Annotated in this window: 244 protein-coding genes, 8 tRNA genes and 1 riboswitch (2 of these 253 cut by a window edge); of the genes, 59 read left to right on the forward strand and 193 right to left on the reverse strand. The window is 43.2% G+C overall.

From position 1 onward, the window contains the following. A protein-coding gene (locus EYO12_00600; protein ID HIA91601.1) for a PAS domain S-box protein crosses the window boundary here: on the reverse strand, positions 1-1,569 show its 5' portion. It extends 162 nt beyond the left edge of the window; only the first 1,569 of its 1,731 coding nucleotides appear in the window; the start codon lies at positions 1,567-1,569; its stop codon lies beyond the left edge, outside the window. A 276-nt stretch (positions 1,570-1,845) separates the two neighbouring features. On the opposite strand from EYO12_00600, the gene EYO12_00605 reads away from it, so the two are divergent. The 3 genes from EYO12_00605 to EYO12_00615 all read left to right on the forward strand — a co-directional run bounded on the left by EYO12_00605 (position 1,846) and on the right by EYO12_00615 (position 4,356). Then, on the forward strand, positions 1,846-2,169 hold the full coding sequence (locus EYO12_00605) for a hypothetical protein (GenBank protein ID HIA91602.1): 324 nt from the start codon (positions 1,846-1,848) through the stop codon (positions 2,167-2,169). Between the two features lie 307 nt (positions 2,170-2,476). After that, positions 2,477-2,551, forward strand: a tRNA-Glu gene (locus tag EYO12_00610). A 608-nt stretch (positions 2,552-3,159) separates the two neighbouring features. Further along, a complete protein-coding gene (locus EYO12_00615; GenBank protein HIA91603.1) occupies positions 3,160-4,356 on the forward strand; it encodes a hypothetical protein in 1,197 nt (398 codons plus the stop codon). Positions 4,357-5,205: 849 nt separating this feature from the next. On the opposite strand, the gene EYO12_00620 is transcribed toward EYO12_00615, so the two are convergent. Beyond that, the gene (locus EYO12_00620; GenBank protein ID HIA91604.1) at positions 5,206-6,801 is read right to left on the reverse strand and encodes a hypothetical protein; all 1,596 of its coding nucleotides are present in this window, start codon (positions 6,799-6,801) and stop codon (positions 5,206-5,208) included. A gap of 110 nt (positions 6,802-6,911) precedes the next feature. Between EYO12_00620 and EYO12_00625 the strand changes: the two genes are divergently transcribed. Then, complete coding sequence (locus EYO12_00625; GenBank protein HIA91605.1) at positions 6,912-7,565, forward strand: hypothetical protein; 654 nt, start codon at positions 6,912-6,914, stop codon at positions 7,563-7,565. Positions 7,566-7,588: 23 nt separating this feature from the next. On the opposite strand, the gene EYO12_00630 is transcribed toward EYO12_00625, so the two are convergent. From EYO12_00630 to EYO12_00650, 5 genes are all read right to left on the reverse strand, one after another. Beyond that, positions 7,589-8,764 carry a replication-associated recombination protein A gene (locus tag EYO12_00630; protein HIA91606.1) on the reverse strand — a complete coding sequence of 392 codons (1,176 nt, stop codon included), beginning with the start codon at positions 8,762-8,764 and terminating at the stop codon, positions 7,589-7,591. A 219-nt stretch (positions 8,765-8,983) separates the two neighbouring features. Further along, the gene (locus EYO12_00635) at positions 8,984-9,784 is read right to left on the reverse strand and encodes a hypothetical protein (GenBank protein HIA91607.1); all 801 of its coding nucleotides are present in this window, start codon (positions 9,782-9,784) and stop codon (positions 8,984-8,986) included. Then, positions 9,760-10,653: a hypothetical protein gene (locus tag EYO12_00640; GenBank protein HIA91608.1), complete on the reverse strand. Its 894-nt coding sequence runs from the start codon at positions 10,651-10,653 to the stop codon at positions 9,760-9,762. The genes EYO12_00635 and EYO12_00640 overlap by 25 nt, the downstream gene beginning before the upstream one ends. Before the next feature lie 3 nt (positions 10,654-10,656). Then, positions 10,657-12,669 (reverse strand): heavy metal translocating P-type ATPase, encoded by a 2,013-nt coding sequence (locus EYO12_00645; GenBank protein ID HIA91609.1) that lies wholly within the window; start codon positions 12,667-12,669, stop codon positions 10,657-10,659. 87 nt (positions 12,670-12,756) lie between these two features. Then, positions 12,757-13,086 (reverse strand): transcriptional regulator, encoded by a 330-nt coding sequence (locus tag EYO12_00650; protein HIA91610.1) that lies wholly within the window; start codon positions 13,084-13,086, stop codon positions 12,757-12,759. Between the two features lie 44 nt (positions 13,087-13,130). Here EYO12_00650 and EYO12_00655 point away from each other — a divergent pair, with 44 nt between their 5' ends. From EYO12_00655 to EYO12_00665, 3 genes are read left to right on the forward strand one after another with little or no spacing between them, the layout of a single operon-like run. Next, positions 13,131-13,685, forward strand: a complete 555-nt coding sequence (locus tag EYO12_00655) for a hypothetical protein (protein HIA91611.1) — start codon at positions 13,131-13,133, stop codon at positions 13,683-13,685. Further along, positions 13,682-14,158 (forward strand): hypothetical protein, encoded by a 477-nt coding sequence (locus EYO12_00660; GenBank protein HIA91612.1) that lies wholly within the window; start codon positions 13,682-13,684, stop codon positions 14,156-14,158. The genes EYO12_00655 and EYO12_00660 overlap by 4 nt, the downstream gene beginning before the upstream one ends. Before the next feature lie 14 nt (positions 14,159-14,172). Then, positions 14,173-14,979, forward strand: coding sequence for an FAD:protein FMN transferase (locus EYO12_00665; protein HIA91613.1), 807 nt, complete (start codon positions 14,173-14,175; stop codon positions 14,977-14,979). Here the strand turns inward: EYO12_00665 and EYO12_00670 are convergent. The 9 genes from EYO12_00670 to EYO12_00710 form a co-directional block, all read right to left on the reverse strand. Then, entirely contained in the window at positions 14,947-16,224 is a 1,278-nt protein-coding gene (locus EYO12_00670; protein HIA91614.1) for a hypothetical protein, read from the reverse strand. The genes EYO12_00665 and EYO12_00670 overlap by 33 nt on opposite strands. Positions 16,225-16,633: 409 nt before the next feature. Then, positions 16,634-16,906, reverse strand: a complete 273-nt coding sequence (locus tag EYO12_00675) for a DUF721 domain-containing protein (protein HIA91615.1) — start codon at positions 16,904-16,906, stop codon at positions 16,634-16,636. Between the two features lie 6 nt (positions 16,907-16,912). Then, positions 16,913-17,290 carry a response regulator gene (locus tag EYO12_00680; protein HIA91616.1) on the reverse strand — a complete coding sequence of 126 codons (378 nt, stop codon included), beginning with the start codon at positions 17,288-17,290 and terminating at the stop codon, positions 16,913-16,915. A gap of 209 nt (positions 17,291-17,499) precedes the next feature. Further along, on the reverse strand, positions 17,500-19,110 hold the full coding sequence (locus EYO12_00685) for a HAMP domain-containing histidine kinase (protein HIA91617.1): 1,611 nt from the start codon (positions 19,108-19,110) through the stop codon (positions 17,500-17,502). Beyond that, on the reverse strand, positions 19,010-20,089 hold the full coding sequence (locus tag EYO12_00690) for a DUF3048 domain-containing protein (protein HIA91618.1): 1,080 nt from the start codon (positions 20,087-20,089) through the stop codon (positions 19,010-19,012). Before EYO12_00690 ends, EYO12_00685 begins: the two co-directional genes overlap by 101 nt. 61 nt (positions 20,090-20,150) lie before the next feature. Then, on the reverse strand, positions 20,151-21,587 hold the full coding sequence (locus EYO12_00695; protein HIA91619.1) for a glutamate--tRNA ligase: 1,437 nt from the start codon (positions 21,585-21,587) through the stop codon (positions 20,151-20,153). A gap of 36 nt (positions 21,588-21,623) precedes the next feature. Then, positions 21,624-22,217, reverse strand: coding sequence for a hypothetical protein (locus EYO12_00700; protein HIA91620.1), 594 nt, complete (start codon positions 22,215-22,217; stop codon positions 21,624-21,626). A gap of 125 nt (positions 22,218-22,342) precedes the next feature. Continuing rightward, positions 22,343-23,413 carry a hypothetical protein gene (locus tag EYO12_00705; protein ID HIA91621.1) on the reverse strand — a complete coding sequence of 357 codons (1,071 nt, stop codon included), beginning with the start codon at positions 23,411-23,413 and terminating at the stop codon, positions 22,343-22,345. 642 nt (positions 23,414-24,055) lie between these two features. Further along, positions 24,056-25,057 carry a rod shape-determining protein gene (locus tag EYO12_00710; protein HIA91622.1) on the reverse strand — a complete coding sequence of 334 codons (1,002 nt, stop codon included), beginning with the start codon at positions 25,055-25,057 and terminating at the stop codon, positions 24,056-24,058. A gap of 84 nt (positions 25,058-25,141) precedes the next feature. Between EYO12_00710 and EYO12_00715 the strand changes: the two genes are divergently transcribed. Beyond that, positions 25,142-27,025 (forward strand): PEGA domain-containing protein, encoded by a 1,884-nt coding sequence (locus tag EYO12_00715; protein ID HIA91623.1) that lies wholly within the window; start codon positions 25,142-25,144, stop codon positions 27,023-27,025. Here EYO12_00715 and EYO12_00720 read toward each other — a convergent pair. Beyond that, positions 27,022-28,566, reverse strand: a complete 1,545-nt coding sequence (locus EYO12_00720; GenBank protein ID HIA91624.1) for a sortase — start codon at positions 28,564-28,566, stop codon at positions 27,022-27,024. The two genes, EYO12_00715 and EYO12_00720, sit on opposite strands and share 4 nt — an antisense overlap. 147 nt (positions 28,567-28,713) lie before the next feature. Here EYO12_00720 and EYO12_00725 point away from each other — a divergent pair. From EYO12_00725 to EYO12_00740, 4 genes are all read left to right on the forward strand, one after another. After that, positions 28,714-28,802 (forward strand) — tRNA-Leu (locus EYO12_00725). After that, positions 28,775-29,284, forward strand: a complete 510-nt coding sequence (locus EYO12_00730; protein HIA91625.1) for a GtrA family protein — start codon at positions 28,775-28,777, stop codon at positions 29,282-29,284. Before EYO12_00725 ends, EYO12_00730 begins: the two co-directional genes overlap by 28 nt. A gap of 3 nt (positions 29,285-29,287) precedes the next feature. Further along, the gene (locus tag EYO12_00735; GenBank protein HIA91626.1) at positions 29,288-30,025 is read left to right on the forward strand and encodes a glycosyltransferase; all 738 of its coding nucleotides are present in this window, start codon (positions 29,288-29,290) and stop codon (positions 30,023-30,025) included. Next, entirely contained in the window at positions 30,006-31,499 is a 1,494-nt protein-coding gene (locus tag EYO12_00740) for a hypothetical protein (GenBank protein ID HIA91627.1), read from the forward strand. Before EYO12_00735 ends, EYO12_00740 begins: the two co-directional genes overlap by 20 nt. Here the strand turns inward: EYO12_00740 and EYO12_00745 are convergent. The 3 genes from EYO12_00745 to xth are packed head-to-tail and all read right to left on the reverse strand — an operon-like array spanning position 31,492 to position 33,737. Continuing rightward, positions 31,492-32,238 (reverse strand): hypothetical protein, encoded by a 747-nt coding sequence (locus EYO12_00745; GenBank protein HIA91628.1) that lies wholly within the window; start codon positions 32,236-32,238, stop codon positions 31,492-31,494. The genes EYO12_00740 and EYO12_00745 overlap by 8 nt on opposite strands. Next, positions 32,195-32,920 carry an HAD-IB family hydrolase gene (locus EYO12_00750; GenBank protein ID HIA91629.1) on the reverse strand — a complete coding sequence of 242 codons (726 nt, stop codon included), beginning with the start codon at positions 32,918-32,920 and terminating at the stop codon, positions 32,195-32,197. Before EYO12_00750 ends, EYO12_00745 begins: the two co-directional genes overlap by 44 nt. Before the next feature lie 22 nt (positions 32,921-32,942). Then, on the reverse strand, positions 32,943-33,737 hold the full coding sequence (gene xth, locus EYO12_00755; GenBank protein ID HIA91630.1) for an exodeoxyribonuclease III: 795 nt from the start codon (positions 33,735-33,737) through the stop codon (positions 32,943-32,945). A 56-nt stretch (positions 33,738-33,793) separates the two neighbouring features. Here xth and EYO12_00760 point away from each other — a divergent pair, with 56 nt between their 5' ends. The 4 genes from EYO12_00760 to EYO12_00775 all read left to right on the forward strand — a co-directional run bounded on the left by EYO12_00760 (position 33,794) and on the right by EYO12_00775 (position 38,798). Further along, positions 33,794-34,516, forward strand: a complete 723-nt coding sequence (locus tag EYO12_00760) for a UMP kinase (protein ID HIA91631.1) — start codon at positions 33,794-33,796, stop codon at positions 34,514-34,516. 3 nt (positions 34,517-34,519) lie between these two features. Next, complete coding sequence (locus EYO12_00765) at positions 34,520-36,160, forward strand: glycosyltransferase family 2 protein (protein HIA91632.1); 1,641 nt, start codon at positions 34,520-34,522, stop codon at positions 36,158-36,160. Next, entirely contained in the window at positions 36,161-37,453 is a 1,293-nt protein-coding gene (locus EYO12_00770) for a glycoside hydrolase family 1 protein (protein ID HIA91633.1), read from the forward strand. A gap of 403 nt (positions 37,454-37,856) precedes the next feature. Then, positions 37,857-38,798: a hypothetical protein gene (locus EYO12_00775; protein ID HIA91634.1), complete on the forward strand. Its 942-nt coding sequence runs from the start codon at positions 37,857-37,859 to the stop codon at positions 38,796-38,798. 71 nt (positions 38,799-38,869) lie between these two features. Here EYO12_00775 and EYO12_00780 read toward each other — a convergent pair whose 3' ends face one another. The 3 genes from EYO12_00780 to EYO12_00790 form a co-directional block, all read right to left on the reverse strand. Further along, entirely contained in the window at positions 38,870-40,615 is a 1,746-nt protein-coding gene (locus tag EYO12_00780) for a glycosyltransferase (GenBank protein HIA91635.1), read from the reverse strand. 3 nt (positions 40,616-40,618) lie between these two features. Further along, complete coding sequence (locus tag EYO12_00785; protein HIA91636.1) at positions 40,619-41,248, reverse strand: thermonuclease family protein; 630 nt, start codon at positions 41,246-41,248, stop codon at positions 40,619-40,621. 690 nt (positions 41,249-41,938) lie between these two features. Next, positions 41,939-42,526, reverse strand: coding sequence for a hypothetical protein (locus tag EYO12_00790; GenBank protein HIA91637.1), 588 nt, complete (start codon positions 42,524-42,526; stop codon positions 41,939-41,941). 316 nt (positions 42,527-42,842) lie between these two features. On the opposite strand from EYO12_00790, the gene EYO12_00795 reads away from it, so the two are divergent. Next, entirely contained in the window at positions 42,843-43,676 is an 834-nt protein-coding gene (locus EYO12_00795) for a LysM peptidoglycan-binding domain-containing protein (GenBank protein ID HIA91638.1), read from the forward strand. 28 nt (positions 43,677-43,704) lie between these two features. Here EYO12_00795 and EYO12_00800 read toward each other — a convergent pair whose 3' ends face one another. Further along, on the reverse strand, positions 43,705-43,878 hold the full coding sequence (locus EYO12_00800) for an AbrB/MazE/SpoVT family DNA-binding domain-containing protein (GenBank protein HIA91639.1): 174 nt from the start codon (positions 43,876-43,878) through the stop codon (positions 43,705-43,707). Positions 43,879-44,316: 438 nt separating this feature from the next. Here EYO12_00800 and EYO12_00805 point away from each other — a divergent pair, with 438 nt between their 5' ends. Next, positions 44,317-45,867, forward strand: a complete 1,551-nt coding sequence (locus EYO12_00805) for a helicase (protein HIA91640.1) — start codon at positions 44,317-44,319, stop codon at positions 45,865-45,867. Position 45,868: 1 nt separating this feature from the next. Here EYO12_00805 and EYO12_00810 read toward each other — a convergent pair whose 3' ends face one another. The 13 genes from EYO12_00810 to EYO12_00870 all read right to left on the reverse strand — a co-directional run bounded on the left by EYO12_00810 (position 45,869) and on the right by EYO12_00870 (position 55,461). Beyond that, positions 45,869-46,447, reverse strand: coding sequence for a hypothetical protein (locus EYO12_00810; GenBank protein HIA91641.1), 579 nt, complete (start codon positions 46,445-46,447; stop codon positions 45,869-45,871). Between the two features lie 200 nt (positions 46,448-46,647). Continuing rightward, entirely contained in the window at positions 46,648-46,929 is a 282-nt protein-coding gene (locus EYO12_00815) for a hypothetical protein (GenBank protein ID HIA91642.1), read from the reverse strand. A 222-nt stretch (positions 46,930-47,151) separates the two neighbouring features. Beyond that, a complete protein-coding gene (locus EYO12_00820; GenBank protein ID HIA91643.1) occupies positions 47,152-47,559 on the reverse strand; it encodes a hypothetical protein in 408 nt (135 codons plus the stop codon). A 25-nt stretch (positions 47,560-47,584) separates the two neighbouring features. Further along, complete coding sequence (gene clpB, locus EYO12_00825; GenBank protein HIA91644.1) at positions 47,585-50,155, reverse strand: ATP-dependent chaperone ClpB; 2,571 nt, start codon at positions 50,153-50,155, stop codon at positions 47,585-47,587. A gap of 3 nt (positions 50,156-50,158) precedes the next feature. Continuing rightward, positions 50,159-50,596, reverse strand: coding sequence for an Hsp20/alpha crystallin family protein (locus EYO12_00830; GenBank protein HIA91645.1), 438 nt, complete (start codon positions 50,594-50,596; stop codon positions 50,159-50,161). Between the two features lie 90 nt (positions 50,597-50,686). Then, on the reverse strand, positions 50,687-50,944 hold the full coding sequence (locus EYO12_00835; GenBank protein ID HIA91646.1) for a hypothetical protein: 258 nt from the start codon (positions 50,942-50,944) through the stop codon (positions 50,687-50,689). Beyond that, positions 50,945-51,514, reverse strand: a complete 570-nt coding sequence (locus EYO12_00840) for a cob(I)yrinic acid a,c-diamide adenosyltransferase (protein HIA91647.1) — start codon at positions 51,512-51,514, stop codon at positions 50,945-50,947. 109 nt (positions 51,515-51,623) lie between these two features. Further along, complete coding sequence (locus tag EYO12_00845) at positions 51,624-51,848, reverse strand: hypothetical protein (GenBank protein HIA91648.1); 225 nt, start codon at positions 51,846-51,848, stop codon at positions 51,624-51,626. A 26-nt stretch (positions 51,849-51,874) separates the two neighbouring features. Next, positions 51,875-52,120, reverse strand: coding sequence for an NrdH-redoxin (locus EYO12_00850; protein ID HIA91649.1), 246 nt, complete (start codon positions 52,118-52,120; stop codon positions 51,875-51,877). 85 nt (positions 52,121-52,205) lie between these two features. Beyond that, positions 52,206-53,558: a hypothetical protein gene (locus EYO12_00855; GenBank protein ID HIA91650.1), complete on the reverse strand. Its 1,353-nt coding sequence runs from the start codon at positions 53,556-53,558 to the stop codon at positions 52,206-52,208. 33 nt (positions 53,559-53,591) lie between these two features. Further along, positions 53,592-54,527, reverse strand: a complete 936-nt coding sequence (locus tag EYO12_00860; protein HIA91651.1) for an NADP-dependent phosphogluconate dehydrogenase — start codon at positions 54,525-54,527, stop codon at positions 53,592-53,594. A gap of 4 nt (positions 54,528-54,531) precedes the next feature. After that, positions 54,532-55,182, reverse strand: coding sequence for a hypothetical protein (locus EYO12_00865; GenBank protein HIA91652.1), 651 nt, complete (start codon positions 55,180-55,182; stop codon positions 54,532-54,534). A 3-nt stretch (positions 55,183-55,185) separates the two neighbouring features. Beyond that, positions 55,186-55,461: an ArsR family transcriptional regulator gene (locus tag EYO12_00870; protein HIA91653.1), complete on the reverse strand. Its 276-nt coding sequence runs from the start codon at positions 55,459-55,461 to the stop codon at positions 55,186-55,188. 74 nt (positions 55,462-55,535) lie between these two features. Here EYO12_00870 and EYO12_00875 point away from each other — a divergent pair, with 74 nt between their 5' ends. From EYO12_00875 to atpC, 12 genes are all read left to right on the forward strand, one after another. After that, on the forward strand, positions 55,536-56,684 hold the full coding sequence (locus tag EYO12_00875) for a hypothetical protein (protein HIA91654.1): 1,149 nt from the start codon (positions 55,536-55,538) through the stop codon (positions 56,682-56,684). Between the two features lie 127 nt (positions 56,685-56,811). Continuing rightward, positions 56,812-57,666 (forward strand): F0F1 ATP synthase subunit A, encoded by an 855-nt coding sequence (locus EYO12_00880; GenBank protein HIA91655.1) that lies wholly within the window; start codon positions 56,812-56,814, stop codon positions 57,664-57,666. A gap of 127 nt (positions 57,667-57,793) precedes the next feature. Further along, positions 57,794-57,976 (forward strand): F0F1 ATP synthase subunit C, encoded by a 183-nt coding sequence (locus EYO12_00885; protein HIA91656.1) that lies wholly within the window; start codon positions 57,794-57,796, stop codon positions 57,974-57,976. A 29-nt stretch (positions 57,977-58,005) separates the two neighbouring features. Next, on the forward strand, positions 58,006-58,560 hold the full coding sequence (atpF, locus tag EYO12_00890) for a F0F1 ATP synthase subunit B (protein HIA91657.1): 555 nt from the start codon (positions 58,006-58,008) through the stop codon (positions 58,558-58,560). Then, positions 58,560-58,949, forward strand: coding sequence for a hypothetical protein (locus tag EYO12_00895; GenBank protein HIA91658.1), 390 nt, complete (start codon positions 58,560-58,562; stop codon positions 58,947-58,949). The genes atpF and EYO12_00895 overlap by 1 nt, the downstream gene beginning before the upstream one ends. Then, positions 58,950-60,485 (forward strand): F0F1 ATP synthase subunit alpha, encoded by a 1,536-nt coding sequence (locus tag EYO12_00900; GenBank protein ID HIA91659.1) that lies wholly within the window; start codon positions 58,950-58,952, stop codon positions 60,483-60,485. 3 nt (positions 60,486-60,488) lie between these two features. Next, positions 60,489-60,815, forward strand: a complete 327-nt coding sequence (locus tag EYO12_00905; GenBank protein HIA91660.1) for a hypothetical protein — start codon at positions 60,489-60,491, stop codon at positions 60,813-60,815. Then, positions 60,808-61,770 carry an ATP synthase F1 subunit gamma gene (atpG, locus tag EYO12_00910; protein HIA91661.1) on the forward strand — a complete coding sequence of 321 codons (963 nt, stop codon included), beginning with the start codon at positions 60,808-60,810 and terminating at the stop codon, positions 61,768-61,770. Before EYO12_00905 ends, atpG begins: the two co-directional genes overlap by 8 nt. Continuing rightward, positions 61,767-62,390 carry a hypothetical protein gene (locus EYO12_00915; GenBank protein ID HIA91662.1) on the forward strand — a complete coding sequence of 208 codons (624 nt, stop codon included), beginning with the start codon at positions 61,767-61,769 and terminating at the stop codon, positions 62,388-62,390. Before atpG ends, EYO12_00915 begins: the two co-directional genes overlap by 4 nt. A gap of 10 nt (positions 62,391-62,400) precedes the next feature. Beyond that, positions 62,401-63,798 carry a F0F1 ATP synthase subunit beta gene (gene atpD / locus EYO12_00920; protein HIA91663.1) on the forward strand — a complete coding sequence of 466 codons (1,398 nt, stop codon included), beginning with the start codon at positions 62,401-62,403 and terminating at the stop codon, positions 63,796-63,798. A gap of 1 nt (position 63,799) precedes the next feature. Further along, positions 63,800-64,126, forward strand: a complete 327-nt coding sequence (locus EYO12_00925) for a hypothetical protein (GenBank protein HIA91664.1) — start codon at positions 63,800-63,802, stop codon at positions 64,124-64,126. Beyond that, positions 64,119-64,556, forward strand: coding sequence for an ATP synthase F1 subunit epsilon (gene atpC / locus EYO12_00930; GenBank protein HIA91665.1), 438 nt, complete (start codon positions 64,119-64,121; stop codon positions 64,554-64,556). The genes EYO12_00925 and atpC overlap by 8 nt, the downstream gene beginning before the upstream one ends. A gap of 437 nt (positions 64,557-64,993) precedes the next feature. Here the strand turns inward: atpC and EYO12_00935 are convergent, their stop codons facing one another. After that, the gene (locus EYO12_00935) at positions 64,994-65,719 is read right to left on the reverse strand and encodes a hypothetical protein (GenBank protein HIA91666.1); all 726 of its coding nucleotides are present in this window, start codon (positions 65,717-65,719) and stop codon (positions 64,994-64,996) included. Positions 65,720-65,858: 139 nt separating this feature from the next. On the opposite strand from EYO12_00935, the gene EYO12_00940 reads away from it, so the two are divergent. Then, positions 65,859-67,223 (forward strand): cation:proton antiporter, encoded by a 1,365-nt coding sequence (locus EYO12_00940; GenBank protein HIA91667.1) that lies wholly within the window; start codon positions 65,859-65,861, stop codon positions 67,221-67,223. Positions 67,224-67,248: 25 nt separating this feature from the next. Here EYO12_00940 and EYO12_00945 read toward each other — a convergent pair whose 3' ends face one another. The 9 genes from EYO12_00945 to EYO12_00985 form a co-directional block, all read right to left on the reverse strand. Continuing rightward, a complete protein-coding gene (locus EYO12_00945) occupies positions 67,249-68,100 on the reverse strand; it encodes a phytoene/squalene synthase family protein (protein HIA91668.1) in 852 nt (283 codons plus the stop codon). Next, positions 68,100-69,200, reverse strand: a complete 1,101-nt coding sequence (locus EYO12_00950; protein HIA91669.1) for a hypothetical protein — start codon at positions 69,198-69,200, stop codon at positions 68,100-68,102. The genes EYO12_00945 and EYO12_00950 overlap by 1 nt, the downstream gene beginning before the upstream one ends. Before the next feature lie 37 nt (positions 69,201-69,237). Further along, complete coding sequence (locus tag EYO12_00955; GenBank protein HIA91670.1) at positions 69,238-69,849, reverse strand: hypothetical protein; 612 nt, start codon at positions 69,847-69,849, stop codon at positions 69,238-69,240. Continuing rightward, on the reverse strand, positions 69,842-71,449 hold the full coding sequence (crtI, locus tag EYO12_00960) for a phytoene desaturase (protein HIA91671.1): 1,608 nt from the start codon (positions 71,447-71,449) through the stop codon (positions 69,842-69,844). The genes EYO12_00955 and crtI overlap by 8 nt, the downstream gene beginning before the upstream one ends. After that, the gene (locus tag EYO12_00965) at positions 71,446-72,315 is read right to left on the reverse strand and encodes a prenyltransferase (GenBank protein HIA91672.1); all 870 of its coding nucleotides are present in this window, start codon (positions 72,313-72,315) and stop codon (positions 71,446-71,448) included. The genes crtI and EYO12_00965 overlap by 4 nt, the downstream gene beginning before the upstream one ends. After that, positions 72,308-72,595 (reverse strand): hypothetical protein, encoded by a 288-nt coding sequence (locus tag EYO12_00970; GenBank protein HIA91673.1) that lies wholly within the window; start codon positions 72,593-72,595, stop codon positions 72,308-72,310. The genes EYO12_00965 and EYO12_00970 overlap by 8 nt, the downstream gene beginning before the upstream one ends. Continuing rightward, positions 72,588-72,905 (reverse strand): lycopene cyclase domain-containing protein, encoded by a 318-nt coding sequence (locus tag EYO12_00975; GenBank protein ID HIA91674.1) that lies wholly within the window; start codon positions 72,903-72,905, stop codon positions 72,588-72,590. The genes EYO12_00970 and EYO12_00975 overlap by 8 nt, the downstream gene beginning before the upstream one ends. 36 nt (positions 72,906-72,941) lie before the next feature. Continuing rightward, a complete protein-coding gene (typA, locus tag EYO12_00980) occupies positions 72,942-74,753 on the reverse strand; it encodes a translational GTPase TypA (GenBank protein HIA91675.1) in 1,812 nt (603 codons plus the stop codon). A gap of 98 nt (positions 74,754-74,851) precedes the next feature. Further along, positions 74,852-75,517 carry a hypothetical protein gene (locus EYO12_00985; GenBank protein HIA91676.1) on the reverse strand — a complete coding sequence of 222 codons (666 nt, stop codon included), beginning with the start codon at positions 75,515-75,517 and terminating at the stop codon, positions 74,852-74,854. An 87-nt stretch (positions 75,518-75,604) separates the two neighbouring features. Between EYO12_00985 and EYO12_00990 the strand changes: the two genes are divergently transcribed. Beyond that, a complete protein-coding gene (locus EYO12_00990) occupies positions 75,605-76,330 on the forward strand; it encodes a flavodoxin family protein (GenBank protein HIA91677.1) in 726 nt (241 codons plus the stop codon). Here the strand turns inward: EYO12_00990 and EYO12_00995 are convergent. Beyond that, positions 76,327-76,989: a Crp/Fnr family transcriptional regulator gene (locus EYO12_00995; protein HIA91678.1), complete on the reverse strand. Its 663-nt coding sequence runs from the start codon at positions 76,987-76,989 to the stop codon at positions 76,327-76,329. The genes EYO12_00990 and EYO12_00995 overlap by 4 nt on opposite strands. Before the next feature lie 309 nt (positions 76,990-77,298). On the opposite strand from EYO12_00995, the gene EYO12_01000 reads away from it, so the two are divergent. From EYO12_01000 to EYO12_01010, 3 genes are all read left to right on the forward strand, one after another. After that, complete coding sequence (locus EYO12_01000) at positions 77,299-77,553, forward strand: GlsB/YeaQ/YmgE family stress response membrane protein (protein ID HIA91679.1); 255 nt, start codon at positions 77,299-77,301, stop codon at positions 77,551-77,553. 87 nt (positions 77,554-77,640) lie between these two features. Further along, positions 77,641-78,786 (forward strand): hypothetical protein, encoded by a 1,146-nt coding sequence (locus EYO12_01005; GenBank protein HIA91680.1) that lies wholly within the window; start codon positions 77,641-77,643, stop codon positions 78,784-78,786. Next, positions 78,776-78,979, forward strand: coding sequence for a cation transporter (locus EYO12_01010; GenBank protein HIA91681.1), 204 nt, complete (start codon positions 78,776-78,778; stop codon positions 78,977-78,979). Before EYO12_01005 ends, EYO12_01010 begins: the two co-directional genes overlap by 11 nt. On the opposite strand, the gene EYO12_01015 is transcribed toward EYO12_01010, so the two are convergent. From EYO12_01015 to EYO12_01040, 6 genes are all read right to left on the reverse strand, one after another. Beyond that, positions 78,976-79,851, reverse strand: coding sequence for an alpha/beta fold hydrolase (locus EYO12_01015; protein ID HIA91682.1), 876 nt, complete (start codon positions 79,849-79,851; stop codon positions 78,976-78,978). The genes EYO12_01010 and EYO12_01015 overlap by 4 nt on opposite strands. Beyond that, a complete protein-coding gene (locus tag EYO12_01020; protein HIA91683.1) occupies positions 79,793-80,770 on the reverse strand; it encodes a methionine adenosyltransferase in 978 nt (325 codons plus the stop codon). The genes EYO12_01015 and EYO12_01020 overlap by 59 nt, the downstream gene beginning before the upstream one ends. Before the next feature lie 53 nt (positions 80,771-80,823). After that, positions 80,824-80,935, reverse strand: a riboswitch (SAM riboswitch). 70 nt (positions 80,936-81,005) lie between these two features. Next, positions 81,006-82,100, reverse strand: coding sequence for a glycosyltransferase family 1 protein (locus tag EYO12_01025; protein ID HIA91684.1), 1,095 nt, complete (start codon positions 82,098-82,100; stop codon positions 81,006-81,008). Further along, on the reverse strand, positions 82,093-83,226 hold the full coding sequence (locus tag EYO12_01030) for a glycosyltransferase family 1 protein (GenBank protein HIA91685.1): 1,134 nt from the start codon (positions 83,224-83,226) through the stop codon (positions 82,093-82,095). Before EYO12_01030 ends, EYO12_01025 begins: the two co-directional genes overlap by 8 nt. Continuing rightward, complete coding sequence (locus tag EYO12_01035; protein ID HIA91686.1) at positions 83,226-84,176, reverse strand: alpha/beta fold hydrolase; 951 nt, start codon at positions 84,174-84,176, stop codon at positions 83,226-83,228. The genes EYO12_01030 and EYO12_01035 overlap by 1 nt, the downstream gene beginning before the upstream one ends. Positions 84,177-84,242: 66 nt before the next feature. Next, complete coding sequence (locus EYO12_01040; GenBank protein ID HIA91687.1) at positions 84,243-85,157, reverse strand: cation diffusion facilitator family transporter; 915 nt, start codon at positions 85,155-85,157, stop codon at positions 84,243-84,245. 491 nt (positions 85,158-85,648) lie between these two features. Between EYO12_01040 and EYO12_01045 the strand changes: the two genes are divergently transcribed. Both EYO12_01045 and EYO12_01050 read left to right on the forward strand, forming a co-directional pair. Continuing rightward, a tRNA-Gln gene (locus EYO12_01045) sits at positions 85,649-85,723 on the forward strand. Positions 85,724-85,747: 24 nt separating this feature from the next. Then, positions 85,748-86,482: a hypothetical protein gene (locus EYO12_01050; protein HIA91688.1), complete on the forward strand. Its 735-nt coding sequence runs from the start codon at positions 85,748-85,750 to the stop codon at positions 86,480-86,482. Between the two features lie 162 nt (positions 86,483-86,644). On the opposite strand, the gene EYO12_01055 is transcribed toward EYO12_01050, so the two are convergent. Further along, complete coding sequence (locus EYO12_01055) at positions 86,645-87,307, reverse strand: hypothetical protein (GenBank protein HIA91689.1); 663 nt, start codon at positions 87,305-87,307, stop codon at positions 86,645-86,647. Positions 87,308-87,367: 60 nt separating this feature from the next. Between EYO12_01055 and EYO12_01060 the strand changes: the two genes are divergently transcribed. Together EYO12_01060 and EYO12_01065 are read left to right on the forward strand one after the other, a co-directional pair. After that, positions 87,368-88,576 carry a radical SAM protein gene (locus tag EYO12_01060; GenBank protein HIA91690.1) on the forward strand — a complete coding sequence of 403 codons (1,209 nt, stop codon included), beginning with the start codon at positions 87,368-87,370 and terminating at the stop codon, positions 88,574-88,576. A 3-nt stretch (positions 88,577-88,579) separates the two neighbouring features. Continuing rightward, positions 88,580-89,119 carry a CYTH domain-containing protein gene (locus EYO12_01065; GenBank protein HIA91691.1) on the forward strand — a complete coding sequence of 180 codons (540 nt, stop codon included), beginning with the start codon at positions 88,580-88,582 and terminating at the stop codon, positions 89,117-89,119. Here EYO12_01065 and EYO12_01070 read toward each other — a convergent pair. The 10 genes from EYO12_01070 to EYO12_01115 all read right to left on the reverse strand — a co-directional run bounded on the left by EYO12_01070 (position 89,109) and on the right by EYO12_01115 (position 100,763). After that, positions 89,109-89,675, reverse strand: coding sequence for a hypothetical protein (locus tag EYO12_01070; GenBank protein ID HIA91692.1), 567 nt, complete (start codon positions 89,673-89,675; stop codon positions 89,109-89,111). The two genes, EYO12_01065 and EYO12_01070, sit on opposite strands and share 11 nt — an antisense overlap. A 296-nt stretch (positions 89,676-89,971) precedes the next feature. After that, positions 89,972-90,670 carry an FAD-dependent oxidoreductase gene (locus EYO12_01075; protein HIA91693.1) on the reverse strand — a complete coding sequence of 233 codons (699 nt, stop codon included), beginning with the start codon at positions 90,668-90,670 and terminating at the stop codon, positions 89,972-89,974. Between the two features lie 32 nt (positions 90,671-90,702). After that, complete coding sequence (locus EYO12_01080; GenBank protein HIA91694.1) at positions 90,703-90,945, reverse strand: AbrB/MazE/SpoVT family DNA-binding domain-containing protein; 243 nt, start codon at positions 90,943-90,945, stop codon at positions 90,703-90,705. 145 nt (positions 90,946-91,090) lie between these two features. Then, entirely contained in the window at positions 91,091-93,916 is a 2,826-nt protein-coding gene (locus tag EYO12_01085) for a type I restriction endonuclease subunit R (protein ID HIA91695.1), read from the reverse strand. 9 nt (positions 93,917-93,925) lie between these two features. Then, positions 93,926-95,485: an RNA-directed DNA polymerase gene (locus EYO12_01090; protein ID HIA91696.1), complete on the reverse strand. Its 1,560-nt coding sequence runs from the start codon at positions 95,483-95,485 to the stop codon at positions 93,926-93,928. Further along, positions 95,482-96,699: a restriction endonuclease subunit S gene (locus tag EYO12_01095; GenBank protein HIA91697.1), complete on the reverse strand. Its 1,218-nt coding sequence runs from the start codon at positions 96,697-96,699 to the stop codon at positions 95,482-95,484. The genes EYO12_01090 and EYO12_01095 overlap by 4 nt, the downstream gene beginning before the upstream one ends. Before the next feature lie 12 nt (positions 96,700-96,711). Continuing rightward, positions 96,712-97,761, reverse strand: coding sequence for a hypothetical protein (locus EYO12_01100; GenBank protein HIA91698.1), 1,050 nt, complete (start codon positions 97,759-97,761; stop codon positions 96,712-96,714). Then, positions 97,758-98,594 (reverse strand): GIY-YIG nuclease family protein, encoded by an 837-nt coding sequence (locus EYO12_01105; protein HIA91699.1) that lies wholly within the window; start codon positions 98,592-98,594, stop codon positions 97,758-97,760. The genes EYO12_01100 and EYO12_01105 overlap by 4 nt, the downstream gene beginning before the upstream one ends. 3 nt (positions 98,595-98,597) lie before the next feature. Then, positions 98,598-100,157, reverse strand: a complete 1,560-nt coding sequence (locus EYO12_01110) for a type I restriction-modification system subunit M (protein ID HIA91700.1) — start codon at positions 100,155-100,157, stop codon at positions 98,598-98,600. A 120-nt stretch (positions 100,158-100,277) separates the two neighbouring features. Continuing rightward, entirely contained in the window at positions 100,278-100,763 is a 486-nt protein-coding gene (locus EYO12_01115) for a hypothetical protein (GenBank protein ID HIA91701.1), read from the reverse strand. Positions 100,764-100,906: 143 nt separating this feature from the next. On the opposite strand from EYO12_01115, the gene EYO12_01120 reads away from it, so the two are divergent. Both EYO12_01120 and EYO12_01125 read left to right on the forward strand, forming a co-directional pair. After that, positions 100,907-101,230 carry a hypothetical protein gene (locus tag EYO12_01120; protein HIA91702.1) on the forward strand — a complete coding sequence of 108 codons (324 nt, stop codon included), beginning with the start codon at positions 100,907-100,909 and terminating at the stop codon, positions 101,228-101,230. Positions 101,231-101,393: 163 nt separating this feature from the next. Beyond that, entirely contained in the window at positions 101,394-101,585 is a 192-nt protein-coding gene (locus EYO12_01125; GenBank protein ID HIA91703.1) for a hypothetical protein, read from the forward strand. A 209-nt stretch (positions 101,586-101,794) separates the two neighbouring features. Here the strand turns inward: EYO12_01125 and EYO12_01130 are convergent, their stop codons facing one another. The 3 genes from EYO12_01130 to EYO12_01140 all read right to left on the reverse strand — a co-directional run bounded on the left by EYO12_01130 (position 101,795) and on the right by EYO12_01140 (position 102,809). Then, positions 101,795-102,073: a hypothetical protein gene (locus EYO12_01130; GenBank protein ID HIA91704.1), complete on the reverse strand. Its 279-nt coding sequence runs from the start codon at positions 102,071-102,073 to the stop codon at positions 101,795-101,797. A 105-nt stretch (positions 102,074-102,178) separates the two neighbouring features. After that, the gene (locus tag EYO12_01135) at positions 102,179-102,406 is read right to left on the reverse strand and encodes a hypothetical protein (protein HIA91705.1); all 228 of its coding nucleotides are present in this window, start codon (positions 102,404-102,406) and stop codon (positions 102,179-102,181) included. A gap of 1 nt (position 102,407) precedes the next feature. Then, positions 102,408-102,809, reverse strand: coding sequence for a hypothetical protein (locus tag EYO12_01140; protein HIA91706.1), 402 nt, complete (start codon positions 102,807-102,809; stop codon positions 102,408-102,410). A gap of 126 nt (positions 102,810-102,935) precedes the next feature. On the opposite strand from EYO12_01140, the gene EYO12_01145 reads away from it, so the two are divergent. Next, complete coding sequence (locus EYO12_01145; GenBank protein ID HIA91707.1) at positions 102,936-103,415, forward strand: pyridoxamine 5'-phosphate oxidase family protein; 480 nt, start codon at positions 102,936-102,938, stop codon at positions 103,413-103,415. Here the strand turns inward: EYO12_01145 and EYO12_01150 are convergent, their stop codons facing one another. From EYO12_01150 to EYO12_01175, 6 genes are read right to left on the reverse strand one after another with little or no spacing between them, the layout of a single operon-like run. Then, entirely contained in the window at positions 103,416-104,063 is a 648-nt protein-coding gene (locus tag EYO12_01150; GenBank protein ID HIA91708.1) for a Crp/Fnr family transcriptional regulator, read from the reverse strand. It lies immediately after the preceding gene. 2 nt (positions 104,064-104,065) lie between these two features. Then, positions 104,066-104,872: an ABC transporter permease gene (locus EYO12_01155; protein ID HIA91709.1), complete on the reverse strand. Its 807-nt coding sequence runs from the start codon at positions 104,870-104,872 to the stop codon at positions 104,066-104,068. Continuing rightward, complete coding sequence (locus EYO12_01160) at positions 104,872-105,804, reverse strand: ATP-binding cassette domain-containing protein (protein HIA91710.1); 933 nt, start codon at positions 105,802-105,804, stop codon at positions 104,872-104,874. The genes EYO12_01155 and EYO12_01160 overlap by 1 nt, the downstream gene beginning before the upstream one ends. A 19-nt stretch (positions 105,805-105,823) precedes the next feature. Further along, complete coding sequence (locus tag EYO12_01165) at positions 105,824-107,155, reverse strand: HAMP domain-containing histidine kinase (protein HIA91711.1); 1,332 nt, start codon at positions 107,153-107,155, stop codon at positions 105,824-105,826. Further along, positions 107,133-108,653, reverse strand: coding sequence for a hypothetical protein (locus EYO12_01170; protein HIA91712.1), 1,521 nt, complete (start codon positions 108,651-108,653; stop codon positions 107,133-107,135). The genes EYO12_01165 and EYO12_01170 overlap by 23 nt, the downstream gene beginning before the upstream one ends. A 44-nt stretch (positions 108,654-108,697) precedes the next feature. Then, positions 108,698-109,072 (reverse strand): metallopeptidase family protein, encoded by a 375-nt coding sequence (locus EYO12_01175; GenBank protein HIA91713.1) that lies wholly within the window; start codon positions 109,070-109,072, stop codon positions 108,698-108,700. Between the two features lie 70 nt (positions 109,073-109,142). Between EYO12_01175 and EYO12_01180 the strand changes: the two genes are divergently transcribed. The 4 genes from EYO12_01180 (at position 109,143) to EYO12_01195 (ending at position 113,244) form a co-directional block, all read left to right on the forward strand. Next, positions 109,143-110,159, forward strand: a complete 1,017-nt coding sequence (locus EYO12_01180; protein HIA91714.1) for a permease — start codon at positions 109,143-109,145, stop codon at positions 110,157-110,159. Next, positions 110,149-110,856, forward strand: coding sequence for a TIGR03943 family protein (locus tag EYO12_01185; protein ID HIA91715.1), 708 nt, complete (start codon positions 110,149-110,151; stop codon positions 110,854-110,856). Before EYO12_01180 ends, EYO12_01185 begins: the two co-directional genes overlap by 11 nt. A gap of 37 nt (positions 110,857-110,893) precedes the next feature. Further along, positions 110,894-112,252: a hypothetical protein gene (locus tag EYO12_01190; protein ID HIA91716.1), complete on the forward strand. Its 1,359-nt coding sequence runs from the start codon at positions 110,894-110,896 to the stop codon at positions 112,250-112,252. A 101-nt stretch (positions 112,253-112,353) separates the two neighbouring features. After that, positions 112,354-113,244, forward strand: coding sequence for a ZIP family metal transporter (locus tag EYO12_01195; protein HIA91717.1), 891 nt, complete (start codon positions 112,354-112,356; stop codon positions 113,242-113,244). Positions 113,245-113,260: 16 nt separating this feature from the next. Here EYO12_01195 and EYO12_01200 read toward each other — a convergent pair whose 3' ends face one another. Continuing rightward, positions 113,261-114,721 (reverse strand): hypothetical protein, encoded by a 1,461-nt coding sequence (locus EYO12_01200; protein ID HIA91718.1) that lies wholly within the window; start codon positions 114,719-114,721, stop codon positions 113,261-113,263. A 47-nt stretch (positions 114,722-114,768) separates the two neighbouring features. Between EYO12_01200 and EYO12_01205 the strand changes: the two genes are divergently transcribed. From EYO12_01205 to EYO12_01215, 3 genes are read left to right on the forward strand one after another with little or no spacing between them, the layout of a single operon-like run. Beyond that, positions 114,769-115,065, forward strand: coding sequence for a hypothetical protein (locus tag EYO12_01205; GenBank protein ID HIA91719.1), 297 nt, complete (start codon positions 114,769-114,771; stop codon positions 115,063-115,065). Between the two features lie 37 nt (positions 115,066-115,102). Continuing rightward, the gene (locus tag EYO12_01210) at positions 115,103-116,188 is read left to right on the forward strand and encodes an AI-2E family transporter (GenBank protein HIA91720.1); all 1,086 of its coding nucleotides are present in this window, start codon (positions 115,103-115,105) and stop codon (positions 116,186-116,188) included. Positions 116,189-116,199: 11 nt separating this feature from the next. Beyond that, positions 116,200-116,541: a tRNA-binding protein gene (locus EYO12_01215; protein HIA91721.1), complete on the forward strand. Its 342-nt coding sequence runs from the start codon at positions 116,200-116,202 to the stop codon at positions 116,539-116,541. Here the strand turns inward: EYO12_01215 and EYO12_01220 are convergent. The 8 genes from EYO12_01220 to EYO12_01255 all read right to left on the reverse strand — a co-directional run bounded on the left by EYO12_01220 (position 116,538) and on the right by EYO12_01255 (position 124,599). Beyond that, positions 116,538-117,941, reverse strand: coding sequence for a cysteine--tRNA ligase (locus EYO12_01220; protein HIA91722.1), 1,404 nt, complete (start codon positions 117,939-117,941; stop codon positions 116,538-116,540). The two genes, EYO12_01215 and EYO12_01220, sit on opposite strands and share 4 nt — an antisense overlap. Continuing rightward, positions 117,938-118,915, reverse strand: a complete 978-nt coding sequence (locus EYO12_01225; GenBank protein ID HIA91723.1) for a hypothetical protein — start codon at positions 118,913-118,915, stop codon at positions 117,938-117,940. The genes EYO12_01220 and EYO12_01225 overlap by 4 nt, the downstream gene beginning before the upstream one ends. Before the next feature lie 4 nt (positions 118,916-118,919). Continuing rightward, positions 118,920-119,525, reverse strand: a complete 606-nt coding sequence (recR, locus tag EYO12_01230; protein HIA91724.1) for a recombination protein RecR — start codon at positions 119,523-119,525, stop codon at positions 118,920-118,922. 14 nt (positions 119,526-119,539) lie between these two features. Further along, on the reverse strand, positions 119,540-119,839 hold the full coding sequence (locus EYO12_01235) for a YbaB/EbfC family nucleoid-associated protein (GenBank protein ID HIA91725.1): 300 nt from the start codon (positions 119,837-119,839) through the stop codon (positions 119,540-119,542). Positions 119,840-119,911: 72 nt separating this feature from the next. Beyond that, the gene (locus EYO12_01240) at positions 119,912-121,117 is read right to left on the reverse strand and encodes a hypothetical protein (GenBank protein HIA91726.1); all 1,206 of its coding nucleotides are present in this window, start codon (positions 121,115-121,117) and stop codon (positions 119,912-119,914) included. Then, the gene (dnaB, locus tag EYO12_01245) at positions 121,114-122,469 is read right to left on the reverse strand and encodes a replicative DNA helicase (GenBank protein HIA91727.1); all 1,356 of its coding nucleotides are present in this window, start codon (positions 122,467-122,469) and stop codon (positions 121,114-121,116) included. Before dnaB ends, EYO12_01240 begins: the two co-directional genes overlap by 4 nt. Positions 122,470-122,472: 3 nt before the next feature. After that, entirely contained in the window at positions 122,473-123,972 is a 1,500-nt protein-coding gene (gene dnaX, locus EYO12_01250; protein HIA91728.1) for a DNA polymerase III subunit gamma/tau, read from the reverse strand. Positions 123,973-124,095: 123 nt separating this feature from the next. Beyond that, on the reverse strand, positions 124,096-124,599 hold the full coding sequence (locus EYO12_01255) for a hypothetical protein (GenBank protein ID HIA91729.1): 504 nt from the start codon (positions 124,597-124,599) through the stop codon (positions 124,096-124,098). A gap of 160 nt (positions 124,600-124,759) precedes the next feature. Here EYO12_01255 and EYO12_01260 point away from each other — a divergent pair, with 160 nt between their 5' ends. Then, positions 124,760-125,068, forward strand: a complete 309-nt coding sequence (locus EYO12_01260) for a hypothetical protein (GenBank protein HIA91730.1) — start codon at positions 124,760-124,762, stop codon at positions 125,066-125,068. Between the two features lie 58 nt (positions 125,069-125,126). Here EYO12_01260 and EYO12_01265 read toward each other — a convergent pair whose 3' ends face one another. Both EYO12_01265 and EYO12_01270 read right to left on the reverse strand, forming a co-directional pair. Continuing rightward, positions 125,127-125,558 (reverse strand): 50S ribosomal protein L7/L12, encoded by a 432-nt coding sequence (locus EYO12_01265; GenBank protein HIA91731.1) that lies wholly within the window; start codon positions 125,556-125,558, stop codon positions 125,127-125,129. A 57-nt stretch (positions 125,559-125,615) separates the two neighbouring features. Further along, complete coding sequence (locus EYO12_01270) at positions 125,616-126,149, reverse strand: 50S ribosomal protein L10 (GenBank protein HIA91732.1); 534 nt, start codon at positions 126,147-126,149, stop codon at positions 125,616-125,618. Between the two features lie 209 nt (positions 126,150-126,358). Here EYO12_01270 and EYO12_01275 point away from each other — a divergent pair, with 209 nt between their 5' ends. After that, positions 126,359-127,423, forward strand: a complete 1,065-nt coding sequence (locus EYO12_01275) for a hypothetical protein (GenBank protein HIA91733.1) — start codon at positions 126,359-126,361, stop codon at positions 127,421-127,423. On the opposite strand, the gene tmk (EYO12_01280) is transcribed toward EYO12_01275, so the two are convergent. From tmk (EYO12_01280) to EYO12_01295, 4 genes are all read right to left on the reverse strand, one after another. Beyond that, positions 127,401-129,611, reverse strand: a complete 2,211-nt coding sequence (gene tmk, locus EYO12_01280) for a dTMP kinase (GenBank protein ID HIA91734.1) — start codon at positions 129,609-129,611, stop codon at positions 127,401-127,403. The two genes, EYO12_01275 and tmk (EYO12_01280), sit on opposite strands and share 23 nt — an antisense overlap. 3 nt (positions 129,612-129,614) lie before the next feature. Beyond that, positions 129,615-130,220, reverse strand: coding sequence for a dTMP kinase (gene tmk, locus EYO12_01285; GenBank protein ID HIA91735.1), 606 nt, complete (start codon positions 130,218-130,220; stop codon positions 129,615-129,617). Positions 130,221-130,222: 2 nt separating this feature from the next. Further along, entirely contained in the window at positions 130,223-130,975 is a 753-nt protein-coding gene (gene dcd / locus EYO12_01290) for a dCTP deaminase (GenBank protein ID HIA91736.1), read from the reverse strand. A 169-nt stretch (positions 130,976-131,144) separates the two neighbouring features. Beyond that, complete coding sequence (locus EYO12_01295; GenBank protein ID HIA91737.1) at positions 131,145-131,402, reverse strand: hypothetical protein; 258 nt, start codon at positions 131,400-131,402, stop codon at positions 131,145-131,147. Positions 131,403-131,466: 64 nt separating this feature from the next. On the opposite strand from EYO12_01295, the gene EYO12_01300 reads away from it, so the two are divergent. After that, positions 131,467-132,015 carry a hypothetical protein gene (locus tag EYO12_01300; GenBank protein HIA91738.1) on the forward strand — a complete coding sequence of 183 codons (549 nt, stop codon included), beginning with the start codon at positions 131,467-131,469 and terminating at the stop codon, positions 132,013-132,015. Here EYO12_01300 and EYO12_01305 read toward each other — a convergent pair. The 6 genes from EYO12_01305 to secE form a co-directional block, all read right to left on the reverse strand. Next, a complete protein-coding gene (locus EYO12_01305; protein HIA91739.1) occupies positions 132,008-132,697 on the reverse strand; it encodes a 50S ribosomal protein L1 in 690 nt (229 codons plus the stop codon). The genes EYO12_01300 and EYO12_01305 overlap by 8 nt on opposite strands. Positions 132,698-133,111: 414 nt before the next feature. After that, on the reverse strand, positions 133,112-133,609 hold the full coding sequence (locus tag EYO12_01310; GenBank protein ID HIA91740.1) for a hypothetical protein: 498 nt from the start codon (positions 133,607-133,609) through the stop codon (positions 133,112-133,114). A gap of 17 nt (positions 133,610-133,626) precedes the next feature. Next, positions 133,627-134,064 (reverse strand): 50S ribosomal protein L11, encoded by a 438-nt coding sequence (gene rplK / locus EYO12_01315; GenBank protein ID HIA91741.1) that lies wholly within the window; start codon positions 134,062-134,064, stop codon positions 133,627-133,629. Continuing rightward, on the reverse strand, positions 134,064-134,342 hold the full coding sequence (locus tag EYO12_01320; GenBank protein ID HIA91742.1) for a hypothetical protein: 279 nt from the start codon (positions 134,340-134,342) through the stop codon (positions 134,064-134,066). Before EYO12_01320 ends, rplK begins: the two co-directional genes overlap by 1 nt. 2 nt (positions 134,343-134,344) lie before the next feature. Next, a complete protein-coding gene (gene nusG / locus EYO12_01325; GenBank protein ID HIA91743.1) occupies positions 134,345-134,881 on the reverse strand; it encodes a transcription termination/antitermination protein NusG in 537 nt (178 codons plus the stop codon). A 17-nt stretch (positions 134,882-134,898) separates the two neighbouring features. Beyond that, complete coding sequence (secE, locus tag EYO12_01330; protein HIA91744.1) at positions 134,899-135,084, reverse strand: preprotein translocase subunit SecE; 186 nt, start codon at positions 135,082-135,084, stop codon at positions 134,899-134,901. A gap of 130 nt (positions 135,085-135,214) precedes the next feature. Here secE and EYO12_01335 point away from each other — a divergent pair, with 130 nt between their 5' ends. Further along, positions 135,215-136,600, forward strand: a complete 1,386-nt coding sequence (locus EYO12_01335) for a glycosyltransferase (GenBank protein ID HIA91745.1) — start codon at positions 135,215-135,217, stop codon at positions 136,598-136,600. On the opposite strand, the gene EYO12_01340 is transcribed toward EYO12_01335, so the two are convergent. From EYO12_01340 to EYO12_01685, 70 genes are all read right to left on the reverse strand, one after another. Continuing rightward, complete coding sequence (locus tag EYO12_01340) at positions 136,597-138,213, reverse strand: PAS domain S-box protein (protein ID HIA91746.1); 1,617 nt, start codon at positions 138,211-138,213, stop codon at positions 136,597-136,599. The genes EYO12_01335 and EYO12_01340 overlap by 4 nt on opposite strands. Positions 138,214-138,421: 208 nt before the next feature. Then, positions 138,422-138,931 (reverse strand): hypothetical protein, encoded by a 510-nt coding sequence (locus EYO12_01345; GenBank protein ID HIA91747.1) that lies wholly within the window; start codon positions 138,929-138,931, stop codon positions 138,422-138,424. A gap of 13 nt (positions 138,932-138,944) precedes the next feature. Continuing rightward, positions 138,945-139,020, reverse strand: a tRNA-Trp gene (locus EYO12_01350). A 100-nt stretch (positions 139,021-139,120) separates the two neighbouring features. Beyond that, entirely contained in the window at positions 139,121-139,309 is a 189-nt protein-coding gene (gene rpmG / locus EYO12_01355; GenBank protein HIA91748.1) for a 50S ribosomal protein L33, read from the reverse strand. Positions 139,310-139,709: 400 nt separating this feature from the next. Then, positions 139,710-139,784: transfer RNA gene (locus tag EYO12_01360), tRNA-Thr, on the reverse strand. A gap of 50 nt (positions 139,785-139,834) precedes the next feature. Next, positions 139,835-139,921 (reverse strand) — tRNA-Tyr (locus EYO12_01365). A 1-nt stretch (position 139,922) separates the two neighbouring features. Continuing rightward, a tRNA-Thr gene (locus EYO12_01370) sits at positions 139,923-139,999 on the reverse strand. A 49-nt stretch (positions 140,000-140,048) separates the two neighbouring features. Beyond that, on the reverse strand, positions 140,049-140,696 hold the full coding sequence (locus EYO12_01375; GenBank protein HIA91749.1) for a tetratricopeptide repeat protein: 648 nt from the start codon (positions 140,694-140,696) through the stop codon (positions 140,049-140,051). Positions 140,697-140,698: 2 nt separating this feature from the next. After that, positions 140,699-141,556: a hypothetical protein gene (locus EYO12_01380; protein HIA91750.1), complete on the reverse strand. Its 858-nt coding sequence runs from the start codon at positions 141,554-141,556 to the stop codon at positions 140,699-140,701. After that, positions 141,553-142,392, reverse strand: coding sequence for an RluA family pseudouridine synthase (locus EYO12_01385; GenBank protein ID HIA91751.1), 840 nt, complete (start codon positions 142,390-142,392; stop codon positions 141,553-141,555). Before EYO12_01385 ends, EYO12_01380 begins: the two co-directional genes overlap by 4 nt. Beyond that, positions 142,389-143,432, reverse strand: coding sequence for a tryptophan--tRNA ligase (gene trpS, locus EYO12_01390; protein ID HIA91752.1), 1,044 nt, complete (start codon positions 143,430-143,432; stop codon positions 142,389-142,391). Before trpS ends, EYO12_01385 begins: the two co-directional genes overlap by 4 nt. A 44-nt stretch (positions 143,433-143,476) precedes the next feature. Next, on the reverse strand, positions 143,477-144,355 hold the full coding sequence (locus tag EYO12_01395; protein HIA91753.1) for a hypothetical protein: 879 nt from the start codon (positions 144,353-144,355) through the stop codon (positions 143,477-143,479). Positions 144,356-144,418: 63 nt separating this feature from the next. Beyond that, positions 144,419-144,814 carry a 30S ribosomal protein S9 gene (gene rpsI / locus EYO12_01400; protein ID HIA91754.1) on the reverse strand — a complete coding sequence of 132 codons (396 nt, stop codon included), beginning with the start codon at positions 144,812-144,814 and terminating at the stop codon, positions 144,419-144,421. Further along, positions 144,814-145,248 carry a 50S ribosomal protein L13 gene (gene rplM, locus EYO12_01405; GenBank protein HIA91755.1) on the reverse strand — a complete coding sequence of 145 codons (435 nt, stop codon included), beginning with the start codon at positions 145,246-145,248 and terminating at the stop codon, positions 144,814-144,816. The genes rpsI and rplM overlap by 1 nt, the downstream gene beginning before the upstream one ends. Before the next feature lie 8 nt (positions 145,249-145,256). After that, a complete protein-coding gene (locus tag EYO12_01410; GenBank protein HIA91756.1) occupies positions 145,257-145,739 on the reverse strand; it encodes a 50S ribosomal protein L17 in 483 nt (160 codons plus the stop codon). A 9-nt stretch (positions 145,740-145,748) separates the two neighbouring features. Beyond that, positions 145,749-146,690, reverse strand: a complete 942-nt coding sequence (locus tag EYO12_01415; protein HIA91757.1) for a DNA-directed RNA polymerase subunit alpha — start codon at positions 146,688-146,690, stop codon at positions 145,749-145,751. A 22-nt stretch (positions 146,691-146,712) separates the two neighbouring features. Beyond that, a complete protein-coding gene (rpsD, locus tag EYO12_01420; GenBank protein ID HIA91758.1) occupies positions 146,713-147,330 on the reverse strand; it encodes a 30S ribosomal protein S4 in 618 nt (205 codons plus the stop codon). A 1-nt stretch (position 147,331) separates the two neighbouring features. Next, positions 147,332-147,727, reverse strand: coding sequence for a 30S ribosomal protein S11 (gene rpsK, locus EYO12_01425; protein ID HIA91759.1), 396 nt, complete (start codon positions 147,725-147,727; stop codon positions 147,332-147,334). Between the two features lie 103 nt (positions 147,728-147,830). Further along, the gene (rpsM, locus tag EYO12_01430; protein ID HIA91760.1) at positions 147,831-148,217 is read right to left on the reverse strand and encodes a 30S ribosomal protein S13; all 387 of its coding nucleotides are present in this window, start codon (positions 148,215-148,217) and stop codon (positions 147,831-147,833) included. A gap of 3 nt (positions 148,218-148,220) precedes the next feature. Further along, entirely contained in the window at positions 148,221-148,337 is a 117-nt protein-coding gene (locus tag EYO12_01435; protein ID HIA91761.1) for a 50S ribosomal protein L36, read from the reverse strand. A gap of 2 nt (positions 148,338-148,339) precedes the next feature. After that, entirely contained in the window at positions 148,340-148,561 is a 222-nt protein-coding gene (infA, locus tag EYO12_01440) for a translation initiation factor IF-1 (GenBank protein HIA91762.1), read from the reverse strand. 113 nt (positions 148,562-148,674) lie between these two features. Continuing rightward, positions 148,675-149,322, reverse strand: coding sequence for a hypothetical protein (locus tag EYO12_01445; protein HIA91763.1), 648 nt, complete (start codon positions 149,320-149,322; stop codon positions 148,675-148,677). Positions 149,323-149,347: 25 nt separating this feature from the next. Next, positions 149,348-150,784 (reverse strand): preprotein translocase subunit SecY, encoded by a 1,437-nt coding sequence (secY, locus tag EYO12_01450; protein HIA91764.1) that lies wholly within the window; start codon positions 150,782-150,784, stop codon positions 149,348-149,350. A gap of 32 nt (positions 150,785-150,816) precedes the next feature. Then, complete coding sequence (gene rplO, locus EYO12_01455; GenBank protein HIA91765.1) at positions 150,817-151,293, reverse strand: 50S ribosomal protein L15; 477 nt, start codon at positions 151,291-151,293, stop codon at positions 150,817-150,819. Next, positions 151,293-151,844, reverse strand: a complete 552-nt coding sequence (locus EYO12_01460) for a 30S ribosomal protein S5 (protein ID HIA91766.1) — start codon at positions 151,842-151,844, stop codon at positions 151,293-151,295. Before EYO12_01460 ends, rplO begins: the two co-directional genes overlap by 1 nt. Further along, entirely contained in the window at positions 151,845-152,186 is a 342-nt protein-coding gene (locus EYO12_01465) for a 50S ribosomal protein L18 (protein ID HIA91767.1), read from the reverse strand. An 11-nt stretch (positions 152,187-152,197) separates the two neighbouring features. Then, entirely contained in the window at positions 152,198-152,731 is a 534-nt protein-coding gene (locus tag EYO12_01470; protein HIA91768.1) for a 50S ribosomal protein L6, read from the reverse strand. Continuing rightward, a complete protein-coding gene (gene rpsH, locus EYO12_01475; protein ID HIA91769.1) occupies positions 152,732-153,127 on the reverse strand; it encodes a 30S ribosomal protein S8 in 396 nt (131 codons plus the stop codon). Between the two features lie 12 nt (positions 153,128-153,139). Further along, positions 153,140-153,409: a 30S ribosomal protein S14 gene (gene rpsN / locus EYO12_01480; protein ID HIA91770.1), complete on the reverse strand. Its 270-nt coding sequence runs from the start codon at positions 153,407-153,409 to the stop codon at positions 153,140-153,142. Continuing rightward, positions 153,409-153,981 (reverse strand): 50S ribosomal protein L5, encoded by a 573-nt coding sequence (gene rplE / locus EYO12_01485; protein ID HIA91771.1) that lies wholly within the window; start codon positions 153,979-153,981, stop codon positions 153,409-153,411. The genes rpsN and rplE overlap by 1 nt, the downstream gene beginning before the upstream one ends. Beyond that, positions 153,981-154,304: a 50S ribosomal protein L24 gene (gene rplX, locus EYO12_01490; GenBank protein HIA91772.1), complete on the reverse strand. Its 324-nt coding sequence runs from the start codon at positions 154,302-154,304 to the stop codon at positions 153,981-153,983. The genes rplE and rplX overlap by 1 nt, the downstream gene beginning before the upstream one ends. Beyond that, the gene (gene rplN / locus EYO12_01495) at positions 154,304-154,672 is read right to left on the reverse strand and encodes a 50S ribosomal protein L14 (protein HIA91773.1); all 369 of its coding nucleotides are present in this window, start codon (positions 154,670-154,672) and stop codon (positions 154,304-154,306) included. The genes rplX and rplN overlap by 1 nt, the downstream gene beginning before the upstream one ends. Further along, positions 154,669-154,917 (reverse strand): 30S ribosomal protein S17, encoded by a 249-nt coding sequence (gene rpsQ / locus EYO12_01500; GenBank protein ID HIA91774.1) that lies wholly within the window; start codon positions 154,915-154,917, stop codon positions 154,669-154,671. Before rpsQ ends, rplN begins: the two co-directional genes overlap by 4 nt. Further along, on the reverse strand, positions 154,917-155,117 hold the full coding sequence (rpmC, locus tag EYO12_01505) for a 50S ribosomal protein L29 (protein HIA91775.1): 201 nt from the start codon (positions 155,115-155,117) through the stop codon (positions 154,917-154,919). The genes rpsQ and rpmC overlap by 1 nt, the downstream gene beginning before the upstream one ends. 5 nt (positions 155,118-155,122) lie before the next feature. Further along, the gene (gene rplP / locus EYO12_01510) at positions 155,123-155,545 is read right to left on the reverse strand and encodes a 50S ribosomal protein L16 (GenBank protein ID HIA91776.1); all 423 of its coding nucleotides are present in this window, start codon (positions 155,543-155,545) and stop codon (positions 155,123-155,125) included. Between the two features lie 2 nt (positions 155,546-155,547). Continuing rightward, positions 155,548-156,177, reverse strand: coding sequence for a 30S ribosomal protein S3 (gene rpsC, locus EYO12_01515; GenBank protein HIA91777.1), 630 nt, complete (start codon positions 156,175-156,177; stop codon positions 155,548-155,550). Beyond that, complete coding sequence (locus EYO12_01520; protein ID HIA91778.1) at positions 156,177-156,653, reverse strand: 50S ribosomal protein L22; 477 nt, start codon at positions 156,651-156,653, stop codon at positions 156,177-156,179. The genes rpsC and EYO12_01520 overlap by 1 nt, the downstream gene beginning before the upstream one ends. Positions 156,654-156,655: 2 nt before the next feature. Continuing rightward, positions 156,656-156,922 (reverse strand): 30S ribosomal protein S19, encoded by a 267-nt coding sequence (rpsS, locus tag EYO12_01525; protein HIA91779.1) that lies wholly within the window; start codon positions 156,920-156,922, stop codon positions 156,656-156,658. 3 nt (positions 156,923-156,925) lie between these two features. Beyond that, a complete protein-coding gene (gene rplB, locus EYO12_01530; GenBank protein ID HIA91780.1) occupies positions 156,926-157,765 on the reverse strand; it encodes a 50S ribosomal protein L2 in 840 nt (279 codons plus the stop codon). Next, positions 157,765-158,058, reverse strand: coding sequence for a 50S ribosomal protein L23 (locus tag EYO12_01535; GenBank protein HIA91781.1), 294 nt, complete (start codon positions 158,056-158,058; stop codon positions 157,765-157,767). The genes rplB and EYO12_01535 overlap by 1 nt, the downstream gene beginning before the upstream one ends. Continuing rightward, positions 158,058-158,702, reverse strand: a complete 645-nt coding sequence (gene rplD, locus EYO12_01540) for a 50S ribosomal protein L4 (protein HIA91782.1) — start codon at positions 158,700-158,702, stop codon at positions 158,058-158,060. The genes EYO12_01535 and rplD overlap by 1 nt, the downstream gene beginning before the upstream one ends. Then, the gene (rplC, locus tag EYO12_01545; GenBank protein HIA91783.1) at positions 158,702-159,322 is read right to left on the reverse strand and encodes a 50S ribosomal protein L3; all 621 of its coding nucleotides are present in this window, start codon (positions 159,320-159,322) and stop codon (positions 158,702-158,704) included. The genes rplD and rplC overlap by 1 nt, the downstream gene beginning before the upstream one ends. Before the next feature lie 394 nt (positions 159,323-159,716). Next, the gene (locus EYO12_01550) at positions 159,717-159,974 is read right to left on the reverse strand and encodes a hypothetical protein (protein HIA91784.1); all 258 of its coding nucleotides are present in this window, start codon (positions 159,972-159,974) and stop codon (positions 159,717-159,719) included. Then, a complete protein-coding gene (locus EYO12_01555) occupies positions 159,967-160,263 on the reverse strand; it encodes a hypothetical protein (GenBank protein HIA91785.1) in 297 nt (98 codons plus the stop codon). The genes EYO12_01550 and EYO12_01555 overlap by 8 nt, the downstream gene beginning before the upstream one ends. 138 nt (positions 160,264-160,401) lie before the next feature. Further along, positions 160,402-161,055 carry a hypothetical protein gene (locus tag EYO12_01560; protein HIA91786.1) on the reverse strand — a complete coding sequence of 218 codons (654 nt, stop codon included), beginning with the start codon at positions 161,053-161,055 and terminating at the stop codon, positions 160,402-160,404. 2 nt (positions 161,056-161,057) lie between these two features. Continuing rightward, entirely contained in the window at positions 161,058-161,402 is a 345-nt protein-coding gene (locus tag EYO12_01565; protein HIA91787.1) for a hypothetical protein, read from the reverse strand. Next, positions 161,395-161,625 (reverse strand): hypothetical protein, encoded by a 231-nt coding sequence (locus EYO12_01570; protein HIA91788.1) that lies wholly within the window; start codon positions 161,623-161,625, stop codon positions 161,395-161,397. Before EYO12_01570 ends, EYO12_01565 begins: the two co-directional genes overlap by 8 nt. A 57-nt stretch (positions 161,626-161,682) precedes the next feature. Then, the gene (rpsJ, locus tag EYO12_01575; GenBank protein HIA91789.1) at positions 161,683-162,000 is read right to left on the reverse strand and encodes a 30S ribosomal protein S10; all 318 of its coding nucleotides are present in this window, start codon (positions 161,998-162,000) and stop codon (positions 161,683-161,685) included. Positions 162,001-162,147: 147 nt separating this feature from the next. Then, positions 162,148-162,513, reverse strand: a complete 366-nt coding sequence (locus tag EYO12_01580; GenBank protein ID HIA91790.1) for a hypothetical protein — start codon at positions 162,511-162,513, stop codon at positions 162,148-162,150. A gap of 84 nt (positions 162,514-162,597) precedes the next feature. Further along, on the reverse strand, positions 162,598-163,782 hold the full coding sequence (gene tuf, locus EYO12_01585) for an elongation factor Tu (GenBank protein ID HIA91791.1): 1,185 nt from the start codon (positions 163,780-163,782) through the stop codon (positions 162,598-162,600). A gap of 170 nt (positions 163,783-163,952) precedes the next feature. Next, complete coding sequence (locus EYO12_01590) at positions 163,953-164,378, reverse strand: hypothetical protein (GenBank protein ID HIA91792.1); 426 nt, start codon at positions 164,376-164,378, stop codon at positions 163,953-163,955. A gap of 24 nt (positions 164,379-164,402) precedes the next feature. After that, entirely contained in the window at positions 164,403-166,490 is a 2,088-nt protein-coding gene (gene fusA / locus EYO12_01595; GenBank protein HIA91793.1) for an elongation factor G, read from the reverse strand. Between the two features lie 282 nt (positions 166,491-166,772). Next, positions 166,773-167,261, reverse strand: a complete 489-nt coding sequence (rpsG, locus tag EYO12_01600) for a 30S ribosomal protein S7 (protein ID HIA91794.1) — start codon at positions 167,259-167,261, stop codon at positions 166,773-166,775. Positions 167,262-167,329: 68 nt separating this feature from the next. Continuing rightward, complete coding sequence (locus tag EYO12_01605) at positions 167,330-167,737, reverse strand: 30S ribosomal protein S12 (protein HIA91795.1); 408 nt, start codon at positions 167,735-167,737, stop codon at positions 167,330-167,332. Positions 167,738-167,783: 46 nt separating this feature from the next. Then, positions 167,784-171,596, reverse strand: a complete 3,813-nt coding sequence (rpoC, locus tag EYO12_01610; protein ID HIA91796.1) for a DNA-directed RNA polymerase subunit beta' — start codon at positions 171,594-171,596, stop codon at positions 167,784-167,786. Continuing rightward, entirely contained in the window at positions 171,596-175,132 is a 3,537-nt protein-coding gene (locus tag EYO12_01615) for a DNA-directed RNA polymerase subunit beta (GenBank protein HIA91797.1), read from the reverse strand. The genes rpoC and EYO12_01615 overlap by 1 nt, the downstream gene beginning before the upstream one ends. A gap of 182 nt (positions 175,133-175,314) precedes the next feature. Next, positions 175,315-175,989, reverse strand: a complete 675-nt coding sequence (locus EYO12_01620; protein ID HIA91798.1) for a hypothetical protein — start codon at positions 175,987-175,989, stop codon at positions 175,315-175,317. A gap of 35 nt (positions 175,990-176,024) precedes the next feature. Further along, on the reverse strand, positions 176,025-176,657 hold the full coding sequence (locus EYO12_01625; protein ID HIA91799.1) for an ATP-dependent Clp protease proteolytic subunit: 633 nt from the start codon (positions 176,655-176,657) through the stop codon (positions 176,025-176,027). Positions 176,658-176,705: 48 nt separating this feature from the next. Next, a complete protein-coding gene (locus tag EYO12_01630) occupies positions 176,706-177,635 on the reverse strand; it encodes a hypothetical protein (GenBank protein ID HIA91800.1) in 930 nt (309 codons plus the stop codon). After that, a complete protein-coding gene (tig, locus tag EYO12_01635; GenBank protein HIA91801.1) occupies positions 177,616-178,917 on the reverse strand; it encodes a trigger factor in 1,302 nt (433 codons plus the stop codon). Before tig ends, EYO12_01630 begins: the two co-directional genes overlap by 20 nt. 67 nt (positions 178,918-178,984) lie before the next feature. Further along, the gene (locus EYO12_01640; protein ID HIA91802.1) at positions 178,985-179,380 is read right to left on the reverse strand and encodes an NUDIX hydrolase; all 396 of its coding nucleotides are present in this window, start codon (positions 179,378-179,380) and stop codon (positions 178,985-178,987) included. Further along, on the reverse strand, positions 179,373-180,641 hold the full coding sequence (locus EYO12_01645) for a histidine--tRNA ligase (protein ID HIA91803.1): 1,269 nt from the start codon (positions 180,639-180,641) through the stop codon (positions 179,373-179,375). Before EYO12_01645 ends, EYO12_01640 begins: the two co-directional genes overlap by 8 nt. A 549-nt stretch (positions 180,642-181,190) precedes the next feature. Then, positions 181,191-181,505, reverse strand: a complete 315-nt coding sequence (locus EYO12_01650) for a hypothetical protein (protein ID HIA91804.1) — start codon at positions 181,503-181,505, stop codon at positions 181,191-181,193. A gap of 29 nt (positions 181,506-181,534) precedes the next feature. Beyond that, entirely contained in the window at positions 181,535-181,924 is a 390-nt protein-coding gene (locus EYO12_01655; protein HIA91805.1) for a hypothetical protein, read from the reverse strand. Between the two features lie 376 nt (positions 181,925-182,300). Then, a complete protein-coding gene (locus EYO12_01660) occupies positions 182,301-183,023 on the reverse strand; it encodes a hypothetical protein (GenBank protein ID HIA91806.1) in 723 nt (240 codons plus the stop codon). Positions 183,024-183,459: 436 nt separating this feature from the next. Further along, positions 183,460-183,544, reverse strand: a tRNA-Leu gene (locus EYO12_01665). Between the two features lie 219 nt (positions 183,545-183,763). Next, positions 183,764-184,321, reverse strand: coding sequence for a methyltransferase domain-containing protein (locus tag EYO12_01670; protein HIA91807.1), 558 nt, complete (start codon positions 184,319-184,321; stop codon positions 183,764-183,766). Further along, positions 184,282-185,124 carry a hypothetical protein gene (locus EYO12_01675; protein HIA91808.1) on the reverse strand — a complete coding sequence of 281 codons (843 nt, stop codon included), beginning with the start codon at positions 185,122-185,124 and terminating at the stop codon, positions 184,282-184,284. Before EYO12_01675 ends, EYO12_01670 begins: the two co-directional genes overlap by 40 nt. Positions 185,125-185,138: 14 nt before the next feature. Then, a complete protein-coding gene (gene recG / locus EYO12_01680; GenBank protein ID HIA91809.1) occupies positions 185,139-187,142 on the reverse strand; it encodes an ATP-dependent DNA helicase RecG in 2,004 nt (667 codons plus the stop codon). Continuing rightward, a complete protein-coding gene (locus EYO12_01685; GenBank protein ID HIA91810.1) occupies positions 187,142-188,359 on the reverse strand; it encodes a tyrosine--tRNA ligase in 1,218 nt (405 codons plus the stop codon). The genes recG and EYO12_01685 overlap by 1 nt, the downstream gene beginning before the upstream one ends. 107 nt (positions 188,360-188,466) lie before the next feature. Between EYO12_01685 and EYO12_01690 the strand changes: the two genes are divergently transcribed. Further along, positions 188,467-191,535, forward strand: coding sequence for a hypothetical protein (locus EYO12_01690; GenBank protein HIA91811.1), 3,069 nt, complete (start codon positions 188,467-188,469; stop codon positions 191,533-191,535). A 2-nt stretch (positions 191,536-191,537) separates the two neighbouring features. On the opposite strand, the gene EYO12_01695 is transcribed toward EYO12_01690, so the two are convergent. The 5 genes from EYO12_01695 to nusA all read right to left on the reverse strand — a co-directional run bounded on the left by EYO12_01695 (position 191,538) and on the right by nusA (position 198,358). Continuing rightward, positions 191,538-192,248 carry a TRAM domain-containing protein gene (locus EYO12_01695; protein HIA91812.1) on the reverse strand — a complete coding sequence of 237 codons (711 nt, stop codon included), beginning with the start codon at positions 192,246-192,248 and terminating at the stop codon, positions 191,538-191,540. 13 nt (positions 192,249-192,261) lie between these two features. Beyond that, positions 192,262-193,599 carry a DNA repair protein RadA gene (radA, locus tag EYO12_01700; protein ID HIA91813.1) on the reverse strand — a complete coding sequence of 446 codons (1,338 nt, stop codon included), beginning with the start codon at positions 193,597-193,599 and terminating at the stop codon, positions 192,262-192,264. Beyond that, positions 193,599-194,579, reverse strand: coding sequence for a hypothetical protein (locus EYO12_01705; GenBank protein HIA91814.1), 981 nt, complete (start codon positions 194,577-194,579; stop codon positions 193,599-193,601). Before EYO12_01705 ends, radA begins: the two co-directional genes overlap by 1 nt. A 21-nt stretch (positions 194,580-194,600) precedes the next feature. Next, positions 194,601-197,066: an ATP-dependent Clp protease ATP-binding subunit gene (locus EYO12_01710; protein HIA91815.1), complete on the reverse strand. Its 2,466-nt coding sequence runs from the start codon at positions 197,064-197,066 to the stop codon at positions 194,601-194,603. A 95-nt stretch (positions 197,067-197,161) separates the two neighbouring features. Continuing rightward, positions 197,162-198,358, reverse strand: a complete 1,197-nt coding sequence (gene nusA, locus EYO12_01715; protein ID HIA91816.1) for a transcription termination/antitermination protein NusA — start codon at positions 198,356-198,358, stop codon at positions 197,162-197,164. A gap of 136 nt (positions 198,359-198,494) precedes the next feature. On the opposite strand from nusA, the gene EYO12_01720 reads away from it, so the two are divergent. Continuing rightward, complete coding sequence (locus EYO12_01720; protein ID HIA91817.1) at positions 198,495-200,996, forward strand: M1 family peptidase; 2,502 nt, start codon at positions 198,495-198,497, stop codon at positions 200,994-200,996. On the opposite strand, the gene EYO12_01725 is transcribed toward EYO12_01720, so the two are convergent. The 3 genes from EYO12_01725 to EYO12_01735 all read right to left on the reverse strand — a co-directional run bounded on the left by EYO12_01725 (position 200,986) and on the right by EYO12_01735 (position 202,504). Next, complete coding sequence (locus tag EYO12_01725) at positions 200,986-201,336, reverse strand: YraN family protein (GenBank protein HIA91818.1); 351 nt, start codon at positions 201,334-201,336, stop codon at positions 200,986-200,988. The two genes, EYO12_01720 and EYO12_01725, sit on opposite strands and share 11 nt — an antisense overlap. Beyond that, positions 201,333-201,872, reverse strand: coding sequence for a ribonuclease HII (locus EYO12_01730; protein ID HIA91819.1), 540 nt, complete (start codon positions 201,870-201,872; stop codon positions 201,333-201,335). Before EYO12_01730 ends, EYO12_01725 begins: the two co-directional genes overlap by 4 nt. Before the next feature lie 86 nt (positions 201,873-201,958). Next, positions 201,959-202,504 (reverse strand): 50S ribosomal protein L19, encoded by a 546-nt coding sequence (locus tag EYO12_01735; protein ID HIA91820.1) that lies wholly within the window; start codon positions 202,502-202,504, stop codon positions 201,959-201,961. Positions 202,505-202,552: 48 nt separating this feature from the next. Between EYO12_01735 and EYO12_01740 the strand changes: the two genes are divergently transcribed. Beyond that, a complete protein-coding gene (locus tag EYO12_01740) occupies positions 202,553-203,044 on the forward strand; it encodes a TrmH family RNA methyltransferase (GenBank protein ID HIA91821.1) in 492 nt (163 codons plus the stop codon). Here EYO12_01740 and EYO12_01745 read toward each other — a convergent pair. After that, positions 203,036-203,947, reverse strand: coding sequence for a CAP domain-containing protein (locus tag EYO12_01745; GenBank protein ID HIA91822.1), 912 nt, complete (start codon positions 203,945-203,947; stop codon positions 203,036-203,038). The genes EYO12_01740 and EYO12_01745 overlap by 9 nt on opposite strands. 151 nt (positions 203,948-204,098) lie before the next feature. Between EYO12_01745 and EYO12_01750 the strand changes: the two genes are divergently transcribed. Continuing rightward, positions 204,099-206,705 carry a lamin tail domain-containing protein gene (locus EYO12_01750; GenBank protein ID HIA91823.1) on the forward strand — a complete coding sequence of 869 codons (2,607 nt, stop codon included), beginning with the start codon at positions 204,099-204,101 and terminating at the stop codon, positions 206,703-206,705. A gap of 48 nt (positions 206,706-206,753) precedes the next feature. Here EYO12_01750 and dnaE read toward each other — a convergent pair whose 3' ends face one another. From dnaE to uvrB, 10 genes are all read right to left on the reverse strand, one after another. Continuing rightward, positions 206,754-210,377 carry a DNA polymerase III subunit alpha gene (gene dnaE / locus EYO12_01755; GenBank protein HIA91824.1) on the reverse strand — a complete coding sequence of 1,208 codons (3,624 nt, stop codon included), beginning with the start codon at positions 210,375-210,377 and terminating at the stop codon, positions 206,754-206,756. Positions 210,378-210,422: 45 nt separating this feature from the next. Continuing rightward, a complete protein-coding gene (locus tag EYO12_01760) occupies positions 210,423-210,704 on the reverse strand; it encodes a hypothetical protein (protein HIA91825.1) in 282 nt (93 codons plus the stop codon). Further along, the gene (locus tag EYO12_01765; protein ID HIA91826.1) at positions 210,705-211,106 is read right to left on the reverse strand and encodes a YtxH domain-containing protein; all 402 of its coding nucleotides are present in this window, start codon (positions 211,104-211,106) and stop codon (positions 210,705-210,707) included. Positions 211,107-211,108: 2 nt separating this feature from the next. Further along, on the reverse strand, positions 211,109-211,381 hold the full coding sequence (locus EYO12_01770) for a hypothetical protein (protein HIA91827.1): 273 nt from the start codon (positions 211,379-211,381) through the stop codon (positions 211,109-211,111). Between the two features lie 36 nt (positions 211,382-211,417). Further along, complete coding sequence (gatB, locus tag EYO12_01775; GenBank protein ID HIA91828.1) at positions 211,418-212,869, reverse strand: Asp-tRNA(Asn)/Glu-tRNA(Gln) amidotransferase subunit GatB; 1,452 nt, start codon at positions 212,867-212,869, stop codon at positions 211,418-211,420. Further along, positions 212,866-214,281: an Asp-tRNA(Asn)/Glu-tRNA(Gln) amidotransferase subunit GatA gene (gatA, locus tag EYO12_01780; GenBank protein ID HIA91829.1), complete on the reverse strand. Its 1,416-nt coding sequence runs from the start codon at positions 214,279-214,281 to the stop codon at positions 212,866-212,868. Before gatA ends, gatB begins: the two co-directional genes overlap by 4 nt. Positions 214,282-214,283: 2 nt before the next feature. Beyond that, positions 214,284-214,577, reverse strand: coding sequence for an Asp-tRNA(Asn)/Glu-tRNA(Gln) amidotransferase subunit GatC (gene gatC, locus EYO12_01785; GenBank protein HIA91830.1), 294 nt, complete (start codon positions 214,575-214,577; stop codon positions 214,284-214,286). Positions 214,578-214,705: 128 nt separating this feature from the next. Then, a complete protein-coding gene (locus EYO12_01790; protein HIA91831.1) occupies positions 214,706-215,299 on the reverse strand; it encodes a hypothetical protein in 594 nt (197 codons plus the stop codon). Continuing rightward, positions 215,299-215,889, reverse strand: coding sequence for a hypothetical protein (locus EYO12_01795; protein ID HIA91832.1), 591 nt, complete (start codon positions 215,887-215,889; stop codon positions 215,299-215,301). Before EYO12_01795 ends, EYO12_01790 begins: the two co-directional genes overlap by 1 nt. Before the next feature lie 49 nt (positions 215,890-215,938). Further along, positions 215,939-217,894, reverse strand: coding sequence for an excinuclease ABC subunit UvrB (gene uvrB, locus EYO12_01800; GenBank protein ID HIA91833.1), 1,956 nt, complete (start codon positions 217,892-217,894; stop codon positions 215,939-215,941). Positions 217,895-217,977: 83 nt separating this feature from the next. Here uvrB and EYO12_01805 point away from each other — a divergent pair, with 83 nt between their 5' ends. Then, a complete protein-coding gene (locus EYO12_01805) occupies positions 217,978-218,367 on the forward strand; it encodes a hypothetical protein (GenBank protein HIA91834.1) in 390 nt (129 codons plus the stop codon). A 12-nt stretch (positions 218,368-218,379) separates the two neighbouring features. Here EYO12_01805 and EYO12_01810 read toward each other — a convergent pair whose 3' ends face one another. From EYO12_01810 to EYO12_01825, 4 genes are all read right to left on the reverse strand, one after another. Then, positions 218,380-218,931 carry a hypothetical protein gene (locus EYO12_01810; protein HIA91835.1) on the reverse strand — a complete coding sequence of 184 codons (552 nt, stop codon included), beginning with the start codon at positions 218,929-218,931 and terminating at the stop codon, positions 218,380-218,382. Next, the gene (locus tag EYO12_01815) at positions 218,931-220,199 is read right to left on the reverse strand and encodes a hypothetical protein (GenBank protein ID HIA91836.1); all 1,269 of its coding nucleotides are present in this window, start codon (positions 220,197-220,199) and stop codon (positions 218,931-218,933) included. Before EYO12_01815 ends, EYO12_01810 begins: the two co-directional genes overlap by 1 nt. A 48-nt stretch (positions 220,200-220,247) precedes the next feature. Next, the gene (locus EYO12_01820) at positions 220,248-221,210 is read right to left on the reverse strand and encodes a carbohydrate kinase family protein (protein ID HIA91837.1); all 963 of its coding nucleotides are present in this window, start codon (positions 221,208-221,210) and stop codon (positions 220,248-220,250) included. A gap of 906 nt (positions 221,211-222,116) precedes the next feature. Continuing rightward, complete coding sequence (locus EYO12_01825; protein HIA91838.1) at positions 222,117-223,028, reverse strand: class II fructose-bisphosphate aldolase; 912 nt, start codon at positions 223,026-223,028, stop codon at positions 222,117-222,119. A 102-nt stretch (positions 223,029-223,130) separates the two neighbouring features. Here EYO12_01825 and EYO12_01830 point away from each other — a divergent pair, with 102 nt between their 5' ends. Continuing rightward, on the forward strand, positions 223,131-224,285 hold the full coding sequence (locus EYO12_01830) for a hypothetical protein (GenBank protein ID HIA91839.1): 1,155 nt from the start codon (positions 223,131-223,133) through the stop codon (positions 224,283-224,285). Here the strand turns inward: EYO12_01830 and EYO12_01835 are convergent. From EYO12_01835 to gap, 5 genes are all read right to left on the reverse strand, one after another. Then, positions 224,277-225,254 (reverse strand): transketolase family protein, encoded by a 978-nt coding sequence (locus EYO12_01835; protein ID HIA91840.1) that lies wholly within the window; start codon positions 225,252-225,254, stop codon positions 224,277-224,279. The two genes, EYO12_01830 and EYO12_01835, sit on opposite strands and share 9 nt — an antisense overlap. Next, positions 225,251-226,117 (reverse strand): transketolase, encoded by an 867-nt coding sequence (locus EYO12_01840; protein ID HIA91841.1) that lies wholly within the window; start codon positions 226,115-226,117, stop codon positions 225,251-225,253. The genes EYO12_01835 and EYO12_01840 overlap by 4 nt, the downstream gene beginning before the upstream one ends. Before the next feature lie 6 nt (positions 226,118-226,123). Then, positions 226,124-226,780, reverse strand: a complete 657-nt coding sequence (locus tag EYO12_01845; protein HIA91842.1) for a hypothetical protein — start codon at positions 226,778-226,780, stop codon at positions 226,124-226,126. Between the two features lie 251 nt (positions 226,781-227,031). Then, positions 227,032-227,490 carry an RpiB/LacA/LacB family sugar-phosphate isomerase gene (locus EYO12_01850; protein ID HIA91843.1) on the reverse strand — a complete coding sequence of 153 codons (459 nt, stop codon included), beginning with the start codon at positions 227,488-227,490 and terminating at the stop codon, positions 227,032-227,034. Positions 227,491-227,701: 211 nt separating this feature from the next. Beyond that, on the reverse strand, positions 227,702-228,232 hold the 3' portion of the coding sequence (gene gap / locus EYO12_01855) for a type I glyceraldehyde-3-phosphate dehydrogenase (protein HIA91844.1). It continues 483 nt past the right edge of the window; the window shows 531 of its 1,014 coding nt (coding positions 484-1,014); the start codon falls outside the window, past its right edge; it ends in the stop codon at positions 227,702-227,704.

The raw sequence follows: 228,232 nt of genomic DNA on the forward strand, positions 1-228,232 counted from the left end.
ATTCTTAGAAATAAACAAACCTAACCCAGTGCCGCCAATGGCACGCGTGTTAGAGTTGTCGACCCGGTAGAATTTTTGAAACAGGTGCTGAATGTCTTCTTCGGGTATGCCGTAGCCAGTGTCGCGGACGCTGATTTGAATATAGTCTGGCATGGCTCGTAAACCAACTGTCACGCTGCCGTCCTCGGTAAACTTAACGGCGTTGTTGATTAGGTTGGTAATAACTTCGCGAATCCGTTCCTCGTCTACATGAATGTACATCAACGGAACAATGGTGTTTTCTCCGTGTGAACCAGACGAGTCGCCGGCCACCGCGTAGTTAAGTTTTAGGCCTTTCTTTTCAACACTAAAGCGAGCGTCCTCGGTGAGTTGAGTAAGTAGTTGATGAATATCGATAACTTTGGGGTGGTTTTCTAGTCTGCCATCCTCGCTTTTTGCAGCGGCTAATAAGTCTTTAAATAACTGGCCTAGGTGCTCGGTTGATTCGTGAGCTTTTTCTAGGTAATTACGAGCTTTACTGTCGATTTTGGCTACTTTTTCGTTTAAGGCAAGGGCTAGGTAGCCCTCGATAGCTGCAACTGGGGTGCGCATTTCGTGGCTGGCGGTCGAAATAAACTCTGCTCGCTGTCGCTCAGCTTGGCGGGCCGCACTTACGTCCCTAAAGACTGCAACAACACCTTGTTTTACGTTGGCCGCACTAATTAACGACACCGACAGCGACAGTTCCACGGTTTTTTTACTTGCAGTCGTAAGGTTTATCGATTCATACTTTTGGCCACTTGACGAGTCTAAGGCCTTTACAATGGGGTGTTCATTGCGCGGTAGTTCGCTAAATTGCCCTTCCCCTGCTGGAGTGACAAATTTCAAGACACTGGTCACGTCTAGCCCCGTGGCGTCTTCTTGTTTCCAGCCAGTAATGTTGTGTGCAGCTGGGTTAAAAATAACTATTTGCCCAGCGTTATTAACCACAATCACTCCGTCGGCAATCGAGTTAATAACAATTTCAGACTTTAGTTGCTCGGCCTGCAGTTCGGTGTTGGCATGCTCTATGGTTTTACCGCCTACATGCTCCCAACTAAAGTACGAAATCATGGCCATAAGTAAATTAGCAGTTGAATATATGGCCGTTGCTGCGGTTGCGGTGCTGTTTTGCAATAATCCATCTGGAGCTGTCACTAAGTAGACCAAAATTACACCAAGCGTCACCAGCAGCGATTTTATGCCAAATGCGCCAGAGAAAAATATAAGCACCGACCATATAAACAGCCATACAGAGGTAATACCACCGCTAATATGGATTAATAGCAGGCTAGCCATGCCGCTAAGTACCAGTGTTACCAGCGACGAAAGCACAGGTTTTAGCTTTTTGCGCTCTAAAAAATACAACCCAAACGCTTGCACGCACACCACAGCAAAACCAGCTACTGCTACATTGGTGAGACCTAATACTTCTGTGGAGTCAACAATCCCAAAAACTTTAAAAACAACAAAACTAAGCGCAATTAGAAGCGCACCCACCCCTAATGCAAAATTTATTCGGCTATACCAGATGTCAGGAACTTTTTGCATGAATCATTTCCGTTGCTGTTTATTATGCTCGTGTTTGGCTTTTTTACCAAATACCAACAGCTCAAAATTGTTGATTTTTTAATCAAATTAGTGCATAATATATACGATTTTGAGACCCTGTCTCAAAAGGACTTTGATAAGTAGGTTTAGCATAAGGTGAGACGCAAGATTGCTCTTTGGAAGTAATTTAGCGCCTCATCTTGTGTGTTTATAGAAAAACACAGCATGTAGTTAAACATGTGCATAGTGCCAAGTTGCTGGAGAAAGCACAACAAAATGGCTGACAAGTCTAAGTATGAAATCACCGAACACGACGACGGCAGATTGACTGTCGTTGCTCCTGCGGGCGCGGATGTCAACGTTCGCATTGACTGGAGTGGTGCCGTCATCGTGACGCTCACGCCGCAGGAGACCGGCCTGAAGCAAGCACTGGGGGCCGACTTCTTCGATATTTCCGAGGAGCTGCTGCAGAACAGTCCTCCCCTTCGACCCAACCACCCCGAAGACAAGCGGCCAGGAGAGGTCTACTTGAAGAAGGAGAACGTCTCTGTAGAGCCGCCGGAATCTAGCCTCCCCCATCGGCACAGGATGTCCTACTAGCCAGCTACACGAGTGATAGGTAGACATGAATATAGAACGTATACATGGCTGGTGCACTCTCGCACATTTCTACCCCGCCCTGTTTTTCTATATTGATGCCTACTTATCACTCTTATTCCATAAATGCGGATTTATGCTGACGAGTTCAAAAGAACGAAAATAAGAGTATAAAGACCGCTCCACGTGTTAAGTTGCGAGTTGCTAACTGCGCAAAGTGCTGTTTATTCCCTCGGAGTTTTTAAAACCAAGAAAATCCGTTATATCTAGAATATCCCCGAGCAAAACGGTATATTATTGTAAACATCATGGCCCCATCGTCTAACGGTTAGGACACCAGATTCTCAATCTGGTAATAGGAGTTCGATTCTCCTTGGGGTCACCAACTAAAAAACCTGCCATTTGGCGGGTTTTTTAGTTGAGCGATTCTTCAGGAGAAGCGAACTCCGTATAAGCGGCCATTAGGCTGCGCGGAGTTCAGATAACAACGAGCACGCGCAGAAGCTACCTCCTAGTTTCGAGCATGTGAGGCAGTTATACAAAGTATTCTCCCCTGCCTACCGGCAGGCAGGTTGGGGTCACCAATTTAAGATCCGCTCGAAAGGGCGGTTTTTAAATTGGTAAGCTTTAATGCGAAACGAACTCCGCAAAATGCGTTATTACCTCTTTTATTACTTGAGAAACAGTAATTGTATAAAAAAGGATGCTGGCTGCGAAACAAAGACAAAGTGAAGCAGTGTGTAGTTTCTTTACTATCCCATAAGTTAGCCAATGATTTTACCGATTTTAGTGTAAGGATACGCAAGTATCTTGTGTGAGAAAATGGCGTTAGAGGTTGTGAAATCTGGAGAAAAATCGTAAGAAGAGTAGCCCAGTAACAATATCGGTTGAATAGCGAACCGACTTTTAATGCCTTCTGGGTACATTTAGAGACGGCTAGAGCGATTTTTAGACTATAATCTAAGGTAATATCCTTATGATATTATTTATGATATGGATGAAAATAAAAACAATGAAAATAAAATAATCCAGTCATTTGATCCACAGTCGAATACTCAGCAATCCGTTGAAGTTAATCAGTCTACTAATACTCCTCTTTCAAGCCCAGCCTCAAGCAGTCAATTTAACCAGTATCAGAATAATAAACCTTCAAAATGGCGTTATTTCTTCGTAGTATTAGGAATATTGCAAGCATTGGGTGTTGCAGTATTTTTCTTAATAATGTTTTGGGCTATACAGCAAGCTAAGGTAGGAGTTTCAGGTACTGAATATGTTGGCTTAATTCTCTTCGTGACTCTTGTACCTGCCGTTGGAGTAATTGCTTTAATAAATCTAATAAGCTTACCGATATACATGAGGAAATTCAAACCACGTGGTAAGGGGTTCTTGCTGGCTGTCGTTTCGCTGATCATATCAGTAATATTATTTATGTATGGAGCATACAGTGTATACCAATTAAGAGTTGCGGCTCCTAGACAGTATGAAGAGTTCAGTGAGCAACTGAAGAAAGATTCGGAACAAAGGGAACAGGAGTTCGCCGTAGATAATGCAAATCCAGAAATAACTAAAGAAGAAGCAATAACATTAATACAAAGCTGTAAGTTAAAGGGTTTCTACTATACAAAGGAAACCGAAAAAGAGCATGGGACATCACCTGCTATATCAGCAACTGGTATTGTTCTGACTAAAATAGATGGAGAACCTTACAGAATCAGTATCGCTGATAGTCTAGTAGACGAACTGGTACCTATTGCTCGAGAAGCTCAAAAAACGTGTGGCGGTCCTCAATTTTGGCATGACGGTAGGTACGAACAGTTCAAAGATGGTAGTTGGTATTTCAAGGGTGAGGTTGTGAATAGTACGCAATCTGGTAAAACTAAAGAAGAAGCTATTAGTTTCATGCAGGATTGTAAGGCGGACTATTTTGTTGGCTACACTGATATAGGACTTGTGAAGGACAGTAATACTAAATCGTGGCTGGAGAAAGCCGAACAGTCAAGTAGCGGTATAGAAATATCTGAAGGACCAACGTCTTATGTATTCGCATCAACGTCAATGACTACAGAACTACAGGATACGGCAAGGCAGTTTCGACAGTCTTGTTACAACACTAAAAAGCTGTATGTAACAATAGATGACTGGATAGAGACTGAATATCCAGCGGGCCAATGGACTAGAGTAAAACAATAAAACCCAACCGAAAATACAACAATAGAATAGTCGGTAGTAGTTCTACTCTAAGCGGAAATGCATCCTGCTACTGTTGTCGCCCTCATATAGTTGTATACCTCAGGTAATTCAGTACAGATTACGTTCGATTTCGACTTCACATAGGTCACTATGAAAGCGCCCAGCCTTGTGCTGGGTTTTTTCATGATGGATTTCGTTGATGAAATCTCGAACTCTAGAGTTCAGATAGCAACAACCACGCACAGAACCAAATCCCCGAGTCTATACATTTTTCTGATATTCTTAAACGAATGAATACATCAAGCAATAAAAACAAATCACTTAAACCAGAAAGAACCTTATAATTTGAAAGCTCATAAACTGTCCAAATGGGGCCTGTTCTTTATTAGCATGAGTGTCTTGCAACTTTTAGGAATTATTTCTTACTATGTTACGGGGTTTTTATTTAAGCAACAGTTTGGGTCTGACAATTCATCAACCCCGTTTAACACCGACGATTTATTTATCTTGATGTTTGGAACTATTGTCCCGGCTGTGTTTTATATTTCACTAATGAATATAGTTGGGCTTCTGATTTATGAAAGTAAACATAAATCAGAAGGTATCCGATCTGTTGCGATTATGCTTTCTTTTATTTTTTCTTTAATTCTCTGTTTATTGGCATCTCTCTTTTTGCGCGAGACGAGGTTTTTGTTTTTCTTCCCCTAAGGACGCACAGTCTTGCGAACGATCAACCATGTGAGGCAGTTCTACAAAGTATTCCCCATCTAGATTTCAGGTATTCAAGCAAGCAGCACGATGCCTGCCTGTCGCCAGGCGGGTCGGGGTCTTGTCGACTATGCAAGGGGTCTATAGTTCCATCGCATCCGAATATTCAGGTAGCAGCTCCTTCTCATCTTCTACTTTTTTGATCACTAGTTTGGTTACATGCCAGTTCGGCAAATGCCCCAAATGTACCGTATTACAATGTAGTCCATCATAGTTAAATTGCTCTGTAATGAACGACGAAGAAAACTTACTCTCTTCTTCGGGATAGAAATATGCCACTGATTCTTCCATCTGGCTGTCGGTTTCGTTAAACAACGATCGAAATGGTTTTTCGGTAGAAAATTCAGTGGGCGCATATAGATCGTTATTGCTAAGAGAAAGGTCGGTGCGATCCATTTGAAATAGCGGCATATTTAAATATGCAGTAATTAATGCGTCTTCTAACAGCTCATTATCGCCTATGATGTGCTCTTTGATTTCTTTGAAACTGTGTCCTTTTTCATCGTAGCGCAAGTCTTGAACATTAAATTTTTTTAACCGAAACGAAATAGCCTTTTCTACACACAGCATTTCTAGTGCTCTTGTCGAAACATCTAGCTGCCTGGCTTGTTGGTCTAGGTAGGTAAGATAATCCTCTTCGTATTTTTTTAATTCTATCGTGTGTGTGGTATCAGGGTTTAAATACTTTTCAAGGTATGCGTTGTCTATATAGCGGTACTCTGTCTGCAACACTTTAATTGTTAAATCCAAGTCAAGTAAAAGAACCACGCCGATATCTGCATAGCGCTCGAAGTACATCTTCATTTTGAAGATTTTTAGTATGTCCTTCGCTTCCAGTCGGTCAATATCATCAAAAACTACATAGAGCTTTTTTGGACTGCTAGTACTTGTTTTTTGTGCGGCATTAAATGCAACGGGATTAGAGTGTAGATTTTTTTTAAACAGTTCAATGCCATATTTGTGTTTAATAAAGCTATTCAAGTAGTCTTCTATATCATCGTGTTCATCTACGCCAGTCACGTCTTTCATTTCTTTAAATTCTTGGAGCAGCAGCCTTATATAGTCGTCAAAATCATTCAAAATCACAGGACAGATATACAGTAGTTTTGGTTTTTCTGTTAATTTTTCGAGTCCTTCGACTGTATATATAAGCTTTTCGAACTTATTTTTTTCTTCGTCTTTTGCCCACAGCAGGTTATTCACAATAGCCAATAGAGTAGTTTTGCCAGTGCGGTGCTTGCCATCTATCAAAATAGTCGACTTGGATTGCGGACTATCTGTATTTGTTAGCTCATCAAGTAGTGCCTTTAACGCTCGATAGTGCATGAAGCTATTACGGTATTTTTCTAGAAAGTTGCTTGCTTCCTTATCTCCAACTTCATAAATAGAAAAAATATTGGTATTGGCTGTAGTGCTCCAATCATTTTTTTTAGCTCTCTTTCTTGCAGTATTATAGGAGGAATCTGATTTTGTAAAATAAAATAAAACAGCCGCGGATGAAATCACTACTAGCACGGTAGCTATGCAGTATGGCAAACTATTAAAATTTATAGCTGGAAAAAAGGAACTAATTACACTAAGTGATTGAAGTACCTTGGCCAACAGAAAAGTCGATACACCACTGATAATTGCAATGTAGAGGATGATGCGGCCAAGGAATTTTAATTTAAACTTCATAATTTAAGTATATAACAGAGAGGTTGCACCCAGATAAATTCCAATGATATCAATGGAGTAAAGCAGTCGATAAATTGACAAAATTATATAAATATACTAAAATATATTTCATGAACATCCACGACGCTGAACTTACTATCATCGGAGGAATTAATACCCCTGCGCGATCGATGGAGCGGGTGCTGGATGAGCTTATTGATGCTGATTTAGCCACTGACGGACAGGCTTTTTCGTTTAGAGAAGCCATGAATAATCCTGATTTAATTAAACGGGCTGCTGCTGGCAACACTGTAGTCGCTCACTCTGCAGGTCTGCTTGCAGTAACGTCTGAAATGCGACCAGCGCATGTAGAGGCCATTGCTGGTCCAGAGCCACGGTCTTTTGGCCGGTTAATAGTTGGAGCTGTAAAACTTAGCCTTAATCATGCGCGTAATTCTGGGCTAAGCGAGCAGGGTCAGCGCCATTTACATCTTAATGCCGAAAAAGGCTTAGAGCTTGCGACTCACACTTACGGGAATTTACGACACATGAAGGCCATTGGTAGTTTTTCAACCTTCGAAATCCTACGAGAAATGGCAGAGGCTGGTCAATCTGTTGGTTCAGTGCTTATGGATGCGGATGAGTTTTTCCCGATTGCTACGATACAACCTCGCTATGAAGAGGCTGCATTTTCACGGACACCGGTACCGTATGCTATTGCCGAAGGTGGCCACGATCAGTTTTTGACCCACCCTATCGAAACATCCACAAACTCGTCACTATAAACCTTCTCTTGCGGAGGTATGGGCTATAGCGCCTTCCACTCCTTCAACTCCTCTGGCAAAAAACCCTCTGGGTGCTTAAAGCCGGCTTCCCATTTTGTGCCTTTGCTATAGCCAAGGTCTTTCATGAGCTCTGTCGGAGCGTTACGAATATGGAGTGGTACTTGGGCGGTTGGATTGTCTTTGGCCGTTTGCAGAGCGTTTTTCATGGCTGTTGTGACATCACGCGACTTGTCGCAGCGCGCAAGTACTAAGGCGCAGTGGAACAGATTATACTGACACTCTGGCATGCCGATTCGCTCCACCGCCATAAACGTACTGACAGCTACATTAAGCACGCCATTTACCGCCAAGCCGACGTCTTCGCTGGCGAATATAACCATTCTGCGGGCAATAAACTTAGGGTCCTCCCCTGCTTGTAGCATTCGCGCTAAATAAAAACTGGCGGCATTTTCGTCGCTGCCACGCAATGATTTTATAAATGCGCTAATAGTGTTGTAGTGGTCCTCGCCCTTTTTGTCGTAGCCAGGTAATTTGTTTTGAGCTGCAGTTTGAATTGTATCGGGCGCTATAACGCCCTTTCCAGCTATTTGTAGGGCTAATTCGAGTGTATTTAGAGCTGTGCGGGCATCGCCGTGGGAGAGCCGTATTAAAGTAGTGACGCTTTTTGACGGTAGTTGTTTAACTGTTAGTTTAAGCTCTTTTTTTGCTCGTTGGATTATTTGTTTTAAAGATTGTTCTGACAGCTGTTTGAGTACAACTACTTTACTGCGGGACAACAAGGCGTTTATTACTTCAAAGCTCGGGTTTTCGGTTGTGGCTCCGATTAAGGTGATAACACCACTTTCCACATACGGTAAAAAGGCGTCTTGTTGGGCTTTATTGAATCGATGGATTTCGTCTACAAACAACACAGTACGGTTTTGCAGGCGGTTATTTTGTTTAGCGCGTTCGATTACCTTCATTACGTCTGCTTTGCCGCTCGCGACAGCACTGAGTTCTATAAAGTCAGCTTTGGTTTCGGTGGCTAAAATTCGTGCGAGAGTTGTCTTACCGGTACCTGGTGGCCCCCAAAAAATAAGGCTGGTGAGCTTTTTTGTTTTAGCCAATTCAAAAAGCAGCCCACCCTTTTTGGTTAGGTGTTCTTGCCCAATTACGTCAGCTAATTTTTGTGGACGCAGCTTGTCTGCAAGTGGTTGGATCATCTTAAGTTTAATTATACTATCTGCTGCTTTCATAGCGTTGTTAACTTCTCATATAGGTGGGTTTATCGTTAATATTCTAGATGCTTTAATTTAAGAAGGATATTTTGATGAAGCGCGTATTGACACGTTCAACGTAACAGTCTTAAGCATCTTTCTAAGTTTTCTCTAAGCTGTCCAGATGCACGAGGGGCGGTGATTGATTTAATAAGTAATAGCCTAGCCTCCACAAACGCTGTTTTCCAGTTCAATGAAATTGATGCGAGCAGACTCAATCTGCTCTGCAGTAGGCTCGGTGTCTTGTATGAATATAACCACATCTCCGATAAGGTTTTGTATGCGTTTTAGGTCAGACTCATCTGGTAGGTCTTCTTGTGCGTGAGCCACAGGAAAAAATCTGTTCAGGAAGCTAGTTTCCGGAGGATTAAAGCTACTTTGGTCCCCGAAAAAGGTCTCTAAGTCATCATTTAAGAAAGCATCTATGTCCCTGAGTTCTAATCCTGAATCAGTAGCAGCGTAGACCCACATCGAGTCTTTTAATGTGTTGTCGAGTAAATCCCCATGAGCGGGTACTTTCTCCCAATCCGTTAGTGAATTTTGCTTGTACCCAAGCGTGCCATCGACACCACCAACGCTATTTCCATAGTAGCCAAGTAGTTGTGCGCCCGTTACGTCTTTCCAGTGAAGATGCACAAATTGGTCTAAATTATCATGAAAATGGATAGGTTGCTTTGGGAATTCAGCGCTACATACTCCCTTCTTGTATTCTTGCTGAAACTTATCATCACTAAAGTCGATTGCTGTACCATCAACGACATACTGCATTCGTAAGTGTGCGTGTTCTAGTTTTGGGCTTCTGAAATTTACGGGTGAGTTGAAAAACAAAAAACCGTACACGCCGCCAACGATTAGAAACGCAGCAAATAACCCAATAACCAGCGCTTTAACTTTTGAATTTTTGTTAGAACTTGTCTCTTTATTAGCCTCTTCGGTGTTTAGTTTTTGTGAATTGTCTTCCATGTGGCTCCTTCGTTAGTTGTACTATGTATTGATAGATCCTGCAGCAATGCAAACACTGTGTTTGATTCGTCACCAGCGAAGTCAATGTAAAGAACAGGCACACTGCTTTCGCTCGGTGACGTCATTTGGTTCCAGCTCTCTCCATCATCAATACTCCTCAGCAGGCCAGATTCAGCAAATGATGCTATACGCTCGCTTGGGTTGTTGGGATTGATTGCAAATGCAATAACAGCTGATTCTCCGTAGTATTTTTCCCAACTATCACCTGCATCGGTACTAACAAAAATACCCGTTGATGTAGATGCATACACCGTATCTTGATCTTCTACGTCAGCAGTTAGAGAAATAATATTTGTATTGGCTGGTCCATTAGTAATTTCCCATGTTACACCGCCGTCAATACTGCGCTGAAAGGTTCCAGTATATGAACCATAGAGATACAGCGGATTAGCGTCGCTAATTGTCATTGCATGAAAATCAACTGGCCCTTGAGCTCCATCTGAAATTTTTTCAAATGTTTGTCCGCCGTCGGTAGATTTTAAGACACCAAGATTACCACCAGTCTTGGGGTGCCCACTTGCGTACATTACCTTAGGATCTGCAGGATGAGCCGCAAACCCCATAAAATCATGTTGGGCCTCACTTATTCTTTCTAGCGTCGCTTCATCAAGAAGTCTATAGAGGCCATTGTGATTTGCTATATAGAGGCTTTCTTTGTCGCTGAGATCAACCGAAAAGCCGTGTGCGTCAGCAAGTGTGTCTACTGCAACTGGGCTGAATGCTTCTGGCTCTGTGTCGCCAGACATAATTAAAACTAAACCTCCGAGCATTAAGAACACTACTAGCAGTACTGTATTCTTCATATTCATCCTTTATATATTAATTCTGCGAAGCAATTGTGCGTTAAGCGCCACGATAACTGTAGATCCAGACATCAGTGCCGCGCCCACCGCAGGTGATAAAACAAACCCGGTAAATGCCAGTGCACCTCCGGCAAGTGGAACGGCTGCCAAGTTATAGAATGTTGCCCAGATAAGATTCTGTACCATTTTGCTATAAGTTGCTTTACTCAGTTTAATTACCGATGTGACAGCCCGTGGATCATTTCTGGCCAAGACTACCCCTGCTGATTCGATAGCAACATCAGTGCCCGCACCGATTGCTATACCAACATCAGCTTGGGTGAGCGCTGGTGCATCGTTCACACCATCGCCGACCATTGCAACTCGTTTTCCACCAGATTGGATGTGTTTAATGATGTCGGCTTTATCGCCCGGGAGCACCTCGGCATGCACCGTATCGATACCAACACTTTTTGCAACCCAATCGGCTACAGCTTGGCTGTCCCCAGTAAGCATTCCGACTTTAATTCCTTGGCTATGCAAATAACGAATAGCCTCTTTAGATTCCTCACGAATGACATCAGCAATAAGAAATACTGCAAGAACCTTCGTGTCCTCTACAAGATAAACTGCACTTTGAGCGTTTTTTGCAGCTTTATTAGATGCTTCTTTAAATGTTCCAGACAGCTTTACTCCACGTTCCTTCAGAAGTTGAGGTCCACCGATATAGTATTTCTTGGAATCGACTTTGGCACTTACACCTTTGCCAGATATTGAGGTAAAGTCGGTGGCTTTCTTGGGTCGAATCTTTTCTTCGTCTGCGTAGTCAGTAATTGCTTTGGCGAGTGGATGCTCGGAGTCTGCTTCAATTCCAGCTGCTACGGAAACAGCATGTTTTTTGTCCTCGGCAACAACTTCGACTACTCCGTGCTCTGCTTTTGTAAGTGTGCCGGTTTTATCAAACACGACAACATCTATCTTTCGTGCCTGCTCAAGAGCGAGCCGATCCCGGACTAATATTCCAGAGTTTGCAGCTTTTGTTGTCGATATCGCAGTTACTAAAGGTATAGCGAGCCCGAGTGCATGAGGGCATGCGATAATCAGCACTGCAACAACTCGCTCGATAGTATAGTCTAATCCGCTCGTCCCCAGGATCGCCCAAGAAACTGCAGTTATCAAAGCTGCTATAAGTGCGTAGTAGAACAAATACTTAGCGGCAGAATCAGCAAGTAGCTGTGTTTTAGATTTTGAATTCTGAGCGTCTGCTACGAGCTTCATTATCCCAGACAAAACAGTGTCATCACCGAGCTCTGTAACCTGTACTGTGAGTGAGCCTTCAGAATTGATTGCACCTGCGACGACTTTATCGCCAACATCTTTTTCTACCAGCTTAGATTCGCCGGTGATGAATGATTCATCTATGCCAGATTTACCTTTTATAATTTCACCATCAACAGGGATACTTGCACCCGGACGCACCAGCACTTTGTCGCCAACTTTTAACTCTGCAACAGATACAGTCTTGGTACCGTCTTTAGTAGCGCGCTCTGCAGTGTCTGGGAGTAGTTTTGCAAGTTCGCCTAGAGCTCCTTGCGCGCTATCAATAGATGCCATTTCAAGCCAGTGTCCTAGAAGCATGATAGTGATAAGCGTAGCGAGCTCCCACCAGAAATCCATGCCATCAACAAGCCCAAATGTAACAGCTGCGCTATAAAGGAAAGAAACAGAAATTGCCATGCTGATTAACGTCATCATGCCGGGTGTTCTAATGCCAATTTCGGCACGTGCACTTTTTAGGAATACTAAGCCTCCATAGATTAAGATAACCAATGAAAGCAACGCAGGAATATAGGTAGAACCACTAAATTCTACTGATTTAAATGATAAGAACGTTTGAATTGAAGGAGAAAAATACAGCACAGGTATCGTTAAGAAAAGTGACACCCAAAATTTTCGCTTAAATATGTTTGGGCTATGTCCAGCATGTTTATCGTGATTTTGTGTATGTGATACGTAGCCTTTATTTTGTTTTTCCAGCGCCATCTGGCATTTTGGGCAAGTACCTTTTTTATCCTGGGTTATTTCTGGATGCATCGGACAGGTGTAGTAATGGTCCATGTTGTTTCCTTTTTATTGGTTACACTTGCATTTATCGTCACAAGAGACACACGACTCACACGAGCAATAGTTTTCGATGTGCGAGTCTATCAATTTCAAAAGCGGCGCAATCGTATCCTGATTTAGAGCGTATATGCGTTCTTTGCCTTGTTGAGTGACACTCACGAAGTGGCATGACAAAAGTCTATGCATGTGGCGGGATACGAGTGATTGTTCAAGCGAGGTGTTTTCTGCAATATCATTCACTGAACTATGTTCACATTGCAGTAAATACTGAACAATACTTAGGCGGTTTTCATTGGCAAGCGTTCCAAAAAATCTCTCATATGACGTATCTAACATATGTGTATGGTATCATAGGATATCAATTAAACAAGCAAGTTTTCATGAAAACAATCCAATTTATTGCAAAAGAAATTGCAGACAGACCCTATGGTTTTTTGGGAATCTGGATAGGAACCCTATGGATCTTTCAGTATGCAACTAGTTTTAGTTTGTTTTCCCATATACTTACAAACAATGCGCTTAATATTTTTGAAAAATTGAGCTTTTTTTTAGACTCAATAACTAATTTATTCAGGTATAGTAGCGACCCGCGCGCTGCATCTATTATTGTCTTTAGTTTTATCGCTGCAATTAATTTTTTTCTTATGGTTCGAGCCTATCGAAACAAACAAGCCATTAAAAATAAACGCGCAGGGACCGCCAGTACTCTCGGCGCCCTCATCGGGACCCACTGTGTAGCATGTGGAGGCTCATTGCTTGCCCCTCTGGTTACAACAATAGCCGGCAGTGGAGCTTATTTCAGTTCATCGCGAATCCAAACAGGCATATTTATAAGTGTATTTATTAATGCAATCGCTATCGTATTTATAACAAAAGCCACTATTAAGATGGCAAAAAAACACATGATAATGAACGAAATTGCACAGCAAGTATGAGATATAAAAGTTATCACTCGCAAACTCCAAAAATTGTTTTAGCAGCTTCGATAGTTTCAATTGGCTTAGCAAACTTATACGTATATACAGAGATGGACTTTGAAAGCAACGAAGTTAGCGTGACTGTTAAAGAAAAAGAGACAATATCCACAAAATTAATCGAGACTTCAGAAGCAGCAGTGCTTGACGAAGAAAAGCCACAAGAAGTTACATTTAGCGTTGAGTACACAGTTCCCGGTAATAAGCGCAATGCGCTTGATGTAAAATTAATACTAGATAATAAAATTATTATTTCTGTTGAAACTGTCCATAGATCGATAGATGCAGCTTCAGCAGGCCACATCAGAATTTTTGATAAGGGTGTTCAAGAGCAAGCGACAGGAAAGGCTACTGGAGAAATTGAGGATATTCTGATATCTAAAGCTAGCTTAACCACGAAAGCGTTTAAGGCTGGTCTTCGTGACGCCATATAGTTGATTGAGTATGTATGCTTACGTTTGAGGCACTCGGCACCGGCTGGAAAATTAAAGCAAATGATTTTGACGTTGTTGCCGAAAAGAACAAAATCCTCTCCGTCGTTACGGAGTTCGAAAACAATTACAGTCGCTTTAAAAAAACTTCTTATGTTGGAAGGTTGAATACTGGATCATCAATCAACCAGCCCCCAAGTGAACTCTACGAAATGCTGGAATTTGCTTACCGGGCTTACCAGAACACACAGGGAATGTTTAATATTTTTATCGGCGCTACGCTCGAAAACAGTGGCTATGGACTCAAAAACAACAATAAGTTCAGTAATGCATTCAGTGGAGCTATTTCGTTCTCTGAACAAGAGATAAAACTTACTGGTGAGCATAGTATTGATCTCGGCGGTTTTGGTAAGGGGTGGCTTATAGATAAATTAGCTTTAATTCTGCAAGATAAATCTGATAACTTTGTGATCAATGGCGGCGGAGATATGTATGTTAAGGGTAAAAAAATAGTACAAATTGAAAGTACTGGACATAAGGTGGGGGTAGAAGACCAAGCCGTTGCATCTAGTAGTGCTGCGGCTCGGGCATGGAGGTTTGGAGGCGTACAACACACTCACATTCCCAGTGCTCAATCCGAGCACCAAGCAAGTGTTATTGCAGGTGATGCGAAGACCGCAGATATGCTAGCAACAGTTAGTTTGCTAAGTAATAATGCACAACTAAAATCACTCGAGAAATCATATAAAGCGAAAATCATGCTTGTGCAAGGCAGTGATATTATCTACTGTTCAAAAGCTGAATTCTTCAATATGAATATTTGAAGCTTTTACACCTTGGTTTTTTAAGTCATCTCTCAATATTTTCATCATTTGGCTTGGTCCACAAATAATATATTGTGCACTCTGCCAATCTGGGACGTTTTCTTTGATTTTTGAAGCTGTTATTCGATCTGCCCTGCTGCCTGCTTTTGAGCTCTTCTCTTCACTATAGAATTCATGCAAATTTTGGCCTAGTTCTCTGCGGAGACTAGTTATGAAGTTTGCATTTTCTCTCTGTCGGTTGGCATAGAAGAGCTGTTTATTTTTTAACTTTGGATTAAAAAGATGCATCAAAAAAGGCGTTATGCCAATACCTCCGGCAATAAATACAATTGTCTCACCAGAATTTAGGTTTGCGACTTGTGTAAATGTCCCGTACGGACCATCAATATACATGGTTGCGCCCTGTTTGACCCTCGTTAACTCCCCGGTGTATCTACCAAACACCTTAAAGGCTACAAATATATTCCCACTTTTTTTGCTATAGTGAGCAACGCTAAACGGGTGGGATTCGCTCGTTATGGAGCGGCGAAGATATACGTACTGCCCTGGCTTAATTCGTAACTTTTTATTTTGTGGCGACAGTTCGAGCAGCACTACATGTCCATTTAACTTCGTTAGCTTAATGACTGTGTACTTAGTTCTCCCTAAAGACACAAACATTCGAAGTCTTACGACGGTAAATACTCCAAATACGGCAGCGAGTGAATACCAGTATGCAAAGACAGCATGATTAATAAAGCTAGTTCCAATACTTGGTGCGTGGATAAAGACAAACGGCAGAGAGATATAGGCAAGATAGTGAATATACTTCCACAACCTGTAACTCAAGAATCTCCTAAGCAGAACGGATGTGAGCCATATAGTTAGGATGAAAAAGAGGGCAATTCTTCCGTAGCTCACGCTTGTCTCTAGTCCGCCAGAAAAGTTTAGTGCAAATGAATATGTCCACGACTTTGCATAAAGAATCGTAGCTGCAACTGGATGTGCAAAGATTAGCAGACTCCCCCAGACACCAAACAGTACATGCAGGCGCGTGACCCACGGCAATTCGTTAAAATATAATCCTGAAACACTACGGGTGCCAAGAATGTATTGCCAAAGAATTAGCACTGTGCCAATGAATCCAGAGAAAGTGGAAATATATAGCCACGTCAACTTTGGCGTTCCAGCTAGAATAAATGTTGGTAGAATCGACAGCAATATTAGGCAAAATAAAAGTATCTTCTTGTTTTTTTCGTTTTGCATTTTAGTATAGTATCAGTTTTCTTGGTTGCTGGTTTGTTCTATGTGATTTATTAGGCTACCTATTTTTGCTGTAAATTGATCGAAGATTTCATGCCTACTAACTGCTTAATTTTGGCATGTTTATACAGAAATTCATCTAGCTACGTAAGGTGTTCTTGGCCAATTACCTCGGCAAGTTTATTGGGACGTAGTTTGTCGGCCAGCGGTTGATTCATATTATTTAGTATACTGGTGTTGATGTTTAAGAACACAATTCATAAAACCAACTGCAAGCGTAAGCGCCGGTTTGACAACTTAGAGTCGGCCAATGCAGCTTTAGACCTCATAAACCCTAAGCGAAAACCCAAAAAGCCCAACCGGGTCTACAAGTGCAATCAATGCTCTGGCTACCACCTGTCGTCAAAAAAATCTATTTAATAATAATCCGAACAGCTGTGATTGGTTTTGTAACTGCAGAGTTAATAATTTCTAACAATTCTACCTGTTGAAACCGCAGCTCTGTAGCTTTTGCAGCAGAATTTGCAGTGACTAAAATTGACCGATCGGTGTTAATTTTCAGCAATTTAACAGATGTGTCGTGTAGTCGGCTTAATTCAGTTTGGATAATTTCAAGCTCGGACTTTTTGGAGTCAAAATCAAGCTGCTTGGCTTTCTTTAACAACAAGTCGCTAATAGGGTCCATGCTGAACTAACCTATGACTTGCTTGACCAATGCGACCAAGCTTTTAGGAGTAATGTCGGCTTTTATAAAGTAGCCGTCAGCACGAGTTTCTAAAGCTTGTTTAGACATGTCGTCTTGAGCGTAGTTGGTCATAATTACTATTTTGGTGTCGGGCAGGCCTTTGCCGTCTGCACCGCGCAGGTCAGCTAGAACTTCTATGCCGGTGCGTTCTGGAATAAAAATATCTAGCAAAATCAAATCATAGGTTTGTTTTCGCGCTTGGGAAATACCATCTGGGCCGGTACTTACTTCGTCAACTTCGTAGCCAGCTTTGCGTAAGGCACGGGTGTACATTTCGCTAATGAACATGTCGTCTTCAATGCACAGTATCTTTTTTTCGTTCATCGTAAAAACCTGCTTTCTGACAGAGTCAGAAACTCTGTTTTTACTTGCAACGCACTTCTTTGTTGCTTACTCCACTGCTCCTTCAGCGTATTGCTAATACGTTTCAGTCCGCGGTTCGTAATCGCCTTGAATTGCATCTGCATGAACGAAAAAAAGTTGTGATTGTCTGTGTTTTTCATATCCCTTCTTCTATCTTCCATCTTCTAATTTTATCTTCTATATAGTGAATGATTTTTAATCCAGCCGTGTGTACCACGAGTAATTGTTGGTGAGTCGCCTTCTTCTAGTTTAGCAGCTATTTTTTCATATGGCGGCAAACTAAAGCCGAATGTACTGCCTTCTCCCTCTTTTGATTGTGCCCAGACATGACCGTGGTGAGCGTCAATGATAGCTTTGCTTATAAATAACCCTAATCCAGTGCCGCCAAACTCTTTTTGAGTACGGTGTGATCGGTAATATTTTGTGAACAATTTCCCGACTAAATTGTCTGGTATGCCAACACCGAAATCTTGCACAGTTGTTTCGATTTCGCTCTTGTCGTTAAGCCGAGCAGTAATGATGATACGTTCATTGTTACTACCGCTGTACTTAATTGCGTTGTCGACGAAGTTATTAATTACTTCGATAATACTAACCGGGTCGACAGCTACATGTGGCAATGCACTGTCGATTTTAAGTTCGATAGTTTTGCCGTGCGCTTTGGCGCGTATCTGCAGTTGGTCAACCGCTTGGCGCAAAATAGTACCCCATTCTCCTTCTTGCAGACTAAGGTTAAGCTTTCCGCGGTCAACTTTTGCAACATTTAGTATGTTGTTTATGAAACCACTTAGCTGGGCGGCAGAGGCGTCAAGTTTATGCATATAATTTTTTTGATCGGCAGTCATGGCCTTTTCTAGCTCGTCGGCAATGGTTTCTATATAGCCGCGAATAACCGTAACAGGTGCGCGCAAGTCGTGTGCAGCCATTGCTACAAAGTCGACTTTCATTTCTTCATGCTGGCGCTCAAGCGTGCGGTCCACCAGCATAATACTTGTTTCAATGCCGCTCTCTTCTGCCCGGATGTAGCGGGCCCACACATCAAAGTTATATTCTTGACGGTCTTTATTTTGAAAACGAATTTCGGTCCATTGTTGTTCGGCATTTACCGCTCCCGCTTGTTGGAGGTCGACCCAGGTTGGTAGCACGTGTTTGTCGTTTTGAATTAATGCAAATACGGCTGTAAATTCTTGGCCCAACAAGTCGTGGCTGGATTCTACACCGACTAATTGAGCGGCTGCTTGGTTGGCCAGAGCAATTTTTTTATTATGGTCTAAACCAATGACCGGGTATGGCAAAATATTTAACGTCCGCGCAACTTGCCGAGCAGTGGAATTTAGTTTTTCTGAGTTGTTCATTGAGTTGCTAATGAAGTTCTGCAAAGAATTAAGTGCATGGGTAATTAAATCGTTTCCCAGTTGGCTTGAAACGGGGTCGAGGGTGGTTTCGCTAGCGGTGGCGTGTTCAACTTGCTGAGCCAAACTAACTAAAGGAGCGCTAAATTGTTTAGATACAGACAGCGACAGAGTCATGCCAAGCGCACACCCAACAACCAGGCTTGCAGCGAAAATAATTAGCGGTTGCAAGTCGGTAAAGCTAGCTAACAGCAATCCGACACCTGCAACACCCAAAACTACTACTGCCATTACAATAATAAGCCGTTTAAAAATTTGACCTTCGTATTTATTGGTCATAGCTGGTTGTTTGACCTTCGGGTTGAGCTGCGAACCATACTTTACCGCTGTTAATGGCGATTTGTTGACCTGCTTCGTCGGTAAATTCATATTGGTCGGTTAGGTTGTTTTTAGTCCAAGTTGCTTTGGTGAAGCCGCCATCCTGAAAGATAAAAGCAGTGTTACTGCCAGTGCTTTGAATGCTGTTATAGGTTGTGCCGCCTTCGCTGAATTGACTGTATTTATTCTTAAGAACCACTACAACGTCAAAGCGCAGCTGTTCTTTAGTTTCTAGGTCGGTGTGCGGCGCACCAGCCAAGGTTCGCTTGTAGTCGTTGGTGGCAGGGTCGTATTGCCAAGCCGTGTCGTATTTTGCGGCTGAATACTCAATGTTGATCGTAGAGGCTGTTGGCGTGGCGAGTGGTTCGGGCTCTTTGCGCAGCAGTGAGTCAAATTCACTGGCGTTGCCACCGCCAACATTGCTTAGGTCGTCGTAGTTGGTATAGACATTATGTGGAGCAAACCGAAAGTCTACTCGTTCAAAGGCGCGCGTGCCAATGCTGAATTGATTGAGGTCTCTGCTGCCAAGTTTTGTTGCGGCTTCGCTAAGCGCTCGTGGGCTCCCTCCGACATGAGCAACATAGGCATTAAACGACAAAGCGAAGTCGGTAAAGTATGGCCGCAAGCTTCGCACTGGACCAATTGTTTCTGGCGTGTTGTCATGGAATAGCGCTAGGTAACGGGTTATGCCACCTTCAGCAATTGCCTCAAACACAATGTCGGCATCTTTTAGGCCAGTTTGCGGTCGTGCTTCGCTACTATTGCTGATCATGACTCCAATCACTGGCTGTTGGTTAACAGATTCGGTGACGTCGTGGCCGGTTGTTATCGAAGGCACGAGCTTAACGGCTTCGCTGGCCTCGCTGGCTGACACGTCAAGAGCTGTTCGATCAACCTTTTCGACGCCATTAAAAATTTTCAAACCAAAAAAAATAGCAAACATAACAATTACAACCCCAGCAGTACTGGCGCCGAGTTTTACTTTATTTCGTTTAATCCAAGCAGAAAAATCAGCAAGTTTATCGCGCATATGGTTATAAGTATAAGGCCTACGGGCAGAAGATGGAAGATAGAAGACTGAGTATAGTTAACTATAGTTTGCTCTGGGCGATTCTTATACGCTCTAGGGATTCGTCTTTGCCTAAAACTGCTAATGTTTCGAATAAGCCAGGAGCGACTGTGCTGCCAGTCACAGAAATTCGGATTAGCTTAAATAGAACCCCAACCTTGGTTTCTAGCTCATCGACAAGGTTGCGCAGAGCCGTTTCAAGGTCCTGTTCGCTAAAGTCGCTTTGTTGCAGCTTTTCAATAGCGGCTTCTAAAAAGTCGGTTAATTCGGTGTCGGTAAGCTTTTTAAGTTGCTTGTCGTTTGCAATAAAATCACGGGGGTTAAAGTCGGGCCGTGTGAAAAAGAACCGAGTAGCGTCTGGAATTTCGCTGAATTTTTTTAATTTTTCTTGAATTAAACTCAGGATTTTCTTTTTCAGATCATCATCGGCGCTGGCGGCTTCTTCGGGCCACCATTGTTTTGACAGTTCGTAAATATCGTCAAGTTCGAGCGTGCGGATATGATGACCAGATATCCAATTAAGCTGCTTTTCGTCGTAGCGAGCGCCCGATTTTTGCACTCTATCTAAGCTGAAGCTATCTATTAAATCTGCACGACTATAAACTTCTTGCTCGGTTCCGTCGTTCCAGCCAAGTTTAACCAAAAAATTAAGAATGGCGTCGGGTAGGTAGCCTTGGTCTCGGTATTGAAGCAAATCAGGAGCTCCGTCACGCTTGCTGAGTTTTTTGTTGCCGGTTGGCGCTAATATACTTGGTAAATGCGCAAAAACTGGCGGTGTTATGCCAAGTGCTTTGTAAAGCATTAAGTATTTAGGGACAGAACTAACAAATTCTTCGCCGCGGATAACGTGCGTTACACCCATTTCAAAGTCGTCAACAATGTGAGCGAAATTATAGGTTGGGTAGCCGTCGGCTTTCATTAAAATAAAGTCATCAATATTTTCTTTTGATTCCTTTTGTGGCCCCCGAACTTCATCGTTCCAGGCTGGGCTTTGTGGTTCGTCTATTTTGAGTCGTAGTGGCAAGCCAATCTGCCATTCTGGTGGGTTAGCAGGCCGGTGGTCGTTGAAGTGGAATGGGCGTTTTTCGGCTTTGGCTTTTTCGCGCCATTTAGTTAACTGCTCTGGGGTGGTGGTGTCGGCGTAAGCTTTACCTTCGTCGACGAGCTTTTGGGCGTAGCGGGCGTAGATTTCTAAGCGTTCAGACTGGCGATACGGACCGGCTTCACCACCAATATCGGGCCCTTGGGTCCAATTCAAGCCAAGCCATTTTAAAGATTCTATTAAGTGCGCTTCCGAACCTTGCACTTCCCTATTCTTGTCGGTGTCTTCGATGCGTAAAATAAATTCGCCATTGCTTTGCTGAGCGAGCAACCATGCAAAGATAGCGGTACGAGCCGCACCAATATGCATATAGCCTGTCGGGCTTGGGGCGAAACGAGTTACGATCTTTTGTTCCATAATCCTATTGTATAGGAGTTTGTAATTTAGACTAGCTTACAGGTTCTTGTTGGCTCGCTTGACTGCAACTGCTCCGGCTACGGCGGCAGCTACTAATGCCAGAGTTCCACTAACAATGTCTATTGACGGTGTTTCAGGTACATCTGCAAAGAGTGGTGGCGCTTCTAGTCCTCTAGCAAAATCCTCCGAAGTGTATAAACCACAAATACTCTCAACTTGCGGAAGACAGGTGTAATAATCGTTTTCATGCCTACTAGGTATGTATGGTCCATATTCAGGGTGTACGTAATCTGGTGGTGCATTAAGTTCTTCACCCTCCATCGGGCATTCCTCGATGGTTTGAACATAAACACCATCAGCACAGAAATAAAGCTCAGGGTCTTCTTCCACTGAATCAGAGTCTCCTCCCGCTGAACCCATGTCTAGATAATCATTATCTAGTTCAGTAACGGGGTCGTTGGGGCATTCTTGCAGTCCTTCATGATTATCTGCGGGCAGAATAGTCCCATCCGGGCATTCTGTGTACTGATGAGGGTATTCATTCGGCTCAATCATAGTCGGCGTTGCTGGATCTTCATCACTTGATGGCTCGGAAAAAGAATAGCCGGAATCTTGGAATTCGTAATTCATTATTATTTCTCCACAATTTATTGAAAACATATTACAATGAAAATTATGATTTGTCAATAGAGTTCCAAAACTGGCATTTTATTTTTCATATCACCTAGTATCAGTGACGTTCTATTCTTAATAAACTAAAGACTTGTCGCTAATCGAGTTAACTGGTCTTTATCAAGAAGAGATTCGCCGTCAATAACAAATAGCATGCCCCTGTTCACCCAGGCGGCTTCGGACCCGTTGTAGTTGTATATGGTTAAGCCATCTTCTTCGATTACTTCGTAGCGAGCTGATTCGCGCGATACATAGTTTTCAAGTAATGATCGAGAGTCCCAATCACTTTCGCGCTGGATGAGTGAAAACTTACGTTGGTCGGCATTGGCTTTGTAGTTAATGGTGACTTCGCCGTCGGTGTATTCAATTGGGCCATTCAAAGCAAAGCCACTCGGTTGATAGCCGGGCATGGTTGCTTCAATTCCAGCACGAGAAGCCGCAACTCTAAACGCTAAGTTAGGAGCGTTTAGATAGGCTGCATAACCCAACAGCACCATGAAACTGAGTGCAGCGGCAGACAAGCTAACAATGCGGCGACTAGAGAAAATTCCCCCAAGTCGTTGCGATGGTTTGGCAGTTGGCTTTGGCAGTTGCGATGATTGCTGATTTAGGTGGTATTCGGCAATCTGTTTATTGATAGTACGGGGTTTAGCTGGTGGTCCTGCCTGAGGAATAACATATTCAACCACATTAACGGCTGCATGCTTTGCTTTTTGCGACGGGTGCTGGCGGTATTGCTTAAACGAATGATCACTCAACACACCAAAACGAGTAACGTGATGAGACTGACGGTGGTAGGCAGCACGTTGTAAGCGAGCTTCTGTTAGGGCTGCACTTTGTGGCAACTTATGGTCTTTGTGGTTGGCAGTCGGTTTTTTGTGAGTTTTGACGAATACGACGTTTTGCGCTGGTTTGCGTCGCTTTACAGCAGTTGATTGTTTTTGGTGGAGTGCGTGGGCTTTTTTAGGTACTCGGCGTGTAATGGGTTTAACAGGGGCAGCTTGAGTAGGAGTTGTGGCTTGGTTGTGTCGTGGAAGTGGAGCGGGTGAAGCTTTTGGTGCCCCCGGGGCAAAGCTAAGTCCGTCCAACGACCGACGAGGTTGACCTGCAACCTTCCTGCCATTTATAACCATTGTGTGTTTGTTGTTTGCCATGTACTTGGTTAATTATACCCTTTTCCAAGCGCTTACGCTTTGGCTCTATAATACGGAATTTCACCTCTATTGGCAAGGTGCTGTATGAGGTAAGTATACTTTGATTGTTTCTTTAAAAAAGTAGTATTTCTCTGTTTTATTTGGCAAGCTGCCGCTTACAAACCTCTCGCCCATTTGTGTCGACAAACGGGCACAAAACGACTGGGCGGGGCACCCATCTCTTGAGTAGCTGTTAGTACTAAAAACATTCTCAAAAAGAGTACTTGATACAAGAGTGCTCCCAGCACTCTTGTTCAGGCACGCATTTTGAGGTGAGGTTCACATGTTTTTGACTACAACAGCCTACTCAGGAGATTGCTGCTTTAGGCCCAGACCCAAGCGAGCAAAGCTCGCAATGCAGCTAGTCCACTTTGAACTTCTTCCTGATGAAGAATGCTTTTTGCACAATTGCTCGGAGGGCGAGGACCACGGAAGCGAATACTTGGAGCTTTCTCCCGCAGCCAATTGTGTAAAAAGCAATGAAACATAAAGAAGGAGTGAACGTGGTGATCTTTTGGCTCCACCGTTTTGATCACTCAAAATGGTGGAAATGAGGGCAGGCGGCAGCTTGCAACTTTTTAGATAAAAATAAAATTTTTAAAACTAATTCACAAAAAAACTCTTTTTATAGTCATCAAGATTAGTCATAGCTATATTAGCTCCCTTAACCGCACAGTACAGTGGGTCTTGGGCGATTATGCATGGTACGCCGACAACTTTGCGCATAAGATCGTCGAGTTTGTGGAGCATTGCCGTGCCACCAGTCAGCATCATGCCGTGTTCAACAATATCTGCAACAAGTTCTGGCGAAGTTCGCTCCATAACTTGGCGAATACCTAGAACGATTTGCTCAAGTATGCCTTCGATAGAATCAACTAATTCGTTACTGCTGACTTCAATTTGTTTGGGCATGCCGCCAATTGTGTCGCGTCCCTGAACTTTGATGGTTTCGTCTTGTTGCCGTGGCATGGCCGATGCTACCAGTCGCTTAATTTCTTCTGCTGTTGCTGCGCCGATTGAAATTTTATGATTCTGGCGCATGTAGCGGGCAATGGCGTTGTCGATAGTAATGCCGCCAACCCGAATACTGTGCGAGGCCACTACCCCGCTTAATGAGATGACTGCAATTTCGGTCGAGCCAGCGCCGATGTGCACAATTAGATTGCCAGTTGGGTCGGCAATAGGTATACCGGCGCCCAGGGCTGCGGCAACGGGAGCGTCAATCAAGAATGGGTTACTAATACCAGCAGTTTTAGCTACGTCGACGACTGCTCGTCTTTCGGTCGAGGTTGCCCCTGACGACACCGTTATCATGGCTTCGGGTTTACGCAGCCTAAAGCGACCGATTGAGTCGATAATAAATTGTTCTAGCATGAGCCGGGTCATTTTAAAGTCTGCTACTACCCCGCTGCTGAGCGGTCGAGTGGCCAATAATGCCTCTGGTGTGCGTTCCATCATCTCCAGAGCGTCGGTTCCGACGGCAGCAATCTTGTTGTCGGGTGTTTTGGCGATTACACTTGGTTCGTCAAGAACAACACCTTTACGAGGTATATAAATGCGCGTTGCGCTGCTTCCTAAGTCGATTGCTATTCGTTGTGTAATCATGTGTTCTTGTTAAGTATTAGTGAGTTGCAGCATATCTGCAAACATAAGCAGTAACTTATTTGTTATACTAGAAAGCACCTAAATATGCTAGGACATCAACCATCATTCCGGCACTTTTTATATACTGCCGTGGCAAATATTGCCACGCTTATTTTTGTTGTGATCGGAACTATTCTAATTGTGGCTTTAGCGCAAGGCTACCGCTACGATGTCGCCAGTGGCGAAGTGTCGTTGTCGGGGTTGTTGCGAGTTGAGTCTCGTCCCGTTACGGCTGAGGTTTTTATAGACGGCCAATCAACCGATGAACGCACATCATACAAAGAAACAATCCCTGAGGGCTCGTATAATGTGGAGCTTGTAGCTGATGGCTATCGAACATGGCAAAAAGACGTACAAATTCGAGGTGGACTTGTGGAGTGGCTTCGGTACCCACGGTTGATACCAGAAACACTTGTAGCAGAATCTGTCTTAGCTCAGCCAGCAACGCAAGAACTAAGCTTTAGCCCGGATGGCCAGTTTGCCGTGCGCGGAACTGCTCAGGAGCTTGCCTTGCTTGACTTAACTAATCCATCAGCACAACAACAGCCAATTAACTTAACTGTCGGGCCAGATAGCAGCATCCAATCAATACTGTGGAATTCAAATGGCTCGGCTGCGCTGATTGTGATTGCTGGCGAGCAACCGTCGTTTGTCATTTTTGAGCCAGAAAGCTTAAAAGTAACCGATGTCACCAAGGTGCTGTCGAGCTTTACGCCTGTAGCTTTGCTTGAAGATCAAATTATTGGACGACGAGGAGCAAATGACTTGTGGGCAGTTCCAATAAATGGTGAAACTGTTAGTCCACTTGCAGCGAGCGCAACAGCCTTTAGTACCAGCCAAAATTACACAGTTTGGGTTGAAGATGGCGTTATATCACTGTGGGATGGTGAGCAGATTGTTGCCATCGAAGATGTAATTCGGTACCCACGGTTGATACCAGAAACACTTGTAGCAGAATCTGTCTTAGCTCAGCCAGCAACGCAAGAACTAAGCTTTAGCCCGGATGGCCAGTTTGCCGTGCGCGGAACTGCTCAGGAGCTTGCCTTGCTTGACTTAACTAATCCATCAGCACAACAACAGCCAATTAACTTAACTGTCGGGCCAGATAGCAGCATCCAATCAATACTGTGGAATTCAAATGGCTCGGCTGCGCTGATTGTGATTGCTGGCGAGCAACCGTCGTTTGTCATTTTTGAGCCAGAAAGCTTAAAAGTAACCGATGTCACCAAGGTGCTGTCGAGCTTTACGCCTGTAGCTTTGCTTGAAGATCAAATTATTGGACGACGAGGAGCAAATGACTTGTGGGCAGTTCCAATAAATGGTGAAACTGTTAGTCCACTTGCAGCGAGCGCAACAGCCTTTAGTACCAGCCAAAATTACACAGTTTGGGTTGAAGATGGCGTTATATCACTGTGGGATGGTGAGCAGATTGTTGCCATCGAAGATGTAATTGAAGCTACCCCGACAGAAATTGATATTTTTGAATTTGAAAGTAAACAATACATAGCTGGGATGACTGACGAAGGCGGCTTTATTATTCGCGATGTTCTTGGTAAACAATCGGTGCGTGACTTGCCGGCCGCCACTGACTATATTGAGGCCTCAAGAAATGGCCACTATGCTCTGTTCGAAACAACTACCGGCTATAACACTGTTGACCTAGATCAAAACACCGTTCATCAGTTTACGTTTGACCAAGAGGCTGCAAACATCCGCTGGGCAGACGATTTTTCGCTTCTAGCAGAGGTTGGTGAGGCCCATGTCCTACTCGAATTCGACGGCGGCAACCAAGAAGTTGTAACTACAGCGTTGGATGCTTCTGATGTTGTTTTGTCTCAGTCTGGCCGGTCAGCCTACGTGGTGTCAGAAATTGCTGGATCAAACTCTACCGTACTCGACCAAATTAGCCTCATCGTTCAAGACAATTAATCAAATAGCCAGTCGCGTAAGTTGTCCCATAGCGACCGCGTATTGCCGCCAATAATTTCTTGGTCTTCAGGGGTTAGTTCGATATCTGCTTCTTCTGCTTCTAGGGGGTCGGGGCTAATTTGTTCGGCCTGGATAACAAGACGCTTCCAACTGGTCCCTGGCGGCGTACAAGTAATGAGGGTTGAAATCGGTAGCCCGTTTGTTTCTTGGCTAACTACCCTAAATTCTGTCGGTTCAATAACTTCTTTGTTAAAAATTTCATAGACATAGCGCTTACCCTCGAAATGGATCATGTAGGTGTCGCCGATTTCTAAGCGGTCAAGGAGTGAAAACGCATTTTTGTGTTGTCCGCCGTTCCAGAAGCTGTTTGACGAGTGGCCTAAGATTACAGTATTACCAACTTGGCCGGGCAACGCTGTTCTAGCGTAGTGCACCACACCCTGTTCTAGATAGTCTTGAATCACATCATCGTTACGGGTTTCTACCCCATATACAGTAGGCACTTGGACATTGATTTTTGGAATTATAACTTCCGGTTCTGCCCCGACAGTGTTATTAGCTGAGGGATCGATAATTTGCGGAGAAACCACTGCATCACCCGGGCTAATGTAGTAGTTAATTTGGCCTGAAATTAGCTGGTTGTTGTACAGCACCAACACAAGTGCAGTAATAATTGCAGTTTTGTACATTGGATTCTTTTTTTGGGTTGGAGTTTTGTGTCGTTGTCGTTTCCAAAATTTAAGTTTGTCTTTTTTAGTTGCGCGCAGCTTTTCGGCCTGTTTTGTGAAGTTCTTAATCGCACTGTCTCGTGATGTAGCGGCAGAATGCATCTGACCTTCGGGATTAAGCTGCTGCGAAATAGTTGGTGCAGCAAACTGATCCTCATTAACGACGGGTTGCTGAATGCTTGGTTGCGGCACTGGTGGCTCTACGTGCGGCCGGCTGGTTTGAGGACGTGGCGTGGATACTTGAGGCAGCGTAAATGCAGATTGAGCCTGCGGTAACTCAAAATGAGTATTCGGTGGCGGTAGTTCGTGGTCTGGCTGAGCAACATGATCAACATGATCTATAGATTGCTGCAGCGATTGTTCTCGTTCGTATAACATGCCGGTAGCTGGGCTGTGCGTATTGCCGTGCGGAATTTTAAATGTTTGGAAGTCTTTGTGGCTGCTGTCGTTTTGGTGCGGTGATTGGTGCGTGCTGGCCTGGGTTTGGGTCGATTGGTACGGTCGAAATACTGCTGGTTCAGGCGTTGGCTGTTCTACCACCGGTTGCTGTGGCTCTGGTTGTGGTTGAGCGGCTGGCTGTGGCTGAGAATCATCACCATATAAAGACGCCAATTTTGCGCGGACTAAATTGGCGGCAAGTTCACTGTTCTGGTCGGGGTCGTCTTTAGGCGGATTGCTGTTGCTAGAATTGCCTAAATACGGGTTATTGTGTCTATCCATGTTGTTTAAGTTTAACAAAAATATTGTATAATAATTATGTTTTTTTGTACAGAGTAATGTTTGAGGCACAACCTGAGTTAGTTTATGGCGCATGTGCTGTGTGGCGAATAGTGAAATAATTTAATTTTTAAACGCCTTTAAACATGAGGTTACGAGGCAAAATTATTTGGTGAACCCATGTCATAAACAACAGAGTGTTTTAGTTTAATTTAGATGCAAAAACTGCTAATCTATTGAGAAGGCGCGGTGGCGGAACTGGTAGACGCGCGGGACTCAAAATCCCGTTTGGTTAATCCCGAGTGTGGGTTCGATTCCCACCCGCGCCACCATGTGGACAAGGATGACTATTTCAAAAAAACTCGGACATCATAAAAAGCAATTTTCACTTTTTGCTGTGGTTGGTATATTTAATACCTTTTTTGACTTTACCACCTATAATATTTTGATTTTTATTTTTGGCTTCGCGGCCGTAGTAGCGAATGTCTTTTCTGCTTCGTTGGCAATGATGGTTAGTTTCGTGTTGAATAAAAAATACGTTTTTTCTGATATTTCTCGCAAAAACACCAAGCATCAATTTGCCTTATTTGTAGTCATAACTGCCATTGGTATCTATGTAATACAAAGTTCTTTAATAGCCATACTCACCGCCGAATCGTTGGTTTTTCACGATGTTTTCATTCGCATAAATTCATTGCTACCACAAGTATTCGACGACCAATTTGTCGTTGTTAATGGCGCAAAAGCTGTGGCTACAGTCGGCTCATTACTATGGAATTATGTTATGTACGCTAAATTCGTGTTTAATAAGTAGCAAATGAATAAGCCAGATATTTCGATTGTAATTCCAACTTACAACGAAGCCGCACGAATACAGGACACCTTAAAAAGAACCGACTCATACCTACAGCGGCAATCGTTTACGTACGAAATTATAGTGTGCGATGCACATAGTCCGGATGGAACTGCCGATATAGTTAAAGCCATGCAGAAAAAACTCACCAGCGTCCGACTGGTAGATGCTGGCGCAAGAATCGGCAAAGGCAACAATGTGAAAGTTGGGCTCGAGCATGCCAGCGGCAGGTTCCATATATTTATGGACGCCGACTTAGCCACTCCCCTGCACCATATACAAACAGCCTACGACTATCTGCAGGCTGGTGCGGACGTAGTTATTGCCGAGCGTGATCTTCGTAAAATTCATTCTGGCTACAGAGAGTATTTATCGCTACTCAGCAACTACCTTATTCAGTTTTTAGTTGCACCAGGAGTGTCAGACACCCAGTGTGGCTTTAAAGGTTTTAGCGCCAAAGCCAGTGCTATTTGTACGCAATATCAAAGTATTTTGGGATGGGGTTTTGATTTTGAATATTTGTTAATTGCCCGACGCAACAAACTGCGTCTCGCGACATTCACTATCGGAGACTGGTTTGATCCTAAGTCGAAAGAAGAAGGCTTAGTTGGCGACAATACACTGCTAGCGTCGTTTAAAACACTTCAAGAGCTTTTTAAAATTAAAGTAAAGGACCTGCAAGGTGCGTACCGAAAAAAGTAGACTACTAGTCGTTGCAGCGTTGATGCTTGTTTTCGCATGCTTAGGGGTTTTGCTTATTGGCAGGGGTTCAATTTGGTTCGACGAAAGCTTTACCTATATGTTGGCAGAATATGATCTGGGCGAACTGTTGCAACGAGCCCAGTATGACGTTCATCCCCCTGCGTATTATCTACTGCTAAAAGCTTGGATGAGTTTATTTGGGTCGACGATTGTTGCTATGCGTTCGTTAAGCTTAGTGTTTGGAATTTTATGTATTCCTCTACTGTATGTGGTTGTATCACGGCTTAAAAAACCACAGCTGGCACTCGCTTCTAGCTTGTTATTAGCTATTAACCCCTTTTGGCTCCGCTATTCAGTAGAAGCGCGCATGTATACACTGGCGGCTTTTATGGCTTTAGCTGCAACCTATACCCTTCTGCGCCACCGGCAGTCAAAAAAAGCACTTAGCCTTGTCGTGTACACGATCCTGGGTGGCATAGGGCTATTGATTCATTACTATTTCGCCTTTGTTTTAGCAGCGCACGCTCTGTGGTTACTGTATGAATCGTACCTTCAAAACCAGTCAGTAAAAGGCCTACTGCAGTCGTTTGAGCGACGCTATATTGCTGCTTGGGTAGGCATACTTGGAATTTTTGCAGTCTGGCTTCCAGCGGCAGTGCGTCAATTTCAAGAGGTTCAAGGCGGTTTTTGGATACAGCCAGTTGATCATCGATCATTGTATTCGACATTCACCAAAATAGCTCTTTATTTTGACGAATGGAAGCTTGAGGGCTGGCAGGCTGTTGGCGCCATGGCGCTATGTGTCTTTACGGTGATTGGCTTTGTTCGGTATGTTCGCACTCATTCATTACGAAGCATACAACTACCACTTCTTATTGCACTCGTACCTATTGGCTGCATATTTGTTCTGTCATTGCCACCGTTGGACCCGGTGTACAATAACCGTTATTTCAGTCTTACTACCCCATTTATTATGGTTTTATTTGCTGGATCGTTGCTCTATTGGTTAGCGCAAAAAAACCACTATTTAAAAGTTGCCAGCCTGGCAATTCCACTCAGTTTTTTACTTGGTATTACCAATACTTTTGCACTCCGTGATTTTAATTCCGACAACTTAAATTACAATCAATTTAGCACTGTATGGGAGCAAGCGGAGCCGCAAATTCGCGACGATGATTTGCTGTTGTCGGCCGAACATTACGCCTATTTTGATGTGAGCTACTATGCATCAACCAGTAACCTCAACGCTAAAATGTACACTCTAAACAAGCCGTATCAATGGGGTGGCACGTCACTGGTTTATGACCGTGAGGATTTGCATGTTGACGACTTGAGCACTGTTACAAACGACCGAGTGTGGACTGTTTATTTTGACAGTAACGATATTCCTCCAGCCGAACTTCCTGCCAACTGGAGCCAGCAGCAAACGATTACAGCTGGCAATAATTCGATGACGTTATATCTTGTTAAATAACACTAATGGCAACTGCTTTGCTCTGCGGTAGATAGTTTTCACCAAGCACAGCAACCAACGAAGGTGCATTTAGCTGACCCTTGATTCGGATAGCTTCGGTGTTGGAGCGCACAAACACAAACTGGTTCTGTTCGAAAACAAGCGTTGACTGAAAATGGTCAAATAATAGGTCAAGACAGGTTTGAATGTCTTCGAGCGAAGATTGCGAGGTAACAGTTTTGGGTAGTTTTTCTTTTCGAGTAAGTAACTGGATGTCTTTTAAGTCCAGCAAAGTAATGGCTGCAACTGATGACTGTTCAAGAACCTGCGACAAGCCAAAGTCTAGCACGGTAGCCGCGGAACTGTTTTTTAGATAATTCTGGAGGCCCAAAACAGTTTCTGAATTATTTGAAATGTCCGAAGCAATAAATACAGTGTCAAATTGACGCGACTGTACTAGCAAATTGCCCCATGCCTCTGCATTAAAAGAATTAGCCGAGCCAGAACCTATAAAATGTAAAAAATCTGACTGTGGCAGTAGTTTCTCTAACTTTTTTGGCAAGAAAACAGCGAGTTGTTGCAGTTGCTGCGTGCTAAGTTGTGCGTATATGGCCTGAGTGCGCTCAAAGAAATTAGCATTGCCGCCAATTACAGCGATTCGCGCCCGTTGATCGGCTCGCTCTGGTCGAAGCCAGCGTTGCTTTTGCAGCTCGGGGCTAGTTGTAGATAACGTCTGCCAAGACATAGCCGTCTCCATCATTTCTTAAACTATAGGTATTATTTTTTCTCTCCACCACAATGTCCCAGCCGCTTGTTTGAGCATGTTTAGCCAGAGGTTTGTCGGGGTTGAATGCTATTGGATTTTCTACAAGTTCGAGCATGGAAATATCGCCACTAGAATCCCCAAAGCCATAGCTGTCCGCTAGGGTGAGGTCTTTTTCTTCAATAAGTTTTTTCAGTAGCCGGTCTTTGTTGGTGTGGGTTTCGAAAATACTACCAGTGAAAACACCGTTGTTTCTTTCGTATTCTTGACCAACCCAGTGGTCAAATCCATAAAACGGAGCAAACTGCTCAATTAGTTCAATTTGCGAACCCGAGATGGCGATTAGGTAATAGCCGCGCTCTTTTAGTTTTTGCACCATGGTCCGTGTATAGAAATACACATTGTTTTTTTGAGCTTTAACAATTAACTTTGCGGCTGCATCGTAAGCCTGGACATCAATTGACGGAATTATTGCGTTTAAGGCGTCAACCATCGCTTGTTCAAATTCTCGAAATGCATTGCCGTGCGTCCGGTCGTGCCAAGCTTGTTTTTTATCTTCATAGGCTTGGCGGACAGACTTCGGAATAGCCCCTACTCTATCCAGTTCAAAAACTAACTCTCTATATAGTCCGCTCCTAAAGAGCGTCCCGTCGATATCAAAAACCGCAAACTTGTTCATAGTTATATAGTATAGAGCAGATTTAGTTTAACTCTATGCTAACTGGACAATGATCGCTACCCATGACATTCTGGTGAATTTTTGCCGAAGTAAGTCTATCTTCAAGTCGCTTGCTTGCCAGGAAATAATCAATCCGCCAGCCTACGTTTCGATCGCGTGCTCCGCCCCATGCACTCCACCAGCTGTATTGTTCTGGTCGGTCATCGAATTTTCGGAAGGTATCGACAAAGCCCGCATCTAAGAAGTGCTCAAAGCCTTCGCGTTCTTCTTTAGTAAAGCCTTTTTTGCCTTCGTTTTGCTTTGGCCGAGCTAAATCAATTGGTTTATGAGCGACGTTTAAGTCACCGCAAAATATAACCGGCTTGTCGGCTTCGAGCTGCAGCATGAATTCTAAAAACGATGGGTCCCAATGTTTATAGCGCATTGGTATTCGGCTTAAATCGTCTTTAGCGTTTGGCGTATAGACAGTAGCAAGCCAAAACTGGTCGTATTCGGCTGCTATTGCTCTCCCCTCCTTGTTGGTGTCGCCGTACTCGTCTTGGGTGCCGCCGTATTTTTGAGTAATTTCTAATGGAATATTCGGTATAACCTGTTTTGGAGTTTCTTTACTAAGTATTAAGGTTCCGCTGTAACCTTTACGTTCTGCCGAATTCCATACTTGTTGGTAGCCAGGAATTTGCAAACTCACTTGCTCTGGTTGAGCTTTGGTTTCTTGAATACACAAAATGTCCGGGTCATATGTACTAAAAAACGGATCAAACATATCTTTTCGTAGCACAGCTCTAATGCCGTTAACGTTCCAAGAAAATATATGCAAACTCATTACTCCTTAGTATATCAGCAAATACCGGCCAAGCTGCTATACTAGGACCAATGTCAAAAACACAGTACAAAAGAGTTTTATTAAAGCTATCTGGCGAACAATTTGAAGGCAGTCGCGATCACGGCATTGACCCAGAATTTTTAAATTGGCTAAGTCAAGAAATCAAACAGGCTAAAGAAACTGGCGCAGAAATTATTATTGTCGTTGGTGGTGGCAATATGGTTCGTGGTGCAGCCTTTGAGAAAAACGGCATTGAGCGAACCGCCGCTGACTACATGGGCATGTTGGCCACACTTATTAACGGGGTTGCAATAACAAATACGCTCGAGGCAAATGGTATGCATGCTCGGTTAATGACTCGCTTGCGCACCGAAAGTGTAGCCGAGCCGTACATTCACCGCCGTGCTGTCAGGCACTTAGAAAAAGGCCGGATTGTAGTAATTGGCGGCGGCACTGGAAACCCGTACGTAACTACTGACACCGCTAGCGTACAGGCAGCCGTAGAACTACACTGCGATGCAGTTTTAAAAGCTACAAAAGTAGACGGGGTGTACGACAAGGACCCCGCCCAGCATGACGACGCTATAAAACACGACACACTCACCCATTCGCAGGCGCTAAAGTCCGACACTATTCGGGTAATGGATAAACCAGCTCTCGCCATGGCGACAGACAATAATCTTCCAATTGTAGTGTTTGACCTCTTGCGTGAAGGCAACATAAAACGTGTTATTGAGGGCGAGTCAGTCGGCACGGTAATAGCAGGCTCGTAGTTTATGTCAGCTCACACAGACCTTAATCTTCCCCGTTGGCAAGTTCGAATGTTAGAGGTTATTCCTGGGCTGCTAAGCTGGGGATTTTTAATCGGTATTTTTGTATTAAGCATTGTTTCAGTTGAGGCAGCTTCGTACGTAATCGTTGGGTATGCAATGTTATGGCTGTTTAAGATATTCGGCTACAGCCACCGCCTTGTTCGAGGCTACAGCTTAATGAGGGTATTGCAGGATTTCGACTGGAACGCCCGTCTTAAAGATTTAAAAAATCCTAATAAGGCTCTTGATGCACTGCATAAAGAGCTGGAGTCAACTAAACAAAAAGCTGCACTGCTCAATTATAAAAAAGTATTGTTAAAAGCCCGCGACAATAGCCAAATTTTAGACCCTAAAGACGTTGTGCACGCCGTGATTGTTCCAACCTATAACGAGGACGGAGCAATTACCGAAGCAACAATCGAATCAATTCTAAAAAACAACTACGACACTAAAAAGATACTGCTCGTTATCGCCTATGAAGAGCGTGGACCGCAGCATGTGCATAAAAGCTCTCAGGCAATAGTTAAAAAATATAAAAGCCGCTTTTTAGATGCCTGGGCAGTTATTCACCCAGACGGAATGCCAGGCGAAGCAAAAGCTAAAGCCGGTAACATTAATTATGCTGGTAGAAAAGTAGCTGCATGGGCAGCTGACAATAAAATCGAAGCAGAAAACGTTATTGTTACGACGCTCGACGCAGACAACCGCCCTGCCCCAACCTACTTTGCCTATCTAACGTACATATATTGTATTAGCGAAGACAGAGTTAAAAAATCTTATCAACCGATGGCGCTGTTTTTTAATAACATCTGGGATGCGCCAGCTATGACCCGCGTTATTGCCACCAACAATAGTTTTTGGCTGCTTATGGAAGCAATGCGACCACAGCGGCTACGAAACTTTTCTTCACACGCGCAAAGCCTACAAGCGCTAAAAGACACTAACTTCTGGAATGAAAAATCAATTGTTGAGGATGGTCATCAGTATTGGCGCACCTATTTTACCTACGACGGCAAATATTCGGTCGTTCCACTGTACACTGCAATTTATCAAGATGCCGTTTTAGCTAAAACTACACGTAAAACGTTTAGCGAACAGTTCAAACAAATTCAGCGTTGGGCGTGGGGCACGTCTGACACGCCGTATGTAATGGTAAAAATGTATCGCAGCCGGGTCATACCCTGGCACGAAAAGTTTGTGAAGTTATTTAGGCAAATTGAGGGCTACTTTTCGTGGGCCACGGCGCCAATCGTGCTGGCATTTGCTGGCTTTTTACCACTGTTATTTAGTCCTGACTCTGGCACGAGTATCGTTGCTGTACAGCTCCCTACTCTTGTTAGTCGTGTTCAGACTATCGCTCTTATCGGACTACTTGGTCCAATCATTGCTACGATGCTCGCCTTGCCGCCACGTCCTAAGCGAGTGCCACTGACGCGGCGAATTAGTATGTATCTGCAATGGGTATTGATTCCCGTTACCATGATCGGTTTTGGAAGTATCCCGGCGCTGAACGCTCAAACCCGACTGATGTTCGGTAAATATCTAGAGAGTTTTGCGGTTACCGACAAGTTCAGAAAAGACAAACCAACAGACCAAAAGTTTTAAATGAGTAAAAAGTTGAAATTTCCAGACGGTTTTTTGTGGGGTGCGGCAACCAGCGCTCATCAAATAGAAGGTGGCCAGCATAATGACTGGACAGAATGGGAGCCAACTGTTTCTAAACGATTGGCGCGCGAAGCCCCAGCGCGGCTGAAAGAACTTGTTTATAACTGGGCTGATGTACGTGACGAAGCCAAAGACCCAAACAACTATATTTCGGCAAAAGCAACCGACCACTTTACTCGCTATAAAGAAGACATTAAAAATTTAAGCAAGCTTGGCTTAAACAGTTTTGCGTTTTCTATTGAATGGTCACGAATCGAACCAGAACCAGGAATTTTCAACCACGAAGCAATGCAGCATTATGTTGACGTCGTCGACACCTGTCTTGAGCATGGCGTAGCGCCGGTAATTACACTGCATCATTTTACTAATCCAGTATGGTTCGCTGGCTGGCACGAACGACATGCACCAACAGCATTCGAAAAATATGCACAGTACGTTTTTGACGCAATTGGCGCTAAGGCTAAGTATTGGATAACCATAAACGAACCAAGCGCAGTTATTTTTATGCGCTATTTAAAGGGTGACGTCTGGCCGGCTTGGCCTAAGGCCGAAAACAACATTTTTAGAGCTTTATTTGCGTATCGAAACATGGTTCGAGCTCACCGACGCTCCTACAACTACATGAAAGCCCAAAAACCATCTGTTAAGGTTGGCTTTGTGCATGGCTGGGTGGAGTTTATTAATAAAGGTAAGGTCGTATCTAAACTGCTTACTCAATTTATTTCTTGGATTAATAACAAAGCAATTCATAGGCCCATACACAAACATATCGACTTCGTAGCCCTGCACTACTATTTGGCAGCTGATGTAAAAGTTGGTTTATCGTGGCCGTCAAAGTGGGTCAGTCAGTACGGTCAACATAGTCAGTTAAAGACTCAAAAGGGTTGGCAGGTTTATCCTGAGGGTATTCAAACGGCAATCTCCTCTTTGCATTCTCATTACGGCTTACCGATTTTTGTCACAGAAAACGGTATTTCAGATAGCTCTGACACCTACCGCCAACAATTTATTGCTCAACACCTAAAACATATTCATGGTGCAATCGAATCTGGCGCAGAGGTTACGGGGTACCTGTATTGGTCGTTATTAGATAATTTTGAGTGGAGCGAGGGATACTGGGAAAAGTTTGGCTTATTTGCAGTTGACCCTAAGACTAAAGAGCGTTCAGCACGGGGCAGTGCGAAGTGGTATGGGCAGGTTGCTAAAAATAACTTTTTAGAAATTGATTCTTAAATAGATTTTAGTCAAGCTCTGCTTGCCATTACTCTTCCATTTTTGTCTCGTCAAAAACGGAAGCCAAAAACACGACCGCATTCATCACTCTTTATGTACTCATTGCTTAGAAATACAACGATCACAACAACGCCCAAGCGGTTTGGCTATAATTTTATTGGATTACGCCAAACAAAGTTGTTCGCTCAAGTTGTATTTTAAGCATTCGGTACATCAGGAATGATTCAGAGCGGAAAGGGCTACAGTGTCGGCTTACAACTAAAACTAGTGAACAGATTCGTCTATTTAGCGATTATAGCCATAATTATAACCAGAAGTTATGCTAACTCGAATCAGCAAAGCTCATGCTTGCACAGTATATCGATACAGATGTATAAATATATATAATTAACTGCGAGATACTATGAACCCTCAAGAATTACTAAGAACATTGGACGAGAAAGCAGTCGAATTAGATAATAAACTCAAGCACGAGCAAGAGGAGCGAGAAGCGTTTGGCGAAATTAAGCGTGCCGTCGGTGTTGTCGTAGAGCAAGCCAGCGCGAGTTGGAGTGCAATTAGCGAACTTGTCGATGTTACGCGTGCTGCCTATCAGTCTGCTTACGATTTTACAATGGATCAGATTAAGGCTGCACCAGATTGTGATAACAAGCATCGAATTAGGTTTATGCGGTCTACATTAATACCTTTTATTCAGCCCGAAAGTGAGCCAGCTGACCGAATAGCATACGTTCAATATGAAGCTAACGACCTCGGTTCAGAGATGTCGGCTACAATTTTCGCTGAGGTAGAAGATGATGCTTTTGATGAACGCGGTAAGCCACGAGTTGTAGGAGTATTCGATATTAACGGTGTACGAGTGCAAAAAATCGCAAAAGAATCAGTAACGATGCCTCCGCGAGAAGGTACAGATGCTGCAGAGACGGGTGTTGATTTAATAGAGCTTCAGAGATTTTTCTCTGGTCAAATTAGCCCGAGATCTTTTGTTTGGGGGCAACATTTGAACGCAAAAAACAGAGTTAACCTACACGCCTATATGGAGACACTACAAAGTTTTCATGTTGCGGGCACCATCCCACCGGAAATTGACCCACGACTTGTAGACTATCACCCGACTGCTATTTATTATCAAACTCCGAGAGAAGTTCATTTTGGTAGGTTATTCTATGATGAGATGCCTGACGAAGGGTGGCGCCTGTCAGTTGTAGAAGGACGACTAACTATTCAAAAACAGGCTGACCCATCAGTTACTGCACCCTTAGGCTTTTATGCTGAAGAGCACAATAATCTCAAGCAAAGTCTAGACAATGCAGTAGCTTTACCGCCGAAGCACCTCACTTTCTAAGCATATATATATTGGCGTATTTTTTTGCATTCCACAGAATATTGCCAAATATCAAATTAAAGCTAAATAAATTATTGAACAGATTCAATCACCTGCTCTAGGTAACTTGAATCATCAAACTCTTGGGCGTACCAATACCAAAATTCTAATCCCCATAGCCAAATTTCTTTCATGCCAGTTTGCTGGGCGTAGTTTATGTTTCGCTCTAGTTCATCGGGGCTAAAATAGCGATCAACCTCATTCTTGCTTAATTCGGCGATTGTTTCCGGTGGCCATGGTTCTGTTTGCAGCTCGTGAATGAACGCATCGGTCCCGTGCTGCCACTGCACTATTTGTGCCCTAAAGCCATGCCACCAACTTGGCACGTACCAAAAGTCCCAGCTCCAGGTTTTGTTAAATGCATCAAAATGCGCCTCTTTGTATACAGAAAAACCCGTTCTATCCCCTGTCGGCTCACGTAATGGCCAGCCCGACTGATTGCTGGTATTAATGCTAATCGGCTTTTGACTAAGCTGATTAATTAGCTGGTATTTTTCTTCATGGAACGCAGCGTCAAACGACGGACACTCACCAAAGTTTCGATTGGCGCTTTCGTTTTCAAGTTGCCATGAGGTGACTGTGGCGTTGAATCTGTAGCGCTGTACTGCAGCTTCTATAAATTGTAATTCTTGTTTACGCTGCTCTGTTTCTGGGAGCGACTCTAGCCAGTTCGGTGTATGGCATTCTGGCCAGCGCGGTTGCCGCAACCCCACTACGAGGGTGGCTGTTTTTTGGTTTTCGGACAGTATATCTAATTGGGTATCAATCTCGGTAAAATCATACTCGCCCGACGATGGCTCCGTCCTATCCCAGTAGGACATTAAGCGGTAGTGCGGTATTGGAAGCTGGCTGGCGCTTTGCTCTAAGGTTTGTTGCCAATCTAAGCCGAGTTGCTCAGCTTGAGGAATAGAAAAACTAACACCAAATTTTTGCTCTCCCTGAGCGGAGTATGAATTGCCGATTAAGAAAATAATAAATACGAGGCTAACTACTACAATCAGAAGCCTCGTGATCCAGCGTATTTTTTTATTTTTACCGTAATGTCCAAATTCGAACGTATCAACTTTTTTTAAGCCAAGCTTCTTGCCTGTCATCCACTGGAAATTCCTTAGTAAATTAACCATCCTACCATCTTGTTTCATGCGACGGTTTGAAGCCGTAACTTTGATGCCGTCGACAAAGTGAGGTCGTTTGGAGTGTTTCGCGACTCGGCGGGCGTAGTCAACGTCTTCGCCTACGGTAAGTTCATCTTTAAAACCATGGACTTTTTTATGGAGCTCTTTTGTGACAAACATGCATGCGCCAGACATAAGTGGGCTTTTTGATTGAAATTGTTTTTTAAACCAGTCTGAGCCGCCTTTGTAAATTGACTTGTCAATCAAATTCCAACCCGATATGCGGTAGTTAGTAGTCATCATGTCTGCATTGTGTGCTGAACGGTGGTCCATCATCGTCTTAACAAAATTCGGTTTTATGCGAATATCGGCATCAAGAAAAATGTAGTAGTTGCCGCGTGCAATCTTTGCGCCGCCATTCCGTCCATGACCAGCACTCATTCGCTCCACCACAGTCGTACGCAGGTCTAATCTATTGTTAAAGCTTTTAGCAACCTCAAGTGTTGCGTCGTCAGAGCTAGAGTCACTAACTATTACTTCAAAGTCGGTAAACGTTTGCTGAGTAAGGTCTTTAAGAAGCAGCCCAATATAGTGCTCTTCGTTTAAGGTTGGGATGATTATTGAAAGCAGTGGTTTTTTTGTAGCTTGTTTCTTTTTTACCATCTTCTATCTTCCATCTTCCGTGCCGCCAGCCGCTTGTGTTTCTTCGCTTCCGTACTGATTCACCTCAATATCGCACCCCGCCCACAAACCGCGTTGCTGGGTGCGAGCGGTTGTTTCAAGTTGTTTGAATTCTTCTAGCTTGCCGTGCGCATACGTAACGGGTGCAAATCCGTATCCCTGAGCAACGATCTCTGCGTTTACATTTGTTCCGTCTGGCAAATAAACATAACGCAGCAACCGATTGTAAATGTCGCGATTATCGCTCTCTGGATCGGCTTCGAGTCGAACATTGTTATCGCCAATAAGCTCTGTTGTAAAGTTCGAAGCTGCTTGGCCAAAACATTGGACTGGTTTTTGCGGGTGATGAGTTTCTGGGGTGTCGACACCAATAAAGCGAATTGTTTGCTCTTCCCCGCTCATTAACACCGTTATTGTGTCGCCATCGCTGACAGAAACCACTTGGTATGTGCCGGGTGGGGTTTGCTGTAGCTGAGTTTGGGTCGATTCAGCATTAAATATCCAAATTCCAAAAGCTAGCACAATAACTATAAAATAGTAGCTAAGACTTTTCTTGCGTGATCTACCAAATAGCAACCGCATTATTTTAGAAGCTGCTGGAATCGACTTTTGCATACCTACAGTATAACTGCTTACGTCTATTCTTGCGTTGCGAGAAATCCGAGCCAAAGCCCAAATACGTAGTCTTCGACGGCGTTTAGCTTATTAGCAGCTAGCTCAGTCAGACGTTCGGCTTCGGCGATTACCGTAGCAGGATTAATAAGTTGATCTTCAAAAACAATCAATCCGTTGTGAACGTCTCCATTACGCGGCATAGTTAGTCCTTGCCTGCTATAAGCCACATGGTGCGGCGTTCGCTTGATACTAATTGTGACGTAGTTTTTATCTTTGAGTTCTGATGGCTTTTCATTTGTTTCCTTGAGTTTTCGGCGAGTTGAGGCGCCATTTTATTGTGTGCTAAGTTCTACTGCTTGTGCACCGCTTGCGAGTGCAATTTTTTTTAATTCTTCTTGCAGCGCTTCATTGTTAAGTTGGCGCTGTATCCAGCTGTACTCCATCCCCCTTTGTGTCATAACGGGTCCTTTCTTTACTGAAATTAAAAGACCCGGGATTCTTGGTTGAAGTCCCGGGTGATTAATTTCTTTTGTATGTTATTTTATCGGTTTGGAACTTCAACCATAGCGCTTGCTGGCACCACAATAATCAGACCAATCATCTTGGCTACTGAATGTATGTAGTGTGCAAAGGCTGAAATAACCATAGCTATAGTAATACTCTTATTTATATATTTTTGTCAAATGGTGCTTATGAAAATGTCTGAAGCAATACAGCAAGTACTAGAGGTATAAACACATTATCGGACCCAACTGGCGACACGGCTTCTATAGCGGTTAAAATCAGGGCAAATGCAATAACTCCGTCCCACCAAATATTAATAAAGTCAAAATACCCACCCAGAGCTAGTACGCCTATTGTAATAATCAAAAATGTCGAACTGCCTACGACGCTGGCGGTTGTATCGCCAAGTCGTAATTTTGGCGATCGCCACCACTTTCCTGCTAAGCTCGCGGCTGAATCAGCAAATGCCAGTACAGCAACACATACAAAGAATTCGCGCGCCGAATCGACAATCAAGCTGGCTGCTAATAACCCAATTGGGTAAAAAATTTCACCGTAGGTACGGCGATACACGTCGTGCATAACTGGGAAAATCATTAAGTAACGGATGGCGATAAAAACTAACAAGCTACCAAATGCCAAATACGGAATTATTTCTAGATCAAAAATTGCTGCAGCAAATAAAAAACAAAGACCAAATAAAACGTGGACGATTTTTCGCGCTAACTCGTGATGTAAATTTAAAATCCGCTCAATAGCGGCAAGCGTTTTCATTATGTAAACTATAGCACTTTCTGAGTTTACGTTTGTTCAGTAGGCCGATTTAACATGACAATATCACCATAATTACAAAATTAAAACTTCGTGTTGTTATATATGTTTTATCTGATCAAACCGATTATTTATCCACAAGCAGAATTGACTTGGTTATGTAATTTGCTATGCTTAATCGCGTGCCAAAATTTTGGCACATTTTCACACATCAGACAAAGCTGAAAATCAAACAAGTTAGCTCAACAATTAGTAATAAAAAGCCAAACAACGGCAATTGCCGTTGTTTTGCATCTGTGTGTGGAGTTCAAGGAGGAACATGAATAGTAAGAAAAGCGCTCATTTAGCGTTTGAATCAGTGTTTGTTGCAATTGCGACATTTATTTTAAGTTTAGCCGTGGTTAATGCCCATCAGGGAATGACCGCGACCAGCTCAGAATATAGGCCAATCCAACAACAGCTGGAAATGCTATCTACCCGCGAGGTAGAGGCCGTCGAAGAACAGGTTCAAGAAGAGCCTACTCAACAGTCTGAAGCCGAGCAGCAGCCTGTTGAAGAGACCGAGACTGTAGACGACCAGCCAGTCGAAGAAACCGAAGAAGAACCTACAGAAGAAACAGCAGCTATAAGTAACCCAAGCTCTGTTGTAGTTAAGCCAGGTGACACGTTAGGTAGTATTGCTAGTCAGCACAACACAACCTTTAAGCGGTTGTACGATGCAAACCCGCAAATTGTCGACCCAGACATTATTAATCCAGGGCAAGTAATTACTATTCCTTCGCCTGACGAAAAACTGACCGAAAGAACGCTGCCCGCTAAAAAAGCTCCAGCTGTCGCGGTTGAAAAAGTAGAGACAAAAGTGATTAAGCCAGCAGCTGTTCCTGCTAAGAAGGCATCAACAACTACATCGTCTAACGCAAGTGTCTGGGATAAATTAGCCCAGTGTGAGTCGTCTGGTAATTGGAGTATTAACACCGGTAACGGATATTACGGCGGCTTACAGTTTAGTCTTTCCAGCTGGCAGTTTGTCGGCGGCAGCGGCTATCCTCACCAAGCCAGTAAACAGGAGCAAATAAACCGTGCCGAAAAACTTCTAGCCATTCAAGGTTGGGGTGCATGGCCTGCCTGTAGTGCAAAGCTCGGTTTACGTTAAACACATCTAAGGATGTCTAAAAGTAAATTTACGCGTCTCGGATTCGTAGTTCGTTGCCGTCACGTTCGATAATTAGTTCTTGATTATCTTGCCAGCGCAGCTCGCGAATAAGGTGGATGGGGATGGTTAGCGAATAGCTCCTTCCCTGTCCACTCTTGAATAGTTTTCTAATATTGCTCTCTTCGAATCTACGAGTACCCATAGTTTTTTAATCCTTTCGAAAATTTCTATTTGTTACTGATTAACAACATCCTTCTTTGCTGATTGATTAGCGATCTGGTTCTTGACCATTAATTCAACCTAGTTTTTGCTGACCGATTGCAACTTAATTTTTAGCGACCAATCAAGAATCTAATTCTTACCGGACAATCAACGACTTTATACAAATGGTTTATACCACTGCTTGCTCATGTTTAATACATGTTTAAACATGAGCAATAGTTATATAATAACAAATAATAGGTAATGGTAGGTGTGGTGCTATGGGTTTTGCTGATGAGCTAACCGTATAGTGAAATGTTTTAGATTTTATTTAATATGCACTCCATTCAACTCACAGCTGTATAGCGGCGTGTAGCTCCCTGTTCTGCTAAAGCGAGATCTATTGGCTTCGGACTTGTATTTACGAGATACTAGTTGGGTGAAACAGTTCCAAGCCCTCGACATCTTAAAACTTGGTCACAGCGTGTTTTTAACTGGTGCGCCTGGTGCTGGTAAGACATTTGTTTTAAACCAGTTTATTGACCATCTTCATGAGCACGACATTAACGTCGGTATAACCGCCAGTACTGGCATTGCCGCAACCCATATTGGTGGATCTACGATTCATAGCTGGAGTGGCATTGGCATTAAAGACGACCTAGACGACATGGCTCTTTCGAAACTTATCAATAAATCGAGCCATAAAAGCCGGCTTAAATTTGTAAGGGTTTTGATTATTGACGAAATCTCTATGCTCGACGGTGCTCGTATGGATCTGCTGAATAAGCTGCTTAAGCGGGCTAAAAGTTCAAATAAACCCTTTGGTGGCGTACAGGTTGTTATGACTGGTGATTTGTTTCAGCTACCACCTGTTAGCAAGAATTCAGAGCCTGATTTTCCGCACCTATCAAACGCGTGGCGCGAACTAAACCCGGTCATTTGCTATTTGTCAGAACAACACCGCGCCGAAGATCCTCAATTACTCGATATTTTAGATGCTATGCGCAAACAGGAGCTTGAAGAAGCACATTTTTCTACGCTTCAAGAACAACAAACTGAACACACCGACACGGCTATTACTAAACTCTACACCCATAACATGGACGTTGATCAAATTAACCATCGTGAACTCAAAAAGATCGATAACGAGGAGCAGCTGTTTAGCATGCAGGGCTCAGGTCGTGAGCCGCTTGTTGAAGTTCTTGCCAAAGGCTGCTTAGCTCCGGAGGCATTAGTACTTAAAAAAGGCGCCGAAGTGCTATTTGTAGCCAATAAGCCCGCCAACGGCTATTTTAACGGCACCCGTGGCGAAGTTATCGGCTTCGATGACGGCAAGCCTGTAGTTAAAATTCATAATTCCGGCCGCGACGTAACCGTAGAGCGAGCTAGTTGGCAGGTAAAAGATGGCGACAAGGTGCTGGCAGAAATAACACAGTTCCCTTTGCGCTTAGCTTGGGCAATTACAGTCCATAAGAGCCAAGGTATGAGCTTAGACGCTGCTGAAATTGATTTAAGCAAAGCATTCACGCCAGGTATGGGTTATGTTGCTATATCCCGCGTACGCACCTTAGACGGCCTTAAACTAAAAGGATTAAACAACATGGCAATGCGAGTACACCCGGGCGTAGCCGAGTTTGATAAAAAGCTACAAGAGCGCTCTAATCATGCCATTGATAGCTTGTCTAACTTTAAAAAAAGTAAGCTAAAAAAAGCCCACCAAGCAGTGGCTGCTAATTTAAGCCTAGACTACCCCAACTACGACAAAGATTTATTTGCTAAATTTAAAGACTGGCGAACCGCACAAGCTAAAAAACAAAGTATTCCACCTTATATGGTACTGAGCGACAAGTCGCTCTATGCCTTGTCTGCCGAAAAACCGCAAACCCTCGCAAAGCTAACTACTATACCGGGTATTGGTGCAGTGAAGCGCGATCAGTACGCCGAGGATTTGTTGACGCTTATCAATCAGGCGAGCGGCAAGCTACTCTAGTTTAGTTATACGGGTACGTTGTTCTGAAGTCTGCTGGATTGGCAGTATATTGCGTTCCGTTGTAGACAATTGTCATTGAGGATGGTCCTTCCCCATCCTGACGTGAAGCCACCACTTTAGCTCCGAATGGCAAAGTTTTTACATAGTTAGTGCTGTAGTACTCTTCTGCTGCTGCGACTTGCGCGCCAGACTTGTTGACTACGTACGCGACCGTTTCTCCGTAGGCGAACTCTTCTTGAGGTGAATTATACAAATCGTAATTGGGCTGAGGGCCTTGGTTTTGTTCCGGAGCTGGTTTGGGTGTGGTTGGTGCAGTGCTTTGACTTACTTCTTTTTCGGCTGGTTCTGGCTCCGATGCTTCGGCTTCATTTTCAGCTTCTTCAGCTGCGAGTCGCTGAGCCTCGGCTTCTTGTTGAGCCAACAGCAACTGCTCTTCGTCGATTATCAGTGAATCTTCTTGCGTGGTCTTTGACGACCTATCTACGCTAACGACTCTAAAAATAACAAAACCAATCATAGCTACTGCTATTACCACTAAGCCAAGCTCAATAACTGCAAATCCTTTTGTATTTATTTTCATCTATGTACCGCCTATTTTTTATTTTGTAATTATATAAAATTATAATAGCATACGTAGCATTGTTCTGAGGTTTAAGACTAGTAGTCACTGCAAATATGTGCAGGAGCAACCGTAGCCAGTTTACATCGGATCTAGCAGATTACATCAGAGTCAAAATTATCACACTATACAAAATTGTACGATCGGCAATTTTTGTATAGTTACTGCGTCAAATCGCTTCTTTGTATTTCTACTTTTGCATCTTTCTTTAGGGCGCCGTCTTCGTCTAAAACAGAATAATTAATCCAAAACTTTTGTGTATCGAGCGTCCATAATCTCATTTGGTCTCGCTGCCGATACTGGCTGGGCTGTGCCATAGTTTTATCAAACTGCTCCCTTTTTGCATTGAAATAAACTATGTATTTGTTAATTGCATGAGTGTCTAGAATTTCTGGGTTAGCGCACCGTAAATAAAGGCCCCCGCCAGCGTTCGCCTCATACAAAACAATGGAGGCTTGTTTATTCCGTAATAAATTATTGGAGTGCTGTGAGTTTGGGTGGGACGCCCAAATAAATTTGCTTAAATCTTTATTGAAGGCAAAAAAACCGGGCTATTGTGCGGCGAGCCGTCTTCGTTGACCGTGGCAATAGCCGCATGCTGGATATTGCTAATCAGCCATTTAGCACGCTCTATTCTGTAGATAATTTGTTTGTCTGGATTTTCGCTACTCATCTATGTTCTTAAATCTACCGTCCTTATAAGGTGGAAAACATATCTCATAAAAAACTAAATCTTCGACGGCAGCCCATTGCATCGTATCGCCAACGAACACTTCGATCTGATTCTGTTCAGAAGTTTCAGAAAATTTATAAGTTTCAGCCACCCCATTGCTTCTTTGCACGTTGAGTGTTCCTTTGCCGGACACATAGCCTTCAATTGTTCTAGTGCCCTTAAGAACTAGTTGAAGCGGTGTTTTACGTCCAGCTTCTACGGCAATAATCCCCAGGTCCATATCCGAATTACCAGTAAACTCGTAAACCTGGCAAACAACACCTTCTTTAACTTGCTGTGTATCTATTAAATCCACAGCAAGTGTTTTGCCTTCAAATTCAAATTCCTTCAAGAACTTCATTGTAGTCAAAAGTATACGCTAGTTCTTAGGCCTCGAAGACTACACTAGAATTCTTATAGTTAGTAGTCACTTTAGAGTTCTCTTTCACTTTGCCTTCAATAATATCGAGCGCTAATGGGTCGAGGATTTTTTGCTGGATTAGGCGTTTTAGCGGCCGAGCACCGTAGCTTGGGTCGTAACCTTGTTCGGCCAGCATTTCTTTAACCTCTTTTGATATATCAAGTGTGATATTCTTTGATTCTTGCAAGTGCTTTATAACATTTGTGAGTTGAATTTCGACAATATTGCTCATTAGGTCTTTTCCTAATCTGTTAAACACAACAAGCTCATCGATACGGTTTAGAAATTCCGGCTTAAAGTGGTTGCGCAAGGCGGTATCGATCACTGTCTGCACTTTTTCATCCTCGTCCTGACTGGCGTCGAGAATTGCTTGGCTGCCGACGTTGCTCGTCATGATTATGATTGTGTTCGTAAAGTTGACAGTCCTGCCCTGACCATCTGTTAACCGGCCATCATCAAGCACTTGCAGCAATGTGTTAAATACGTCTGGGTGGGCTTTTTCTATTTCGTCAAACAGCACTACACTGTACGGACGTCGTCGAACAGCTTCTGTTAGTTGACCGCCTTGGTCATAGCCGACGTAGCCTGGCGGCGAGCCAATCAATCGCGACACCGCATGCTGCTCCATATATTCGGACATGTCTATTCGTACGACGGCCTGATCGTCGTTGAATAATTGCTCTGCTAGTGCTTTAGTGAGCTCTGTTTTACCAACACCGGTTGGACCCAAGAATAAAAATGAGCCAATTGGTTTGTTTTGGTCAGATATGCCAGCTCGCGACCGGCGTATTGCGTTAGATACTGCGGTTACTGCTTGGTCTTGGCCAACTACTCGGTTTTTAAGTTGATCTTCTAAGCTACTAAGTTTGTGAGCTTCTGTTTCGAGCAGTTTGCTTACCGGTATTCCTGTCCATCGACCAACAACTTGGGCGATGTCTTCACTGGTTACTTCTTCGCGCAACATGCGTTCAGATTCTGGAATTTTTTCTAGTTCTTGGCGTTTTGCTTTAATTTCATCGTCTAGTTTGGGTAATTGCGAGTATTTAATTTCACTCGCACGCTGCAAATCACCCTCGCGTTCGGCTCGTTCTTCTTCGGCCCGCAACCCATCAATTTTTTCGCTGGCTTGGTTTATTGCGTCAAGTAAATCTTTTTCATGCTTCCAGCGTTGCTCCAGCCCCTTGGCACTTTCTTGTAGGTTGGCTATTTCTCCTTCAATCTCTTTTTTACGATCCTTGGCTTTTTTATCTTTTTTGAGTGATTCACGCTCAATCTCGAGCTGGCGGATCTTGCGCTTTAGTCGGTCGAGCTCTGTGGGCATAGAGTCGATTTCAATTTTGAGTGCACTAGTAGCTTCGTCAATTAAGTCGACTGCTTTGTCTGGCAAAAACCTGTCGGCAATGTAGCGCTTGCTAAGTTGAGCGGCAGACACTAGGGCGTCGTCGGTGATGGATACTCCGTGGTGTACCTCATATTTTTCCTGTAAGCCACGTAAAATCGTGATCGTGTCATCAACAGATGGTTCATCGACAAAGACTGGCTGGAATCTGCGTTCAAGAGCGGCATCTTTTTCTACATGTTGGCGATATTCGTCGAGCGTGGTGGCGCCAATCATGTGTAATTTACCGCGAGCCAGCATAGGTTTTAGCATATTGGCAGCGTCAACTGCACCTTCGGCTTTGCCAGCGCCAACAATAGTGTGCATTTCGTCGATAAATAAAATTATTTCACCAGCGGCTTTTTCGACTTCTGACAAAACCGACTGCAGCCGCTCTTCAAATTCACCTCTAAACTTAGCTCCAGCCAAAAGCGTGCCGATTTCTAATGCAATTAGACGCTTGTTTTTAAGAGTATTCGGTACGTCGCCGGCTACAATTCGCTGGGCTAGTCCTTCTACAATTGCAGTCTTGCCGACTCCCGGCTCTCCGATTAATACTGGATTATTTTTGGTACGACGACTAAGCACTTGCATGACGCGTCGGATTTCTTCGTCGCGACCGATAACCGGGTCTAATTTGCCTTCTTCTGCAATCTTCGTAAAATCTTGGCCAAATTTATCAAGAGTGTTCATAGTGTTTTCCGGATTTTGGCTTTTCACGTTTTCTCCTTTTCGCATATTGATTAGTTTGTCTTTGGTTTTCTTATAGGTTAGATCCGTTGTTGCCCAGTCAAAACCAATATTGTTTGCGAGCGAAGCAAGTAATATATGCTCTGTCGATAAGTGACTATCATCTAAGTTGTTCATTTCTTTATGTGCTAGTGACACAAGTTTTTGAAACTCAGACGATGGTCGCACATCGACAGCAGATTGCACGTCTGTGCTAGTTGGCAGGGATTCAACCGTATTGATAAACGAATTCTTGATTGAATCAAGATCGTCCTGCTGCAGTAACGCCTTAAAAGCAGTATCTGTTTGGCTAGACAGTGCCAAGAGCAAATGAGCGGGCTCAAGCGTAGGATTAGAATTTGAGCCCGCTAAGCTAACTGCCTCTTGCAGCGCTTGCTGAACCTTAAATGTCATTTGCTCTGGATTCACTGTTTATTTCTTCTTTCCTGCTTTTATAGCAATCTTTTTAGGTTTAGGTAGTTCTTTAAATGGAACAATGACTTTTAGTACCCCATTTTCAAAATGTGCCTCAACTTTTTCTTCATTAGCGTGTTGAGGTAGACGAATGCTTCTATAAAAACTAGAACTAGATTCACGAACCACATATTTTCGTTTGTCCTTATCCTTGTTTTCTTCTTTTGCTGACTTTTGTGCGCGGACTTCAAGTGCACCTTCGTGCACGCTCACTTCTACTTCGTCCTCGCTAAAACCAGGCATAGCAAATTCGCCAATCAACTCTTTGTCTTCATTGACGTAGACGTCAGCGGTTGGGAGTGTCATTGACTGGCTTCCACCAAACGCGCTTCCAAAAAGCTGTTTTTGAAGCTCTTCGAAGTCAGAAAATGGGTCAAATCGCATTAATTTACTCATGAATCCTCCTCTTATTAATTTTTAAATAAGAAGTGGTTATTTAAAACCACAAGTATATTATAGAAAACTAGCACTCTCGGGTCAAGAGTGCTAGTTAGGCCATACTTTATTTAAAATATAGTCCACTGTGTTGCCTGTACTGTAGCCACCACCTGCCACTTGAGCAAAACTAATCAGTGCTTCAGCCATGCGCCCATAGCGCTCTTGGATTTGTAGCGTTTTGGCTTGTTCTTCAGTCAGCTGCCTTTGGAGTTCTAGTAATGGGTCGTCTTCTAATTCAAGACCATTACGAATGTCATTTAACCGCTTGCTAGCGTCTATTTGAGATTTTGATGGTCCAATTAACATTTAGTAATCTATTCCCTTATTTGCGATATATTTATCATCAAAATGGTGCTTTATTTTAGTCATGTTTGTAGCAATATCTACTTTCGGTAGTAGTTGCCTAGGAAAGTCACGACCGGTCATGCATAAAGATGTTTTTTGGCCGGTTGCATCGATCAATTTTTCTACTTGTTCTACCGTAAGCAATCCGTCGTTTACGGCATTATTAATTTCGTCACACACAACTAAGTCAAAGCTTCCTGATTGAACAGACTCCAGAGCGAAATCGTAGGTTTCTGCGGCGGCCTGTTTATGTTGGTCTTCGCTTACGCCTTTGGCACTGATTTCACCCGCTTTAAAAAAGCCCTTGCCGCCTTTGTAAAAGACTAGATCATCGCCGTATAGGTCGGAGGCGTCGTTTAGAAAGTTGTGCTCGCCAACATCCCAGTATTTTATGAATTGCACAAAGGCAACGCGCCAACCTGTGCCCAGGGCACGCACAGTGAGCCCTAGTCCAGCAGAGGTTTTACCTTTGCCTTCGCCGGTGTAAACAATAATTACGCTGTCTTTATGCTTGAAGTCTTCAAAAGCCATTAATGTAAGTATCACCTATTTTGCCAAAGCTAGCTAGTCTTGCTGGCAGTAGGTTTTAGTAAGAATCCAGACATAAATCTCTCACGCTGTTGAGATACTGGACTACAAACTAGAGGATGAATTTTCCAAAAATTTGGGCGCAGAATCCTACGAGTATTAAACAAATTCCTAAAACACCGACCCGCATTTCTTGGCTCATGGCGCTAAATACTTCTTCGTCAACTTTGTGTTCGTGTCTAAAGCGGTGGTGGACCGATAGTGCTGCGTAGGCAATGCTTACAGTTCCCGAAAGTTCAGCGAGCATTCCTAAAAAATCAATTAGTTCAGCATTCATAAACTAATAGTAAGAGCTTATGCTATTTAAAGCAATTTTGCTTCGCGCAAGAGGCTGTCGATTGCTGGTCGGTTAAAGCCAACCACAATTTTTCCGTCGATATCTATAACTGGAACTCCCATTTGATTCGATTTTTCAATCATTTCTTTCTGCAAGTCGGCATCACGACTAACGTCTTTTTCCTCGTATTCGATGTCGTTTGATTGAAAGTACGATTTTGCCATGTGGCAAAATCCACAGGTTGGTGTTGAGTAGATAGTTACATCTGCCATAATTTTCTCCTTGATTTAGTAATTATACTGAAATATTCATTGAATATGTTTAAGTAAACACTTAAATATTAAATCGTTTAACCGTCTAGGTCAAGCTTTCTTGTGGGTTATATTCAATCAGTCCTTCCCCGTCTTTAGACCATGCGGTTAGGAGTGGCTGAATGGTTTGCCAATTCACTAAAGATTCTTCGGTAGAGGTAAACACCGAACGGTCCGAATTTAGTGCAGCCAACACAATAGTCTGGTAGCCAGTTAGTCCTTGCTGGTTGCTTGGGAACTCAAAGCGTAACTCCTCAAAGCGAGTCTGTTCGTTGCCGGGTTCTTTTAGGTTTACGCCTAACTTAACAGAATGCTCAGGGTAAAATTCAAAGGTAAGTGTGTTTGGCGTTGGAATTTTACTAAAGTCACTCGCAAAGTAAATTTTAGCGGTTGTTTGCTTTTTTTCTTGTCGTTTTCCACTCGATAAAATAAAACTAGTGGTTCGCCACTGGTCAGTGTCAATGTTTGTAACGGTAGTAGCATAGGTTTCGGTGAACGACTTTGGATTCCCTACCTCCTCTTTGTAGCCGTTATACTGTCCGCGAACCGATGTGTCGGGGTCGAATGGCTTTATGTTTTGCAGCAGTTCAAGCCGGGCTGCTTGAATAGATTCATCGGTTAGATCATAGGGTTGATCAAGTGTTAGTAGCGCCAACACTTCTAGCAAGTGGCTCTGAAACATGTCTCGCAGCGCCCCGACATTGTCGTAGAACTCTCCCCTGTTTTCTATGCCAAGTTCTTCTTTGGCCGTAATTTCTACTCGTCGAATATGCTTACAGTTCCATACATCGGCAAAGACTGGGTTATTGCGAATAAAATACAAAATATTCTCTACGGGTTCTTTAGCAAGGTAGTGGTCAACTAAATAAATATCCTCCTCGCTAAAATACCTATGCAGTGAGGATTGAATTTTTTTGGCGCTCGCTAGGTCCGAGCCGAATGGTTTTTCAATAAGAATTTTGTTAGAAATTTCTTTTTTACAGTCGGTGTCAATAACACCGTTTCCTATGCTCTTAACAATCGGCTCAAACAGATCGGGCGGCAACGCCAGGTAGTGGACTCGATCAAAGCACAGGCCGTGCTGGTGTTCGTTGTCTTGCAGAGCATGCTTTAGTTTGCTGAAGTCCTTCTTTTGGACATTAATATCAACAACTTGTATACGGTCGCACAAATTATTCAGAGTTATGTGATCAATTGTTGGTATATTTTGGGACAATAGATCCTTAATTTGTTCGCGCGTATAAGAATTTCGTGACGTTCCTACAATGTGAAATTGCTCAGGCAACATTCCAGATTTTTCCAATCCGTACAACCCGGGCAAGATTTTAGTTCGCGACAAGTGACCGCTTATTCCGTAAATAATAAACTGAGTTGGTTTTACGGCCTGCTTGTAGTCCACCTATCCCACCTTTAGTTACTAAAATAGTAACGCTTATACGTTGCGAGTGCTATCTTTTTTGCTCTCAGCGCTAATCTTATTAAGTGAATGACCGCCGAAAGCATTGCGTGTAGCTGCCAGATATTTTGTCCCAAAACTCACATCACCCGTCTGGCTGGCCGCACGTTTTTTAATCGCGTAGTCTACGACGCCAAGGTCTTTACCGACAGCGTTTGCAAATTCTACAGCCCACTGTGCCTCACCGAGCATATTTACTTTTCCGTCAATTCCCTCAAGCTCTGGGTTATCTGCAAATATTTGTATGGCTAAATTGTTTATAAACGACTGAATTATTGAGCCGTTTTGCCACACTTTTGCAACATTCGAAAGGTCAACGTTTTTGAAGGGACCGTCATGTATTAGTTCAAAGCCTTCGGCAAAAGCCTCCATTACCCCATACTCAATCGCGTTGTGGACCATTTTTACAAAATGCCCTGCACCCGCTTCACCAAAGTAGTTGTAGCCATCCGGTTGGCATAGTTCCCTAATAAACGGTTCAACGGCGTCGAAGGCCGAGCGATCGCCACCTGCCATCATGGCGTAGCCTTGTTGTTCGCCAACTTGACCGCCGCTAACGCCAATGTCTAAAAATCTAATACTATTATTCACTGCTTGTATACCGTGGTCCACGGATTGTTCAAATGGTGTGTTTCCGCCGTCAATTACTATTGATGATTCTGGCAGTAGTTCGAGTAATTCATTAATTTCGGTGCTTACTAAATGTGCTGGAATCATCACCCACACTACCGGTTTTTCTCCAAGAGCGCCTAGTAGGTCGGTTCTGCTGCCGTGAGTAATTACACCGCTGGTAGCAACCGACTGGCGGGACTCTTCGCTAGGGGCGAAGCCGTGCACCTCTATGCCAGAGCGAGCCAGCCTTCGGCTCATACCACCACCCATTTTGCCTAAACCAATAAAGCCAATTTGCATACTCTTAGGCCCCTTCAGACAAATATGTCGTTGTTTGATGTAGGTGGGCAACTTCTTTAAGTGGAGTAGTTGTTTCGGCGTGGGTTAGGACTTCGAATTTTTCTATTTTTTTATCACCACTGGCAAACAGCACAATTTTGGTGGATTTATTAATAAAGTCTTCTTTAAGAGTAATACGCTTAAAGTCATCGGCGACAAATGCGCGAATGTTTTTAGAGTCATACACGACGTCGTGCACTTCTGTTTCTGGAACGTTACCGGCCACATGTCCGTTCGCACCAAAACCTAGCTGGACAAACCATGTTCGATTAGCTGCAGCATCGGTAATATATTTATCGAATTCGTTAGCGGCTGCTTCGAGGTCACCTGCGGTGGAGTTAATATTGTAGACTTCTCCGTAAGTACCAAAATCAAAGCCGCTTTTTTTAAGCTGCTCAAAACTACTACCTTCGCCAAATCGTTCGTCTACCAAAGCAACTGTTAGTTTTTTCTTTTGTTGGTCAGACAGCTGTTTTGAGACCTGAATCTGTATTGGGATGTTGCTACCGCCACTCAACAGCCACATTGGATTTTCATTATCTTCAATAAACATGCGCAGCTCGTTGGCAATTGCCTTCACAGCGTCGGTATTGTTGGTAAACCGGCGAATATTCATGTACTACCCTTCTTTTTTAATCAGCGATAAAACCTTTTTGGTCTGTGGATTATTACTATCTATTTTATAACAAATCTTTTGGCCATCACGGATTCGCTCAATAATATTGGCTTTTTCTAAGATTTTTAGTTGTTGGGACACCCCTGCAACGCTAATGTCTATTTCATCGGCTAATTCCGACACGCAAATGTCTTTTTTGCTCATTAAAAGCTTAACAAGTTTATAACGCGTATTGTCGCCTAATGCCTTAAATGTGTCAGTGAAGTTTTGTGTATTCATAGTTAATTATATTCTAGCATTATATTTTTATGCGCCACATTTACTATAGCTATAGAAAGTTGTATTGTATGTAAATGAGTAATCTGGAAACCTATGGGAACTATGTTCGAAGCCACGACGATGGCTTAAGAGAAATATCTGAAACATATCAGGATAGACTTGCTGGTTTTGTTAATCATTATGAAGAAACAGCTCAGAATGTGCCGCTGCGCGCCCTATACGCGCTAACAGTAGATGTAGAGTTTGTGCTTGAAGAAGGTATGTCGTCTGTTCAGCAGGCTGTTAAGGAGTTTCTTAGCAAATCTACAGCAGAATTTGAGTCGCAGGTCGCAACTGGTGCTGACCTTGAAGCTTATAGAGAGCGAAGGTTCTCCCCGAGCACACTCGTATTAACCCGACCCTCGTCGGACGAAGCTCATAGAGCGATCTCATCGGCATTAGATGGTTATTATTTTGAAGAATTGAGGAACGCCCCATTGCTGAGTAGAAGTCTGCTAGTCATGCGAAGACCTTCCAGCGAAATCGCTGATCGCGCAATCCGTTCAGGTGTTGATATAAACGGGCTAAGACATAGGCTTGATGAAGTTAGAGGACCATCGACTATGATAAGCTCCTCGCCAACAGGACTGTCTAGTGAAGAGGCCGTAGCTAGCGTGCAAGCAGCGACCGATAATATTGCGCTTGGCTATAGATATCAACAAGCAAGAGAGTCAAGACACTATAGCGGCACACTAATGCAACCATTATTAAGATTCACACGGGCTTCGAGTGCAATAATAGATCAACTGATGACGGGCTTCGTCGATGCCGGACTACCCCTTGACTCAAACCAAAGCTTTGACTGGAGCCATTTAGATCAAGGTAATGAAAAAAAATCGGAAAACCACGATAGTGACCGGCAAGAGTCTGCTAGTGAACAAACAGCCCAGTCTGCAATTAGCGACAAGGAGATGGTTGAAACCGTGGTGGCGCGAGTAGAAGACAGTTCATGTAGGCGAACGCTCGAATCCGAAGATCCTGAGAGAATTCTTAGAGTTATCAGAACGGTGCAGAAAATCCGGCGTATAAGTAAAGACAATGGCGAGGAAATTTCAGACAGGGATATTTATTTAAGGTATATGCGTAAAATAAATGTGACAGAGCCCTCTCCAGAACTGACCCGTTCGTCGCAAATACTTCTAAATCTACTATCGGACAATGTGGGCGGGAAGCTTCCGTTCTAGCTAACGATTGAGCTGGATTATGTTGTTTAGAAGAGCTTTGAATGGTATCCTTTTCCTCAAGTGAAGACATCACTATGAGACGACGCAAACTGGCGTCGCTTTTTTAAGGGGAGATTTCTAGGGCGAAATGATATTGAGCACTTTCTTTGCCGCTGAAGATTCTGCGCACATAAGCTTAAAAGCTGAAGGCGTGTTTACTATTGGTGATTTTACCGTTACCAACACGATGCTTTACAGCCCGCTTGTCGCGCTGGCGATTGTCGCTCTTGGTATATATGCGTCTAAGCGAATTGGCTTAAAGCCTGCTAGAGGCATTGCTGGTTTTTTTGAGTTGATTGTTGAATATGTAATCAATATGCTGACAATTGTATTTGGAAACCGAAAAAAGGCCGTTAAATTTGCCCCTGTTTTTGGTGTGTATTTTATTTTTATTATGCTCAACAATATGTCGGGGTTGTTGCCGTGGGTTGGCAGCGGCTTGGCCTTTGGCCCGACACCGGCATTTCGACCGTTTACCGCCGATTTAAACAGCGTATTGGCACTGTCGATCTTTTCAATTTGTATGGTCCAATACCTTTCGATCAAAGAGTCCGGTCTTAAGGGGCATTTACAACACTACTTTACCGACAAGCCTGCAAACCCAATCAACTTATTTGTCGGCTTTCTTGAGGTATTAGGTGAAGTTACACGGGTCATTAGCCTGAGTTTGCGACTATTTCTAAACACCGTAATTGGAGAAATTTTAGTTTCGGTATTTATTTTTATCAGCGGCCCAGCTACTCCGTTCACTCTAGTGCCAATTATTTTATTTGAGTTATTGGTCGCCTATATTCAGGCCTATATTTTTACTGTTCTTTCTGCCACATACCTTGCTCAAGCCATTCACCATGATCACGAGCATGAAACTGCCGACAGCTACGAGGCTGACAACACATCTAACGTTAATCCCTTGCCTAATCAAGAATTGAGGCACGCGGATTAAAGGAATCGTCAAAGGTGTCGCTCGTGACATGTTTGATATAAAGTAACCATAAATAAGGATAGGAGAAAATATGATTCCAGTATTAACAACTCTAGCCGCAGTAGAACTTACTGACACAGGCTTTAAGATGCTTGGCGTAGCAATTGTTATTGCTGCAGCAGCGATTTCATTAGGAATGGTTGGAAGCAACTACATGAAGGCTTTGGGGCGAAACCCAGAAGCAGGTAAAGCTGCAAGCTCAATTATTGTTTTGGCTGCATTTGTTGAAGCGACTGCGCTATTTGCACTAATTGCAGGGCTTATAATTTAATTTTTAAGTCTATTTAAGAAAGGACTACAGTGAACACATCAGCATTACTACAATTTGCAGCCGAATCTTCTCACGCGGCAGAAGAATCTGCCGGAGGATTAAGTGAATTTGGGCTGAGCCCAATCGCTATTTTGCTGCAAGCTGGTGTGTTTGTGGTCCTGTATCTTCTACTTAAGAAATTTGCTTTAAAGAACATTGTTAAGACCCTTGATGATCGCAGACAGACAATCAATGAAGGTCTTACCAATGCCCAAAAAGCTACTAAACAGCTTGAAGAATCAGCAATTAAGCAAGCAGAAATGCTTAAAACAGCACGGGCTGAAGCAGACGAAATAATTGCTCAGGCTCAAAGGGAATCTGGCGTTTTAGTTAAAGAGGCTGAAGACCGCGCCAGTCAAAAGGCCGAAAAAATTGTTGCTGACGCAAAAGCTAATTTAGACTCTGAAATTAAGCGGGTTCGTACCGAACTCAAAAAAGAAACACTGGTACTAGTAGCCCAAGCGACCGCAACCATCTTAGAAGAAAAAGTTGATGTTAAGCGTGACGAAAAGCTTATTAAAAAAGCTTTAGAGGAGGCAGCATAATGAAATATTCTCGTACCCAAATTGCTAACGCAGTCGTAGACATGATCGCCGAGCACGGTAAAGAAAAAGCCACACAGGCATTGGCGGAAGTGCTTGTAGCGACAAATTCTAAGATTGACCGCAACTTATTAATGCAAGACATTGCCCGTGCCGCAGAAGAACGTCACGGTGTAGCCAATATTCACTTAGAAACTGCCCGAGAAGTGTCAAAGACCACCATTGACCATGTTGCGGACTACCTTAAAACAGAAGTTCAAACACCCGACGCAATCGTAACAACCGAAATTAATCCAACCTTAATTGGCGGTTTACGAGCCCGAAGCGCCGAGCTAGAGGTTGATTGGTCAATTGCCCGCAAACTTAAAGAATTACAGCAAGGAGAAATGTAGATGGCGACAAAAACAGATTTTAACGTGAGCGAACTGAGTAAAGAGCTGCAGGCGCGAATTGCGCAGCTTAAAGACAGCGGCAAAGCCGAAAAAACCGGTATTGTAACGCGAGTTGGTGACGGTGTTGCGTGGATTTATGGTTTGCGTGAGGCTGGCTTTAACGAACTTATTGAAATCGAAACAATCAGCGGCGAAAAGGTTTCTGCATTCGCCCTAAACCTAATGGAAGACGAAATTGGCGCTGTAATTTTAGGCGAAGATGTTCAAGTTAGGGCCGGTGCTAAAGCGCACCTAACAGGTAGTGTCGTTGAAGTGCCGGTTGGACCAGAATTAGTTGGCCGCGTGGTTGATCCGCTTGGTAATCCACTAGACGAAAAAGGCCCAATTAAAGCTAAGCTATCTTCCCCTGTCGAAAAACAGGCACCAGGTGTTATTGACCGTAAATCGGTTCACGAACCGCTGATGACCGGTGTGCTTGCTATCGATGCCATGATTCCAATTGGTCGTGGTCAGCGAGAACTTATTATCGGCGACCGTAAGACTGGTAAGACTGCGATTGCAATCGACACAATGATTAACCAAGGTAAACAAAAAACCGGAGTAGTTAATATTTACGTTGCTATTGGCCAAAAACGCTCAACCGTAGCGCAATTGGTAGAACGCCTTAAAAACGAAGGTGTAATGGATCAAACCATTGTTGTTGTAACCAGCGCGTCTGATCCTGCACCGCTGCAATATCTCGCACCGTATGCTGGTGCAGCTATGGGAGAATACTTCCGTGACAACGGCAAACACGCATTGATTATTTATGACGACCTTTCTAAGCACGCTGTTGCTTACCGGCAAATGTCACTGTTGCTACGACGTCCTCCGGGCCGTGAAGCCTACCCAGGTGATGTCTTTTACTTACACTCTCGTTTACTAGAGCGCGCAGCAAAAGTTAGCGACGAACTTGGCGCTGGGTCGCTTACCGCCCTACCAATCATCGAAACTCAGGCTGGTGACGTGTCTGCATATGTTCCGACAAACGTTATTTCTATTACAGACGGCCAGATTTACCTAGAAACTTCCCTATTTAACCAAGGTATTCGCCCGGCGGTTAACGTTGGCTTGTCTGTTAGCCGTGTTGGTGGGTCTGCACAAACTAAAGGCATTAAAAAAGTTGCTGGTTCACTGCGGCTCGATCTTGCACAGTTTCGTGAGCTTGCGGCGTTTAGCCAGTTTAGCTCTGACCTTGATGCTGACACCAAAGCCCGAATTGACAGAGGACAGCGCCTAACGGAACTCCTAAAACAGCCACAGTACTCCCCTATGTCACTCGCAGACCAAGTAGCAACGTTAGTTGTTGGTACTGCTGGTGTGTACGACACAGTTGCAGTAGAAAACGTTCAAGAAACCAATAAAAAATTCCTAAGTCGCTTGCATTCAGAGCACAAAGACATTGTTAAATTCCTTGCTGCTGGTAAAAAAGTCGAAGAAGAGCAAACAGAAGAACTGGTTAAGCTTGCGAAAGAAACTGTTGAGGAGCTTAATTAAACTATGGTTAACCCTGTTGCTGTTGCCCGTGTAGAAATCTTAGACGAACATTTTCCCCACTGCGTAGAACCCTACGAACCAGTAGTTTATGCTGCACGATATTTAGCTGTTCTTGCAGGGAAAGTCATTATTGAAACGGGTAAGAATCCGATACCAGCGAACATGCAAGATATCAAAGCGAGCATGCAAGATATCAAAGGTATATTTGGTGATGATACAGAGGCTTGGGATGAATTAATTGGACCTTGTTTACGTGATGAAGAATTGTGTGTTCGTGCGGCAAATGTGGCTGAAATTTTAGCGGAGTCCGAGAGGTCTATTCATGGCTAACACTCAAGCGATTAAACGTCGAATTACCAGTGTTAAGTCTACCAAACAAATCACTAAAGCTATGGAGTTAGTTGCAGCTAGTAAATTGCGCCGTGCCCAAGAAGCGTCTAATAAATCACGTGCATATAAAAACTCTGCCCGTGAGATTTTAGCTCGGTTGAGTGAGCTGACTGATGCAAAACAGTTCGAACTGTATGAGGAACGCCCTGTCCGTGCACGTCTGTACATAATTTTCACCAGTGACCGTGGGCTTGCCGGTGCCTACAATGCCAACATTTTAAAGATGTTTTTTAAAGAACTAAAAGCCAACCAAGAAAACGGCGTGGCTACTAAAGCAATTGTTATTGGTAAAAAAGGAACGCAAGTTATTGCGCGGCTTAAAGACGAGGTAGAGCTAGTTGGTGTTTATCAAGACTGGCCAACATACCCCGCGACGGCTGACTTAAAGCCAATATTTGGCAAGTGTGTTGAATTATTTACCTCTAAAGCGTCGCAGAATAAAGAGAAAAGAGAAAAGAGTGAGGAGGATAACAGTCTGGGCTCTGAACTCTCTACTCCATCCTCTTCGCGGGTAGACGAAGTGAGGGTGATATTTACAGATTACATTAGCAGCATTAATCAAGAAGCCAAATCACTGCAGCTGTTACCGGCGAACTTAACCGACGAAATCGAAGGAGTGCTAGTTGGCCGCGATATTAATGATTCTGAATTTGAACCAAGCCCACAGAAAGTACTAGAAACCATAGTTCCTCGTTTGACAGAAATCCAGTTGTACCAGTTTGCGCTAGAAGCCAGCGCGTCCGAGCAGTCTATGCGGATGTTGGCGATGAAGAACGCTAGCGACAACGCGGGAGATTTAATAGATGACTTGCAATTAGAATTTAACAGCGCCCGCCAGGCAGCAATTACGCAAGAAATTGCTGAAATAACTGGCGGCGTGGCGGCGGTATCATGAGCGAACAATTTATAGAGCCGCAATTTTTTGAGCCTATTCCAGGTGACTATACCGCTGTTGATGAATTACGAGATCAGATCGAGGCTTTGATAGGTGAGTCAGTTACGGGTAAAGATTGTGAAGCTCTATTTACCATAGTCGATAGGACTCTTGTGGCTCATGAGGACACTTTTACTGCACTTACTAAGGCCGACGCTGATGATATAGACGCTCATTTAAAAACTATTACCGATGTAGTCAAACATCCTTTTAGAGGAATAGGACGACGAGTGTTTAGCGCTTTCCATGAAGAAGCATATGCGGACGGTCGTTTACGTCTTGATCCTGCTGCAAACCCAACTAAGTATCGGTCGCGACCTGAACGCAGGCTGTCTGAAGACAAAAAATTATCTGATGAATTAAGGGATGGGGTTGCTAAGGCAGCTAGATCGATGATTGAATCGGCAGCTAGCGAACACGGCATATCCATGCAGGAAATTAAGTACCGGCACCTGGTGTTCGGTGCTGAGGTATGCCTTTGGACGATAGGCCAAGGATATGCACTTGGCGCAGCGAATAAGGCTGAACCTACGAGGCCCCCGTATTATCAACCAATTACAGTAGAAAACCTGATAGGATAAAGGAGAAATTATGACAACAGCAACAAAGGCAAAACAAGCAGAAGGTAAAATTCAACAGGTAGTTGGTGTGGTGGTTGACATTGAGTTCGACAGCAACTTACCAGCAATTTACGACGCAGTGAAAATTGATCACGAAGGCAAAGAGCTACTACTAGAAGTGCAACAACACTTAAGCGCTAAAGCAGTGCGAACTGTGGCACTTGGCTCTACGGATGGGCTAGTTCGTGGTCAAAAAGCTGTCGCAACAGGCGCGCCAATTTCTGTACCTGTTGGTAAAGAAACTCAAGGCCGTATGTTTAGTGTTACTGGTGAGCCTATAGACGGCAAAGCTGGCAAATTCAGCGAATACCGCCCTATTCACGCTGCCGCCCCTGCCCTAAGCGAACAATCTACCAAAACAGAAGTATTTGAAACAGGTATTAAAGTTATTGACCTAATTGCGCCTGTTGCAAAAGGCGGTAAAGTTGGCTTGTTTGGTGGTGCCGGCGTCGGTAAGACTGTTTTGATCACTGAGCTTATTAACAACATTGCCAAAGAACACGGCGGCAGCTCTGTGTTTGCCGGTGTTGGTGAACGTACCCGTGAAGGTAACGACCTATACCACGAAATGGCGGAATCTGGCGTATTAGATAAAACCAGCCTAGTCTTTGGGCAAATGAACGAACCACCAGGGTCACGTCTACGTGTGGCTTTAAGTGGCCTAACCATGGCAGAAAAATTCCGCGATGAAGGTAAAGACGTCTTGATGTTTATCGACAACATCTTTAGGTTTACTCAAGCTGGTTCAGAGGTGTCTGCCCTGCTTGGACGTTTACCGTCAGCAGTTGGCTACCAGCCGAACTTGGCTCAAGAAATGGGTGCTATGCAAGAGCGTATTACATCGACTAAAAGCGGCTCAATTACCTCTGTGCAAGCCGTATATGTACCAGCGGACGACCTAACAGATCCAGCACCAGCCACCACCTTCACTCACCTTGATTCAACCATCGTATTAAACCGTGCCTTAACAGAACTTGGTCTCTACCCCGCTGTTGACCCGCTTGACTCGAACTCTACAATTCTTGACCCACAAATTGTCGGCGAAGAACACTACAATGTAGCGCGTGAAGTTCAGTCTGTGTTGCAACGTTATAAAGATTTACAAGATATTATTGCAATCTTGGGCATGGAGGAACTATCAGACGAAGATAAACAGACCGTTAACCGAGCACGACGTATTCAGCGATTCTTGACGCAGCCGTTTTTTGTGGCAGAGGTGTTTACGGGCAACCCTGGTCAGTATGTTTCGCTTAAAGACACCATTAAAGGCTTCCGCGAAATCTTAGATGGTAAGCACGACAACCTGAGTGAAAACGACTTTTACATGGTTGGCACGATCGACGAAGCAGTTAAGAAGGGTCAGAAATAACATGGTCCAAGGGGTTGATGGTATACATAAAAAATTAGCCTGGCTACCCGACGGTGATTGTGCGGATCGCGCATACGAGATTAACAGCATTATTGCGCGAGCTCGACGCAACCCTATTATCCCAATAGACTGGCTTGAAAGTGACTTAGCAGCATTGTCTACCGGAAGCACCGATGATGCAGAGAAACTATCAGCAGCAGCTTCGCTGGCGACTTTTGTAGCATGTTTCGACAGTCAGCTATATTTAGTAGAAGTGCCTGAAGACCCCGAGGAATTAAGAGATAGTTTACAACAGCAAATTGAGAGAAAGTTTGGTATTGATGTCTAATCTTACGTTCGAACTAGTCACACTTGATGGGTTGGCTCACTCGAGCGAGTGTTACGAGGTTATATTGCCTACAGAAAGCGGCATTATTGCCGTCTTCCCTAACCATGCCCCGCTTGTTTCGGTAAGTGTCCCTGGTGTTGTGAGCATTCGCAAACGAGCCACCGACAGTGATGATGATCTTGTTCATTTTGCTGTTGATGGCGGTGTTATTGAAATAAATGAACGTCGTGTACGGCTATTAGCTGACGAAGCTGATGAGGCGGATTCTATAGACGAAATGCAAGCCCAAGCGGCGCTTAAACGCGCTCGAGAGCTGCAAGCAATGGCTAAAGATAAAGTTAACTTAGCTGATGCTACGGCGCTAATTGAGCGACAAGCAGCACGGCTTAAGGTTGCTGAGATTAAGAGACGATCAAGGAAGAATCATTAATAAGGGCTCAGCCTTCAATTGCTAGCGTAGGCTGGCACTTGCCAAACATTCTTCCATTTTTATGTCAGTAAAAACGGAATCCACCCTGCCTACTGGTAGGCAGGGCGAGGATCACATGTTTTCACAAACAACAGCCTCATAGGGAGTGTGCGCGTTTTAGGCCCAGACCCTAAGCGAGCATAGCTCGCATTGCAGCTACTCCCACTTTCTCAATCTTCTTGATCAGCGAGTGCTTCAAATACAACTAAAGCAAAAAACTTTGCTGAGCGTAGTCCTACGAAGTTATAGCGAAGCCGCTTGTCGTTGTTTTTTGCGTTGTATTTCTAAGCAGCGAGATGATAAAGAAGGTTGAGTGTGGTCGTTTTTTGGTGTTCCCGTTTTGACGAAATGAAATGGGGGCATTTGGTGGTAAGCGCTAGCTTACATCTAAACTAAGCTTATAAAACTTCTATTTGAGTAATAGCATTATCACTCAAAACCCTAACAGTAGCAGTTGCAAGCAACTTAGCAAGGATGATGCTGTCTTCGGAGTCGATTCCAAATGCTGTTGCTCTGCTGCGAGCATGATTTGAGTCGAGGTTGAAGGTTGTTGTAGATTCTGTTTCAGGGTTGTTTGCTTCAGCAGAATCGTATGTTCGTCCTGTATCGCCATCTTCGGTTAATTGACCTGCAGTATGCTCGCCGGTGTAAGTAATTAAGTTTGCTCCTGCTTCTATAGCCGTTTTTACTAGTTCGCCTCCGATTTTTACAAAGTATTTTTCGTTCGTAATTTTCCTTAAGCCTTCTGTGAGTTCTTCTGCTCTGCTTTTGTCTGATGAGTGTAATCCAGAACCACTAAAGACAGACTCAAAATTAGTAGTTAAGTCTGTTGATATTTCTACGATTTTTGCAGCAAACCCGCAACCGTCATACTCTGATCCGTGATCTTGGTCGTTATGTACATTATATTGCGGCCCAAAAGTGGCTACGTCGTCCAATACTGAGTCAACTAGTGTGGTTGGTGTGTTAGAATCATCGGCTGACTCTACGATGTCGCGTGCAAAGCTGAAGAACAAATCAGCGCCAGGTACTTGATTTAATTCCCCGTTCTCTACGCCCAGAAATGCTCTGTCCTCAATACAACCAGATTTTTCACCTTGAATAGTTGTTGTTCTCGTGGACATTATAGAAACTCCTTACCTTTGAATTACCACGTAGTCTACTCTTGGAAATAACTCCTCGCAAGGGTTGATATTTTTATTTCACAAGAGGATAATCAAAAACGACTCAAAAAACGTACTTAAATCTAAGGAGAAGTAACAGATGTTATCTTTTTTTGCGCAAAAATTTAGTTTATTCGCTGCCAGCGAAAAGATGGAACTGGTTGAACACGCAGCGGAGCATGCAGATGACCACGGTAGTGGCGTGATTCACTTTGGCCTCGTGTTTTTTATGCTTGCTGTCGTGTTACTAGCCGGTAAGTTAGGAAACATCGTTGAAAAGTTTGGCCAACCAGCAGTAATAGGTGAGCTATTTGCTGGTATCGCTTTGAGTGCGGCTGGCTATTTTGGCTGGGGACTCATTGATGAGATTCGTGCCAGTGAAGTTATTGCCTTTGCCTCTAGTCTCGGTGCCCTGCTTTTGCTCTTTTCAATCGGTTTAGAATCTAACCTGCAAGAGATGAAAAAAGTCGGAGCCCGAGCATTAGGCGTTGCTGTAATTGGTGTTGTGGTGCCGTTTGTACTGGGCGCTTATGTGCTTGGTCCAATATTTTATGGCGACGAGAGTACGAATGCTCAGTTGTTTCTTGGGGCAGCGTTAGTTGCGACAAGTGTTGGTATTACCGCTTCGGTGTTTCGCTCTCTGGGCATAAGCCGAACACGTGCGGCTCAAACAGTGCTTGGCGCGGCAGTAATCGACGACGTTCTTGGTTTGATTGTACTTGCCATTGTATCTGGGCTAGCTTCTGGCGATGATGTGAACATTGTGATTCTTGTAGCTAAATCATTCGGCTTCCTTGGTGGATCATTATTAATTGGCCAACTCCTCGCTGAGCCAATGAGTAAGGCGTTTTCAAAGATCCACACTGGTGTCGGCATGAAAGTGAGTCTTGCGTTGGGCTTTGCGCTTATTTTTGGGTATTTGGCCGAGTTATTTGGCTTAGAACCTATCATTGGTGCGTTTGCTGCCGGTTTATTGCTTGATGCTGTCCACTTTGACAATTTTGACGATCCAGAAACCGTAAAAGATTTACGCGCACTGGAATTTGAAGACAAAAAAGACCGTGAAAAAGTTTTACGCGTAATCAATAAACACAAACACTCACATGTCGAAGACCTTATTAACAGCATCGGACTATTATTTATTCCTGTTTTCTTCGTGTTGACTGGTGTGCAAATTGATTTTGGGTCTCTGTTAGAAGTTAACCTCTATGTGACTGCATTTATAATATCTGCATTGGCGGTTGCGGCTAAGTTTGTCGCTGGGTTTGCTGCCCAAGGTGACATAAAAGAAAAAATGTTAGTTGGAATGAGCATGGTCCCACGCGGCGAGGTAGGATTAATATTCGCTGCAACTGGACGGAGCCTCGGCGTATTAAACGACGAGCTGTTCTCTGTAATTGTACTAGTCGTTATCATTACAACTTTTGTTGCCCCGCCGCTTATTAAAAAGCTAGGCGCTCGATAAACATCTAAATATTTAGCTACAGTAGTTATCGTTGAATTGTACTGGGTAATCGTAACTTTTCTTGACGGATAACTCGGGCAGCAATACGTGCTTTTTGCTTATTAGGAATTCTAATTCTTTGATGCTTAAGTATTGCTGCATCAGTTGATTTAAGTTTGTCTAACAGAGCTGTGTACAGAGCGTGGGCTAACAGTACTCCAGTTTTTGCGGAACTCGGTAGTTGGTCAATTGCTGGCTCGGCAATAGTTAAGTCTTTTTCGATATCTTCAATAACTGCAAATTTTGTTTTATTGGTAAATGACTCAAAACTATCGATTGGAAAATAATATCGCCCGAGTAGATTGTTGTCTTCAGCCATGTCGCGCAAGAAGTTAATTTTTTGGAAGGCTGCACCCAAAGCCCCCGCACCAGCCTGTAATTTTTTATATTCGCTGTCATTTCCTTCTACAAAAATACGTAAACACATCAATCCGACCACTTCAGCCGAACCATAAATGTAGTCGTTATATTGTTTTTTACTGAGCTTTTTAGGTACGGAAATGTCTGACGCCATACTGGCTAAAAATGGGTCAATTAATTCGTGGTTTATATTAAATTGGCGAGCAGTAATTTGAAAGGCATGCAGGGCTGGGTTTGGACTAAATTGTTGCTGAATGCTGGCATATGTTTGGTTTTTGAATTCTTCTAATATTGTAGCTTTATCGGGGCCGTCGTAGGTGTCTACAATTTCATCTGCTACTCTCAAAAATCCATAAATATTAGCAATGTGGCGTCGGATGTCTTTTCTAAATAGCCGCGTACCGCTCGAAAACGATGTGCTGAACGAACGAATAAGTCGATAGCTTGAATCTTGAGCAGCTTGGTCGTAACGACTCATTAATTTTGCCTGCCAGATAACCTATCAATGAGCGATCGGTAGATGTCTTTAAAAGAATCGTCAATTGTTAGCTGGTTAAGGAGTTCTTTAGCTTCTGTCGAGCAGTTATGGATGAGCTGGACGACTTCTTCTTTAGCGCCAGTTTTTAGAATTATCTGCCGCACCTTTTCGATATCTTTATTGGCTAGCTCTGTGGCTCCAAGAGACTCCAGCAATTTACGCCCTGCTGCGTCGGTCTTTGTATAGCTGTTAAGTAACAGTTTTGTGCGCTTGCCCTCTTCGATGTCGGATGATGTTGATTTGCCAGTGGTTTCTGTGTCACCAAAGACTCCTAAAATGTCATCTCGCAGCTGAAATGCATAGCCGCACAGCTCGCTTAGGTTGGTTAGTTTCAGAATTTGATCTTCTTCTGCCTGAGCTAGCCGCGCCGCCGATACAATTGGCCCCAAAAATGAATAGCTGGTTGTTTTGTAGCGGTTAATTAGCTCAGAGTCTATGTCGCCAATTGGCAAAAAGGCTGACTCGACATCAATTAATTCGCCCCCTGCAACCTCAAAATATGCCTGTTGGAAATAATGCCCCAAAATTTGCGCATCCTGGCTGTTTGCCGACGATTCATGAATGATATTTTGGGCGTCCATTAACAATAAGTCGCCAGCTAATAGTGCTGCGCTATTACTAAAGTGAGTAACATCACTACTGTTTTTTAGGTGTTTTTGATAATGAACCTTGTATATGCCAGCCGCATTTGAACTGCCGTGGCGCACAAAATCTCGGTCAATAATGTCGTCATGCATTAACAGCGAAATGTGCATTAACTCCCAGACAAGGGATTGCTTGATTACCTGGGGTGTAATGTCACCCCCATATGCTTGGTAGGTTAACAAAAATAGGTACGGTCGCAACCGTTTACCGCCAGCTAGCGCGGTAGCTTCAGCGGCGTCCCATAATCGTACATAATTTTCATGAATTGAAGCAGCTTGTTTTTTGCGTTCAGTAAAGTAGTGGCGCAACTCGGTATCGACACATTTCTTAACCTCACCTAAATTTGAAATGTCTATGCCTGTAGTTTTAATCTGCGAAACATCAGACTGTGCTATGACTCATCCTTCTTGTATTTATAATTGAGTATACAGCTTAGTCAGCTTCGGGCGAAGCTTCAAACGCTTGTATAACTTTAGTACGATCGCTGAAATATTCTGTATAGATGTCTTCAAGTTTAGGGTCAAGGTCGTTGAGTTGACTGCCGATAATTGCAAAGGCTTCGTCGTAGCGTTGCACGGTATCGTTGTAGCTGTTTATTTCTTGCTTGATGTCTGTAGATGCTGACGACACCCGCTTATCGAGCAGTGGCCGCATGGCTTTATTCTGCTGATCGTCTTGTCGATAGTAGGCAACGTGCAGCATTTCGTGCGCCGCTGTCACCAAGGTTCGTTTGTATTCGTCGACGCTGTTAAAATCGACAATAAAGATCCCGTCATTGGTAAAACATCCAAGCACTATTTCGCCAAAACCGCATTGATCTTCTATCTCGGCTTCGCTGAGTAATTTTGGTTCGTATCTATAAAATAGTCGTTTGCCGGTTTCGCTCATTCCGGCGTCATTTGCAATCTGCTCAATTAGTTTCGGTGGACTATAGCTTAGTGAGTGCAGCCAGTCATTTATTTTAGTAGCATTTGGCAAAGCAAACGCAGCAAACCCCAACAGACCAACTAGTACAACGATTTGCGACAATACTTTTTTAGACATGAATCTGCTCCGGACGCAGCGGCCCACTGCTAGTGTCGCCAATAAGGCGTTTAAACATAAGTTCGGCACTAATAAGAGTTGTCGGCAGGCCAATTCCAGGGTTGGTATTAGCGCCAACATAAATCATATTTTTAATTGCTTTGCTTTGGTTGTTCGGCCGGAATATTGCCGTTTGCTTAAGCGTGTGAGCGAACCCTAGGGCCGATCCATTTTGACTATTAAATCTCTCGAAAAAATTAAGATTACTAAAAAGACGTTTGTAGACAATGTTTTTTCTGAGATCTGGTAAATTCATTTCTTGCTCCATGGTTCTGAGTATTGTATCGGCATAGACCTGCTCGTTCAGTTTTATTTCTTGCATGTCTAGCTTACTTGGCAGTGGTACTAATACAAATAAATTCTCATAGCCGTTTGGCGCAACTGTTGAGTCTGTTTTGGATGGATTACAAACATAAAAACTCGGGTCATCTGGAATGGTTGGGTGGTCAAAAATTTGTTCAAAATTATGATCCCAGTTTTTTGAGAATACTAAATTATGGTGCTCCAGATTTTTATACTGCCCCTTTACCCCTAAGTAAAGTAGCAATGCGCCTGGCGCGGTCGTCATCGAATCCCATTTTTTTAATGGCCTTGTTGCGTCTTGTGGTCCAATTAGGCTGGCATCGGTGTGGCGCATGTCGGCATTATTTATAAATATGTCAGCTTCGACTACCCTGTCGCCTACATGAATTCGGCTTACAGATTTATCTTTAACACGTATGTGCGTTATGGGCGTGTTGGTGTGCAGTTTTGCGCCATGTTTTGTAGCTACAGCAACAAGGGCTTTGGTGAGCTCATACATGCCGCCCTGTGGGTAGTAGACACCTTGATTGAAGTCGACATGGCTCATAATGTTATAGATTGCCGGTGCGTTGTAAGGACTGGCACCTAAAAACACCAATGGGTACTGCATTATTTTTTTGGTGTAGTCTGTCTTGAAAAACTTAGACACATAGCGATCCATATTACTGAGTACACTCAGTTTGCTGCCCTGTACAATCATTTCTGGCGTAAAAAAGTCACGGAAACTATCGTAGTTTTTGTACATAAATCTATCCTTGGCGATTGCATACTGAGATTCGGCTTTTTGTAGGTATTTTTTAAGTTGCGTGGCCGAACCAGGTTCGAGTTTTTCAAATGTTGCCAGGTCTTTTGATAGGTCAGAATAAATAGTCGCCTGTTTGCCCGTGTCTTTAAAAAACACTTTGTAGCTCGGTGTTAGTTTTTCTAAGGTAATGTGATCGTGAATGTTTTCGCCCAGTAACGAAAAAAAATGCTCAAACACGTCGGGCATTAAATACCACGATGGCCCAGAGTCGAAGGTAAAGATTTCTTTGCTGCTGGATGAGCTTATTCCTGCAGCATGAGACCCATTGAAAGTATCAAGGTCTTTCCAGTTGCCGTTTTTATCTTGGCCGACTCTAAATTGCCCTGCCCTGCCGCCAAGTTGTTCATTTTTTTCAAATAACTCAACATCGTATCCAGCTTTTGCCAGCAATGCGGCAGAGCCAAGTCCACCAAAGCCACCGCCAATAATTACAGCTTTATTCGGCACTGCTATAACCGCGCCTTAACAACAATTAACACTATAGTCATGATCATGCCGGCGAGGTAATTGGTTTTTATAAAAACATTCCACATGTTTCTAAAAATTGGGTTGGTGCTGTCTGCCGTATGTTTTACAGTACGGGCAACCCCGATGATATTCATACAAATTAAGCCGGCAGCGACTAAACCAACCATTCCATAAAACCAGGCACTTATTACGGCAGCACCGATATAGAGAGTTAAAACAAAACTAGTTGTGCGTTTTGCCTCAAGCTGGGTAGCGATAGATTTTATCGACGCTTCCCTATCTGGTTTTATGTCCTGTATTGCCCCAAAAGCGTGGTTGGCCATCGCCCAAAGAAAGTACGCAATAAAGGCTGGTGCATACGTTGCGGCGTCGTTTGTTAACAGTAGTGCCAGCATAACTGGTGAGGTGTAGTGAAAACTTGAGGTTACAGAGTCCAGCAGTGGGATCTCTTTAAAGCGCAGCCCGTTTAAGCTGTAGGCCACGACCATGAATAGCATTAGCCCGAACCACAGGTTTGATTGCAGGTTCCCCGTGTAGAACAAATAGCCAATAAACGGAACGTTGATTAAGCCAATCCACATCCATAGGCTTTGGTGCTTACTTTTTGGCAGCACAGAGGTTTTTCGAGGGTTTCTAATGTCTGATTCATAATCAAATATGTCATTAATGCCATACATGGCTAGGTTATACGGGAACAACAAAAACAATGTACCAATTATTACTCGGAGGTCAACTGCATCGCTTAGAATGACGTAGATCAAAAAGAATGGTTGAGCGGTAAAAATCCACCACAGTGGTCGGGAGATTATTAACAGTTCTTCGGAATCTATACCTTGTTTAAGTTTATTCATGTAGCTTTCTCCATACTGCTGGCGTAATTATGCAGGCTGCTATGGTATAGCTCAAATCCTCAATCGGCATGTAGCCTAATCGCACAGCCAACGTATTCTGGTGATTGTATTCAACAATTGGTAGCCCATCTAAAAATTGCGTAGCTATTAGTGTCATTACGGTTAGGGCGGCGAGAGTTAGGTAGAAGCTTCTACTGAATATTATTTTGGTTTTCAAAGCGGCATCGAACAGAACAGCAGCAATAATTACAGTAAGAGCAAGTAACGGATATTCAGCCATTTGTATCGACCGTATTGAAAACCAATAATGTGCTGTGAGAAATTAACGCAAGCAACAGTAGTTCTTCTACTGGCAGGTCTGGCGTAAGCAAGTTAATGCCAGTGGTGTAGTCAGTATTCGTGAAAAATATACCCAATTCAATACCAATGATATCGGCTATCAGCAGCATAAAAACTGTAGCGCTCATTGCTATGGCAGCAGCTTTAAAATCTTTAAATAACGCTCGCTTAAATCGTTTATCAAGCGTGATCGTTCCGAATAATGATATAAGTAATATAATCAGGTAGCCGTACGATGGAAATTCGGTCATACACCGATAGTACCACTGCTATCTGTAAGTTTGATGTCAGTTTTTCTTTTTTCGTTGGTTCTTATCTAGTTCACGTTTTCGCAGGCGTAGTGAATTTGGAGTTACTTCAAGCAACTCGTCGTCCTCTAAAAAGTCTATACATTGCTCCAAACTTAACTCGGTAGCTGGTGTAAGTTGTACGGTTCCGTCGCTGCCCGAGCTTCGCATGTTCGTAAGGTGTTTTTCTTTGGTGACATTAAATTCTAGATCGTCGCGTTGTGAGGTCAAACCAACGATTTGCCCGGCGTACACTTGCACGCCTGGCTTAACAATTAACGTTCCGCGGGCCTCGGCGTTTTGCAGCGCGTACGGAGTTGTCTTGCCGCCTTCATGGGCTATAAGCACGCCGTTTCGTTGCTGGCTGATGCCTGTTGTTTTTGGTTCGTAGCCGCTCATTAAACTGTGCATTATTAACGTGCCTTTTGTTGCGGTAATTAAAGAGCTTCTTGCACCAAGTAAGTTTCTGGTAGCTATACGATAGCGCAGCAGAACATCCCCGCTGTCGGTGTTTGATTGTTCTAGCATTTCGCCGCGTCGCTTACCGAATTCGTTTTGAATAACTCCAGCATGTTCTATTGGTATTTCGATCGTTACTTCTTCGAATGGTTCGAGTGTTTGGCCATCTTTTTCCTGGAACACTACCTGTGGCCGGCCAATTTCCATTTCAAAACCTTCGCGTCGCATGGTTTCAATCAATACACTCAAGTGTAGTTCACCGCGGCCTTGCAAAATAAAGCCAATGCCTTCGGGGTTAACTTTAAGACCTATGTTAGTTTCAAGCTCTTTTTGCAGGCGTTCACCAATTTGGCGGCTGGTTGTAAATTCGCCTTCTTTACCTTTAAGGGGAGAGGTATTAGGGCCAAGGTACATGCTGAGCGTTGGCGGTTCGAGCTCAATAGACGGTAGTGCCTCTGGGTTTTCGCCGGCAGCTATTGTTTGACCGATCTGAGCGTCTTTTACTCCACTCAGCGCAACAATGTCTCCTGTAGAGGCAGATTCTACCTCAGTTTTGCCTAAACCTTTAAAGCCGTAAATTTTTTCTACTTTTTGAGTTGCGACCACCCCGTCTGGTGTTACTAATTTGACTGACGTGGCTGGCGTAATTGTGCCGCGCTCTACTTTACCTACGACGTACTTTCCTTCGTAAGAGTCCCACTGCAAGGTTGTTGCGAGTAGCTGAAAATCACCATCATTGGTTTTTGGCTCCGGAACATGGTTAATTATTGCGTTAAATAACGGCATAATGTCTCCGTCAGCTTGCAATGAATCTGGTCTAGTTTCCCAAACCTTACCGTCACGTCCAACGGCATAATAGACCGGGTAGTGAAGTTGACTATCGTCGGTTGCTAGCTCTAAAAACAGGTCAGCTACTGCGTTTTCGACAAACTCTATGCGAGCAGCTGGTTTGTCGATTTTGTTAATGACGACAATTGGTTTGAGGTTTGCCTCAAATGCCTTTTTAAGTACAAATTTAGTCTGCGGCATCGGCCCTTCTTGCGCATCTACAATTAGCAAACAACCATCTGCCATGTGCAATGTGCGTTCGACTTCTCCACCAAAATCAGCGTGACCGGGGGTGTCGATGATGTTTATGTGGACGTCGCCGTACTCAACAGCCGTCACTTTAGCGGTGATGGTGATACCGCGTTCTTTTTCTTGGTCGCCACTGTCCATAATCAGCTCTTGGCTCATTTCAGCTTGGTTATCGCGGAAGGTTTGTGATTGCTTCAATAACGCATCAACCAGCGTAGTTTTACCATGATCCACATGGGCTACGATTGCTACGTTTCTAATTTGTTTCTTCTGCATATAAAAAGCACCCCATTTAAAAGGTGCCTCCTTTTACTTCGCTAGAGCTTAGCACACTATCTGTTAATAAGATAGCGTCTAAGCTCTATGGCGTTTATTTATTGAGGAGTTTGCGAAGCGTCGATTTCTGGAATTTCAACAGTTTCGAACTCGGTTGGTATTTCTATTGAAACGTCGGCGTTGTAGTCATAAACAATCGAGACTTGTTCGCCCTCGTTGAATGGGCCTGTAACTTCAATGACTCGCCCGTCATTAACTTTAATTTGACCGGTAATACCCTCTTCATCGGTAAATTCATAAATGTCACAGGTACCTACTGCGCAGTCGCCGGTTCCTATACTTGTAGCTTCCTCGGCTAAGGCGTTAAATTCTGGGTCATTATTTAATTGGGTAAAGCTCGATGAATCAAGCATCTGACTAGCTGTGTTTGGGAGCTTTAAAGTTGTGCCTTCTGAATCAATGGTGTAGAAGTCAGTACCGTCAACGATAAATGTTCCGCCATCTTCGCCTTCAATATCCATTCGGTACGTGTCGGCGTCTTCAACTTCTATAGTACCTACAGTGTTTGTGCCGTTTTCTGTAGTAGTTATGATAATTCTAAAATTACTGTCTGGGAACGAAAACGGTGATCCGTTTGCGTCTGTCGTGGACGATTCAGTTTGCGACGACTGACTTGTATCGTCACTATTGTTATTCAGCACGACAAATCCGACTGCACCTAACAAAGCCACAGCCAAACCAGCGCCAATTAGTGTTTTATTCATAGCATCACTACCCCTTTAATATATGTTCATTATACAGTTCGTTTGCCGTAAAGCTTGTATACTTTAATCAAATTATCAGGAGGGACAATGTCTCAATTTAACGATCTTAGCGCTGTTTTTATTAATTGCTCACTTAAGCGGGATGGAAACGATTCACATACCCAGCTTTTAATGAACCGAGCTATTGGTATTATGGAGGCCGAAGGCGTATCTGTAGAAACCATTCACGCCCTTGACCACACCATAGACACCGGAATGATAAAAGACGGGAGTGAGTTTGGTCGAACAGACGATTGGCCGGCTATTCAGAAAAAAATCTTACAGGCGGATATTCTTGTACTGGGCACTCCAATTTGGCTTGGCGTAAAGTCGAGTGTTTGTACACAAGTTATTGAACGGATGTATGCCTACAGCGGCGATCGAAACGATAAGGGCCAGTATGTGTATTACGGTAAAACAGCTGGCTGCGTAATTACTGGTAACGAAGACGGCGTAAAGCACTGTGCTATGGACATTCTGTATGCCATGAGCCATATCGGCTACACCATACCGCCACAAGCTGACAGCGGCTGGATTGGTGAGGCTGGGCCTGGCGGTAGTTATGGTGACACAGAGTTCGGCGACCAGACATTTGACAAGCCATTGGGCTATGACAATGACTTTACTAATCGAAACACCACCTTTATGGCCTGGAACCTAATGCACACTGCCCGCATGCTTAAAGATGCTGGTGGTATGCCAGCCAAAGGCAATGTGGCCGAAGACTGGCAGAATGCCACCAATGCTAAGGATCAAAATCCAGAGTATCGCTAAGAAATTTCCTCGTCAGCAAGGTTAGCATTCAGCACTTTAGCTTGAATATGGTAGTGTTGCTTTTCGTATTTAACCGCACCTGCGTCAATTAATACTTTTGTTTGCAAGCTAACGGTTTCGCGGGCTAAGGCTGACATTTCTGCAATAGTTTGGTGCGTTACTGGTGGTGTCACGCGGCGCCATTTACCATTTTTTTCGGAATGCACTCGGTATAGGTAGCGGAATACCTCGCCAACTTTGTGGGTTGAACTGGTACTTTCTAAGCTTTGCAGTCGCAGCATTAACTCTTTTATTGTCTCAACACTCATTTCTAACATGTAGTTAGAAAATTCTAAATTAGCTTTTGTTTGTTCTATTAACTTTTCTGTTCGTAGTACGGCAATTTCGCAGTCAGTATAGGCCTCATAAAAATAGCGAGCCTTGTAGTGCTCTTTCATTGACCATATGAGCGGGAATACATCACCAGGCTTAAGGATCATTAAAATCTTTTTCTCGCCCTTTGGTGCAATATCATACACAATCACATAACCTGACTTTATATAGAACGATTCAATAAGTTCAGAGGACTGAAAAATTATAATTTGATGCGCTGAATACTGCCGAACAGAGCCATTATTTTCGAAAATTTCACTGATCATTGTTAGTCTCCTCACACTCATACTGTCATTAAATTGCCTAAATACCTAGCGTCAAACTAACTACCAAATTGTTGAATGCTCACTGAGCAATCTGCTCAATCTTCCTATAGTTATACGTACAAACAAAGAACGAAAGGAGGCAGATTTGAACGATGCACTATGGTTTGTAAGCGAAGTCAGTCAGTCAATATATGACCAAGTACTAACATCGCCGATAACCCTAATTGTCGTTGCGATCGTAACTCTTCCAGGAGTTATGGCCAAACTTACGCAATTTGTTTATCAAAAAATATCTAACTAAATAAATGTAACACTAAAGGAGTATATTTTATGTCAATTTTATTATGGATTATTTTCGGAGCATTAGCCGGTTGGATTGCTTCAATGATAGCTAATACTAACGAGCAGATGGGTGCTCTAGCCAATATAGGTGTGGGTATTGTCGGTGCGATACTTGGTGGATGGATTATATCCCTGCTGGGAGGAACAAGTGTAACTGGCTTTAATATCTGGAGCCTAATTGTTGCAGTACTTGGGTCAGTACTATTTTTATCAATTATCAAAACCGTCTCAACTAACAGCTAATTCCCCTACATTCATCAACAATAAACCGAGTGGTCGTCACTGGCCGCTCGGTAGAAAGGCTAAAAAGCTATTGGTATAGAAAATAATATGTTTAATAGTCACTTTACAAAAATTAACCATCTCATTAATCAGGACTCGTCATCGCCCAAGATTAGTATCATTATTCCAACTCACGTTGAGGCTAATGGGCAGAATCAAGAGGCTGATCGTATTCGAATAAAGAATGCATTTGCCGAGGTTCGCAATTCATTAACTCTTGATAAAGAACTGCAAGAGGCCGTAGATGTGGCTGAGTCGAAGCTGCTGTCGGACAAGGTAATCAAGGAGCTGTCGACGAGTCTCGCGGTGTACGTTAGTAGGCAGACATTTGAGATGTTTCATCTAACATACGAAACAACAGAGGTCGTTCATTGCGGCGATTCGTTTATTGTTTCGCCAATCATACTCGATAAGTCTCTCGGCTTGTCGATGTATGTGTTTCATACTAGCTTAAAAAACCCGAGCCTATTCATATATGAAGGCGGTGAGCTTACAGAGCTCGATGAACTTGATCTACCGAGCGACCTGCAACAAGCTATGAAAATAGATGAATACCTTAAAGACAAGCAGCACCATGTTTCTGGTGATGCTATTCATCACGGACACGGAGCAAGCGACAATAAACAGGACGACATAGAGGTCTACTACAAGCGTCTTGCGAACGTTTTTGACGAATATCTGGCGTCTAAAGAGTTGCCGCTATTGCTCGTTGGGGCTCAGGAGCGAATACACCAGCTCAAGGCTAACCTACAGTACCCTAATGTTTTGAGCCAGCAGTTGCAGGGTAGTTACAACCACCTCAACAAAACAGAATTAGCAGAAAAGCTTCAGTCGGCGGTTCATTCTCTACTGCGCGAGGACCTCGATCAGCGTGAATCAACACTGCAATCGACGCAAAAAGAGCTATTGGCCGATGAGTATGCTGACATAACATCTGCCGTTGAGATTGGTCAGGTAGAAAGTCTCTACGTGCCGGTTCTACGGACGACAAACGACAGTGTTCGCCCTAATAATCCAACTAAACTGCTCTTCGATTACAGCAACTATAATCTTAAAAAACTAGAGCAACTGGTACGTAATGTAATTAGTCAGGGCGGATCTGTATTGGCCTTGCCGAGTACGTTTAAAAATAAGGCTGCGGCTAAATTTTATGCCAAATTACGCTATACACTGGAGGCTGATAATGCCGTATAGCAACCTCTCTGATCTACCAGACCAAGTAAAAGACAATCTGCCTCACCACGCTCAAGAAATCTACAAAGAAGCCTATAACAGCGCGCTTGAGCAGTACGACGATGAGCAGCGCTCACATCAAACCGCGTGGGCGGCGGTTAAAAACAAGTATCACAAAAATCAGGATGGTGAGTGGGTGGAAGATTCGGATTAAATGTACGCCATTGTTTCTTCAAACGACTCATATAGTGGGTGATGGCCAGAATTGACTAGTGTCTGCAGCGAAATGTTTTCGTTTTTAGTAGTCACATATTCTAAAAAATTCTGGTCTAACCCACTGTCGGCTATTCCACGCACTAAAGTGATAGGTATATGGCAAGCCGCAAGGCTTTTTTTAACATCTTGATGAATTAAGGTGTTTTTTAAGCTTCTGCTGTAAGACCGCCAGCTATGCAAGCGACCGTCATGCAGTACTTTTTTCGGTAAACTACTGCCACTACCGGTGGCCGCATAAACTGGCTTGGCTAGCGCAGAAATTTTACACAAAGAATGACACAACGCCCACGCCAACGGCCCGTGCCGAAACATCGCCGGCACATCAGTGGTATTGGCAATTAATGCCTTAGCCTCGGCGTCAGCGCTAAACAGCATCGGGCTTAAAAAAACCGCCCGATCAATGATACCGCTCATTTGCGTCAACACATCAACCAGTATCACCGTCGAAAGTGATTGCCCGACTACAGTTATCGGCTGAGTCAGGTTAATAGTTTTAAGAGTGGCTACAATTGCATCAGCATGATCGTGAGCACTGTACAGGCAGTCTCGCGGTTTGGGGCTGTTGCCGAAACCAAGCAAATCAAGCGCTATAGTACTTCTGCCCTGCATTTGTAGCTGCTCAACTGCTGGGTCCCAGTAGCGAACCGACCCCAACATTCCAGGGACAAGAATTGTCGTTGGCCCAGTCCCCTTCTTTTCATAATGTAGTGTCCGCGTCATATATCTTGGTATTGTAGCGTACCGTTGTGGCTTACTGCTCCCAAGCAAAGTCTTTGTGCCCAAAGTGCCCATATTCGGCTGTGGTGGCATACTGAGGTTTTCGAAGATCTAAACTAGAAATTATTCCATTTGGACTTAAGTCGTAGCCGCTCACTAATTTTTGTTTACCATCAACTATTACAATTGCCTCCAACGGCTGGTCGTAGCCGATCGCATAGGCTAAGTAACAAAACACTTCTTTGGCGTTTTGTTTTTTAAGTGTGTCGCGGGCAATCTTTCGAGCCATGTAGGCAGCTGATCGGTCGACTTTCGAAGGGTCTTTCCCGGAAAAACAGCCGCCGCCAATTGGTATCCGCGGCCCGTAATTATCGACAACAAGTTTTCGGCCTGTTAGACCAGTGTCGGCGTCAAAACCGCCCATGTGCCAGTCGCCAGCAGGATTAATGTGTAATGTTGTTTTCTTATCTGACTCGGCTAGTTGCTGTGTACTTAGCCATGTCTGCACGGCATCGGTTAATTCGGCACTTGCTGCGTTCTGAAAGCTGGCCACAACTGATTCAATTGAATTATCGCGTAGGGTTATTTGAGTTTTACCATCAAACTCCCACTGGCTGTACAAGTACTGGTTTAATTGTCGTGACAATACTACCTCAAGCGGCAACAACTCTTCGGTTTCGCTGCTGGCATATCCCACCATTATTCCTTGGTCGCCGGCTCCACCTGTATCGACACCTTGGGCAATTTCTGGGCTTTGAGCGACGATTCTGGTTTCAACTTCTATACTGTGTCCAACAATGGTCCGAGCAGTCTCCTCTATGTCTATATCGGCAGTTGATGTAACTTCACCAAATACAAACAGCTTACCGTGCCCGCCTGCAGATTCTACAGCTACACGAGCGTTTGGGTCGTCGCGCAGATAGGCATCTAGAATCTTGTCCGACACTCGGTCGCATAGTTTGTCGGGGTGTTTAGGCGACACGCTTTCTGCGCTTTTGTAATTTGTTGACATAAAAATAACTCCTTTTTGGCATGGCTCAGAGCGTCTTTTCTGTTAAAAAAGAATCACCATCTTCCTGCGTTTGAATGTCATGCAGGCTGAATGTAGCACCTTGCGTGAATTGCTGGTTGCTGGCGGGTCATAGGGTCAGGTCCCTCGCCGCTCTCTTGATGCCGATTATGTTAATGTTTCAAAATAGTAGCACGTTATAGTGCATGTTCAAGTAGAAAATAAAAAAATCTGAATGTTACGAAGAATACAGTTCAACTAATTTCGGACCGACGACCTCAATATCGAATTTTCGCACATGGTCGTGCTGCCACTGCAGCAGCTTTTGATGTAATGAATCATCCTCTACAAGCGTGGTAATACGAGCAGCGAGCTCTGTGGTGTTGGTGGGGTCTACCAACAGATGTTCAGCCTGATCTTCTAAAACAGTTCTGTAGCCGGGGTTATCTCCACCCAGCGTAACCGTGCCAACTGACATAGCTTCTAAAAGCACAATGCCAAAACTTTCGCCGTGTAGTGATGGAAAGACAGCCAGTTCAGCCTTAGCAAGTTGGTTGTACTTCTCCTCTTCACTGACTCTACCCAAAAAAGTGACTCTGTCGCGCAAGCCTAAGCCGTCTACGAGCGCTTCAAGTGATTTTCGCTGCGGTCCATCACCACAGATAGTTAGCATGTATTTCTTTTCCAGTAGAGCTACCGCTTCAAGTAGGTGGCGACAGCCTTTACGTTCAACTAGTCGGCCGAGGAAAACCAGGCTATGTCTACTTTTGTTTGCTGAAGTATTCGCTTTAGCAAACTGAATTACATTCGGTAGAATTTCAGTTGATACGCTGTAATTATTGTGGGCAAATCGTTGGGCGGCTTTCGATACACTTACAAAAGAATCAAATTGTCGAAGAGACTTATTTTGCAAAAATCCCATTACTCGAGCCCCTGCTTTGGTAAACCATTGGTCAGCATCTATATGAAATGTGCCAACTTTTTTTGTTGAGGAATCAGCGTGTTTAAGTACTTTGCCTGCAAGCAATGGGTTGTACGGTGCTTGCACATGCAGCACATCAAATTTTTCGGCCGCTAACACTTCTTTTATTTGCTTAGAGCTGGCTGGAAGCGGAATACTCAATGAATTGCCGTTTCCAGTTACTTTAAAATTTTTGCTTAACGAGTACGTGCGGTCTGGAAAAGGCCCGTGCTTGGTTTCTCCTACCAAAAACTTCACATCATGCCCGTGTGCGAGCAACCAGCGCCCAACAGTTTTAATATACTGCTGAATGCCATCGGTGCGGTCTAGGCTGTCGTCAAACACAAACCCTATTTTTAGTTTTTTACTCATGGAGTAGCTCGCTATATAGTTGTTCTATTTTATCAACCACTACTGGGTAGTTATATTGCTTAACCTCACGTTTTGCCCACGCAAGCCACGCTTTACGGGCTTTTTCATCTGTCAGAAACAACTCTAATTTACTGGCTAGTTCCTCTGTTTGGTAAGCATCAACTAAGCTGGCTTTTCCATCACCTGTCAGCACACATTGGTAGCCTGGATTGCTGCCAGCTACTGTGACAGTCCCCATGGCCATGGCCTCTAATAGAACAATTCCAAAGCTTTCACCAAACATAGCCGGGCTGCAGTAAATGTCGGCCCGTTTTAATAACGATCGCTTGCGTTCGTCAGAAACAAATCCGAGGAAGTTAACATTATCAATGTTGTGTTTTCGAACATAGTCTTTTAGAAATTCGTCGCGCACACCTTTGCCGGAAATAACTAGCACAACGTCGTCTCGCTTCTTTGACAGGCGTTCGAAGGCTTGTATGAGTAGCAGCGCGCCTTTGCGCTTTTCTAGACGGCCAATAAATAAAATAACTTTTTTGTCCGGGTAGATGTCTTCTGTCTGCGTTTTTTCCACGTCAAAGACCTCTAAATCAATACCGTTTGGTATGTGGTTAAGTGGTAGATCCAAAAAATTTACCTTTTTAATCATGCGGGCGGATTCTTTTGACACAACTGTTAAGGCTTTAAGGTTTTTTATAGCCGCTTTTTGGTACGGCTTAATCAATCGTTCAAACGACGACGTAAAAACAGAGTCTGGCAGGCGGGCATGAAACGTCGCTACATTAACAGATGTAGATCGCGCTAAGACTTGGATGCCTAATAATGGAATCCATGGTTCGTGTACATGCACAATGTCGAACTTGTAGTCTTCTAAAATTTTGTCTAATTGTTTGCGGTCGGTTGTTATCATGGCCACATCGACCATGGTATTAAACGGAGTGTTAAGTTCTGTTGATCGGCCTAGCAGTATAACGTTCGGTTTTGGTTGGTCAGGTAGGGTTTTTGGGGTTGGTGCAATTATGTACACCTCATGCCCGCGACGCGTCAGCTCTTTTTGGTGCGCAAGCACCGCTTCTTGTACGCCGCCGCCTCGGTAAATGTTGTAAGGGCAAACCAAGGCAATCTTCATTAGTCGGTTACCGCTGTTTTATTTGTCGAAGACTCAAACTGATCTTTTATTGCTTGCGGCAGTATGTCCAGTACGTGATCTTCGGTTTCAATGTCTAGAGGTGCATGGCCATGGACATTCAGGTCGTGACTTTCAAAATCCTTAAACATGGTTCGCATACTGGCCTTAATTTGCTCGGTATTAAGTAGGTGGTCAGACGGAGCGCTTAAGTACTTCCCTTTTACTGGTAGTTTGTAGCCCGACAAATCCGTCGTTTTAAAAAAGTCCCAGGCGGTTGCACCGTGCGTGTAGGTGTCATTTACCACCCACAACCAGGCACTTTCGCGAACGTATTCGTTGGTTTCTTCTTTATTTTTGTCTTTTAGGGTTTCATTGAGTGGTTTTGTAAGTTTGTATACTACGGGGATAAAAAAATTGTTTAAAAACAAGGCGTCGAGTATTTTTGCGCCAAGTCTGGTGCGTCCAATATTGCACAGTCCGTACATCAGCGGTATTTCGACAGTTTTCTTCATAGAAAAGTCTTTGTGCGACACAAAGCCAACCAGGCTAATTACTTCTTCTACGCGCGGTGTTAGCTTAGGGTAGGTGCTTAGTAGCTCGGTGACCATCTGGAAGCCGAATGAAATCCCCAGCAAGGTTATGGTGCGGTCGTCGGGGATATGCGTGGTAATAAAATGATTCAGGTGATCGGCGTAAAACTCTAAGTCTGGGTAATTATTAATTTTGCTGGCTGGGTCCATGCCGCCAAAACCGGGGTTGTCGGCAATGTACACGTCACCAAAGTTTTGCAGCGCTCCAATCATAGGCAGTAGTCGTTCAATGGTGGCGTGTTGGCCATAAATAATTACAAAGGTACGTGTAGCGTCGGTGTTTTTAGCTGGCCAGTGGCCCATGCGCCCTTTAAGACCTTTAAAATCATATTCAGAAATATTCGGATCGTCACTAAACAAAACAAGATACCCTTATTAATGCTGTTCGAAGTTAGCTTAAGTATAGCATTTGCTCGGCTCTAATTTTTACGGAGTTTCGGCTTCTACTTGTACGGTGTTTGCTTGTGGAATTTTCTTTTTTACAGCTGTTTTAATTTTGTCACTTAAGACTTCGATCTCATTCGTAGTCAAATCGTCGACAAAATGGATTTCTAAGATTATTAATAGCTTGCCAGAGCCTAAGTGCAGTGTTTTTAGGTCCAGTACTTCGTTTACGCCGTCGAGTTTTGTACAGGCAGCTACAATTGCTTTTTGCATAGCCGGCGTTATGGCTCGTCCAACAATTAAGCTTTTGGCGTCATATACTAAAAGTGCAGAGGTAACCATCATGCTAACACCAACAATCATGGCGCCAATACCGTCAAAAATAACTGACCCTGTAATTAGGTATAAACCAATTGCCACCAGACCAAAAAGGGCTGAAGCCGTGCCGAGCGAATCAACCAGTAAGGTGGCTTTTGTTTCAACCAAGCTGGAGCTGACCAGTTTTGTTCGGTCTCGTCGTTTCAAAAAATTAATACCAAGTCGTTTACGGCTAAGGTTGAACGAGTATCCGTTCGTAAATAGCCCGAAGCTTAGCGTTACCAGCGCCAGCCAAATGGTGTCAATCGGCTGCTGGTCGATAACTTGCTGTAGGCCTAAAAACAGCGAAAACAAGCCAGTGCCAACAAACATAAACAGGCCAGCAACTAACACATAAAAAAACACTTCCCTGCCGTAACCAAGCGGGTGTTGTTTGTCGGCAGCCTTTTCAGACTGCGTTACGCCAAAAAAAAGTATCCCGGCGGTTACTAAATCACTCAAGCCTTGCAGTGCTTGCGAAAACATAACCGCACTACCAGTTATAAAGCCTACAAAAAGGTTAAATAATACGTCACCAACACTTACAGCAAATGACGTCCCAACCGCTCGCTTTTGTGAAATTGTTTGTTTTTTTGCCATAACAATAGTCTAACAGCTTGATACATTCCCTTCACCTGTTTAAAATAAGCGGAGCATCTTTTTGTGCGATTATATTTCAAAAGGTATAATCATCACGAATGGCGAGTCGCCCTACCTGCGGCAGGCAGGCAAGTGTGAGAAATACTTTAAAGTATTTCGCAAGGTCGGAAACCCGGCGCAAGTTATTGCCCGAGTTGAGACGGGGTGAAACATGCTGGTAGCATGTTGCAAGGAAATCTACTCTTGAAAACTGGGTTTTCAAAGATGTAGTTTCGGGATCGCAGGATGTGATGCGGAATTTTTACAAAGTAAAAATATCTGTGACAAGGCACATGGTTTTGGTCCATGCATTCGGGGTGAGACGAGCCAGTGGCTCGTTGCAAGGAAACTTACTCTTGAAAATTAATTTTCAAAGAAGTAATTTCGGGCTCGCGGGACGTGAGTCGAATCCGATTCGAACCGGCGTGAATTTAAGGTATAATCAACGACAATGGCGAGTCGCCAAGTGGTAAGGCACTGGATTTTGGTTCCAGCATTCGGGGGTTCGAATCCCTCCTCGCCAGCCAAACATAGCACCGAAGGAGACTTCATTGCTTTCAATTATTGCGCTTATTGTTTCAGTTATCGCTGTCATTGTGTCGATTATTAGTTTGTGGAAAGCTTATCTTGCTCCGCTCAAACTAGAAGTAGCAGCCGGAGAATTAAGGTTTAGAATCTATCCTGTTAAAAATTCTGTTAAGAAATGGTATCTTCCTACATTCACTGTGCCAATATCATTAGCAAATGTTGGTGCAAAACCTGGAAAGGTGCTAAGCCTAAGACTAGTAGCCCATTACCCACAAATCAAACCTGCAGGCGCTAAGGAAACTTTTAGATGGTATGGAGAAGTTGAACCGAGGCAGTTCAGAAAAGATGCACAACATATATTTAAGTGGCAGAATACTTCCGTTATTGCAGGCAATGAACCGTTCATTGTTCCTCCAAAATCTACATACACAAAATACATGGTCTTTAAGAAAAGATGGGATCACCCTGTTGGTGCAAAAGAAATACGATATACACTGCAAATTTATACCGATCGAAAGAACAAGTGGCATGATATTGAAACATGGACCATGTCCCTGACACCCCTTTATTGGTCAGAGCTTACTGAAAATTTAAGTTCAATTGGGGTTAGTTCCGATAGCACCCCTAGAAAATATACCGAAACTATCCCAAAGGACCTACATAGTCTGATAAGAATAGACAGTAAAATTCCCAAAGGGGGGTTTCAGACGGAACCGACCTATGTAGACTCTGAAGCTACTGATGAAGATAAAGTATAGTCAGGTAATAGAGACTAATCTGATCAGCCAAATGGAAAAGAGCCCAGCACGGACTTTTTTTGAATAAGATAAAGACTTGAATCTCCGATTTGAAAAGTATTAGGCTAGATAAATTTCAAATTTTGAACGTATACAAAGTCGTTATTTTTAACGAAGAATTTATTATATACTTTCTATAAATTTTGACAGCATTTCAGCGCTAGTTAATTCATCTGTGTCAAATTTGGTGCAACTTACATCTGTTTCTATTTCTAATATACTTATAATTTCGTGCCATGCTCTTTGATATCTTTCGAGAAACACCAACGAATTGAACCCCCAGAAATTCTCGAATGTATCTGTTTTTTGCCTTTCAGCGATTCTCTGTGAGATAACACTAAATGGAGCATGGACCAGATTAATGCTGTCTGGTAATTGATCTGCGGCTTCAATCCATTTGTGGGCCACATCAAGATGGTGCCGGTGACTTAACTCGGAAGTAATTGTCTGTCTCATCACTGCATGGGATACGCGGGTTACTAGCTCGCCACCTGACGTAGCGATTTTGCGGCCTTCTGAGTATTTGGCTTCCGCTAGGTTTTTAAAATCAGAGTTAAGGTCTATGTATATATCCTCTCTTTCAGCTATCATTTCTGCGTCTAAGACTTGAGTAGCTGTTCGTTTTCGGAATTCACGCGCGCGAGAAGAGGATGTTGGTTCAAGAATTTCGTAGCCAATTGTAGCAAGAGCACCGAGCCATGTTGATTTCCCTGAACCATCTACACCTAGAACCAGGAGTCTATCAGGGGATTTCTCTAGTTGGGCCTCTACTTTACCAATTAACATATTTGAATTATAATCAAATAACTCACTAAATCAAGTAAGTGAAATAGATGGTTGCAGAATATGATTGAACAAGGAAGTATGCATGCAAAGCCTGAAGAGAGACCTAATATCGCTTTGTCTTCCTTAGGTGAAACTCTTACTGAAAGCGACTACGGGATTGAAGCCGGAGTTCTTAGCCTGATTGAAAGTGAAAAAGGAATTCCGACAGAAGTGACAAGGGATCTTTCACTTCGCGCAAAAATCATAGATTCCTGTGGCTTAACTTGTACGTTTTGCCACAATGAAGGCACCCCTGTAGCAATCGATAATCCAAGTGGAGTGATTGCAATAAGAGGTATTGGCGGTAAATCAAGTAGATCTTCCGTCTTTAGCGCCACTAATATGGTTAATTTTCTCCCTGGACGGATGGAGGCCACTGACCCAGATTTTATTAGAGCGCTTAGCTCACTTCGTGGAGAGTTAGGACTCAATGAACTGCACTTAACTGGGGGTGAGCCTACTCTTCACCCGAGTATTAGTAATTTGGTGCACGCTGCTCGTGAGCAGGGCTATAAGGTGAGCATGACTTCCAATGGTGAAAGTGGATCAAAACGCATCAGGGAGCTTGCAGAAGCAGGTCTTAGAAAAATAAACTTTAGCATTTTTGGCACCACAGCGGAAGAATTGGCAGAAGTACAGAGTGATAAATTTATTCAGCGAAAGGGGCTTGCTGAAAAAAAAATCGATGCTTTGCATGAGTCAATAAAACTTGCAGGAGATAACGGTATTAAAATCGCAGCCAATATCGTTATGGGCGGCCCTGAGCACGCTCAGCGAATAGAAAGAGTGATCGACGAGTTCGACCCACGATTGGAGATAAGAATCTTACCCGACCTATCGGTAGGCTTAGAGTCTGCAGTCTCAATTTACTCGTTCTTAGACCGTAGAGAAGCCAAGCCAATAATCAGGCAAGTAGAAGCAGGAAGTTCGAATACTCGAGTGAAGTATGCTTTACCAAATGGCAGGGTTATCGTTTTTAAACAGATTAGACCAACGAGATTAAATGAGTGTGATGGTTGCAAATTCAATAACCCTGACGACTGTAAAGAAGGTTTCTACGGGATCAGATTGTATGTAGATAACTTAGGAAATTATTTAGTAGGAATTTGCTTACAGAGAATGGATTTAACAACAAGCGTTAATGATTTTCTTAGTTCAGATTTAAAAGATCAAGTTTTAGGCTTGAGGTCCTCTGAGTACGAAGCAATGAAAAAAATCCATACTGTATAATAGATGGCTATGAAGAACATTGAATATGAAGCACGAATACTTGAAATTGAACCAGTACCATTAATTAATAAGTTGAAAGCACTCGGCGCAGAGAGGGTTGGTGATCATTTTTTTAGAAGACATGTATTTGAAACACTCCCACCTATTGCTGGAAGATGGGTCAGACTCAGAACTAATGGTAAAACGAGTACTTTGACTGTCAAGCAGATCACATCCGACAAGGTAGATGGCACTAAAGAGTGGGAGACGGTCGTCGAGGATTTTGAAAGCACCCTTATGGTTCTAGAAAAGATCGGCTTAAAATCTAAAGGGTACCAAGAAAATAAAAGACTCGAGTATAGGATGGGCGATGTAAGCATATGCATTGATCAATGGCCCAAGATCCCTGCCTACTTAGAGATAGAGGCTCCTAATAAAAAATCGATTAATGAAACAGCTAAGCTCATTGGATATAGTGACGGTGACTTATGTTACTTGAATCCAGAAAAGATATACCTTAAATATGGAATCGATATTTCAAAAAAAGCAAATATCAGTTTTTAGTATCATTACCACATTGCTTGATCAGAAAAACTGAACATTTTATTTCTCGCTCCTCGACAGCCCACACAGCAGTCTCACCTTCTCTAGTGCCAAACAAGCCTCGCCCCATTGGGCTATCGAGAGTTAGTGTAGTTTTTTGATCAACAACATTCTTTACTTCAGCTAAAGGTATATCTGTAATATTGTGCATGGAGCCAGTAATGTAGACATATTCTCTATCGTCATCTCCCCAGTCTAATCCTACTATGCTGCCTAAGGTAGCTTGCGACTCATCTGAACTTGGGTAGTCAAAAACTACACTATTTCGGATTTTAGAAGTTATTTTTTTTGCACTATCTGATAGGCCAACGGATTCGGCCGCTATGATCTCGGCAGCTGCATTGTCGTGCCAGGTTTCGGATGACTGTGCCATTATTTCAGCTAGCTCCTGCCCCATCTGATCCTGCCTATTACCCAGCTTAGCAAGCCCAGCCAAAAGTAGACTTTCCTCAAAAGGTAGAATAGGCTTGTTGCCTGCAGTTTCAGCATCAAGTATTGCTTGGTTTCTCTCGCTCATAATTTCCTCCTTATTAGTTGTTCTGAAGTGCACATATGATTACATAAATATAAGAGATTAACAATTTTTATAGACTAAGTAATTATATTAATATTCATATTGAAGAAGTTAAGAAGTATATGTACCTGATATCTATTCTGTAATATCTATCTCGTTTTCATATCCTTTTGAATTCTACAAAACAGAAAAAAATTAATTTTTAGTTCTGCTAAATGAAATCGTTTTTTTTGCAAAAAAAGTGCTAAAAAATAGACCATTTTAATTCTCTAAATGATTCATGAATCTTTGTTATTCTCTTAATAACCCAAATAAGGGTCGGCTATGATTCTTGACTTCTTAACGCCAAAGCCCTTGATAGTTTTGCTAAGGCTTTTGATCATAGAAGGTGCGCCAGAAATAAAGAAGTAGGCCTGAGAATCGTATTTTTTATTCAATTCAGTCAGTTCGTTATTAACTTGTTTGCTGTCCTTAACATAGCTGACTGACAATTTTGGATTCGATTTTGCAGCGGTATCCAGCATTTCTTTAAACAAATACTCCCCATCCGACGAGTAAATGACATGCACATCTGACTTGGTAGGGTCTTCTTGGTATTGTTTGACCATAGCTAAAATTGGGGTTATTCCAATGCCGGCCGCAACCATAATTACTGGTGTAGTTTCATCTTGGCGGTAAAACCAGCCGAATGGCCCGCGCATTTTGACGTGGTCACCTTTTTTTAGTTTTTGTAGCTCTTGCTTAAAACTACTGCTTGGGGAGCTAATTTTTGTACCAATTCTTATCACACCCTCACTCGGTACGCTGGCTATACTAAAGGCCCTCCATTTTTTACCCTCAACATTTCGCCCGGGCATTGAAAAAACTGCATGCTCCCCTGGCCGCCAGGTTATGTCGCCTGCTGCCATTTCGACAACTAATTTGTCTTCTTGTTTCCAAACATCGACCACCTGTATATGGTGTGTATTTTTAAGTCCTTTAAAATCTGTTATTTTCATTTATCAACCCTCCCTGGCTGGTTCAGTTATACCTATTGCTTGTCTGCGTCTTTTACTTGATTGCGAGTATGGTCAAGATTCTCGCTCATAGCCTGCATGTGCCGTTCAAATGACTCTGGCTTGGTTACAATTAATCCATCACAGTTAGGATCAATAAACACTAAGAGCTTATCCCCTGACTTAATTTCAAGTGATTCGCGTGCGTCAGCAGGGACCACAATTTGACCACGATCGCCCACGGTAACCGTTCCGGCTAATTTAGGTAGTTTATTCATTTCTCAACATCTCCCTAGTTGTGATTAGTCAGTGTATTCATACTTTTCATACATGTCAAACAAAACGTACTAACGTCCTCTTGTCTATTCGGTTGTTCCAAAACTGTGTTAAAACAATAACCTAGTAACGTTAACTAAAGAAAATCTAGACTCCTTCAATAAAAGTTTCGATAAATCTGTTTAGCTTGGCGCTTACCCTATCTATTATCGATTGTCGTTTTAATACGCTTGGCTGTTGCGACAAAGTGTTAACGATGTCATCGCCTCTTGGTTTGCGGCCACTATATAAATAATCTTCGATCAGTTCTTGTAGCTCTTCGGTCATTAAGCCTTCGTCATTAGCAATTTTTTCGAATGCCTTAGTCTTTTCGTCCGACCAAAATTTATCGAACCTACCTTCTACATCGTCTGCGTCAGATATTTCTGGAATGTGTGAGTTTATAAACTTTTCTATTAGCTCGCGTTTGCTCAACAGGGTTATTTCAGAGTTGATAATGCCAAGGATGTTCTTTTTAATTGCTTCCGCTTGTTCTGCGTTAGCGCTGACTAGCTTTGAAAGCAGTCGTATGATGTAGTCTACGTTTATGTCGTCGCGCCGGATTAGCTCCAGTTCGAAGTCCACATCTTCTAGTATCGATACCTTTTCTTTCTGGTAATCAGACTGTACCTTGCGATATATATCTAGGTATTTACTTTTGTAATCTTCAAACATTTGCTCGTTTATGGTGCTATCCGCAAAATCAAAGTCAGCAAAACTGTTTAAGATGTTGCGCAGGCGGATGATCTCGCGGAAGTGTTTTACAAACTCTAATTGCTGCTCTTCGCCAAATAGACTGTCTGCGTCTGGCGGGGTTGGGGTGAGCTGCTGCATCTCGCCGATTGAATCATTAAAATGCTTCAAATACACCTCGTATGGCTGCATAAAAATCGTTTCTTCGGCCTCTTTGTTGCTAAATAGCGCCACGGCGTCGTCTGTATATTTTTTAAGGTTACGGAAGCTAATAATGTTGCCCTGTGACTTCGCTTCACCATGGATCCTATTTGTTCTTGAATAGGCTTGGATTAGCCCGTGGTATCGTAGGTTCTTGTCTACGTAGAGAGTGTTCAAGGTCTTGCTGTCAAAACCAGTCAGAAACATGTTTACCACTAGCAAAATATCAATTTCGCGCTTTTTGACCTTGTCGGCCACATCACGGTAGTAGTTATAGAAGCTTTTGCTGTCTTTTGTTGTGTAGTTACTGCCAAACATCTGGTTATAGTCAGCTATGTAGCTTTCTAGCCTGTCGCGGCTGTGCTTATCTAGTGATCCCAACGAAAGTTGCAGACCACCATCATCTGCTAGCAACTCAGACACTTTGTCGTCTTCGTTTGCTGTGTAACTGAATATGGTGGCAATTTTTAATTGGCGCTCACGGCCTGCCTGCTGCTGTTTAAAAAGTTCATAATATTTACACAGGGTGTCTACGTTACTTATAGCAAATATGGCATTAAAATCCCGTGAGTGCGTTTTGCGGTCGTGATTAGCTATTATGTAGTCGACTATTTTTTCTAAACGTTTAGGCGACTCCATTAGCTCTTTGGTGTCTATGGCTTCTACCTCTATGTCTTGTTCGTTGGCGCTGTCTTTGCGCTTATAACGCCCTACGTACTCCACGCTAAACTTTAGTACGTTTTCGTCATTTATGGCATCTGTTATGACGTATTTGTGCAAGCATTCGCCAAACAGGTCTTTGGTAGTCTTTTTAAAGCCTATGCTGCCACTAGCGTTATCTTTAAATATCGGCGTGCCGGTAAAGCCAAACAGCTGTTTGTTGCTAAAGTATTCCACAATCCGTTGATGAGTTTCGCCAAATTGGCTGCGATGGCACTCGTCAAAAATAAATACAATCTTTTCGTCTTTGTGTTTGTTCATTTTTAGCAAGTGTTTGCCACCAGTTATTGCGTTGTTGAGCTTTTGGATGGTGGTGACTATTAACTTTTGGTCTGGGTCGGCAAACTGTTTTACTAGTTGGCTGGTGTTGTCGGTGGCATCAACGCTGCCTTCTTTAAAGTTGTTGAATTCTTTTATAGTCTGAGTGTCTAGGTCATTGCGGTCTACGCAAAAGACAACTTTGTAAATGTCTGGCAGGTCAACTAGTATTTGGCTGGCTTTAAACGATGTTAGCGTTTTGCCAGACCCAGTGGTATGCCACACGTAACCGCCTTTACTGCTGTTTTGCACGCGGTCAACCAGCGCTTCTACAGCGTAATACTGGTAGGGGCGCAGTGCCATAAGAGTTTTAGTTTCGGCCAGCACTACGTACTTGGCTATCATTTTGCTAACGTGGCAGCGCTCTAAAAACTCTTGGGCAAATTCTTGCAGGTCGGTTATTTTTTGGTTGTCTTTATTTGTCCAGTAACTGGTGAATTTAAACGGAGCCTTTTTGTTATTGGCGTAGTATTTAGTGTTTACACCGTTGCTGATTACAAATAGTTGAACGTACTGGAACAACCCGTAAGATGAATCGTAGCTGTGTTTTTGGTAGCGCTGGGTTTGATTGTAGGCTTCTTTTAGCTCTAGGCCACGGCGTTTTAGTTCTATTTGCACCAGTGGCAGGCCGTTAATTAATAGCGTTACGTCGTAGCGGTTTTTGTAACTGCCCTGCATAGTTACCTGGTTTGTTACTTGGTACTGGTTTTGGCACCACTCTTTTTGGTTAAAGAACTCTACGTAGAAGTTTTTATTTTCCCTTTTAAGTACAAATTTATCGCGCAAGGTTTGAGCTTTATCAAACACATTGCCTTTGCTTAAGTGGTTTAATATTCTAGCAAATTCTTTTTCTGTAAAGGTTGTGTGGTTGTGTATTTCTAGCTGGGTTTTTAGGTTAGCCAGCAGATCTGCTTCGTCGCGAATAGTCACCCGTGCATACTTCATGCCTTGCAGCTGCTTGATTAGGTTGTTTTCTAGTGTTTGCTCAGATTGGGTTGTCATAGAGTTTCTCTACATATCATAATGTGACCTTATCAGAGTTCCAAAATCCTCATCCTCTAGTAACTCTATTATGGATTCATTTTTACTTTCCTCTATGTCCTCAAAAGGTTTAAGGTTTATAAGGCTAAACTTATCCAGTTCTTTGATATCAATAGATGGTATTGGATCCCGTGCACTAAAGTTACGCGCATCAGGTGTTGAAGGATTTGAGATCATTTTGAAGATGGCCATTTTATTACTGCGCAAAAAGGCGCTTGCGTAACCTTTTGCATTGTTCAACAAAATCATATAAAGCCATAAATTAAACAATGTGCTTTTTGTTTCTTTATAGTGGTTAACAATTCTATCTAAAATATCTTTAATATCAATATCCTCACGTACCATAACAGTTAAAATGTGATCTATAAGTGCAAAACCGTAAGTTCCATAAGATCTACCAGTATCTATCGATGTAACAATTCTGTTTATGGAAATTTCTCCCCATGTCGACAATTGGGATACGACAAGTTCTTTCTTCCGAAAATGCTCAAGGATTTCACGATATGCATTGTCAAGATACCTTTTGTTTGTCGCATAAGTACAAGCATCAATAATATTTACAATATTTTCATAAAAAGCCTTACCGTTTATCTCTTTACTCTTAGGTTCGGTAACGCCATTAAATACCACACCTGCTATCTGCATGTTTGCTTCGTTACCATTCACGGCATTAGGTGTTGATATAGCTGATTTAGATTGACCGAGCACGAACCCGTAGGTATCGTTTAGTAGTGCTGCAAGTGCATCAATAACACTGCGTGCGTCTGAGTGACTTTTACACAGAAACTTATAGTCGTCTCTATATCTGAGGGCAATGATGCCTTTTTTCTCAATGTATTTACTTAGCTGTGCGTCGATATCACTTAGTACAAGCTCAGATATAATATCGCTTACATATGTTCCGGTAGGGATTCCATTTGTTTGTCCATCATTTGCATTCTGAAATAGACGATCTAGTCTGTTTCCAACTATTCTCTCACTTTTGTTATTTTTTGCAGTCTCTTTGCCCATAACTGCCCAAGCGATTGAATGCGTATATATTGAATTGTAAAAGTTTTGGATGTCGCATGTAGCTTGTACGGGGTGTGTTATTATCCAGCGGTCTGGCTCGATGGTATCAAAATGGTGCCAAGCACTTTCCTCGCTAGGAGGAGTCTGACCAAAAATAGGTACTGTAAAAACGCTCACTTTGTTCTCTGATGATAGAAGGCTTCGTAATTCTGGCCAAAAATCTTTATGCGTCAACTCATTGACGATTCGGATATATGCATAGGGGTGTAGAAGTGAATATTCTCTCATGCCTTTGTTTGGCTTTTGCCCGAGGAGTTTTATAGCTTTTGTCCGAGGTATCTTAGGCTTTTTTAACCAATCAATAGTGGTAAGCGATATCGTGCTCAATCCTTCAGGCTTGATGATTCCCGGCAGAATGCCATTCTGAGAAAAATATCCATTCTCTAGTAGGAATTGTCTTGCTTCTTTAGGCTTTGTGTTTCCAAGTATACTCCTTAGCTTATTACTATAATTACTCATACAAACATTTGCTGGAGGAGGGCTTTTTTGAATTGCTTGACTTGCTCCAGCTTCCTTTCCTCTCGCTTTATTTTCTCATCAATCCCGGTCAAAAACTCTGCAATTTTCTGCTGCTCTTCTTTGCCCGGTATCATAATTGTCATTTTGGCTAGCGCTTCATAACTTAGGGTATTGCGAACGCTGCCTTCGAATGAATGATGCATTTGTCTCATAAATTTAGCGCTACTAAACCAATCAAATAAAAACTTGTCTTTCACTTCAGCTTTAGCCGTGAATGTTACGTAGAGAGGGCTGACAATTGAGTCTTCTTCTTCAGATTTATATGCAAGCGAACCAACATCAATTCGTGACGGATTGTATGCGAACGTACCTTTTCTGATAACAAAGTAATTTGAAGTATTCTTGCTCGCGATATTTGCTCCCTCGAAATAGTCTGCCTGGGAGACGAACCCCTGTCTGTTACTTACGCTTTGTACATAACTTATTGCTTGGTATTTATTGCGAAGCTTATTTTTTACTAAAACACTTCCAAGTTTTTTCTCTTGCCAGGGTTCGGTGAAGCCGGGGAAGCGGAGTTCTTGGCTAAAGATTTTTTGCATTATTCCTTTTTTGTATTTTTCTAAAAGCTCTTTTTTGCGCTGCAAACCAGCAATCTTATCATCCACACCCTTTAAAAACCCTGCGATCTTTTGTTGTTCTAGGAGCGTAGGAAAAGCTATGGGTGTAGCTTTGGCTTGCTCTATTGTGTAATGCTTAATTGTCCCAATATGAGAAATGCTGTTTAGATAACGTCTAAATTTTGGAGATGTGAAAAAAATAAACAGGAAGAATGGATTAAAATGGTCTGACTGTTTAGCCCAGAGCAGATCTGCGTCCTTAAAGTAAAGTGGTCTGTTCGACTTTACTAAATAAGGTATTCCTATTGAACCCCCACCCGTGATTAGTATGTCACCCTTTTTTATACTTCCACTTTTCAAAGTCAATTTTTCGAATAAAGCTTGCGATATGTAGGCTTTGACGTTCACCTTCCTTTTAAATATGGCAACTACATCGCTTGATCTAAAGAACGGTACGCCGGACTTGGTCCACTCATTTTTGTGGACTCTGGAAGCTGATTTGATCTCAAGTAAGTCCCCGAGCTTTTTTACATCCCACTCATCATTAAAGCCCGGGAATCTTAGTTTTGGTGTTTTATGATGTAAAATTTTGTTCATAGATATGTTCACCTAAAAGGGGATGTCGTTTACGTCTACTATTTCAGGCTTTCTAAGTATTAGCCTTGATTTTGGGTCTATCTCATATTTCTTGATATATTCTTGCTTAATCTTCTCCCAGTTATCACCAAGCACATAATCATCTTTTAATGTTGTAATTACAAGTTCAGTTAATGAAATGTTTTGTTCAGAGATTAGCCTGTACAACGCGTCGTTACTAAGTCTTAGGGTGGAGCGTTCCGTATGGCGTATATCGTAGATATCATTGTTTAGCGTTTTTGATATGTTAAGCATTGCATCTAAGTGTGATTTAAGCTGTGATAATTTTTTCTCATTTGTCGGGGACTTAAGCAGTTTTTTTGATAATCTTTCCAGAATGCTTTCGATTGCTTTTGTTTTTTTGTTCTTAATGAAATCTGAGAATATTATATTTAGTATTTCTGCGCTTGTTTTTGAGCTACCAACATAATCTCCAGCGTCGTACAAATCGTAATAAATACTGATTTTTTGCCTGAGATCATCATCTTTAAGTATTGATTTTAAGGTTTTTAGAGTTTCGCCACTTTTTTTTGTAATTAGGTGTTCGATAATTCTAAAGTTCGACGCTTCTTCTTCAAAAATTAGGTTGAACCGGTTTATTACATCTTGACGCTTATCCTTCTGTGAGAACAGGATTGTTATTTCAGCCATGTCAAATAAATGATAATCATCAAAGTATTCATATTTATCGTCTTCTGGGCCTGTAGACTTAACTTGGTGTTTAATAATCTTGAAATCATCAAACTGGAACGAGTCAGACATCTTATATCCTAGTTCAGATAAAGAGAAACTATCAACTTTATTTGTGTCAAAGTAGATTTTTCCCTTTTTTTCATTTTCAAAAAGTATAAACCACTCAAGATAGTTATTGCTTGAGCTCAAATAACTAATTTCTGCAGCAATTCGGTTTCTAGTTTCGGCGTCTATTATCTCCCTTCGCCGTGCTCTAAACCTGCTGTACCTCAGCTCATTTACGAATGAACTATTTCTGTCTTGACGATTGCGCTTCGAAAATAATTTCATCTCTCGCCCTTTCGCATAACTTCGTCCATGCTTTGACCAGAGCTGTTCTTCCAGGTTGTCCAGGCATTTATGCTACGACCTGTCACAAAGTGCCCTGCAAGATTGGGCGACTTGAATGAAACATTGTCATTCAGTAGAGTGATATCACTTTGCGGGGTGCCATGTTTTGTAAGTAGTCTATTACGCTCTGTGAGTCTTTCGGGCCTACGCTGACGCCAGCTAGGTGCTACAGAATTATCAATCATAGAGCCGGCTAATACTACGAATTTATCACCCCTAAACTGCGCTTTGGCTAGTGTTTTTTTGCTTTTTGCGTGCCAAATTGTCTCTTCTTGGTCGCTGCGCGAACTAAATATACTAAAACCTATAGATTCTGCAACTAGTGCAATGTCTTCTAGGATTGTTTCCATACTGTGAATTTTAAACTCGTGTATGTTGTTGCGTGCTGGAATAGTTTTATTTAAAACTTCCATAGCTGCCGTAGCTTGGGCTTTTTCTACGGCTAAAGATTCTAGATACTTTACGTCTGTTTTGCCTAAAGTATTTGCACTAGATACAATTGCAACTGCCGTGTCCCAAAAATCTTTAGATTGGTCATGGTTTTTTATACGGTGAAAAAAGTTTTCGCTTTCGCCGATGTATATTTGGTTATCGCCAGAATTAATAAGCAAGTATAGTGCTGGCTGCTTTAACTCTTTGCGGTCTTTTATATGATTTACTTTAATGCGTGGAACAACAAATGCTTTTATAGAGCTTTCGGACAGCTCTATAACCCGAACACCTTCTAGTGTTCCGTCTGGCAGATAGGTTTGAATTAGCCTAGGGTTATTCATAGTCTAAAATGGCGCCTCGATACCGAGCTCCTTGCAATAGGCTGCAATTTTTTTATCTATCTCGCTCATATTGACATCTATCTTTTTTATTTCTGCCGTAACTTCTTTGAGGTCTATAGGCTCTTCTTCCTCGAAAGTGTCGACGTAGCGTGGAATGTTTAGGTTGTAATCGTTTTCTGCTATTTCACTTAGCTTGGCTACATGGCTGTATTTGTCTTCTGATTTGCGGTCTTTATAAGTCTGCAAAATTTTGGAAATATCTTCTGGGCGTAGTTTGTTTTGGTTCTTGCCCTTTACGAAGTGTTGACTGGCATCTATAAATAAAACATCTTCTGGGTTTTCGCGGCACTTTTTAAAGATTAGAATGCAGGCAGGAATACTTGTGCCAAAAAAGAGGTTACTAGGCAGACCAATAACAGCGTCTAAGTAGTTCTTTTCTTTTATAAGGTATTCGCGTATGTGGCCTTCTGCTGCTCCACGGAACAGGACACCATGTGGCATAACTACTGCCATAGTGCCGTTTTCGTCTAGCTGGTAAATCATATGCTGTATAAATGCATAGTCTGCCTTTGATTTAGGCGCTAACTTGCCGTACTGGCTGAAACGGTCATCTTGAAGGTGTAGTGGGTTTGCAGACCATTTTGCACTAAATGGCGGATTGGCAACAACTGCCTCAAAGCGCATTTCTGCATGCTGAGGATGCTCTAAAGTGTCTTCTTGTTTTATGTTAAATCTGTCAAAACGGACATCGTGCAGAATCATGTTCATGCGAGCAAGGTTATAGGTAGTGTTGTTTAGCTCTTGCCCGTAGTAATTGCTAACTTCCTCTACTTGTCGGGCTACACGCAATAGTAGTGAGCCCGAGCCACACGTGGGGTCGTATACACTTTTTAGCTTTTTCTTACCGTTTGTAACTATTTGAGCCAAAATTTCCGATACCTCTTGAGGGGTATAAAATTCACCGGCTTTTTTGCCTGCTCCTGCAGCGAACTGGCTTATAAGGTATTCGTACGCATCGCCCAATATATCTACTTTGGAATCTTCTAGGCGAAAATCAATCTTGTCTAGATGTAATAGGACTTTTGAAATAAGCTTTCCGCGGTCTACTACAGTTTTACCTAATTTGCTTTGGTTTAGATCTAGCTCACTAAATAGCTGCTCAAAGTCTTCTTCGCTGTCTGTCCCCATGGTGCTATTTTCGATGTTGTTAAGTATGCGTTCCAAAATTTCTATAAGATCTTCTGGGTTAGTGCTGCCTTTTAAAGCAACGTGGTGAAAGAGATCTTTGGGCCTTAGGAAGTAACCAAGGTTTTCAACGGCATGCTCTTGAATGGCTACTACATACTCTTCGCCGCTATTAGTTGATTCATCAATATCTGTATATTTAATGCCATCCGCTTTTAATAGATCGTCTGCGTACAGCTCTATTTTTTCCGATAAATATTTGTAGAAAATAAAGCCTAGTATGTAGTCGCGGAACTGACTAGCATCCATGTTGCCGCGTAGGTCATTTGCTATATTCCAAAGCTGCTTCTGTAATTCTTTTTTTTGATCTTCTGACATTTAGCCTCACTATCTGTTGATATTCTATCAAATTTAGTTGTACGGCGGCACTAGTAACGATTTGACTTAAAAAGTTATGAAATCCTTACACTAAGCCCAGAGCAAAACCCACACTATTCCCTACTTTTCTTTCGCCAACTCATTCTCAGTCACATCTGTCACCAGCGCCAAGTAAAGGATTCTGTAATTATAAATAACGTCGTGTTCTTTTATTAATACTGAGTACGCAAAAAATACAATATGGTAGATGACAATCCCTAGTAGATAGTACGGATAGTATTTAAAAAATATTAATCCCGGCAATAGCCCATAGTAGACATATAAATATGTCACTAACTTAGTGAAACTGTTCCAGTAGCTGGTAAATTTTTCTTGAGCAAATGGTTTAACTAATTGGTGCCGGTACAAGTGGTCTGCATAAGTAATGGTATATTTATTTTCTAGCCTTATAACTTCGTAAAAAGGTTCGTTTTGATGAAGGTCGAAAATTTCTTCGTATCTGTTGCGGTAGTTAAAGTGATAAAAAAGTATTAAAAAATAATGCCCCGCTCGCTTGGCAAGAAAATACGAAACTGCCAAGCCAGAAACGAACGCAACATACTCCATAGTTTAGTATTTTATCACCCAGACCTTATATAAAGGATGATGCTAAAATAAAGCCATGGACGTCTACCTATTTAAAGATATAAAGGATTAAACTTGTGGAGACGGTAGCGTGGGTGCTTTGCACATTACTTATAGTTCAGATAGTGTTTCAAGCCATGCTTGCTAGTGGAGCTCGCTTGGGCCATATTGCCTACGGCGGCAAACACAAAGGCACATTACCAAACAAGCTGCGCCTAATAAGTGCTGTTGCTGTGGTATTTTATGTTTTCTTTTTTAGCGTTGCGTTAACATATGCAACGGAAATGGTTATTTATCCGCAGCGACTTAACGGTGTAGTGCTGTGGGTAATGAGCGTATTTTTTGGACTTGGAATACTTGCTAATGCTGCTTCGCCCAGTAAGCCTGAACGATGGTGGGCGCTATACGCACTTGCAGCTTTTGTTTGCACGGTAGCTCTTTTGACCTAGTTGGCTGTTTTCGATTATTACTTTTAAGTTGTATTTATTGGTTCTGTCCTTGATGACTGCCACCCCAAGGGCTTAGGTGTGAAATTGCCTACATCTTAGGAGTTATGCTAAAAACAGGTTATAATCTTTGATAATCCATTAAGTAAGCGAGGGAGAAGCAAAAATGGTCACAGGATACTGTGTTAAATGTAAAGAAAAAGGTGTTGAACTAACTGCACCAGAAGTTACAAAAACTGCTAAAGGTGGTTTCATGGCTAAAGGTAAGCACGCAAAGTGTGGCACTACCGTTTGTGCAATGATGTCAAAAGACAACGCTGAAAAAGCAGTCGCTGACGGAGCAACAAAGAGCTACTAACATAACCTAATTGTAGCTAGAAAATTAAAAAAAGCCCGTTTAGGGCTTTTTTTGGTTTAAATACTCTTAATTCTTACCCAATGAAGATATGTGGCGGTGGTTTAGCTATTGTAGCCTTGATTCGCTTTGTCTGTTGGCAGGTCAACAAGTCCTGTTCTGGCTGCGATGTACAGATCAGCGGCTTCACTGCCTACAATGCAAGGGCGAGCTTAAAGCAAGAATAACGCAGCTAAACCAACCCCTAAGCTATTGAACGCCAAGTCGGAAACTATGTTGATCCAGCCTTCGTGGCCGAATAATATACCGAATTTTCCAGCGATTGGCGATATGACAAAAATTTCGAGTGGCTCCCAGGCGAACGTCATACAAAGGGCAATAAACGGCGTGTAGATATAGGCTAAGGCTGCCGAAGTAAGAAGATGTACAAAACTCCAGATGTCTATTAACGAATTATTTCTTTTATTGTTTGATTTTGGGTTAGCGTGCATATGCTTAAGATTAGCAGTTTAGCGAGGTAACGCAAAAATCAATCACGACCGTATGGCGTTGATACAGCAGCGGCTTTGCCGCCGATACTAATTAAAAAACAAAAACTACTGTTCCATTAAGAGCAGGTCCTGTGCGTCGGCTTGTGAACTGAGCTGTCGCATTTCCCATTTTAAAAATGCAATGAGCAGTATGGTGAACAGTAATGCGCCCACTACAAAGCCTAAGACGGCCTGAGAAAATAAGGCGTGTGCGATAAACATTGTGCTAAGGGGGATCCCGATAGCAAACATTTCGATTACGAAGTTGTTGTTATTGTTGTAGTGCGTATCCATTTTAAGCTACCCCCGTTGCTAAATTATATTGCGCATCAACCATTTGCCTAAAAGAGTGGTGAGCTGTTTCTACAAGTTCTTTAGTAGGAATAATTCGGCTGCGTTTTTTGACTTTATTCGGCAAGCCAGTTAGCAGCAAGAACCCCTGCCATGAGTCCATGCCGGTTTGTAGCTCTAAGTGTTGTAGATCCACCAGTTCTGGTTCGTCTTGAATGTCGTAGAGCTTAAAGTTGCCTGTGCTGAGCGTGGCATATGGAGTTTTTTGTTCGGATAGAAAGCTAAGAATATCGCCAACGCCGGGCATGAGTATCCAAGCATAGGATTGGTCATTGAGCGTTAGGATTTTTGTGTGATTTTTCGACTCCCCTAACACGTAGGAGCCGCTATCGATTTGATTAATCATGTTCGGTCCTCCTTTTATTAACCACCTATAGTATTTCACTACTGTACGGTTGAGTCGTTGATTCAGATCAATTTATATCCACCTTACCGCCGTATACTAGTTGATAGTTTGATTGAAAGGACGAATATGGCGGCAACAACCGACGTACAGGGAGAGACAGCAAGCAACATTTTAAAAGAACTTCGATCAGAAGACGTAATGACGCTGTGCACGATGAATTTAAATCTCAGGCCGCATTTGAGTGTAGTGTACTACTCTGTGTCGGACGCATTTGAGTTGTTTTTTATAACAAAAGTAAAAACCAACAAGCATAAACACCTGCAAATTAATCCGAATGTTACAGCGCTGGTATACGAAGAAAAACGTCAATTGTCGATTCAAATTACGGGGACGGCTCACGCTGAAGAACCCAGCGATGAAACGCATGACATGCTTGAGAAGGTGTTTGAAAAAGCCAGCAAACACAATTTTAATGCACCGCCGATTGCAAAACTGTGGGCTGGCGGATTTGTGATGTATAAAATCAAGCCCAGCACAATTACTATGGCCTTGTTTACGCGGCCACAAGCTGGTGGCTACGATATGTTCGAAGCAATTAACTTTTAATTAGAATTGTTCCAGTTGGTCTTCAAGCTTTTTTAAACTTTGTATAGTTATGCCCTCTGACGATACAGACACCAGGTTTTGTTTTTTTAACTTTTGCATTTCGCGGCTAACAGTTTCTTTAGTTAAGCCGCAGTAGGTGGCAATTTGATACTCTTTGATTGGCAATAGGATTGTATCGCTGTCGGCATGTTGCCGGTGGGCTTGTGTTATTAATTCGTTTACTAAAATACTAAAAGCGTTGCTGCTCATAACGTGCACTAACCGACCCAAGACGCCATTTAAGCCGGAGAAAACTCGTTGTAACAGGTCAAACATAACTGCAGGGTTAGTTTTAATGAAGTCGGCAATATCGTCAGCTGGAGCTGCTTGTAGTTTGGTCGGTACGGTTGTTTCAAAAAAGAAGGTGTTTTCGGCAGTTGTTAAAATGTAGGACATAGGTAAAAATGCTGATGGTTTAAAAATGTTAACCACAACTTCGTTGCCTTTTGGATCTATAAAATATTGCCGCACTTCTCCGTGCTCGATGTAGTAACAGTAGTCAGGGCGCTTGTGTGGGTGTAGCAAGATATGTTTTGCGTCAAAAGAACGTGCCGGGAACTGAGAAAAAAACTGACGAACTGTGTGTTTGACGTCGGGTGCGTCAGCCACGACTAGCCGCGAGTTTTCTTTTTAAATAATATCGCTGATAGTGGAATCGCTACCGCAAGTAAGCCAATGCACCATGCAATCGATAGCCAGCCGTAGTTTCCTATAGGCGTACCAAGAATGAGCGCCCGGATTGCTTCAACAACCTGTGTAATTGGCTGGTTTTCAGCAAATAGTTTTACTGCCGAGCTCATGTTTTCGGTCGGAACAAAGGTCGAGCTGGCAAACGTAATTGGGAAAATAATTACAAAGGTTAGCCATTGAACCGCTTCAACGCTTTTTGCTAAGACACCCATTATTGCCGATAGCCACGACATAGTGAATGTAAACAAAATTAGAATACCTACAATCATTAACCACTGCACAAAATTGGCTTCGGGCCGGAAACCTATCGCGAGCCCTGTTAAAATCATGACTATTGTTGAGATTGAGTTTCTAAAGATGTCAGAAATAACATGACCGTTTAAAACAGCCAAATTGCCCATTGGCAAACTGCGAAACCGATCCATAACTCCTTTTTGAAGGTCATTAGTTATGGCAATAGCTGTTGTTGTCGAACCAAACGCTACTGTTTGTACGATTATTCCAGCCATTAAGAAGTCGATGTAGGTTACGCCGTCAGGCAAAGATTGTTCAATAGCGCCGCCGAAAACAGAGGCAAATAATGCCAAAAACATGATTGGCTGAAAAAACGCTCCCAGTAATTGGTCGATATTGCGCAAAATGTGACGCGAGCTGCGCTTTATCATGATGAACGAGTCGATCAACATTAGGCTTACTTTAGATTTTTCGACATATTTGAGTTCGGCCATTAGTTGTCCCCTTTTGTTATAGACAAAAACACGTCGTCGAGCGTTGGTTTGTGGATGTCGGTGGCCAGGATTGAAAGATTGGCTTTCTTAATTGCGTCTAGCACTTTTTGGATGTCGCTACCGTCGTTTTTAATACCAACAGACACAGCCATATTAGGAGTATCATGGACGGCATTTTTACCAAGAACTTTTGTTGCTTTTTGAGCGTCGTCTATTGATTTAAAGGTCAAAACAAACAAGTCTTTGCCGATTTTCTTTTTAAGATCTTTAGCGGTGCCTTCGGCTGCTACTTTGCCTTGGTCGATTAGTATTATATTGTCTGCCAGTTGGTCGGCTTCTTCAAGATACTGAGTAGTTAACAGTATGGTTGCACCAGATTTTTTAAGGTTATTAATGATGTCCCACATAACCAGCCGAGACCGTGGGTCAAGACCAGTGGTTGGTTCGTCTAAAAACAGTATTGGCGGTGCGGCAATCAAGCTGACCGCTAGGTCGAGTCGTCGGCGCATGCCGCCGGAATAGGTTTTTGCAGGTCGGTCAGCAGCTTCTTCTAGGTCGAATTCGTCGAGGAGTTCTTTTGCCCTTTGTGAGGCACTGTCTTTTGTAAGGCGGTATAGCCGTCCCATCATAATTAAATTTTCGCGGCCAGTTAGTAAGCCGTCTATAGAGGCCGATTGACCAGTTAAACCAATCTGTTCCCTAACAGAGTCAGCGTCACGTACAACATCGTTACCGTTAACTGTTACGCTACCGCCGTCGCTGGAAACAAGCGTACTTAAAATTTTTACTGTAGTAGTTTTGCCAGCTCCGTTTGGGCCTAACAGGGCCAACATTGTTCCCTTTTTTACCTCAAAAGAAATCCCATCCAGTACAAGATTGTCCCCATAGGATTTTTTAAGATTTTTTACTGATATAGAAACTTCGGCGCTCATCGTTATGTAGTACTATACGCTATTTATTAGCTACCGGCAGTTCAACGGTAAATTCCGAACCAACATCTTCAAGGCTGTCGACGTATATTCTGCCTTTCATTTTTTCTACATATTGCTTTGTTATCCAAAGACCAAGACCGGTGCCGCTGATATTTTGAGTTTTTTCATTACGAATACGGGCAAATCGTTGAAACAGCCTGTCTCGTTCTGCAGCTGACATGCCAATGCCAGTGTCTTTTATGTGGGTAGAAACCACATTCTTTTTGACGTCTTGACGTATGGTTACGCTGCCCTGACGGGAATATTTTATTGCGTTATCGATAAGGTTGGTAAACACTTCTTCGAGTCGGCTTGGGTCCGCCATGACTAGCGGGATATCGGTAGGTTGAAGTTCAAGCTGTATGTTTTTGGCCTCAGCCTTGGCGCTAAATTGGGTAACCAGCATCTGCAGAATTTTCGTAGAGTCAACTGCCTCTATTTCAAAATTAGTACGGTTTTGTTCAAGCCGCGCAACATTTAATAGGTCGTCGATTAAGTTATTTAAGCGGTCGATTTGACGTACAACTTCCGTAAGTGGAGCTTTGAGGCTTTTTTTAGCTTTTTTTGGCAACTCGTCCAGTGCCATGTCCATATTGCCTTTGATCGCAGTCAGTGGTGCACGTAATTCGTGAGTGGCAACTTGTATAAAATCGTTTTTCATCTGATCAACTTCTTCGAGTTTTTTGAACAGACTGGCGTATTCGACAAACTTAAAGTGGTTAAGCAGTAGTAAGATTACTACGACTAAGGTTATGGAAAGCACAATCAAAGATTTTTGAAAGGAAGCAGACACAAGCTTGTCGGACGCACTCAACGACACCTCTGAACTGACCACGCCGGTCACAACACCGTCGTCTTGAGCTATTGGCGTTATTACGCGCCACGCTCGATCGCCACTGTCCTGGTTAACTAGGGCGGCAATAGAGCGGTTTTGACTAGTAGCCAGTGATACCTGAATATTATTTGATGTCTGCCCAATTTCAGCTTGGTCGGTGCTGGCGACGGTCGTGTATTGACCGGAATCGAAACGAATAATTTTTGCCGCTGATACTTCTTCGGTATTTTGCATTACATTGTCTACGACTGACTGTAAGCGGTCAGGGGTATCAAGACTGTCCTTTACCGATGCACTTAGAACTTCGTTTGCTAAGTCGGCCTTGCGACGGAGTTCTATGTCAAAGTCGGCGCGGGCGTTTTGTACAGTTATAACAGTGTTAAAAACCAGCGCGGCTGGAATAACAAACAACAGAACGACCGAGTAGAGTAACTCTAATCGCTGGCGAGAGAATTCAAGTTTGTCCTTGAAGGCCATCTACGTTTTTTGGTTTATGTTTTTGATGAGCAATAATATAGCCAGTTAAGAATCCGAACGACAAGATAACCAGTAGCGTAGCTATAGCAATAAAGCTTATGTCACGGCTTGAAGATGCATCATCAACGACCAAATCGAGACTAGCGCCAACAGGGTTTTGTTCGCTAGATTCGGCTGCGGCGATTTCGATGAAAAACGGAGCTGACTTACGTGCAATTCCAGCCTCATCTTCTACGGCGATATATACTTCGTGGTCTCCTGGCTCAAGGGGCTCTTCAAGCGTGTATGACCAATTACCATCACCGTCGGAAACCGTGGCGAGTACGAGTGGCTCGGAGAAAATATAAATTAATACAGGCTTATTCGGTTCTGCGGTTCCAGAAAAGGTTAGGCCGTCAGTTATAGTGTCTTCGTCAATAACTTCTACAGAATCAACAGTAGTTACTGATAAAGACTCTAGTTCGTCAAGAGATTCTATTTGCTCTGGTGCAACTGGGGCTAAGTTTGCTGGAACCACAAACTTCCGTTGTGAAAAACAGCCTAGGTTACGAGACAATTCGGCAAACGCCAGCCGCTGGTTTTTTTCGGTAAGGCTTTTGTAGCGTTCGCTTTGTAGGGTTTCTAGTAGACATGTTTCTAGCACGTCGTCGCCACGTGCGGTCACTGGCTGTGTTGCGTCTGTAGTCTCAGAGGTAGTGCCGTCGGTCTGGGTAGACGAGGTGTTGGTGCTGTCACTGTTTAGGCTAGTGTCTTTTGAGGCGGCAGTACTGGGATAGTCATTGCTACTACTATTATTGGCAAAAACTGTTACCGGAATTGTGATTTTGCGTTGTTGCCCTGAATATTCAACCGTGGCGGTAATGGTGCCTCCTCCGCTGCGGCTGCCAGAGAAAAAGCGCAGTGCGCTGCCTTCTTGTTTGAGTGAACCGATAGTTGTCGTGTAATTGTAGGCAGCTTGATCTGTTACATTATTTTTTGCTCCACCCTGTTGAGTTTGCGCGCTAAATTTAAATAAATAACTGACATTTGTTGGACCGACCCACTGGGATCGGTTAACTGATGCATTTAATGTGACTTGTGGCTGCTGCGCTGGTTGAGACTGGTTGTTGACTGCGACAGTTATTTCTTGGCCTGTGCAAATTGCGTCGTTTTGGTATTTGGCAACAGCACGGACTGTTTTTTCACCGTTATCAACAAGCGTTGTGTCCCAATTCATTTCCCATAATGCTCCTTGCTGCTGACTAGCCGTACCAAGCACCGCCCCGTTCGATACAAACCGTACGTATTCGACACTACTGCTACCTGAAGGAAGATAGGCTTTAAGTATATGGACACCTTGAATTGTTTGCCCGGTTTCTGGTGCAGCAATAAACGGCCCATTAGGGCAGTTTTGTGTAGTTGTGTTGGCGTCGCCTTCATTTGCTAATACATAACTTGGTATCAGAAATAGACTACATATCAGCAGCGCCCAGTTAATTGCTTTTAAATACCTAACCATAAGAGTTATATGTATCCTAGCAGCCAGGATGCCGTTTGTATAGATTAGCTGTTGGGTTTTTCTTGTAGTTTGTAGATTTGCTCGTCTGATAAGCCAAAATGGTGACCGACTTCATGCCAAACTGTTTCGATTACTTTTTGCCTCACGTCTTCTTCGGTCGCCGATATTCGTAAAATTGGATTTTTAAAAATAGTTATTTTGTCTGGCAGTTGATATGGACTGTTTCGGCGCTTGGTTTTTGGCACTCCTTCGTATAAGCCAAACAGCAAGCTCCACGGCCGTAGCTTTAGTTTGTGAATTTGAGCAGGGGTTGGCTCGTCTTGTGCAACCACTGCGACGTTTTCCATAGCGTCGCCAAACTGGGCGGGAATAGCATCGATTCCCTCTGCGATAAATTTCTCAAATAGTTCGTCGTCCATGAACCTAACTATAAAGCAAATGCTTAAACTTTAAAACAGCAATATAGTGTAGACTAAATGAGTGAAAAACATGAGCGTGAAACTGAAGCAAACCCACATTAAAAATTACGCACCACCACTGCTAATCGTGGTGGCAACCTACACACTTCTGACAATAATTGATGCTGTGCAATCCAGCAGCTACCTGCCTAATACACTCCAAGATTTTGTGACGTTGTCGTTAAGTATTTTTGTTGAGGCTTTTCCGTTCTTAGTACTGGGATCAATATTGGCGGCTGTCGTAAATACTTATGTGCCTGCTCATGCCTTTGAAAAAATTCTTCCTAAACAAGGTGTGTTGCGTCGAGGAATAATTTCGTTGCTCGGATTTTTGTTTCCAGTTTGTGAATGCGGCAATGTGCCATTGTCTCGAGCACTCATGCAACAAGGGCTTAAGCCGTCTGAATCAATCACCTTTTTACTCGCGGCACCGGTAATTAACCCAGTAACAATATGGTCTACGGTCGTGGCCTTTGGATTTGATCAAACTATTATTGCCGCTCGAATAATCGCTACCTTACTAATTGCGAATATTATTGGATATATTTTGTCGACAAAAAAGAACGAGAATGATTTTTTAACTGATGACTTTGCAGCAACCTGCACCACCATAACGGCTGCGGATACCAAAAAGTCTTCGCGAAAGGAACAGTTTACTCAGTTTGGCAGTAATTTTACACATGAGGCGTTTAGTATGGCTCGTATGCTCGCCTTTGGCGCCCTTATTGCCGGAACCGTGCAAACGTTTGTACCGCGTGATTTATTGGTGGGTATTGGTAGCAATGTTGTGCTGTCTATTGTTGCTATGTTGATTCTTGCGTTTGTAATTTCGATTTGCGCCAATGTGGACGCTTTTTTTGCTCTGTCGTTTGCCAACACCTTCACGGCTGGTTCAATTGTGAGTTTTTTGGTGTTTGGGCCGATGATAGACATAAAAATGCTTGCGCTGTTAAAAACTACATTTAAGACAAATCTTCTGATTGTTATTTCTGTATTATCATTGTTATTAAGCTTTATAGCAGGCCTGGTGGTAGCGTATGGATTTTAAACGTTTAGACATCCAAAGCACCCTACTCTATGTAGCGACAGCATATGTGCTGTATCTTGGGTTTAATGACCAGCTGCGGTTATATATTCACCCTCGGTATATAGGTTTTACAGTGGCCCTGTCGTTAGCTGCGCTTGTTGTATTGCTGTCAAACGCTGCTCGTTCGCATGCCCATGCTCATTCTGGTTTCGACAAAGCAACTATATTTTTAGTCATCATTTTAGGATCAGCCGTTATTTTTCCATCGCAGTCCCTTACGTCTGCAACAGTTAGCCAGCGCTCTGTTGGAAGCGGCAGCGCTGTTACTACGCCAACTGACGCCCCGTTACAAAGTTTATTTGCCGGGTCGTCTAAAGGCTTGAAAATCAACGACTGGTCACGGCTATTAAGCTCAACGCAAGATCCTGCGTACTATGTGAACAAACCTGCCTCTATCAGCGGTTTTGTCTATGATGCCAATATCGACAGCGATACTGTTTGGCTGGCACGTTTCGTGCTGACATGCTGCGCTGTTGACGCCCAGCCGGTTGGCGTCCCGGTTCGAATTGAAAACTGGCAAAATAATTATTCTGAAGATCAATGGCTTGAAGTTGAAGGCCAATTTGAACATATCCAAACCACGGATGGTCTGCAAATGGTGCTCGTCCCAGAATCAGTTCAGCAGATAGAAGAACCGTCGGATCCGTATGCAAACTAGGACTAGGTTTAAAACTACTTTTGCCGCTACGGTCATTATGAGTTTGCTCATAATTGCAGTATTGGCAACGCTGTTGTTTGTTAAGGGGCCACGAGTGCGGTTCGTTCAGTTTGAGACTGATCCAGCGGCACACTCTTTGCTTCTTGGATCAACAATTACCGTCCATTTCGATCGCCCGTTGCAAGATAACGACTACCTCGATCAAATCACGTTTTCGCCCGATCTTGAATTTACAGCCACTACAAGTGGTCAAAAGATAAACATTACCCTACAGCAAAACCCGCAAGCAGCCACTACTTACTCACTTAAAATTGGCGATCAGATTTTTGATACAACCGATCGAACCATGAAGTCTGTCGAAACCTATGAATTTACGACCAGCCAACCCCGCTACATGTACTTAGAGCGAAACTACGGCTTTGACTTTTCGGATGATACTGACAACTTTACCGACAAACCCGATGTTATAAAATTGGCCCAACCTGGTCTTGAGACACAGAATGTATTTGAGGCCGAACAAATCTCGATGTTTGACGCTAATAGTGACTATGCTGTCGTAGCGATGGTTGGTGAGGAATTTGATAATTTAGTTACTATAAATTTACAGACCGGTGAAAAACGTGTCGAAGATACGCGGTTTAGCGGCCGAGTAGACAACCTCGCCATAGGTCCACGCAGTAATCATGCATTGTTTACCGTTACGCCTGACTCTGATCGTGTTAGTTCTGCATACTATGCCGCAACCGCTCATACGTTATTTTCGATAGATCTTGAAGACGGCACGGTAACACCACTGTCGCAGCAAGATGGCCGAGCAATCCAAGCCTATAGCGTTCATATGGGTATGTTTGGCCAGGTTGCACTGGTTCAGACCATCGAGCAGTCTTTTTATGCGGTGAGTGTATATGGCGAATACGACCCGGTTGTAATTGGGTCGTATGCAAATAGCTTTGGATTTAGCGATAAAGACAGTGCAATTTTATTTAACACACCAACTAACGAACTGGTAGTCTACGACGTCGCTAGTAGTGATCTCGAGCCAATACAGTCAAATTTCAGTGGTTATTTTTCTGACATTGTGAGCGGTTTGAACGCTCGCTATGTTTCGTCGTCTACCTATGCTGATGGTATTTCTCGTTATTTTATTGATAGGATTGAGGACGATGGAGCTGTTAATTTGTTGTGGTCAAATCAATCACAAGAAAAATTACTTCGGGGGTTTTCAGTTAGTTACGACGAAAGCATCCTCGCTTTGCATGTCAACCCTGGCGGCTGTCAGTTCGATAAAGTCCTTCCCAACCCAGAGTGTCAATTAGCAAAAACCCAGTTATATGATATTGATCAGAGTAAAATAATTGATGAATTTACAGGCTTTGATTTGGTGTGGTTGCCGTAAGGGCGTACTTAAGATTGCAGTAGAAGCTATTATTGCAACAAATTTGCATTAGGTTTATTTGCCGCTCTAGTATTACATCATAAGCAAGAAAGGTGGTAGCAATGTCCTCATTAGTTCAAGTCGTATTCTTTTCGTTAATCGGTGGTGTTTTTTCGTTGATCGGTGGTTTTTTACTCCTTGCCAACAAGAAACGCGCCAATACCCTTGCAATGTATGCCACACCGTTCGCGGCTGGTGCCTTGTTGTCAGCAGCCTTTGTAGACCTACTATCTGAAGCATCACACAGCGGCAATATTGAAGTAGCTCTGCAATTTGCACTGGTTGGAATGTTGCTATTTTTTGTTTTAGAGCGGTTTTTGCGTTGGTTTCACCACCACCATGAAGGCGATGAACATGACACCGACCCAGATGTACCTCTGATTATTATTGGTGATACGCTTCACAATTTTATTGATGGTATAGCGATCGCGGCTGGTTTTTTGGTCGATCCATCAACTGGAATTGTCGTAACCATGGCTGTAGCGGCACATGAAATTCCTCAAGAAATTGGCGACTTTGGTTTACTTATATCAAAAGGGTTAAGTCGTACAAAGGTTTTGCTTGTGAATATCTTCAGTGCACTGGCTACAACCGTCGCTGCAATAATTTTCTTTCAGCTTGGACAAGGCGTTGATATTCGGCTCGACATTGTACTTGGTCTTGTAGCGGGATTCTTTATCTATATTGCTGCCAGTGACATATTCCCAACTATTCAACACCAAAAGCTTAATAAACTTGCAACCACTCAAGCACTTATTGTTATTCTTGGAGCCCTGACTGTGTCGATGGTTACGACTGTCCTGCATCAGTATATCGACCAAGGCCAGAATCATGATCACACAAGTGAAGATCATGATCACGCCGACCACGACGAATTAAACGATGACCACTCTGACGAACATCATGATGATGACGAGCACAGCGACGAACAGCATTCTGACCACGAGATCTAAAATATATTTCCGGAGACTATTCGGTGACGATGTATTCAACTTGATTTGAGTAGTCTGTGCAGCCGCCATCTACGTCAGACGCAGTATATTTACAGACTTTTACATAGTAGCTGCCGGCTGGTTTGTCGGGTAGCGTATAGCTGGTTGTGCCAGCGCCAAGATACTGAATACTGTTCGCTGGGTAGCTTGGGTTACCCGATGTATTAAGAACGACCTTGAAGCCATGAGGCGCTGTTCCAGTAAATGTCCAGTTTAGTGTAGCGTCAGTAATAGAAAGACTTACCGTGCCGTTTTTTACTGCTTCGACTGGGTTGTCTGGTGCTTGGACTTGAATGGTGTTGCTGTAGGTGTCGCATGACCCAGAGGCTGCTCTATAGATACAAACTCTAAAATAGTAGGTTTTGCCGTCTTTAACATTAATTACAGAACTTCGGGACGACCCTCCGCTAACATATACGGAAGTATTTTCTTTGTAGGTAGGTGTGCTGTCTGAATGTGCTCGTACTACCTTAAAGCCGTCAGTGGACTGCGTGTTTGATAAGACCCAATTTAGTTTTACGCCATCGTCGGTTGCAGTGCCGCTTAGACTAATGCTGGCTGGTGCAGCTGGCGTTGAAGATGACGATGAGTCGTTTGTTGGTTCTGTTTCAGGCTCCTCTTTTGTAACTTCTTTTTCGAGCACACCAAGGGCTGACTTAAAGTCTTCATTTTCACTATCTTTCTGTTTATTCCACTGGACAAACTCATCTTCGCCGAGCTTGGCTAAGTCAATTGCATTAGCCTGTTTGCTTTGAGTGTCGTAGGTATTGCCCTCTTCGACTTCGGTGTCCTGCGAGTCAACTTTAACGGTGCTTTCGTAAACCTCTACGGTGTCTTTAGTTTCATCGGTCGCAGTTTTGTAGGCTGTTCCAAGCGCTTCGAATCGTTCCCTGTCGGTAGCGACTGCATATGTTCTGTTTTGGCTTTTTACAACTCGAGAATACACCTGTCCATCTTCGAGCAGTACATTTGTCTGGTCGCTGTCGATTGTTTCGAGTTGAACAGTAGTATTGGCATCAAGTCGGAGCGCACTCCCATCGTCAAATAGAACAACTGCTCTTGATTCGTTTAGTGTACGAACGAAATAGCTTTCTGGAACTGTTTCGCCGCCCGCTGCGTCTTTCCAGGCTTCGGCGTCGGCGCTATATTGCACGGTGCCCTCAACCAGTCCTAGTGCAGAGGCGAGTTGTTGCGGTGCGTCGTCAGTTGTTTCGGACTGAGCCTGCTGTGGCGTGGTGCTGGACTGAGTGCTTAGCGTGTATATTCCGCCCACAACAACTAGAACAATACTTGCTACCCCACCAATAATCATTTTTTTGTTATAGTTGCGTTTTCGTTTAAGGTTTACTTTGAATTTTTTTGATGTCACATCAGTTGGTTTGTTTTTTTCGTCCATGGTTACATGCCTTTTTATTATCGTTACTGGCAATTTTAACATAAGCTATACATATAACTTTTTTAGCTAAGCATGAAAGGACGACGCGCATGTCGCAATCTTCAAAAAAACAATGGTTTAAACGTAAACGCTACGGCTATGGCTGGGTGCCGGTAACGATTGAAGGTTGGTTGACTGTATTGGCTGCGGTTGTGTTTATAGTTGTTTGTTCTGTCGTTATCTTAAAAGATGTACCTGAGAACACCTTTACCGCAGAAGTGGCTGCCTTTCTGGGAATAGTAGCGTTGACGGTTGCAGTACTTTTTTATGTAGCTAAACAACATGGGCCTCAACCAAAATGGCGTTGGGGTACAAAGCAAACAGACAACCCTGATGAAGACTACTAGATTGACGAGTGCGGCCTGAAAGTGAAATACTAAGCTTATGGCAAAAAACACTAAAACCCGTAAAGTCGTGTATGTAGATATATCAGCACGAACTATTTTTAAATTGCTGGGAATCGCGGCAATCATAGTAATGAGCATTCTGTTTGTCTATCAAACACTCAGTGCATTGACGCTCATTGTCGTGTCGTTTTTCTTAGCTCTAGCTCTTAACCCTCCTGTTAGCATGGTTGCTGCAAAACTACCAAGTGGCAGTAGAGGTACTGCAACGGCGCTTTCTTATTCTGTCGTACTATTTTTAATCGGAGTTATTGCCTACTTCACTGTGCCGCCACTTATTAGCCAAACTCAAGATTTTGTAAGTGATTTACCAGAATACATACAAGACATCCGCACCGGTGACGGATTTATTTCCGAAACGATTCGTCGCTATGAGCTAGAAGATAAATTACTAGAAGTTCAGCAAAACTTAAGTACCGAAAACCTAACCAATGCCGGCGGGCCAGTATTAGACTTCTTCCAGCGGTTGTCAGGGAGTGCGATTGCCTTGTTTACCATTTTAGTACTTACCTTCTTTATGCTTGTTGAAGGTCCTAAATGGATCGAGAGATTTTGGGCGATTCATCCTCGCGAACATCGCTCGCATCGACAACATATTGCCCAAAAAATGTACGCAGTTGTGGTTGGGTATGTGAATGGACAGCTTCTAGTCGCCTTTATTGCGGCCATGTCCGCACTGGTTATGATGACTATTCTTAAGCTATTTGGCATCGATATACCGTTTATTATTCCGATGTCAGCCATAGTTGGTCTATTTGGGCTCATCCCGCTAATTGGCGCAACGCTTGGAGCGGTTTTGGTTGTGGCTGTAGCACTGTTCGAATCAGTGGCTGCCGCAGTAATAATGGCTATATTCTTCTTGATTTACCAACAGGTCGAAAACAATGCTATTCAACCGATAATACAAGCCAAGTCAGTTGAGCTATCGCCGCTAGCTATTTTAGTAGCAGCAATTCTTGGGGTTTCTGTGGCTGGGTTACTAGGTGCTATCTTTGCGATACCTGTCGCTGCCTGGATTCGAATTTTACTACTTGATTACTTGCAAAACCACCGCGCACAAACGTAGGCAAGGAAAATATGAAGCCCCTTGTAGACTTTGCTACGTTTAGTGCCCTGGATATACGCGTTGGCACAATTATTGCGTGCAGGCCATTCGAGCGAGCTCATAAACCCGCTTATCGTCTATCAATAGACTTCGGTGAACAATTAGGCACATTACACACCAGCGCGCAGCTTACGCACCGCTATGCCGTGGGCGAATTGAAGAATAAAAAAGTTGTGGCAGTTGTTAATTTCCCCGAAAAAGATATTGCTGGTTTCAAGAGTCAATGTCTAGTGCTTGGTGCAATTGGTGAAGACGGCGATGTTAGTCTGCTAGCGGCCGATGAACCTATAGAAAATGGTCAAATCATAGGTTAAAGGATTCTGCTCCACATAATTCCGCTTGGACTATCACTCAGCTTAATGCCGTGTTCATTGGCCAGCTTGGATCGTATCTCGTCAGATTGGTCGTAGTTTTTCTGTTTTTTGGCCGATGCGTAGGCATCAACGAGCTCTTTTTCTTCGGGTTCAATGTCGATTACCCCAAGAAAGTCGAGCCCAAGCAGCTGGTCAATTTGTTTAAGTTGTTTCTTCACTTCTTTAAGCGCAGAATCAGTAACAGATGATTCTTGAATGTGCTTTAAAAACTCTTCGAGCGACACTAAGGCTTGTGGTGTGTCGAGGTCGTTATTTAAATGCTCGACCAACTCGTCTAACTTAACCGACTGCTGCGATAGGTCATAGCTTGGCTGAGAGTTCGGCTGATATATACGTTCAATTGTTTGATAGAACCTGTTCAAGCGTCGGCTGGCGGCGCTTAGGCTGTCCCAGCTAAAGTTAGCTTGGGTTCGGTAATGCGATTCTAGATAGAGCAGACGTAGGTCGAGCGGGTCATAGCCTTTTTCAATGATGTCGGTCAAGGTATAGACATTCCCTTTTGATTTCGCCATTTTTTCACCATCAACTGTAATGAATTCGTTGTGCATCCATATTTTTGCAAACTCGACGCCAAAAGCACTCTCACTCTGAGCGATTTCATTGGTGTGGTGGACGGGGATGTGGTCAATTCCACCTGTGTGTATGGTGATAGACTCGCCAAGGGTAGCTGCGGCAATAGCCGAACATTCAACGTGCCAACCAGGGAACCCTACGCCCCACGGGCTTTCCCATTCCATGTCTCGTTGGTGGTTTTTTGGAGAAAACTTCCATAACGCAAAGTCAGTTGGCTGCCTTTTTTGGTCATTTTTTTGTACCCGAGCCCCCTCTTTGAGGTTTTTTATATCTAAACGAGCTAACTTACCGTAATCAGTCAATTTTGACGTATCAAAATAAACACCATCGTCTATGACGTAGGTGTAGCCTTTGTCTTCTAGGTTTTGAACAAGGCCAATTTGTTGCTGGATGTATTCTGTTGCCCGAGCTAAGTGTTCGGGAGCTATTATGTTTAAGTCGTGTGCTCCGTCCTTGAATTCTTCAATATAATGGTCGGCCACGTCCCATGCGGTTTTTCGTTGCGCTGTGGCGGTTTTTTGCAGTTTATCTTCACCTTCGTCGCCATCGCCAACCAAGTGTCCTACATCAGTTAAATTCATAGTTTGTACTACATCAACAAAATTAAAATCTAACACTCGTCGCAGAGTATCGTCGAAGACAAACTTTCGCCAATTGCCAATATGTGGACTTAAATAAACGGTCGGGCCACAGGCATAAATAGAAATTGGTCGAGCATCTGGAATTGGCTCTTTTTTTCTGGTCATAGTGTTGTAGACCTGCATCATGCTTGCTCCGATAGGTCATAGAATTGCTTTAGAACCTCTTTTTTAAGTTCAGCTAAGTCGGTTCTTTTAACTTTAAAGCCTGCTGCAAATGGGTGCCCACCTCCACCAAAATGCTCAGCTAAACGATTGCAAAACGGAGCATCATTTATTTCGCGTAGTTTTGCTGTTATACGGTCTTCGTAAACCTTGAAGGCAATCGCCATGCGAATACCTTCAACTGGCCGGAGCTCTTCCATAAAAAGTGCGGCCGGGTTGTACAAGTCGCTGTGCTCTTTAATTTCTTCTAATGGAATGTCCACAGTTGCAAGTTGATTGTCAAAATGAAACTCTACTCTACTCATTAAGGCTTGTTTATATTTAAATATTGAAAAAGGTTTTTTACCGAGCTCTCGCCGTCGTTCATCGAGCTGGCCGAGATTAATATTGTGATCAATCACTAATGAAGAGAATGTCGCAATGGTAGAGTTTGTAGTTCCGTGGCTGGTTAAGCCAAGGGTGTCGCCGAGTATGGAGTAAATCATCGCTTTGGCTGCATTTTCTGGGATTTCCCATTCGAGTTCCTGAGTGCACTCGTATAATAATTCGCTTGTAGCAGCTTTTGTTGGGTCATTAAAGATAGTCGCATTTTGTATGGTTGCTTCACTCTTGTGGTGGTCAAAAATAACCGTTGGTGTGGTGGTTATGTCAAATAATTGCATGGTTTTTTCTACCAACGACTCAGCGCTGGTATCGACAATGATTACTAAGTCACTCTTGGTATCGAATTCTGCCGAAACCTGCTCCCAGCCGTTTATGTATCGTAAGTATTTAGGAATATCGACTGCGCAGTGTTGGTGGACAGTTTTACCGAGTTTTTGCAGTATTTCACCAAGTGCAATGGCAGAACCGAGGCTGTCAGCGTCTGGGTTTTCGGCTTGAACAACAGTGATTGTACTTGATTGCTCGACTAAGGTTTTAAAAGCGCTGTAATTCATAGCGTTATATATTAAGTTTCTGTCTATGTTCAAGGGCACGGGCTAACGTTTGGTTGTCAGTGTATTCGATATCAACGCCAACCGGGATTCCACGAGCCAATCGAGTTACGTCAACTGCGTTATTGTCAATGTGCTGCTGAATGTACAGAGCGGTAGATTCGCCTTCGACACTGGCATTAGTAGCTAAGATTACTTCGGTGACAGAGTCGTCTTTAATGCGCTGCAAGAGCTGACTAATAGTTAGATTCTCGGGCTGAATACCATCTAGCGGTGATACAAGTCCACCAAGAACATGATATGTCCCTTTGAACTGGTCGGTTTTTTCAATGGCGATCGCGTCAAGTGGGTCAGCAACCACTAGCACTTGGGTTTTATCGCGGTGATTGTCGAGATAATGCTCAGAAACATCTTGGCCTGGTTCTACAAACACAAAGGTTTTTTGGCAAAACGCCACACCGTTGTGCAGGTTTTTTAGAGCATCAGCTAATTTAGAGCTCACACCGGGTTCTTTAGACAATAAGGCGAGAGCATAGCGCTCTGCACTACGCGAACCAACACCAGGAAGCGATTTAAGTTCATCAATAAGGGTGTTTAGAGCCTTTGGCAGCATAGTTGACTACGTTACTACAGCCCTAAATTACCAAGTCCTCCACCGCCTAAGAATGGTTTCATTTTCTCAGCAGCTTCGGCTTGTGAATTTTTTATAGCATCTCGAAAGGCGTCTTTAAGCCAGTCTTCTAGTTCGCCAATATTTTCTATATCAACTTTTTCTGGATCGATTTCTACATTTTTTACTTTTTGTTCGCCAGTCATTTGAATTTTTACAGCGCCTTCACCAGCTTCAACTTCAACCACTGTTTTGGCGAGCTGTTTCTGTACTTTACGCATCTGCATAACCATTTTAGCTTGATCAAATTTACTCATTACTCCGCTCCTTCGTTGGATTACATCTGTGTTCTAAATAGTTATTGTACAGTAGTCAGAGGACTTAGACTACTAAAACTCAAGCGTGATGTCTTGGCTATACTGGCTTTGAGTTTCGCTAATTCTTCCCCAGAACAAAAAACTACGACTTACGTTTAAAAGCAGCAAAACCGCAATAACTATCCACACCATAGCAATGGCTGTGGTTTTTCCTGTTTTATTTCGAGGCAGTATTAAGTGCCAGCTGTCCCGTATGTAGCGAACCCCGCCAATAATAAAAATTATAGCTATAGGTAAGAAAGCGCCAATAAACTCGATGCTCACGCCGTGAATAACACCAACTACAACAGAGCCGATCAATAACGCACTCATAATTTTGTAACGGTTAGCTTTGAACTTCCGTCGCAGCAGCAGTACGCCTAGCAGCAGTAATGTAATTTCGGCAAAGGACAATAGCCCCCACTGAGTGGGCATAGTAAGTGGATTATTGGCTCCAATAGCTACGAACCGTCCAATTTGCTCTACGTTTGATAGTAGTGAGTCGGTGGTTATTTCTGACCACGGCCACAATTGCGGGTAGCTCCGGACAAGGAAAATCATAAACGGTAATGCCAACAAGAACATTACAATAACCGATACACGATGTCCTGTGTTTAGTTGGATCTTAGTGAGTTTCGTGACACGCAGTAACGCCAAAGCAAGAATACATATAAAAATCCAGCCATATACTCCAGCATAGAGTGCCAGGAGCATGCTTAAAACAACCAATACAATTGCTTGGCTTCGGCCTCGACTTAACTGGGTGACGCCTATTAAACCAAGACACAGCACAATTACTAGATAGCCAAGTGATGCTTGAATTGACGTAGCAGCTAGTAAAAAGCCAATATTGGTTGCAAGTAAGGTAGTGCCAATCAACGCGTCTTTGGTGCCAAACCATAGTTTAAGTAGTATAAAGAAACTAAAAATACCGCCCATCGACAACAGTACTGGTATAAATCGAGCAACGGACCCTGAACCTAATAGCTCCACGGTGTTTAATTGCAAAAGCCAATACGGTAAATCAATAACCGACATTGGCACATGCATAAGGTCAAAACCGAAAGTGTTTTGGTACGACTGCTGAAACTGCGATGCTTCAAGCTTTGTGAATAAGACAGGCATCATACTGGTAAACCAAACCAGTAACGCGCTCAGAACGGCTAAAAAACTAAACGACTTTACGCCACTGCCGACGTCGTTTTCTAAAATAATTAATTTTTCTTTTTTATTGTTCATAGTTCTGCAGGAATTTCTACTGATTCATGTCTTCGATCAAGGTTTCTAAATGCCAACTGTTCTGGGTGGAAGAACAATTCTACTTTACCAGTTGGACCATTTCTGTGCTTTCCGATAATTAGGTCTGTAATATGGCGACGTTCTGTTTCTTCATTATAATAATCTTCGCGGTATACAAACATAACAAGGTCGGCATCCTGCTCGATCGAGCCTGACTCACGCAGGTCGGATAATTGAGGAATTTGAGGGCTTCGTTGCTCTACAGTACGAGACAGCTGACTCAAGGCAATCACCGGCACATTTAGCTCCCTGGCTAAGGCTTTAATGCCCCGAGATATTTCTGAAATTTCTTGCACACGGTTACCGTCACTTTTTGTTGAACCACTCATTAATTGTAAGTAGTCGATAATAATTAAACCAAGGTTATGCTTGTGCTGTTCGCGTCGAGCTTTGGTGCGCATTTCTAAGGCGCTGATGCCCGGCGTATCATCTATAAATATAGGAGCTTCACTTAAGCTACCCATGGCTTCGCCAAGTTTTTGAAAATCTGCATCGGTTAAACGTCCGGTACGGAGGTTCCAGGCGTCAATACCTGACTCTGCAGACAGCATTCTGTCAACAAGCTGTTCTTTACTCATTTCCAGACTGAAAATAAGAACAGGTTGGCGTTCTTTGGTAGCAACATGCTGGGCAATGTTTAGCGCCAGTGTTGTTTTACCCATCGCAGGTCGAGCCGCCAAGACGATCATGTCGGATCGCTGCAGCCCAGCTAATTTATTGTCTAGGTCGTTAAAGCCGGTAGCGATTCCTCGTAACCCACCCTTGTTTTTGTGAAGTTCATCCAGTCGCTCAAAACTACCGTCAAGGATTTCTTCAATTGATGAAATGTCTTGACGAATATTTTGTTGGCTAACTTTAAACAGACGCTCTTCAGCTTGGCTTAGTAGCTCACCTGTTTCAGCTGACTCGTCGTAGCCTAAATTAATTATGTCGCTCGATGCCTGTATGAGCCGACGTAATGTTCCCTTTTTATGAACTATTTCAGCATAATGCGGCGCATGAGTCGCTGTCGGTACGCCGTTGACCAGATCTGTTAAATAAGCACTTCCGCCAATTATTTCTAATTGCTCGATTTCTTTCAGTCGATTAGAAATAGTTAAAACGTCGATAGGACGACGTTTTTCATATAAATCTAGAATTGTTTCGTAAATTGTTTGATGTCGCTGCTCATAGAAATCTTCGGCTACCAGAACATCGCCAATGCGCACTAACGTATCACTATCAAGTAGGATTGAGCCGATTAAACTCTTTTCGGCTTCAATATTTTGTGGTGGAATTTTTGGATCTGCCATACTCTATGCCCCTAATTCTATAACATCGCCACCAAGTATATCAGTTACTTTCTTTAAGGAAGCTGGTCTGTCTTCCTTTTGGCTTGTTTTTTGCGACGGTATTTTTTTGTCTGCCAGTACTGTTTCGTATGGTACTAAGCCTCCGAACACCTCTGTTAGCACCGCTTCAAAATCCTTGGACACCGAACTTTGACGGACTTTTTTTAGATGAAGCGGAAATCGAAACGCCAAAACAAGAATATTGTCTTGCATTGAAGCCGTAGACTGCCGCAGAGAGCTAAATAAGCTGTGACTTTTATTTCGTGCTTTTTCAATAACTCTCGGCCAGTCAGTTGCAAGGTCGATATCGTAGGACTCTAGAGGTTGGCTGGGTAATGTTTTAGATTTGGCTGCTTGGGTTGAGGGTTCTGGCTGGTCGCCAGCTGGCTTTGGTTTTGTCGTCGGTGGTGTCTTAGTTTTTGAGCGAACTATAGATGGTGCTGGTTTTGTAGGCTGCGGTGAGGGGCGTGGTTGCTGTGACACTGCTGGAGCACTGCGTACTGGGGTGTCAATTGTAAGATTAACCATGGCTAGTTCTAAGGCGATTTCTGGACTATGGCTAATTTGCACCTTCATCATTGCATCAACAGCCGCCGGGTTAACACTAGCTGGCTGAGAGCGCATTTGCTGGCGCCAATATTGAATCAACTGAGCCGCGACTGATTGCGCTGTTGTGCCTTGCTCATAAAAATCCTCAAGCACGCTAAAGGCGGCATGAGTATCGTTAGCCTCAATGGCATCAACCAACTGCTGAATAGACTCTACGGCTAATAAACCAAGCATGTCTAAAATACTCTGTTTGTTGATGTTTTTGCCGCTGGAGTGAGCAGCTTGATCAAGCAGAGACAGAATATCCCTAAAACTGCCTTTACCTTGCTCCGCAACGATCTGGGCTGCTTCTGAATCTATTGTAATATCCTCTTGTTTAGCTACGGCATGAATGTGCTCTATAGCCTCTTTGGTGTTAATTGGCTTAAAGCTGTGTCGTTGAGTTCGAGAAATAATTGTAGCTGGTAATTTATGCGCCTCGGTAGTAGCTAAAATAAATACTGCATGCGCTGGTGGCTCTTCTAGTGTTTTAAGCAACGCGTTAAAGGCCTCTTTAGTGAGCATATGAACTTCGTCAATAATATAGACCTTGTATTTAAGCTGGCTTGGCGCAACGTGAATAGTTTCGCGCAGGTTCCTAATTTCTTCGATACGTCGGTTACTTGCTGCATCGATTTCGATGATATCTAAATATTGTGTGCCTTCGTCCTGGAATTCGATATCGTTAATGGCATGAGCAAAAATTCGGGCAGTGGAGGTTTTTCCGACACCATGCGGACCGGTGAACAAATAAGCATGCGAAATTGAACCCTTTTTAAGAGCGTTTTTAAGTGTTGTCGTAATGTGGTCTTGGCCAATTAGTTCGTCAAACGATTTTGAACGGTATTTGCGATACAGTGCAACAGGTTGCGACACGTGGAATCCCTCACTTGTTTAGTACATATCAGTATAACCGAAGTGTGGCTATGGGCAGGGTTTTAAATTCACTACAATAAAACACCTTAATGTGAATAACTGGGAAAACTTATACTAAAAAGATTAAATTGCAGCTTCGATTGCAGCCCAGTCAGCGTCTGTGTCGTCTTCTGGGACAATTACACTGATTTGGTCGCCTTTTTGTGCTCTAAAGTAGGTTACAGAGGCCATTAAGACGTGGTACATCTTACCATTTACATCAACAAAGTATTGACCGTCTTCCATAATAAGGGTGCCGATAATTGTTTTACGCGGTACTGGACCAATTTGCTTGTAGGTAAAGCCGCCGTCGTCACTGATGGTGAGTTTTAGAATATCGCCTTGGACTAATTTAGATTTAGACGCGTAGTTGGCTGGGACTGGATATTGTTTTCCGTCTGGACCCATCATGCTTTGACCGTCAAAGACACCTTCGATTACTTTTCCAGTTGGAGCTTCTTGAGGTACAACGACTTCATCGTCGCCCAATAAACTAATAAGCAGCTCTTTAGCGGCCGCCAAATTTGTCTCTGCCTCATCAATTAATTTTCGCAGGCGTTTAACCTGCTTATCTGCTAGTTCTGCCATGTTTGTTACATACCTATCGATTTTGTTTTAAATCTGATATTGGTTTAAACGTAACAGATTATATCAGAGTAGTCAATTATGCTGTGGATAAATCACACCCTTCGTTTGTCAAACCACATAGTTAGTATATAGTATACCTACACTGTACGAAGGAGAATTTATGGAAGCATACGAAAGAGAATTTATGGAAGCCCCAACTTATTCTGAGCTTGGAACAAGAAGAATACCGCCACCATGTGTCGGCAGTGTTGTCGATCAGTTAACCACCGAACCTAAGGATGGTGAGATTGACGAAATGGGTATTGAAGCTTTTGAACAAGCAATAGTGAGCGAGACTGATAGAAGTCTAACTTTCGAGTGTGCCGCAGGAAATTGTGCACTTGTCGGTGTCCTTAATAAAGAGCCGGATGGCGGCAAGAGCGTGGCTTATACAGGTGCCTGCGATAGAAACATAGACTTTAATAAATAAAAATCAAACACTAAAAAAGGGGCATGCAGCCCCTTTTTTAATATGTTTAGCAAGTCTTCTATGCTAATTCAACAGTAGCGCCAGCTTCTTCAAGCTTAGCTTTTGCTTCTTCAGCTTCTTCTTTGCTTACTTTTTCTTTAACGGCTTTAGGAGCGCCGTCAACGATAGCTTTTGCGTCAGCTAAGCCAAGACCAGTAATGTCTTTAACAGCCTTAATAACTGCAACTTTTTGACCGCCTGCTTCTTTAAGCATTACGTCGAATTCGCTCTTAGCGTCTTCAGCAGCTTCTTCACCGCCTGCAGCTGGTGCAGCAGCAACAGCCATTGGTGCAGCAGCGCTTACACCGAAGTGATCTTCAAGAACACTTACAAGTTCGCTTAGGTCGAGAACGCTTAGTTCTTCGATTTCTTTTACAAGTTTTTCAAACTTTTTTGGAATTTCTTTCTTTTCTTCAGCTGGTGCTGACTCAGTAGATTTGTCGTCTGCCATATTATTTCCTTATACTTTATTACTTTATGAACTTTTTACCTGAAATTCTTAAGAATTTCAGCCTTCTAATTGTTGTTTGCGTGCGTTAAGTACATAACCTAACGAACGAATATTGCCACTGAGCACTCCCACAAAACCGGTAAGCGGTGCAGCGATTGTGCCAACCACTTGTCCTCGCAAAATGTCTTTGCTCGGTAGTTTTGAAAGTGCAGTAATTTGACTTGCATCAAAGACTTCGCCGTCTGCATTAAAGCCCCCTACGAATTCTAATGCGTTGAATTCTTTCGCAAACTGAGCCAAAATTTGGGCCGGTGCTACTTCGTCTTCTACGCCAAATGCTATCGCAAGTTGACCTGTTAGCATTGAGTCGTCTACGTCTTTGAGGGTGTCATTCTTACTAAGGGCAAGTTTAACCAAACGGTTCTTTGCCACTGTAATCGTTACACCTTCAGCTTTTGCTCGTCTTCGCAGTTCTTGGAACTGCTTAACACCTAAACCTGAGTAGTCGACCAATACAGTCATCTTTGACTGTGCTAGTAAATCACTGATCTCAGCAACAATCTCTTCTTTTTTGATCCGAGATATTGCCATTAATCACCTCTTTGTTAATACTTTTTGCCTCAGAATTAAAAAAAACTTTGGCGCCTACTGCCAAAGAATCGAATCGTAAAACATTATGTTTCACTGCCTCGGTAGCTTCTTATATTCACTTATAGCGAACGCTACTGTCTTTGGAAGTAATCGTACATAACAATACATCGCTCTTGACTTTTAGTCAATATACTTCATATTCGAGTTCAATGAGTGAAATTAGGTGCAATTTTCAACCACCAGATACAAACGGTGAACTATTAGAATTTCATCGCTCTAGTAATGCCCGAGCCCAGCTGGCTAGTTTAGTTGATAGTATTGCTGAACATTATGATGCTAGCGAGCCAGAAAGCGCTACTGCAGACCACGAGATAGCTACTATTACTTCTATCGCTGAGGCCGTAGGGTCATGTGTCCGTTTTCAGCCGGACGTTATGCCGTGGGAACGTAAGCCTGAAGGAGACTGCTTTACATTTACATGGTTAATCGCCGATAGCCTTGATCGATGTGGGTTTGACTCACGAATTGTTTTTAGCAACGGGCATGCCTTTAACATGGTGCTTGGTGAAAACAATAGACACCACATAATCAACGGTGAAACAAAAGCAATGTGGCTGTTTGATGACGGGACGCCTAGCAGTGTTGCGTCGACAATGTTTGATTATGAGCACCTAGAGCAGCAAGGGCTGCGTGAAATGAACGATAGTCACGGTTTAACGGTAAACTTTAAAACATATGACGCAAAACAACACGCTATTCAGGCAAGTGGCGGTAAGCTCGACCTGCCGTATCTTGGTCACACGCTACCCTTTGCAACTCTCATGACGCCAACATATGGGCGACAGGCTTTGTTTACCTACCACTATTTCCATGAAGCGTTAGTAAGCGGCTATTTTCTAGAAGTAGCGGCAGCAATTGACGGGCTTACTGCTGCAAATCCATACCCTGAAACCAGGCAACGCCTTAATCCAGATCTAAAAAAATTCAGAACAAACGTAAAATTCTGGGCTCAATTACCAGGCATAGAAAATAGCGATTTGTTGCATACGATAACGCAATATGGTTGTGCTATGCCCGACACTAAAGGTATGCGGCAGTTTCTAGGAGACTGTATTCGTGATGTTGCTCAACAGCGTCAAGACGAGCAGCTTGTTGAACTCGCTAAATCGTATTACCACGCAGCTTATGTATCAGGAAAATATGATAAAACGCTGCAAGGAAAACTTAAAAAAGCCGAAAGAATTCAAGCTGCTATTGTAGCTGCTGCAACTTAAACTGGGTGTAGCGTTCGGCTGCCAAGCGAGTTAGCTCAGGGTCTTCGTCTTTATTGACGAATTTCATAGCTGCAGCAATATTTGGGTGAACTTCACTTAAGCGCTCGTGTAGCTGGTTAATTAATCGGCGGTAGCCTGGGTGGCCTTGTGGCGCACTGCGTAATTCGTGAAAATGAAACGCCTGACGAGCGTTGTACGTTATTTTCCAGCGCATTTTGTGCCCCATTAAGGTTGCGTATTGTGCCTCTTCATACATTCCAAGCGCTTGTAGTCGACTGTACAGCTCGTAGCTTAAGTCAAAACATTCCTCAAACAAATCACTCAAACCTGCTTCTTCTACCAGGTCAGGAATTTCATAGCCATAGCGCGGAGTAAGGAGTTGCCACTCAAGACCGTCGACAATTCGGTGGCGCTGTAGGTCGCGGAATATGCCGTAGTCGCAGACAATGTCCCAGGTATAGTGAATGTGCTCTAATGCTCGCCCTGGTTTGTGGCGACGATTGAGTCGCTCGCCAATGTACTCATTAAAAACAGCTACTTTTTTATCATACGACCATGAGTTTACTTCTTTCATGATCTCATCAAGGCTTAGGTTCGACTGTTCGTATAGCATATATGGCACAATATCGATTTCGTTTCGGTGGGACACATCAACGAGAGTTGATGCTGGATAATCATTACTATATGACGGCAACGACTCCTCTACGAGCTTTTTAAGATTGTTTCGCTTCGTAGCCATGTAGGCACTTGTGGCTCCGCCTCGATCGGGCTTGTCGGCTCGTTCAAAAAAGGTTGGCGCTACTTTTCTGACTTCGTCGAGTAGTTGATTTCCAACTGTTTGTGATTCTGTTAGTTCTTCGCTTCTGAGCCGCATAATTAACGCTTCTAATGCCTGACCGCTGGCAAAAATACCAACTGTAGCGGTTGTTGCTACTGGTAGAAGTGGCCGAGCAGCGTCACAGGCCTGAGCCCGAGTTGCACCTTTCCAGGCAACGTCACGTTCTGACTCTGGAGTTTCGTCATTACTGCGCACATAATCCGTTAATTTATGTACAATTTCCGAGTAACGATCAAATATTTGATCCATAGTTTGGGTGTAATGCTGCGCTGTTGTGGAGTCGAAATTATTTGGGGTGTAATACCGATAGTTGCCGTTTTTGTCTTTTTGATCAAAATAAATGTAGCGAGTAGATTGCTCTAAGTAGGCAGCTAAGCGGCCCCACTCCAGCTTTTTCGTCATTAGATTAGAGGCGTTTTCTACGACAACATGCATTCCAGTTAACTGCTGTACAGAATCATCGCCGTAGGCGGTAATCACTCGCTTAAGAAGATTTTCGTCTTTACCGGCTTTACCTGCAAATTCATCTAGCAAAGTAACTCGCATGTCGTCACCGCGCCGGCTTAAGCGAGCCATAGCAGCAGCCACGGTAATTGGTGACATCTCTCCAGTAAAGGCGTATACGTTGCCGGTGGTGTTGGTGACGGCTTTATCTAGGTAGTCTAGGCCAGCTTGGGTAATTTGGTAACGACCGTCTACTTTTTCGACAAGTTCACTGTCTTCAATTGGTTTTGAATTGCTTGGCTTGTTGATTGTCTGGCGCACCTCTTCCCATATGAGCTCAGAAACTTCAGCTACGGTGCCGGATGCATCAAGTACAGGAGCGCTCATTCGCTTTGCTTCTATTTTGTAGCCTTCTCGGACTGTATCGTGAAACTGTGAATTCATGTCCTCGAAGTAGTCAGTTACTCCACGTTCGTTTCTGCGATGTACAGCCACAGCAGGCTCTACATCTAATACTATGAATTTATCAGGTTTCTGAAGTTCAGTAGCAAAATCGCAAACCGCACGCACCTTTTCAATATCTAGTCCTTCACCATGACCTTGGTAGACAATAGTTGATAGATAACTCCTGTCTGCAATAACCCACTTACCACTGTTAAGTATTTGACTAATTTCTTGCACCACTTCTACTCTGGCTGCGTTAAAAGCAAGCACGTTTGCTTTAGTGCTACGCGGTGGGCCTTCTAAAATTAATTTTCGCATCTCCTGAGCAAAAGGAGTGCTTCCAGGTTCACGCATTACTACCGCGTCTATATTTGCTTGCTTTAAGTGTTCCACAAGTAACCTTGCCTGTGTCGTCTTGCCTACACCTTCCCCACCCTCAAGGACGATGTATTTACCTCTCACGCTCTATGATCCCTTCTTTAGTTTTTCTTCTACAGTTTGCCAAATTTGTTCGTGGACTTCTTCGACAGTTTGGTTTGCATTAATAATTGTTTCGCCATATGGAGTTTCTCGGTAGAGCTCACGAACTCTGGTAAAGAACTCGGCGCCACGCTTTTCCCAAGCGTCTAATTTGCGCCCACTAATTCGTTGCATGCCAATCTGCCAGTCTACGTCAAGAATAATATGCACGTTTGGTGCATTTGGGCCGCTTGGATCTGCTCCAATTACCTGTAAAACAGTATCTATAGTTTGTTTGTTCACTCCTGATGCACCTTGATAGGCATAAAAACTCGACAAGCCACGGTCGAAAATAGTTACAATTTCGTTTTGAGCATTAAATTTAGCCTGAGCAATATTTGCCGATAACAGGCCAGCCACTACTAGTAGGTCAGTTTCTGGTGGCCGTTCGATGTCGCTTAAATGAATTGGTCGAATCGCTTCACCGTAGCCACTGCCGCCAGGCGATCGCAAAACTTGTGCTGGATAGCCCGAATTTTCTAAACGGTTTCTAAGTAGTTCAACTTGCGTAGTTTTTCCTGCCCCGTCTAGTCCCTCAAGCTCAATAATCATGTTTAATCTGCCTTATTCCATGGTTGTGTTGTTGATTTTTTCGGTGAAACAACAACTTCTTGAGGCAGTTGTCTTTTATCAAGCCACGATTTTGGAAGCATTTGCTCTGGGTGCCATCGCTGCACAATATCTTCAAGCTCGGTGCCACTTTGGTACTTACCGCTAATTCCTCCACGGCCTAGGCCATAATTACCTTCAACGGGGCCAGTATGGTGAAATACGATTTGTGCTATGCGTTCACCGACAGGCAAAACGATACTTTCGTGCTGGTTTAGGTTATAAATTTCCATGGTTACACGGTTGATATAACCTGGGTCAATCCAACCGGCGTCAAAACAAACAGCTAGCCCGTTTCTACCCCAGCTTGATCGACTGCGCATTTCAGAAGCTCCTGGTGGTTTAATGCCTATAAATTCATGGGTATGGGCAAGAATACGCTCTTGTGGCTTAAGTACGATTATTGGGTGGTCAAGCGGGATATTGTTGAATGGTTTAAGGTTGTGTTTTTCAATCCACCGTTGGTGCGTAATTGCTTTATGCGGCCCGTCAAAATACCGTCGTACTTCATCGGCATCAAATGGGTTATAGACGGTGCGGGTTTCTAGTTTTTCGACTGTATAAAAGTACTCACCAAGCGTAACGTCGTAGCTGGCTTCGCTAACATTGTCGGGATTGTAGGGGTTAATAACAATATGGCCCTGTTGGTATGCCGAAACAATCTGAGTATTACTAAATACGCTGTCTGTACTATTCACGAAAGGTTCCCTCCTTATATCTGCCACCCTGATTGCATTCTAGTGTAACGTACTGACTTGGGTTGCGCTACAAGAGTATTTACAACATTAATTGCTATTAATTGGCAGACGTATCGATTCGATAATCGCATCAAAGCCAAACCAAGGCATAGCAATGACGACCCAGTTGCTAACGTTTATTGCGCTTAAAAAACTGCAAATAGAGCCTACTACCGCCTTGGTGGGCTATGGTTATAAAGTCGCCCATCATGTCGATAAAGTACCAAATAGCCAGTAAAACGCCGACCCACTTTAGAGTTGTGTTCTCAATTTCGTGTGCCACAAAGATTAATGCGATAGCAAAAAACAAGGCAAACACCGCAAAGCGAAAATACTCGACAGCTGTTTTTTGTTGGCGTGATTTTCTTCGTCTTAGAATATTTTTCATATTAAATCAGTATTTATCTTACCATGAGCGACAATCTAGTAATTAAAGTGCTATGATTTAGCAAATGTCACTGATTGTAATCACTGGTCCTATGAAAAGCGGCAAGAGCTTGGAGTTAATAGGCAGAATGAGCGCCTACACCTACACCACGCTAAAGGCCGTATTGATTCAACCCAACCTTAATGTGCGCGATGATGGCATAAAATCACGCCTTGGGCCTGAATTACCCGCTAGAAAAGTCGAAAGTCTAGGCCAAATTGATACAGAGCTAACAGACACCGACATAATTGGTATCGATGAGGCGTTTATGTTTGAAGCAAGTGATGTGAAGTACATTAAAAAGTGGCTACTGGCAGGCAAAACGGTAATGATCAGTACGCTCGATATTAGTGCTATGGGTAATACACCGGACTTTTATGCTGAGGTCCTAAAGCTCGGACCAGACGAAGTTGTGCAGCGCAGCGCTGTCTGTGAGCTTTGTAAAAACATGGGTGCCCAATTTACAGTCATTTTAAAAGATGGCAAGCCAGTTCGCACCGGCTTGCCAGACGTTGTGCCAGAAGACGGCACCTACCACTACAGTCCTGCTTGCAGAAACTGTTTCTTTAGCTAAGTTTGTTTTCGAGTGGTATCCCAGGGCCCATACTGGTGCTTAGGGTAATTGATTTTACGTAGTCACCCTTAATTGTGTTTGGTCGAGCGCCGTTAATTGCTTTAAATAGTGCTTGAATATTTTGAGTTAAGTCTGCGTCTTTAAAGCTAACTTTGCCTACTGCTAAGTGAATAATTCCATGTTTATCAACGCGGTATTCTACGCGGCCAGCTTTAGCTTCTTGAACAGCTTTAGCGACATTTTTTGTTACTGTACCGCTTTTCGGGTTTGGCATTAAGCCCTTCGGGCCAAGTGTTTTGGCATATTTTCCAAGTTTTGCCATTTGATCAGGAGTGGCTATTAGCACATCGAAGTTAATAGCACCTTTTTCAAGATCAGCCATAAGTGTTTGGTTATCAGCCATGTCTGCGCCAGCATCTTTAGCTGCTTTTAAGTCTTCGTCGCTTGCCAGTACAGCTACTCGCTGGGTCTTCCCTGTGCCATTTGGTAGTACGAGGCTTCCACGAATGTTTTGGTCAGCCTTTTTAGGATCAACATTCAGGCGAATGTGCAGTTCTACTGAAGCGTCAAATTTTACGGTCGAGGTTTCTTGAGCAAGTTTTACGCCGTCTTCAAGTGTATAGACTTTTGAGTTGTCAATTTTTTCAGCTGCTTGACGGTACTTTTTGCTTCGTCGCTCGATTAAAGGACGCACCTTTGGTTTAGGTCCTTTTTTAACTTCAGCTTCTTCGTCGGCTTCAGACTCTGCTTGGTCCAATTCACCTTGTTGACGAGCAATCTTTTCGGCTTTTTCTTCTGCTTCTTCAATGCCTTTTTTGCTTCGTTTTCCGGCCTTAGCGATCTTTTCTTCAGTTTCTTGAACTTCGGCAGCTAGTTCTGCGTCGTGTGGCTTGTCAGCTCCACGAGCAGTGTCTAGTGCTGCGTTTATTTCTGCAATTGTGTTTTTTGCTGTTACATCGAGGCCCATGTCTTGGGCTTCTGCTAATAGTTCGGCTTTCTTTGCCATGGTATAACTCCTTTAGTGGTGCTAGCGAGTGTTCGACTCTCCCACTGATTATTCTAAACTTTAATACGATACTACAATTTTGAACGTATGTTAAGAGGTGGAAGAGGTTATTTCCTGGATAACTTTTCCGAAAATTGTAAAGTCCTCTTGTCCTTCACGAGCTTTTAACCCTCCGTCATAATCAAATATGCTAGAAACAGGCTGTGTCCCGACTCCCCCGGTACCCGATGCAGTAACTGTGAATTCTTCCCCGTTTACAGCATTTATTTTCGCCACACTGGCTATAAATACTTTTTCATCCGACCCTGGTTCAGCGGCTACGAAAAATGCAATTTGTGGTGTGTTGCGTGTGGTTTTGCGTTGTTCTTTTAGGCGAGTAACGATAATAGCATGTGACATTGAACCACCGGAATCTCCATCGTTAAATATCGGAAAAGCGACACTGTCTTGGTGCTCAAGTTCGACAAATAAAGCATCGAGTCGTGTTGTAATTGCTTCAAGTTCGTGTTTTTTCTGCGATTCTTCGTACTGTTTCGTCAAGCCAGTCTGCAGATGGTCAGATAATTCTTGGAAGTCTCTTGGGTTCATTCTACTTACTTGTTTGCCTATTTTTCTACTTCAACACCCATAGATCGGGCTGTACCAGCTACAACTTTTTTAGCAGATTCAACTGTGTCGCAATTTAGGTCTTTCATTTTGCTTTCAGCAATTTTTGTCAGCTGTGCGTCAGTTAGTTTACCAACTTTGTCTTTTTGTGGTACGCCAGACCCTTTTTGAATACCAAGCTCTTTACGAATAAGTTCGTCTACTGGAATGCCGACTACTCTAAAGTCGAATGATCGATCTTCGTAAATTGTAACGTGCACAGTTACGTCACCTTGGCCGCGTAGATCTGCCGTTTGTTCGTTGAACGGGTTAATAAAGTCTTGTGTGTTAACACCGTATTGACCGAGCGTTGAACCTACCGGTGGTGCTGGTGTTGCTCCGCCTGCTGGTACCCGCATTTTTAAGTTTGCTGTTACTTTCTTGCCTTGTTTTGCCATTATTCTTGTCCTTCATTACTTTCGTTAGTGTTATCTCCGTTGATAGAGCTCAGCAGGAAATCAATGCCAATTGTAGCTGCCGCCAAAGCTAACGCCTTGCCGTCCTCATTGTTAGCTGCCGCCACAACTGCTCCAGTTGCGATCAAAATCTGTACAAATCGAGCCGATACGTTTCTAGCAACCGTTCTTTCTTCGTCGCTCCACTGCCTGAATTCGTTGCCAAGTGCTTGGCCGTATCGTGGAAACTCGTCCGGGTAATCGCTGAAGTTTATGGCCATGACTAGACTTTCTTTACCTGCAAGCCATCTAATTCAACCGGTGTTTCACGGCCGAACATATTTACGAGTACTTTTATTTTACCTTTAGTTTCGTCCAGCTCGCTAATTGCACCGTCAAAGCCTTTGAAAGGACCGTCGATAATGCTCACAACTTCGCCGACACTAAAGTCAATGCGGTGAGTTGGGTCAGAAATCCCCATTCGACGTTGGATTTTTTCCATTTCGTCGTCACTTACAGGGGTTGGGTCGTTCCCAGTTCCGACAAACCCAGTTACATTTGGCGTATTACGTACGACATACCAAGCGTCGTCGCTCATTTTCATTTGAACTAAAACGTAGCCTTGGAAGATTCGTTTCTCAACAACTCGTCTTTTGCCGTTTTTAATTTCGATCTGTTTTTCTTTAGGGACGATAACATCAAAAATTTTATCGGCCATGTCCAAAGATTCAGTTCGTTGCTTTATGCTCTCTGCTACTTTTTCTTCGTAGCCACTGTATGTGTGGATCGCAAACCAAAGCTTTTCATCTTTTTTTGCCATGATTATTTCTTTCTTCCTTAATTTAAAATTACTTTGTCAAAAACTTGGTCAAGACCATAGTCGATTACAGTAGTAAACAAGACAAACACTAGAGTAAAAACAACTACTGCTATTGTAAGTTTTGTACTTTCCTTGCGAGACGGCCACGTGACTTTAGAAAGCTCACGACGGGCACCTTTTAAGTAGTTGATGATCTTTTTCATCTCCATCCCCCGATCGTTTGTGTAAAAATACGATCAAAATAATAAAAGAGCCTAAATTGGCTCACTGCGTCAATACTAGCAAACCTAACAACTGTGGTCAATCTGTAATGATTCCTGTAGCATAAGGACTATGCTGAACCTGGTTTTGCTGGTTGTTGTGAACATTATATTTGTGCTGTTTTATCTTAGCCGACAACGACTTTTGCTATTGTCCATACCTATCATTTTTGCTGTAGTGATTGCGACAAATATTTCTTGGGTACTTCTACCGTTAGCGCTTATTATTTACTATAGTGTTCTGGCCGCTAATGCCTACTATCGACTGGGTAGTCCCCAATACGGTATGCAGTGGTTTGAGCAGCAGATACTTCTTGGTTTTGTGCTATATATTTCGTATTTTGATTTTAAAACCCAAACGCTACCGATTTTGACTATTACCTCAGTGCTGTTGTCGATTTATTGTGTGGTTAAAATTGGGTTAAGCCGGCACGTTAACCGCTTTAAACAGACGTATTCCGAAAGTTCATTGCCTAATCCCACCGTAAGTTTGGCTATTCCTGCACGGAACGAAGGCCAAAGCCTGACCAATACACTAAAAAGTGCTGTTACCTCTACCTACGAAAAACTTGAAGTGTTGGTACTTGACGACTGCTCGCACGACCGCACCCCAGAGATAATACGAGCATATGCAAATGACGGAGTACGATTTATTGAAGGACAGCCATTGCAAGAGGACTGGCTAGGGCGAAACTTTGCCTTGCATCAACTGTCCGTGGCTGCCAACGGGGAAATTTTTATTTTTGCAGACGTAGATGTGCACTTTTCTGAAGAAACCATATCGAACATTGTAGCTACCATGCAAAATAACAATGTTGATCTGGTGAGCGTACACCCCGGTTTTAGAAACACGTGGCAGTTAAGTAGCTTATTTAACACGCTACGTACGTACTGGAAGTCGCTATTATTTGCTACACCGATTCATGGTCAGTGTATTGCAGTCAAAAAAGATGCCCTTTTAGACGTCGGTGGCTTTGAGTCATTTAAGGACTCATTTTATTTTGAAGTTAAATTACTAGAGTCCATACAAAACTCATTAACGATAACTAATGGTAATCGTATTGGGCTTTCTGTCTATAAGTCGTTCAAGGCTCGAGTAGAAAAAGATATGCGTGGTCTTTTTCCGTTTTTAAACAAAAACTACACCGCTGCCTGCCTATTTAGTTGTGGTGCTCTACTTGCAGTCGGCTTGCCTATGGTGTTCCTGTTAAGCGACGCGTGGTTGCTTGCGACATTAGTATTAGCCACATACGGTGCTTCGGCATTTATTATTCATTTTAGTGAACTCGGATTATTTAGTGGCTTACTGGCAGCCGCCTTGTTTCCGTTTAAGGTAGTTTTTGAAGTTGTTTTGCTGGCAATCTCGGCAGCGCTTTACAGTAATCAATATGTTTTTTGGAAAGACAGAAACATCTGCCTACCAATGTACGAAGTTACACCAAAGTTGCCAAAGGTTTAGTCTTTAGCTACTGGAACATCAATATAGAAAAACGATCCTTTATCAATTTCTGATTCCGCGCCAATTTTTGCACTAATAAGTGCCGCTAATTTATGGGCAATGTAGAGCCCAAGCCCGGTACCAGAATGTTCACGTGTTCGAAAGTCTTCGGATCGATAAAATTTTTCAAAGACTTTTTTAAGGTCAGAGCTTGAAATACCTATACCGGTGTCACGGATACCAAGTCGAACGTATTTACGGCCTTTTGGAGCCGCCTCAATTGTTACAGTGCCTTTGTCGGTGTATTTAATAGCGTTGGTGATAAAGTCCTGCAGAATCTCTTTGAGGCGCTCTGTGTTGGTCATAATGTCAGGCGTAGACTTGGCAATTTTAATCTTAAGTTTAAGACCAGCGTCCTTGGCCTGTGTCTCATAGTTACTATGAAGTTCTTCAATGACCGTTGAGGTGTTTTCTTTTGTTAGCGTGGTATCGAGTCGACCTTGTTCGGCATGTGCTAGCAACGTAATATCGTTCACGAGACTCGCTAAAAATACTATGTTTTTATGAGCTTGTTCTAAGAAGTCATTTTTTTGCTTGAGCGTCTTAACACTTGGCAGTAGCGCGGTTGAAATATTGGCTTCGGTAATAGCTATAGGCGTACGCAGCTCATGGCTGACAATAGAAATAAATTCATCGCGTTGTTCTTCAATGGTTTTTTCTTTTGTGATGTCCCGAAGCAAAATAATATAGCCGGTTTGACCTTCTTCAGTAACAGAAACCCGCACCGGCGCTAAGTTTACAAATATGTTAAGAGTTTCTTTTAGATTGTTTTTGTATAAAACGTCATCGCGCTGAATAATTCTCCCAGTTTTTTGAGCTTCGGCGATTATGTTATAGGCTTTCTTTGTTTCTTTGTCTTTGAGCTTCAGATATTCTTGAAGATTTTTACCAGTTAGTGTTTCGTTTGTATTGAACAGAATTAGTGCAGCACCGTTGTAGAGCTGAATTTTTCCGTCTTGGTCAGTTGCAACCACGGCGTCAGCCATACTATTAATAAGCGAAACGATCCTATTGCGCTCTAAACTAGCTTCATTACTGAAATCTACTAACTTCCTGCGCTCTTTTTGGTCTTGTTTTGAATAGCCAACAATTGTGGCACCCAAGGCTCCCATTACAAAGACTCGCAGTATAAGGTTCGCCAGATCGTCGTAATTAACACTGCTTAGTTGGTAGAGCGGGGCCAGTGCATAGGCCGTGGTTATTGCAAAAAAACTAGTAATTAAACCAAGCCAACTTAGCCAATAACTACTCATAGCCACTAATAAAAATCCTATTAGCACTAACGAATTGCCAACTGGAATGTAGAAAATTATCAGCAAAGCAAACAAACTGTAGTTAAACACAGAAGTTGGCAGGCGGTGAGTTATAGACCTAAATCGTTCACTAAGTAGAGGCATAAATTCATACAAGAACGCAGCGCCGATAATTGCCCAAAACCAATTTGAATTACTATAAAGCTCGCCATTAATAAACAACAAACTTATAATCACGTAGATTGATATTTCAACAACACGTGTTACATAGTCTCTATGAATGTTCTCGTCGTAACTAGAGAACGTATATTCTTGCGGCATCTTGCTTATGATTTTAGCAGCTATTGGCAAGTTTTATAACGAAGAACTTATTTTCACTTATGAATATGGCTTCTCTTATTGGATTGAAAAGAACTTTCATGAGGTTGTAAAACAAAGCTTTAGAAAATAGTATATTGTTCAATACGTACACAAGCTTACTTGGATTTATGAAGTTTAATCAGCGAATAATGTATACCTAATTGTATCTTTATACAACAAGCGAGCGAGCTGTTCTTAGCAGGAAAATATCCCTAGAAACATAAAAACCCACCAAGGCCAAATTGCTGGAAACACTACGTAATAGTGTAAATATTAAAGCAGGCAATATAATCACATATAAAATGTAAACATATTTATTTGTTGTAGCTGTACTTTTCGATACTCGGTACATCATCTCGAAGACAGATGCAGCAAGTAAAAAGCAAAAGCCTCCGATTGGCAAAGCGATCTCTACATGAGCCGCTTCACTGCTGAAAATATGTAAGACTGCAAAAATGCCGAGCGATAATGAAGAGTAAAATAGGATTTTTGCAGTAAAACTACCCTGATTTGAGACAGTTCTACTATTAGTTGTAGTGCTAGACAAGGCAAGCCACAGCTCAAAGAGAGAAGTTAATATAATTATCAGTATGCTAAAAAATAATACAATGTCTTTGTCGGCAAAATAAACGCAAACAACTCCGAGGAATTGCAGTATATATAGTTTAAGGTATTTCATAATACTTACAGTATGGCAGGGGTACCAGGACTTGAACCCGGCCTTTGGGTTTTGGAGACCCACGTGCTAGCCACTGACACTATACCCCTATTAGGCTAGTAGTTAGTATCTGGTATTTGGTAATTAGTATCAAGTAAAAATAGGCGCTCCTAGCGAAACACCTACTACTAACTGCAGAATACGAGCTTTTTAGACTTCGTTTCGTCCTAGATTCTTCTTTGTTTCTTTGTACAGCACGTGCTTACGAGCTACTGGATCGTATTTCTTAAGCTCAATAGGCTCTTGTGTGTTCTGAGTGTTACGTTTTGTAACATAGGTACGATGCCCCGTCTCGGTGCTAACAAGTCCAAATAGTTTTCGTTTACCTTTTTTTGCCATTATATTCCTCTTTCGGTGTGTAACTTTAACAGATTAGGTTCACTTAATCAATCATTCTAGGCTTGCTTTGTATAAAACTAATTGATTGTCATGATGGATTAGAGTCATAGTTCTCTTTCTAACCTGCGGTAATAAGCGCGATCATAATAGATGTTTGCAATTTGTAGACAAAAACAACCAATATATATCGGAAGCATTATGGTCCCCACATTTGGATTTAATAATAGATCGAGGATAATATACATAAATCCGAAAAAGACGATGTGAGCTTCTATAGATTTATACTTTGCAATGCGCGTTCGTAAAGCTAAGTCTGACTGCTGTGTTAATTCTACTATCGCTTGGACGATTAGCATTGGAGTAATAATTAAAAAACGTAATATTTTCATGTTCAATCTTATGGAGCCGCGACCGGGATTTGAACCCGGGGCCCCTTCCTTACCATGGAAGTGCTCTACCCCTGAGCTATCGCGGCATGTTTATTGATTATAGATTAATAAATTAAAAAAGCCCACATGGGCTGCATGGTGCTGGGAGCAGGATTCGAACCTGCGAAGGCACTAGGCCGACAGATTTACAGTCTGTTGCGTTTGACCGCTTCGCTATCCCAGCATGGAGCCGCCTGTCGGATTCGAACCGACGACCCACGGTTTACAAAACCGTTGCTCTGACCAACTGAGCTAAGGCGGCAAAAAATACTTAAAACATCGTAGCAAAGGCTACAGAAAACTCCAAGTAATTACTGGACTTTTTTTGCCCGTTGTACGGTGTTTTTTCGGCCTTTGGGAACTATTAGTTTTTTTAGTTTGTCTTCTACTATCTTTACAGACTCATCATCACCCACTGCTTTATAAGCATCAATTAGTATTTTATAGGTTTGAGGATTCGGTTCTAACTCGGCAGCTTTTATAAGCTGTTCGATCACAAGCTTACCTTTTTCTTGTTTTTGGTACACCTTTGCCAAGGCGATATGGCGAGCTGCCATAGGTTCTAGCTCAATAGCTCGTTTAAATGCATTTATTGATTTATCATACTTCTCAATTTCGTAAAAAATTAAACCCAAATTGTGTAAGCTTGATGCTTTTGGCTCTAGGCTCGAAGCAATTTCAAAACACTCTACAGCGTCGTCATAGTTATGCTGACGTGCATACAAAATGCCCAGCCGGTTATAAGCCGGTGCATTTTTGTGATCAATCTTTAAAATAGTAAGTAAAGCTTTTTCTGCCGGCACAAATTTTCGGCTATTCATTGCTTTTTGCGCAACTGACCATAGCCGCTCTAAGCGTTGCTTAGTCTTTTTTTCTTCAGTTTTAGTTGGTAGATTGACATTTTTTGTGGCAATTAGGGCAATGGTGCCTGCACCAAAAACGATCGCAAGTTCAAACATTGCTACAAGTTTATCACGAGTTTAGACAATATTAACTTCGTATTAACATGTTTTTTATGATTATTTTGTAAATCCAAAAGCAACTCTACTCGTTGCTTCCATTGTTTAATCTTTTCCTTTGGCTGGTCAGACCTTATTGCGTGCTGTAATGCCGAACGCACTACTGTCATTAGTCCATTTAGTGTATTGGCTAAGCCTGCAGAGTCTTTTGCGAGGGGTTTAATTAATTCCAGCCGCTGTGATTGGCTAGATCTAAGTAGTTTTTTAGCAAGTTCGATAGAATCATCGCCTTGGTCTTCACGGAGCGATTCATAGGCTAGTCTGGGCTTACAGGACGTTTCATAATATAGCTTGGTAGCTTGTGGACGCTCAACACCAAGTTCACGTATAAGCCACTCTTCGAACTGGTCTTTCGAGGCTGTATAAAAATCGATTATCTGCGAACGCGAGCGTACTGTAGGCAGTAGACGATTTACATTCTGAGCCAGCAACATAGTATGCGTATTTGGTGGTGATTCTTCGAGCGTCTTTAAAAATGCATTCTGAGCTTCGGTGGTCATTTTCTCGGCTTCATTGATAATAATGTAGCGCTTTTTATTGCTGCTTAATTTAATAATTTTCTCAAGGTCTTTAATTTCACCTATACCAATACTTGGGTCGTCGGTGTCGACTAGTAACAGTCTTTCGAAATTCAATGATTCAATTTGTTGAGCTGACTCGTTCTCAAGAAATTTAATTACTTCAAGCGCTGCGTAACGTTTACCCAGCCCGTCACTACCGGCAAAAATCACCACTTGGGGCAGATTGCTTTGGATACTTGCTAAATTACTACGTGTTTTTGGATGAATAAAAATACTCATATCGTAAAGCTTTCCGGTATTTTACTTTCAAATGTTCTGTGGTCGCCGTGGTGGATCGCAATGCTTAGTTTATGCGCGTGCAGCAGAAGCCTATCCGACTCCTTACCGTATAGCCTATCCCCCACTATTGGGGCGTGTAAATGTTTTAAATGTACCCTCAATTGATGAGTTCGCCCAGTTTTTGGTAATAGACGAACCAAAGTCTTACCATTACGCGTTTGCATCACCCTGACAGTCGTCTGAGCTGGCTTACCATTTGGGTCAACCACGAACCTGCCCGGATTTTTAATGGACCGGCGAATTGCTGCGTCGATTAAAAAATCGTTGTCTTTAAACACACCTTCGCATACCGCAACATACTCTTTTTGGACGGTTCTATTTTGAAATTGTTTCTGCAAGTACGTTTTAGTGTCGTTGTTCTTCGCCAAAATCATAACCCCAGAGGTGTCTCTGTCTAGTCGGTGCACTACGCCTGGTCGGTTGGTATCGTCGCTCGGTAGTTTATCCCGAAACACATCTACTACAGTTTGTTCTGTATGTAAGCCGCCCTTGGAGTGAACAAGTACCCCCGCTGGCTTGTCGATAACCAATACATCCTCGTCCTCATAAATAATAGATATTTCTGGTGCAGATTCTTGTTTTTTTGGAATACTAAAGGTTATGACATCGCCAGCTTGTATTTCGTATTTGGCCTTTATAAGCTGCTCATTAACCATTACGTTGCCCGAGTCAATAAGTTTGCGCCAACTACTGCGCGACAGCTGTGACTGCTCTGCTGCTAGATAGGCATCTATTCTGAGTGGGGTCTGGTCGTCGCTTACAACTATTTTTGTCATTTGGAACGCAAACCAACAGCTTGCTGAACTCGGAGCAGTGTTGTATTTGCTTGTTTTTTTAGTGCAGCTTCGCTTTCTTCTAGTTTAGCTATTACAGTATCATCGCTGGTTGCAGCAAGATTACCTTGAAAGTCGGCCAAGAAGTGTTTTACTGCCTTCGCTACCGCTTGCTTAAGGTCGCCGTACCGTTCTTTACCAGTCCATTCAGTTGTTACGTCATATTGTGTTCTGTTTTCGAGTAAGGCAAGTATTTGCAGTAGGTTTGTAATACCCGGTTGTTTGTCCCAGTCGAAATTAATAACACCAATACTATCGGTCTCGGCGGACATAATTTTTTTAGCTGCTGCCTCCGGATCGTCGCTCAGTTTTATAGTTCCATTCGGATCTTCAACAGACTTACTCATTTTAGCGGTAGGGTTTCGTAAACTTCTAATGCGTACACCGTTATCTTGGTTATGAAATGCGTGTTGTTTTTTGACTTCATTAGGTACCGTAAAAACCCCATCCGGAAATTCGGCGCTGAACTTATTGTTGATTCTTTGGGCTATATCCCGAGTAAGTTCTAGGTGTTGAGTTTGATCGTCGCCTACAGGCACCCACTGCGCACCGTAAAGCAAAATGTCGGCTGCCATAAGTACTGGGTAGCCGAAAAGTCCAGCTGGAATATTAGTTATCTTGTCGCTTTTTTCTTTGAACTGCGTCATCCGAGATAGTTCACCAAAATATGCAAAGTTATTTAGGATCACGCATAGCTCACTATGAGCTGGTATAAAGCTTTGTCTATAAATAAATGTGTTCGGGTTAGTAATATCTAGCCCAGCAGCAACAAATACCTTTAAGTTGGCCATGGTCTGTGTGTAGAGGCTGCTGTAGTCAACCTCTGTAGTAAAGCTATGTAAGTCTGGCGCAAACATATTAATTTGGTGAGTATTGCCATATTTTTTTTGCAGCTCAAGCATTGGCAATATAGCACCAAGGTAATTGCCTAGGTGATATTCGGCATTAGTTCTTAAGCCGGTGAGGATTACTTCTCTGTTCATACTTACTTTAGTGTACCGCTTCTTGAAAGGTAAGACGAGGTTTTTTAAGAAGTTAACATCAAACCGACTTTTATAGACTGGATTGGAATATAATATATAGGATCATCTTCGTCACCATCTTCGCTTTTTACAATAATACAGACTGTTCTTTTAGTAGGGTTTTTTTGATCTGCTATACACACTAGATCAGTATTATAATTTAGTGTTGCCTCAAGAGGTATATTGTAGCTTCTACGCACCATGTTTTCTAAACTAACTAATCGATTACCTTCTATAAACAGTTCCATATGCTGGTCGTCAAATAGCGCAAGCTGAGTAAATTTGAGTATATCATCCATGTTTTTGTCTGATATCTCAGGTCTATCTTGTAGATATCGGGCTACTCTATGGAGCGTTTCTATTGGCGTTCTTCTTTCGTCATATAAAATGTCTAAATATTCTTCAGTGTCGATACCAGAATCTTCAAATTTCGAATGTAGGCTTACAAGTGTTTCTTGTTCATCCTCGAACTCAATAACACTATGAGTAACATCCCCTGTTACCGATACCATCGCTTGTATATAGTAGTGTGGCGATCGCAGAGTTTGATATGTTGGGTCTGAGATTTTATAGTGCAACTCAAGTGGGCCCTCTGAGGGCTTAAACAGCTCTACACCATTGAATATTCCTTCATGGAATGCCGGATCAATTTCTTGAACGCTAGGCGCCGTAAGATCACCCGAGGGAACAATGCATTTACCAATGATAATTGCATTCCTGCCAATAGCACCCGGAGAGATAGCCTCAATATCTCCATCAAGCATAGAAACCAACTCTTCTCTTGCATCTAAATCAAGATGAGACGTGTCTCTTACTATCTCTTGTACGGCTGGACTTTGCACATAATGACTAATGCGCTCAGAATCACGAAACGGTGGCAACATGTACGTAGAATAACAAAAAACCGCCTGTTTTTGGCGGTTATGCTTGTTAATTGATCAAATTGATTAACGCTTAGAGAATTGTTCTTTCTTACGTGCACCTTTAAGACCTGGCTTCTTACGCTCTTTCTCACGAGGATCACGCTTCAGTAGACCAGCTTTTTTCAAAGTACCACGTAGGTCGTCGTTCATTTCGGCCATAGCTTTTGAAATTGCCAATGTACAGGCATCAACTTGCCCACTTATTCCACCGCCAGTTACACGCAGGCTTACGTCGTATTTACCTGACAGCTCTAAAATCTCAAAAGGACGCTGTAGTTCCCACTGTAGTCGTTCGCTCTTATCAAGATAGTCTTCGGCTGGTAAATCGTTGATTGTGATTTTTCCTTTGCCAGAAGTTACTCGAGCTCTAGCAGTTGATGATTTACGTCTACCTAATCCGTAGTGGTAACTATTAGCCATTATTTAATCTCCATTTTCTGTGGTTGCTGTGCTTCGTGCGGGTGATCTGACCCTGCGTACACCTTAAGTCGTTGCATTCTACCTGGGCGTAGTTTGTTTTTAGGTAACATACCGTACACAGCGTCAGTGAACACTTGCTCTGGCGTTTCTGATAACTGAGTGCCGAGAGTTTTTTCGCTTAGGCCACCAGGGAAACCGCTGTAACTATATTTTTTAGATTGTTCAGCTTTACGGCCAGTTATGACAGCTTTGTCAGCGTTGATGATAATTACAAACTCACCGTTGTCAACGTGGGGAGTAAAAGTAGCTTTGTGTTTGCCGTTTAGGAGCGTTGCGGCTTTGGTAGCGACGCGGCCAACAGGTGCTGTTGCTGCATCAAGAACGACCCATTTTCGGTCTACGTCTGCTGGTTTTGCAACTGGGGTTTTAGTCATTCTACGCATTACTTAGATTCCTTTTCTGGCTTTTTCGCTGGGGCTTTCTTTGTTGATTCTTTTGGGGTGTCAGCTTTTGTGGTCGTAGGTTTTTTTGCTGCTTTTTTAGCCGGTGAAACAGTTTCAACATCAAGATTGTCGACAAATGACAAAGTAGCCATAGGAGCTAGATCGCCTTTTCTAAAACCAGTTTTAGTAAGTCGTATGTGACCACTAGTTCGACCCTGTAATTTTGGTGCCATTTCGTCGATTAGCTTGTGAGCTGAATCTTTTGTCATTAATTTAGAAAAAACAATTCGCTTGTCTGCTAATGTAGCGTTCTTGGCGCGTGTTACCAATTTTTCGGTATACGGTAAAACCTCTTTAGCTTTTGGCAGGGTCGTCGTGATTTCTTCATCCATAATAAGGGATGTAGCCAAACCCTTGATTAAGTTTCGGCGCTCATCGCGTTTTCGTCCTAGTTTTCGACCTTTGTATCCGTGGCGGTGCATGTGTTTCTCCTACAATTCCAGTTCGTCTAGTTTTTCTTGTACTTCGTCCAGTGCTTTCGCTCCGAAACCTTTGAGTTCTTTCAACTCAGCGTCACCTAGAGTAACCAAGTCTTGAACAGTGTGGATGTCGTTGTTGATCAAGGCATTTGTTGTGCGTGCTGTAAGGTTAAGGTTTTCAATTGGAGTCATAAGTTCGCTAGGTTCTTCGTCACGAGCTGGTGTTTTAGCAGGTTCTTCGTGAGTGATAGTTTCAACGGTTGTTGAACCAGCCAGCGCTGCGTATTGCGCTTTCAAAATAGCTGCTGCTTCTTCAAATGCGTCATTAGGAGTAATTGTTCCGTCAGTATCAACAGTAATTGATAGCTTGTCGAGGTTAGTAATTCGACCAACACGGGTGTGTTCAACTTTGTAGCGTACGCGAAGTACCGGGCTGAACAATGCGTCGACTGCAATCATGTCAGACGGCTTGTCGTTTTCACCCATTTCTTCAACAGTAAGATAACCACGTCCTGATTCAACAATAAGATCCATAATTAAAGCGCTCTTTGAGTCGTCAAGAGTAGCAATTACTTGGTCGGTGTTAACAACTTCAACGTCAGACGTTACTTTAATGTCAGCTGCTGTAACTTGGCCAGCACCTTTTTTCTCGATTCTAAGTAGCTGTGGTTCGTCATTGAAAACCTTGAAACGAAGTTTCTTAAGGTTAAGTAAAATATCAACTGCGTCTTCTTTTACGCCTTTAACAGTAGTAAATTCGTGTGTAGCACCTTCAATTTTGAAAGCTTTTACAGCTGCGCCAGAGATGCTTGAAAGCAACACTCGTCGCATGCTGTTACCCAAAGTCATACCGTAACCGGTGTGTAGGGGTGTAATTACAAATGTAGAACTAGTCGGACTGTGAACGTCTTCCTTTGTGATTCCTGGTGTTTGTACCGCGTGATTAGTTTGCATGAGATTCTCCTTATCTTCTGTACTAACGTGAGTAGTACTCTACGATTAATTGCTCATTTATTCCTGGCTCCGCTTCCTCGCGTTTTGGAGTACCAGTTACTTTAATAGTAAACTTTTTCTCATCAGCTGCCACCCAACTCAATGGTGCTTGCTCGTTATTTTCACAGATTTCTGTCATGTGCTTGAAGTATTCAGTATTTGTAGATCGTTTTCTAACAGTTAGAACGTCACCAGCTTTTACACGAATTGAAGGAATATCGATTCGTCGACCGTTCAGTTCAAAGTGTCCGTGGTTAACCAATTGTCGTGCAGCTCGTCGGCTTGGAGCAAATTTAGCTCGATATACAACATTGTCAACTCGTCGCTCTAATAGTTCGATCAAAACAACTCCAGTTCGGCCTTTTGTTCGACCGGCTTCGGTTATAAGTCGTCGGAATTGCTTTTCAAGTAGTCCGTACATTCGTTTTACTTTTTGCTTTTCGCGCAACTGTAAACCGTAGTTACTTAGTCGTTGCTGACGACCACGACCGTGTTGGCCAGGGATTGTTGCTCGTTTTACGAGTGCTTTGTGCGCTTTCGGGTGCAAAGCAATACCTTCGCGTCGACTTTGCTTAACGATTGGACTTCTGTCTCGTGCCATATTAGCCTCTCCTCTGCTTTCGTGGTCGAACGCCACCGTGTGGTACACCAGTAACATCGCGTATTGAAGTAACTTGAATATCTGCAGTGTGTAGTGCGCGGATAGCTGTGTCGCGACCTAGACCTATACCTTTTACAAATACATCAGCTTTTTTCATACCAAATTGAGATGCCGCGTCTGATGTAGCTTTTTCGCTAGCAATTTGCGCAGCATAGGCAGTACCTTTTTTACTTCCGCGGAAACCACTTGCACCGGCACTCGCGGCAGTTAGGGTGTTACCGCTGCTGTCGGTTACTGTAATAATTGTGTTGTTAAACGTAGCTTGAATATGAACCTGTCCGCTAACAACTGTTCGTTTTGCTTTCTTTCGTCTGGTGGTTTTTTTAACGTCTGCCATTAAAACGCTCCTATCAGTCGCTTGGAAGCTAGAAGCTGGAAGGTGGAAGATGGTGTGTTGTAGGTTGTGTTCATTCTATATTCTTTCTTCATTATTCTATCTTCTAAGTTTTGGTTGCTGCTTTAGGTTGTGCGCCAGAAACGGCCATTCGTCGTCCACGCTTTGTACGAGCGTTAGTTCGAGTTCGCTGTCCTTTAACTGGAAGGTTCTTTTTGTGTCGTTCACCACGGTAAGAACCGATATCTTTCAGTCGTTTTACGTTTGCTCGGACAACACGGTGTAGTTCACCTTCAACTGTGTAGTTTGCGGTAATTTCTTCACGTATTGAACCTAGTTCTGCTTCGGTCATATCTTTAACGCGAGTTTTGTGGTCAATGCCAAGTTTGTTTAGAATTTTTTCACTTGTTGTTCTACCAATACCATGAACATACGTTAGCGATATTACTACTCGTTTGTTTGATGGTACTTCTACTCCAGCAATTCGTGCCATAAGTTAACCCTGCCTCTGTTTGTGTCGAGGTTTACGTTTGTTAATTACATACAAGCGACCTTTACGGCGAACGATTTGATCGTCTTCACTGCGTTTTTTTATGCTTGCCTGTACTTTCACGCTTACCCCTTACGGTATGTTATGCGACCTTTGGTTAGGTCGTATGGTGTTAATTCTACTGTTACTGTGTCGCCAGGGACGATACGAATGTAGTGTTTTCGCATTTTGCCTGCAACATGTGCCAAAATCTCATGTCCGTTTTCAAGCTCTACTCGAAACTTAGCAGCGGGTAACGCTTCTTTGATAGTCCCTTGTAACTCGATTACTTCTTTAGTCTTTGACATACACTAGTGAGCAACTATACACACCTCTGTTTAATATGTAAAGACTTTTGGCGTAAAATATATACGCCGTGCGACTTATATTTGCGCAAAGCTTTAACTAATAATATCAAATACTAGCTAATATCTTCAAGCGATTGTTTTATTAGGTCTACACTCTGAGCTGCTTCAGCTAAGAATTCTTTGCGAATATCAATATTATCTTGGACATCCTTTACAATAGCTGTCGTAATAGGTCTGTGCGGATCGTAGTCGCAGTACTTAGCTGCGAAATCACCAACAGAAGCTGGGCTCTTTGATACTGTTTCAGAGCCAAAATCACCAAACTCTACCTGCTTGGCATAAACCACCTCGTCGTTGATTGTTGACATCGTTTCGGTATCCTCGCCTGAAAAATAACCCTTTCCGAGTGGATTTTTCAGTGCAGGGATTCCTGCAAAAGCTGTTATTTGAAAGTACTCTTCATCCGCATCATTAACTAACGAAACCCGCAAATAGCCTGTTGCTTCATTGCTACTCAAAACAGGTATAAGATGTGTGGCTACCTGAGACACATTTCCGTCTTCTTGGATCTCTTCGGTTGGCAGGCGCTCAATCAATCTACTTAAATATTCAATCATTGGCGCTTCTTCGTCTGATAAAGAGGTTAGAGCGTGTTGAACTTCGGCAAACTCGTCGCTTTTGTAATAGTCTTCCAGTTCTCTATTTCTACCAACTCGCTGACCAAGTTCCTCGCATGCATTTGTGAGTTCTTTTGCATCCATTGAAGACTCCCTTATTATATTTTATTTATTCAGGTGCGTCGTAAGTTATCATTAATGCTTTGGATTCAAGCTGACGCAATGACTCAATAGCAACTGACACGACAATCAATAGACCCGTACCACCAACTGTTAGCAATTGATTACCGGTGAAGCGTTCGGCCAAAAACGGTAAGATAGCGATAAAGCCAAGTGCAAACGAACCAAATAATGTTAATCGGTTCACAATACCCTTAAGGTATTTTTCGGTCTTTTCGCCAGGGCGAATACCAGCCACGAAGCCACCTTGTTTTTGTAGGTTTTCGGCGATTTCTTTTGGATTAAAATATAACCCGGCTGAAATATAGCTGAACAGCACGACCAAAGAAAAATACAAGGTTGGATAAATTACATTGCTGCTGCCGTCGGTAGACGTAGATGCACCGCCAAAGTATCCACCACCAACCGCAAACCAGTTTTGCAGATTAGTACCAATATTTTGCAGCCATTCGCTGCTTGCACTTTGCAGCAATGTCCCTAAAAACGGAGGAACCGACAAGAACGCAACAGCGAAGATGATAGGGATAACACCAGCGATGATTAGCTTAATTGGAAGCACCGTGTCGACGCCGCCGTATGCTCGGTTGCCGCGGATTCGTTTAGCGTAGCTAATAGTTACAATACGCTGCGCTTCATTTAATTTAACGACGAAATAGGTCACGACTAACGTTATGACCAAAAACAGCAGTACTATAAATATTGCCGTCAAGTTAAACGGAACCGTAAACTCAAAGCCTAAGCCGGTACTTATGCCCGGGATATCAGTTTTAAAAATATAGTCAGCACCTGGGGCGAATGCTGGCAGTAGTATGTTTGCAATACTCGGTAGTTGCGTAACAATACCAGCAAAGATAATAAGCGAAATACCATTACCTACACCTTGTTCGCTCATAAGTTCACCAATCCACATTAGTAGCATCGAACCAGCAACTAGTGAGGTGATCATCACAACCCAGTCAACAAAGCTGGCAGTTGCTATAATGTCCAGCCCAGATGAGCTTTGTACAACTTGTCGAATTAAGAAGATCATTCCGAAACTTTGAGCAATAGCCAGTGGGAGTGTTAGGTAACGAGTGTACTGGTTAATTTTTGTTCTACCAGATTGGCCTTCTTTGTTGAGTTCTTGCAGCTTAGGAATAACTTTGGTCAGAATCTGCATGATGATTGAAGAGTTAATGTACGGCCCAATACCCATCAGCATGATAGAAAATCCAGCCAATGCTCCACCGCTTAAAATATCAACAAAACCAAATAAACGCTGATTGGCAAAAGCTGATTCAATCGCAGCGCGAATTTCTGTTGCATCACCAAACGGCACCGGAATATAGGTCAGAATTCTGAAAATAACCACTAAAAAGGCGATAACGAAGATCTTCTTCCGCATATCAGCATTTTTAAATGCTGCTCTGATAGTCTTCCAGTTCATCTAACCTCCTAGTTTTTGCCAACCCGAATAATTTATTTGCTAGCGTCGTCTTTTTTCGATGTCTTTGGACGTGCCTTTTCAACAAGTTTAACACTTCCGCCAGCATCTTTTACAGCTTTTTGTGCGCCAGCTGTTACAGCGTGAACTTCAACATCTTTGGCAGACTCTAGTTTAGTCGCACCAATCAATTTGATTTTCTCGTATGCATCTTTAACTAGTCCGGCTTCTGCAAGTACTTCTGGAGTGATTTTTTTAGTTTTTAGACTGTTTAAGTCGTCGGTAGTGACTTCTTGAGCAGCAGCGCGTTTACTTTTAAAACCTTTAAGTTTCGGAAGTCGCTTAACTAAAGGTGTCTGTCCACCTTCAAAGTTTGGCTTGGTGCGGTAGCCGCTACGCGATGCTTGTCCTTTTGTTCCGCGGCCAGCAGTTTTGCCCTGTCCAGCAGAAATACCACGACCAACTCGCTTCTTTGTCTTCTTTTTCGATACGTCTAAATCTTGGAATAACATTATTTAGCCTCCGCTTTTGCTTTAGTGGCTTTTGTCTTTTTCTTTTCTGTCGGTTCATCAAGTGTAGTAACCCAGTTTTCTTTTGGCTGTAGGGCTTTTAAGGCGTCGATTGTAGCGTAGGCAACGTTGATTTTGTTGCTTGACCCAAGTGACTTACTAAGTATGTTCTTAACCCCAATCACGTCAATGATTGAACGAACTGTACCGCCAGCAATAGTACCAGTACCTGGTCGAGCAGGCTTTAGTAGCACTACTGCACCAGCGTGTTTCTTCTGGATTGTGTGTGGAATTGTGCCGTCTTTAATCGGAACAGTAATCATGTTCTTTTTAGCAACATCGACAGCTTTAGCAACAGCTAATTGAACGTCTTGACCTTTACTTACACCAACACCTACGCGAGTTTTATTATCGCCAACAACTACCAAAGCTCGGAATCTGAACCGTCGGCCACCTTTAACAACTCGTGCAACACGGTCAATATTAATAACGTTTTCTGTAAATTCACTCACAGGTCGGTCGTCTCGTCGGTTTTGTCGTCTATTGTCAGCCATCTACAACTCCATTCCTTCTTCACGTAGCTTATCTGCGAATGCTTTTAGTTTACCGTGGTATTTTTTGCTGCCTCGGTCAAGCACAACGCTTGTTAGCTTTGCTTTTTTAGCTGCGGCCGCAAATTCTTTCGCAAATGTCGCTGCGCCTTCAATATTGCTAGCCGAACCACTTTTCATTCCAAGCAGAGTCTTGTGATCAAGGTCATTTATAATCTGAGCGTGCATTGCAACATTAGACACGTGCACAGTTAGTCGTGGACGCTCAGCTGTACCGCGAATAATGTTTCGTACTCGTCGTTTGCGTGCTTCTTGTAATCGTCGTTTGTTATCAAGTCTTGCCATAATCTACCTTCCTACGCCGCTGTCTTTCCAGCTTTACGTACAATGTATTCGTCTTTGTAGCGAATACCTTTTCCTTTGTACGGTTCTGGTTTTCTGATTTCCCGAATTTGAGCTGCCGTCTGTCCTACAAGTTGCTTATCGTAACCAGTAACTTTGATTACATTTCCATTTACTTCAGCTTGAATGCCTTGAGGTACTTTAAACTCAACATCGTGTGAATAACCGATTGCAAACTTAAGGTTAGTGCCAGCCATTTGAACGCGGTAACCAACACCATGTAATTCAAGTTCTTTACTAAAGCCTTCGCTTAGGCCAACAATCATGTTGTCGATTAGGGTGCGCATTAATCCGTGGTATCCACGAGTTTTCTTTTCGTCGTTCTGACGAGCAACTGTAATTGACTGGTCTTCGATGACCACGTCTATACCTGGTAAAACGTCTTGCGAAAGTTCACCTTTTGAGCCACGAACAACTATTAGGCCGTCTTTAATTTCTACGGTTACACCTGAAGGAATTGTGATTGGTTGTCTACCTATACGACTCATCTAAAATACCTTACACATTAGTTCGCCACCAATGCCCTCTGAACGTGCTTCTGCATCTGTCATTACACCTTTTGATGTACTTACAATCATTATTCCGCGACCGTCCATTACCTTAGGTATTTTGTCAGCCTTAACATACAGACGTCGGCCAGGCTTAGAAATACGAGCTAATTCGTTAATTTTCGGGCTTGAATCTGTCTTGTTTATAGTGATCTTAATCTCTTTAAACTTACCTTCTTCAATTGTTTCGATTGCTTCTAAAAAGCCAGCTTCAACTAGTAGCGTTGCAACTGTAAGCTTTAGCTTAGAAAAAGGAACACGAACTTGGTTTTTATTAACAGCGATTGCATTTCTGATTCTTGTTAACATGTCTGCGATTGGGTCTGTTGTAATCATAATTGTTCCTTTCTACCAGCTGGCCTTAGTGACGCCAGGGATATTACCTTTGCTTGCTTGTTCACGGAAAGTTACTCGAGATAAACCAAATTTACGCATATAACCTTTGCCACGACCGGTCATTGCGCAACGAGTAGTTCTTCGAGTTGGGCTTGAGTTACGAGGTAGCTTTGCTAACCCTTCGTAATCGCCAAGCGCTTTAAGCTCAGCACGCTTTGCAGCGTATTTCTCAATCATTTTATCGCGCTTTTTATCGCGCTCTACTATAGAAGTTCGTGGCATTACTTATTCTCCTTTTGTAGCGGTACGCCTAGTTTGCGCAGAAGAGCCTTTGAAGATTCCTTATCTTCTGCTGTTGTTACAATGTTAATCTGTAGCCCGTGCAATACGGCTGTGTCTTCAAATGTTAACTCAGGGAAAATTGACTGTTCTTTGATCCCAATACTGTAGTTTCCTTGTGGGTCAAATGACTTAATGCTTACACCGTGGAAGTCACGAACCCGAGGTAGGACTATGCTCACAACGCGGTCTAAGAATTCGTACATTCGCGCACCGCGCAGAGTAACTCGGTAGCCAACAACTTCGCCTTCACGAAGTTTGAATCCTGCAATCGATTTGCGAGACTTGGTTTCTGCTGGTTGCTGACCGGTGATTTTCCGTAGTGTGTTAATAACCGTTTCTTTCATGCGGTTATCACCTTTGCTGCGACCGACGCCAACGTTTACAACAATCTTTTCAAGCTTAGGAACTTGATTGATGTTACTTAGATTAAGTTCTTTTTTAAGCTCATCACGAACGGAGTCAAGATATAGCTGGTGAATTCGTGGTCTCTGTACTGCAGTTTTGGTAGCCATTACTTAATCTCCTTTCCGTTTGCTTTAAAAATACGAGTCTTGTTACCTTTGTCGTCAACTTTGTAGCCAATTCGTGTAGTCTGGTCTTTCTTACTTGGGTGAACAATCCCAACTTTAGAAACCCAAATTGGTTTAGTAATTTCAACCACTGCCCCAGTATTGTTTTGTTGGTTTGGCTTACGGTGTTTTTTAACAACATTAACGCCTTCAACGGTAACTTTGTTGTCTTTAGGGTGCACAGCAGTTACTTTGCCGGTCTTACCTTTGTCGCGGCCAGATCGAACCATAACAGTGTCACCTACGCGAAGTTTTACAGTGTTCATTACAGAACCTCCGGTGCGAGTGAAATTATTTTCATGTAGCCCATGTCACGAAGTTCACGAGGTACAGGTCCAAAAATACGAGTTGCACGAGGCTGTTTGTCTTCGCCGATGATTACAGCTGCGTTGTCATCAAATTTAATTGTAGAGCCGTCTTTACGGCGAATAGTGTTCTGAGTTCGAACAACAACTGCTTGCACAACACTTTTCTTTTTAACTTGGCCGGTTGGGCTAGCTTGCTTAACGGTAGCGGTAATAACGTCACCAACTTTGGCGTATCGTTTTTTTGAGCTACCAAGTACACGAATACAAAGAATTTCTTTAGCTCCACTGTTGTCAGTTACTTTTAGTCTGCTTTCTTGTTGAATCATGCTAGACCTGCCTTTTTGGTAACTTCTTTAAGGTTCCATCGCTTAAGTCGAGACTTTGGTGGACATTCAACAATAGCTACAGAGTCACCGAGTTCGGCTTCGTTCTTTTCGTCGTGAGCGTGGTACTTCTTAGATACAATATAGGCTTTACTGTAGATCGGGTGTTGAGTACGACGATCAACACGCACAACAATAGTTTTGTTGTTTTTAGCAGAAACCACAGTTCCATTTAAAATACGTGCCATTACGCTGTCTCCTCTTTTGTCTCTTCATTAATTACAGTTAAAATTTTTGCGATGTCAGTTCGAAGTTGTCGAGCTTCGTGTAGGTTGCCCCGTTCACTTACTCGCTTTTCCCTAACCTTCTCGGCAAGCTCTGCTCGCTTAGTAGCAAGTAGATCTTGGAGTTTTTTCACATCTTGTCCGCGAATTTCAGAAATATTCATCGTCTTTACGCCTCTCCTGGAACTTCTTTAATCACAAATTTGGTCTTAACCGGTAGCTTGTGGGCTGCAAGTCGCATAGCTTCTCGAGCGATATCTTCAGTTACACCGTCCATTTCGAACATAATTGTGCCAGGCTTAACTTTTGCAACGTGGAATTCTGGGTTACCTTTGCCGCTACCCATTTTTAGACCTAAAGCCTTACGAGTAACTGGGGTGTGTGGGAATATTCGAATCCAGATTTTTCCACCACGTTTTACGTAACGAGTCATTGCTCGTCGAGATGCTTCGATTTGTCGTGAAGTAATTCGCTCAGCAGTGGTTGCGCGTAAGCCGTACCTACCGAAGCTGATTTCATTGTTACTACTAGCAACACCGCGGTTTTTACCTTTACGTACTTTTCGGTACTTTTGTTTATTCGGCATTAACATGACTACAGAACCTCACCTTTGTTAATCCAAACTTTTATGCCAATCTTGCCAGCTGCCGTGTGAGCTTCAACAAGCGCATAATCAATGTCAGCACGAATAGTGTGTAGAGGAACAGAACCTTGAATTTCTTTTTCGCGACGTGCCATTTCTGCATTGTTAAGTCGGCCAGCAACTTCGATACGAATTCCCTTAGCACCAGCGCGCATAGCGTTAGCAGCGGCTTGCTTTACTGCTCGGCGGAAGTTGATGCGTCGTTCAAGTTGATTAGCGATGTTATCAGCTACAACTTTGGCATATACTTCTGGCTTTTTAATTTCTTCAATGTTTACACGAACAGTAGTTTTTAGGATCTTTTCTACATCTGCCTTAAGTTTTTGCGCACCAGCACCACCGCGACCAATCACAACACCAGCTTTTGCGGTGTAGATAGTAACAGTAGTTAAGCTTGGTGATCGCTCAATCTCAACGCGGTTTATAGCACCACGCTTACCAAATGTGTCGTCAATTAACTGACGAACTTGCAAATCTTGAGCAAGCTGGTCTTTATATTGTGTGCCTGAAGCAAACCAACGTGATCGCCAGTTTTTGTTAACTTGCAGACGCATGCTGGTAGGGTTAACTTTTTGGCCCATTACTTGGTCTCCTTCTTAGCTTTAGTAGTAGTCTTTTTTGCAGCTGGTTTCTTAGTGGCGGTTGCTTTCTTGGTAGCAGTCTTTTTAGCTGCAGGCTTAGTAGTATTACTCTCTGCTGGTTTATCGCTGGTTTGAGGGTTTTCTGTGATTGAAGAAAGTGCAACTGAAATATTACTTGATCGTCGTTTGTATGGTTTTGCTCGTCCCATCGCCGCAGCTCTGAATCGCTTTAAGGCTGGTCCGTGACCGACTTGAATGCTTTCAATGAACAAATCGTTCTTTTTCATTTTATTGTTGTGAACAGCATTAGCTACAGCTGAATTTATTAGTTTAGCTACAGGTTCTGCTGCTCGACGTGGTACGTGTTCTAAAATTACTAATGCGTCTGCTACAGTTCGACCACGAACTAATGAAATTACTTCATGTACTTTTCTTGGACTCATGCGCACACCGTTGGCTTTTGCTATAACACTCATAATTACTTAGCTAACTTTCCACCGTGCTTACGGAACTTACGAGTTGGGGCAAATTCACCAAGTTTGTGACCAACCATGTTTTCGGTAATAAATACTGGAACGTGAACCTTACCATTATGTACAGCGATAGTTCTGCCAACCATTTCAGGGCTAATAGTGCTGGCGCGGGCCCAGGTTTTAATAACACTGCGGTCATCAGCTCCGAGTGCGTCAACTTTTTTAGCTAGTTTAAAATCTACAAATGGTCCTTTTTTCAGTGAACGACTCATATACTACCTCTTCCTCTTAGCCTGGTGGCGGTTACGTACAATAAATGCGTCAGAACTTTTTCGGCGACGTGTTTTGTAGCCAAGGGTTAATTGACCCCATGGAGTTTTTGGATCTCGTCCTGGGCCGTGACTACCACCGTCACCACCACCGTGCGGGTGATCTGCAGCGTTCATTACGACTCCTCGAACGCTTGGGCGCCATCCCATTCGTCGTCGACGACCGGCGCTACCCCATTTAATGTTCTGATGTTGTTCATTTCCAACGCTACCAATTGTAGCCATGCAGCTAAGGTGGATTTTTCGGATTTCACTACTTGGTAGGCGCACTTGTGCGTATTCACCTTCTTTAGAAGTAAGCTGTGCACGATTACCCGCGCTGCGAACAAGTTGTCCACCTTTACCTGGTTTCATTTCAATATTGTAAATAACGCTACCGGTTGGGATAGTTTTTAAAGTCATTCGGTTACCGGGTTCGATCGGTACTTCTTCGCCGCTTTCAATCACCATACCCTTGTGCATTTGTGCTGAAGCAAGAATGTAGTGCAACTTGTCATTTTGGTCTTTAACTAAAGCAATGTTAGCTGAACGGTTAGGGTCATATTCAATAGCTTCAATTGTAGCTTTTGTTCCAGCTGGCAAGCCAAACGTGATGTGTCGGTAGTAGCGCTTTACACCAGAACCACGGTGCCGAGTTGTTATACGACCTTGGTTGTTTCGTCCAGCGGTAGACTTTTTAATAGACGTTAGTGACTTGGTTGGTTTCTTTTTTGTGATTTGGTCAAAATCACGAGTAGTCATGCCGCGTCGGCCAGGAGTAGTTGCTTTATAGTTTTTTACAGCCATTACGAAATATCCTCAAAAAACGGCAGTGTTTTGCCGGGCATTAATGTTACGTATGCACGCTTTACGGTTTTGCGCTTTCCCTCAATTGGGTAGCGTCGTTTACGTGGGGTGGTTTTAACTTTACCTTTAGCAACGGCAGTTCTTACAGACTTAACTGAAACATCATACTGCTCTTGAACAGCTTCCTTGATTTGTTGCTTATTAGCAGACGGATCAACGTCAAACATGTACGTATTACCTTGTTCGCTTAAGAAATAGCTTTTTTCAGAGATTCGAGGTTGAATAAAAATCATTACTTGCTCTCCTTGTCTGCAAGCCAAGCGTCAACAACGTCAAGAGCTTTTTTAGTAAATACAACGCTGTGAGCATTTAAGATGTCGTACACGTTTAGGTAGTTAGCTTGAACCAGTTTCACAAAATCAAGGTTGTTAGTTGCCCGAACATTTTGATCAGTTTTGTTGTCAACTACGAGCACTACCGATCGAGTAGAGTCGAGCTTAGTCATTAGTTCAGCAGCATGCTTTGTTTTACCGTCTTTTGCTACAAAATCATCGATAACTTTAATTGTTCCAGCATTTGCAGCAACACTCAATGCTTGTTTAACGGCAGTCTTTTTAGCCTTACGGTTTAATTGTTTGCTGTAATTACGGTTGTTTGAAGGACCAAAGGTTACTCCACCGCCACGCCAGATTGGTGAGCGGATAGAACCGTGACGAGCACGACCAGTACCTTTTTGCTTCCATGGTTTACGTCCACCACCACGAACTTCACCGCGACCAAGAACACTAGCTACGCGAGTTCGGCCATTTGCTTGGTGAGTTAGGTAGGCTTGGTGTAATAACGAGTGGTCTTTAACTTCAAGGCCAAATACATCTTTGTTAAGTTTTGCCGCAGTTGCTGCTTTAGTACCGGTTTTTGAATATGTTGCAACAGCCATTATGCAATACCTCTAATTACGACGTGTCCTCGTTTTGGACCAGGAACAGCGCCTTTAATACCAACTAGTTGGTTCTTTTCGTCAACATAGGCAACTTTAAGATTAAGTGTAGTAGTTGTTTCACCACCCATGCGTCCAGCCATTCGTTTACCTTTAAAGACTTTTTGTGGGTACATAGAGCCGATAGAGCCTGGTCGTCGAACATAGCCGTTTCCACCGTGCGTTCGCTTACTGGTGTTAAAGTTATGTCGCTTAACAGTTCCTGCCCAACCTTTTCCTTTGCTTGTACCGGTAACTTTAACTTTGTCGCCAATTTCGAAAATTCCAGCATTAAAAGAGCCGCCAACTGACGACTCTTCTGATAATTCCATGTCTCGAACTTCACGAATAAATTTAGGTTGTGATTTTACGTTATTCTTTTTAAGACCGTCTGCTTGCGGTTTCTTCATGTGCTTTGCTTCACCGTAACCAAGCTGTACAGCTGTGTAGCCGTCAGTTTCTTCTGTGCGCACACCAGTAATAGTGTTTTCGCCAACATGAATTAAGGTAACAGGAACCATAGCACCATCGTCGTTGATGATTTGAGTCATTCCGATTTTTTTACCGAGCAAAGCTTTCACGCTTGATTCCCCTTGTCATACGCGTATAAAAAATACGGGCTGGTGAGCGGTTTTTAGATGTGCATATCTGTTATCTAAACCTTCTCAGTCGCCACGCAACATACACGTGTTTTTGTACTTCCATTAACACTACAGTCAAAGACTACTGTTGTCAACACTTGTTCTGGGATTTTTTATAATTTGTTTCTGCGCCGCCACACAACAAAAAAAGTTGCGTACGTTGCATAAATTAAAAGAAACACTCCGATTAAACTTGGATCTGGATTTTTCGCTTTTTCATATAAAATAATCAGTTCCACTAGTGTAATGAAGAAAAAAAAGAGCTGAAAAGCTAAATGCTTAGCATAAATGGCCATTCTTTTTGGAAAATTTAACTTCGAAAATGAATTTTTGTTCACAATAAGAAAACAAGCCCAAGCGGTGCCACGTAACTTAGTGCAGCGCTGGCTAGAAGAATTGCATATTCAATTTTCCTATCAAGCTGAAAATGATCATGATGAGCAAATAACAACCCGACAATAAATCCAATTGGGATAGTTTTAGTTATACCGGCGGTTTGATCGAAGGCAATCCACACCCCACCCAAAATAAAAAATAATACTATTTTTAAAAAATACAGCGAATCTGGCTCTTCACTCTGTTTATTAGACATCGATTAATTCACTTTCTGGCAAAACTATCTCTTGACTTTCATCTGTTCCTGCTTGGCAAGCTAAGCTTATTGAATCTATTGCGCCTAACATCTCTAGTGACGAAGCGTCAGTCGCAACAATCTCATCTGCTGCTCTTGCAAGTTTAGACGTTGCAAAATAACAGTTTTGGCACGCTTCTTCCAGTCCCCTTAACGCAAGTTCGAAATAAACATTCGATTTAATTTCAGGATTGGGGTACTTACTGTCACCGGCAATCTTCAATTCTTCGAGTAGTTCTGTTGTATTCATACTTATGATCTTACTCGACAGTTACCGATTTTGCTAGATCGCCAGCTATACGGACTTCGTCCAGCTTAGATATTTGCTAGTAATAAGTAAGAGGATTTATTTGTAGGCAACTATACTGAAGATGAACGAATCCAATCGCTACTCGGTTCTTATCTCTACTATAAACACCGCAGCTTTTTCTCGTCTTGTAGTTTGCAGCGTCAGTGAATCGCGACTCTTGTCTAACGTCAACTTGTCCTCACCCTCAAAATGGTACACCCGTTCAGAAAATATTAGTGCTGACAAATGACTAACATTTCGAATGTTGCCATCAAGGTCATAAAGATAACCCGTGGCACTGCGCAGCGCATGATCGTCTATTCTCGGGACTACTTCATCTGCAATACTATTGGCTGTTCTGGCGGTTCTTCCGTGTTCAATCAAGTGCGCTTTAATTGATAACTTTACACCTTGAAGAGTATCAGCTAGTACTCTTGCAATTCTGTTCGATTCTGTAGTTTGCAGAACCTCTTCATCGACTGAGTCCGCAGAATTGGCAATTCTTGCGCGAACAACCGTGACAGAACCCAAGTGGTTTGCTTTGTTTCCCTGTTCAACGGGGTGAATCATCCCGTAGGGTGATTCCGATACGTAAATTGGTTGATCATGATGTGTACTGCTTTCAATAGTTTCGCCAACCAACCACGAATTTTCTAACTCTTCTATTACCGGCTGGACTATTTCGCCTTCCGTTGGTAGTCGGTAGCCTGCTAGATAGTCTCTTTGAATATTTGGCTGAGCTTCTATACTCATAATTAATCCTTTGATTTGAAGTAATACCCAATTACAAACCCAAGCACGGGGCCTAAAATTGATCCGTATTGTTGCATCAAATCCGGCAGTGACAACCGTAAACTGTCAAAATTTGAGTCTCCAGATACTGCAGCATTATAAGTTGGTATGCCAACTATCAATAACGTTAATATGACAAAAAAATATTTGACCGATTGTTTAGCTATTTCATCACGCGTAGAAGTGTCACTAACTTTTGATAAAGCAGAAACTAGTTCTGGCAGGGTGTCGTCTCGTTCATTTATTCGCTTTTCAAGTTCTACTTTTAACTCTTGCTGTTTGCGTTTACTGGTTAGTGGCTCAGCCATTGTTTGACCCTTCTCCCACAACCTTAGCAACCGATTTATTTAAATTATCGTAATTTTTAAGCATTTTCTCGACTGCAGCTAATAACTCGTCTTTTTGAGCGCTACTGCGTGAAGCACTGACAATTGCTAGTAATTCTCTGATAAGTTCTAGATACGTTCCTGTTTCTTGCAGAAGCCGAGCCTTCTCATTAACATTAGAGCTGCTTTTTGGTTTATCGTCCATATAAAAAGCCTAGTGGTTTACCCACTAGGCTGCAAGCATATGCGCTAAGGACGATGGTTACATCTTGATTTCAGCGTCGCATCCGGCTGGCAAACTAAGGTTCATTAATGAATCAATAGTTTTTGGCGTTGGCTCTGTGATATCAATCAATCGCTTGTGAACACGCATTTCAAATTGTTCACGTGATTTTTTGTACACGTGCGGTGAACGAATAACAGTATACGTAGACTTTTTTGTCGGCAATGGAATTGGTCCATTTACTTTTGCGCCTGTTCGCTCGGCGGTTTCAATAATTTGCTTTGCACTCTGGTCAATTACTTTGTGATCGTACGCTTTTAGACGAATTCGAATTCGTTGCTTTTGTTGATCGGCCATATGTAAATCCTTTGTTTTGAGATTACGCGTCTAAACACTCGCGGCACTGTAACATCTCAAGGGTTCATAATTTGTAGAACCAAAGCGACTTTTAGTCAGTGCAATTAGTTTATGACGATATTATAGCCTAGTTAGGTCGTCTGTCAATTACAGTGGTGGCTCCAGGTCATTATCCTGGCCGCCACAGCGCAACATCGCATACGCTTCATGTTCGCGCACAACAAGAGCCTGAGCCCAAACATACTCAGCTTGATTACCCTCACTACTACGAATACTTTGCACTAAATCTTCAACCAAATCATTAACTTCGTTAGCGCCGAGCTTAGCTGGAAACGACACCCAATGGTAGTCAATCCCAAACTCTTCTGTTGACTTGATTTGACGAGGCGTGCGTAACTCATAAACAATGTGACTGCCAACCAGGACTCCTCGCAGAGCAGCATCTAGCTCATCGTTAGTACGTAAACTGCACACATCTTCATTAAGTTTCGATTGTATATGCAGGTCTTCCATGTGATCTATATAATACAGTAGCCAAAAAATAAAAAGAACCTCGCAAATAACGAGGCTCTTTTTGAGCGGTCAGTCAAACTGCTACTATTTGTTGATTTTAGTCACAACACCAGCACCAACAGTTCGGCCACCTTCACGGATAGCAAAACGTAGCCCTTGGTCCATAGCGATTGGCTGGATAAGCTTCACTTTGAAAGTGATTGTGTCACCAGGCATAACCATTTCAACGTCAGCTGGAAGTTCAACTTCACCAGTTACGTCCGTAGTACGGAAGTAGAACTGTGGCTTGTATCCTTTGAAGAATGGAGTGTGTCGTCCACCTTCGTCTTTAGTTAGGATGTAAACTTCAGCGTCAAATTCTGTGTGCGGAGTAATTGTTCCTGGCTTTGCCAAAACTTGTCCACGTTCAATGTCTTCACGTTCAACACCACGTAGCAACACACCAACGTTGTCACCAGCTTGACCTTGGTCAAGGTTTTTGTTGAACATTTCAACACCAGTTACTGTAGTTTTTGTAGTGTCTTTAAGACCAATGATCTCAATTTCTTCACCAACTTTAACTACACCAGTTTCTACACGACCAGTTGCAACCGTTCCACGTCCTTTGATTGAGAAAACGTCTTCGATTGGCATTAGGAAGTCTTTGTCTAGTTCTCGTTTTGGCTCTTCGATGTATTCGTCCATAGCCTTAACAAGTTCCATTACAGAGTTCATGTGTTCTTCGTCGTCTTCAAGAGCTTTTAGTGCAGAACCTTTAATGATTGGTGCGTTGTCGCCATCAAAGTCGTACTTGCTAAGAAGTTCACGAACGTCCATTTCAACTAGTTCTACTAGTTCAGGGTCAGCCATGTCCATCTTGTTCAAGAAAACAACAATCTTTGGTACACCAACTTGGCGAGCCAATAGAACGTGTTCACGAGTTTGTGGCATTGGGCCATCAGCTGCGGATACAACCAAGACAGCACCGTCAACCTGTGCAGCACCAGTGATCATGTTTTTTACGTAGTCAGCGTGACCAGGCATGTCAACGTGTGCGTAGTGACGATTTTCTGATTCGTACTCTTGGTGAGAAGTAGCAATGGTAATACCACGTGCTTTTTCTTCTGGAGCTTTGTCAATTTCGTCGTAAGCAATTGACTTGTTTACGTCGCTTGGAAGCTTTTTAGACAGCGTGTAAGTAATCGCTGCAGTTAGTGTAGTTTTACCGTGGTCAACGTGGCCCATAGTACCAACGTTTACGTGCGGCTTTGAACGATCAAAATCAGCCATTCAATTTCTCCTTTTCATAATAAAAAGCTCGTTTATTTATGAGCTTTTTTGGTTATGAGTTTTATTGTTAATACTTAATATTTACGCGGTCCATGTTGCATAGCAGCAACGCCCTCACGCGAGATACTGTATAGCTTATCGTAACTGTGGTGGGATGTAAAGCTAATCGACTAGGATATTGTGCTTTCAAAAAGATGTTCTTCTAACTGAGATTTGCTAATAAATTCACCAATCTCTAAAGGTATTTGCTCTTGTGAAGCCAAGTCTAAAATAAAAGAACCTGTGCAACTCACCTCTCTGCCAGTTTCGTCAATTGTATATCCTCGTTCTTTGTCGCTTTGATCTTCGCAGGCATCAATAAGGACTGTCACTACATCATGAGTGGAATGATATACTCTTCGTCTTTGCAGGTATATCGGATTATCGGTAAGGCTGTACATCGCAATATTTGGAGGCAGAATCCTGTACCGATTCGCCGTACCTTCTTCTACTGAGCTCACATATCCCTGTTCAGGGAGTCGGGCTACATCTGCAGCGCAACCACTCACCATAACAGCAGAAGCTAACGTTGCTGCTGCTGTTTCCGTGAGTTTCATAAAGCTCCTGGTTGGGGCCTACTCTTAACCTTGCTGCTTAGCAATCACTGCTTCGGCTACGTGTGGAGGTACTTCACCGTAGTGGTCAAGTTCCATTGAGCTAGCTGCACGTCCTTGGGTTTTTGAACGAAGGTCGTTTGTGTAGCCAAACATTTCAGCCAAAGGCACAAACGAAGTAATTTCTTTAGCATTTGCTGGCAAGTCTTCCATTGATTCGATTCGGCCACGACGAGAGTTTAAGTCACCAACGACGTCACCCATGAATTCTTCTGGACAGATTACAACAACTTTCATGACAGGTTCGAGTAGTACTGGGTTTGACTTCTTAACACCAGCTTGTAATGCCATTGATCCAGCGATTTTAAAGGCTGCTTCAGACGAGTCAACGTCGTGGTAGCTTCCGTCATACAGGCTGGCCTTAATGTCAACAACTGGGTAGCCAGCAATAACACCATTAGCCATAGCTTCTTCGATTCCTTGCTGAACAGGCTTAATGTATTCTCGAGGAACAACGCCGCCCTTAATTTCGTCAACAAATTCGAATCCAGCACCTGGTTCTTGTGGCTCAAGACGCAACCATACGTCACCATACTGACCACGACCACCAGACTGTCGAATGAACTTACCTTGTATTTCAACACCAGATTTCTTAATAGTTTCACGGTATGCAACCTGTGGTTGACCAATGTTGGCTTCAACCTTAAATTCTCGTTTCATACGATCAACGATAATTTCTAAGTGAAGTTCGCCCATACCGCTAATAATTGTCTGGCCAGTTTCGTGGTCAACCTTAACGCGGAATGTCGGGTCTTCTTCAGCCAAACGCTGAAGGGCGACACCCATTTTTTCTTGGTCGGCTTTAGTTTTAGGTTCAATTGCAATTGCTACTGGAGGGTCAGGGAAATCAATCTTTTCAAGCATAATTGGACTACCGACATCACTCAGTGAATCACCGGTAGTGGTATCTTTAAGACCAACAGCAGCTGCAATATCACCAGCTTTTACTGACTTAACTTCTTCCCGGTCGTTCGCGTGCATACGGAGCAAGCGACCAATTCGTTCTTTATTGCCTGTAGATACATTTAGTACGTACGATCCAGCATCCAGTGTGCCTGAATAAACTCTAAAGAAGGCAAGCTTACCGACAAATGGGTCGGTTGCGATCTTAAAAGCCAAAGCAGATAGTGGCTCACTGGTGTCGGGTTTACGTTCCATAGTCTCTTCGGTTTTCGGGTTTTTACCGAATGTTGAACCTCGGTCAAGTGGACTTGGGAGGTAATCAACAACAAGGTCAAGAACTTTTTCTACGATCACGCCGCGTCCGTCGCCGCCAGTTACAGCAAAGAATTCACCAGACAAAACAGCTTTTCTAACTGCTGACTTAATTTCTTCTTCGCTTAGAGCTTCTTCGCCGTTTTCGAGGAACTTCATCATTAAGTCGTCGTCAAATTCAACAGCTGACTCAATTAAAAGACTTCGATAATTTTTAGCTTTTTCAAGCATATCTGCCGGTACATCGCCCTCTATAAGTTCTTTGTCAGTAAAGTCCTTGTAGGTGTAGGCTTTCATGCTAACGAGGTCGATAATGCCGTTAATTTCTTTTTCGAAGCCAATCGGTAGGTGAATTGGGTGAGCGCGGCGAGTTAAGCGAGCGTGAATACTGTCCAGTGATTTATAGAAGTCACCACCGGTTTGGTTAATTTTGTTTACAAAGCAAATACGTGGAACACCGTACTTGTTGGCTTGGCGCCATACAGTTTCGGTTTGGGATTCAACACCCATTTTTCCGTCAAATACAGTAACTGCACCATCTAATACACGCAAAGACCGCTCTACCTCGACGGTAAAGTCAATGTGGCCGGGGGTGTCGATAATGTTAATTTGGTGATCTTTCCAGTAACACGTTGTAGCAGCAGATGTAATGGTAATACCACGTTCTTGCTCTTGTTCCATCCAGTCCATTGTGGCTTCGCCGTCGTGAACCGCACCAATTTTGTGCTTCATACCGGTGCGATACAAAATACCTTCGGTAGTTGTTGTTTTACCTGCGTCAATATGCGCAATAATACCGATGTTTCGGTAGTCTTTTAGTTCATATGTCTTGTCTGCCATGTGGTACGTTGCTCCCATTCACTACAAGTGAAATTATTTAACTTTAAAATAGCCGCTGTTCGCGGCTCGTTACACCTAGAATACCTCTAATTGTTATCTGGTGCAAGATAACAAAATCCAGCAATCTCCATCTGCGCGATCTTCGCTGATAACGCATCGCGCCTAATTCCATGCACGAGCGGGTCGCTTGTGTCCTGAGAATACTCAGAAGCTTGTTCAGCCGACATGCCGCTCATGCGATCTAATTCTAAATCGTAAAGGTGTTTAAGATTCATTCAACAATTAGTAGCGGGCGAAGTGTGCGAACGCACGGTTGGCTTCGGCCATTCGGTGTACGTCTTCTTTTTTCTTAACAGCTGAACCAGTTTCGTTAACCGCATCAACAATTTCGGCAGCCATTACTTCTGCAAATGGCTTTCCTGCACTTTTACGTCGAGAACGAGCAGCTTCGATAAACCACATTAGTGTTAAGTGAGTCTGACGATTACCTTGTACAGGGAATGGAATTTGATAGTTTGCTCCACCAACGCGTCGTGATCGGACTTCTACACTTGGACGAATATTATCGATTGCTTGTTCGATGGTCTTAAGCGGGTCTTTTGACTTAAGCTTAGTAGCAGCCAATTCCATAGCTTGGTAAACTGCAGCTTCAGCTTTTTGTTTCTTGCCGTCTTGCATAGTCTTGTTAATGATTTTTTGAACCAAAACAGAGCCGTACTTACGGTCGCCCGGAATGTCTCTGATTAATGATTTAGTCTTCTTACGTGGCATAATTACTCCTTTAGTTGTGGTCGGCTCCCGTTATGTAGCGGGCCGTCTTCACTATTGCCTTATTATAGTTAGTCTTTTTTAGCGCCGTACTTACTGCGTCGTTGTTTACGGTCGGACACGCCCTGAAGGTCGAGTGTTCCGCGAACAATGTGATAACGCACGCCCGGAAGGTCCGGTACACGCCCGCCACGCACGAGAACAACAGCGTGTTCTTGTAGGTTGTGACCTTCGCCGCCAATGTACGCCCAAACTTCTTGACCGTTTGTTAGACGAACACGAGCCACTTTACGTAGCGCTGAGTTTGGTTTACGCGGGGTTCGGGTAGTCACCTTAATACAAACGCCACGGCGTAGTGGTGTGTCTTTTTTGTATTTACGATTGTGCAGTGAATCCTGAACAAAGTGCAAGTCAGCTGACTTACTCTTCTTTTTTGTGGTTGATCGGCCCTTACGAACCAATTGGTTAATTGTAGGCATTACGCTCCTGCTCTTTCTTCAAATGTGAACTTTAACAGATAAGACATTATTCTGCAACCTCTGTTACTTCATCGGCCTGATCATTATTGACTCGAGCCCCTGTACCAACAGGAATCTTTCGACCAATAATAACGTTTTCTTTAAGACCGTACAGGTTGTCGACTCGTCCGTTAACAGCAGCCTGTATCAATACGCGAGTTGTATCTTGGAAACTGGCGGCAGATAGGAATGAGTCAGACCATGTAGAAACCTTGGTGATTCCAAGTAGTAGCTGACTGTACTGTGCTGGTTCTTTACCGGCGTCAGCAAGGGTCTTATTCTCGTCAATAATCGCAGCTTTAGACACGATGTCACCAATTACAAAACTACTGTCACCTGGGTCGTCAACTTGAACACGGCTAAACATTTGGTTAACCACAATTTCAAGGTGCTTGTCGGCAATGTTGTGGCCTTGGCTAGCAAAAATTCGACGAATTTCTGTAATGATGTAGCGTTGAGTTTCGAGTACTCCCTTGAGCTTCATCAATTCACGCACGTTGATAGAACCAGTTGTAAGACGATCACCTTTTTCTACACTGTCGCCATCGCTAACAGTTAGGGCTTTAAAGCCAGGTATTTCGTACAATCGGACCTTACCAGTGTCGCCAATGACAACTATTTGATCAGCGTAGACTTCTGCCACGCCGTCGATCTTAGCGGCGAGTGGTTTTTTACCATCTTTGTCTGCTAATACGTCGCCAGCTTTAACCTTGCTGCCTGACTTGATCTGTACTTTTCGATCGCCAAGCTCATGAGCAACAGCTTTGTCAGCGTCGGAAGCAACCTGAACCACGTAATGATTGCCAGCTTCACGAATGCTTACTTTTCCGTCGATTTCAGTTAAGAAAGCTTGTCCTTTTGGATTACGAGCTTCTAGAAGTTCGTCTACACGAGGAAGACCTTGCGTGATGTCTTCACCAGCCACACCACCGGCGTGGAAGGTTCGCAGTGTTAGCTGCGTACCAGGTTCACCAATACTCTGGGCTGCAATAACACCAACTGGAGTAAATGGTTTAACTAACTCACTTTTACTCATGTCTACACCGTAGCTAGATGGGCTAATCCCACGAACTGATGTATCGGTTAGAATGCTTCTTATAGTCGCTTCTTGAACATCGTGTTCGTCGATTTCTTCTGCAATGTCTGGAGTAATAAGGTCTCCAGCTTTTGCGAGTACTTTGCTGCCAGCTTTTAGGTCTGCGGCTAAAATACGTCCTGTTACACGGTCGGCAAACTCTAGGCCAATACCTTCAGTTTCTTCACGAGTAATGGTGTACCCTGGGTCTTCGACATCGGTGTCGTTTATAAACACATCTTGAACAACGTCAACCATACGTCGGGTAAGGTACCCTGAGTCGGCTGTTTTTAGCGCGGTGTCGATCATAGTACGTCGAGTACCACGAGTTGAGATAAAGTTCTCAAGGCTTGAAAGTCCGCGCTTGTAGTTGTTCTTAATTGGTAGTTCAATAATTCTACCGGTTGTGTCAGCAACCATACCAAGTGAACCAGTCACCTGTTTTAGCTGACCAACGTTACCACGAGCACCTGAAATCGCCGCTAATGAAACTGATGAGTCAGTTTCTTCAAAAGTAGATTCAAGTGTCTGCATGACTTTGTCGTCTACGTCGCGCCAGCTGTCTACGGTTAGGCGGTAGCGTTCTTCTTCTGTAATAAGACCTTCTTCGTATTGGTCAGAAATTTCTGCTGCTCGCTTATCGCCTTCTTCCATAATGTCGTCAAGCTCAGCAATGTCTGGGTAGTCAAACACACCAGTAGAAAGACCAGATGCTGTTGCATATTCGAAACCTAAATCTTTAAGTTCGTCAGCAACTTCAGCTGTTACGTCGCTGCCGTATTTGGCAAATATCTTAGCCATAATCTTAGCAAGTGATTTTTTGGTACCAGTAACGTCTTGGAACGGAAAGTCTTCTGGCAAGATTTCGTTAAACAATACCCGACCTAACGTCGTGTCACGTCGTGCACCTTTGGCAAAAATAGAAACTGGAGATTGAAGTTTGATGTGACCTTGGTCGTACGCATAGAGTGCTTCGTCGATGTCAGAAAACACCGGTCGCTTACCTTCTAGCTTGTATTTTTCGTACGTTAAGTAGTAACAACCCAATACAATATCCTGCTGGATGTGCAGAATTGGCGAACCGTCAGACGGTTTAAGCAGGTTTTTGCGAGCTGTCATTAGTTCGCGGGCTTCAGCCTGCGCTGCGTCACTTAATGGTAAGTGAACTGCCATTTGGTCACCATCGAAGTCTGCGTTGAATCCAGCACAAACAAGCGGGTGAAGCTGAATAGCTTTACCTTCAATCAATACCGGTTGGAAAGCTTGAATACCGAGTCGGTGAAGAGTTGGAGCACGGTTAAGTAGTACGTACTTGCCTTTAATCACCTCGTCCAACGCGTCCCATACCTCTGCATCACCAGATTCAATCATGCGTGTAGCTGATTTGATGTTGTGTGCGTAATCAAGCTCGATTAATCGGCCAATCACAAATGGTTTAAACAATTCGAGGGCCATCATTTTTGGCAGACCACATTGTTCGATGTTTAATTCAGGACCGGCTACGATTACTGAACGACCTGAGTAGTCAACTCGCTTACCAAGGAGGTTTTGTCGGAATCGACCTTGCTTACCTTTAAGCATATCGCTGAGTGATTTTAGTTTTCTGCGACCGCCAGTTGCTGCTACAGCTCGTCCGCTACGTGAAGCGTTGTTGTCAATTAATGCATCGACAGCTTCTTGAAGCATTCGTTGTTCGTTTCGCTGAATAACTTCTGGGGCTTTAAGATCAACCAACTTTTTAAGACGATTGTTTCGGTTAATTACTCGTCGGTACAAGTCATTTAAGTCACTTGTAGCAAAACGACCACCGGTAAGCTGCACCATTGGGCGGAGGTCTGGTGGGATTACTGGCAATGCAGTCATAATCATAGACTTCGGCTGAATATTAGCTCGTTGCATACCTTCGAGCATTTTTAGACGTTTAACAAGTCGTTTTCGACGTTGTCCTTTGGCGCCGTCAGCTTGTTCGGTCAAATCAGCAATCAAATCTTCTAGTTTGATTTCGTCCAACAAAGCTTTGATGGCTTTTCCACCCATTTTTACTGTTACCAAGTCGCGGTACTCGCGAGGCATTTCACGGTAAGCGCCTTCAGTAATAAGGGCTTTTTTAACTAAGCTTAGTAATTGAGCTCGCTTGGTGTCGTATTCGGCGGCTGTATCTTCGAGTTCTTTGCTTTGCTGCTTAGCAAGTTCTTTAACATCGGCGTTTTCTTCTTTAGACGCTTGTTCAAAACGAGCTTTAATTGCTGCTTGCGCTGCTTCTGCTTCGGCATCAAGGTCGGCAATCATTTGGTCACGGGCTTCACCGTCGACTTTTGTAACGATGTAGCTAGCGAAGTACACAACTTTTTCAAGATTTTTGACAGTCATGTTTAGAATCAAACCAACTGCACTTGGCGTACCGCGCAAGAACCAAATGTGTGTCACAGGAGCCGCTAGGCTAATGTGGCCCATTCGTTCACGACGAACAATACTCTTAGTGACAATTTCACCTTTGTGATCGCGTGCAACTTCTCGGTTACGAATACCGCGGTATTTTGGATCGTTGGGGTTAATGTCTTTAACTGGACCAAAAATTCTTTCACAGAACAACCCGTCTCGTTCTGGTTTTTGGGTTCGGTAGTTAATGGTTTCTGGTTTTAACACTTCACCGTGCGACCATTCAAGAATTCTCTCAGATGATGCGATTGTTAGACGAACAGCGTCAAAGTCTGTCATGTCCTTACTGTATCCTTGAGCGTACATTATTCGTCCTCCTTAACTTCATTATCGTCAGCATCTGACTCGCTATCCGCCGATTCGTCGTGAGCATCTTCGTCAGCAGCTTTGAATTCGTCTGCAGCAGCGTCGTCAGTTATATCAACTTGAGCATCGCCATCAGCCATGTCTTGAGCAGCGTTGGCTACGTCGCCGTCCTTTGCTTGTTCTTCAAGGACTTCCTCAATGACATCATCAGCATCGATACTTTGCTCGTCTTTTATCAAGTCAACTTCAAGACTAAGACCTTGTAGCTCTTTAACAAGAACGTTAAAGCTTTCTGGGATCTTCGGACCTTGGATAGTTTCTTGCTTCACAATCGCTTCGTAGGCTTTTGATCGGCCGTAAACATCGTCTGACTTAATAGTTAGCATTTCCTGTAAGCTGTGCGCAGCTCCATACGCTTCAAGCGCCCAAACTTCCATTTCTCCGAATCGTTGACCACCATTTTGCGCCTTACCACCGAGTGGTTGCTGGGTAACCATTGTGTATGGTCCGGTTGCACGAGCGTGAATCTTGTCAGCGATCATGTGGTTCAGCTTAATCATGTACATTGGCCCGACAGTAGTAGTTTCTTTCATAGGTTCGCCGGTGCGGCCGTCGTACAACTGGAACTTACCGTCTTCTGGTAGGCCAGCTTCTTTAAGCAGGTCTTTTACTTTTTCAGTTTCAACACCTTGGAACGGTGGGCTGGCAATCTTCCAGCCTAAGGCCTGAGCAGCCATACCTAGGTGGTTTTCAAACAGCTGACCAATGTTCATACGACTTGGTACACCAAGTGGGTTCAAGACAACGTCCAGTGGCGTTCCGTCTTCAAGGAATGGCATGTCTTCTACTGGGAGAATTCGAGCGATAACACCCTTGTTTCCGTAACGTCCACCAAGCTTGTCACCTACACTAATCTTTCGCATTTGAGCAACAAAGACCTGCACTTGCATCAAGGCTCCAGCCTTCATTTCGTGGCCAAGTTCTTTAGAAAAGATCTTTACGCCAACAACTTTACCGTGTTTACCGTTTGGCATTCGAAGGCTCGTGTCTCGAACGTCTTTAGCTTTTTCACCAAAGATTGCTCGTAGCAGGCGCTCTTCACTGGAAAGTTCTTGTTCGCCTTTTGGCGTGATTTTACCTACAAGTACGTCACCAGGACGGACTTCCGCACCGATTCGAACAATACCTTCTTCGTCAAGGTGACGAAGCGCTTCTTCAGATACATTTGGAATGTCGGCAGTAACCACTTCTGGGCCAAGCTTTGTTTCTCGGACTTCAACCATGTAGTCAACAATATGAATTGAGGTTAGGGTGTCGTCTTTTACCAACCGTTCAGACACAATAATCGCGTCCTCAAAGTTGTATCCACCCCATGGCATGAAGCCAACAAGCACGTTCTGGCCAAGAGCTAGTTCTCCGCCTTGTATGCTCATACCTTCAATGATGCTGTCACCTTTTTTAAGCTTATCGCCCTTTGTGACAACAACTTTGTCATTCATGCTGGTTCCGTCGTTACTACGGACAAAGTGTCGTGGCGTGTACTTTTTAGTACCTGCTTTTTTGTATTTAACAGTCACTTCGTCAGCTGTAGCAGATACAACTTCACCGTCTTCAAGTGCGGCAACAAGCTGACCAGAGTTAAGAGCAACGTCTCTTTCAAGGCCGGTTCCTACTACTGGTGATTCCGGTTTAACTAATGGAACAGCTTGACGTTGTTGGTTTGCACCCATCAAAGATCGATACACGAAGTTTCGCTCTAAGAAAGGAATAAGACCAGCACTTGATCCTACAATTTGCTGTGGACTGGCGTCCATGTGCGTTACATCGTCGGCATCGATAACCTCTGCTTGTAGTTCTACACGAGCACTAACACGGTCCTTTACAAAGTAACCGTCTTCATCGACTTCGTTTCCGGCGCCGGCAATCGCTGCGTCTTTTTCATCAAAAGCGTCTAGGTACACAATTTCATCGGTAACCTTAGCTTTAACTGGGACAGTGGCGCTATCAAGTTTTGCTAATTTATCAGCATCAGCTTTAGTGATTTTTGCACCTTCTTTAACAACAACTTTGTCGTTGGCGTCTTTAATGTCGCGGCTAGCAATGCGACCAACACTATTTTTAGGAGTAACTGCATTTTGGACCTTAATATACGGTGTTTCTAAAAAGCCATAGTCGTTTACACGAGCAAATTGAGCTAAGTTCAATACCAATCCAATGTTGGCACCTTCTGGTGTTTCAACGGTACAAATACGGCCATAGTGAGTGGCGTGTGCGTCACGAACCTCAAAACCAGCACGTTCACGGCTCAATCCGCCAGGCCCCATAGAGCTAAGGCGTCGTTTGTGAGCAAGTTCGCTCAACGGGTTTACTTGGTCCATGAACTGCGATAGCTGTGAGCTTGCGTAGAATTCGCGGACTGCCGCAACGATTGGTCGGGCATTTACAAGTTGTCCTGGTGTAACTGTTTCGATTTCGCTCATAGACATACGGTCTTTAGCGTTTCGATCCATGCGCAGTAAGCCGATTCTGAACTGACGTTGAACCAATTCGCCAACCAACTTCACGCGGCGATTACTTAGCGAGTCAATATCGTCTGGCAATTCTTGCGTATTATTAAGTCGAATAATTTCAGAAATTATCGCTGTTAGGTCTTCCATACGCATAACACGGTTTTCGATGGTATTTGGCACATCTAAGTCTAAGCGACGATTAAGCTTGTAGCGACCTACACGACTAAAATCAAATCGTTTGAAATTAAAGAACATGCTTTCGAGCAAGCTCTTAGCGTTATCAACAGTTGCCAGGTCGCCTGGTCGTAGACGGCGATACACTTCAATCAAAGCTTCTGCTGTTGTGCTTGATGGGTCTTTTTCTAAGGTAGCTGCAATGTGGCTTAATTCACCGGTGTCAACATGGTTAAACTGTGACTCAATTGCACGGTCAGTACCAACACCAAGAGCACGTAGTAATGTTGTGATAGGAATTTTTCGACGTCGGTCGATCTTTACGTAGATTGCACCGTTCTTAGCTGTTTCAAATTCTAACCATGCACCACGACCGGGAATAACCTTAGCTCCGTAGTGTCGCTTAGCTCCTACCATTTCACCAGTAAAGAAAACACCTGGTGAGCGAATAAGTTGGCTTACTACTACTCGTTCTGCGCCGTTAATCACAAATGTTCCGCGTTCGGTCATCCATGGGTAATCGCCAAGGTAAATCTCGGCTTCTTTCACTTCGCCTGTAACTTTGTTTGTAAGCTCAACAGTGGCCTTTAGGGGAGCTTCAAAACTAGTGTTGTTTTCTCGTGCTTCAAATTCGCTAATTTTTGGGTCTTCAAATTTGTAGTCTTTAAATCGTAGCTCTAGCTTTTCGCCGGTGTAGTCTTGAACTGGATTAATTTCAGCAAAGATCTCACCTAGAGCTTCTTCAACAAACCACTGCCACGATTTAACTTGATGTTCTAATAAATTTGGTATTTCTACGGTCTTTTTTGATTTTGTTAAATATTTACGCGTTACAGCAGCGCTAGAAGACATAAAAAGCTAGTCCCATCTGTTTAAAAATTAGTATTTGTCGCGTGCAGCAAGGTAGGCCTACTTGCTGTTCGTCAAGGTGAAGACACCTGATGCTTTTTATTTTTTTGGCCAAATAAAATAAAAAGCTCGACTGCTTCTTGCGCTTAATTATATACGTCCGACCTGTTGTGTCAACTTATGTGTTAACTAACTTTAACTCGGCTTGAAATCTCGCAGGTTAAATTTTCGTGCGCAACTGGAAATTCAGCGGTTCTGCGCCAGGCTTTGCGCCCACCATATGCAGCAGCCAATAAGTCATATGCAGTTGGCTTTTTTGTCAACGGCTTAAGTGGTGCAATAAGCACCCGCTGCACAGGGTTTTGCCGTTTACCACGTCTTAAAAATTTAATGTACATTTTTTCTTTACCCATCTGTTCCTTGGCAGCAGAAAGTAACTGGCCACCAATCTGCACTACATCCTGACTGGTTTCAGTTTCAATGCAGTAAAACTTTGTCATCACAAAGCACTCACCGATTAATAATGAAGCAAGTTGCTCTTGCGGGCTACGGAGTCGCGGGGTGTATTTTTCAACAACACCAAAAGCTACAAGTTCTGGTGACTTTTTATTACCAGCCGCCACAGCAATCAAGCGGCCGGTCGCAATGCAGTCCGCAAATAGATCTTTGTATGCTGCTAGCTGTTTGTCATTATCGGCGATATGTTTTGTTTGTTCACCAAAAATCGCACCGTCAACACGGTGATCATGAATGCCTACATTTAGTGTTTTAGCAAAAAACTGTTTTTCAAGTTGCAACAATTGGCTCAACACCGGTTTAGTCTGTAATTTCTTTGGGCTTACTACGAATAGGTCAGACACTATATTTCCTTATTGTTTGTTTATGTTCTTGCCTGTTAGTTTGTTTCTTTCAGGCTTTTAACAACGTGATCAACAATACCATAGTCTTTAGCATCTTTAGCGGTTAACCAGCGGTCGCGGTCCATGTCTCTATTAACTTGTTTAGCTGTTTTCCCTGTCCAGTCGGCAAACATTTGTTCTAATAGTTTTTTAATATCGAGCGTTTCTTTAGCGTCTATTTCAATATCACTGGCAGTGCCACGGTAGCCGCTACTTGGTTGGTGAATCATCACCCGCGAATTAGGCAATGCAAACCGCTTACCTTTTGTGCCAGCAGCCAACAACGCCGCACCCATACTGGCACTTAAACCTATGGCTATAGTTTGCACGTCTGGCTTAATAAAGTTCATGGTATCAATGATTCCAAGCCCGTCGTACACACTACCACCGGGGCTGTTTATATACAGTTTTATGTCTTTTTCGGGGTCTTCGTAGGCTAAGTGCAGCAATTGAGCGACAATTAGATTAGCAGAGTGATGGTTAACTTCGGTGCCCAAAAAAATTATTCGCTCCTTAAGCAAGCGAGAGTAAATATCGTAGGCTCGTTCACCCATTGATGTTTGCTCAATGACGGTTGGAACTAGCATATTTGACTGCGGACCACTGGTGGATTGTGATTGTATATTCATACTATTAAGTGTACGAATTTAGCACTCATAATACAAGAGTGCTAATGCTCATAATAGTCTCTGAACAATGTCTACGAGTTCTTGATCATCGAATTCGCCTTCGTTTTCCATAAATTCTTCAATTGTATCGTGATCAACGCCCATCACTTTAGATGCTACGAGCAATAAAGCCGTACGTTTTTGAACTTTAGAGTTAGAGACGTACTCGCTGTAAGCCCTTTCTATATATGTGCTTGGTAGTGTATCTGTGCGATGGGCATTAACCTGTGCTGTAGGATTTTGTAGTGTAATTAAAGACGACATTACCTCTGCGAATTGAGCATGCATTGAGCCAAGGACGACTACGGCTGTTTTTGGGCCGTCATCCAGCTCATCCTCCCCTAGAGAAGTCAGAATCCTCTCTGCCCAAAGTTGTTCACGTTGTATAAATGTAGGTATAAACACTCCATTTACGTACTTTTGACATTGTTTCTTAAAAGCTGACACAGGAGCTCTTCTGAATGGCAGCAAATTTTCTCTTATTGGGACGGCGTGGCCGTCTTGATTGTGCACAATATGCAAATAATTCGGAAGGTTTGGATGAGACAATTCATAATCAATTTGCACGACTTTAGCACCTGTACCACGAATAAGATCAAACCGACGCGTTGCGTATCGATACCCGGGATGGTTCCTTCCATATGCGTACAGGCCCAATAAAGTTGTTTGAGCTTCAAAGCTGCCATCGGAAATCTTTTGCGTATACTCCAACTGCTGCGGCTGCCAAGCCATGCCTTCTAAGAAGATCAAATCTAAATCCTCTGTAAAGAAAGGATTTACGCTTTCAGGTAGAGATTCGTCATCAATATGCGAGCCTAGTAAAAACGTTACCTTGTGTGCTTTCTGTGGAGCTAGCCCTTCAAATCTTTTAAATGGGCGTGGAACTTCACGGTCATTTGGGGGGCTTAACCCTTCTGAGCTATTTGGATTCTGTTTCATGTTTAGTATTTGATTCAACAATCAGGTCGATTGTTTTTTCAGTCAACATTTGTGCCGCTACTTCACGGCGGGCGTCAGGCTTGTCGAGCTCTGCCTGCATTTTTTCGTCTGTGTAGCGTTGTTTTAATAATGCAATTCGTTGATCAATTTCGGGCGTAGTAACTTTTAAATCTTCGGCTTCTGCTACTTCAGTAAGCACGATACTTGCTTTAGCCCGCTTTACGGCTCGGTCGTCTAAGTAATCAGTTTCAAAAGATTTCTCGTCATAACCTTCTGCGTCTCTAAATTGCTCTAGCGTCATGCCGCGGTACTGTAAATTCTGCATAAGTTCTTGGCGCAGCTGATTCTTGACGTTCTCTTTAAGTTTCGGTGGAATATCAAACTTAGATTTTTCTACCAATGCCCCAACTAATTCTTCACGGTACGTACTGTCAGCTTTGTTATTCTTTTCAGCTTCGAGTTGTTTTTTTATGTCGGCCTTTAGATCTGCGAGTTTAGTAAACGGACCAACCGTACCTGCAAAGGCGTCGTCAATCTTTGGTTTAACAACTTCTTCTATTTTTTTGACAGTAATAGTAAAGGTAACTGGTTTATTTTGTAGAGCTTTTACGTGGTAGTCCTTAGGGAAAATAACATCAAACGTTTTTTCGTCTCCAGCTTTTAAGCCTACAACTTCTGGCTCAAAACCTTTAATGAATGTATTACTGCCAATAACCAATGGGTAGTCTTCACCGCTGGCGCCACTAACCTCTTTGCCGTCTTTATCGACACCTTTAAAATCGATCCAAACTTTGTCAGCGTCTTTGGCTGCTCGTTTTACTTCTTTGCTTTCAGCTCCGCGAGTTGCCAAATTATCTAAAACTTCTTCTACTTCTTTATCTGTTACGTCCTCTACCGTTCGCTTAACAGAAAGCTTCTTATAGTCAGGTAGTTTAAATTCTGGAGTTACTTCTACTTCAGCTTCAAATTCAAGTTCTGTATAAGGCACAAACTTTGTCAACTTAATGGCTGGCTGACCAATAACTGCTACTTTTTCATCTTTAATAGCTTTGACGTAGGCAGAGTTTACGACATAGTCAATGACCTGATTTTGCAAATAATCATCACCAATCTGCTTCTCTACAATTTTGTCTGGTGCTTGCCCTTGTCTAAACCCTGCGGCTTTTACATCTTTACGGGCGTCTTCTATTACTTCTTTTTTGGCATCTGCGATTGTTGATTCTTCAACTGCAATTGTAAGTTTAACTAGACTGTCTTTAAGTTCTTGCTTTTGTACTTCCATGAAACTCCATACTCCTTTGGCACTATTTAGAAAGTTAGAATTATTAACTCGCCACAACTATAACAGATTAGCGAATATAACCCCACCGTTTTAACAGAGAGTAATTATTATAGCCTAAATCAGTGTGCACAAGGTCAATAATTGGAATCCACTGAGCTGAATCTAGTTCATCTGCTTGGTGGATTATCTCACCAGCAACATATCTGCATTTAAAAAAATGCATTTCTGCAGACGAGCTTTTGTCTATAAATAATTGCTCTGTAACCTCTACCTCGATATTTGTCTCCTCGGCAATTTCGCGCAGCACTGCTTGCTGGGGTGTCTCACCACTGTCAACCATGCCGCCAGGGAGCACCCATTTTTCGGCTTCATTGGCGTACCACTGAGGCAGCTGCACAAGCAGGATATTATCGTCATTTTCTACTAAACCGGCAGCAGCCTTTAAAGTACTTGTTTTACTCATCTATCTCGAAATAATCAGCAATAAAAGCTGGAATGTTCTCGGCAGGCATTGTATGTTCTGTTTCTTCACGTAAATTCTTAACAACCACCTCGCCGGATTCAATTTCCTTGTCACCAATAAACACCATAAACGGCACGCCAAGTTTAATTGCTGACTTGATCTTTTTATCGGCTTTTTTATTAAGCACATCAACCGCTACATTCACTCCGTCTTCTCGCAGGTCACTGGCAAGCTCTTGAACTTCACTCGGGTCGGTTCCTTCTAGCGTTGCGACAATAAGTTCGGTAGCAGGCATGTAGTCGGGCGTTAACTCATGTAAGCGTAGAAATTCCGCCAAGGTTGCGTCGCCCATCCCAAAGCCTACTGTTGGCAAAGGGTCTACACCAAACATGCCAACCAAATTATCGTAGCGACCACCACCAAACATGCTGCGATTATTTTCTGGGTGTTTATCAAATACTTCAAACACAATGTCGGTGTAATAATCAAAGCCACGAGCTAAGCTTGGGTCGAAAACTGCTCTCGTACCAGATTTTTCGAGTAGATCGATAGTTTGCTTGACACTAGAATCCTTACCTAAATTACTGTAGTCATCTGATAAATAACACTCAATTGACGCTACATTCTCAACTGAATCTTTAAGCTTCTGCTCAAATTCTTCAGTAGACATCTTGTCCTTGGAGTCAATCAACCGCACGATGTCTTCTGTATTAGTTTTTGGGACTGACATCTCAATATTGGCACGTAAAGTCTTTTTTGAATTGATTCGTATCTCATACATCGACTCATCCGCGCCGAATGCCTTCATAATGTCGTCGGCTAGTTTTAGCATTTCGTATTCTGCGTTCAGCGTGTCATCGCCAAATATATCCGCGTTTAACTGCCAAAATTCACGTAATCGGCCTTTCTGTGGTCGTTCGTAGCGCATGCAGTTAGGGATCGAAAATAAGCGCAACGGATATCCAGACTCTTGTCGTTGCTGTGCAACCAAACGGGCTACACTCGGTGTCATTTCTGGGCGAATTGTTATATTACGACCGCCGCGATCTTCAAAACTGTACGTCTGCTGACTAACAATTTCTTGACTGGTTTTTGCCGTATACAAATCAATCGGCTCAATCGTAGGGGTCATGTATTCTTCGTAGCCAAAACTCTGACAAACATTGCGCCAGGTATTAAAAATATATGTTTGTAAAAACATATCTCGCGGTGCAAAGTCACGCGTTCCGCGGTAAGGGTCTTTTGATAATTGGTTGCTCATAGCATGAAGTATAGCAAGTTTGATTGGTTCTCTTCTGTTTTTTATAAAAGCTGCTTTAGCAAGCTGCCGCTTGCATCAATTACCACCATTTTGAGTGATCAAAACGGTGGAGCCAAAAGATCACCCTGTTCACGTCTCTTGATATACTCACTGCTTGTTTAACAACAGCCTGCGGAATGGCTAAAGCCAGTCTGAAAGTTATCTATAAGAGTTTCAGACACGTCCTCGGCTTAATTGTTGTTAAGCCAAGCATTCCTATTCAGGATCTGTTCAAAAGGGATTGGCGAGCTTCGCTCGCTGGGTCTGGGCTTAAAAGACAGTTTTCCTGATTAGATGTTGTGATTCAAATTGTGTGAACCTTACCGAGTGAGGTGTGCTTCATTAAAGAGCTGGGAGCTCTTTAATAGAATGCACTCTGAACGAGAACAATTTTAATTACTAACAGAAAATAAAGAAAAGTGGCTCCGCCCAGCAGTTTTGTGTTCCGTTTGTCTGTACAAATGGAACATTGGTTTGGTGAGCGGTAGCTTACCCTGAACCTATCTTAAATTAGAAATTAAGATCATCTTGATTCAACTTACTAAGTATCAATTTGTACCCACCACTGCCAGTTTTTAGTTTTTTGCTAACTTCGGCTACCGTTGCCGCACTGCAACCAGTTTCTTTTTGAATATCTAAATAGTTAACTTTATTGAGCAATAGTTTAGCAATATAAATTCTATTAGAAAGTTCGGAAATTTCTTTTGTGGTTAGCAAGTCTGCCAAAATAATTTTAGCTTGAGCCAGGTTTTCTGCTGCGGCTATCGCACTAAGCAGCGTTGCGGTTTTAGGATCATCCCAAACACTTGGGTCGAATACATTCATTCCATTACTTTACCAAACTAAAGTTAAAGTCATGCAACTATTGCTGCTAAGGCGGTAATAACAGCAGCCGTAATGGTTGCACACAGCATAAGTAAGTAAGATTTTTTTCTATCTTTATATTTGGCTTCGTCGCTAACGGTCGTCAATAAAGGGCTGTGGTGGTTATCGGCATTTTGTTTACCGCGAACACCAAATCGGACGCAAAATCGGTTTGTTGCTTGCAGATACCCTATGACCGCAAGCCAAACCGAAGGAAAAAGTGCTACGTAAAACCACGTTTCTGCGTCTACTAATACTAGGAACGCAAAAACTATTAAACTAAACATAGAGGCCAATATCGCAGACTCCCTGCGTACTCTGGCCTCTTTTGGGTTAATATTAACTCTACCCGGCTGGTATTGCTGGCATTCGTTTGTCATAAATCGTTATCTAATTTTCTCAAGTGTACTGCAAACATTGTGTATAAATATAAAACATATTGACTTAGTTGTTCGAAAAATAATACTATAAGCATGACCAATGTGAGGGTCACTTGTCATACTTTTCACTAAGTAGGCACGTACATTTCCATCATTCAGGAGCTATTCGAGACTCTATGCCCATAGACTTGAGTAGACTTTTACCTCGATAAGGAATTCTTGTTTGCTTAGACGAAAGAGGTAATAGTAATGAGTGGCAGCGTTAGCGGAACGCCGCTCAAGCATGATTAGCCTGTACAGCCGATCGCGTTTGTACGTTACTACTGAATAATTAAGCTAAAAACAGCCCTTGTTCTTCCGCGGAACGGGGGCGTTTTTATTTTGAAATCTTAACTAAGAAATTGTCTGACTCAGTCTGCGCCGCCATGATTGAGGCTATTAAATGATCGCTTTGCACCCACCTACGCTGTTCTTGATTTACTGGCGGATCGGGATCAATGATAAGAAAATCTCCGTCTTTATAGCCAGTACAAGTAACCCCGTGGGTTAATGACCTTCCGCGTATTGGATCCGGCTGAAATTTATCGGTTTCTTGATCGTAGAGTTGTTTGGATTCTTGATTCAAGTAGGTAGAGTTTAGAGTTACAAAAATGGGTGAATCTACAAGAAGACTATGGAGTAGTTTTGTGTTTAAATTCTGAAATTCGAACGAACCACCCTTGGCTACGTAGAGCTCCCAGCCATCGACCAAAACTTTATGGTATCTGCTCAACCATGAATTTTCTGGTATGTGTCTTTGCCGTAGTTTTAAATTTTCAACTACCTCCTTAGCTGACAAACTACCCCACGATCTGTCGAAAAGTTCAGTATCGAAAATATAAGAAATTGTTCCGTAACCTTGTGCTGGAAAATAGGCAGCTAAGTGACCAGGCGATGTGCCTATTTTCTCACCGTTTTCTTCATAAACTGGTACTTCTTTAATAACTTGATCTACTGTAATCTTTGGGTCGAAAAAAGATAATAATTGAGCAGCTGCTGTTTGCATACATTGTGCTGTATCTTGATGAATAGAGACTACTCTATGTTCTATAGCTTGCATGATTTTATATTATACAGACTACCATCCATACAGCAGTACTTACTTTGCTATATTAATGATTTCTAGTGGGCGAGCCTGCCTGCCGGTAGGCAGGAAAGGACCGTATTATTGTTTTGCTACTCGGCAACATTTGCTTCGCAAATGCTCGTTGGCCAAGCAAAGAAAATGTACCGGTACCATCAGGTACTGGTACGCCTCTCGGTTCAAGTCCTGACTCAGAATTAAAAAATGAACCTCATGAAGAAGCTCATTTTTTATGGTGGGCGAGATAGGACTTGGTCACGTTCCGCGACCCCGAAAAAACATCTTTGGAAGCATAGCCTCCAAAGAGTTTATTTCCTTGCGCCATGCTGCCAGCATGGCTCACCTTCACGAAGGTTCAAGACATACTTATCCTCACCAAATTAAAAAAGACCCATTTGGGTCATCTTTAATTTGGTGGGCGAGAAAGGACTTGAACCTTCACGCCTTGCGGCACTAGTTCCTAAGACTAGCGTGTCTACCAATTCCACCACTCGCCCACGATATAAATTTTTAAAGGTTCAAGAATAAATTATAACGGACTTGGTCACCTTCGGCGACCCCGAAACTTCGCGATTAAAAACTAGTTTTTATCGGAAGGTTTCCTTGCAAAGTGCCACTGGCACTTTTCACCTTCACGCTTGCGAGTAACAAATTCTAAAAGCTTGTACGTCAGCCAACTCCACTACTCGCCTACGCTCGCAATATATTATCAGTTTTTAGTTTTTGAAAAAACTCAAAGTTGCATTGCCAAAGCGATTTGATGAATCCTTTTTTAGTCCTTTTATTTTTAACTTGTCTTCCGTGCCATGAGAAAGCACAAACAAACCACCACCCTTCAAGTATTTAGCAAGCGTATTAAGCTGTTTTTCTGATATATGGTCATAGGGCGGGTCTGCAATAATTAAATCGAATTCTATGTGTTGTTGCTTTACCCAAATTGAACAGTTTGCACGAGAAACTTCTACGGTTTCTTCAAGATCTAATTTGTCTCTGTTGTCCTTGAGCGTCTTAAAAACCTTCGGATCTCTTTCGATAGCATAAATTTTATGAGCACCGCGACTAGCTGCTTCAAATGATACCGCGCCGCTACCTGCATAGGCATCTAGCACAGTTAAGCCAGATACGTTCCCGAGTGAATTAAAAAGAGCGTTTCTGATTTGTTGGCTCATAGGATGTGTTTTATAACTTGCCGGAGCATCAAAAAGTCTGCCGCCCAAATAGCCCCCGGCGATTCTCATGCTGGTTCCTTTGATTTTTCTATCGCTGTTAGCCAAGCTAAAGCAACTGCTCGCGTAATTGCTGGCGCTAAATGATGACGAACTTTCTTATGTAAAGTTCGACTCCAGCCATGGTCGATAAACGCTCCGTACATATTTAATCGAGCTATTTGCTGTGCATACATTCTGAAAAACTTGGCATAACCCTGTTTATGGGCGACTTCTAGCTCAACATCACTTGGCGACCCTCCGCGAATACGATGAGTAATTAAGGCAGCCGTAATGTTCATTTCGAACATTAAATGGGTTGTTAGTACCCCGCGAGCACCAATGACCAACCAGTTGCGCCATAAGGTGTCACGCATCCCAGAACCCTTAATAAACATTTTTTTCTTTTTCGAATTACGGGTTTCTTTACCCTCGCCGCGGATTTGTTCTAATTCTTCTTCGTAGGGGTAGTGGTGAGCCGGCGTTAAGCCGTCTACTACAGCGTGGGCAAGCCAGCTGGCTTCAAACGCAGCTTTTTCTTCGTCGCGCTTTCTTAAAGCTATAGCTAGATTTTCTATGTGATTTTCAATCAGTTCGATTAACTGGGTGTCGCTACCATTAAAAGGGTCTAGGTAATGCCACGGCTCGTTTTGACCGGGGGTTTTTGATTTTATCGAGTCTGGCCCAAATTCTCCCTCAAAATGCTGAATATTCTTTAACGTTGGAAATTTCGAAAATTCCTTAGCTGCTTCCACGCGGTTTAAGTGATGGTTAAAATGTTGTCGAAGCGCCCGATACGCCGACCGATTGAACTTTTGATGCGTCCCTAGCCAGGTTGCAGACCGCGTGCCTAAATAAAAACCTGCGTACACTGTTAATAATCCTCTTAATTTCGTTTAGCTCTATGTTGTATTCGATCCAGTCGGAATTGTAATAATTCGTAGTCTTTTACAGTATAGCTTTCTGTAAATTTTTTTGCGAGACTACGAGCTTTAGAGATTAATTTTGTATTACTTAACACGCCTATATCTAGATCAATAAATCCAGACTGGCGCAATCCGTACAAATCACCGCTGCCACGCTGCTGCAAGTCTTGTTCGGCAAGGACAAAGCCGTTGGTTGTGCCCACAAACGACTTAAGCCTGTCAGCTGCTTGGCCAGTCTTTGTAGTTAGCGCAATAGCATACGCTTGCGTGCTGGCTCTACCAACACGACCCCGTAATTGATGCAATTGAGCAAGACCAAAGCGCTCAGCACCTTCAATCAACATTACGGTGGCATTTTTAATATTCACACCGACCTCTACAACCGTTGTGGCAACTAAAATGTCGACGTTCTTGGCTTTAAAATCATCAATTATTGCGTCTTTGTCTTCCGTCGACAATTGACCATGCAAAGATGCAACGCTGTTGTTAGGAAACTGTTTTTTAATCTTAGCTACCTCTTGTTCGACTGACGTAACACCAAGAACGTCAGATTCTGATATGAGCGGGCAGACCACATAAACTTGATGACCTTTTTGGAGCTCGTTTGACATTGTTGTGTACGCTTGCTTCCTGTATCGAGGCCCGCCAACAGTAGTTTTGACTGGCTTCCGTCCCGGCGGTAGTTCATCTAAAACCGATATGTCTAAATCTGCAAATACAGTCAACGCCAGCGTCCGAGGAATTGGCGTTGCTGTCATGCTCAACACGTGCGGGACACTGCCGTCTTGCCTTGACAGCTGGGTGCGTTGCTTAACACCAAATCGATGCTGCTCGTCCAGCACAACCAATGCAAGTTTCTTAAACGAGACATCTGGCTGTAGCAGTGCATGGGTGCCTACGACGATTCGCTGTGATCCGTCTGCCAACTTGTTTTTGATCAGTGTTTTTTGCCGAACGCTCAACGATGAGCTGAGTAGTTTAGGCTTAAAATCACTCAATAATTCTTGGGCCGATTCTAAATGCTGTTTTGCAACTATTTCTGTTGGCGCGACAATTGCCACCTGATAGCCCGACTCCAACGCAGCATAAGCTGCAAATAATGCAACTACTGTTTTACCACTGCCAACATCTCCTTGCAGCAGCCGGTTCATAGGTGACTCGGTTTTAATGTCAGTAATAATCTCCCACGCCGCCTTACGCTGGGCATCTGTCAATGTAAAACCAATGGTGTCGGCGAACTGCTTCAACTTGATGTCCGCGATATCGCACCTATAGCTTTGTAGTTGTTTTAGCCTGTTTCGAAGCAAATAGCCGAGTAAAACTTGATCATACAAATCTAAAAACTGCCACGAAGTAATTGCATTGGTTAGGCTTTCTTGATTGTTTGGAAAATGAATTTGCTCAAGCTGATGCATGGCATCAATGTTAAGCAATGCAGGCGGGGCGTAGGCTCCTGCATTAACGGTCTGCAGTGCGGCATGAATGAGTTTTCTAAGTTTTGGAGTTTTAAGACTAGCCGACTGTTTATACACCGGAACAATCCGACCAGTATGCAGCTGCACATCGGACAGCAACTCAACTGCTGGATTTATAATCGAAAATTTATTACCTGATAATTTCAATTCACCGCTTACTAAAACGTTGTTGTTGATTGGCAACGAGTCTTTGCGCCAACTCTGGTTAAACCACGTAATAGGAAATTCACCCGATTTGTCGGTGAACGTTGCTGTTGTTATGTGTAGTCCGCGACGTGCATAGCGAGCCTTAACAGAGGTAAATTGACCTTGCAACGACACTACTCCCGGTTTCATTGTTTTAATTGTGGTTAGATTCGAAAAGTCTTTGTAGTCTCTGGGGATATAAAACAGCAAGTCACCGATGGTGACGATACCAAGTTTTTTTAACGCTTTAGCTGTTGCCTCGCCGACGCCAGACAGCTCGCTAACTGCAGTGTGTAACTTCATTACGCAAACAGTGCGAACTTATTTTTGCCACGTTTAATAATCGAATATTTAGACTCTATTTCAGATACTTCTGTAGCTTTTTGGCCATTTATGCTTACTGCGCCAGCTTCTATGAATCGCCGGGCTTCTGATTTCGAACTGGCAAGCTCAGTAGCGACTAAAAAGTCAGCAAGATTTGCTTCACTGCTGGCTGGAAGTTGTTGTTGTAGTAGCTTAAACCCATCTTCGCTTGGTTGATTGCCAGAATACAAACTGTCGGTTGCATTCTTGGCAGCCTCGGCATTTTTTTGGCCATGAACTATTTTTGTTACTTCATAGGCTAGATATTTTTGAGCAGCACGGTCACGTGGGTTTTGCTCAAATTCGTTTATTAGATTCTCAAACTCTTTTGGCTGAATAAGCGTATAGATTTTAATGTAATCACCAACACCAAGATCGTCGGCATTAAGCCAAAATTGATAAAAATCAAAAACTGATGTCAGCCCTGGGTCAAGCCATACTGCTCCAGCCTCGCTCTTACCAAATTTAACTCCGGTACCTTTATTGACGACTAATGGCGCCGTCCAAACGTGAGCTTCGCCGCCTTCGATCCGACTAATTAAATTGACGCCGCTAATACTGTTTCCCCATTGGTCAGCCCCGCTGAGCTGCAGCGTTGCGCCGTGTTCTTTAAAAAGATGCAAAAAATCATAGCCTTGAATAAGCGAGTAGCTAAATTCAGCGTAACTAATCCCGGCGCCGCCTTCGCCGATACGACTTTGGACAAATTCGCGGTCGAGCATTTGGGTCATTGATACGTGTTTGCCAATATCGCGCAAAAATTCCAGATAGTTTATGTCTTTAAACCAGTCGTAATTGTCGACGAGTTTAAAATCCATACCTGAAAAAATTGTCGAATACTGCTTGGCAATAGATTCTTTATTGTGGCGGATATCTTCAAGGGTGAGAAGGTTCCGTTCTTGTTTTTTGCCATCGGGGTCACCGATCATACCAGTTGCTCCGCCAACCAATAATATTGCTTCATAGCCGTGCTGCATAAAGCAGCGAGCCATCATTCCGGCTGCCAAGTTTCCAATAGTCATCGATGCGGCACTTGGGTCTACACCCCAGTAAAATGTACGTTTTTGCTCATCAAGTTGCTGTGAATCACTAAACGTAGTCTGATTTTTAAAACCGCGCCACTCTAGCTCTTCTGAAAGGGTCATAGTATTTGTCATACCTCCATCTTAATATATCTTCTGAAAATAGACAGTAAAAACTGCACCTTTATGCTTATTTTTGCTATACTGACTCAGTTACATTGATAGAGGTTGTTTAATTACATATGGCTAAAAAAACTAGTGTTCGAAAACCTAAAAAGGGCGAACGGAATATAACCTATATGTTTCGAAAAGTCCGGGATATATTTAGAAAACCAAGCGCCAGTCCAGAAGCTAAAGACACCAGCGGCAAACTGAAGTCAGTCCACGGTAAAGCTAAAAAAGACCGGCTTAAAAAAGGTGTTAACAAAAAGAAACAATCAAAATGGCAGAAAGAGTTCTACAAAGACGCCCCGAAAGGTAAAGTAAAGCGCTTTTTTTGGCGCCTACACCCTAAACGACAATTTAAATTCTGGTTCTCTAGGCACGGACTTAGAACAGCTTTTAAGTTTGGCATGTTGGGTATCGCGAGCTTCTTTATATTATTAGTTGGTTTATACGCCTATTACTCGCGCGAATTACCTCCACCAGAAGAAATTAGTCGTCGACTAATAGAACAAACTACCAAATTCTACGACCGAACCGGTCAAGTATTGCTCTATGAGGTATACGGTGACGAAAACCGAACGGTTGTAGAGTTCGACGAAATTTCTGACTACGCCAAGCAAGCAACTATCGCCATTGAAGATAAAAACTTCTATGACCACAATGGTATTAGTATCTCTGGCATTGTGCGTTCGGCGATTCAAAACTTTACCAGCGACACCCAAGTTGGTGGGTCGACAATTACTCAGCAATTTGTTAAAAACTCGCTCCTCTCGCGTGAAAAAACCTACGAACGAAAAATTAAAGAGGCTATTTTGTCGCTTGAACTGGAGCGTATTTACACCAAAGATGAAATTCTTGGCTTTTACTTAAACGAGGTTCCCTATGGCGGTACGTCCTACGGAATTCAATCGGCGGCCAATAACTACTTCGCTAAAGATTCCAGCGAACTAACAATTGATGAAGCTGCTGTATTAGCAGCCATGATTCAGCGCCCGACGTTCTTCTCGCCATATGGTGAAAATACAGAAGAACTAATAGCTCGTCGTGATTTTGTTATTGATTTAATGCAAGAACAAGGCTACATCACTGCCGAAGAGGCCCAAGCATCGAAAGAAACCGACACTCTCGCAAAAGTTGGCAGCAAAGGCCGTGAGCTAACCGACATTAAAGCTCCACACTTTGTCTTAGAAGCCCAGCGTCAGCTAGAAGACCGCTACGGTTCTGACACACTCGCCAAGGGCGGCTTGACGGTGATTACAACTGTCGACATGAAACTCCAAGAAGCAGCTGAAAAAGCTATTGCTGACAATATTGCCGCAGTGGACGCCATTGGCGGTAATAACGCCGCCCTGTCCGCTACTGACCCCGCAACTGGCCAGGTCATTGCACAAGTTGGTAGTCGTGACTTTACTCACCCTGAATTCGGTACGTTCAACGCCGCTTTGTCTCGTCAGCAACCAGGTTCTAGCTTTAAACCGTATGAATATGCAAAAGCTATGGAGAGCAACCAAGGTGCCGGCACAATTTATTATGATTTAGCGACCGACTTTGGCGGCAACTACAAACCGAAAAACTTCGATGGTGGTTTTAAGGGGGCAAATACTGCTCGTGCTCATCTTGGTGGATCGCGAAACATACCAGCAATTAAAGCACTATATATAGCTGGTATCGGCAATGTAATTGATCAAGTAGAAAAACAAGGTGTCAGCATTAATGGTGACGAAAGTAATTTCGGCCTGGCATTAGCACTTGGAGCAGCAGACGTACTTCCTGCCGAACACGTTCATGGATTTTCAGTCTATGCCAACAAGGGTGTTTATAAAGAACAAACCTACATCTTAAAAGTAACAAACTCAATCGGTGAGGTCCTTGAGGAATGGCAAGACAGCGAAGGTGAGCAAGTAGTTGATCCCCAAATTGCCTATATTATTTCTGACATGCTAGCAGACGGCCCAGCCCGAGCTGGTATCTTTGCAGCGCCTGGATCAACCCGCGGTAACAACCTTATTGTGCCAGGCATACAAACAGCTGTTAAAACTGGGACAACAAACGATGCTCGCGACATTTGGACAGTCGGCTACTCAACTCGAATCGCCGCTGGTGTTTGGGTGGGTCATTCGGAAAATATTCCACTGCGAACCGGTGCTTCATCTGCAGTCCAGCCAGCCAGAATCTGGGATGACTTTATGACAGCTGCTCATGACTTATCTGACTACAAAGACAAAACTCCAGACTTTGAACGGCCTGATGGTATTAAGACAGTAACGCTTGATAGAATAACTGGCCGCCTACCATTAGAGGGCAGTAGCAACGGCACTGTGACCGATATATTCCCAAGCTGGTATAAGCCAGCAGAAGCGGTTAGTGGCGACCCATTTGTAATTGACACAGTATCTGGAAAATTAGCGACTGAGTGTACTCCTGAGCTTGCAAAACAAGAAGTTCGCGTCGGTGGTGTGAGCGCCGAAATACCTGCATCTGACCCGTCCTACCGGCGCTGGAATGCTCCAGTGCAAGCACGATATGGTGGCTCCGGCTCTGGCATAGCTAGTAAACCAACCAGCAATGACGATGTTCATAGCTGTAGTGACGCGAAGCCTGTGGTAAGTATCGATAACGTAAGCAATAGCGGAAATACCTACACCGTTGATGTCACGGTTACAAAAGGCAAGTTCCCACTAACAAACCTCGACTACAAGGTTGATGGCCAGATAATTGCCGGCGGTGCTACTGGTATTACCAGCGGTGGCTCGTACTCTAAATCATTCGATCTGAGTGAAGGCAATCACACAATCGAAGTAGTTGTGACCGACGAAGGATTATATCAAAGTAGTGATAACGAAAAAGTGACCGTCGCTGCCAATAACGGAAATGGTAATTTTGCAGCCATATCACCAGACGGCGGCAGCAATAGTGGCACTGTTAACTTTGTCTGGGACCCGCACCCAGACGCCGATAGCTATAAGGTAGTGTGGAACCATACCAGCATCCCGTCGCTTTCAGGTAGCCAGATAGTGAATAATGGCAACACTCATTCCGAATCGTTACTGTCCGGAAACTATGAGTGGTATGTCGAAGCCTATGAAAAAAATGGCGCCCAAGACTTGCTCGCAACCAGCTTCACGCTAGCATTCACGCAAAACTAAGTTTATTTAGAGCTCTTTTTGCTAGCTGGTTTGCTGAGTTTTTTTGCAAAAACCAACCGACCAGACGCCGTCTGAATGTTTTTTATAACCTCTACGTGTACAACTTTGCCGATTGACCGGCCGACGTTGTTGACTACAATCATGGTGCCATCCGCGGTATAGCCAACGCCTTGACCCCTCTCCGCGCCTTTTTGACTTATCTTTAGCTCTAACTGCTCACCAACTAAATGATGGGGCCGTAGCGCCTGTACTAGCTCATTAATATTAAATACTTCAACTTCTTCAATTTGAGCGACTTTTATGAGATTAAAGTCCAAGGTTACGATGCCGCTACCCCGTTTTTTTGCCAGTTCGATTAGTTTCATGTCCACTTCTTTACTAGGTACGTCGCTGTCTAGAATTGAAATGTTTGCTCGCTTGCTGTCTTGTAAGTCCGATATTAATTCTAATGCTTGCCGTGCTCGAGAACGTTTCTCACTATTAGAACCGTCGGCTAAATACTGCAGTTCTAAAACAACAAACTTCGGCACTACCAAATTGGCCGGAATAAACCCTGTCTTAACAAGTTCAGCAATTCTACCGTCAATAAGCACACAGCTGTCCAATAAAGCCTCACGGCGCCTGGTGCTGGCCGTAAATAGCCCATTCTTTTGTGAAATTGCGACAATGGTTATTAGTTGCAAAACAACAACAAGCCCAATAAGTGTAATCATATGTATCCTTTGTTTATGTTAAGTTTTCATTTAATGCTTGGCGCAGATCAGACAATTCATGATAACTAGTAATTTTTTTACCTGTTTTAGGACCCAACACCCGTTTAAAACCAAGTTTCTTTGCTTCGCTGACCCGCCGTTCAATACTGGAAACACGCCGCACTTCGCCGCTTAAGCCGACTTCGCCAAATACCACGGCGTCGTTTTTTAGCTGTAAACCTTTGCTGGCTGAAGCAATTGCCATACAAATAGCAAGGTCTGCGGCCGGTTCGGATATTTTTAAACCGCCAACAATATTTACAAACACATCTTTATTGCTTAAATCGAGCTTAGTGCGTTTATTGAGTACAGCTACCAACAGATTAAGACGATTTAAATCTATCCCACTGGCGGTACGCTTGGGATAGCCAAAATTAGTCGTATTAACTAATGCTTGAACCTCCACAAGCAGCGGACGCGTGCCTTCCATTGTTGCCAGAACGACCGAGCCATCACCTGCTTGTCGCTCGTTTAGCAGGGCTGCTGAGGGGTTCTCGATCGGTATTAAACCTTCGTTTTGCATTTCGAATAAGCCGATTTCGTTAGTTGAGCCGAATCTATTTTTTACACTTCGAAGCACCTTAAAACCGCCAAATCGATCGCCTTCAATGTTTAAGACAACATCAACTAGGTGTTCTAGAAGTTTTGGTCCGGCGATGGTGCCTTCTTTAGTGACGTGGCCAACAATAATTAAGGTTGTATCGGTTCGCTTAGCGACTCGGGTAAGCAGTTGAGCCGACTGTGTTATTTGGCTAGCAGTTCCGCTGCTGGACTGTAACCGATCGACACTAATAGTTTGGATTGAATCAACAATAACAACGTCGTAGGTACCGGCTGCAATCGTTTCGGCTATTACATCACTGCTAGTTTCGGATGCTAACAAGACCTCGGAGTTATCGTAGCCAAGTCGTTTTGCCCGCAGGCTAACCTGCTCAGCTGACTCTTCGGCGCTGATATACAAGACTTTGGCTTGCTTAGACAGCAATCCACTTACCTGCATTAAAATGGTTGACTTACCAATGCCCGGTTCACCAGCCAGCAACACCACCGATCCACTTACCAAACCACCCCCAAGCACTTCGTCTAATGGACCAATGCCAACCTTGCGCCGTTGTTTAGAAGATTGAATATGACTGGAAATTTTCTGGGGATCAAGTTTTGCAACCGAACGTTTTGCGCCGCTAGCATGAGTTTGAGCGGTTTTAAATTCCTTCAGCGTATTCCATTCGCCGCACGACAAACACTTCCCAGACCACCGCGAAAAACTGTCGCCACACGAATCGCAGACATAGGCAGTGGTTGACTTAGCCATTACTGTTGAGCCCGAGAATCCAACGATTCCACTAGCTGGTTCAGCTCAATGGCAAGGTTGTTGTTTTCTTCTACGCTTTTATTAAATTCGGCAATTAATTCATTGACGTTGTTAACCTCTAGCCGAATTCGAGCTACTAAAGCGTTTTGCTGGGGTACGAGCGCGTTAGACTCTTGAACTTTGCCTGCAGCCCGCAAATTATTAATTCGTGCAACTAAGTCTTCGTTTTGACGATTCAGCTCATCAATAGTTGCATTTCCTTCATCAATATCGGTTCGCAGTTGCTCCATATTCGACTGTAACTCTTCTATTCGTGACTCGCGTCGTTCAAACTCGCCGTTATACGAATTAAACAAGTCTACGACTGCCTGTCGGTCATTCAAGAACTGTGCGTAATGCTCCTCGAGCTCTGGATTAAGTTCGCTTACTTCTGTCCCAAGAATGGAATGAAGTTCGTTCGCAATATACAATGGGTCCTCCCCGGTGTCAGAAGCCCGATAGCTTTGAATTAATTCAATCAATCGTTCGTCGTTGGTTTGTTCAAAAACAGTAGTTAGCCGATCTGCAAGTTCTTCTTTGCCCTCTGTATCAAGTCGCGCCCACACTGCATGTAGTAATTCATGGACTGCTGTAACGTCTTCTACCCGCTCTAAGCTTTGCTCACTTACATCTAGGATGTACGTTAAGTCACGGTTGTAGCATCCTAAAACATTTGACTCTTCGGCTGAGGGACAAAAGTCCGAGAAAACACTGGCTGTAATTAATTGCGGTTGGGTAGCATAAAACAAGCTTTCACCCGCTTCAGTTAACTGAATTCGATCTGTAATGACTTGAATTTCTTGTGTTGGCTCGAAGTTATTGCGTCGATACCAATCAAAAACCGCATATCTAACTTGCACGGGATTAAACATTACATATAGGAAAAATCCAAAGAAGCTAAACAGCGCACCATATTTTAGTACTTTTTTAACTTGATCCATTACCTGCTAGTATAGCGCAGATTATTCTTTACTGGCAGTGAAGGTTAGTTCTTTTTTTGCAACATCTACTGACACGACTTCGCCGGGCTTAAATGAGCCGAGTAAGATTTTTGTTGCTAACGCATCCTCAATCATATCCTGAATTGCCCGTCTCAGTGGCCGCACACCGTGAGCCGCGTCGTAGCCTTTTTCTAAAATCTTACGTTTAGCCTTCGCACTCACAGCTAAGCCTATGCTTTGCTCTCCGAGTCTTTCAGCTAGTTCTTCGAGTTGAATGTCGAGAATCTTGCGAGCTTGTTTTTTGGTTAACGCTTTAAATACGACAATTTTGTCTATACGGTTTATAAGCTCTGGACGCATGTAGCTTTTCAGATCAGCTAAGACTTTTTCGGTTGTTTTGGCGTGTACTTCTTCTAGCTCTTTTTCTTCGTCTTTATTCTGAATCCGAAAGCCTAGCGTAGCCTCTTTTTTAAGTTGAACGGCGCCAACATTGCTAGTCATGATAATAAGCGTATTTGAAAAATCTACCGACTTACCTTTTGCGTCTGTTAAACGACCATCTTCAAGGATCTGCAAGAGGATATTGAATACTTCAGTGTGGGCTTTTTCGATTTCATCTAGCAAAATTAAACTGTATGGCTTGCGACGAACGGCTTCTGTCAATTGCCCTCCCTCACCATAGCCAACATATCCAGCTGGTGCTCCAACCAACCGTGACACTGTGTGTTTTTCGCTAAATTCGCTCATGTCCACTTTAATCAGAGCATCTTCGCTGTCGAAAAGCTCTACGGCTAGTGCACGGGCTAACTCTGTCTTACCAACACCTGATGGCCCCATAAACACAAACGATCCAATTGGGCGTCGCTTGTCAGAAATGCCCGATCGGTTACGACGGATGGCTTTGGCAACATGGCCAATTGCTTCTTTTTGTCCAACCACGCGTTTGGCTAGTTGTTTTTCTAAATTAATTAGGTGTTTTACTTCACTCTTAATCAGTTTTTTCAATGGAATACCCGTGGTATCAGAAATCACTTCGGCAATATCATCACTCGTTATGATCACCCGGTTTTTACGGTTGTTTTCTGCCCGAAGCGCGTCAATTTTCTCCACCAACTGGGCAGCTCGTGTTTTATGAATATGAGCTCGCTCATAGTCGCCTTCTTCTGCTGCTTCTTGCATGCGACGATTAGATAGCTTTAAGGACCGCTGCAACGAGCGTTGTTTAGCGGGAATACTGCCTCGCTCTATGCGGGCATGCGCGGCGGCTTCATCGATCAAATCAATTGCTTTGTCGGGCATAAACCTATCAGCAACATAGCGTTTGGCTAGTCGTGCTGAACTTTCAATAACGTCCTCTTTAATTTCAACACCATGGAATTCCTCGTAGTGTTTCTTAAGACCTCGTAATATATCCTCGGTTTCATCCAATGAGGCTTCAGGGACTATAACCGGCTGGAACCGCCGCTCTAATGCGGTGTCGCCTTCAATATATTTATTGTATTCATTCAAGGTTGTCGCACCTATAACGCGGATTTTTCCGCGCGCTAAGGCTGGTTTTAGAATGTTGCCAGCATCAATGGCTCCCTCTGCTGCTCCAGCGCCCACCAGTAAGTGCATCTCGTCAATAAACAGGATTACATTTTTCTCTTGCGTGATTTCTTTCATGACTCGTTTAAGACGCTCTTCAAACTCACCTCTATATTTGGTGCCAGCGATCATGCCGGCCAGATCCAACATAATGATCCGTGTGTCAATTAAACTTTCTGGCACGTCTTCTCTAACGATTTTTTGCGCCAAACCCTCTACAATGGCAGTTTTACCTACGCCAGGCTCGCCGATTAGTACTGGATTGTTTTTGGTGCGGCGGGCTAAAATTGTGGTTATTCGCTTGAGCTGTTTTGAACGACCAATCATGGGATCAAGCTCGTCGGCCTCCGCTTGCGCCGTTAAGTCAGTGCCAAAAAAGTTCAGGGTAGATCCCTTGCTTTTCTTGCGTATTTTTCGCTGGGTTGCACCACCAAATTCGTATGACTGCGACTGCAGGTAATCATCAAGCTCGCCTTGGAGCGTTTTTACATCGATGTTCATGTCTTCTAACAGTTTCGCCGCTCGTGAGTCCTTTTGCATAATAAGGCTGTAGAGTATATGCTCAGTGCCGCAAAACTCTTGGTTGAATTCTTGAGCTATATTCCAGCTCATTTTAAGCGTAAGTTTAGCGGTGGCGCTTAAACCTTTAATCGCAGCGTTCGTTAGTAGGCTTTTTGGCGTTAAATTAAGCGCTAATTTAGCGCGATCATAAGTTACTCCAGCATTTAGAAGTATTTTAGAAGCTATTGATGATTTTTGATTCAAGACACCAAGCAACAAATGCTCCGTACCAATGTAGCTACTCCCAAATCCTCGTGCGATCATGTCGGCATTATTTAGGCCTTTTTTGGCATTGTCAGTCAGGCGATCGTGAAGGTGGGAAAAATCGTATAGTGACATAGTTAAATTATACCCTCATTTACGCTACTTATTGTATACCCAACTAGCACTCGTGTCTATAGAGTGCTAGTATTTTTTGCTATTTTTTTCGACTCTTAAGTATCTTGGCTTTCAAGTGCTTCTAGCAGGTTTTCCTCTAACTCAGCTTTGCTGGCGAGCTTCTTTTTTGGTTTCGATGCTTCCTCTTGTGTAGGTGCTTCTTTCGCTTCGGTGCTGTTAGCTTCTGGGCTTTGTTCTGGCTCGGTGGCGGTAGCATTATCAGCCGACACATCAATTTCATAACCACTTAATTTACTTGCTAAGCGTACATTTTGACCACCCTTGCCGATAGCAATACTCAGCTGGTCTTGCGGCACTTTAACAATTGCTTTTTTCTTTGTTTCGTCAAGTTCTACGCTGGTTACTTGAGTTGGCGCGAGGGCGTTCACGATAAAGCTTTTGTGGTCGTCTTCCCATTCAATGATGTCAATTTTTTCTTGGTCACCAATTTCACTCATAACAGCTTGAACGCGGATACCGTGACCACCAACAAATGTACCAACGGCATCTACGCCTGGAACAGTTGAAAATACTGCTAGTTTTGTCCGAACACCTGCTTCTCGCGCAATTGCCTTAATTTCTACCGCCCCGTTTTCCATTTCTGGCACTTCGTTGCTAAACAAGAATTTAATAAATTCAGTGTTTGCTCGTGACAAAATTAATTGCGGACCACGATTTTCACGTTCTACATCTTTTAAAAACACTTTAATACGCTGACCAACACCATAGTGTTCGCCGCGGATTTGCTCACTCATTGGCAAGATACCTTGAGCTTTGCCAAGGTCGACACGAACCAAGCGTGACTCAACACGAGCGACGCTACCGTTGATTACGGTTCCAATCTTGTCTTCATACTCGTCGACAACAATTTCACGCTCTGATTCTCGGATTCGTTGCAATAACACCTGCTTTGCAGTTTGTGCAGCAACCCGACCAAAATCTTTTGGAGTGTCTTCAATAACGACTTCGCCGCCAACTTCAATTGTGTCGTTAATCTTTTTTGCATCTGCTAAGTTAATTTCACTAAATTCATTTTCGACGTCGTCGACAACCGTTTTGGTTACAAAAACTTTTGCTTCACCTTTAGTTTGGTTAAGTTGAACTTTTACATCCTGCTCGCGATCGCCAAAATCTTTTCGGTATGCAGCAGCCAATGCTTGCTCAATTGCATCTTGAACCACTTCTTCTGGTAGGTTCTTTTCTGTTGCGATTACTTTTACCGCTGCTATAAGCTGTTTAACTTCTATTTTCATACTTTATTCACCTTCTTTTTAGTCTCTTAAAACGTAAAATTCCGACCTGCCGGCCGGATATTACAACCATTATAACTTTATGGGGTTGTTTTAACAACCTTGAGTTACGGCCGTTGTTCTTTCATACTAACCACTTATGACAAAACGACTCACCCAACATCTCAAACCAAATCATTATGCAGTCCACTTCATTTTAGCGGACGACCTAGCAAGCTTTGAATCTCACTCAACCATCGATGCAACAGCCCAAAAAGAAACCGATGTGCTGGAGCTTCATGCCAAAGATCTTGATATCACAACTCTTACAGTTACCGCTGGTAAAACCACCATTGAAGTACAAGAACATTCTTTTAACACTGCCGAGGACTTACTGGTTATAAAACTCAAGCAGCCATTAGCGAAAGATTCTGCAGTAACCATAAAAACAATAGCAACGGCTACAGTTACTCCAACTATGCATGGTATTTACCCTGCTCATTACGAAGAAGACGGACAGAAAAAAACTATTCTAAGCACTCAATTTGAATCTCACCATGCCCGAGAAGCGTTTGTCTGCGTAGACGAACCGGCCGCAAAGGCCACCTTTGATGTTTCGATTACTGGCCCGTCCGACCTTACGTACTTATCCAACATGCCAGTCGACTCTACTGATGGGTCTAGGACGGTTTTCGCTACTAGTCCCGTTATGTCAACATACCTATTAGCTTTTGCAGTCGGCGACTTCGCCAAATTATCAAAAACTACTAAACGCGGGGTTGAGGTTAACACCTATTCGATGCCGCGCACCATTGATCACACCCAGTTCGCGCTTGATGTCGCCGCTGATTGTCTAGACTTTTTTGAAGAGTATTTTGGCGTCGAATACCCACTACCAAAATCTGACTTAGTGGCAATTCCAGAATTTGCAGCGGGCGCAATGGAAAACTGGGGCTTGGTCACCTACCGCGAAACGGCCATCATTAATGACCCAGCCAATACTGCTCTATCAAACAAACAATATATTGCCGAGGTAGTCTGTCACGAACTAGCCCACCAGTGGTTTGGCAATTTAGTCACTATGCAGTGGTGGGACGACCTGTGGTTGAACGAAGGATTTGCTAGCTGGGCGGCAGCGTTGGCTGTCGACGCTCTGTTCCCAAACTGGGATGTTTGGGCTTTCTTCGTAGCCGAAGACTCTAGCTATGCTCTCAGCGAAGACGCCCTAACCAATTCTCACCCAATACGAGTACCAGTTGAAAACCCTAAAGACATTAGCGAAATTTTTGATGCAATTTCCTACCGCAAAGGAGCATCGATCATTCGTATGCTTAATCAGTATATTGGGGCTGCCAACTTCCAAGCTGGTATTTCTAAATACCTAAAAGAGTTTGCATATGGCAACGCTACTACCGATGACTTATGGAATTGTTTAAGTACCGAGACTGATATTGATGTTGCTGAATTCATGAAACCATGGACAGAAGTTATGGGCTTTCCTGCTGTTTCTGTAACTAAATCAAATGCTAATATAGTGCTTGCTCAAGAACATTTCTTACTTAATTCAACTCGACCAAAACAAAATGTTACCTGGCCGGTGCCGCTTCTTAGTAACGATAGCTACAAGACCGGCACAGCGGTGTTTAACTCAACAAGCACACAGTTGCCATATAATGATAATTTTCTAAAAATTAATAGTGGTCATTCTGGCTTTTACCGGACGAACTACTCCCCAAAGCTTCAAGAAACCCTATCGCAACAAATAGACCGCTTGCCATTAGTTGACCGTTTAGGGATTTTAGACGATGCGGCTGAACTTGCCGTTGCTGGCATAAAACCTACAACTGAGGTGCTGGAACTATTAAAAAATTATGCTAACGAAGATAAGTCACAGGTATGGTCAGTTATAGGTTCCACGATTCACTCAGTTCGAAGCACGTTACTCGGCGAGGAAAACGAGCACCTGTTAAAAGGACTCGTAGAGCAGCTTATTGAGCAAAAATACAATGAGCTGGGCTGGGAAGAAGCAAAAGGTGAATCTGAAAACGACCAATTGGTACGCCCAGTAGTGCTTGCCCTAGCAACCCGATTTGACCTATTTGATGCACGTAAACAAGTTGAATCTATATATAACAGCGATACCACTGCGCCAAATCTTCGGGGATTAATTTATGGCCACAAAGCTAAATATGGTGATAAAGATTTATATAAGATTTTTTGGAATAATTATTTGCAAGAAGATCTGCAGGAGCAAAAAAATCGTTGGGCTCGAGCGCTGACTGAGTTCAGGGAACCGGAGCTAATTCATCAAACTATCGATGCAATCCAGTCGGAACATGTTCGACTACAAGACACTATTAGCTGGGCAGCCGGTTTAATGCGCAACACCAAAGCCCAACAGGCATTTTGGGAATGGTACAAACAAAACTGGGTTTGGATAGAAAGCAATTATTCTGCAGGACATATTTACAGTTATTTTGTAGCGATTCTTGGCTTCTTTAAAGACCAGTCAAGAATTGAAGAAATCAAGGACTTTTTTGCTGATAAAAACACCGACGGTATAGGTCGCTCGATCGAACAAGTTATTGAAAAAATCGAATATAAGTCAGCCTGGAAGAAACGAGACTCCGAAGCTGTAAAAAACTGGCTGACTAAACAGTAACATTCTCAATAAGTTCAAAATTTAAAGCACCGAGCTGACCGGTCACTGCAACGACATCAATTTGTACCGTGCCTTTCCACGGATATTCAGCTAGGTACAGCTGCGCGCCACGTTTTAGCCTATTAAATTTGCCTATGGTGACTGCGCTAAAACCGTCACCACTGTAAAGGCTGCTTCGATACTTCACTTCAATAAAGTGAAGTGACTTTTTGTATTTCATAATTACGTCAATTTCGACGCTCGGAAGCTTCCAATTTGTTTCAACAAGTTTCCATTTTTTTGTGTGTTGCAACCATTGAGCAGCTGATTCCTCAGCCTCTTGGCCTATGAGAGTGCTCACTGCACTCCTTTAAAACTTAGACGGTGAAAGGACGTTGGCCCATATTCAGCCAAACTTAATCGATGATCTTTTGTGCCATAACCGACATGCTTTTCAAAGCCAAACCGATCATCAAGCAAAGCTAGTTGATGCATGTACGAATCGCGTAAAACCTTTGCAATTATTGATGCAGCAGCAACTGCCGGATAATTATCATCAGCTTTGGGCATGCTAAGACTACAATCAATATCTAAATAATTCACAGCCCCATCAACTATATAGACTTCAGCAGTGAGCTGCTGTGCGCATTCATTAAATGCCGCTGATAAACACGAGCCCAATCCGTGTGTGTCGATTTTTTTACTACTTTGCCAGCTGATCGAAATTTGCGCTGCTTGTTTAACAACATCACCGAATAGCTTTATCCGCTTTGTTTGACTATAGAATTTTGAATCACGAATATCTGTAAGCTCACCGTCTTTTAAGACAACACCAACTACACACAACGGCCCAGCCCACGCCCCTCGTCCGACTTCATCAAATCCTGCGATTAACATGTAAAAAGAATATAGGCTTTTGCACTACCATGCTAGCTGGAGATGTAGTCTAGAATAGATGGGCTCGTTTGCGTGTATAAAAAATACTAGTTTGAATCTTTGTCAGCGTCAGCTGTTGCTTCAGCTTTTGGAGTGTCTTCTTTTGCTTCTGGATTTTCTTCAGAGGTTTCTGTTTTTAGTTCTTCGGTTGGCGTCTCGTCCGATAGAACTTCTTCAGCTTCTTTGGTGATTTCATCTGCTGGAACGAGCGGGTCGTTACTCGCTTCGTTAACAGCAACTTTGTCAAAATCAATCGCGCCTAATCGAGCAGATTTACCAGTTCGTTCACGCATGTAACTTAAGTAATTACGTCGAACCTTAGACCGACGAACAATCTCGATTTTAGTAATACTTGGGGAATTCAACATAAAAGTCTTTTCTACGCCAACGCCGCTTGCAATTCTTCGAACTGTTGCAGAACTAGTTAAAGAGTTTTTTCGTTTAACTCGAATTACTAGCCCTTCAAAAACCTGGGTTCGTTTCTTTTCGTTTTCAACAATTTCTTGGTGAACACGAACAATATCGCCACTCTTAACTTGTGGGATCTGTGCCTTGCGGTGTTTAGCTTCAACTGCTTGAATAAGACTATGCATAACGAGAGCTACATTATCACATCAGTTCACCCCAAGCAATAGTTTATTATGAAAAACAACGCATTATTTCTTTGTAATATCAGAAGTGCTCTCAATGTGGGGGCAATTGCTCGATCGGCAGCAGCGTTTAATGTAAAGACAATATTTGTAGGACCGGAAACTCCATACCCTACTATTACCAATGATGCGCGCCTCCCTCACATTCAAAAGAGTACGACACGTAAAATCGCCAAGACGGCACTTGGAGCGCTCGACCACGTAACGTTCGTGCCTGTGGCAGATATCGTAGACAGCCTGCATGCGCTGAGCGATGACTACACCGTGCTAGGCCTAGAACAAGACCCTCGCTCCATTCCACTTACTTCGTACCGCCACAATACTTCTAAGCCGTGGCTGTTAGTACTGGGCCGTGAGGTTACGGGGCTTAATGACCAAGAATTATCAGCCTGTCAGCATATTATTGAAATTCCTCACTCAAAAAACAAAGAGTCATTGAACGTGTCTGTTGCAGCTGGCATTGCACTATTTAATTTACAGTAACGTACTGCTCAGTAGACCAATAATTGCTACATGAAGCACCATATGAACCTCAGGGTGTTCGTGGAATGGTTTGCGAATGTGTTGTGCTACTGGAACTTTATGTTGCGTGAATAACATCATGATCAGCAAGCCCAGATTTATGACGCTAAGACCGGCGACAATATATATCAGCGACTGCGGCACCACCGTAGCAATACGTGACAGTTGCGGCGAATCAAAAGCCAATACTTTTTGGGCAGAATTTTCGGTTGTGTCACTAAGAACGCCGCTGGTTGCAGCGATTGTTGATACCGGCTGAATAAATAACGCCACTGCATCATAACCCTGCTCACCTTCGGTTATAGACAGTCCAATCTGGCTATAGCTTGGCTCAAGCAATGCCTCTCTGTGGCTTGGACTATTCAGCCAACCGGTCACAACTGCTTCTGGCTCGGTAAAGCCACGCGCCAATGTTTCGGCCGCTTTGGCATAGGTAACGTTGTAGGACCGCACAAAGTCCCATGGCTCAGTGCCGTCTGGCGAAGTGTGACTCCAATAGTCTTGCTCTGCCATGTGCAACTGCTTTGCTACGGCCGCCTTACTTAATTGTGTATTCAGCGACAGAGGCTGCATGTCTAAGCTGCCTCGTGTCACATTAATTGACCCAACCAGACGATTTTCAATAGACGAAACGCTGGGCTGTGAAGAGCTACGAACTTCTTGTCGAACTACACTAGTAATTACAAGCAATGCTGCTACGACGCAATACAACACAAGTAGTATGGGGTTCCTTAGTGCGTTTGGTCGATAGTCGTTGCGACGGCTGGCAATAAAATATGTATGTGCCTTATAGCCAAAGCCTCGTGTTGCAATTGCGCTCATTGAAATAAATATAGCATGAACACTTTGACAAGAGACAAACATTTTACTCTGGCCAATAATGTTGAGAATTTTATTTCACACTGGCATTGAAATTTATACAAGTTGGTGTAATTATTTAAGGAATCCAAGAACCTATTTGGGGTAGTTGGCTATATACAGGGTGGCGGTAATTCTATTATTTAAGGAGGTAGGTATGACTGGACAGTTTGCTGACCAGCTACAAAAAACAAAGACACGTTTTATAACATTTACGCAATTAACGGCTGCTTTTCTGCTGGCGTTTAGTTGGGTTTCATTAATTCCAGCTGATGTTTGGGCAGCACCCGGTGATGTCCGCGTAAGCGAGTTTATGGCGAACTCAGCAACCATTAGTGACGGTAATGGTGAATGGATTGAATTAAAAAACAATCTCGATACACCTATAGATCTCACTGGCTGGACATTGACTGAACAAGACGGAGGCAGCTTTGCGTTATCTGGAACGATACCAGCTAATGACTACTTCGTTGTATGTCGAGGAACCACTTCAACAGCAGCGGTTAGTTGTGACTTAGAAAACAGCTTACTTCAACTAAATAACGCTCGTGGTGACACAATTACGCTTCTAAATGGTGCTACTGAAATAGATCAGGTTACATTTACCGGTACTGATTCTGCTACCGGAAACACTGAGCCAGGCCAATCAGCTGTAGTACACGAAGACGGAACAATCGTTAATGACACCATCAATCAATACGAAGCCACAGGACCAAACTTTGGCACAGCTGGCGCAGCGAGCGATCTTCTTGACCCTGTTGTAAACATTGACGACCCAATCGCTGGCACTACGGTGTACAACGAATTTACTGTAAGCGGTACAGCTACAGACCCAGACAGCGGTATTGAACGAGTTGCAATTCGCTTCTTTGCAGAAGGCACAGCAGGTGGAGGATCACCAGTTCGCACCTTTAACGTGTACCCATCTACTGACGATTTTACTATTCAAATTAATGACGGCGTGAACGACGTTCCAGTAGGTACGTACGACATCGTAGCCCGTGCCCACGACAATGCTGGAAACGCAAAGTCCGATACAGTAACCCCAGTTACGATTGCTACCGATAGCCTAGAACCAGTTTCAAGCTGGGATGATGGCACTGGTGAAGTCTACATTAACGACGACCAACCAACCTTGAATGGCGAAGCCACCGATGACTTATCTGGTATTAGCCTGGTTGAATTCAGAATCGAAGATGCCGACGATGCAACCAATGTAATTCAAGACTGGACCGCAGCAACTGCTACCGATGGATCGTTCGATAATGAACTTACCGAAGAATTCTCGGCTACTCCAAGCGGCACGCTTGCCGACGGTTCATACCGATTCCTGGCACGAGCAACTGACGGTGGAAACAATGTTGAATCGACCGCGATTATTGTTACTATTGTCAACACTCAAGCTCCTGTGGTTACAATTAGCAGCCCAGCCGACGGCGAAGCCGTAAACGGTACTGTCGACGTCGTAGCCAGCATTACCGACGACAATATGTTTACCTATTCAGCTGAGCTTAAAGACCTCTCAGGCACAGTCGTAGCAGGCCCAGGGCAGGTTCCTGCCAGTGGCGACTACACCCAAACAAGCTTTACTGACCAAACGGTGTTTAGCTTTGACAGCACACTACTTGCAGATGGCTACTACGACATCGAAATTGAAGCTGAAGATCAAGCAACCAATGAAGATGCTGACTCAGTTCGAATTTTCGTAGACAACACCGCGCCAGAAACCTACGAAGAGCTATTCTCCCCACTTGACGACAGTATCTGGACTTCACCGATTTGTATTGCCGGTTTCACTGCCGACAACCATGAGCTAAGTCATATCAATATCTACGCTCGTGAATCAGGCACTAGCGATGACTTTAGTTTTGTTAAAGAAGCTGCAGTGCACAGCGAGGAAATCCCAGAAGAATGTGAAGCTGTAGTTGATGAAATTCTAGAAATGCTCACCTCCGAAGACGCCGAACCAGTGGATGCTAGCGCAGTCGACTCAGTAGATGAAATCGAATTGGATGATTACGATATTTCATTCTGGTTCGCTGTATGGAATCCACTAACTGAAGCACCTTTCTATGTTGGTGAAGAAGTGTTTGACTTCAAAGTTGCCGGCGTCGACACTGCCGGAAATGAAGAATCAAGCGCCTTTGCAAATAACGTTGTGTGGGACAAACAAGCCCCAAGCGTAAACGCTGGGCCTGATCTTGAAGAATGTGTTCCATTCGTACGAACTGGCCAAGCAAGCGACAATGGCAGTGGCCTACGATCTGTTCAATGGAGCGTCGTAAGTGGCCCTGGTAACGTAGACTTTAGCAATGCTAACAGCCTAAGCACTACCATGGTTGCAGATACTGTTGGCGAGTATGTCATTCGCCTAACTGCTACCGACAACGTAGGCAATGTTAACTTCGACGACTTTGTCCTTAACTGGGTAGCAGTTCCTTCTGGATCATCTAGTGACGGCAATGGTCACGTTGTTTCAAGCAGCGCCGGAACCGGTAGTACAGGCCAAATCGTCACTGACGAAGCTGTAGACACCGACGGTGACGGCTTTAGTGACGCAGCCGAAGAAGCAGCTGGTACTGATCCTAACGACCCTAACAGCAACCCTGACAACCCAGACGGTAGCACCGACAACAACGACGGTGAAGAAGATGTTTTGTCTGACACAGACGACGACTTTAACGTGCTGTGGTTGCTCGCTCTTGCAGGTATTGTTGGTATTCTCTACTTCTTGCTATCTCGCCGAGAAGAAGAAACCGAATAAAATAAAAATTAATTACTTAAACCGCCAGCTAACCACTGGCGGTTTTTTTTATTTGGCTATAACGTTTGCTGCACCGAACAAGCTGACAAGCTGCTGCAAAAAGTCATCTGAGTCTGCGTCAACCTTGAATGGAAGACGAACCGCTTGACGCGAATCTCTATCAATCACTACGATAATTTCGTTCTGTCCCTTGTAGTCGCCAACCAGACCGCGCAATTGCTTGAGCTCTTCGTCCGAATTGTCTGGGTTAGTTAGTTTAATAAATACTTTCTTTGCCGGCATGGTTTCAATTTGATCGTCTTTAATGGGCGTAGCCTTAGGTAAACGCTTTTTCTTGCCTGTTGCCGTATACGCATCAGCAGTTGCTTTATCGAGCTCAATTACCTCATCAACCAGTACTTTAAGTTCGCTGATGTTGCCGTTTCGATCTTTTGCATTAAATTTACCTTGAGCATGTATGACTGTGTCGGGCTGCCAAATCTCTTCGTTGCCCTCGTACGCACCGGGAAAAACAACCAGTTCAATTGAACCTGTTTTATCTTCAAGTCCTACAAAAGCCATTTTGCTACCCTTTTTGGTGGTTATCTCGCGAACGGTGGTAAGCACTCCGCCAACCGAAGCAGATTTGTTGTCGTGACCTTCATTCAGTTGCCCAAGCGGCATGGTTTGTTCGTCTAAGTATTTTTCAAATGGGTCGAGTGGGTGCGACGACAAATAGATCCCAAGCAGCTCTTTTTCCCATTGTAATTTCTCTGATTCAGCCACGTCAGAGGCAGGTGCATCGAGTTGCAGTACTGGATTAATTTCTGGAGCAAGGCTGCCACCGAACAAATCCTCTTGCCCACTGAGTGCTTCTTTGTGAAGTTTCTGAGAAAACGATAAAATTGTTTCCATATTTAAAAGCAACTTCCCTCGGCTTGGCTCTAGTTCGTCGAATGCACCGGCTTTAATAAGGCTTTCCCAAGCTTTTTTATTTACTATCCGTGGGCTTACTCGTGACGCAAAATCTTCTATAGAAGAAAACTTTCCATCTTGGCGGGCTCTAAGAATTTCTTCAACTGCGCCTCGTCCGACATTTTTAATAGCAGACATGCCATAGCGAATTTTTTTACTATTTGGTACTACTGCAAATTCCACGAATGACTCATTGACGTCAGGTGCAACAACCTCTAGCCCTAATTTTTTACATTCAGAAATTTCAATACTTAAGCGGTCGGTGTCATCAAAATCGCTTGTCATTAAAGCGGCCATAAATGCTGCTGGGTAGTGAGCCTTTAAGTAGGCCGTTTGGTACGCAATTAAGGCATAGCAGGCTGAGTGTGATTTATTAAAGGCGTAGTCGGCAAAACCCATTAAGTCGTCCCAAAACTTCACCATGATCGATCTATCGACACCGCCATGATCAACGCCACCGTCGATAAACTTCACCTTCATTTTCTCCATGACATCACGCTTTTTCTTACCAATCGCTTTACGCAAGGTATCGGCTTCGCCGCCTGTAAAGCCACAGACGTTCTTAGATATCTCCATAACTTGCTCTTGGTAGACTAGTACTCCAAAAGTGTTACCGAGTGTTTCTTTCATTTTTTCATGCGGAAACGAGACTTTTTCTTTGCCATTTTTTCGTTTTACAAACGAATCTGTTAGTCCAGCCGTAAGCGGACCGGGGCGATACAATGCTGCCATAGCAATAATGTCATCGAAGACGGTTGGTTTAAGCTGTTTGAGATAGCGCTTCATGCCGGCAGACTCTAATTGAAAAACCCCAGTTGTCATACCATTTCCAAGCAATTCATATGTCTTAATATCATCAAGTTCTAGCGTACTTATGTCTATGTCGGTGTTATAGACTTTGCGAATTATCCTAAGCGCGTTATTAATAATAGTCAGGTTTGATAACCCAAGAAAATCCATTTTCAGCAAACCTAGTTCTTCGACTGGGTTCATTGGATACTGCGTGGTAACAACTCCTTTTTGCGCCATTTCAAGCGGAGTGTAGTTTGTTATTTCATCTGGTGCGATGACTACACCAGCTGCATGCACACCGTGCGACCGAATCGTCCCTTCGAGCCGTATAGCCAAATCGATAATCCGTTTACTCTGTTGATTTGTCTCATATTCGGCTTTTAGTGAAGGGTCATCTTTAATAGAGACTTCCAGTGGGATATGTCTTCCTTGGATTGGCGGTGGCACCATTTTTGCAATTCGGTCAGCTTCGGCATATGGAATATTTAAAACACGAGCGACGTCTCGAATAGCGTTTCGCGCGGCCATCTTGCCAAAAGTAACAATATGAGCAACCCGATCTTGACCGTATTTATCAACACAATATTGAATAACCTCATCGCGGCGGTTGTCTTGAATGTCGATATCGATATCTGGCATCGATATACGATCAGGATTCAAAAAACGCTCAAACAGTAAGTCGTACTTTATTGGATCTAAATCAGTAATTTCCATGCCGTAGGCAACAATCGATCCAGCAGCGCTACCGCGTCCCGGCCCAAAAACTATACCTTGGTCTTTCCCCCAATATATAAAATCGGCGACAATTAAAAAGTACCCGTCAAAGCCCATATTACCGATAATCCCAAGTTCATATTCGGCTCGCTCTAGAATCTTCGGTTCAAGTAATTTTTTTGCTTCGGCAGTCTTAAGGGTTGCTGCTTTTGTTTTTTCAACACCCGCATACCGCCACGCTAAACCTTGGTACGTCTTTTGGTGGAGATATGATTTCTCGCTAAAACCTTTCGGTACATCAAATTTTGGAATTAATATATCGCCAAGTTTTATGGTTACATCACAGCGCTCAGCGAGCTTGGCAGTGTTTGTTATAGCGTCGGGTCGTAATTCACCCCAGCGTTCAATAATTTCTTTCGGGTCCTTTAGATGCAAATCAGTGTCTTTAAGGCTAAATCGATCTGGGTCATCTAAATTAGAACCCGTTTGAACACATAAAAGAATTTCATGAGCGTCTTGATCTTCTTTAAGCCGATAGTGAGCGTCGCCAGTAAGTACGAGAGGGGCGTTAAGCTTGTCAGCTAAAGCCATTACTTTGTCGTTAACTTTTTTTTGCTCGTCCCACTCTAAGCCGTGATCTTGGATTTCAAAATAAAATCGATCACCAAATACTTCTAAATACCATCGGGCAGCTTCTTCGGCCTTATCGTCTTGGTCATAGCGGAACATTTCGCCAATCTCACCACCGATACAACCACTGGTTGCAATAATACCCTCGTTATATTTTTTCAGAAGATCTCGATCAATTCTCGGCTTGTAATAATAGCCATCAAGATTAGCAATACTCGACAGTTTCATGAGGTTTCTGTAGCCAATATTGTTCATTGCAAACAGCAGCATGTGGTACCGGCTGCGATCTTTTTGTGGATCTTTGTCAGTGTGTTTACGATTCGCTACATAGGCTTCAATTCCAATAATCGGCTTAACGCCAATATCTTGAGCGGCCTTATAAAAATCTATTGTGCCAGACAAAGTACCATGGTCGGTAACAGCAACCGAATTCATACCCAGTTCTTTAACTCGCTGAACCATCGGTTTTATTTTTTGAAGTCCATCAAGTAATGAATGATGTGTATGATTATGTAAATGAACAAAATCGACCGGCTTAATGGTCGTTGAAGTAGATTTTTTTGAAGAAACAGATGCCGACATATTGCTTAATTTTATCACGCAAACCCTGTTCTCTGGGTTGTGAAATTAACGAACTGTCTGTGCGTCTTCTACCGTAGTTTGAATGTTCTCAAAGAACCTCCCAATCAGGGGTACTTCACTAAACAAACTCAAAATAAAAATGAGTAGTGCTAATAGGATAGTCGCTCCTAGCGCACTGCCCATGCCAAAAAATAATCCTCGCAAGAAATTTGTGGTAAACAAACGACGGCGGTTAGCATAGCCGTGTAGTACCACAGACTCCATTGAGCGTCCAATACGCTCGTAATCACTGGTTTTAATCTCTGGTTTTTGTTTTTGCGTGCTCACCTATTTTTTCTTTTCTGAAAGTTTCTCTTCAACTTCTTTCATAAAGCTCTTTGCTTTGTCAGCTAAACTGTCGGCTTCTTTTTCATCATCACCTTTAATGGTTTTTTCTACGGTGGCAATCATGTCTTCGGCTTTTTTCTTCCACTCGGTCCATTCTTCGCGTGACTTGCCGCGAGCTTTTTTATATTCTGCTTCAACCTTTTCGAATTGGGCTGTTAGGTCTTTTTCTATGTTCTCTAAATTAGTCTGAACGTCTTTCTTTAGTTCTTCGGCTTTTTTCTTAACGTCATCACGATTTTCTTTTGCACTCTTCGGTGCGAGGGCAAATACACCGGCTACCACACCAGCTATTGCTCCAAAAATCGCTCCAAATAATCCTGCTTTTTTAGTTTCTTTGCTCATAGTTATTTACTGCCTTTCTTCTTAGACTTAGTACTCTTTTTAATAAAATTGTTATAAAACGAACTTAGAATTGTAGTAATAGCGCTCGGCGTAGCAGCATTTTTCATAATTTTGCTGGCACGACTTAGATTGCTGACTGTTTCTTCCGCACTTTCAGCTACATGTTGGATTCTTTTGATAATTTTAAATACAACTATAGTCACTGTGATCATCATCACCAACAATACAAGTAAGACGACACTCAGTATGATTAATAAAATTTCTTCTGCTGACATAGCCTTATCATACTACGAACCACTGTATAGCTAAAGTTAAGACTGTAGTTTTTCTTTTAATAACTTGTTTACGATTTGTGGATTGGCTTTCCCTTTGGACTGTTTCATTACTTGGCCTACTAAGAAGCCGATAGCTTTCATTTCACCGTTCTTGACGTCCTCGGCAGCACTGGAATTGGCTGCAATAACAGAATCTACAATAGCTTCAATTGCCCCTTCGTCAGATTCTTGAATGAGTTTTTTGTCGGTTGCAATTGCCTCTGCGGGCGTAGTCGATGTAATTAATTCCAGTAACACTTCTTTAGCGCCAGTTGAGCTTAATTTGCCATCGGCGACCATTATCGCAAGCTGGTTGAGGTCGTCAGAGGTAAGAGTAAAGGTAGCCCAATCGAATTCACCGTCATTAACCACGGCCTGAACGTCGCTGGTTATCCAGTTCACGGCCTTTTTAATGTGCTTTTTATCGACAGCCAGCACTATGTCTACAAAACGCTTTTCCTCAAGCAGAATCGCAATTTGTTGGCTGTCAATGCCAAGCTTTTGCAGCTTAGTGCGAATATCGACTGGTAGCTGCGGCAATGTTTTCTTAACTGCCTGCACTTGGTCGCCAGTAATCTCAACTGGCGGAAGGTCTGGTTCGGGGAAATATCGATAGTCGTGAGCATTTTCCTTACTTCGTTGACTGGTGGTTATTTGTTTTGCGTCGTTCCAGCCACGTGTTTCTTGAACAACTTGCTTACCTTTTTCTAATAGTTCGATTTGTCGATCAATTTCATATAACGTTGCTCGCTCAATGCTTTTAAATGAGTTGAGGTTTTTAGTTTCGCTACGCGTGCCGAGCTCGGTTGAGCCAACTGGAGCAATACTCACATTCACGTCAAAGCGCATATTACCGTGGTACAAATCCGCTTCACTAACATCAGCGTATTTCATTGCAAGGAATAATTCGTGTGCATAGGCACGGGCTTCCGCCGCTGAATGCATGTCTGGCTTGCTAACTATTTCGAGTAACGGTGTCCCGGCTCGGTTCAAATCAACTAACGAAAAGTCGCTTCCCTCGGGGTGAGTAGACTTACCAGCGTCTTCCTCCATATGGGCACGCTCTATCTCTACCCGTTTTTGGCTACCATCCAACTGCGGCACATCCAACCAACCAGAGGTAATAATTGGTTTATCAAACTGGGTTATTTGGTAGCCTTTGGGTAGGTCAGGATAAAAATATTGTTTTCGATCAAACTTCATAAAACTGGCTATTTCACCGTTCATGGCCAGACCAGCTTTAATAGCGAGCTCTACTGCAAATTCATTAAGTACTGGTAATGTGCCTGGTAAACCAAAGCACAGTGGACTTACTAAGGTGTTGGGTTCTGCTTCTCGCGCTTCGTTACTAACTGGCGCAAACAATTTGGTTTTGGTTTTTAGCTGTACATGGCATTCGATTCCAATAGTCGGCACGTACTTTTTGCGGATGTCGTCGGTAATTATCATTCAGAAACTCCCTGTTCAACCTGCTTCGCCACACTCAGCACAACTGCGTCGTTGCGCTGAGCGCCAATCACATGAAGACCAACCGGCAGGCCGTTGACTGCTTTAATTGGCACCGATGCCGCTGGCAAACCAGCCAAACTTGGGCCTACGGTCATAATATCTACTAAATACATTGCTAAAGGATCTTCATTTTCGCCAATTTTAAAGGCCGGAGCCGGTGCGACTGGGCCAACAAGTACGTCGACATCTTTAAACGCCGTATTGTATTGCTCAATAATCAAGGTCCTAACTTGCTGAGCTTTCTTGTAATAGGCATCGTAATAGCCGCTCGACAACACATAATTGCCGATCATTATTCTGCGTTTAGCTTCCTTGCCAAAACCAACACTCCGCGACGAACGATATACGGCATCAAGGTCGCTTGCTTGCTGATTAGAATGGCCAAAGCGAATGCCATCATATCGCGACAAATTGGAACTAATTTCTGCCGGTACAATAGTGTAGTAACAGGCCAACACTGCGTCATTGATCGGCAGGTCAACCTCGGTAATTTCTGCACCGACGACTTTTAGGGCATCGACTGCTTCTTGTACAGACTGCTTAACAGCCTCGTCAACGCCTTCGGCTAAATGCTGTTTTATAACACCAACTTTTAGTGGTTTTGTTTCAAATTGAGTATACGATTTAGCTGAACGATCAATTGTGGTACTGTCACTGCTGTCTTTTCCGGCAATAATATCCAATACCAGTGCGCCGTCTTCGACGCTATTCGTTAGTGGTCCAATAGTGTCAGTAGAACTAGCCATGGCAATAACACCGTAGCGAGACACCAAGCCATAGGTTGGCTTGTGCCCAAAAACACCACTATAGCTAGCTGGCTGACGGATTGAACCACCAGTGTCGGTACCAAGCGCAAACGGCACAATACCAGCTGCAACAGAAGCTGCAGGGCCTCCTGACGATCCACCCGGAACTCGACTTTCATCGTGGGGGTTTTTAGTTATTTTAAAATCGCTATTTTCAGTAGATGACCCGTGAGCAAAGGCATCCATATTTGCCTTGGCAATAAGAATCGCACCTTCAGCTTCAAGCTTGCTGATTGCCGTGGATTGATACGGCGCTTCAAAGTTAGCCAAAATATTACTAGCGGCACGTGTTTTGCCAGCAAATGTTAAAAAGTTATCCTTAGCAACAAAGGGTACACCGGCTAATTTACCGCTAAAAGTTCCCTTCTCTACCTGCTGGTCTATGTCTTTTGCCCGTTCACGTGCGTAGTCGTCCAGTATTTCTAGTAAACTGTCGGTGCTGTCTTTATGGGCATACTCTAGTGCGCGTTCAACCAGCTGGGTGGCTGTTTGTTTTTTAGAAACAACATCGTCGCGTAAGTCCTGTATAGATTTCCACTGATCCATAATTATAAAACTCTCCGCACCTGAATATGACCATCTGCGTCTTTTGCGGGAACATTCTTAAGCAGTTCGGATTGCGCAGTTTGTTCAAGCGCAACCTCATCTGGTCTGAACACATTTACCAGCCCCGTTACTTGAGCTGTTGGCTCAACGCCGTCGGTATCGATTTCTTGCAATTTATCGACATAGCCTAAAATAGTTGAAAGTTCCGTTTTGTAGGTTTCGACTTCTTCGTCCGTTAAGTCTAGCTTACTTAAAGCTGCTACGTAGCGTACATCGTCGTTTGATATCTGACTCATGCTTAATTCAAGCTCTTTCCTTTAATTGCCTCATGAAAAACCCAACCATACAAAAAATTATACGGACTAGTGTTTAGGGGTGCTTACTAACTAGTATACAAATTGCTGATCGTATGTGCTAGATGAACTTACTGCAGCTGAGAATTAAGTTCTTCTAAAACAGCTGGGTCACTAAATAAATCTTCTAACTCACCGTAATCATCGCCAGCGCTTGGCGTTTCAAAGTCATATTCAAAGTTAAAATCATCGTAGCTGTCGCCGTAGTCGTAATAGCTTGAACCCCCAAAGGCTTGGTATTCAAAACATACACGGCCAGCTTCATGCTCATAAGGGTCGACAGAGTAATTAGTTGCGAACTCATAATCGCTAAAATCTGGTACGGCTAGTGGGTTAAAGATATTGCCAAAGTCGGCTTCTGGACTAGGCCGGTTAAACAAGGCACAGATCTGATAAGCCGAGCTGCTTATTCGTTGGTACTCTAGCTTAGCCTCCTCAACAGCCTTTTCATCGGTGCCATCAAGCACTATTTCGTCCGCAGTTTGTGGGAGTTCGTAGTCACTTGCATATACCGACTCTACCGCGTTGGATAGGGTTGTCACTGCTGCAGACGTTCGCTTGTCTTCAGCAGACTCACGGCGAACTGCCTGTGCGGTAAAGGTGTGGACTATAAGGAGTAAGACAACCGCCCCGGCGGCAAGTTGTGCAAAGTTCTTTGCCGTCATTATTCGCCCTTTCTTTCTTGATTGAACAAGAAGTTAAAGCTCGCGCCAATAACACCAAGCGTGTAGATTGATGTAACGATATCTTGCCAGTTTTCTGCCTTAAAATCCTGACCGTCACTGGCAATGCTCAGCAATATGTAAACCACTGCAAAACTTGCAAATAACAATGATATAAACCCAACAATCAAGCCTCGTTGCAAGGCTCGTTTTCTAGATGCGTCAGCTATAAGTGACGGCGAAATTTCTTCAGCTGCACGCAAACGGGTCCACAAATAAAAGAAGAACAGCCCGCTAACAATTGTTAGCGCCTCGAGTCCAGCCCATTCACTCAAGCCTCCAATAACAGAATTAGAGTCAAATAAATACGCGATGATGTCATTTCCGAGCAACACCGCTCCCAGCGTAAGGCCAACCAGCGACAATACCATAAACAAATATTCTAAGCCTCTGCTTGAATACACTCGTGCCACTGGCATCGGAACAACCGTACCTTTAGCGTCGACTCCTTTTAGTTTTTTAGCGTCCATTGTCGCTACGACAACCGGCGCTTCCTGTGTGTTAGTTTGCGTGGTTTTTTCAGCCTCAGCCATCTACCTACTCCTTTAGTTAATAGTATTATACCACTATTGTGGTTGTGTTTTAGTGCTTCTCAAGACCGCTAATTAAATCTCGTAGTTCAGCGGCTTTTTCGAATTCTAAGTTTTTAGCAGCTAAGTCCATTTGGTTTGTTAAGTCACGAATAAGATGAGGTATCTCACCCTTTGGTATTTTTCTAGGATCAAGCTTCTTTTTATCGCTATCAGGGATATCGGCACGCATACCCTTGTCGATATTTTTTTGGATTCCTTCTGGTGTTATTCCATGTTTTTTATTGTAGCTTTTTTGAATTTTACGTCGTCGATCAGTTTCGTCGATTGCAGCTTTCATCGACCGTGTAATGTTGTCGGCATACATAATAACTCGACCCTCAACGTGGCGAGCCGCGCGGCCAATTGTCTGGACCAACGCGCTTTCACTTCGCAAGAACCCTTCTTTATCAGCATCTAAAATACAGACTAACGATACCTCTGGTAAGTCCAAGCCTTCTCGCAGCAGGTTTATTCCTACTACAATGTCGTAGGTACCCATGCGCAGATCTCGTAATATATCACTGCGTTCTAAAGTATCGACTTCGCTGTGCAAGTAGGCCACTTTAAAATCAGACTCCTCTAAATATTCTGTTAAATCCTCTGCCATACGCTTGGTGAGGGTCGTAACCAGCAAACGATGGCCTTTTTCAATTGTCTCTCGCGCTTCGGCGATTAGATCATCAATCTGCCCTTCGGTTTTACGTATTTCAATCTCTGGGTCAATAAGACCAGTCGGGCGAATAACCTGCTGGGCGACGTGCGTGCTGCGACTTAGTTCGTAATCGCTCGGAGTAGCAGAAACATAAATCGCTTGATTTATGTGTCGTTCAAATTCGGTAAATGTTAAAGGTCGGTTGTCGAGCGCGCTTGGCAGCCTAAAGCCATGTTCAACTAATACTTCCTTACGAGCCCGATCGCCGTTATACATGCCGCGTACCTGAGGTATCGTCATGTGTGATTCATCAATCATTAGCAAGTAGTCGTCTGGGAAATAATCCAATAATGTTGCTGGCTGCTCGCCGGGTTCACGACTTGTCAAAAAACGTGAGTAGTTCTCAATGCCTTTGACGAAGCCTGTTTCTTCTAACATCTCAATATCAAAATTTGTGCGCTGCTCAAGCCGCTGGGCTTCAAGCAGTTTATTGTTCTTTTTAAAATGCTCTAGACGTTCATAAAGTTCGACCTTAATGTCTTCGATTGCCAATTTTATTTTATCGTGCGGTGTCACATAGTGGCTACTGGGATACACCGTATAGCTTTCAAGTTTTGCCTCTACTTCGCCAGTTAGTGGATTTATCTTGGTGATCGCTTCCATTTCGTCACCAAAAAATTCTAGCCTGTAAGCCGACTCTTCGCTGGCTGGGTACACATCAATAACATCACCGCGCACTCTGAATGTACCTCGCGCAAAATCTATGTCGTTACGAGTGTATTGAATATCGGTGAGTTGCCGTAAAAATTTATCGCGCTTTCTTTGTTCACCAACCGTAAGCTTAATAGACATGTCGCCATAACTTTCGACCGAACCAATACCATAAATACAGCTGACACTAGCAACAATAATCACATCTCGGCGGCTTAATAGACTAGAGGTGGCAGCATGCCGTAACCGATCAATTTCTTCATTGATTTGGCTGTCTTTTTCAATATAAACGTCTCTACCAGGCAAATAAGCTTCGGGTTGGTAGTAGTCGAAGTAACTAACAAAATAATGGACGGCGTTATTAGGAAAGAATCGTTTAAACTCACCGTAGAGCTGAGCAGCCAAGGTTTTATTGTGCGCTAAAACTAAGGTTGGTTTTTGTGTTTGTTCAATAACATTTGCCATAGTAAATGTCTTACCAGAACCGGTTACACCAAGGAGCGTCTGCTCTTTATCGCCTTTTTCTATTCGCGAAACCAAATCATATATAGCCTCGGGTTGGTCGCCAGTTGGTTTATAGTCGGTTTTTAATACTAAATTCATTGTACTAGTCTACCATTTACGCTGTGTTTTGGTTTTTTCAATACTTTATTATATAATTTTGAAATTAATGGAATCCACAGCATATGTTTGAACACCCTATCGGCAGCGATGAACTAGAAGCAGTTACAGAAGCAGCCAGCCATGCCCTAGCCGAAATTAGTGAAGGGACTCTCTATCTGCGCTCCGCAGCTGGAGAGCTCGGAGCGGCAATATATAGTGGGACTCTTGCTCAAACTGCAGTAGAGCAAACCAGACACTCACTCCGCGTCAGTCGGGCTGAACTTAGGCGCGCTGGTCAAGCCGCCCCAGAAGCCCCTATTGAATTCTTATTGAGTGCTGCTCTTAGGTTTTACTATGAAAAACGAGAACAAGACTCTGACACATTCTATGGCAAAAAACAACACCGAATACTTAACGCAAGAAGCACCAGTTCTTTTTTAAAGGCACTTGAGCATAGCCCTGTCTCCAGTTAGGGTGAGTTCGTACTAGGGCTTTCTAAGCATCTCTTCTACAGACCTCACCAACCTGACTGGGTCGGTATCAAAGACAACTCGGTGAGCGGCAAAATCTCGCATGCCAGCCGCACGCATAACATCATCAAATTCCTCGGTTGTACCGCCCGCACCAAGTAACACGCCACATGGTTTATGTTGTTCCATGGCTATTGTAAATTCATGCAGCGTCCCTAACCGTCCACCGATAAATATTACGGCGTCACTTGATGAAATAAGTAATACGTCACGACCAATATAGTGGAGTCCGGTGAACAGAATGACATCGTAGCTTTCGGTCGGTAGCCGGTATTTTTTGGTGTGGGCTAGTTTCGTGGCGGCTGGGCTAATCCCAACGCTAATTCCGCCGACACTTTTAGCTCCTTGTGCTGCTCTATCAGGCAATCCTACGGTAGCGCCGGTCATAATTTGGTGGCCAGCTTTAGCGATTGCAACCCCAGCGTCAAAGGCTATTGTGTGCCCTGTCTCGACAGTTTTCCCACCAGCAGCACCCGAAACACAGATTTGATATGTATTCTTAGTCATTACCCGTGTATTCCATCATGGCTATGGTCGGGCTTTAAGGTTTCTGGTGCAACCATGTCATTGTCGAGTTGAACGAGCACCTGATTTTTTAGAACATCTTCCCCCATGTAGCGAGAGAATATTTCATTCCAAAGCGATTCGCGCATATGGTAGACATAACGGTCGCCATAGCCTATTCCATTTGAGTAACCAAAAGAAACATCTGTAAGATTGAACGAATTTGGTTTATTGTCGTCCTCAAACCGTGCCACATAGTCCATATCGTGCCAAAATTCCATTTCTGGGTCCAAGCTGTATAAAAGTTCTTCGGCTTTGCGCCAGTGCAAGTCCTCAGGGTGAAGATGTGGCTGAAACGCTTCTGGGTGACTTTCGTCTTTTAATTTACCAAAATAGCGCTGAATTACTCGCCAGTGAATATTTTGGCCTGCCATTATTGCCGCATTACTTGGGTCGGCAATAAGTGTGTCTACAATTTCTTCGCCAAAATTAGGTTTAACCTGGCTTAATTTGAAAAAGCTTGAATACAGACGAATCTCGTTAATGTAGTGGTAGAGCAACGGCAGAGTTTTTAGAGTTATGCCGCGCATTTTTTCTTGTTTCATTGGTACTACAATAATTGTGCCAAGCTCTTTGGTGTGCGTTACATTATGCAATTTTTTCTTAGTGAACTTTTCTGCCATGCCTGCCCACTTGTCGTGGTCCATAATCACAATATTAATTTCGCGTTCTTCAAAATCACTTGGGGTAATCTTTTTAAATAGCTCGTTGTAATCATTAAGCCAATCACCGCCTTCGCTAAAACGAAGAGCGCTATAAATTTCGTCGAAATTTTCTTGCTTAAACATGCTGTCAATACTGCGGTAATTTAAATGCTCCATCATTTTTTTCGGTGGCATTTCTCGTAACATATCTTTGGCGACCGATCGTTTGAGCGCCCAGCAGGTTTTAAGGGTGTCTGTTTCTTCAGCGGTTTTAACTGCAGCATCTACCACTCCGCGAATATCGCTGTGATCTTTGGCACCAATGATTTTAGTAACACGTTCATTATCTTGCTCGACGCGGTTCATTAAAGCAGCGTAAAGCTCCGGTCCTGTGGTGTCGTCAGGGTCAAGCCCTAAGGTCCGTAGGGCAATCCGCACCTTCTCGTCGATCTCGGCAATCAACCGCACATCAACTGATTTTTCACCACTGGTTTTCTCAAGTTGCTTTAAAGCATGACTAAATAGTGGTTCTTCCGCATCTAAAAGTCGTGATAATTTTCGTGCCATGTTTGTTTCTCTTTTACTAACAAAACAATAACATTTTTTTGCTTATGCTTAAAGGGCTGATACGTCCAATGGCATGTCGTGGATATTCGCAGAATCTGTAAGAATTCCTTTTTTAGCTCCAATATGCTGAATCACAGATGTTGAGTTAGCTGAACCGCGGGTAATAGCTTCTTCTATTGAATGGCCTTTGATCAAAGCTGCCGTCATGCCGCTGCAAAAAGCGTCCCCTGCCCCTGTTCTATCAACAGCTTTTACATCTTCGTACATGCCAGCTTTTACAAATTTCTTGCCGTCGGTTGCATACGAACCATTAGGGCCGTCAGTTAAAATAACGTACTTAACGTAGCCAGCGATGGACCGCAATATAACCCTTGGTTTATCGCTTTTTACTAGCATCTGCCATTCTTCTTTATTCAGACTGATAAGATCAAGCTTAGGTAGCAATTTTTTTAAGATACCGACATGCTTTAATTCACCCTTACCTGGGTTAATCGCTATCTTAATTCCTTTTTTATGTGCTGTATTAACCAAGTATTCCAAGACCTCCATATTGCCAGCTAAACTACTAATATAGAGCCATTTTGCATTTAAATCAGACGGTCTAAAGTTTTCTTTTCGGTAGTGCGTTGAAGCGCCGCGGTACGTTAAAATTGTTCGCTCGCCGTTTGGCGCAAGTAATAAAACCGAATAACCAGTTGAATATTTTCTAGAGTAGGTTAAATGAGAAATATCAACACCTTCAGAAACTAGTCCTGTTTTAACTGCCGCGCCTGCTGGGTCGCTCGCAATTTTCCCCATAAAACAGCTGCTTAAGCCATTTCGCGCAAAGGTTACGGCCGCATTCGTGGCTCCGCCTCCTGTTGAAAATGTAATCCCGTCCACATCTAGTTTAGAGCCGAGAGGAAATTCAGCTACCCAGTTATTGCCTTCTTTTTGTGGAGCTAAGACCTTGCCTGATAAAAACACGTCCTGTACTGCAGCACCTACACTTACAACATCAAATTGTTTCATTTTATCAATCCACCCTGTTTTTTATTACTCTTATGCTTGCATAATTTTAAATAATTAACAATAATATCTTTACTTTGGTCTTTAACAATACATAGAAGATGGTCTAGGTAGAGCTGACGAGTCGTCGGTTGCATCTAGATTATCTTCTTAACCTGGTGAACTATTCTGTTGCCGCAGAATGAGACGTCATTAGTTTGATGGCTCCGACTCTTGGCACGCAGAGTTGTAGTTCACCTTTGCTGCGGAATAGATACCAACCACAAATGATCAAGATGGTCAGAGGTTGTGCATTCTACCTGTTTGACGCTAGGATTTCGGGTCAACACAGGACGATGAGACCGTCTCATCCCGCAGCTTAAATTTGGTGATTGGCATTCTGCCAGAAAACAGCAACCCCTCACGTGCTGCACTCTCAGCACGCGCTGTTTTTGACTGAATCATGCGTAACCGCACGATTTGGCGTCACCCGGCTGGACTCAGCGAACAGATTTAGCATCTCCCCCCCATGCTTCTTCTGTGCTGAGTTCAGCTAAACGTCTGGACCAGCTCGGCCACCCACCCCCTCTACCCGGGTTGGCCCAGACGATCGTCCTCCAGGGCATACGTTGATGTCGTCGCACATCGTGCCGCACTCGTACTGTCCTGGAGGACGACCAAACTTCCCACGGGGAGTCAGCTACCGCCGAGAGGGGGCCCTCGCGCGCTGCTGACTCCCCGCTGGGATGCAAAGATCAAGGAAATTTGGGGAAGAGGCCGCGGTTTTTTGGCAGCGAGAGGTTTTGAATGGCATTTGCTATTCAATCAAGATATCCACTCCCCTAAGACCACAAAAACCGCCGCCTATAACACTCAGTAGATACCAGTTGTAAGCTTAAAAATTGACTTTACAATTGTGATTTATAGCAACTAACCTGCTTTATTAGTTGTGCCAAACAATTCTATTTTTTCTTCTACAACTTTTTGGACCGCTTCAATAACGGGGCCCATTAACTTTACAACCGCATACTGATCTGGGTTGTCTTTTAATTGTTGTTCTAACGTAGTTCTAAACGCATAACGCATATCAGAATTTATATTAACTTTGCTGATACCGTTGCTTACAGCAGCTTGGTAATAGTGACCAGGTGTACCCGAACCGCCATGTAAACTTAAAAAAGCATCTTCTGGTATTGCGGCTTTAATTTGTTTTAAAAGTTCAATGTCCAGTTTTTTAGGTACTGGGTACTTACCGTGCAAGTTTCCAATGGCTACTGCAAAGGTGTCAATGCCTGTTGCTTCTATAAACTCTTTTGTGCCTTGGGGTGTGCTGAATGTCTTTCTGATTTCTTCATAGTCAATGTCTTCGTCGTGCACGTTGCTGCTGCCGCCAAAATAGTGCGGTTCACTTTCAACAATTGCGCCACTTACGGTGGCTGCGTAGTCAACGACCTCTTTAGTTTTAGCAATAATTTCTTCTTCACTAGCATCTTTATTGGCCTGTGATATATCGATATGAATAAACTCATATCCTTCATCTATTGCGGCTTTTGCAGCTTCTACTTCTGGCGAGTGGTCAAGATTAATATATAACTCTACTCCGTACTGTTCGCGGTAATTGTCTACCATGTCGCGAATATTCTTAAGGCCCATGGCTTTAACTTCACCAGCGCTCACTTCTACCATGCCAGGTGCATTTTTGGCAGCCAATGCCTTACAGGCCGCAATTAAAGTTTCTTGATTATCGATATTAAAAGCACCGAGTGCGTAGCCTTCTCGTTTTGCTTTTGCATATGCAGTCCGTGCCTGTTCGCATCTTTTTTTACTGTCCCATTGTGCCATGATGTATTTCCTTGTTCTTTACGCTTATGCTAGCACATAAAGCGCGTAAGAGTGTATCGCTTATGCTGGTATATAAAATTTATATACTTTATAGTCACAACTATGAGTGAGCTACAGCAACAGGCGGAATATTCACCAGTTAATATCGTGCAAGCTATGGATGCCTTGCAAGCCAAGCATCAAAACGAGATCCTTTTGTCCTATGACAGTGTTGTGTATGGCGCGCAAGAGACGAAGCGAGTACTTAAGTCCGTTTCGGACGAGTCAGCCAATGGAGTTGAATACGCAGCAGATGCCCTCAGCGCTGAGGGCTCAATACTCCACCAAGAAACAGCGAGACTATTTTTTAATCAAGATACGACTGAAACCAACTTTCAACCCCTTATGAATGATCCGGACCTTGGCTTTTTTCGAACTATCGGATTACCGGAACTAAAAGACCTAAGTAAAACACTGCGCCAGCCAGAAGTCCGCTGGGGCTTAAATACAACGCACCGAGTTTATACAGAAACCGACATTGCAAAGTCACTTCCTGAAGTCATACAACACTTGAATCCTTTAGCTTTGTTAGATTTATTCCGCAGGGTCGGAAAAACCATAACTACAAGCAGCCAAGAAGAGGTTGATCAGCAAATTGGTACCTATATTGCGCCTGTTGCGCCAAGCCAGTACCAAAATCCCTCTACTCGGATCGACTGGCTTATACGCGAAGCAGGTGGCAGCAAGATTCAAGAGGTAGCTAATCAGCTTCTATGGGTGCTTCAGAATTATGATAAAGATATTCGTCGTGAACTTAAAACAAGAACACTGCAACAGTTGACGGTACGATATGGTGATAATGTGCAAACTATTTTTATAAAACCCGACAAAGAAGTTGCTCGCTTTGCAGCCCAATACCCAGACGATCCGATCGATCTGCTGGGCATAAGTGAAATACGCAAAGGCCGAAATGCTACTCGCCAGGCTGGATACAGGGCTCATTTTAGATCTGGCAGACAAATCCAGTCGTCGATTGGAGTAGCCCTTGATCCACGAACTGAAAAACCAGCGTATACGGCAACGTTAACAAGCGAAGGCGGCGATCAGACCGAGATATATGCCAACACCTTATTTACTGCGCTTGCGGCACTTCGTGATAACCCAGCGTTAGTCTCAGAACATCAACTTGAGCAACTCGATTTCAATCAACGTCTTTTTGCATTAGCATGCGTTCCTACTTTACGGGAGAAAATTTTCGAATCTGCGGGACTAGTTTAGGAAGCCAGTGATTTGCTTAGCCATTTGCTTGCCTGTTAAACCAAAGTGCTCCAGCAATTCTTGTGGTTTGCCAGACTGTCCATAGCTGTCTCTAACTCCAATTCTCATTGCTGGCACTGGATTGTGCTCGCTTAAAAATTCAATAACTGCGCTGCCAAAACCAGCAGCAATCTGAGCTTCTTCAGCGGTTACCAGTTTGCCAGTTTTATTCACACTGGCTAAAATTGTTGCTCCGTCCAGTGGTTTTACGACAGGTACGTGAACTACCTCTGCATCAATGCCTTTTTTAGCTAGTAAGTCTGCGGCAACCAGTAGTTGATAGGTCATAGTGCCGGTACCTGCCAAGGTAATATCTGTGCCCTTTCGTAGTACGTGCGCTCTGTGCAAATCAAATGGTGAATCATTGGTTGTAAATACTGGAGTAGCTTCACGGGCTAAGCGAATGTAAGCCGGGTTTTCAATGTCTTCAGCCAGTGCTAGTGTGGCTTTTTCTGCCTCGACAGAGTCGCCAGGACAAACCACCACCATATGCGGCAACACACGCATGAGCGCAATGTCTTCCAGCATTTGGTGCGTTGCGCCATCTGGCCCTACAGACACACCAGCATGTGAACCAACAATCCGTACAGGCAACTCACCCATGCAAATACTGGTTCTAATTTGGTCAAAGCTTCTGCCAGGGTGAAAGGCTGCATAACTAGAACTAAACGGAATCCTGCCAGCGATAGCCAGACCAGCCGAAACGCTGGCAAGGTTTTGTTCGGCAATACCAATTTCTACGAATCGATCAGGAAATGCATCGCGAAAACCATTCATTTTTGTTGAATCAGTTAAATCTGCGCATAACGCTACAACCCGTTCGTCTTGTTGGCCAGCTTTGACTAATCCTCGGCCAAATCCACTGCGAATCGGCTCTTGCTTACAGGATTTTTTAAACATATCTGGGTCTAAATGTTTTGCGTAGCTCATTTATGTTCACCTTCAATTTTACCGTTCATGCTCCGTAGTTGGTTTAAAGCTTCTTTTGCAGCACTTTGAGCCTTCGGCCCTTTTTCTGAGTCAACAAAATACCCATGCCAATGATGATCAAACTGCATAAAGTCTACCCCTTTACCTGGAATGGTATGGGCTAGCACTACAACCGGCTTTTCGACTATAGCTTTTGCCATATTGCAAGCCGCGACAATGTCTTCAATATTGTGGCCATCGACTTCTAGTACATGCCAACCAAACGCCTGCCACTTGGCTTTTAAATCTTCAAGTGGCATAACTTCTTCGGTTAGTCCGTCGATTTGAATGTTGTTACGGTCAACTATTACCGTAAGGTTATATAAGTGGTATTTTGCAGCCAGCATAATGCCTTCCCAAATCACCCCTTCGTTAAGCTCGCCGTCACCTGTTAAGCAATAAACATACCGGCCGTGTTCACCACGGAGCTTTTGATCAAGGGCGAAGCCAACAGCCTGTCCAAGGCCATTTCCAAGCGGACCGCTGGTGTTTTCAATGCCAGGTAGTTTGGTGCGTTCTGGGTGCCCTTGCAAACGACTACCAAATTTACGCAGTGTTGCGAGTTCTTTTTTAGGAAAATAACCTGCGTGTGCCAAAGTCGTATACAAAACTGGTGCAATGTGACCGTTAGACAGAAATACTGCGTCACGCTCAGCCCAATCAGGGTCTTTAGGATTGTGGTTTAAAACCTCAAAATAAAGAGCCGTAAAAACATCGGCCATGCCTAATGGGCCCGCCACGTGTCCACTACCGGCTTCCTCGAGCATTTTTATGATATCTTGACGAATAGCATTCGCCTTTTTTTCAAGCTGTTTTGTTGTCACAAAATTTTATTCCGCTAATGCTACAAGTGTAGCATACGCTGACTGTGGATTTTTAGCTTTCTGAACAGCGCTACCAACATTAATAAACTCAATGTTTCGAGACACTAATTTAGCTATATTATGCTCATTTGCACCACCGTCCCAACCAAGGGTCAGCTCTGGGTTCATGGCTCGCAGTGTTTCAACCTTGTCAAGTTGACTAAGATCAGCTTCGCCGCCGTAACTACCAAGTTTACCGCCAAATATTAAACAACCATCGGCTATAGCCAGTTCTGGAACATCATCAGGACGAGTCTCTGGTAATAGCGCCACATGAACAGCAATGTCCATGCTCTGTAGTTCTGTGAAGCTTTCTGAAAAACTACTACTTTCAGCATGTAAAATAATTACGTCTGGTTGTTTGGCTACGAGGGTTTCAATATGTTCTGCTGGATTATCGACCATTAAATGAATATGCACCTTAGAAGATTCTGGCCAATGCGCTTGAACAAGATTTATTGACTTTGGTTTTGCAAATTTGCCGTCCATAACATCGATATGCAAAATCGGAGCAAACGATAATACATCCACCAACCGATTGTATTCTTGAATATCTGTCGCAAGTACTGTGGGAATAATTTCAGCCACAAGCAACTCCGTTGCTACGACTGTAGAATAGAGAATAGAGAGTAGAGAGTACTAAAATCATACAAAAAGTATAACAGTATTGAAGATTCTTTAATGCAGAAGCCTAGCAGCAACACTTGAATTAAACTCAGGACTAACCTTAGTACCGAGCTGAGAATGAGAAGTTCGTACTGGAGTGCAATGCAAGAAAGTGCCGAAGCGAGGAGTAAGTCGAATAAGCAAGCACCACAAGATATAAATAGGCCACTTTATTAACGAGCTGCGAACTGCAAAATACGATCTGCTATTTAGAGCGGAAAGTAGCTCTCTAGCTTATCAAGCCGCCTCGCATGGCGCGGCTCTTCTGGGCCTTTGTAGTCTGCGTTGAGCCAGGCTTCTACAATCTTTATATTATTTGCCTCAGATATAAAATCGCCCGACAAACAAACAGCGTTTGAGTTCTCATGCTGACGAACTTTCTTAGCCTCTTCAACACTCCACGCAAGCCCTGCTCGAATGCCAGGATTCCTATTTAGCGCCATGCACATGCCTTGTGCACTGCGGCAAATAGCAATACCCCAACCGTAATCGTCAGAACGCAACATACGCACTAATTTTAGCGCGTAGTCTGGGTAGTCGTCTTGAGGGTCTTTAACCTGCGGACCAACGTCCTCAACTTTATGACCCTGCTCGACTAAGTAGTTTTTAAGCTTTTCTTTTAGATCAAACCCACCGTGATCACTTGTCAGGTAGATAGTTCGTTTCATTATCGTTGTTCTTGCACTCGAATTCTAACAGGTGCAAATTGTTTGAAAATGCTTCGTACGATAGCTGTTGTTGAGTCTTTTTGGTAGCTCATTTGCAATTCCTTCTCTGCCATTATTTTTTCTCCTTTTTTATTTTTGTTTTTTGGATTTACATAATTAACGATACAGAACATTGCATAGTAGATGCAAATTCATTTGATTGTAAATATTGCTACGCTAGTACTTTTCCAATGTCAGCTACAAGTTCAACCAGTCGGTTACTGTAACCCCATTCGTTGTCATACCACGCAACGACTTTAACCATATTGCCGCCAACAACTTTGGTGTGACTTAGGTCTACGGTCGAACTGTGACTGTCTCCAACAAAATCGCTTGAAACAAGCGGCTCTTCTGTTACTGCTAAGATTCCTTGGTAAATCGGCATTGCCGCGGCTTCTTTAAAGGCACTGTTAACCTCTTCGACCGTTACATCTCGTTTTAACAAGAAAGTAAAGTCACTAACAGACCCAACCATAGTTGGCACGCGAAACGCCATTCCATCAAATATACCTTTGTAATTTTCTAGCACTTCGCCAGTGGCGATCGCTGCACCAGTACTGGTAGGAATAATATTCTGGGCTGCTGCACGAGCACGACGCATATCACCGTGTGGTGCATCTTGCAGTCGTTGGTCGGCAGTGTAGCTGTGTATGGTTGTCATCATAGCCTTTTCAACCCCAAAGTTAGCCTCCATGACAGCTGC

The organism is Candidatus Saccharibacteria bacterium (genome assembly GCA_012965045.1).
Classification (GTDB): Bacteria; Patescibacteriota; Saccharimonadia; order Saccharimonadales; family DTSZ01; genus DTSZ01.

What these genes read in the sequence shown, in the direction of transcription:
- EYO12_00605 (HIA91602.1), top strand. Translation starts at nt 1,846, where the DNA reads ATGGCTGACAAGTCTAAGTATGAAATCACCGAACACGACGACGGCAGA.
- EYO12_00615 (HIA91603.1), top strand. Translation starts at nt 3,160, where the DNA reads ATGGATGAAAATAAAAACAATGAAAATAAAATAATCCAGTCATTTGAT.
- EYO12_00620 (HIA91604.1), bottom strand. Translation starts at nt 6,801, where the DNA reads ATGAAGTTTAAATTAAAATTCCTTGGCCGCATCATCCTCTACATTGCA.
- EYO12_00625 (HIA91605.1), top strand. Translation starts at nt 6,912, where the DNA reads ATGAACATCCACGACGCTGAACTTACTATCATCGGAGGAATTAATACC.
- EYO12_00635 (HIA91607.1), bottom strand. Translation starts at nt 9,784, where the DNA reads ATGGAAGACAATTCACAAAAACTAAACACCGAAGAGGCTAATAAAGAG.
- EYO12_00640 (HIA91608.1), bottom strand. Translation starts at nt 10,653, where the DNA reads ATGAATATGAAGAATACAGTACTGCTAGTAGTGTTCTTAATGCTCGGA.
- EYO12_00645 (HIA91609.1), bottom strand. Translation starts at nt 12,669, where the DNA reads ATGGCGCTGGAAAAACAAAATAAAGGCTACGTATCACATACACAAAAT.
- EYO12_00650 (HIA91610.1), bottom strand. Translation starts at nt 13,086, where the DNA reads ATGTTAGATACGTCATATGAGAGATTTTTTGGAACGCTTGCCAATGAA.
- EYO12_00655 (HIA91611.1), top strand. Translation starts at nt 13,131, where the DNA reads ATGAAAACAATCCAATTTATTGCAAAAGAAATTGCAGACAGACCCTAT.
- EYO12_00660 (HIA91612.1), top strand. Translation starts at nt 13,682, where the DNA reads ATGAGATATAAAAGTTATCACTCGCAAACTCCAAAAATTGTTTTAGCA.
- EYO12_00665 (HIA91613.1), top strand. Translation starts at nt 14,173, where the DNA reads ATGCTTACGTTTGAGGCACTCGGCACCGGCTGGAAAATTAAAGCAAAT.
- EYO12_00670 (HIA91614.1), bottom strand. Translation starts at nt 16,224, where the DNA reads ATGCAAAACGAAAAAAACAAGAAGATACTTTTATTTTGCCTAATATTG.
- EYO12_00675 (HIA91615.1), bottom strand. Translation starts at nt 16,906, where the DNA reads ATGGACCCTATTAGCGACTTGTTGTTAAAGAAAGCCAAGCAGCTTGAT.
- EYO12_00680 (HIA91616.1), bottom strand. Translation starts at nt 17,290, where the DNA reads ATGAACGAAAAAAAGATACTGTGCATTGAAGACGACATGTTCATTAGC.
- EYO12_00685 (HIA91617.1), bottom strand. Translation starts at nt 19,110, where the DNA reads ATGAATTTACCGACGAAGCAGGTCAACAAATCGCCATTAACAGCGGTA.
- EYO12_00690 (HIA91618.1), bottom strand. Translation starts at nt 20,089, where the DNA reads ATGCGCGATAAACTTGCTGATTTTTCTGCTTGGATTAAACGAAATAAA.
- EYO12_00695 (HIA91619.1), bottom strand. Translation starts at nt 21,587, where the DNA reads ATGGAACAAAAGATCGTAACTCGTTTCGCCCCAAGCCCGACAGGCTAT.
- EYO12_00700 (HIA91620.1), bottom strand. Translation starts at nt 22,217, where the DNA reads ATGAATTACGAATTCCAAGATTCCGGCTATTCTTTTTCCGAGCCATCA.
- EYO12_00705 (HIA91621.1), bottom strand. Translation starts at nt 23,413, where the DNA reads ATGGCAAACAACAAACACACAATGGTTATAAATGGCAGGAAGGTTGCA.
- EYO12_00710 (HIA91622.1), bottom strand. Translation starts at nt 25,057, where the DNA reads ATGATTACACAACGAATAGCAATCGACTTAGGAAGCAGCGCAACGCGC.
- EYO12_00715 (HIA91623.1), top strand. Translation starts at nt 25,142, where the DNA reads ATGCTAGGACATCAACCATCATTCCGGCACTTTTTATATACTGCCGTG.
- EYO12_00720 (HIA91624.1), bottom strand. Translation starts at nt 28,566, where the DNA reads ATGCGCCATAAACTAACTCAGGTTGTGCCTCAAACATTACTCTGTACA.
- EYO12_00735 (HIA91626.1), top strand. Translation starts at nt 29,288, where the DNA reads ATGAATAAGCCAGATATTTCGATTGTAATTCCAACTTACAACGAAGCC.
- EYO12_00745 (HIA91628.1), bottom strand. Translation starts at nt 32,238, where the DNA reads ATGATGGAGACGGCTATGTCTTGGCAGACGTTATCTACAACTAGCCCC.
- EYO12_00750 (HIA91629.1), bottom strand. Translation starts at nt 32,920, where the DNA reads ATGAACAAGTTTGCGGTTTTTGATATCGACGGGACGCTCTTTAGGAGC.
- EYO12_00760 (HIA91631.1), top strand. Translation starts at nt 33,794, where the DNA reads ATGTCAAAAACACAGTACAAAAGAGTTTTATTAAAGCTATCTGGCGAA.
- EYO12_00765 (HIA91632.1), top strand. Translation starts at nt 34,520, where the DNA reads ATGTCAGCTCACACAGACCTTAATCTTCCCCGTTGGCAAGTTCGAATG.
- EYO12_00770 (HIA91633.1), top strand. Translation starts at nt 36,161, where the DNA reads ATGAGTAAAAAGTTGAAATTTCCAGACGGTTTTTTGTGGGGTGCGGCA.
- EYO12_00775 (HIA91634.1), top strand. Translation starts at nt 37,857, where the DNA reads ATGAACCCTCAAGAATTACTAAGAACATTGGACGAGAAAGCAGTCGAA.
- EYO12_00780 (HIA91635.1), bottom strand. Translation starts at nt 40,615, where the DNA reads ATGGTAAAAAAGAAACAAGCTACAAAAAAACCACTGCTTTCAATAATC.
- EYO12_00785 (HIA91636.1), bottom strand. Translation starts at nt 41,248, where the DNA reads ATGCAAAAGTCGATTCCAGCAGCTTCTAAAATAATGCGGTTGCTATTT.
- EYO12_00790 (HIA91637.1), bottom strand. Translation starts at nt 42,526, where the DNA reads ATGAAAACGCTTGCCGCTATTGAGCGGATTTTAAATTTACATCACGAG.
- EYO12_00795 (HIA91638.1), top strand. Translation starts at nt 42,843, where the DNA reads ATGAATAGTAAGAAAAGCGCTCATTTAGCGTTTGAATCAGTGTTTGTT.
- EYO12_00800 (HIA91639.1), bottom strand. Translation starts at nt 43,878, where the DNA reads ATGGGTACTCGTAGATTCGAAGAGAGCAATATTAGAAAACTATTCAAG.
- EYO12_00810 (HIA91641.1), bottom strand. Translation starts at nt 46,447, where the DNA reads ATGAAAATAAATACAAAAGGATTTGCAGTTATTGAGCTTGGCTTAGTG.
- EYO12_00820 (HIA91643.1), bottom strand. Translation starts at nt 47,559, where the DNA reads ATGAAGTTCTTGAAGGAATTTGAATTTGAAGGCAAAACACTTGCTGTG.
- EYO12_00830 (HIA91645.1), bottom strand. Translation starts at nt 50,596, where the DNA reads ATGAGTAAATTAATGCGATTTGACCCATTTTCTGACTTCGAAGAGCTT.
- EYO12_00835 (HIA91646.1), bottom strand. Translation starts at nt 50,944, where the DNA reads ATGTTAATTGGACCATCAAAATCTCAAATAGACGCTAGCAAGCGGTTA.
- EYO12_00840 (HIA91647.1), bottom strand. Translation starts at nt 51,514, where the DNA reads ATGGCTTTTGAAGACTTCAAGCATAAAGACAGCGTAATTATTGTTTAC.
- EYO12_00845 (HIA91648.1), bottom strand. Translation starts at nt 51,848, where the DNA reads ATGAATGCTGAACTAATTGATTTTTTAGGAATGCTCGCTGAACTTTCG.
- EYO12_00850 (HIA91649.1), bottom strand. Translation starts at nt 52,120, where the DNA reads ATGGCAGATGTAACTATCTACTCAACACCAACCTGTGGATTTTGCCAC.
- EYO12_00860 (HIA91651.1), bottom strand. Translation starts at nt 54,527, where the DNA reads ATGCAAATTGGCTTTATTGGTTTAGGCAAAATGGGTGGTGGTATGAGC.
- EYO12_00865 (HIA91652.1), bottom strand. Translation starts at nt 55,182, where the DNA reads ATGAATATTCGCCGGTTTACCAACAATACCGACGCTGTGAAGGCAATT.
- EYO12_00870 (HIA91653.1), bottom strand. Translation starts at nt 55,461, where the DNA reads ATGAATACACAAAACTTCACTGACACATTTAAGGCATTAGGCGACAAT.
- EYO12_00875 (HIA91654.1), top strand. Translation starts at nt 55,536, where the DNA reads ATGAGTAATCTGGAAACCTATGGGAACTATGTTCGAAGCCACGACGAT.
- EYO12_00880 (HIA91655.1), top strand. Translation starts at nt 56,812, where the DNA reads ATGATATTGAGCACTTTCTTTGCCGCTGAAGATTCTGCGCACATAAGC.
- EYO12_00885 (HIA91656.1), top strand. Translation starts at nt 57,794, where the DNA reads ATGCTTGGCGTAGCAATTGTTATTGCTGCAGCAGCGATTTCATTAGGA.
- EYO12_00895 (HIA91658.1), top strand. Translation starts at nt 58,560, where the DNA reads ATGAAATATTCTCGTACCCAAATTGCTAACGCAGTCGTAGACATGATC.
- EYO12_00900 (HIA91659.1), top strand. Translation starts at nt 58,950, where the DNA reads ATGGCGACAAAAACAGATTTTAACGTGAGCGAACTGAGTAAAGAGCTG.
- EYO12_00905 (HIA91660.1), top strand. Translation starts at nt 60,489, where the DNA reads ATGGTTAACCCTGTTGCTGTTGCCCGTGTAGAAATCTTAGACGAACAT.
- atpG (HIA91661.1), top strand. Translation starts at nt 60,808, where the DNA reads ATGGCTAACACTCAAGCGATTAAACGTCGAATTACCAGTGTTAAGTCT.
- EYO12_00915 (HIA91662.1), top strand. Translation starts at nt 61,767, where the DNA reads ATGAGCGAACAATTTATAGAGCCGCAATTTTTTGAGCCTATTCCAGGT.
- atpD (HIA91663.1), top strand. Translation starts at nt 62,401, where the DNA reads ATGACAACAGCAACAAAGGCAAAACAAGCAGAAGGTAAAATTCAACAG.
- EYO12_00925 (HIA91664.1), top strand. Translation starts at nt 63,800, where the DNA reads ATGGTCCAAGGGGTTGATGGTATACATAAAAAATTAGCCTGGCTACCC.
- atpC (HIA91665.1), top strand. Translation starts at nt 64,119, where the DNA reads ATGTCTAATCTTACGTTCGAACTAGTCACACTTGATGGGTTGGCTCAC.
- EYO12_00935 (HIA91666.1), bottom strand. Translation starts at nt 65,719, where the DNA reads ATGTCCACGAGAACAACAACTATTCAAGGTGAAAAATCTGGTTGTATT.
- EYO12_00940 (HIA91667.1), top strand. Translation starts at nt 65,859, where the DNA reads ATGTTATCTTTTTTTGCGCAAAAATTTAGTTTATTCGCTGCCAGCGAA.
- EYO12_00945 (HIA91668.1), bottom strand. Translation starts at nt 68,100, where the DNA reads ATGAGTCGTTACGACCAAGCTGCTCAAGATTCAAGCTATCGACTTATT.
- EYO12_00955 (HIA91670.1), bottom strand. Translation starts at nt 69,849, where the DNA reads ATGTCTAAAAAAGTATTGTCGCAAATCGTTGTACTAGTTGGTCTGTTG.
- EYO12_00965 (HIA91672.1), bottom strand. Translation starts at nt 72,315, where the DNA reads ATGAATAAACTTAAACAAGGTATAGATTCCGAAGAACTGTTAATAATC.
- EYO12_00970 (HIA91673.1), bottom strand. Translation starts at nt 72,595, where the DNA reads ATGGCTGAATATCCGTTACTTGCTCTTACTGTAATTATTGCTGCTGTT.
- EYO12_00975 (HIA91674.1), bottom strand. Translation starts at nt 72,905, where the DNA reads ATGACCGAATTTCCATCGTACGGCTACCTGATTATATTACTTATATCA.
- typA (HIA91675.1), bottom strand. Translation starts at nt 74,753, where the DNA reads ATGCAGAAGAAACAAATTAGAAACGTAGCAATCGTAGCCCATGTGGAT.
- EYO12_00985 (HIA91676.1), bottom strand. Translation starts at nt 75,517, where the DNA reads ATGAATAAAACACTAATTGGCGCTGGTTTGGCTGTGGCTTTGTTAGGT.
- EYO12_00990 (HIA91677.1), top strand. Translation starts at nt 75,605, where the DNA reads ATGTCTCAATTTAACGATCTTAGCGCTGTTTTTATTAATTGCTCACTT.
- EYO12_00995 (HIA91678.1), bottom strand. Translation starts at nt 76,989, where the DNA reads ATGAGTGTGAGGAGACTAACAATGATCAGTGAAATTTTCGAAAATAAT.
- EYO12_01000 (HIA91679.1), top strand. Translation starts at nt 77,299, where the DNA reads ATGTCAATTTTATTATGGATTATTTTCGGAGCATTAGCCGGTTGGATT.
- EYO12_01005 (HIA91680.1), top strand. Translation starts at nt 77,641, where the DNA reads ATGTTTAATAGTCACTTTACAAAAATTAACCATCTCATTAATCAGGAC.
- EYO12_01010 (HIA91681.1), top strand. Translation starts at nt 78,776, where the DNA reads ATGCCGTATAGCAACCTCTCTGATCTACCAGACCAAGTAAAAGACAAT.
- EYO12_01015 (HIA91682.1), bottom strand. Translation starts at nt 79,851, where the DNA reads ATGCCACCACAGCCGAATATGGGCACTTTGGGCACAAAGACTTTGCTT.
- EYO12_01020 (HIA91683.1), bottom strand. Translation starts at nt 80,770, where the DNA reads ATGTCAACAAATTACAAAAGCGCAGAAAGCGTGTCGCCTAAACACCCC.
- EYO12_01025 (HIA91684.1), bottom strand. Translation starts at nt 82,100, where the DNA reads ATGAGTAAAAAACTAAAAATAGGGTTTGTGTTTGACGACAGCCTAGAC.
- EYO12_01030 (HIA91685.1), bottom strand. Translation starts at nt 83,226, where the DNA reads ATGAAGATTGCCTTGGTTTGCCCTTACAACATTTACCGAGGCGGCGGC.
- EYO12_01040 (HIA91687.1), bottom strand. Translation starts at nt 85,157, where the DNA reads ATGGCAAAAAAACAAACAATTTCACAAAAGCGAGCGGTTGGGACGTCA.
- EYO12_01055 (HIA91689.1), bottom strand. Translation starts at nt 87,307, where the DNA reads ATGTTAATTGGTAAAGTAGAGGCCCAACTAGAGAAATCCCCTGATAGA.
- EYO12_01060 (HIA91690.1), top strand. Translation starts at nt 87,368, where the DNA reads ATGATTGAACAAGGAAGTATGCATGCAAAGCCTGAAGAGAGACCTAAT.
- EYO12_01065 (HIA91691.1), top strand. Translation starts at nt 88,580, where the DNA reads ATGGCTATGAAGAACATTGAATATGAAGCACGAATACTTGAAATTGAA.
- EYO12_01070 (HIA91692.1), bottom strand. Translation starts at nt 89,675, where the DNA reads ATGAGCGAGAGAAACCAAGCAATACTTGATGCTGAAACTGCAGGCAAC.
- EYO12_01075 (HIA91693.1), bottom strand. Translation starts at nt 90,670, where the DNA reads ATGAAAATAACAGATTTTAAAGGACTTAAAAATACACACCATATACAG.
- EYO12_01080 (HIA91694.1), bottom strand. Translation starts at nt 90,945, where the DNA reads ATGAATAAACTACCTAAATTAGCCGGAACGGTTACCGTGGGCGATCGT.
- EYO12_01085 (HIA91695.1), bottom strand. Translation starts at nt 93,916, where the DNA reads ATGACAACCCAATCTGAGCAAACACTAGAAAACAACCTAATCAAGCAG.
- EYO12_01090 (HIA91696.1), bottom strand. Translation starts at nt 95,485, where the DNA reads ATGAGTAATTATAGTAATAAGCTAAGGAGTATACTTGGAAACACAAAG.
- EYO12_01095 (HIA91697.1), bottom strand. Translation starts at nt 96,699, where the DNA reads ATGAACAAAATTTTACATCATAAAACACCAAAACTAAGATTCCCGGGC.
- EYO12_01100 (HIA91698.1), bottom strand. Translation starts at nt 97,761, where the DNA reads ATGAAATTATTTTCGAAGCGCAATCGTCAAGACAGAAATAGTTCATTC.
- EYO12_01105 (HIA91699.1), bottom strand. Translation starts at nt 98,594, where the DNA reads ATGAATAACCCTAGGCTAATTCAAACCTATCTGCCAGACGGAACACTA.
- EYO12_01110 (HIA91700.1), bottom strand. Translation starts at nt 100,157, where the DNA reads ATGTCAGAAGATCAAAAAAAAGAATTACAGAAGCAGCTTTGGAATATA.
- EYO12_01115 (HIA91701.1), bottom strand. Translation starts at nt 100,763, where the DNA reads ATGGAGTATGTTGCGTTCGTTTCTGGCTTGGCAGTTTCGTATTTTCTT.
- EYO12_01125 (HIA91703.1), top strand. Translation starts at nt 101,394, where the DNA reads ATGGTCACAGGATACTGTGTTAAATGTAAAGAAAAAGGTGTTGAACTA.
- EYO12_01130 (HIA91704.1), bottom strand. Translation starts at nt 102,073, where the DNA reads ATGCACGCTAACCCAAAATCAAACAATAAAAGAAATAATTCGTTAATA.
- EYO12_01135 (HIA91705.1), bottom strand. Translation starts at nt 102,406, where the DNA reads ATGGATACGCACTACAACAATAACAACAACTTCGTAATCGAAATGTTT.
- EYO12_01140 (HIA91706.1), bottom strand. Translation starts at nt 102,809, where the DNA reads ATGATTAATCAAATCGATAGCGGCTCCTACGTGTTAGGGGAGTCGAAA.
- EYO12_01145 (HIA91707.1), top strand. Translation starts at nt 102,936, where the DNA reads ATGGCGGCAACAACCGACGTACAGGGAGAGACAGCAAGCAACATTTTA.
- EYO12_01155 (HIA91709.1), bottom strand. Translation starts at nt 104,872, where the DNA reads ATGGCCGAACTCAAATATGTCGAAAAATCTAAAGTAAGCCTAATGTTG.
- EYO12_01160 (HIA91710.1), bottom strand. Translation starts at nt 105,804, where the DNA reads ATGAGCGCCGAAGTTTCTATATCAGTAAAAAATCTTAAAAAATCCTAT.
- EYO12_01165 (HIA91711.1), bottom strand. Translation starts at nt 107,155, where the DNA reads ATGGCCTTCAAGGACAAACTTGAATTCTCTCGCCAGCGATTAGAGTTA.
- EYO12_01170 (HIA91712.1), bottom strand. Translation starts at nt 108,653, where the DNA reads ATGGTTAGGTATTTAAAAGCAATTAACTGGGCGCTGCTGATATGTAGT.
- EYO12_01175 (HIA91713.1), bottom strand. Translation starts at nt 109,072, where the DNA reads ATGGACGACGAACTATTTGAGAAATTTATCGCAGAGGGAATCGATGCT.
- EYO12_01180 (HIA91714.1), top strand. Translation starts at nt 109,143, where the DNA reads ATGAGCGTGAAACTGAAGCAAACCCACATTAAAAATTACGCACCACCA.
- EYO12_01185 (HIA91715.1), top strand. Translation starts at nt 110,149, where the DNA reads ATGGATTTTAAACGTTTAGACATCCAAAGCACCCTACTCTATGTAGCG.
- EYO12_01190 (HIA91716.1), top strand. Translation starts at nt 110,894, where the DNA reads ATGAGTTTGCTCATAATTGCAGTATTGGCAACGCTGTTGTTTGTTAAG.
- EYO12_01195 (HIA91717.1), top strand. Translation starts at nt 112,354, where the DNA reads ATGTCCTCATTAGTTCAAGTCGTATTCTTTTCGTTAATCGGTGGTGTT.
- EYO12_01200 (HIA91718.1), bottom strand. Translation starts at nt 114,721, where the DNA reads ATGTTAAAATTGCCAGTAACGATAATAAAAAGGCATGTAACCATGGAC.
- EYO12_01205 (HIA91719.1), top strand. Translation starts at nt 114,769, where the DNA reads ATGTCGCAATCTTCAAAAAAACAATGGTTTAAACGTAAACGCTACGGC.
- EYO12_01210 (HIA91720.1), top strand. Translation starts at nt 115,103, where the DNA reads ATGGCAAAAAACACTAAAACCCGTAAAGTCGTGTATGTAGATATATCA.
- EYO12_01215 (HIA91721.1), top strand. Translation starts at nt 116,200, where the DNA reads ATGAAGCCCCTTGTAGACTTTGCTACGTTTAGTGCCCTGGATATACGC.
- EYO12_01220 (HIA91722.1), bottom strand. Translation starts at nt 117,941, where the DNA reads ATGATGCAGGTCTACAACACTATGACCAGAAAAAAAGAGCCAATTCCA.
- EYO12_01225 (HIA91723.1), bottom strand. Translation starts at nt 118,915, where the DNA reads ATGAATTACAGCGCTTTTAAAACCTTAGTCGAGCAATCAAGTACAATC.
- recR (HIA91724.1), bottom strand. Translation starts at nt 119,525, where the DNA reads ATGCTGCCAAAGGCTCTAAACACCCTTATTGATGAACTTAAATCGCTT.
- EYO12_01235 (HIA91725.1), bottom strand. Translation starts at nt 119,839, where the DNA reads ATGAGTAAATTTGATCAAGCTAAAATGGTTATGCAGATGCGTAAAGTA.
- EYO12_01240 (HIA91726.1), bottom strand. Translation starts at nt 121,117, where the DNA reads ATGAACAATAAAAAAGAAAAATTAATTATTTTAGAAAACGACGTCGGC.
- dnaB (HIA91727.1), bottom strand. Translation starts at nt 122,469, where the DNA reads ATGGCAGATCCAAAAATTCCACCACAAAATATTGAAGCCGAAAAGAGT.
- EYO12_01255 (HIA91729.1), bottom strand. Translation starts at nt 124,599, where the DNA reads ATGGCAGAACTAGCAGATAAGCAGGTTAAACGCCTGCGAAAATTAATT.
- EYO12_01260 (HIA91730.1), top strand. Translation starts at nt 124,760, where the DNA reads ATGGAAGCATACGAAAGAGAATTTATGGAAGCCCCAACTTATTCTGAG.
- EYO12_01265 (HIA91731.1), bottom strand. Translation starts at nt 125,558, where the DNA reads ATGGCAGACGACAAATCTACTGAGTCAGCACCAGCTGAAGAAAAGAAA.
- EYO12_01270 (HIA91732.1), bottom strand. Translation starts at nt 126,149, where the DNA reads ATGGCAATATCTCGGATCAAAAAAGAAGAGATTGTTGCTGAGATCAGT.
- EYO12_01275 (HIA91733.1), top strand. Translation starts at nt 126,359, where the DNA reads ATGAGTGAAATTAGGTGCAATTTTCAACCACCAGATACAAACGGTGAA.
- tmk (HIA91735.1), bottom strand. Translation starts at nt 130,220, where the DNA reads ATGATTATTGAGCTTGAGGGACTAGACGGGGCAGGAAAAACTACGCAA.
- EYO12_01295 (HIA91737.1), bottom strand. Translation starts at nt 131,402, where the DNA reads ATGAAAAATATTCTAAGACGAAGAAAATCACGCCAACAAAAAACAGCT.
- EYO12_01300 (HIA91738.1), top strand. Translation starts at nt 131,467, where the DNA reads ATGTCACTGATTGTAATCACTGGTCCTATGAAAAGCGGCAAGAGCTTG.
- EYO12_01310 (HIA91740.1), bottom strand. Translation starts at nt 133,609, where the DNA reads ATGAACCCAAGAGACTTCCAAGAATTATCTGACCATCTGCAGACTGGC.
- rplK (HIA91741.1), bottom strand. Translation starts at nt 134,064, where the DNA reads ATGGCAAAACAAGGCAAGAAAGTAACAGCAAACTTAAAAATGCGGGTA.
- EYO12_01320 (HIA91742.1), bottom strand. Translation starts at nt 134,342, where the DNA reads ATGGCCATAAACTTCAGCGATTACCCGGACGAGTTTCCACGATACGGC.
- nusG (HIA91743.1), bottom strand. Translation starts at nt 134,881, where the DNA reads ATGGCAAAAAAAGATGAAAAGCTTTGGTTTGCGATCCACACATACAGT.
- secE (HIA91744.1), bottom strand. Translation starts at nt 135,084, where the DNA reads ATGAAAAAGATCATCAACTACTTAAAAGGTGCCCGTCGTGAGCTTTCT.
- EYO12_01335 (HIA91745.1), top strand. Translation starts at nt 135,215, where the DNA reads ATGCTGAACCTGGTTTTGCTGGTTGTTGTGAACATTATATTTGTGCTG.
- EYO12_01340 (HIA91746.1), bottom strand. Translation starts at nt 138,213, where the DNA reads ATGCCGCAAGAATATACGTTCTCTAGTTACGACGAGAACATTCATAGA.
- EYO12_01345 (HIA91747.1), bottom strand. Translation starts at nt 138,931, where the DNA reads ATGAAATACCTTAAACTATATATACTGCAATTCCTCGGAGTTGTTTGC.
- rpmG (HIA91748.1), bottom strand. Translation starts at nt 139,309, where the DNA reads ATGGCAAAAAAAGGTAAACGAAAACTATTTGGACTTGTTAGCACCGAG.
- EYO12_01375 (HIA91749.1), bottom strand. Translation starts at nt 140,696, where the DNA reads ATGTTTGAACTTGCGATCGTTTTTGGTGCAGGCACCATTGCCCTAATT.
- EYO12_01380 (HIA91750.1), bottom strand. Translation starts at nt 141,556, where the DNA reads ATGAGTATTTTTATTCATCCAAAAACACGTAGTAATTTAGCAAGTATC.
- EYO12_01385 (HIA91751.1), bottom strand. Translation starts at nt 142,392, where the DNA reads ATGACAAAAATAGTTGTAAGCGACGACCAGACCCCACTCAGAATAGAT.
- trpS (HIA91752.1), bottom strand. Translation starts at nt 143,432, where the DNA reads ATGAACAGAGAAGTAATCCTCACCGGCTTAAGAACTAATGCCGAATAT.
- EYO12_01395 (HIA91753.1), bottom strand. Translation starts at nt 144,355, where the DNA reads ATGTTGCCACCGTTTCGTGATTCTGAGCGCATTAGTCATTATGTGCAA.
- rpsI (HIA91754.1), bottom strand. Translation starts at nt 144,814, where the DNA reads ATGGCTAATAGTTACCACTACGGATTAGGTAGACGTAAATCATCAACT.
- rplM (HIA91755.1), bottom strand. Translation starts at nt 145,248, where the DNA reads ATGACTAAAACCCCAGTTGCAAAACCAGCAGACGTAGACCGAAAATGG.
- EYO12_01410 (HIA91756.1), bottom strand. Translation starts at nt 145,739, where the DNA reads ATGCACCGCCACGGATACAAAGGTCGAAAACTAGGACGAAAACGCGAT.
- EYO12_01415 (HIA91757.1), bottom strand. Translation starts at nt 146,690, where the DNA reads ATGCAAACTAATCACGCGGTACAAACACCAGGAATCACAAAGGAAGAC.
- rpsD (HIA91758.1), bottom strand. Translation starts at nt 147,330, where the DNA reads ATGGCACGAGACAGAAGTCCAATCGTTAAGCAAAGTCGACGCGAAGGT.
- rpsK (HIA91759.1), bottom strand. Translation starts at nt 147,727, where the DNA reads ATGGCAGACGTTAAAAAAACCACCAGACGAAAGAAAGCAAAACGAACA.
- rpsM (HIA91760.1), bottom strand. Translation starts at nt 148,217, where the DNA reads ATGGCACGAATTGCTGGAGTAGAAGTACCATCAAACAAACGAGTAGTA.
- infA (HIA91762.1), bottom strand. Translation starts at nt 148,561, where the DNA reads ATGTCAAAGACTAAAGAAGTAATCGAGTTACAAGGGACTATCAAAGAA.
- EYO12_01445 (HIA91763.1), bottom strand. Translation starts at nt 149,322, where the DNA reads ATGGATGCAAAAGAACTCACAAATGCATGCGAGGAACTTGGTCAGCGA.
- secY (HIA91764.1), bottom strand. Translation starts at nt 150,784, where the DNA reads ATGAACTGGAAGACTATCAGAGCAGCATTTAAAAATGCTGATATGCGG.
- rplO (HIA91765.1), bottom strand. Translation starts at nt 151,293, where the DNA reads ATGTTATTCCAAGATTTAGACGTATCGAAAAAGAAGACAAAGAAGCGA.
- EYO12_01460 (HIA91766.1), bottom strand. Translation starts at nt 151,844, where the DNA reads ATGGCTGACAATAGACGACAAAACCGACGAGACGACCGACCTGTGAGT.
- EYO12_01465 (HIA91767.1), bottom strand. Translation starts at nt 152,186, where the DNA reads ATGGCAAGACTTGATAACAAACGACGATTACAAGAAGCACGCAAACGA.
- EYO12_01470 (HIA91768.1), bottom strand. Translation starts at nt 152,731, where the DNA reads ATGAGTCGTATAGGTAGACAACCAATCACAATTCCTTCAGGTGTAACC.
- rpsH (HIA91769.1), bottom strand. Translation starts at nt 153,127, where the DNA reads ATGATTACAACAGACCCAATCGCAGACATGTTAACAAGAATCAGAAAT.
- rpsN (HIA91770.1), bottom strand. Translation starts at nt 153,409, where the DNA reads ATGCCACGAACTTCTATAGTAGAGCGCGATAAAAAGCGCGATAAAATG.
- rplE (HIA91771.1), bottom strand. Translation starts at nt 153,981, where the DNA reads ATGGCTACCAAAACTGCAGTACAGAGACCACGAATTCACCAGCTATAT.
- rplX (HIA91772.1), bottom strand. Translation starts at nt 154,304, where the DNA reads ATGAACACTGTAAAACTTCGCGTAGGTGACACTGTTATGGTTCGATCT.
- rplN (HIA91773.1), bottom strand. Translation starts at nt 154,672, where the DNA reads ATGATTCAACAAGAAAGCAGACTAAAAGTAACTGACAACAGTGGAGCT.
- rpsQ (HIA91774.1), bottom strand. Translation starts at nt 154,917, where the DNA reads ATGGCACGTATTTTAAATGGAACTGTGGTTTCTGCTAAAAACAACAAA.
- rpmC (HIA91775.1), bottom strand. Translation starts at nt 155,117, where the DNA reads ATGAATATTTCTGAAATTCGCGGACAAGATGTGAAAAAACTCCAAGAT.
- rplP (HIA91776.1), bottom strand. Translation starts at nt 155,545, where the DNA reads ATGTTAATGCCGAATAAACAAAAGTACCGAAAAGTACGTAAAGGTAAA.
- rpsC (HIA91777.1), bottom strand. Translation starts at nt 156,177, where the DNA reads ATGGGCCAAAAAGTTAACCCTACCAGCATGCGTCTGCAAGTTAACAAA.
- EYO12_01520 (HIA91778.1), bottom strand. Translation starts at nt 156,653, where the DNA reads ATGAGTGTTATAGCAAAAGCCAACGGTGTGCGCATGAGTCCAAGAAAA.
- rpsS (HIA91779.1), bottom strand. Translation starts at nt 156,922, where the DNA reads ATGAGTCGTTCACTGAAAAAAGGACCATTTGTAGATTTTAAACTAGCT.
- rplB (HIA91780.1), bottom strand. Translation starts at nt 157,765, where the DNA reads ATGGCTGTAAAAAACTATAAAGCAACTACTCCTGGCCGACGCGGCATG.
- EYO12_01535 (HIA91781.1), bottom strand. Translation starts at nt 158,058, where the DNA reads ATGATTTTTATTCAACCTCGAATCTCTGAAAAAAGCTATTTCTTAAGC.
- rplD (HIA91782.1), bottom strand. Translation starts at nt 158,702, where the DNA reads ATGGCTGTTGCAACATATTCAAAAACCGGTACTAAAGCAGCAACTGCG.
- EYO12_01550 (HIA91784.1), bottom strand. Translation starts at nt 159,974, where the DNA reads ATGTCTAATAAACAGAGTGAAGAGCCAGATTCGCTGTATTTTTTAAAA.
- EYO12_01555 (HIA91785.1), bottom strand. Translation starts at nt 160,263, where the DNA reads ATGAATACAACAGAACTACTCGAAGAATTGAAGATTGCCGGTGACAGT.
- EYO12_01560 (HIA91786.1), bottom strand. Translation starts at nt 161,055, where the DNA reads ATGAGTATAGAAGCTCAGCCAAATATTCAAAGAGACTATCTAGCAGGC.
- EYO12_01565 (HIA91787.1), bottom strand. Translation starts at nt 161,402, where the DNA reads ATGGCTGAGCCACTAACCAGTAAACGCAAACAGCAAGAGTTAAAAGTA.
- EYO12_01570 (HIA91788.1), bottom strand. Translation starts at nt 161,625, where the DNA reads ATGGACGATAAACCAAAAAGCAGCTCTAATGTTAATGAGAAGGCTCGG.
- rpsJ (HIA91789.1), bottom strand. Translation starts at nt 162,000, where the DNA reads ATGGCCGATCAACAAAAGCAACGAATTCGAATTCGTCTAAAAGCGTAC.
- EYO12_01580 (HIA91790.1), bottom strand. Translation starts at nt 162,513, where the DNA reads ATGGAAGACCTGCATATACAATCGAAACTTAATGAAGATGTGTGCAGT.
- tuf (HIA91791.1), bottom strand. Translation starts at nt 163,782, where the DNA reads ATGGCTGATTTTGATCGTTCAAAGCCGCACGTAAACGTTGGTACTATG.
- EYO12_01590 (HIA91792.1), bottom strand. Translation starts at nt 164,378, where the DNA reads ATGAAACTCACGGAAACAGCAGCAGCAACGTTAGCTTCTGCTGTTATG.
- fusA (HIA91793.1), bottom strand. Translation starts at nt 166,490, where the DNA reads ATGGCAGACAAGACATATGAACTAAAAGACTACCGAAACATCGGTATT.
- rpsG (HIA91794.1), bottom strand. Translation starts at nt 167,261, where the DNA reads ATGCCACGTAAGAAGACTAAATCATTAATCAGAGACATTCCGGGCGAC.
- EYO12_01605 (HIA91795.1), bottom strand. Translation starts at nt 167,737, where the DNA reads ATGCCTACAATTAACCAATTGGTTCGTAAGGGCCGATCAACCACAAAA.
- rpoC (HIA91796.1), bottom strand. Translation starts at nt 171,596, where the DNA reads ATGTACGCTCAAGGATACAGTAAGGACATGACAGACTTTGACGCTGTT.
- EYO12_01615 (HIA91797.1), bottom strand. Translation starts at nt 175,132, where the DNA reads ATGTCTTCTAGCGCTGCTGTAACGCGTAAATATTTAACAAAATCAAAA.
- EYO12_01625 (HIA91799.1), bottom strand. Translation starts at nt 176,657, where the DNA reads ATGAATATACAATCACAATCCACCAGTGGTCCGCAGTCAAATATGCTA.
- EYO12_01630 (HIA91800.1), bottom strand. Translation starts at nt 177,635, where the DNA reads ATGAAACAGAATCCAAATAGCTCAGAAGGGTTAAGCCCCCCAAATGAC.
- tig (HIA91801.1), bottom strand. Translation starts at nt 178,917, where the DNA reads ATGGAAGTACAAAAGCAAGAACTTAAAGACAGTCTAGTTAAACTTACA.
- EYO12_01640 (HIA91802.1), bottom strand. Translation starts at nt 179,380, where the DNA reads ATGAGTAAAACAAGTACTTTAAAGGCTGCTGCCGGTTTAGTAGAAAAT.
- EYO12_01645 (HIA91803.1), bottom strand. Translation starts at nt 180,641, where the DNA reads ATGAGCAACCAATTATCAAAAGACCCTTACCGCGGAACGCGTGACTTT.
- EYO12_01650 (HIA91804.1), bottom strand. Translation starts at nt 181,505, where the DNA reads ATGAATGTATTCGACCCAAGTGTTTGGGATGATCCTAAAACCGCAACG.
- EYO12_01655 (HIA91805.1), bottom strand. Translation starts at nt 181,924, where the DNA reads ATGACAAACGAATGCCAGCAATACCAGCCGGGTAGAGTTAATATTAAC.
- EYO12_01660 (HIA91806.1), bottom strand. Translation starts at nt 183,023, where the DNA reads ATGCAAGCTATAGAACATAGAGTAGTCTCTATTCATCAAGATACAGCA.
- recG (HIA91809.1), bottom strand. Translation starts at nt 187,142, where the DNA reads ATGAAGTTACACACTGCAGTTAGCGAGCTGTCTGGCGTCGGCGAGGCA.
- EYO12_01685 (HIA91810.1), bottom strand. Translation starts at nt 188,359, where the DNA reads ATGACAAATACTATGACCCTTTCAGAAGAGCTAGAGTGGCGCGGTTTT.
- EYO12_01690 (HIA91811.1), top strand. Translation starts at nt 188,467, where the DNA reads ATGGCTAAAAAAACTAGTGTTCGAAAACCTAAAAAGGGCGAACGGAAT.
- EYO12_01695 (HIA91812.1), bottom strand. Translation starts at nt 192,248, where the DNA reads ATGATTACACTTATTGGGCTTGTTGTTGTTTTGCAACTAATAACCATT.
- radA (HIA91813.1), bottom strand. Translation starts at nt 193,599, where the DNA reads ATGGCTAAGTCAACCACTGCCTATGTCTGCGATTCGTGTGGCGACAGT.
- EYO12_01705 (HIA91814.1), bottom strand. Translation starts at nt 194,579, where the DNA reads ATGGATCAAGTTAAAAAAGTACTAAAATATGGTGCGCTGTTTAGCTTC.
- EYO12_01710 (HIA91815.1), bottom strand. Translation starts at nt 197,066, where the DNA reads ATGTCACTATACGATTTTTCCCACCTTCACGATCGCCTGACTGACAAT.
- nusA (HIA91816.1), bottom strand. Translation starts at nt 198,358, where the DNA reads ATGAAAATAGAAGTTAAACAGCTTATAGCAGCGGTAAAAGTAATCGCA.
- EYO12_01720 (HIA91817.1), top strand. Translation starts at nt 198,495, where the DNA reads ATGACAAAACGACTCACCCAACATCTCAAACCAAATCATTATGCAGTC.
- EYO12_01730 (HIA91819.1), bottom strand. Translation starts at nt 201,872, where the DNA reads ATGTTAATCGCAGGATTTGATGAAGTCGGACGAGGGGCGTGGGCTGGG.
- EYO12_01735 (HIA91820.1), bottom strand. Translation starts at nt 202,504, where the DNA reads ATGCATAGTCTTATTCAAGCAGTTGAAGCTAAACACCGCAAGGCACAG.
- EYO12_01740 (HIA91821.1), top strand. Translation starts at nt 202,553, where the DNA reads ATGAAAAACAACGCATTATTTCTTTGTAATATCAGAAGTGCTCTCAAT.
- EYO12_01745 (HIA91822.1), bottom strand. Translation starts at nt 203,947, where the DNA reads ATGTTTGTCTCTTGTCAAAGTGTTCATGCTATATTTATTTCAATGAGC.
- EYO12_01750 (HIA91823.1), top strand. Translation starts at nt 204,099, where the DNA reads ATGACTGGACAGTTTGCTGACCAGCTACAAAAAACAAAGACACGTTTT.
- dnaE (HIA91824.1), bottom strand. Translation starts at nt 210,377, where the DNA reads ATGTCGGCATCTGTTTCTTCAAAAAAATCTACTTCAACGACCATTAAG.
- EYO12_01765 (HIA91826.1), bottom strand. Translation starts at nt 211,106, where the DNA reads ATGAGCAAAGAAACTAAAAAAGCAGGATTATTTGGAGCGATTTTTGGA.
- EYO12_01770 (HIA91827.1), bottom strand. Translation starts at nt 211,381, where the DNA reads ATGTCAGCAGAAGAAATTTTATTAATCATACTGAGTGTCGTCTTACTT.
- gatB (HIA91828.1), bottom strand. Translation starts at nt 212,869, where the DNA reads ATGATAATTACCGACGACATCCGCAAAAAGTACGTGCCGACTATTGGA.
- gatA (HIA91829.1), bottom strand. Translation starts at nt 214,281, where the DNA reads ATGGATCAGTGGAAATCTATACAGGACTTACGCGACGATGTTGTTTCT.
- gatC (HIA91830.1), bottom strand. Translation starts at nt 214,577, where the DNA reads ATGAGTCAGATATCAAACGACGATGTACGCTACGTAGCAGCTTTAAGT.
- EYO12_01790 (HIA91831.1), bottom strand. Translation starts at nt 215,299, where the DNA reads ATGACGGCAAAGAACTTTGCACAACTTGCCGCCGGGGCGGTTGTCTTA.
- EYO12_01795 (HIA91832.1), bottom strand. Translation starts at nt 215,889, where the DNA reads ATGGCTGAGGCTGAAAAAACCACGCAAACTAACACACAGGAAGCGCCG.
- uvrB (HIA91833.1), bottom strand. Translation starts at nt 217,894, where the DNA reads ATGAATTTAGTATTAAAAACCGACTATAAACCAACTGGCGACCAACCC.
- EYO12_01805 (HIA91834.1), top strand. Translation starts at nt 217,978, where the DNA reads ATGTTTGAACACCCTATCGGCAGCGATGAACTAGAAGCAGTTACAGAA.
- EYO12_01810 (HIA91835.1), bottom strand. Translation starts at nt 218,931, where the DNA reads ATGACTAAGAATACATATCAAATCTGTGTTTCGGGTGCTGCTGGTGGG.
- EYO12_01815 (HIA91836.1), bottom strand. Translation starts at nt 220,199, where the DNA reads ATGGCACGAAAATTATCACGACTTTTAGATGCGGAAGAACCACTATTT.
- EYO12_01820 (HIA91837.1), bottom strand. Translation starts at nt 221,210, where the DNA reads ATGAAACAATTTGATGTTGTAAGTGTAGGTGCTGCAGTACAGGACGTG.
- EYO12_01825 (HIA91838.1), bottom strand. Translation starts at nt 223,028, where the DNA reads ATGGCACAATGGGACAGTAAAAAAAGATGCGAACAGGCACGGACTGCA.
- EYO12_01830 (HIA91839.1), top strand. Translation starts at nt 223,131, where the DNA reads ATGAGTGAGCTACAGCAACAGGCGGAATATTCACCAGTTAATATCGTG.
- EYO12_01835 (HIA91840.1), bottom strand. Translation starts at nt 225,254, where the DNA reads ATGAGCTACGCAAAACATTTAGACCCAGATATGTTTAAAAAATCCTGT.
- EYO12_01850 (HIA91843.1), bottom strand. Translation starts at nt 227,490, where the DNA reads ATGAAACGAACTATCTACCTGACAAGTGATCACGGTGGGTTTGATCTA.